A 164,459-nucleotide genomic window follows, 5' to 3' on the forward strand; every position below is an offset into this window, starting at 1 on the left:
CGTGCAGGTCGAAGTGAAACTGGTGGCCTTCGGCCGAAATGTTGGCGGCAAACAGCTCGGGGCCCTGCCCGGCGCTGAGGCCGTAGCGGATGACGCGGGTACCGGCCGGCACGGCAGCGGCCACGCTGGGGTCGGCGGTGTGGTTGATGAGCAGGGTGCCGCCGGGCTTGAGTTGGGCCACGAAGCGGCGGAACGACTCAATCAGGGCCGACTGGTCGCCGTAAATGTCAAGGTGGTCGGCGTCGGTGCTCGTGACGATGGCCACGTCCGGAAACAGGGTCAGGAAGCTGCGGTCGTACTCGTCGGCTTCTACCACAATGGGGGCAGCCGGCGTGGCGGGCAGCAGCAAATTGCTGCCCAGGTTCACGGCAATGCCGCCCAGGAAGGCGCCGGCGTCGAGGCCGGCGTGGTGCAGCAGGTGGGCCACCATGCTGCTGGTGGTGGTTTTGCCGTGCGTGCCGGCCACCGCTATGGTGTAGCGGCCTTGCGTCAGCACGCCCAGCACCTGGCTGCGCTTGCGGATGTCGTAGCCGTTTTCGCGCAGCCACGCCCATTCCTGGCTATCGGCCGGGATGGCGGGCGTGAGCACCACCAGAGTGCGGTCCCGGTTTTCGCGCACTTCCAGCGGAATGTTCTCCACCGCATCGGCGTAGTGAATGGCGATTCCCTCAGCGGCCAGCGCCTGCGTGAGCGGCGTTTCGGTTTTGTCGTAGCCGCTCACTTGGTGGCCGTTGGCCCGAAACCAGCGCGCCAGCGCCGACATCCCGATGCCGCCGATGCCGAGGAAAAAAACGTAGGGAAACTGCTCCAAGGGCCGTCGATAATGAAAGTGCAAAGGTAGAGGCCAAACGGGCAGAATGGGCTAAAACTGCGGTTTAAGCCGTAATTTTACCTATGCGGCGTTACTTCTTTACCAGGCTCAGCAGCTCATCGACGATGGTGGCGGTGGCGTGGGGCCGGGCCAGCTCGCGCACGCGGAGGCTGAGCTGCTGCTGGCGCTCGGGGTCGGCGAGCAGGCGCAGGGCTTCGTCGTAGAGGCGCTCGGCGGCGTGCTCGTCGGTGATGAGCACGGCAGCGCCTTTGCTCATCAGGGCCAGCGCGTTTTTGGTTTGGTGGTCTTCGGCCACGTTGGGCGAGGGCACCAGGATGCTGGCTTTGCCGGTGAGGCACAGCTCAGAAACCGACAAGGCTCCCGCACGGCTGATGACCACATCGGCCGCGGCGTAGGCCAAATCCATGCGCTGAATGAATTCGAGGGCGTGCAAGTTGTTGGGCTGGTCGGCTTGCTGGCGGGCTTCGGGAAAGTACAGCTTGCCGGTTTGCCACAGAAGCTGGATGCCGGCGTCGCGCAGACGCGCAATGGCGGCGGCCGTGGCCAGGTTGAGGGTGCGGGCCCCCAGGCTCCCTCCTATCACCAGCAGGGTTTTCTTATTGGGGTCGAGGTCGAAGAATTTCAGGGCTTCAGCGCGGTCGCCGCTGGCTATTTCGGTGCGGACCGGGTTGCCGGTCAGGACGAGCTTTTCCTTCGGAAAAAACTTCTCCATGCCGTCGTAGGCCACGCAAATTCTGTTCACGCGCTTGGCCAGTAGCTTATTTACTAAGCCAGCATAGGAGTTCTGCTCCTGAATGAGCGAGGGAATGGCCCGCGAGGTGGCCGCCAGCAATACCGGCGCCGAAGCATAGCCCCCCACCCCCACCACGGCATCGGGCCGAAACTGCTCAATCAATTTGCCGGCTTTGCGCACGGAGCGAAACACGCGCACCGGAAACAAGAGGTTTTGCGGGGTGAGCCGGCGCTGCAGGCCGGTGATGTCGAGGCCCACAATGTTGTAGCCGGCTTCGGGCACGCGGGTCATTTCCATGCGGCCGTTGGCGCCCACGAACAGGATTTCGGCATCGGGCAGGCGCCGGCGAATTTCATTGGCAATGGCCACCGCGGGGAAAATATGGCCGCCGGTGCCGCCGCCGGAAATGATGAAACGGAGGGGAGTATGGTTCATGTGGGGAATTGCGTCGGGACAAGAACGTCATGCTGAGCTTGCCGAAGCATCTCTACCGCGAAGAGTAATCAGTTACTGCTCCGGTAAAGATGCTTCGACAAGCTCAGCATGACGTTCTTTTTTACCTTTTACCGAAGTCGCTAGGCATACGCGGCACGCTGGCTTGGGATGCGCGCCGTGTCGTCGGGTTCGCCGGTCATGGGGCGCACTTCGCGCTCGCCGCGGCTTACGGCCAGGATGATGCCGATGCTGATGCCGGTGAAAATAAGCGAGGTGCCGCCCATGCTCAGCAAGGGCAGCGGCAGGCCGGTGATGGGGCCCAGCCCGACGGCCACGCCCATGTTCACCAGCGCCTGCATCACGAGGCTAAAACTAAGCCCCGCCGACAGCAGCCCGCCAAACGCCCCGTAACTGTTCATCACCGTTTTTAGCCCTCGATACAGGAAGGCCAGGTAGAGCAAGAGCACCGTGGCCCCGCCCACAAGGCCGTATTCTTCGATGATGATGGCGTAGATGAAGTCGGAATACGGGTGCGGCAGGATGTTGCGCTCGGTGCTCTTGCCGGGCCCTTTGCCGGCAATGCCGCCGGTGGCAATGGCGATGTAGCTGTGTTCGAGCTGGAAGGGCGTTTTCTTGGTCGGGTCGGAAAAATTTTCGAGGCGCGACTGCACTGTTTTCCAGCGTTGGCCGCTGGCCAGGGCCGTGCCGCCCACCGCCACCCCGATGACCACCATCACCAGCATCTGCTTGATGGGCACGCGCCCGATGAACATGAGCAGCAGACAGGTAGCAAACAGTAAGGAAGCCGTAGAGGCGTTGGTCAGAGCAATCAGGCCGCAGATGATGCCCACCCACAGCATTACCGGGAAAAGCGTACTCCAGAAATCCTGTAAATGCTGCTGGCGACGGCTGAGCATACTGGCTAGGTGCGAAATTAGCGCAAGCTTGGCCAAGTCGGAAGGTTGAAAGGTTTGGTTAATCACGGGGATTGTCATCCAGCGAGAAGCTCCGTTGACCGGCGCCAGAAAGTACGTTATTAGCAGCATAGGTACAGACAGTAATAACGCATACAGTGCCATTCGTGAATAGTTCCGATAATCAACGCGGTGCGCTAGCCACATCAAGGCCAGCCCCGCCACAATCAGGCTGCTGTGTTTCAGCACAATCATTTCTGCCGAACCAGGGCGTCCACGGAGTTCATTTTTATATGCCAGGGTGCCGGTGGCGGAGTATACCACAGCTATGCTAATGACGGAAAACAGTAGCACGATGGCCCACAGAATGGGGTCGCCCTTGAGGTTGCGCTGCAGCCAGCTTTTTGCGGTTTCCATCGGTAAAAAGGTAAGATGGTGATGTGGAAATTGGGGCGGAAACGGACTAGCGCGAGCCGCTAGCTTGCGCTCAGTTTTTCAACGGCGGCGGCAAACTGCCGGCCCCGGTCTTCGTAATTCTTGAACAGGTCGAAGCTGGCGCAGCAGGGCGAGAGCAGCACCACGTCGCCGGGGGCGGCCAGGGCGGCGGCGCGGGCCACGGCGTCGGTCATGCGTTGGGTTTCTTCCAGGTGCGGCACCACGTGGCCGAAGGCGGCGCGCAGCTTGCTGTTGTCGACGCCCAGGCAAATGAGGGCTTTCACGCGGCTTTCGGCCAGGCCCAGCAGGCTGCTGTAGTCATTGCCTTTGTCGGTGCCGCCCGCAATCCACACAATAGGCTGGTGAATGCCGTCGAGGGCGTACCAGGCGGCTTCCACGTTGGTGGCTTTGCTGTCGTTGATGTAGCGCGCGCCGTTAATTTCGCCCACCAGTTGCAGGCGGTGGTCGGCGTTTTGGAAGGTGGCCAGGGCGGCTTCAATCTGCTCGGGTTCGAGGCCGGCCACGCGGGCCGCCAATACGGCGGCCAAGGTATTCTGGCGGTTGTGCTGGCCGATGAGGGGAGAGTTGGCGGTGCTGACTTCCACGCCGCTGTCTTCATCGAGGCCGGGCGCGAGGTTGGTGCACAGCTTGTGCTCCTCGGTATAGTAGCCAGCCAACTGGACGTCGCGCCGATGGTGTAGGCTGAAGGGCAGCAGGCGCGTTTCCAGAAAGGCCGACTGGAAATATTTGCCGGTCACTTCGTCGTCAGCGTTGTAGATGAAGGCGCCGCTGCTGTCCAGGTTGCGCGTGATGCGCAGCTTGGCTTGGGCGTAGCTTTCGAGCGAGTAGCCGTAGCGGTCGAGGTGGTCGGGCGTGATGTTGAGCAGCACCGATACCCACGGCCGGAAATCATAGGTGTCGTCGAGCTGAAAGCTACTGAGCTCCACCACGTAGTAGTCGTGCTCGTCGGCAATCACCTGCTCGGCCAGGCTAAAGCCTACGTTGCCGGCCAAGCCCACCTTCAGGCCCGCGCTTTTCAGCAGGTGGTAGGTGAGCAGCGTGGTGGTGGTTTTGCCGTTGGTGCCCGTGATGCAGATGCACCGCGCCCGGGTGTGGCGGCCGGCGAATTCTATTTCCGAAATGATGGGAATGTTCTTCTCCCGCAACGCCTGGACAACCGGCGCCTTCTCCGGAATGCCAGGGCTCTTGATAACTTCCTCGGCCTGCAGGATGCGCTCCAGCGTGTGCTGGCTTTCTTCGAACTCGATGCCGGCTTGGGTAAGTTGCTCTTTGTAATCGGCCTGAATGGCGCCGCGGTCCGACACAAACACCGTGTGGCCCTTGGCCTGTGCCAGCAGGGCCGCGCCTACGCCGCTTTCGGCGGCTCCGAGGATGACGATGTTCATGCTTAGCGCAGTTTCAGGGTAACCAAGGTGATGACGGCCAGCAGGATGCCCACAATCCAGAAGCGCGACACGATTTTGGACTCGTGGTAGCCCAATTTCTGGTAGTGGTGGTGCAGCGGCGACATGCGCAGCAAGCGGCGGCCCTCGCCATACTTTTTGCGGGTGTATTTGAAGTATCCCACCTGCACCATCACCGACAGGTTCTCAATCAGAAACACGCCGCACAGAATTGGAATCAGCAATTCCTTGCGCACGATGAGCGCCAGCACGGCGATGATGCCGCCCAGCGCCAGCGAGCCCGTGTCGCCCATGAATACCTGCGCCGGGTAGCTGTTATACCACAAAAAGCCGATGCAGGCCCCCACGAAGGCCGTGCAGAAAATGACTAGCTCGCCCGAATCCGGAATAAACATGACGTCCAGATAATCAGCCAGCAAGGCGTTGCCACTCACGAAGGCGAAGATGGCCAGCGTGATGCCGATGATAGCCGAGGTGCCGGCCGCTAGCCCGTCGAGGCCATCGGTGATGTTGGCGCCGTTGCTCACGGCCGTTATAAGGAAGATGACGATGGGGATGTAGAGCAGGCCGTAGAGGCCGTTGAACAGCGAGCCGGCCGTGGCAAACAAGTCGCCGTAATTCAGCTCGTTGTTTTTCATAAAAGGCACCGTGGTAATCATCAGGTGCACATCTTTGAAAAACTTGGTCGCCTCAATGGCCGAGTACTGGCCGTTGGGCAGCAGGTACTCGCGCACGGTGATTTCGTTGCTGTAGAACAGCACCCAGCCCACCGTGATGCCCAGGCCCACTTGGCCCAGCACCTTGAAGCGGCCGCTCAAACCCTCCTTGTTCTTGCGGAACACCTTGATGTAGTCGTCCAGAAAGCCAATCAGCCCCAGCCACACCGTGCTCAGAATCATGAGGATGATGTAGATGTTGCGCAGCCGGGCCAGTAGAATCACCGGCACCAGAATGGCCAGGATGATGATGAGGCCGCCCATGGTGGGGGTGCCTTTTTTCTCGTTTTGGCCCTGCAGGCCCAGGTCGCGAATGCTCTCCCCTACCTGCTTTCGCTGGAGTACGCGAATCAGACGGTGCCCAAACGTTTGGGCAATGAGCAGGGAAATGACTACCGCCAGACCGGCCCGAAACGTGGTGTACTGAAACACCCCGGTGCCGGGCAAGTGGAAATGGTCGTGCAGGTAACGGAAGAGGTAATAAAGCATTCAGATTCGGTTAGCGCGGGGGCTACTTGCCCTGCGCGGCAAAAACTTCGGTTAAAATCAACTTGTCGTCGAAGGGTGCTTTGACGCCGCGAATTTCCTGATAATTCTCGTGGCCTTTGCCCGCCACCAGCACAATATCGTTGGCCCCGGCCAAGCGCACCGCGGTTTCGATGGCTTGGCGACGGTCGGCCACGGTCTGGACTTTTGCTGCATCCGAGGCCGTCACGCCGGCCTGCATCTGGGCCAGAATCTCGATGGGGTCCTCGAAGCGCGGATTATCCGAGGTGAGCACAACTTTGTTGGAGAGGCGGGCGGCCAGGTTGGCCATGATGGGGCGCTTGGCCGCGTCGCGGTTGCCGCCGCAGCCCACCACCGTAATGATTTGCTGGGTGGGCTGGCGGATTTCGTGCAGGGTCTGCAGCACGTTTTCCAGCGCGTCGGGCGTGTGGGCGTAGTCCACGATGCCCGTGACGGCCTGTGAAGGCGACACCACCGGCTCGAAACGGCCAGGGGCCGTGGTCAGGCCCGAGAGGATGGTGAGCACCTCCGTGGGGTCTTCGCCCAGCAGCACCCCGGCGCCGTACACGGCCAGCAGGTTGTAGGCGTTGAAGACGCCGATGAGGCGGAACAGGATTTCGCGGCCCTCGATTTCGAGGTGCAGGCCGTGCACTTCATTGGCCACCAGCTTGGCGCGGAAAGTAGCGGCGCCGCGCAAGGAGTAGGTTTCGCGGCGGGCAGCGGTGTTCTGCAGCATCACCGGGCCGCGCTTGTCGTCGGCGTTGGTGAGGGCGAAGGCGGTTTTGGGCAGGCCGTCGAAAAAGGCTTTTTTGGCCTTGAGGTAGTTGTCGAACGTGCCGTGGTAGTCGAGGTGGTCGTGGGTGAGGTTGGTGAAGATGCCCCCCACAAAGCGCAGGCCCGTGATGCGGTGCTGGGCCACGGCGTGGCTGCTCACTTCCATGCAGGCGTGGGTGCAGCCGGCGGCCACCATGCGCGCCAGCAGCGCGTTCAGGCGAATGGCGTCGGGAGTGGTGTGGGTGCTGGGAATGACTTCTTCGTCAATCTGATTCTGCACCGTGCTCAGCAGGCCGGCGTGGTAGCCGAGTTCCCGCAGCAGCTTGTGCAGCAGCGTGGCGCAGGTGGTTTTGCCGTTGGTGCCCGTCACGCCAATCAGCTTGAGCTGGCGCGAGGGGTGCCCGTGAAACGCGGCTGCCATGTGGCCCAGGGCTTCGGCGCTGTCCTTCACCTGCACGTAGGCCGTGGCCGGGTTCAGCGTGGCCGGCAGCTCCTCGCAAATCACCGCCGCCAACCCCTTCTCCACCGCGCCTGCTATGAAATTATGCCCATCGGTAGCGGTGCCGCGCAGGGCGCAGAACGCCACGCCCGGCCCGGCTTCGCGCGAGTCGAGGGTGAGGCCGGTGATGGGCACGTCGGTGGGGCCGTGCTGGGCGAGCACGGCAACGTCGGTGAGCAGAGAGAAGAGCGGCAGGGAAATCATTCGTTGAGTTAAGAGCTAAAAGTTAAGAGTTGATAATGAAAGCATTGCCATTTCCACTTTTGACTCTTAACCTTTACCTACGTGTCAGGTGCGGCGCACGGTGGGTTTGGGGGCAGCCGCTTTCTTCGGGGCTTTGGCGGCGGAACTGGCCGGAGCTTTGGCTTTCGCGGCAGCTTTTTTAGGTGATGTTGCGGGCTGACGGGCAGCGGTCGGGCGCGCCTGGGGCTTTGCCACGCTGGCTTTCGCCGGAGCAGGCTTGGTGGCCGGCTTAACGGCGGTTTTCGCTTTGGCCACGGCCACCGAAGGCTTGGCCGGCACTGCTTTTGCGGCCGATTCCAGCTCCACGGGCACCAGCAGCTTGTTCTCGGCCAGGTCGGTGTGCTCGGGCTCGGGCAGGGCCTGCGGGGCTGCGAGGCGCGGGCCCGATTCTTCGAGCGTGAGCGTGATGAGGTCGCCGCGCTTGATGGGCGTGCCCACCGTTAGCGACTGCTCCTTCACCCGGCCGGTACCTAGGGCGCGCACGTGCAGGCCGCGGTTTTCCAGCAAAAACAACGCGTCGCGCCGTGTGAGGCCGCGCACCAGGGGCACCCGGCCGGTTTGCACGGGGTTCACCACCAGCGCCACCGTGCGGGCGTGGAAGGCGGTATCGGAAGCCGCGCGCACCCATTCTTCGCCGCCCGTGGCCTGGGTGTTGCCGGCCAGGCCCAGCTTCTGGCACACCAGGGCCAGCTCGTCTTGCATGCCGGCGCGCACCAGCGGCACGTGGCTCTTGTTGAGGCGGGCCTTGGCCAGCAGCGGGCGCTGGCTGAGCAGGTCGCGGGCCATGCACTTGTCGGCCACTTCGCGGAACACCGGAGCCGCCACGTCGGCGCCGTAGATGCGGCCGTTGCGGGGCGAGTCGACCACCACGATGCAGCTGTACTTGGGCTTGTCGGCCGGAAAATAGCCGCAGAAGCTGGTCGAATACGTTTTGGTGTACTGGCCGTTTTTGAACTTCCAGGCCGTACCGGTTTTGCCGGCAATGCTGTAGTCCTTGGGCCGAATGCTGCGGGCCGTGCCGGCCAGCACCACGCCTTCCATCATGGCTTTCACCTTGGCCAGCGTGGCGTCGGAGCAGATTTTGGGGTTCAGCACCTTGGTTTCGTTGTGCTGAATGACCTGGTCGGCCACCTTGATTTCGCGCACTATCATGGGCTGCACTTTCACGCCGCCATTGGCCACGGCGTTGTAGAAGGCCAGGGTTTGCAGCGGGGCCAGCTTGAGCTCGTAGCCGATGCTCATGGTGGTGAGCGACGTGCGGCTCCAGCTGCGGTCGGCGGGGTCTTTCACGTAGGGCCGCGCCTCGCCGGCCATCTGGAAGCCCAGCGGCTTGTCGAGGCCGAACTTCTTGAGGTAGTCGGTGTATTCGGTGGGGTTGCCGGCGAAGTACTTGTCGACCAGCTTGGCCACGCCGATGTTGCTCGATTTCTCGAACACCTGCTGCACCGTGATGCGGCCGTAGCCGTGCGAGTCCGATTTCACGGCCCCGCCCACGTACATGCGGCCGTTGCCGGTGTCCACCATGTCTTCGAGGGTGATGGCGGGCCGCGCCTCAAACAGGGCCATCATCGAGGCCAGTTTGAACGTGGAGCCCGGCTCGGTGCGGCCCTGGTCGGCGAAAGCGTAGTTGTAGTCTTCCTTATAGGTATCGTCCGAAGCCTTGCCCAGGTTGGCCACGGCCTTGATTTCGCCGGTGGCCACTTCCATCAGAATCACGCAGCCGTACTGGGCGTTGTTATCGACCAGCGACTTGTAGAGGGCGTTTTCGGCCACGTCCTGCAGGTTGATGTCGAGCGTGGTTTGCACGTCGTAGCCGGGCTGGGGCTTGATTTCGGTGCCGTCGTACACGGGCTTCACGCCGCCGGGCACGCGCTCAAACAGCGCCTCGCCCGCCTTGCCGGCCAGGCTTTGCTCGTAGGTGTACTCCAGGCCGGCCCCGTGGCGCTCTTCGTTCACGAAGCCGATGGTGCGCTGCGCCAAGCCGCCAAACGGACGGAACCGCTTGTCGACCTTCTCGAAAATGGCGCCGCCGCGGTTGCGCTTGGCCCGGAAAATGGGCCAGTTGGCCAGCTGTTTCTTTTCCTGAAAGTTGATTTGGCGCGAGTTCAGCCGGATGTAACGGGCTTTGCCGTCGTGGGCGTTCTTCAGGCGGCGCTTGTATTCCTGCACGCTGCGGTCGCCGAAGAAATGCGACAAGTGCCAAGCCAGCGAGTCGACCTCGGCCCGAAACAGGTCGTCGTCGACCACGCCCGGGTCCCAGGCCACCCGGTAGAAAGGCAGCGAGGTGGCCATGATGCTCTTGCCGTCGCCGGCGTAGATGGTGCCGCGCGTGGCCGGCACCGGCAGGTAGCTGATGCGCCGCTCCTGCTCCAGCGCCCGCCACTTGCTGCCTTCCTGAAACTGGATTTTGGTGGCCTTCCAGAAAATGGCGCACGAAAACACGGCCACGCCCAAAAAGGCCAGCCGCACACGCGTAACAATGGATTTTTTAACGCTGCCTTTCATCGGGAGTGGCTTCTGGCGGCGGGCTTGGCCGCGCTTGACGTGGGGCGGTTGGGCTTGCGGGTGTTGGCCTTGGGCGCGGATTTGGCAGCCGACTTGGCGCGGCTGCTGTTCGGCTTCGTGGCCGGGCTTTTAGCTTTAGCGGGTGCCGAGCGGGGCGCCGGAGCGGCATCGGTCGCCACGGAGTCGCCGTTGAGCGGCTGGGGCGGGGCAATGATTTCGGGCCCGGAGTCTTCGCTGCTTACCGTGCCGCGCTTGCGGCCGGCCAGCAGGTCGGCCTGCAGCGCGGCAGCCGAGTCACGGGCGGCCCGAGCGGCCAAGGTATCGGCCGTGAGCACGGGCATCAGTTCCAACTCGGCGGCGTCGAGGTGCCCGCTGGGCACGGTGATGCGGAAGGGCGGCGAGGAGCTTTCCACCAAGCCAAAGGCGGCCACTTTGCGGGCCACCTCGCTTTGCTTGCTGGCTTCCATGTAGTCCGATTTCAGCGTGGTGTAATCGGCGCGGAGGTCTTCGGTTTCCTGTTTGAGGCGCTGAATGCTGCGGTTCATGCGGTTGCCGTAGTGCGTATTGCCGATGTAGAGCAGCGTGAGCAGCATGATAAACAGCAGGTTGGGCAGGTAGCGCACCGGCAGCCCTTCCCGGAACAACCCGTCGACGCTAGTCACCCGGTCGAGCAGCGAAAACAAGCTCCACGAGCTGCGCGGCCGCGGCTCGGGGGCCGGCTTGCGGGGGCGTTTCGCGGGTTCGGGCGCCGGCTCGGGGGCGGGCGGAAGTTCTTCCACCACGGCTTCGGGCAGCACGGCGGGCTCGGGCACGGCCATCTCGCGCGGCACGTTGGCGCGCCGGGGGCCGTCGGAAGGTCTAAGCGTGTTGGCAGCCACGGTCTGGGCGGAAAGGGTGTTTATAGTTTCACGGCAACCCGCAATTTAGCACTTCTGGCGCGGCTGTTCAGTGCCACTTCGTCCGGGTCGGCCTCTTCGGGCTTGCGGTTCAGGGCCTCAAACGGCTTGCTTTCATTGCCAAAGAAGTCTTTTTCGACCTCGCCAAAAAACTTGCCCTTGGCGATAAAATTTTTCACCAGCCGGTCTTCCAGAGAATGGTAGCTCAACACTACCAACCGGCCGCCGGGCCGCAGCACGTCGGCGGTTTGCAGCAGCATTTCCTGCAGCGCCTGCATTTCCTGGTTCACCTCAATGCGCAAGGCCTGGAAAACCTGAGCCAAATACTTGTTCTCCTTACCGCGGGGCGTGCACGGCAGAATGGCCTGCTTGAGTTCGGCAATGGTTTCGAGGCGGCGGCCGCGGCGGGCCGCGCCCACGGTCTGAGCCAGCGTGCGGGCATTGGTTACCTCCCCGTACATGCCGAAGATGCGGTGCAGGTCGGCCTCCTTGTAATCGTTCAGAATGTCGGCGGCGGTCAGGGGCCCGTCGGGGTCCATGCGCATGTCAAGCGGCCCGTCGAAGCGGGTCGAAAACCCTCGCTCCGGCGTATCGAACTGGTGCGAGCTCACGCCGAGGTCGGCGAGCAGGCCATCTACTGGCAAAGCGCCAATACCCTCAAGCTCAGCATATAAATGCCGGAAGTTTGACTTTACAAATGTAAATTGGGGCCGCGCCAGCTTCTGTGCCTCGGCTTCCGCATCGGAATCCTGGTCGAAGCTGTAGAGGTGGCCGGTGCTGAGCTTTTCGAGGATGCGGGCCGAGTGCCCTCCCCCACCAAACGTCACGTCCACGTAGCGTCCGTCGGGCCGCAGGTCGAGGCCGGCCAGGCACTGGGCCAGCATCACGGGGCGGTGGTAAGCACTGTCGTTGGCGTAGTCGCTCATGCGGTGGGGCCGCTCTGCGGCGGCGTTTCAACGGATAAAAACTTCTGCGCCAATTTGCTAAAGCTTTGCTGGTCTTTGATGAGAAACTCGTCGTAGCGGGTGGGGTCCCAAATTTCACAACGGTTTCCCAGGCCGACAACTATGGCCTCTTTCTCAATTCCGGCGTAGCGCAACATGCTGCGTGGCAACACAAACCGGCCGATAGTGTCAAGCTCTACTTCAGTCATGCCCCGGAAAAAGTTACGCTGAAACTGCCGGTACTCTTCATTGAATTCATCGAGGGCCATCACCTTGTCATGTATGACGCGCCAAGCAGCCTGCGGGTATAACACCAGGCAGGGTTCAAACCCGCGCACCAGCACCAACTGATTCCCGGATTGCTCGGGGAGGTTGCCTTTCACCTTGGCCGGCAACACAAGCCGCCCCTTTGGGTCGAGCTTGCATTCGTACTCGCCGGACAACAGGTTCATGGGCAGGGACGCCAGGGAGGAAAAAAGGCGACATGGGCAAATGTACGGGAAGCCCGGCAGAATTCAACCACCTTTTACCACTTTCTACCACAGATGCAAAACCGCCTCGAAAGGTCAAAAACCGCTCTTTTGCGCCTCCAACCAGAAAAATGTCTGTAATGGCTAACGCAATTTCCGAAGCCCTGGACAAAATGTCAGCGCTGCGTTTCTTGGTGGTAAGCCGAGCCGAGTGGTGGTATCGGTATTGCATGTAGCAAAAGTCGAGGCAGCAAAACCAGCCAGCGGCGCGGGCGCTTGCACTTCTGAAGTGAAGAGGTGGAAATCTTGAACGCACGGCGCCAAGGTTGTGTACTCCCGCCTCCAAATCCGCTATAGTACCTTTGTGGCCGTGCAACACTCCCGCATTCGTCGCTTTTTCTGCTTAGTGCTCTCGGCATTGGTGCTCGTCGCATCGGTGGGCCTCACGGTGCAGCGCCTGACGTGCCGCATGAGCGGGCAGAGCACCGTGGCCGTGTCGGTGGCCAGCCCCGCCGAGCTGCGCGGCTGCACCGGCGAAACAGCTCCCACCAAGCCCGAGGCCAAGGACAACTGCTGCGATTTCAGCAAGCAGCTGCACAAGCTCTCGTCGCCGGCCCACGAACTGGCGGCTAAAATTTTGGTGCCTGCGCCGCTGTTCATGGCAGTACTGCCGGAGCGGTTTCAGCCGTTGGCACATGCCCCCATGGGCATTACCAGCAGCGCGCCTCGGTGGTTTGCGGCTGATGCTTCGCCCCCGCCCAAGGCCGGGCGCGCGCTGCTGACTTTCGTTTGTAAGCTAGTGGTTTAGGAATTCTGAAACGACCGTGCGCGGCTGCTTCGGCGGTTGGCACGGGTGGGTTCGCGGCGTTGGCCGTGATATTTCAGAATGCCTTAACTTACAGAACTTATGAAACCCATTTGCGGGGCTTACCCGCTGCTTTTCGCATTCTTCGCGGGCATCATTGCCCTGCAACCGCAACGGGCGCGGGCCCAGTCGGCTGCCATTGCGCCGGTGCGCGGCGAAATAACCGAAGCCGGCAAAGCCACTCCCCTGCCCGGCGCCGTGCTACGCTGGCTTTTCGACGCCCCCGAGGCTTCCGACCCGGTGGTAACGGCCAGTTCCGACGGGTCCGGCCGATTCTCCATAACCCGGCCTGCCCGGGCCGCGTCGCGGCTGGTGGTGCAAGCCCTGGGCTACCGCGCCGACACCGTGGCCGTGGCCGCTACCGGCGCGCCCTACCTGCGGGTGGCCCTGCGCCCTGGCCAAGAACTGAGCGAGGTGACCGTGACCGCGCGCGGCCCCTCCTACTCGGCCCTGACGCCGGCCAACGTGCAAGTCATTTCGAGCCGCGACCTGACCAAATCGGCCTGCTGCAACCTGGCCGAAAGCTTCGAAACCAACGCCTCGGTGGAGGTCACGACGTCGGATGCCGTGTCGGGCGCCAAGCAGATTCAGCTGCTGGGCCTCGACGGCAGCTACTCGCTGCTGACCGTGGACAACCAGCCCGCGCTGCGGGGCCTGGCCGCGCCCTACCGGCTGGGCTACCTGGCCGGGCCGTGGATTGACAACATCGAAATCATCAAGGGCACGGGTTCGGTGGTGAATGGCTACGAAGCCATTTCGGGGCAGGTGAACGTGAAGCTGAAGGAGCCCGAGAAAACCGACCAACTGTTGTTCAACGCCTATGTCAACGACCTGGGCAAGTTTGACCTCAACCTGAACACCTCGGCCCGCATCAACCCCAAGTGGAGCACGGTGCTGCTGCTGCACTCCGACCATCTCAGCAACCGCGTGGACCGCAACCAAGACGGCTTTCTCGACCTGCCGCTGGCTACGCAGTTCAACGCCTTTAATAAGTGGAAATACCAGTCGGGCCACGGCGTGGTGAGCGAAGTGGGCCTGGGCGCCCTGCGCGAAACCCGGCAAGGGGGCCAAATGAGCTTCCGCGACACCGGCGAGGCGGCCTTCCTGGCCAACTACGGCACCACGCAGGCCACCACCCGCTACACGGGCTACGCCAAAACTTCCTACACCTGGCTGAGCCGTCCCTTCCAGAGCCTGGGCCTGCTGCTGAGCGGCACCAGTCACGACTTCACTTCGCGCTATTCGTATGGCTACGATACATATACTTACGAGCCCAACCTACCGCCCAAGGCCACGACCAACCGCTCCATGCGCGACTACAATGGCACGCAGCGCACGGGGCTGGGCACGCTGCTGTTTCAGAGCGTGATTGGCAACACCGCGCACGTGTACCGGGCCGGCCTTAGCTTTTTGTACGACGACTACCAGGAGCGCCTGACCTCGGGCCGCACCTATCTGTTTGAAGGCCCGCAGGAGAATTTCACCCGGCGCGAGCTGGTGCCCGGCGCCTTCGCCGAGTACACCTACCAAAACAGCCGCAACCTGACCCTGGTGGCCGGCCTGCGGGCCGACCGCCACAATCTGTACGGCTGGCAGGTGACGCCCCGCCTCAACGTGAAATACGACGTGGCCAAGAATACCGTGCTGCGCCTGGCCGCCGGCCGCGGCTTCCGCGTGGCCAACCCCATTGCCGATAATGCATCCCTGCTTGTGAGCGCCCGCGAGTTCAACATCAGCCCAAACCTGCGGCCCGAGCGCGCCTGGAACGTGGGCGGCAGCGCCACGCAGTACTTCACGGTGCTGGGCCGGCCGGCCACGTTTGTGGTTGACTACTACCACACCGAGTTCGACAACCAAGTAGTGGCCGACATGTATACGGCCGCGCGCTACGTCTTCATCGACAACCTGGGAGCCGGCGGGCGCTCCTTCGCCCGCAGCCTGCAGGGCGAGCTGCAGGTAGAGCCCGTGAAAGGCCTACAAGTGAAGGGGGCCTACAAGTACCTCGACGTGCGCACCACCTACGACGGCGTGCTGCTGCCCAAGCCCCTCACCCCCAAGCACCGCGGCTTCCTCAACCTGGGCTACGCCAGCGCTTTCGACAAGTGGCGGGGCGATTTCACGGTGCAGTGGTTCGGCCAACGGCCGCTGGCGCACATCAGCAGCACCCACGTGCACGGCACGGGCCAAGAGTATACGCCCGAAACCTCGCCGCGCTACGCCCTGCTTAACGCCCAGCTCACCCGCGGCTTCAAGCGCCTCGACGTGTACGCGGGCGTGGAGAACCTGGCCAACTACCGCCAGGCCAATCCCATTGAGAGCGCCGCCAATCCGTTCGGGCCCACCTTCGACGCGGCCATGTCGTGGGGGCCGGTGTATGGCCGCCTCACCTACCTGGGCCTGCGCTACCGCATTGAGTAGCCGCGCCGGTTTTCGCTAATTTTTCCGGCAGCAATTTTGTTATGGCTGCCTCACCCAAGCTTCTTCAATTTTCGACGTATGAAATTCTTCCTTCTGCTGCCGCTGCTTGCGCTATTGAGCTCCTCGCCCAGCGCCCACGCCCAAACCTCCCCCGCCGCCTCGGCCAAACCGGCCGGCACGGCCACCGTGCAGTTCAAAACGTCGGCCGTGTGCGACATGTGCAAAGCCCGCCTTGAAAAAAGCCTGGCTTATGAAAAAGGGGTGCAGTCGGCCACACTCGACGTGCCCACCAAGGTGCTCACCGTGACCTACAAAGCCGATAAAACCACGCCCGATGCCCTGCGCACCGCCGTGCAAAAAACCGGCTACGACGCCGACCAGCTTACCGCCGACGCCCGCGCCTACAGCCGCCTGCCCGACTGCTGCAAGAAAACCAACGCGGTGCACTAATCTGGACCACGGATTCGACGGATTTTTCGGATGAGTCGGATTTTGTGGACGCTTTTTAGTACCAGTCGATTAAGACGCGAAAGGCCGCCCTGTGGGGCGGCCTTTTCTAATTCATTCGTTTTATAAATCGACTTTATTTCGTGCCGTCCACAAAATCCGACCCATCCAAAAAATCCGTCGAATCCGTGGTCCGGACTACTTCGATTTCCACAGCCGCCACCAGGGCAGATAGGGTTGGTCGTGGTGTTCGTAGTGATACCCGAAGAAGTAGCAGCTCACAAAGGCCCACAGGTGGTGCCGAAACTGGCTGCGCGATTTGTGCAGGTTGTCGGGCGCATGCTCGCCGCGGTGCGGCAGATAGGTACCGAAGAAAAACAGCTGGAGGGTGGCCAGAATGGCCGGCACCATCCAGAACGCAATGACGTTGGCCTGCGGAAAAAATAGCTTGAGCGCGTTGTAGGTGGCGGCCATCAGCAGCACTTGCCACCAAGTCACGTAGTTCCAGGCGAAGCGCAGGAACCAGGGCAAGAAGCCGGGGTGGCGGCCGTCGTGAAAATCGGGGTCATCCTGCGTGCCCACGTGGCGGTGGTGAGCGTGGTGCTTGGGCAACTGGCCCGGAAACCAGTTATAGGCAAACAGCCCGGCCGCCAGGGTGCCAATGGCATTATTGAGCCGTTTGTTGGGGCTCACCAAGCCATGCATGGCGTCGTGCGCGGTAATGAATAGGCCGGTATAAAGGTGCGTTTGGAGCAACACCAGCAGGTACGGCGCCGGGCTATGCCAGTCGGGCTGGTACCACGCCAGCAAAAAGCTTAGCAACGCGGCCCAGCTTGCACCCACCGTCGCGGCCACCGCTACGCCTTTCAAGCCCAGCGGCTCGGGCACCACCCGGCGGGTGAGCGGCGAAGCCGACGGATAGGAAGCAGTTTGCATGGGCAACAGCGCGTAGACCGTGAGGTTGAATTACAAACTCAGCAGCTGGTCGCGCACTTGCTCCATCAGCCACATGGGCGTGCTGGTGGCGCCGCAAATGCCCACCGACTGCCCCGGCTGAAACCACTCCGGCTGAATCTCGCCCACGTTCGAGATGAAATGGGTTTGCGGGTTGGTTTCCTTGCACACCTGGTAGAGCACCTTGCCGTTGGAGCTTTTGGTGCCCGACACAAACACAATCTGGTCGAACTGCGCGGCGAAGCGCCGCAGGTCTTTGTCGCGGTTGCTCACCTGGCGGCAGATGGTGTCGTTGGCATTCACCTGGTAGCCACGGCCCTCCAGTTCGCCCTTGATGTTGTAAAAGCTGTTGGTGCTTTTGGTGGTCTGGCTGTAGAGCGTAATATTTTCGGGCAGTTCGTGGCGCAGCAGCTCGTCGAGGTTTTCAAACACCACGGCGTCGCCGCCGGTCTGGCCCAGCAGGCCCAGCACTTCGGCGTGGCCGTGCTTGCCGTAGATGAATATTTTCTCCTTGCGGTCGTAGCTCGCCTTGATGCGGTTTTGGAGCTTGAGCACCACGGGGCAGCTGGCGTCAATCAGGGTCAGGTTGTTTTCCATGGCCATCTGGTAGGTAGCCGGGGGCTCGCCGTGGGCCCGGATGAGCACGGCCTCGTTGCGCAGCTCGGCCAGCTTTTCGTGGCAAATGATGCGCAGGCCGCGCGCTTCGAGGCGCTGCACCTCCTCGTCGTTGTGCACGATGTCGCCCAGGCAATAGAGGTAGCCTTGCTCGTCGAGCAGGTCTTCGGCCATTTGAATGGCGTAAATCACGCCAAAGCAAAAGCCGGAGTTAGGGTCGATGCGGACGCTGAGGTGCAAGTGGGGCATACGTCAGGACAAACCGCGAAACCACGGTTAAGGTTGTGACCGCCGGAAACGTTTTTGGCGGGCGCCAAAAACTACGTCAGAACCGCGCAAACCGGTTTTAGGTTTACTCGGCCACGCGGCTCAGGCGCTGGGCCTGCTCGTCGCTTACGTGGCCGCGGTCTACCAGGAAGCTGCGCACCGTGCGGAAGGCCTCGGCATCGAGCCCCGATTTGGGGTGGCTCAGGGCCGCGTTGAGCAACATTTCCTTGTCTTCGTCGACGTGCTTGCTCAGGCCCAGAAAGGCCGGCAGGTTGCTTTCGACCGAAAAACGCAGAAACCGAATTTCGGGGTTGCGAGGGTCCAAGCTCACGGCCTGCTCGAAGGTGCGGGCGGCGTCCTGCACGTAGGTCAGCTTGTTGAACATCGACGCGTCGCGGGCCCGGATGGCCTCGGCGGCGCCCTTGTAGCCCAGCACCAGCGCGTCGCGGTCCTTGTAGTCGGCCAGGAGCTTGTAGAATTTTTCGCCCGCGGCTTTGTCGGCGGCGGCCTGCTCGTAGTGGCGGCGAAGAACGGAAGGGTGGTAAGGAGAAGCCACGGAAAGGGTCGGGAAAGAGGGATTGAAGAAGGAAACGCGGGCCGTAGCAGGGCCGCTCGCGGGAGCAAAGCTGCACAGCATCGGCACGAGCAGCAAGCTTAGGCCGCATCGAAATAAAGCATTCATATGGGCAAAACTAGTTCAGGCCTCAAAGAATTCAGCTTGTCGGTAAGCATGCTCAGGCGCCACCGCATGGGCGGGCTCGGCCGCCCCGCTCAGATGCGCGATAGCCGGTAGCGGAAATACGAGCCCAGCAGCAGCAGCAGCTTGGTGTTGTCGGGCACGCGCACCCGCTCGCCCAGAATGCGGGCCGCTGGCAGCTTTTTGATTTTATAGAACAGCTTCAGGTAATACACATACGCCAGGTACACGCCCAGGCGGGCCGAGCGCGGCAGCTGTTGAATGCCTACGTAGGCGGCCTCAAAATCGGCCTTGATGTCGGCCTCAATCTCGCTCTTGGTGGCGTCGTTGAAGCGCTGGTACACCACGCCGGGGAAGTACACGCGGCCCCGCTCCTCGTAGTCGGAGCGGATGTCGCGCAGGAAATTCACCTTCTGAAACGCCGCCCCCAGCCGCCGGGCCGGCTCGCGCAGGCGCTCAAACAGCGCGGCGTCGCCGTCGCAAAACACCCGCAGGCACATCAGCCCCACCACTTCGGCCGAACCGTAGATGTACTCGTTGTAGAGGTCGGGGTGGTAGTTCTGGTCTTCCAAATCCAGCGCCATGCTGTGCAGAAACGCTTCGATGAACTCGCGGTCGATGCCGTAGCGGCGCACCACGTGCTGAAACGCGTGCAGCACCGGGTTGAAGCTCAGGCCCGTGTCCAGGGCCTCGTAGGTTTGGCGGCGGAAGTCGGCCAGCAGCGCGGCCTTGTCATGGTCGTGAAACGTGTCCACGATTTCATCGGCCCAGCGCACAAACCCATACACGGCGTACACCGGCAGGTGCAGGCGCTCATCGAGCGTGCGAATGCCCAGCGTGAACGAGGTGCTGTAGCGCCCCGTGATGAGTTTGCTGCACGCCAGGCTGGTGTCGGTGAAGAGTTTAACGTGGTCCATTTTCTTTCAAAACTTCTCCCGCCACCACTTGGCCCGAAATCAACGAGGGCGGCACGCCCGGTCCGGGCACGGTAAGCTGGCCGGTGAAATACAAATTACTGACTTTTTTACTCTTCAATGTGGGCTTCAGAATAGCCGTTTGACGAAGGGTATTCGCTAAACCGTAGGCATTGCCTTTGAAGCTGTGGTAGTCGGCCATGAAGTCGCGGTGGGCGTAGCTGCGCTTGTACACCACCGCGTCGCGGATGGGGTGGCCGCAATGCTTTTCGAGCCGGTCCATCAGCAAGTCGTAGTACCGCTCGCGGGTGGCTTCGTCGTCGGGCAGGTCCGGGGCCACGGGGATGAGCAGAAACAGGTTCTCCTGGCCTTCGGGGGCCACGGTGGGGTCGGTTTTGCTGGGCACCGAGGCGTAGTACAGCGGCTTGGTGGGCCACTGCGGCTGCTCGTAAATCTCGCGGGCGTGCTGGCCCAGGTCCTCGTCGAAAAACAGGTTGTGGTGGCGCAGCTTGTCGAGCTTGCGGTTCACGCCCAGGTAAAACAGCAGGCTCGACGGGGCCATCACACGCGAATCCCAGTACTGGGCGTCGTAGTGCCGGTATTCGGGCGCCAGCACCTCCTGCTCGATGTGGTGGTAGTCGGCCCCGGCCACCACGGCATCGGCTGCCAGGAAACCGGTGGCGGTGCGCACGCCGGTGCTGCGGCCGTTCGCCACCGCTATTTCGGTCACTTCCTGATTGTAGCGGATTTCTACGCCCAGCTCTTCGGCCAGGCGCACCATGCCTTCCACAATCTTGTGCATGCCGCCCTTGGGGTACCAGGTGCCCAGCGCCAGGTCGGCGTAGTTCATCAGCGAGTAGAGGGCGGGCGTATGCTCCGAAGTGGCGCCCAGAAACAGGATGGGAAACTCCACCAGCTCCAGCAGGCGCGGGTCTTTGAAGAAGCGCCGCACGTGCTTGTGCATGCTTTGCAGCACGTCCATGCGCACCATGTCGACCAGCAGCCGGGGGTCGGCAAACTCCAACACGGAGCGGCTGGGCGCATACACCAGCCGGTTGATGCCCACTTCGTACTTATAGGCTGCTTGCTTCAGAAACTCGTCGAGGCGGGCGGCGCTGCCGGGCTCGTAGCGCTCAAACAGCGCCCGCAGCTCGCTCATCCGGGCCGGAATGTCCACCGCCTCGGGCCCCCGAAAGATTACCTGATACGACGGGTCGAGGCGCACCAGTTCGTAATAGTCGGCCACTTTTTTGCCGAAGCGGGCGAAGTACTTCTCAAACACGTCGGGCATCCAGTACCAGCTGGGGCCCATGTCGAAGGTGAAGCCCTGGGCGCGGAAAACCCGCGCCCGCCCGCCGGGGCCTTCATTTTTTTCCAGGATGGTGACGCGCCAGCCGGCCTGGGCCAGCGTGGTGGCAGCGGCCAGCCCCGCAAAGCCTGCCCCGATGACGACGGCTTGTTTCGGCGAGCCCGAGTTGGGCGTGCGGGCAGCATGAAGGGCGGCATTAACTGCCGCATTGACGGCAACGCTGGCGGCAGTGGTAGCGGCGGCTGAAGACAAAAGCAGTAAAAAATCTGGATGAATGAATAAGCGAAAGTCGGCCGGAAAAACGGACCGCCGGCCCCGCGCCGCGCGAGCAGCAACAAGGCCGGCGGCCAAAGCAAGTACAGCCGAGGGCTAGTCTTCAACTACTTCGCTGGCATCGGCGGCCGAGGCACCCACCGGCGCGTACACCTGCAGGGCCGATTTCAGCTCCTTGCGGGCAATGTGAATGCGGTTTTTGACGGTGCCAATGGGAATTTGCAGCTTCTCGGCAATCTCCATGTACTTGTAGCCAATGTAGTACATCATGAACGGCGTGCGGTAGTCGGTGCCCAGGCCGGCAATGGCCTCGTTGATGTCGCGCACCACAAAATCCGACGTCGCGCCGTTGTGGGTGATGTAGTTCTGGTCGGTGTTGAAATACTGAAAATACTCCGTCGAATCGATGTTGGAGCTGCGCTTGGTAATCTTGTTGTAGTTGTTGATGAAGGTGTTGCGCATGATGGTATACAACCACGCCTTCAGGTTGGTACCGGCTTTAAACTTGTCTTTGTTGAGCAGGGCCTTGAGGAGGGTTTCCTGCACCAAATCCTTGGCATCATCAGCGTCTCGCGTCAAGTTCATGGCGGCGGGCCGGAGGGTGAGCGAAATCTTCTGCACTTGCGAGGTGAATTCTAGCGAAGTCATGCTGTTTAGCTTTTCGTGGCCGATTGTTAAACAAATATACGAGCCCGCCGCAAAATCAGCTAGCCCCGCCGAAATAATTTCGTTCGGCACGCCTACTACTTAGCTCGTAGGCGCGGCAAGGTACGCCCGGCCAGGGCTTTGCCCCGGTGCCGAACTGACTTTTGCCATTATCCTTTTGTGAAGCCGGCGCCGCACGCCGGCGATATCACTACGTGGCAAACCGCGCCGATGGTTTGTTTTTGGGTTCGGCCGAGCTTACGCCGCTACTGGCTCGGTGGCGTGGTCGGCCACCAAGGCCATGAAATCAGTCATCAGCGCCGGCGAAATGCAGTTTTTGGGTAGCACCAGGCCCTCCTGCCGGGCCAGTTGGCCATACAGCACCACCAGCTTGCCGGGGCAGCAGGCGGCCACGGCTTCGGCAAACTCGCCCACCCGGCTACGCTCGGGCTGGGTGGTGAGCACTGTGGCCACGGCGTCGGGCTGATAGGTGTCGCACACGGCATGAAGCTCCTCCAGCGGCAGGTTCTGGCCCAGGTACAGCGTGTGCAGGCCCCGGGCCCGCAGCACGTAGTTCATGAAGAGCAGGGCCAACTCGTGCAGCTCCTCGGCCGGCAAAAACAGGACCCACCGCCGCGCCGTGGCGGGCACGGCGGGCAGGGCATCGGTAGCGGCCAGCATTTTTTGGCGCAGCAAATGGGCCAGCAGGTGCTCCTGGGCCGGGTTCACGGTGCCGGCCAGCCACATCAGGCCAATGCGCTGAAGCAGCGGGTAGGCCACGTTGAGCATCATGTTTTCGAAACCCAATTGGGCGCTGGCCTCGTTCAGCAGCAGGTTGATGCGTTGTTCATCAAAGCCCAGCATGGCGGCCAGCAGCGCGTTCACCTGCTGGTGGTAGTCGTGCACGTCGTTGCAGCAAGCCAGCACGGCGGCCTGGATTTCGTCGTCGCTGAGGCGGGCCACCTGCGAAATGCGCTGCCCCCGGCTGCACAGCGTGGTCACGTTGAGCAGGCGGCGCAGGTCGTCTTCGCAATAAGTGCGAATGTTGGTGGCCGTGCGCACAGGCCGCAACAGGCCGTAGCGCTGCTCCCACATCCGAATGGTGTGCGCCTTGATGCCCGAAAGCTGCTCTAAGTCGCTGATGGAGAAGTGGCCCATTGTGGGGGATGAAAAGGGTAAAGCAAGAAGGTAAAAAGCAGCAGGCGCGTGCTGCTAGCCCGGGCCCATTTCGGAGCCCGTTTTAATTTTCTCGCTTTTTAGTTTTTGGCGCCGTTTGCGGGCCAGTTCCAGGTACTTGGGCGACACCCACAGCAGGCCAAACTCGGCCGAGCCGTCGCGGCCCTGGGTCTTGTGGTGGGTTTTGTGGGCCATGTTGAGGGCCCGCAGGTAGGTGTTGTCGGACTTTTTCCAGAAGCGCAGGCGGCCATGAATCAGCACGTCGTGCACGAAGAAGTACACCGTGCCGTAAGCCGCAATGCCCACGCCCACCCAAAACCACCAGCGCGCGCCGTTGTCGCCAGTAATGAACAGTGCAGCCGAAATGGCGCCGTAAATCAGGAAAAACAAGTCGTTGCGCTCCACCGGGTGCGGGTGCCGCACGTGGTGCGAGCGGTGCAAAAACCACAAGGGCCCGTGCTGCACGTACTTGTGCATGAACCAAGCCCAGAATTCCATGAATCCGAAGGTGGCGAGCGTGATGCCGAGAGCGGCGAATGCAGTCATGGGCAACTAACCAGAACGGGAAACGGGATGTTTCGACGGGGAGTAATGAGTAACGGTTAGTGCGTGGCAGACGGCCGCCTGGCCTTCCATCATTCACTAACCGTTAACTGCTAGGCACTAAACCATTACCAGCCGATTTTTTCTTTGCTGAGGAAGGCCGCAATGCCACGGCGGCAGTCTTCCGAGCCGCGGGCTTCGGCGTTGCGCTGGGCGGCGTACCGAAGGCCTTCTTCGAGGTCCATCTCGGGCAGGCGGGCCAGCATTTCCTTGGTTACCTCCATGCTCTGGGCCGAGTTTTCGCGGCAGAGGCGCTGGGCGTAAATTTTCACGGTTTCGGCCAGTTCCTCTTTGGGCACCATGAAGGTGATGAGGCCCATGTCGAGGGCGGCCTGGGCCGGCAAGACATCGCCCGTGAGCAGGAGCTGTTTGGTGCGGGCCTCGCCGATTTTGCGCACCAGGAACACGCTCACGATGGCCGGCAAAAAGCCGATTTTCACTTCGGTGTAGCCAAACTTGGCTTCGGGCACGGCAAACGTGAGGTCGCAAATGGCGGCCAGCCCGCAGCCTCCGGCCAGCGCATGGCCCTGCACCTGCCCTATCACCACCTTTTTGAGGGTGTAAATCTGGTGAAATAGCTGCATGAGGTGCGTGGAGTCTTCCAGGTTGTCGGTGTAGCCAAAGCCCTGCAAGTCCTGAATGTAAGCCAAATCGGCGCCCGCGCAGAACACGTCGCCGGCCGCGCGCAGCACGATGACCTTCACGGTTTCGTCGTTTTCGGCAAACTCGAAGGCTTGCTTTAGCTCGGTCACCACGTCGGCGTTCAGGGCGTTGCGCTTATCGGGCCGGTTGAGGGTGATGTAGCCGATGCGGTCCTGGGCTTCGTAGCGGATGTAGCGAAGGGCTTCGAGTTCGGGAGTGAGCAGGTCTTCCATGAGGGCGGGGTTGGCGCGGGCGGATGGGTGTAACCATGATGCCGACCGCCGGGGAAAGGTGGCATCACCAGAGCAATTAACGGAAAAAAGACGCACTTGGTCGGCCGCGCTCGACCAAAGCCGTGCCCGGCCTTACCCAATGCCCTGGCAAACTGGACGAACGCCGAATCAGAGGCAACTCGGACGGGCCTGCTGCTTGGGTTGCCTGCGTGGGCGGCTACCGCAGCGGCGCGCACCGAAAGGCTCCCTGCGCCGTCACGTCCCAGGTGCGGAAGCCGCGGGCGCGCAGCAGCGAGTCCTGCCGGGCCACGTACCAGATTTTGCAGCTGGAATCGAACACCACGCGCGCGTTGGTGCCAAACACGGCGGCCAGGGTTTCGGGCTGCACGCGGGCATTGCGGCGCAGCACCAGCACGTCGACCGGCGCCGGTTGGGTGGCCGAAGAAATGCGGCTCGACACAAACCCGATGCGCAGGCCGCGCCACTGGGCCAGCAGCACGGGGCCGGGCTTCCAGTACAAGGCGGCTTTGGCGCTGTCGGCATCGGCCAGGCGGCGCACGGGCACGGTGGTGCCGCGCCAGCCCACGCTGTAGTGTGTGCGGCGGGCCGCTTTGCGAATGATGCCGGGCAGCAGGCGGTAAGTGCGCTCGGTTTCGTTGAGCGGCACCGAATCGGGGGTGACGAACTCGGCCGCCGCGCCCTGCCAGAAGCCCACCGCCGAGCGGCGCGGAATGCTGTACACGATGAATTCCTCGGTGGGCGCCACGGCGCGGGCTTCGGCCACGCGGCTGCCCGCGTAGCTGAGGAGCAGCAGGGCCATGCCGCGCAGCCAGCTCAGCTGGCGGGTGTTGAGCCAGGCCAGGAACGTGCCGATGAGGCCAAAGATGAGCACCGTCTGCAGGGCCGAAACGTGGATTTCGCGCACCACCCAGCCGGAAAAGTAACGGCTAATGAGGAAGATGTATTCGTTGAACGCCCACACCATCCATTCAAAAAGCCAGGCCACGGCTTTGGGGCCCCACTCCAGGTACTTGGCCGTGGATGGAAACCAGAGGCTGGGCCAGGCCACAAGCCCTTTCACGGCCAGCAACGCCAGCCCCACATACACAGCCGCGCTCGAAATGGGCACGGCCACCAAGTTGGAGAACAGAAAGCTGAACGGGAATTGGTGGAAATAATACAGCCCCAGCGCAAACGTGGCCACTTGCGCCGCTAACGACAGCGCCACGGCCTGCCACACCTTGTCCAGGCCCACTCCGGTCCATTTCCAGGCCCACTGCACGGCCCGGGGCTGCCACGGGCGCCGCCGGGCATAGAAATAGCCTTCTACGTCGAGCCAGCGGGCAATGCGCGGCTGGATGTACACAATGCTGAGCACCGCCAGAAACGACAATTGAAAGCCCACGTCGGCCACCAAAAACGGATTCCAGAGCAGCAGGAAAAACGCTGCCACGGCCAGCGTATTGAATATGGAGCTTTGCCGCCCCCAGGCCCGCCCAATGATGAGGAACGTGAACATGACCGTGGCCCGCAGCACCGACGCCGACAGCCCCGTGACAAAAGCATAACTCCAGATAACCGTGAGCCCCAGCAGTGCCGACCACAGCCGGAAGCCTGGCATCCGCCCAAAAAACAGCTTTAGCACCACGGTGAGGGCCGCAAACAGCAGCCCCACCTGCAAGCCGCTCACGGCCATGATGTGCGAGGTGCCTGTGCTGCTGTACGCCAGTTTGGTTTCTCCATCCACGTCGTCCTTGATGCCCAGCACCAGTGCCGAAGCAATGGCGTATTCGCGTTTGGCCTGGATGTACTGCCGAAAAACGCCGTCCAGCTTTTCGGCGCAAACCATGCTCCAGTATACCAGCATATTGGACGGGGACGTGCGCAGCACCCGGTACTGGTCGGGGTGAATGTATTGCTGATGGTATACCTGCCGGTAGGCCAAGTACTGGCGGTAGTCGAACTCGCCCGGGTTCAGCGGGGGCTTGCTGGGGTCGGGGTGCCCGCGAATGAGCCACACCTCGCCGTAGCGCGGCTGCGCAATGCCCGCCACCCGGGGCAGCGACACCCGCACGCCGCCCGTGGCCCGGCGCCAGCGCCCATCTACCCGCACGGCCTGCACCCGCAGCGTGGTGGCAAAGGTGGCGGCGCGCACCACGGTAGCCTCGTCTACCACGGCCTGGTAGCATTCCATGCGGTTGTCGAACCGAAAGAGGTGGTCGGCCCGGCGGCTTTCGGTGGCGCGCTGCGTGAGGGCGGCTCCAAACAGGAAAACGGCCAGCAGCGCCACCAGCCCGGCCGCATCGGTGGCGGCAGGCCGGCGCCGGCGTATGGCCCAGGCAATGAACAGCATAGTTACGCCCGCCAGCCCCGCTGCCGCGGGCCACAGCTCCGGCCAGGCGTCGCCGAGGTAGAGGTAGGCCACGATGCCGCCAATCAGCGCCGGCGTGTAGCGGACGAACGGGAACGTAGCCCAGGTAATCATTCGTGGCAGAAAAAGAGAGCGTATTGAGTTGGCAATGTAGGACTTTGCCCCGATACTGCCCAAGCCACCATTCCGTGGGGCTGGCGGCGGTCGTAATTTGGGCGGGCAATTCCCTCCTGCCATGCTTTCCTTTCTGCGCCGCCTCAAGCTCAGCTACGCCGCCTACAACATGTTTCAGCCTCGCCGGCTGCGCCACAACGTGCCGCTGTACCAAAAGCTGGGGCTCAAGAAGCAGTACTTCTCCCCCATCAGCAGCCGCGACTTCCGGCACCTGGCGCCCGACGCGGGCCTGCCGCCCGTGCCCCCGCTGCCCGAGCGACTGGCGGCCACGCCCGCCTTCCGGGGCCTGCCGGCGGCCAGCCAGGCCAGCCTGCTGGCGTTTGAGGAAAACGGCTTTGCGGTGCTGCCGGGCTTTTTCAGCGCCGAAACCGTGGACGGCATCAACGCCGACCTGGCCCGGCTCATCGAAACCAGGCAAATCAGCCAGCGCTACCGCAATAAGTTCATGTTCGCCTTTCGGCAGTCGGCCCGCATCCGGGAGGCGGGCGAAGGCGCCTTGCGCAGCCTGGTGGCCGCCCTGCTGGGCCATGAAACCAATCTGTTTCAGAGCATCAACTTCCTCACCGGCAGCGAGCAGCGCACCCACTCCGACAGCATCCACATGAGCACGTTTCCGCTGGGGGGCATGGCGGCGGCCTGGGTGGCGCTCGAAGACATCACGCCCGGCAACGGCCCGCTGCACTACTACCCCGGCAGCCATAACCTCCCCTACTACCTCAACGCCGACTACCAGAACGAAGGCACCGCTTGGCTTATCGGCGACAAGGAGTACACGCAATACGAAGCCTACATCAACCAGAAAATTGCCGAAGCCGGCCTGCCCAAGCAGGTTTTTCTGGCCCGCAAGGGCGACGTCTTTGTGTGGCACGCCAACCTGATGCACGGCGGCGAGCCCCACCTCGACAAGGCCCAGACGCGCAAAAGCATGGTGTTCCACTACTTCAGCCAGGCCCACATCTGCTACCACGAAATCACGCAGCGCCCGGCCCTGCTGTAGTGCCGGCGCCGTCGTGAGTTTGCGCTACAGCACCATTTTGTAGTGCTGGATATTGGCTTCCTCAAACATGTCGCCTTCTGTTCGGAAGCCGTGGCGCTCGTAGAATGGCACGGCCCGCAATTGGGCGTTCAAATAAACTTCGGCATCGGGCAACTCAGCCTGCACGTCGGCCAGCACGGCGTGCAGCAGCGCAGCGCCAATTTCCTGGTTGCGAAAATCAGCCAAGACGGCAAAGCGCTCCAGCTTCACGCCGTGTTCGGTTTCGCGCCAGCGGGCGGCACCGGCGGGCGTGCCATCGGCGGCCCGGGCCAGGTAGTGGCGGGCGTCGGTGCGGTCGTGCACGTCGTGTTCCTTGGCGGCCGGCACCCCCTGCTCCTGCTGAAACACTTGTTCGCGGATGGTGAAGGCGGCGTCGAGGTCGCGCAGGTCGGTGATGCGGTAGGCGGTGGCGGGCATGACGAGTTAGGCTAAAAACACGTTGTCATCCTGAGCGCCGCGAAGGACCTTACCAAGCTAAAACAAATTGTCCTGCTTGAACTTAATGAGGTCCTTCGCGGCGCGCAGGATGACAGAATGAATGGGAGGAACTACAGCGCCTGCTCGTGGTTGACGGGCAGTTCCGGCTCGGAGTCCGCAGCAGGCTGTGCGGCGTCCAGCAGGCCCTGCTCGCGGAGGCGGCGCTCGTGGCGCTCGTCCCGACGCGCGGCGCCGTTTTGCTGGGCCTGGCGGGTGGTTTCCTCGGTATCGTACCGGTCGTAGGCTTCCACAATCTCCTTCACCAGGCGGTGGCGCACCACGTCTTCCGACGTCATCTCGACGTAGCCGATGCCAGGCACGCTCTTCAGAATGTCGAGGGCCTGCAACAGGCCCGATTTCTGGCGGGTGGGCAGGTCAATCTGGCTGCGGTCGCCGTTCACCATCACCTTGGCGGTGGGGCCCATGCGCGTCAAAAACATCTTCAACTGCGAGGGCGTGGTGTTCTGGGCCTCGTCGAGTAGCACGAAGGCATTGTTCAGGGTGCGGCCGCGCATGTAGGCCAGCGGGGCGATTTCGATGATTTTATTTTCCTGGTAGAATTTCAGCTTTTCGGCCGGAATCATGTCCTCCAGGGCGTCGTAAATCGGGCGCAGGTATGGGTCCACCTTCTCCTTCATGTCGCCGGGCAGGAAACCGAGGCTTTCGCCGGCTTCCACCACGGGGCGCGAAATGATGATTTTCTTGACCTCCTTGTTTTTGAGCGCGCGCACCGCCAGCGCCACTGAAATGTAGGTTTTGCCGGTGCCGGCTGGTCCCAGCGTAAACGTCAAGTCGTGCGCCATCACGGTATCGACCAGCTTTTGCTGGTTGGGCGTTTTGGCCTTGATGACGCCGCCTTTGGCGCCGAACAGGATTACGTCGGGCGAGGCGGCCAGCACCCGGCCCTCGGCTTCTTCGGAGGTGGCGGAAAGGTACTGGTTGACGGTTTTGTCGGTGATTTGGCCGTACTGATGGTAGTGCTCGATGAGCGACGACAACAAATCGTTGATGCGGGAGATGACCGCCGGCTGGCCCTGAATCTTGATTTCGTTGCCGCGGCTGATGATTTTAGAACCCGGGAAAGCGGCGGCTAACTGGCGGATATTCTGATTGTCGGGGCCGAGGAAATCGACCAGAGACATGTTTTCGAGGGTGATGATTTTTTCGACCAAGGATGGGAAGTGGGGAAAAGAAGGCGGGGGAACAGCCAAAAAAGAAACAAGCCTTTCCGCACAAACCGGCTACTTTTGCCCCGGTTCGGGCGGACGAACAATACTACGAAAAACTACCGAACGCAGGCATGGGATTGATTACGTTGCTGACCGATTTTGGCTACCGCGACCATTACGTGGCGGCGCTGAAAGCGCGACTTCTGCAATTGGCCCCGGCGACGCCCGTGGTCGACATCAGCCACGGCGTCGAACCCTTTAACATCGCACACGCCGTTCACGTTCTCCAAGCCGTGTTTCGCGAGTTCCCGGCGGGCACGGTGCACGTCATCGGCGTCGACGACCACGGCGCGGGCCCCGAGCCGGGCTGGCAGGCCGCCCGCTTCCAGGGCCACTTTTTCGTGGCCGGCGACAACGGCATTCTGGCCCTGCTCACCAACAGCGCGCCCGAGGAGCTGGTGGCCCTGCCCGCGGCCGTCACGGCCTCGCCCACCCGCGACGTGCTGCTGCCCGCCGCCGTGGCCCTCGCCCACGGCGAAGCCCTGACCTCGCTGGGCCCCGTCGTGACGGATTTTCACCAGCTCAACAACCGCCAGCTGCGCCTGCAGGACCACCGCATCACGGGCCACGTGGCGCACGTGGACCACTACGGCAACCTGATTACCAACATTTCCCGCACCGCGGTAGAGGCCGTGGGCCACGGCCGGCCCTTTGCCGTGCACTTCGGCCGCGACGTGGTGCGCGAGGTGCACCCGCACTTCTCGGCCGCCCCTCCCGGCGAGGCCGTGGCCGTGTTCAACAGCCAGAACTGCCTGTGCCTGGGCATTTGCCAGGGCAACGCCTCCGAGCTGCTCGGCCTGCATTTCGACTCGCAGGTAGACGTGCGCTTTCCGGCGGAGTAGTGCTTTCATGGTCAGGCAAGCACAAAAAAGAATGTCCTGCTGAGCGCAGTCGAAGCAACTTTACCGCGCAAGTAAATAATTATTTTTGCGGTAGAGTTGCTACGGCTGCGCTCAGCAGGACGTTCTAATGTCAGCTAAGACTGTGGCGCCTTTACTTCAGGGCGCTTTTCAGGTCGCTCACGGCTACGCCTTGGGCGTCTTTGGCTTGGGGCACCACGGCGGCCATGCCAAAGAATTCGTGCGTGGTGCCGTCGTACTTTTTGTAGTTGGTTTTCACGCCGGCGGCCGACAGCTTATCGGACAAGGTTTTGCCCTCGCTCGTGAGCGGGTCGTAATCGGCGGCGATGATGGTGGTGGGCTCCAGGCCTTTCAGGTTGGCGGCCACCAAGTTGATGCGCGGGTCCTTCAAATCGGCCGGAGTGCGCTGGTAGTTTTTGAAAAACCACTCCATGCCGCCCTTGTTGAGCGGGGCAGTTTCGGTGTTGGCCTGGTAAGAGGGCGTGTTGGTGTCGGAACCGGCGATGGGGTACACCAGCACCTGGTACTTGGGCAGGGCCACCTTCTTGTCGCGGGCCATGATGCTCACGTTGCAGGCCAGGTTGCCGCCGGCGCTTTCGCCCACCACGGCCACTTTGTTGGGGTCGCCTTTCATGCTGGCGGCGTTTTTAAGCACGTATTGATAAGCGGCGAAGGCGTCGTCGTGGGCCGTGGGGAATTTGTGTTCCGGCGCTTTGCGGTATTCCACCGATACCACCACGGCGCCCACCTGCTCGCACAGGGCCTGGGCCGAAGCCGCATAGGTGTCGTTGGTGGCAATGACCCAGCCGCCCCCGTGGTAGTACACAATGACCGGGAACGGCGCGGCGCCGCCCTTGGGCGTGTACACCCGGGCTTTCACGCCCGGCATCAGGGTTTTGGTGGCGGTGTCGCAGTTCATGGGCGGCGCGGGAATGCCGCTCACGCGCATTTGCTTCATGGCGGCGTCGGCGGCGCTGGGCTGCTTGCGGGCCTGAGCGGCGGTGAGCTCGGGCAAGGGCTTGTTTTTGAAGCTCATAAGTTGCTCAATCACGGCCTGCATCTCGGGCTTGAGGTTGGGGCCCCAGGCGGGCTTGGCCATGGTGGGCTTCACTTCGCCGGGGGTGCCTGCCGTGGCGGCGCTATCGGGAGTGGCGGTGGCGCCGGTGCTATCGGCCGACGTGCCGGCGGCGGTTTCGGATTCGGAGGGTTTGCTGTTGCAGCTGCTCAGGAGTAAGCTGCCCGCGAGGAGGGCAGTCAGCAATTTTGACAAGGGCAGTGAGCGGTAAACAAGGTGATTCATAAAGGAGGAAAAATGATTGAGGTGTTTGATGAGGGTAAGTGACACGGCTGGCATCTGTACGAACTGTTCATGCCGGAGTTGGAATCGTGTTATTTTTTCAATCCATTACGCTATAGTTGCTCTAGATGGACTCAAAAGGACTGAAAAAACCTGAGTGTAAAAACCTAACGGCCCCGCCGCAACGCACTTGGCGAGGCAGCGGGGCCGTTGGCTTACCTAATGCAAAGGCTATTTGGCCATCGTGGAGTCAGTACCCATGGCGGAACTATCGGCCCGCACGGTAGTAGCGGCGCTATCCGAGGCGGCGTTGGTTTCGCTGTCGACCACGGTGGCAGTTTTGTCGGCGTCGGTGGCTTTGGGTTCGCTGTTGCAGCTGCTCAACGACAGGCCACCGGCCAAGGACAGCAGGCACGCCACAGCGGCGGGCCGGAAAACGGAAACTTTCATAAACAAAAGAGTTCTAAGGTGGAAGGAGGCATTTGCTTCGTTTACGGCCGGTTGGGCGCCAGAGTTGGTTAAACGAGTGAGGTGCACCAAATGGCCCGCCCGGGCATCCGCCGGTTTCGGCCTCCCGCAATCCTTTGTGATGGGGTGCCAGCGGCGTTTTTTCAGGATTTGCATCCGGGCAGGTATCTGTAAATTTGTGTTCCCACCCAACTCCCTGATTTCTATATGAGAAAACGTTACGCCTTGGTGGCGCTGTGGCTGCTGGCCCTGCTCGGCCAGTTCCCGGCCGCTGCCCAAACCACCGTGAAACGCGTGGTGCTCCAAGCTTTTTGGTGGGATTATTATAACGGCAACTACCGCTTCAAGTGGGCCGATTACCTCACCGAACTGGCCCCGCGCCTCAAAAGTCTGGGCATCGACGCAGTTTGGATTCCGCCCACGCCCAAGAACAAGAACGCCACCAACGACGTGGGCTACTCCCCTTTCGACCCCTACGACCTGGGCGACAAATACCAGAAGGGCGACGTGCGCACCCGCTTTGGCTCGAAAGACGAGTTGCTGCGCCTGGTGGCCGTGCTGCACGCCAACGGCATCGAGGTGATTCAGGACGTGGTGCTGAACCACACCGACGGCGCGGGCACCACCACCGGCGCCGCCGGCCAGGACCCCGAGCCCACCTACTCCATGGCCACCAACAGCGGCTACAAGACCTTTCGGTACAGCTCTTTCGCCACGCCCCTGCCCGAGGCCGGCGACAACGGCGCCGCCTACGCCGCCCGCCAGGGCCGCTGGCCCAAGAACTTCGCCAACTTCCACCCGCACCTGGGCCACAACGACACCGGCATGGATATGACCGCGCCCTACTTCGGCCCCGACTTTTGCTACGGAAACGACGGCGGCTCCGACGGCTACGGCCCCCTCAGCCCCGCCTATCTGGCCCTGTTCCCCGGCGCCTACAACCCCAGCCAAACCGCGGGCTACAGCCAAACCCAGGCCCGCAACTGGGTAGTGTGGATGAAAAAGCAAACCGGCGTCGACGGCTTCCGCTGGGACGCGGTGAAGCATTTCAGCTACAATGCCCAGCAGGATTTGAGCTACAACCTGAAATACAACGCCGACTGGGCCAGCGCGGGCGAAACCATGTTCAACGTGGGCGAATACGTGGGCAGCAAAACCGACCTCGACGCCTACGTGACGAGTGTGAAGGGCCAGAACGGCGGCCAGGATTTCCTGATGGGCACCTTCGATTTTAGCCTGCGCGGCGCGATTTATAACATGGTGAGTTCGGGCGGCGGCTACGACTTAGGCCAAATTCCCAACCAGCAGCAGGACCAGCGCGTGGCCTACTACGCCGGCTCGAACACCTACGTGCACCGCACGGCGCCCTTCGTGAACAACCACGACACCTTCCGGCCGCAGCTCGACGCCAACGGCAACTACACCGGCTGGAACTCGAGCGACGAGCTGGCGGCGCACATCGACCCGTTCGACCCGCGCCTGTCGGCCGCCTACGCCGTTGCCTTCGCCGTGGACGGCAACCCGCACATCTACTTCGAGGACCTGTTCAACATCGGCGGCACCGGCAAGCGCTGGACGCACCTGCCCGCTTCCACCGCCGACCTGCCCACCCGCGACGACCTCGTGAACCTGCTCTGGTGCCACCAGAACCTGCATTTCAAGGACGGCGCCTACCGCGTGCGCTACCAGTCGCCCGACCACCTCGTCATCGAGCGCGGCGCCAAAGCCATTATTGGCATCAACGACAGCTACAACGACTGGCAGGAACACTACGTCGATTCCGACTTTGCGCCCGGCACCGTGCTCAAGGACTACTCCGGCGCCAACGGTAACTACACCTACACCGTGCCGGCCGACCAGCGCGTGCGCATCAACACGCCGCCCTGCAACGGCACGGCGTTGCTGGGCCGCCGCGGCTATTCCGTGTGGGCCCCGGTGGGCCAGGACAATTCGGCCTACGCCCCCGCCCACGCGGCCCTCACGACCCAGGAATGGGAAATGGCCGACGACCTCGGCGACCTCCACTGCGGGGGCCTGGGCCAGGGCGGTGCGCTGCCCAGCAACTCCACCAACACCCGCCTGGCCGGCAAAATTTACGCCCAGGCCGGCCAGCCCGTCACGTACACCCTCTACCCCGAAAACGCCGGCACCAACACCCGGACGCTGGCCGTGGGCGTGTACGACCTGCGGGGCAACCTGCTGAGCAGCGCCACCGGCACCGCCGCGGCCACGGGCACCTACACCCCAAGCACCACCGGCTGGCTGGCCCTGAAAATCCGAAACACCAGCGCCACCGTAGCCGGCCAGCGGGCCTACGTGAAAGCGAGCTACACCGCCCCCGCGGCCGTGAACACCCTCACCGCCACGTTGCCAACCAACCAGGTGGCCATCTGGACGAGCAACGACGCCTCGGCCGACCCCACCGACTGCCGCAACTGGGAAAACGGCGTGCAGCCCACCGCCAGCACCGACGTGCTGATTCCGGCCGGCACCAGCTTCGCCCCGCAGCTTGGCGCGGGCACGCTGGCGGCTCATAACCTCACCGTGGAAAGCGGCGCCAGCCTCGCCCTGGCCGCCGGCACCACCTGGCAGGTGAGCGGCAACGTGGTGGCCGCCGGTGCCATCACGGGCCCCGGCACGCTGGAGCTGAACGGCAGCACCGAGCAGACGCTGAGCAGTGGCAGCGGCGCGGCACTGGCCCTCAATAGCCTCACCATCAGCAACCCGGCCAACGTGCGGCTGCTCAGCCCGGTGAGTTTGAGCGACGCCCTTACTTTTACGGCCGGACATGTGGTGGTGGACAATAACTCGTTGGCCCTGAGTGGCAGCGCCACCCTCAGTGGCGCCGACGCCAGCCGCTACGTGATAACGCCCGACGTGGCGGCCAGTGGCGGCTACGTGGCGCGGCCCGTGCCCACGGGCGGGGCCGCCGTGCTGTTCCCAGTGGGCACGGCGGCCTCTTATACGCCGCTCACGCTGGCCAATTCGGGCGCCGGCACCACGTTTCAGGTGCGCACCTTCAGCGGGCTGCTGGCCAATGGCCGCAGCGGGGCGCCCTATGCTCGGCAAGACGAATTCGTGAACCGTACCTGGGAGGCCACGCCGGACCTCGCGGCGGGTCCGGTGGTGAGCGTGAGCGTCCAGTTCAACGCCCCCGACCAAAACGCCGGCTTCGTGCCCGCCCAAGCCAGTTTGTACGGCAACGCCGGCACCTCCGGCAGCACCTGGGCGGAGCTGGGCCGCGCCGCGGTGAGCGGCGCGGGGCCGTTGGCGGCCACGCTCAGCGGCGTGAGTTCGTTCCCGCTGTTCGCCTTGGGCAACGGCCTCACTCCTCTGCCGGTCACGCTGACGCAATTTGCGGCGCAGCGCACCGGCCCCGGCACCGTGCGCCTGACCTGGACCACGGCGCTGGAACAGCACAATGCCGGTTTCGACGTGGAAAGGTCGGCCGATGGCCAGACCTTCCACCGGGTGGCAGCGGTGGCCGCGCAAGGCGGGAACCGCCCGGCTACCTACGGCTACAACGACCTTGACGCCGCTTCCAGCGCTTTCTACCGCCTCAAGCAGCGCGACACCGACGGCAGCCACCGCTTCAGCGCGGTGGTGTACGTGGCGGGCGCGGGCAGCCCCTACGCGGTGGTGCCCAACCCCAGCCGGGGCGAAGCCCTGCAGCTGCTCGGTGGCGCGCTAGCCCCGTCCGCCGCGCCGCTGCGCCTCTCGCTGAGCAACGTAGTGGGCCGTACCGTGTTGATTACCCCAGCTGCGCCCCGGGCGGAGTTGCAGGATTTGCTCAGCAAGGCGCTCGGCAGTGCCGCGCCGGGCGTTTACCTGCTCACCCTCACGGGCCCCGACGGCCTGCCCCAGCGCCTGCGCCTGGTGCGCGAGTAGTCGCGTCGGGCCGCTACGCGGCTGCGCCTAAAGCCCCGGCAGCCGCAGGTGTGGCGCCGGGGCTTTTATTTTCGCCGTTTCAACAATCAATCTCGCGATGCTCATCCGCGTTGTCCGCATGACGTTTGCTCCGGAGCAAGTGCCGGCTTTTTTACAGCTTTTCCACGCCACCAAGCACCGCATTCGGCAGCAGCCCGGCTGCCAGCACCTGGAACTGTGGCAGGACGCGGAAAACCCCGCCGTATACTGCACCTACAGCCACTGGGACGACGATGCAGCCCTCAACGGGTACCGCAAATCGGCATTGTTTGGCGAAGTGTGGCCGGCCACCAAAAAATTATTTGCGACCCCAGCCGTGGCGTTTTCGTCCGCACCAATTGCGGTGGTTGAAAAATAGGCTTAAGCGGGTCTTTCAGCGGATGGGGCGGCAATTCACACCAAAGCGCAGACCCATTCAGTGGCCGAAGTGCCGCCCGCTCCTAAAAGGATAATCTGGAAATTACGCCGCGGGCGCGCCCCAACCATCTCCCCTATTTGGCGGTAAAACCACCGGCGCACCCCGGCGCCGTTACTTTCGCCTCATGCCCACTGCCCCCAATTACTTCGATTTCTACGGCCTTCCGGAATCTTTCCGGCCCGATGAGGCCGCCCTCAAGCGCCTCTACTACGCCAAAAGCCGCGAAACGCACCCGGACTTTCACGCCACGTCGTCGCCCGAAAACCAGGCCGAGATGCTACGGCAAGCCACCCTCAACACCGACGCCTACCGCACCCTCTCCGACCCCGACCAGCGCATGGCCTACCTGCTGCGCCAGCACGGCCTGCTTGAGGAAGGCAAGCAGGAGCAGCTCCCGCCCGATTTCCTGATGGACATGATGGACCTGAACGAGCAGCTGATGGAGTTGGAAATGGCCCCCGACGCCGACGCCCAAGCCAACGTGGCCGCCGAAGTGCAAGCGTTGGCCGACACCCTCGACGTCGGCATCGAACCCGTTCTCGCTGGCTATGAGCAGCTCCCCGCCGACCACCGCCCGGCCGCGCTGCAACAAATCCGCACCTATTACCTAAAAAAGCGGTATCTGTTGCGCATCCAGCAACAGCTAGCTACCTTTGCAGCCCGCTCCTGATACCGGCAGAGCGGAATTGTTCTGAAGCTCATCCTGCCCGGATGGCGGAACCGGTAGACGCGTTGGTCTCAAACACCAATACCGCAAGGTGTGCCGGTTCGACTCCGGCTCCGGGTACTAGGAAGGTCTAACGACCACCCACAATTCAAGCCTCAAAAGCTGTACATCTGTTCGCAGATGCAGTTTTTGAGGCTTTTTTGCGTTGAGGCCAATTGGGACGCTACTTATTGGAATTGTCGGGAGTTTTGGACCGCGGGGTTGCTAGGCACGCCCCCACTGCTAGCGTCAGGGCCAGCGTGCTGGCCAGCGCTCGCACGTTGTGCCAGCGGTTCCAGGGCCCCGCGAAGTGCGCGCGGGCATCGTCGGCCTGGGCCGCCGTAGTGTTGGCCACCGGAAAATTTGCCAGCCGGTCATTCAACGGGATGTTGCCAACAACCGTAACGCCCAGGCTGCCTACCCAGAATACCCCCGTAGCGGCCACCAGCAGGCGAAACCGCCGGACCTGTGGCCGCCCGGCGTACAACGCAGCGGCCAGCGGCAGCAACAGCGGAGCCCCGAAGAAACTGGCCGCAAAAAAGGGGTTCACAATGACCTCGTTGATGGCTTGCATGGCCGCGATGTAAGCCGGCGCGGGCAGCCGGGCCAGGCCGGGGTTGACGGCCACTGAGAAGCCGTAGTAGACGCCCGCCACCAAGCCGGTCGATGCGGTGGCTAGGGTCAGAACGATGGGTTTTGCTTGCATCAAATTACGGATAAGCCGGGTTAGTACGAGAGGCTGGCCGCCTGTCGCAGGTAAATGGGCTCGCGAAGCTGGCGGAGCATGAAGTCGGCCACGTCGGCCCGCGAAATCTTGATTTTTAGGCCGGGCTCGGTGGCCGGGAAGCCGTGACGGTACTGGCCGGTGTGCGGGCCGTTGGTGAGGGTGGCGGGGCGGGCAATGGTCCATTCCACCCCGCTGTCACGGATATACGCTTCCTGAATTTCCGAATCGGCGAAGGCGCTCCGCAGGAACAGAGGTACTATCAGGTACTTGTAGGCGAAGGGCAGCGCCGGTCGGCTGTCGCCCATGCCCAAGGTAGTGAGGCACACGAAGCGACGCACGCCGGCTTGCGCCATGGCCTCCAGGATGTGGCGGGTGCCTGCCGAACGAACGGGTGCCTTGTGCCCGGCCGGCGCGCCGAGGGCCGACAACACAGCATCGTGCCCGGCCACGGCGGCCTGCACTGCGGCGGCGTCGAGAACGTCGCCGGGCACCACGCGCAGGCGGGGGTGCTGCACAGCCAGCTTGGCGGGGTTGCGGGCAAATGCCGTGACGGTGTGGCCCTGCGTGAGGGCTTGCTCGACGAGCTGGCGACCCGTGCCGCCGGTGGCTCCAAATACGAGTAGGTTCATGGTCTTTTGTTTTTTTTAACAAAGGACCGAGCCACCCACCCCCAGAAAATAGAATGAATCCGACAGGCTAGCGCAAGAGCTCCGGAAAATTGGGCAGACCGGGCTGTGCCTGCTGCCGAAACCGCAGCGGCGAAGCGCCCGCGAATTCCTGAAAAGCCCGGATGTGGTGCGACTGGTCGGCGTATTCCTGCTCAAAGGCCAGGTCGGACAGTTTCTCGAACCGACTGGCGCGCAACTGCGTCAGCGAAGCCTGGAAGCGGCAGATGCGCGCAAACAATTGCGGCGAAATGCCCACGTGGTGCTTGAATTTCCGTTGCAGGCTCCGTTCCGACAAGCCCACTTCGTGGAGCAGGGCGGGCAGCGAAACCCGGCCGCCGCTGGCTTGCAGCTGCGCTACCGACTGGCGCACGCGGGCATCGACCGGCGCGTGGTGCCGCGCGAAGCAGCCGCGCAGAAAGTCGGCCAACTGCGCCAGCCGTTCGGCCACGGTTGGGCGGGCGGCCAGTTCTTCGGCCAAGCCACGGGCCCGCGGCGCATCGAGAAGAGTCAGGTCGAGGCAGGTATTGGTGAGTTCCTCGGCATTGAGCCCAAAAACGGCTGCCAGCGCGCTGGGCTCAAAGCACACGCCGAGCGTTTGGAACGGGCCGTGCGCCACGATTTCGGTGGCGCTGGTGGTTTGGCCGTAGAGAAAGCTGCGCGGCCAGGGCTTGCTGGCGCCCTGCAGCGGGGCACCGGGGGTGAGTTGGGTGATGAGGCCCGGGCAGCCGTCGGCCAGCGTCGTGAAGGTTTGGGGTGCCGCAGGGGCGTCGCCCGTGGTTTCCAAGGTCCAGAAGTAGCGCACGTAGCCGCGCAGGTCGTGGGGAGGAGCTAGCTGGTGGAATTGCATTGCGCAGAAGTATGGCCGGTGCACCGCCGAACCGTTGATGCATTGGCTGTTAAATATACGCAAACCGGCCCCCTTGATGACTAGCCCCCCCTCATTTTAGCCCCTGCACTGCCTGCCGTAAACCGCGGGCGGTTCGGTTCAGGGCCATTTTGCTTCGAAGCATTGCGGGCAGAAAGCCTTTCCCCTGCAAAAGCCCATTGGTGGAATGCCGGCTGCACCAGCGTCCACGGCGCTGCGTGTGCCGACTTGGCCGGTGCGGTTGTTTACAGCGGTGTGCCGCTGGGCGCACTGGCTTCGGGCGGGTGCACGGCGTGTCGGCCGAATTGTTGCACTTTTGCAGCCACACCCCGCCACTTCTTTGCATGACGCTCTCCAACCGTTTCCGCTTCGCTCTGCCTATTGTTGGGCTTGGTTTGTTTGCTGCCGCGTTTCTGGCCGGATGTGCGCGGCCCGCGGCCAGCACAGCTTCCCGCGACTACCTCGTGTACATCGGAACCAACGTGAGCTCGGAGCAGGAAAACTCGATTTACCTCTACCGTCTCGCGCCCGCCACGGGCGTCCTGACGCCCGTTAGCGCGCACCGGGGCGGCGCCAGCCCGACCTATCTGACCATGCCCGCCGGGCGCAGGTTTATGTACGCAGTGAGCGAGACGCAGACGTTTCGGGGCGCGAAGGGCGGCGGCGTGAGCGCCTTGGCCGTCGACCCGCGCACCGGCGGGCTCACGCTGCTTAATCAGCAGCCGTCGGCTGGCGCCTCGCCCTGCTACATCAGCCTCGACCGTTCCGAAAAGGCGGCCCTGGTGGCCAACTACGTGGGCGGCAACGTGGCCCTGCTGCCCCTGAGTTCCAACGGGCAGCTGGCCGCCCCCACCGCCACCGACCAGCACCAGGGCTCCGGCCCGCATAAAAACCAGAACGGACCGCACGCGCACTGCATCCTCACTGACCCGGCCAACACCTACGCCTACGCCGTGGACCTGGGGACCGACCAGGTAGTGGGCTACCGCCTCAACGCCGCCCAGGGCCAGCTGGCCCGCCTGCCCGAGCCCGCCTTCGTGGCCAAGCCCGGCGCCGGGCCCCGCCACCTCATCTTTCATCCCAATGGCAAGCGGGCGTATTTGATTAACGAGCTGAATTCCACCGTGACGGCGCTGGCGTATGATGCCGCGGCGGGCAAGTTTCAGGAGCTGCAAACGGTGAGCACGCTGCCCAAAAGCTTCAGCGGCCAAAACTCCTGCGCCGACATTCATGTCTCGCCCGACGGGCTGTTTCTTTACGCCTCCAACCGGGGCCACAACAGCATCGCCGTGTTCGCCATCGACACTTCCAACGGTACGCTGGCGCCTATTCAGCACGTGAGCACCCAGGGCAACACCCCGCGCAACTTCAGCCTCACGCCCTCAGGGCGCCTGCTGCTGGTGGCCAACCAGAACTCCAACAACGTGGTCACGTTCCGCGTCGACCCGCAAAACGGCCTGCTGGCGCCCACCGGCCAAACCGTGGAAGTGCCTTCGCCCATGTTTGTGCAGGTGGTGGAAGATTTCACGCGCTGAGAAACGGGACGGGTCACGCCGGCAACGCGCCGTATCCTGCCTCGTAAGCGGCGCTTAGCTGACGGCCTTTTGCCGCTTGGCCACATGCCCAACTGCTATGTCCGACTTCGACGAACGTCCCCGCGAGCTGCAATTTCCGCTTTATGTGAAGCTGCCGCTCATCTTGCTGGGCCTGGCCCTGGCCGTGTTCACCATTCACACGGCCAGCGAAATCATTTTCCCGCTGTTTTTCGCGGCCATTTTTGCCATCATGCTGCACCCCGTGGAGCAGTGGCTGCTGCGGCACCGGGTGCCCAAGCTGCTGGCCATCACGCTCACGGTGGTGCTGGGCGTGAGCGCGCTGCTGGGCTTGTTCTACTTCATCTACCTCGAAGCCTCCCAGCTGTCGAGCCAGATGCCGCTGTTCAAAAAGAAATTTGCCGAAACCTCCGCCCAGGTGCACCAATGGCTGCAATCGCGCTTTGGCGTGAGCGACCAAAAGCTGCAGGGCTACCTCAGCGAAGCCGGCAACCGGGCTTCGGCGCTGCTGGGCGGCACGCTTTCGGCGGTGTCGGGGCTGGCGGTGGTGCTCACGCTCATTCCGGTTTACATCTTTTTGCTGTTTCTGTACCAGCGGCGGCTGATAGATTTTCTGACCCAGGTGTTTTCGGGCCGGCGGCAAGACCAAAACGTGGCCGATGTGCTGCACGAAAGCAAGGCCACCATCCAGAGCTACATGGTGGGCCTGCTCATCGAGGCCAGCATTGTGGCCACGCTGAACACCACGGCGCTGCTCATCATTGGGGTGCCGTACGGGCTGCTGCTGGGCGTGCTGGGCGCGCTGCTGAACTTCATTCCCTACATCGGCGGGCTCATTGCCATTGCGTTGCCGGTGCTCATGGCCTTTGTGGCCAAGCCCGGCTACGGGCACGCCGTGGCGGTGGTGGCGGCCTACATGGTCATTCAGTTCGTCGACAACCACTACCTCATCCCGCGCATCGTGGCCTCCAAAATCAAGGTCAACGCGCTGGTGGCCATCGTGGGTGTGCTGGTGGGCAACGCCATCGGCGGCGTGGCGGGCATGTTTCTGGCCCTGCCGGTCATCGCCATCCTCAAAATCGTGTTCGACCGCATTCCGTCCCTCAAGCCCTGGGGCATGCTGCTGGGCGACGAGGAAACCCCGCGCGGCCGCAAAATCAACCCGCCCAGCAAGGAAGCCGAACGCGCAGAGGAAGTGGTATCTAGCTGAAAGCACGGCCCACTCCCCACCCACTAAGGAGGAGCCGTTTCAACGTCAGCTGAAACGGGGGCGGTTGTGCGCCACGGTTATTGAAACAAGTTCCGCACCACGGCCACCGCATCGTCGGCGCTGGCGGCCCAGGCATCGGCCCCGGTACGCTCCCACAGGTCGGCGTCGTACACAAAGGGGCGGCCTCCCACCACCACGCGCACGTGGCGCGTGGCCGGGTCGCGCCGCAAGGCGGCCACCAGGTCGCCCAGCAGCGGCACGTGGTGGGGCATCGAGGCCGACGTGAGCAGCAATTGCACGCCCTGGTCGGCTATCATGCGGCGAATGCTGTCCGGCGGCGTGCTGGCGCCGAGGTAGCTCACGTCCCAGCCGTCGTGCTCCAGAAAATCGGCCACCATCTGCAGGCCAATGGTGTGCAGGTCGCCGGCCACGCAGGCGGCCAGCAAGCGCCGGCCGTTGCGCGGGGTGCGCTGAAAATAGGGCTGCAGCTGCGCCATGACGCCGGCCGTGGCGGCGGTGCAGTAGTGCTCCTCGGCCACGCTGATTTCGCCGCGGTGCCACCGGTTGCCCACCTCGCGCTGGGCCGGCTGCAGCACGTGCAGGTACAGGTCGCGCACGTCGGTGCCCGCTTCGGCTTCGGCCATCAGCAGGCGCTGAGCGGCGGTGCGGTCGGCGGCGAGCAGCAGCGCCACGTAGTTGGCGGCCAGGGCGGCAAAGCGGACTGTTTCGGGCGACTCCGTTGGCTCTTGGGCCACCGGCTCCAGGGTGGCGGCCAGCGGGGCTGCCAGGGCGATGAGGCCCGCGCTCAAGATGCCGGCCATGAGCACGTATTCGCCCACCGGAAAGCGCAGAAGCAGGGTTTGACGCAGGGCGGCCACTTGCTCGGTGGCCGCCGCGGGGCCCAACTGCTGGCTCAACTGCAGCACGTGGCCCTCAAACAAGGCCGGGCTGTTCATGAGCACGGCGTTGGCCAGGGCCACCAGGTGTTGTTCGAACGCTTCCAGGGACGGGTCGGCAGTGGTGGCCCCGGCGGGCTCGGGCAGCTGCTTGGCGGCAGCCTCGGCCAGCGCCCCCAGCTCCTGGTAGAGCCGTTGGGCAATCTGCTCGCGCAGCGCTTGGTTGGTGGGCAAAGGCGTGGTGTCGGTTTGGGTAACGGAGACTACTTCCGATTTTACTCTGGAATTAACTTCGCCCCTACGCAAGTTGCCCCCGGCGGGATGCCCTCTGGCTTCGCCCCGGCGCGCAAGGCCGTGAGAAAGAGGAAGATTTTTTTTAGGCGCTACGGCGCGTCGCCCGCATGGGAAGCGGCCTACAGGCGTCAGGCGGACACGCCAGCCAGCCACGCTTCGGCCGCCTCGACGTTGGAAAAGCGTTGAAAAACGAAACCCGACGGTGACGCCGACACCACCGACTGCGTGGAGAGGCGGTGCAGCGGGTCGGCTCCTTCCACGATGGCGCAGTGCCGGGTGCGGGCCTGCGCCATGGCCCGCGGTATCCAGTTTTCGGTGAGCCAAGCCTGCGTCGCGCCCGAGAGCGGCGCGCGCTGCCCGTGGTCGGAGAGGATTTTGCGCGCCCCCGAATTCAGCAGCAAGGCCAGCACTTGCTCATAAAAGGCCTTCACCACCTCGAAGGTGATGCGCTCGGCGCCCCAAGCCAGCCGCACGAAGCCGCTGGGATGGTGAAACACTTTGCCCGCAGCGTTTTGAAAATAGAGCGTTTCCTGGGCTCGGGGCAGCATGTTCATAGGTAGAAAGGAGAGGTGCCCGGACGATAAGGAAAATGCCAAGTTTAAGCGGCGGCAAAACTACGCCACCCAGCGCAATCGACTGGTTTTTATTTCTCAACGAAACTGATGGGCTTGCGTAAAGACGCTCGGCTGTTGGTTCCGCACCCGCACGTCAATTTCAAACATTATCCTTCTATATATCAAGCGGTTGCTTTTGACCGTTTACATTATGCGTTTATATTTTGAGAATCCCGTAGGGCGCCTGCTCGAACACCCCGACGGCTACGCCCTGGTACAATACGCGGCTGGGCCCCGGGACTTCCCCACCTTCCAAGCATTTCTCACCCACACCAGCCAGCTGCTGCGCCGCCACAGTTGGCACAAGATGCTGGCCGACCAGCGCCAGATGTCGCCGTTCACCGACGAGGAGCGCAACTGGATTCGCGAGTACTGGCTGGCCAGCAGCGCCACCGACGGCTACGAGCTCTACGGGGCCGTCATCATCCCGGCCGATGTGTTTGCCCGGCTCTCGCTTAACCTCGTGATGACCGACTCGCAGCAGTCGGCCCTGACCTACCGCCTCTTCGACGCCGAGCCCGAAGCCGTGGAATGGCTTCAGCAACTGCCCTGAGCGGAATTTTTGCGTTAATTCAGTTCGATTTCGGCCACTACGGCCGTGCTACCGCCGGCGTCGTCGTCGGTCACGAGCAGCACTTCCCAGTGCCGCGCACCCACGGCGCGGCGCACCGCCAGGCCCTCCACCTTGCCGAGGTAGGCGCGCCCGTCGTGCCAGGCCAGCCGGGCAAACGCGGCGCGCGGCGCATCCAGGTTGACCAGCCCAATGAACGAGCCCAGCACGGCGCCGTCGAGCACGGCATCGGCGGTGTTTTCTACGGAGGCGGTCACGAAAAGCAGGTCGTCGACCAAGGTGGCGCCCGAAAACCCGGCCGGGCAACCCGCAATTGCTGGCAGTTCGAATAGCAACGTGCCCACGGCCGGGGCCCCGGCCGCGCCGCTCAAAAAAGCCAGCGTGGCGGCCAACGGCAGCCGGAACAGCAGCGCCGCGTCGGCCCGCCCCACCGTGCGCTGAAACAGCAGCAGCTCGGTTTCGGAGGTGGCCGCGGCTTCGAGGTTGAGCACGGCCGCGGCGGGCAGGTGCGGGGCCAGCAGCGCGTAGAGCGGGGCCAAATCGAGCGGCTCGGGGGCGGCCTCGGGGGCGTCGGTGGGCACAAACCAGCCCCTCTGGCGGTTGGGGCGGCTGCCCGAACCCAGCAGTAGCAGGCCGGTGCGGCCGTCGGGCCAGCGCAGGGCGGCCATGCACTCCAGGTCGGGCTTGTCGGGCTTGGAGATGCGGAACGGGCCATCGGCCGGGTGGTCGAACAGCTGGCGGCGGCCGGTGGGCACCAGCGTCACCGCATCGAGGCAATGCAGGGCAGCCGAGTCGTCGCCAATGACATAGGCCGTGGGCCCGATGATTTCGACCCCGGAGGCCGAGGGCAGGCCGGGAATGGCAACTTCAGAAAGGATGGTGGCGGTCATGAGCGGGGCCGTGGCGGGGATGTGCGGGCAACTACCCCGTGTACGCACGAAGCCAAAGTTGGCTGTGCTGCGCGGGCTGCACAAGGCGCACGCGCACGCAGATACGCCAACGCAGATTTTCTGGCGCCTCATGTAAATATAATATTCAATTTATTGATTATAGTGCGTACATTTACTTCCCTCCTTTCCCTGCGCCACGCTTCTTCCTGTCACCTTTTTCCTGCTACGCATGGCTACCCCCTGCCCGGTATGGTTTCTACCGTTTACGCTCCAGAATTCCCGCCTCGCCGAAATCATCATTCAGCTGGAGAAGGCAGGACTGAACCTGCAGCCCCTGCGCGCCCACGCGCCCGCCAGCGGCGCCGGCATTCTGTTTCTCGACGTTGACTCCTCGCTGCCCGCCGTGGTAGAGGCCGTGGCCGAGCTGCGCACCGCCCCCGATGCCAACGTGCTGGCCGTGAGCGTGGGCGCCCTGCCCAGCCCCAGCACTTGGGCCCTGCTGCGCGGGGGCGTGTCCGACGTTTTTTCGTGGTTCGACGTGGACCGGCCGGTCGACATCGTGACCTCGCGCCTGCGCTACTGGCAGCACCTCAATGCGACCGTGGCCGACCTGCAGCGCCGCTTGGTGGGCCGCAGCCAGCGCTGGCGCGACGCCCTGCGCCAGGTGGTCGACATGGCCCTCTCGAACTGCCAGGTGCTGATAACCGGCGAAAGCGGCACCGGCAAGGAGCTGGTGGCCCAGGAAATCCATCGGCTGGACCCGCGGCCCGGCAAGCGCGACTGCGTGGTGGTGGACTGCACCAACCTGATTCCGGGCCTGTCGGGCAGCGAGTTGTTTGGCCACGAAAAGGGCGCCTTCACCAACGCCATCAGCGCCCGCGACGGGGCCGTGGCGCTGGCCCACGAGGGCACGCTGTTTCTGGACGAGCTGGGCGAACTGCCCTTGCCGCTGCAGGCCGAGTTTCTGCGGGCCTTGCAAGAGGGTACCTACAAGCGCGTGGGCAGCAACACCTGGCGGCAGGCCCGCTTCCGGCTGGTGAGCGCCACCAACCGCGACCTGCTGGCCGAGGTACAGAAAGGCACCTTCCGGCAGGATTTGTACTACCGCGTGTCGGGCTGGACCTGCCACCTGCCGCCCCTGCGCGAGCGCAAGGAAGACATTGTGCCGCTGGCTGAATACTTCTTTACGCAGCAGCACGGCCTGCGCCAGCCCGTCGACCGGCAGGTGTACGACTTCCTGCAGCTGCGCGACTACCCCGGCAACGTGCGCGAATTGCAGCAGCTCATCACCCGCATTGCCAGCAAGCACGTGGGCGAAGGGCCCATTACCATCGGCGACATTCCCCGCTCCGACTGGCCGGATTTTGCCCACCTCGGAGCCGCCGCGCCCACGGCCGACGAGCTCGAAGCCGGCGTGACCACCCTGCTCTACCAGGGCCTCGGGCTAAAGGAAATCAAGGACCAGGTAACGGAAATCGCCAAAAAAGTGGCCATCAACCACGAAAGCGGCAACCTGAAAATGGCCGCCCTGCGCCTGCGCTGCAGCGAGCGAATTCTGCAGATGCACCGGCGCGACGAACCGGAAACGCAGCTGCGGCTGGCATAATAGGGATAAATCATAAACGTCTGTCATCCTGAGCGCAGCGAAGGACCTGCTTACGTATGAACACTGGTTGTTCGAACGTAAGCAGGTCTTCGCTGCGCTCAGGATGACAGACGATAATAAGCTCAGCGTTTTCCCCTCACTCCTTCCCAATCAGCCAGGGGTCGCGCCAGGCGTTGCTCAGCGGCTCGGCTACTACCGCCACGCGGTGGCGCGCGCCTTCGCCCACGCCCGGCCGCACCCGGCCAATGAGGCGCAACAGGTTGCCGGCCAGCACTTGCCGGGCGTCTTCGGGCGCCAAGTGCAGGGCGGTGATTTTGCTTAATTCCACGCCGGGGTGCAGCCAGGGGCCATCGGAGCCGAAGAGGAATTTGGCGGGACCGGCCCGTTCCACGGCGCGCTGCAGGATGTCGAAGCGGCGCACGCCGGAGGTGTCGGTGTAGATATTCGGGCAGCGCACGAGGTAGTCGATGAGGGCGGTTTGGGCGCGCCAGTCGTCGGAAAACGAGCCCAGGTGCGGGATGATGAAGTTGACGTCGGGGTATTGGGTGGCCAGCAGGTCGACCACGGACGTTTCGCCCACCACGTCGTAGAGCACCGGCAGACGGAAAGCCCGGGCCACGTCGCACACCTCGCGGCTGATGCGGGCGTCGTAGCGGTGCAGCTTGATGCCCACGAACCCGTATTCCTCCACGGCGGTGCGCACCATGGCCAGCACCCGGCCACGGTCGCGCTGGGCGTGCACAAAGGCAAAGCCGTAGAACCGCTCTGGGTGCTGGTGCACCAGCCGGGCCACCTGGCGATTGGCCACGGAGTAGTCGGAATGAAACGCGGCAAAGAGCACCGTGCGCGCAATGCCAGCTTCGTCGGCCCAGGCCAGGTAGGGCCGCAGCGGCGCGTCGGTGTCCCAGGGGCCGGTGAGGCCGTCGCCGCGCCCGGCGTGGCAGTGGCAGTCGATGATGAGCATGGCAGAGGGTGAAAAAAGGCCGTGGATGTTCCGGCTTAGCTGTTGAAGGCGCTGAAAAACAGGTCGACGCCGCGCAGGGGCACGCGGCTTTTGCTGCGCACGGTGCTGGTGCCGCCCGAGTTGCCGTCGATGGTGTCCATGGTGCCGTCGGGGTACACTTCGCGCACTAAGAAGTGGTGGCGGAAGGGCTGCTTCGTGGCCGGGTCGAGGTTGTAGTAGCCGATGTCGCCCTTCTTCACCCGCGCCGCCGGAATGCTGCGGAAGGCCGGATTGGCGCTGATGCCCTTGCCGATTTTCCAGGTGCCCACATTCAGGCCGGCCGCCCGGTGGGCCCACAGCGCAAAAATGCCGCACCAGTGCGGAATGCCCGCCGTGTTGCTCACGCTGGTGCTGCGCTTGAGGTTGTTTTCTTCCCAGCCGGGTCGCACGTAGTCGGGCGCGGCGGTTTCAAACATCCCCTTCAGCTTCTGCCAGCCCTTGCGGAAGCCGTCGGCCCCGCGCAGCTTGGCCTCGATGGCGGGCTCGGCCATCATGTTCAGCGCATTGGCCACAATGGCCTCGCGCATCGCCGCTTCGGAGCCGCCCGTGGCCGGCACGGGCAGCGGCCCCAGGTTGCCGGGCCGGGTGCCGGGGCCTGGCCCCACGGGCGCCGGTGCGGTGCCCAGGGTGGCGAAAATCTGCTGCACACGCTGCACAAACAGGGTAGTGTAGCTCTTCGAGCACATTACGTCGCAGGCCACCATGCGCACACTTTCCCAGTCGCCGACGCGCACTTTGTTGATGCTGTTGGTTTTCTTGCCGAAGAAAATCTTGAGCGCGCCGAGGGCAAACTCCGGGCTTTGCATGAACAACGCCTGCCAGTCGGCGTTGCTGGAGCGGGTGGCCACGGAGTCGAGGCTCAGGCCCTGCCACTGGGCTTTTTTCTGCAGAATGACGGGGTCGGAGCCGGAGTAATTCTGCACCGACGGGACGAGCCACTGGTAGGCGTAGCGCCAGGTAATCTGGATGTAGCCGCGGCCCCGAAACTTGTAGAAATCCGCCTCCTGCACAAAGCCGGTGATGGCCGGGTCGGTGCTGGTCGAAACGGAATCGACGGGGTAGACCTCGCCGCCCCAGCGGGCATCTTTGGTGTAGGCCAATTGGGCACCCAGAGGCTTATGGCCGTGGGCCTGCACATACTCCTTGTCGTTGAAGAGGGCTAGCGCGCGCCGGTTCTGGCCGGTGTTGTAGGAGGCTTTGGTGCCGATGCGGTCGAAGGCGTAGGCCAGGCCGGGGTGGCCGGGCAGGCCCACTTTTTCGGCAATGGGCCGCATGGTGCCGCCGGTTTCGTTCACAATCACGCTTTGCAGGGCGGCAAACTGCGCAAAGTTGATGTCGATGGAGTTGAATACGCGCGGAATTCCGTCCCAAAACTGCTGGAAGCCCACTTTCACGTCGGCGGTGGCGGGCATGGTCACGGGGTAGGTTTTGCCGGCTTGAGTGCGCACCCACGCGCCGCGCCCGCCCACTTTGCTCCGGAACCAGTCCACGAAATCCTGCCCGGTGCGGGCCAGGAAGAAGTTGTTGATGTCGGCGGCGTTGCGGAAACGCACGGTGTTTACGTCGGTGCCGCCGGTGGGCGGGGCGCCGCCGGGCTGCGTTTTGGGCGGCACCGTGGGCACCACCGCGCTGCCGGCATCGAGCTGGCCCCAGGTGAGCGGACCCACCACGGCATCGACGACCAGGCCCCGCCCCTGCTGGAAAGCGCGCACGGCGGCCTGGGTTTTGGGCCCCCACACGCCATCGTTCACCAGCGGCTGGGCCAGGTTGACTTTGTGAAAGTTGAGCCGGCACTGCAGGTAGCGCACGTACTCGCCGCGCGCGCCCAGGCGCAGGGTGGGCCGGGCGCTGCCGGGGCTGGCGCAGCCGGGCGCCACGTCGGCAAACTCGTAGCCCATTTCCTGCTCGTAGCCCAGCTCCTGCTGGCCGGGCGGGCGGCGGGCCGGCAATTGGGCCGCTTCCACGGTGCGCTGCATTTTGTTGCGCTTTTCATAGGCACCGGCCACGGCTTTGGCCACGTCGTACACGGGTTTGAAGGCACCCTGCGGGCCCAGCGCCAGGGCGCCAGTCAGGGCCGCGGCCTGGCCCAATTGCTTCAGGCGGCTCCACCAGCCCTCGTCTTCCAGCTCCGAATCAGAAATAAAATCGTCCTGCAGCAGCGCGTTCAGCAAGCGCGCATGTTGACCATTATTCACTTCATCACCAGCACTTTGCCCACAATGCCCGCAACCGCAGCTGCAGGGCGCAGCAGTGGCAACGCGGGCGCCGGCTGTGCCGCCCACCAAAGGGCGCAGTTGCAGCTTATCGGCTAGGTGGAAGCGGCTCAGGAAGCGGGCCAGGCTGAGGTGGCAGGTTTTGCACAGCGGCTCGGCGGTGACCAGCAGGATGCGCCGAACCTGCAGCGGAAACCCCGGCCGGGCGCCCGCCATGCGGTTGAACCAGGTGATGAGCTGGCGCTCGGGGTGCTGCGCGTGGCCCTGGGGGCCGCCGGTGGGGGTGCGCCGCAGCGGCACGCGCAGCACGGTGCCCACTTTGGGGTAGATGATGGCCACGGCCGCCGGCGCGCTGGCGCGGCGGCTACGGGGCGAACGGGTCTGGGTCGGGTTCATGGCGAAGGACAACGGAAAGAGGTGAGGAAAACCAGTCGGTGCCGCGGGCCGCGCGGGCCAGGGCAGCGGCGGCGTGGTCGATATCGGCCGCCGAATGGTCGGCCCGCAGGCAGAAAGCCACTTCGGGCACGCCGGGCCGGGTTTCGCCGGCCAGCAGCAGGGTATTGAGGCCGGCCTGGCGCAGCTGTTGGTGCAGACCCAGGGCGGCCGTGGTGCGGGCCAGCACCAGTTTCTGAACCGGGAAGTAGCCGCCCAGCGGCCGGATGCCCAGCCCGGCCATCGCCCGCCGAAACTGCGCGATGCGCAAGCCCAACCGGCGCCGGGCCGCGTGGCCGTGGCGGGCGTCGTGGCGCAGGGCTTGCTCGGCGGCCCAGGCGTGCCAGCCCGATACCGGACTGGTGTGCACCCGCGTTTCGGCCCGGCGGCGGAACTGCGCCAGCCGGGCGGCGCGGCCCGCCAGCACGGCCACCGGCACGCCCAGGCCCTTGGCCAGCGAGGTGATGGTGAGCAGCTCGGGGCCCCGCGGCAGTGGCCCAAGGCCGGCCCAGGGCAGCAGGCCGCCCCCGCCCTGCCCCAGCGGACGGCTTTTGCCGGGCCGGGCACCCAGCACCCCAAACGCTTGGGTATCATCGATGAGCAGCGTGGCGCCGGGGTGCGGGGCCAGCAGGCGGAGGTATTTCGCCAGGGGCGCGGGGCCGTGGCCGGGGTGCCAGCCGTCGGTCACGAGCCAAGGCGTGCGGCCCTGCTGCTGGTAGGCGTGCAGCAGCCGCGCCAGCCCGGGCAGGTCATCGGCCCGAAACGTGGCCACCGGCAGGCCCCGGGCGCGGGCCCGCAGGCTGCCCCACCGCCCCACCGGGTAGAGGCTCCGCTCCAGCAGCACCACGCCGCGGGCCGGTACCAGCCCGAACACGTCCCAGAACAAGTGCAGGGAGGACGGAGCCAGCTCCCCGGCTTCCAGGCCTTGGCGCCGGGCCACGGCGTGGGCCACCCATTGGGCCCGGCTGTGGTGGTCCAGCACGGCCGGGCGCCCGGTGGTGAGGGCCAGCCCTGGAGGCGGGGGCGGCAAGGCTTGCGGGCCCAAATACAGCGCCGAGGTGAAATCGAGCATGGGCGGGTTATTCAAAAGATACGCTTGGTTGGGGCGCTAGCGGGCGCCTCACCCCCGGTTCCTCTCACCTTTGGAGAGGGGGTCAGGAGGTGAGGCGCCTTAGAGCATCCCCTACTCGCCCAGCGCCTTACGCCGGGGGACGGGCACGGCAAACGGCCGGCGTCCCTGGGCCAGCGGGCCGTTGAGCTGGCGGCTGCGGCGGAGCTGGCCCTGCTGCAGGGCGTTTTGGCGCTCAATGAGCTGGGCCGGCTGCAGGTACCGCTCTTCGTTGTCGGGCAGGTTCTGGCGGATGTCGCCAAGGTCGGTGGCCAGGTCGATGCCGGTCACGGCCTTGTAGGCGTGGATGTAGCGCTGAATTTCCTCCCGCCAGTAGTGGGCCCAGTTGGCGGCGCTGGTGGCACCCACGGTGGGGCTGTTCCAGGAGCCGTAGCGGATGCTGAGCAGCAACTGCTCGCCAAACGCGCCCAGGTCGCGGAAGTGCGTGATGTTGGTCGGGTTCCAGCCCTGCAGGCTCTTCATGTTGTCGACGCGGTCCATCCAGGGTTCGGAATACGGCACCATGACGCGGCCGCCCAGGAACTCGCGCACCTCGGGCCGGGCCAGAATCCACTGCTGGGTCATCATCTCGGCGCGGGCCGTCCAGGGCAGGTCGCCGTACTGGTTGTGGGCGCCTTCGGCCAGCGTGAGGTGAACTTCGCGCAGGTGGTTGAGGATGGGGAAGCCGTCGGGAATCACCGTGGTGAAGTTGGCCTGCTGGTAGAACTCGGTGCAGGCGCGCAGCAAGCTGTGGAAGCCCCGCAGGAAGAAGGTGCGGTGCTCGGCCACGGCAATGTTCTGCACGCCGCGTCCAATCAGCCCAAAGCCGTACTCGTACTGGTATTCCAGGTTGCGGCGGTTCATGGTCAGGCGGTTGCGCTCGTCCTCAATGTAACCCCAGATGATGTTGTTCAGGGGCCGCAGCGGGTCGATGGCCAAGTTGGCCAGCGGGTCGGGGCCGGGGCCGGGCCGGCGCACGTTCTGGAAGCGCAAACTCAGGGCGTTCATGGTTTGCACCAAGCCGCCTTCCTCGTGCCAATACGACCAAATCAGCTCCATGAGCGGCGGCGCCTCCACCCGCGACTTGAGGATGCCGTAGGTGAGCTGCCCGCTCTTGATGATGTCGTCGGGCTCTTTCAGCGGCACTTCCTTCAGCCGCTCCCGAATGATGTCGAGGTACGGCACCACCAGCGCTTTGCCCTCTTCGTCGCCGAGGTTTTTGAGGTATTCCTCGCGCATGCGGTTCAGGTCGAAGGGCTTGCCGCCGGTGCGCTGCAGCTCGCTGGCGGCCCAGTGGGGGTCGGCGTCGCCGGGGGCGGCCACGGGCGCCAGGCCCACTTCCTGCATTAGGTAATACTCGGTGGCGTACTTGAGCACCGCGTAGGACGCGGCGCGGCTAAAGGGCAGCTGCCGCGACGACACATAGGCCCGCGCCTGCGCTCCCAAGGCCGAGCTGCGGTCGGTGAGCACGTTGTCGATGAAGTTGCAGTAGCGGCTGAAGTTCAGCGTGCGGCGCCGGATGAGGCCCCACAGGTCCTGGTCGTCGCTGGCCTCGCGCTGGGCTTGAAACAACGTGACCGGCAGCGGCAAGGGCAGCGGCGTCACGGTGGGGCCGGGGTTGGGCGTGGGCGTCGCGTCAATCACCGTCACGTCGCCCACCGCCAGGCGGATGTCGTCGATTTCCAGCCCCGTCGGATGCTCCTCGCCTTTCATGGGCTTGGCGCTCAGCAGGCGCCCGCGCACCGAGTAGCGGCCCGCATCGCGCCAGTTGTTGAGCCGCCACATGGGGGCCACCACGTTGTTGGTGATGCTGAACCGGCTGCGCACCGTTTGCATGGGCGAGCAGAAGGGCAGCGGCGGGTCGTTGGGTTCGGGCGAGAGCGTCAGCTGCCGGTTGCTGACGGTGTAGTTGTAGCTCTGCTCCAGCCGTTCGCCGGGGTCGTCGTCCGACCAGAATTCCAGGGTGATGCTGCCGGCGTTGCCCAGCAGGGCGGCCAGGGTGCTCTGGCCCTCGGCCGACAAGGTCAATTCGAGCTCGGTGTCGTCGCCCACTCGGATTTTGGGCTTGGTGAACGACAGTTCGCCCCGCAGCGGAAACGCCGATTTGGAGGTTGAAGAAGTGGCTTCCATGATGAATTAAACGGTTTGAAGTGAAGTCGTTGGCACGGGCGCCGGGGCCGCCGGCGCGGTGCAGTAGTTGCGGGCCCGGTGCAGGGCCCAGCGGTTGAGCATGTGCGAAAGCACGCGGGCCTCCTCGTTGGTGCTGATGCGGCCATCGGCCTTGGCCTGGCCCACCACCGCAAACACCAAGGACGGGGCCACGTGCTCGCGCAGGTGGGGCTGCTGCTGCCAGGCCTCGAACAAGGCCCGCAGCTGGTCGGGCTGGCGCTCGGCCACCGGGAAAATGTCGGCCACCCGCTGCCCGCGCAGCGACTTGGGCCGGTGGTTGAGCACCAGCGCGGCAAACTCGGGCAGCGCGGTTTCGAGGCGGTGAATCAGGTCGCGCTTGTCGGCGCTGAGCTCGTCGGTGGGGTACAGCTCTTCCCACTGCCGGGCCAGGGCCGCCCATTGCGGGTGCGGAAACAGCACCTCCCCCAGCGCCAGGCTGATTTTCACCCGAATCCAGGGGAACGGGTGCGGGCCGTCGGTGCCGATGCGGAACACGAAATAGCTCGGCAAACTCACCACGCTCAGCAGCCCGTAGGTGGCCGTGATGCCCAAATGGCCCATGGCCCAGCAGTCCGACAAAATCTCGTTCAGCCAGCGGCTGAACAGCTGCCACGGCAGGGCGTTATCGCGGCTGCCAGCGGCCAGGTACTGGTCAATCGCCTGCTTGAGCGAGGTGGTTAAATTCAACAGCTCGGAGCCCTGGTGGCCCACTTCGTGAATGAGCGAAGAAGCAATGCCCGACCCGATGAGGCGCTCGCGCGGAATCTGAATCACGCCCACCGGGCTCAGGTCGCCGCCCGGCAGGCGGGTGCGCGCCCGCCGAATGGCCGCCCCGTGCCCGCGCTCCAGGTAGCACACCAGCGGCGGGGCCGCGTAGAAGTTGCCGGGCAGGCACAGGGCGTCCTCGGCCAGCACGTCGAGCCCGGCCACCCAGGTGCCGGTGCCGTGCTCGGAGCGCTGCCCCAGCACGTCGGCGAAAATGTCGACCTGGTCGAGCAGGTTGTTAAAGCGCAGCTTGAGCAGCACATAGCGGGCCTGGGTGTTGGCGGCGCTCAGCCGGCGGCTTTCGGGGCTGCGCAGCCAGCGCACAAACTCCAGCAGCCGGCGGCGCAGGTCGAAAGCCACGTGCGCCAGGTGCGCGTTGATGGCGGCCTGCGCTGGCGCCGACACGGCCGCCGCCAGCACCATGGGCGTGCTCAGCGAGAACGAGCGCACCGTTTGGAGGCGCCCGAACAGGGCCAGCGTTTCATTCACCAGAAACCGGGTATCGGCGGCGGTTCGCATGAGCAGTTGCGGTTAGAAAAACGGTAGAGGACAAGGGCGTTGATTCCCACTGGCTTTGTTTAGAGCTGAATGATGAGCGTACTGCCGCGGCGCGTCCACGTGCCGCGCGTGGTGCCCTGCTCGCCCATGCCGTTGGCGTCGGGCCCGTCGTAGCCCGAGGGGTCGTAGCCCGAGGGGTCGTAGCCGTTGGTGGCCGGAGCCGGGCCAAAGCCATTGCCTTGGCCATAGTCATTGGAGGCGAATCCGGGGCCCGGCACGCCGGGGCGACGGAAACCGCCGCCCCCCGGGCGCTGGAAGCCCTGGTGGGGCCGACGGCTGCCCGGGCGCTGGCCGGGCCGGCCGCCCATGGAGCGGAACGTGCCGTTGGGGTTGCGGGGCCGCAGCAGGCCGGGGGCGTGCTGGCGGGCCGCGCCCGAGAGGGCTTGCCGCACCACGGCCGCCATGGGCGCCCCGCGGCGCTGGGCGTGCAGGCTGGCCGCCCGGTTGGCCGCCGAATTGGCGAAGCGCACGTAGGCGCGGGCCACTTCAAATTCCTGGTCTTCGGGGCTCAGGCCTTCCAACTCCAGCTCGAAGAGGTTGCTGGCGGCCGAGCCCAGTTTGTTGCCAATCATGCCCCCCAGCGGCCCGCCAAAGAAGGTGCCCAGCGCGCCGCCCGCAATGGGCAGGGCCTTCTTGGCCACGGTTTTGAGCACGCCGCCGATGGCGCGGCCCACGCCCGACTTGGCAAAGTTGCCAATGGCCTTGCCCGCGCCCTTGATGAGCTTGCCGAGGAACTGGTTCAGCTCCTGCTCGTTGCTCACTTCCAGCAGCTCGTGGGCCAGCTCCATTTCCATGGTTTCGTTCAGCTCGCCGCTGTACTCGTGGCTGTATTCGTTGCTAAACTCCTGGCTATACTCGTTGGCGTATTCGCCGCTCATTTCGAACGACTCACCCTGAGTCTCACCGCTGGTTTCGCCCAGGTATTCGGGGTTGAACTCAAAGGTTTCCATGGAGTGCCCGCCGGCTTCCAGTTCCTGGCCGATGGCTTGCTCAAATTCCTGAGAAAATTCGTTGTTGTACATGACATTGGGGGTAAAGTGAAGGGTGTGAGAATTAGTTGGGGAGATACGGAGGTAAGGAGGCGGGTGAGATGGGGAGGTGGGGAGGAGAGCGGGCATTTCCGAATTCTTCACTCCCCTGCTCCCTACCTCTCCCACTTCCCTATCCCCTTGCTTACAGGCCGTAGAGGACCACCACGCCGTCGCGGCGCTCCCAGCGGCCGCAGCTGGCGCGCCGGGCAGGCCCGCTGAGCTGCAGGCCGCCGTTGAGCAGGCCGGGAGCGTAGTAAGGCGCCGTGGCCGTGAGCACCTGTCGGCCCAGGGCGCCGGGGCGCAGGCGGGGGTTGCGGCGCAGGGCGCGGCTGGCGCGCCGGGCCACGTCGGAAGCAAAGCGCACGTAGGCGCGGGCTATTTCCAGCTCCTGGCTTTCGGGGCTGAGGGCTTCGAGCTCCAGGCCGAACACCTTTTTGGCGTTGTCGGCCAGGAAATTGCCGGCCTGGGTGCCCACCCAGTTGCCGGCCGCCGAGCCCGCGTAGCCGCCGGCCTTGCTGCCGGCCCATTGCCCGGCCCGGGCGCCCACGGGCCCCAGCCGGCCCCCCAGCGCGGCCCCGGCCCGCCCGCCCAGAGCGGCGCCGGCTTGCCCGCCGTACTGGCCGGCCAGCTGCGGCAGGGTTTTCTTGCCAAAATCGACGAGGTAGCGGCCCACGCTCTGCCCGGCCGGCGACTGCGCCAGCTGCGAGGCCGCGCCCGCCACCTTGCTCACCAGGCTGCCCAGAAACTGGCTCAGCTCCTGCTCGTTGCTCACTTCCAGCAGTTCGCCCACCAGCTCTTCTTCCAGGTTTACCTCGAAGTTCTCGTTGCTGAATTCGCCGCTGAATTCGCCGCTGAACTCGTGGCCGAACTCGCCTTCAAACTCCTGGTTCGCTTCCTGTTCGTATTCGAATTCCTGGCCCAGCTCCTGGCCGTACTCGCCAGTGGTTTCGTAGTTCTCGTATTCGCTGTTGGTGGCTACCCCGGACTCAAATTCCTGCAGGGTGCGGTCGATGTTGTGCATGGTTGACAAGGGAAAGAATTGAGAGATGCCTCCCCTGTTTTCAATCCCGGTGCCAAGTGTGCCAGGGCCGTTTCCAGCCCCTGGGGCGGGGTGCGCCCGAAATAAATTTCGCCAACACGCAAAAGGCCAGGATTTCGCGAAAACGATTTCGCGAAATCCCGGCCGCTACAACCGATGCCTTTCCGGCGCGGCCTTGCCGCCCGCAAGCAGCTTGCCAGCCGCCGGCGCCTACTTCACAATCACCAGCTCCACGCGCCGATTGAGGCGGCGGGTTTCTTCGCGGTCGTTGCTGTATTTGGGGCGCGAGCCGCCGTAGCCCACCGTGCTGATGCGCTTCTCATCCACGCCCCGGCCCACGAGGTAGCGCTTCACCTCGGCCACCCGGTCTTCGGAAAGCTGCTGGTTTTTGTCGGCCGGGGGCTCATTGGAGGTGTGGCCTTCGAGGCGAATTTCGGTGGCGGGGCTGGCTTGCAGGGCAATGGCGAGGCGGTTGAGCTCGGCGTAGGCGGTGCCCAGCAGCGTGGCTTTGCCTTGGGCAAACAAGATGGTGGTTAGGTCCAGCTTCGAACCCACGGCGGCGGGCAGCAGCAGCAAGTCGCGCCGCGGCGAGCCACTGATGTCCACCGTGTCGCCCACCGTCAGGAAGCCGCCGCCCGTGGCCGTGAGGTAGTAGCGGCCCGGCAGCAACGACAGCTGGTAGCCGCCCGTGTTGTCGGATTTGCTAGTGGCGTTGTACTGCACGCCCGCCTTGTTGGCCAGCAGGTTGGCTTTCACAATGGCGCCCGGCACGGGCTGCTTGGTGCGGGCATCCAGCACGCGCCCGCTCAGATAGGCGCGCACCGAGGGGTCGGGCGCGGCGGCTACCGGCGCGGTGGGGAGGGAGTCGGGGGGCGTGGCGCGGCCCGTGCGCCAGATGTCGCTGGTGGCGTTGGGCGCGGGCGACGACGAATAGTAGGCCGTTTTGCCGTCGGGCGCGAGGCTGAAGTAGGCATTGAAGCCGGGGCCGTTCAGGGCCGGGCCCAGGTTGCGGGGCTCGCTCCACTTGGCCCAGCTTTCGTCGAGGCGCTGGCTCACAAAAATGTCGGCCGAGCCGTAGCCCATGTGGCCGTAGGAGGCGAAATACAGCGTTTTGCCATCGGGCGCCAGCCAGGGCGCAAAGTCGAAGCCCGGCGAGTTCAGCACCGGGCCCAGGCTGGTGGGCTCGGTGAAGCCGCCCTTGCCGTCGGGCCGGCTCACGTAAAGGTCATTGCCGCCCTCGGAGTCGCCGCGCTCCAGCGACAGCAGCAGGATGTTGCCGTCGCTGCTCACGAAATAACCGGCTCCCGGCACGGCGGTGTAGAAATTGGCAACGGGCGCCGGCGCGGGCCGGTTGCCTTTGCTGGCTCCGCTGGTGGCCGCGCCACGCGCAATTTGGCTCAAGCCCTCGTCCCGAAACCCGTTGGCATCGTAGGTGCCGCGCACGTAGAGCGTGCCGCCATCGGGGCCCACGGTGGCTACGATTTCGTTGTTTTGGGCCGTGTTGATGGCGTCGAGCCGAGTGGCCGCGCCCCACGTTCGGCCGTTGTCGGCGCTCTGGCTCAGCCAAGCGTCGCCCGAATCGGTGTTGCCTTCGGTGTTGCCGGCAAACTTGGTGCGGGCAAAGTACAGGGTCTTGCCGTCGGGGCTCAGCAACGGGTGCAACTCGTTGCCGGGCGTGTTCAGGCCCCCGCCCAAGGGCTTGGGCGCGCCAAACGGCGAGGGGCCCTCCAGCACGTTCAGGCGCAGCCGAAACAGGCGCCACTGCTGGCTGGCCCGGCCGTTGCCTTTCTGGGCCACCACGGGCGTGCCGTTGAACTTGTCGGAAGCCGAAAGCGCCGCCACGCGGCTTTCGCTGCGGTTTTCGAGCTGGAAGCTCCCGGCGGGGCCGGCCGGCACCAGGCGCCACTGCTGCTGCTCGCCCCCCTGAAACGGACGCTGCACCAGGGCCATGTTTTCGCCGGGCTTGTCGGCCGTCAGGCACAGGTTGCTGTGGCGCGCCTCAATGCGGTAGTATTCGCTGCCCGTGCGGATGGGCACAAAGCGCCACTGCTGGCTGCTGGCGTGGGTGAATTCCCACTGCACCGCGGCCGCGCCGCTGCTGGTGCTGGCGCTGGCAATGTCGAGGCAGCGTCCGCTACCACGGTCTATCAGGCCGTAATACGCCCGTTCATCGGGCACGAAAGAGTTTTGGGCGTGGGCAAAAACAGGCAGCAGCAATAACAACGACAGCAATCGAAACATCAGCGGGGGCGCCGAAAGGGGCGCGTGGGTGCATAACGCAAAAGAACGCCTAAATGATGGGATGGGCGGAAAATGAGCGCAGCGGAACAGCCGGCACATCGGCCGGCTGCTCGACCCACTCCCCGCATCCTCCCCTCACGCCAGCAGCTTGTGCTTAATGGCGTATTGAATTAGCCCGACCACCGATTTGCAGCTGGTTTTGGTGAGGATGTTTTTGCGGTGGGTTTCCACGGTGCGCTCCGAGATGAAGAGGGCACGGGCAATGTCCTGGTTGGTTTTTTCCTCGGCCACCAGGCGCAGGATTTCCCGCTCGCGGGCCGTGAGTTCGGCCACCGGGGAAGAATCGGGCCGCTGGGCCGGCACGTCCAAGTGCTGCAGCAGGGTCTGGCCCACCTCCTGGCTAAAATGGGTGCGCCCGGCGGCCACGTTGGCAATGGCGGCGCTGAGTTCGGCCTTGGTGGTGTTTTTCAGGAGGTAGCCCGCGCCCCCAGCTTCGAGCACTTCCATCACCGAGGCGTGGTCGTGAAACATGCTCAGGGCCAGCACCCGCACCGCCGGGAACGCCGCCCGAATATGCCGCGTGAGCTCCACGCCGCTCATCTGCGGCATGTTGAGGTCCACAAGGGCCACCTCGATGCCGGGGTGCTCGCGCAGGCGGCGCAACGCTTCCAATCCGGAGCTGGCCTGGGCCACCACGCGCACGGCGGCGTCGGTTTTGAGCAGGGTTTTGAGGCCTTCAATCACCATTTGGTGGTCGTCGACCAGCAGCACGGCGGTGCGGGACGGGGCGGCGGGGTCGTGGCTCATAGTCGGTTCCTTGCAGAGAATGGGAGAAAGTGACGATGGTTCTGCGCGACGGCGATTTCAACAGGGTCCACCTACCCTTCCCGATTCGAGTGAATACGCCTGAATATACACATTCAAACATACTCAATCATCGCCCCGGTATGCAACAAATTGGTCTAAGAATTTTACCAGACGTCAAACCGCCAGGGGCATTCCCAGGGTCACGGTGGTGCCGCGCCCGGGCGCGGCGTCGAAATCGGCCCGGCCGCCCAGGTAGGCCATGCGGCTTTCGATGTTTTTGAGCCCGATGCCGCCGGCGCCCAGCGCGGCCGGGTCGAAGCCCACGCCGTTGTCTTCCACCAGCACGGTCAGTTCGTCGGCGTGGCGTATAATCTGCAGGGTGATTTCGGTGGCCTGCGCGTGCTTGAGGATGTTCTGCACCAGTTCCTGAATCACGCGAAACAGGACGTTCTCCACCGTGGGCTCCAGCCGGCCGCCACGGTCCAGCCCTATCACTTCGAGGTTGACTTTCAGGCGGCCGGTGGGCGTGATTTTGTCCAGAAAGTCGCGCACGGCCTGGGCCAGCCCCCGCTTGATGAGGGCGTTGGGCATGAGGTTGTGCGAAATGCTGCGCACTTCGCGAAAGCTCTCCTCTACCCCGTCGAGGGCATTTTGCAACAGGGCCTGCTGGCCCATGGTTTCCACGCGCAGTTCGTCGCCTAAGGCGTGCAAATTGAGCTTGGCGGCCGTGAGCAGCTGGCCCACCCCGTCGTGCAGGTCGCTGCCAATGCGGCGGCGCTCGCCTTCCTCGGCTTCGAGCACGGCGGCGGCGCGCAGGCGCTCCAAGTGCTGGCGCTCCTGCGCAAACTCCACCTCGCGCCGCAGGCGCCGCCGCCCTACCAACAGGTAGGCCACGCCCGCCAGCAACAGCACCACCAGCGCCCCGGCCCACAGCAGTGTGGTGCGCCGCCGAATGAGCTGCTGCTGCTCGCGCAGCTGCACGGCTTGCAGGCGGTTTTGGGCGTCCTTTTTCTCGGTTTCGTACTTGGTTTGCAGTTCGGCCACCTGCTGGGTGGTCTGTTCCTGAAACAGCGAGTCGTTGAGGAACTGGAAGCGGCGCTGCCATTGCAAGGCTTTGGCGGGCTGGCCGTTGCCTTCATACAGCGAGGCAAATCCGTTGTACACCACCCGCACGATGGGCAGCGCGTGCACGCGCCGGCTCAGCTGCAGGGCGTGCTGGTAGGCGTCTTCGGCCTCCCGGGTGCGGTGCAGCAGGGCCAGGGCATCGCCCAGGTTCAGCCAGGATTCGGCCTGGCCCTGCTCGTTGCCCTCGGCTTGGTCGATGGCCAGCGTCTGGCGGTAGTAGCGGTGGGCTTCGGCCCCATTTTTCTGCTTCAGGGCCACCCCGCCCAGGTTGTAGAGGGCCAGCACGGCCACGCTGGAATCGCCGAGGGCGCGGGCTTTTTGCAGGGCGATGTTGAAGTCGGCGCTGGCGGCGGCAAACTGGTTTTGTTCCAGCAGCGCGGTGCCGCTGTTGTTGTAGGCAATGGCCAGCGGCTTGGCGGCGCGGGCATCGCCGGCCTGCACGGCCTGGGTTAGCAGGCGCTGGGCGCGGCGGGCGTAATCCAGGGCCAGGTCGAGCTTTTGTAGGTTTTTATTGGTGGAGGCCAGGTTCAGGCAGGCGGTGCCCTGGCCCAGCAGGTCGTGCCGCTGCTCGGCCAGGCGCAGGGCCTGCAGGAGGTGGCCCGCAGCCGCGGCGAAGTCGCCGGCGCCGTTGGCCAGTCGGCCGAGCAATAACAACGCGGCTTGCTGCCGAGCCTCTTGGCCTGCCACGGCTTGCGTCCGTCGCCAGGCCAGCGTGGCCAGGCGCGTGGCCTCGGCCGGCTGGCCGGCCCGCAGGGCGTTGGCATCGGCCAGCAGCAGGCGCACCTGAGCAGAATCGGGGGCCGCCGCACGGCGCTGGTTTAGGCTGTCAACCAGCCGCGAGGCCGGGGCTGTTTGGGCGGCGCCCAGCGTCGGCATGCACATAATCATGCCGCCGAGTAAAAGCCAGAATTGCAGAGAAGAATGGCGTCGGAAGTTCGAGAATCGCATGGGCCGGGCCGGTTGAAGTGCGTAACGCTCCTCTTCATTGTGGGCCGGTTCAACGGGCTTGCACCTGGTCTTTTTCTTTAAAAGACACAAGCCCATACTGCTCCGCTACCAAAACGGCCCAACATATCAGAGCCGCTAAGTAAAGCAATTATGCCATACTTAGCGGCTCCTGGTTTTCTGCTTTTCAGAAAGCCTTTCCCCTTATGCTTTAGCTAACGCTACTGCCCGTACTTGCTGCGGAACTTCTTTTCCAGATAGGTTTGCTTGCTGTCGAGCGAAATGCTGCGGCCGTCGATGAAGGCGCGCGACACGGCGTTGGTGCGCATGTCGAGCAGGTCGCCCTTGCTGAGCACCAGCGTGGCGCTCTTGCCGGTTTCCAGCGTGCCGTAGTATTTGTCGACGCCCATAATCTGGGCCGGCGTGAGGGTCACGGCCGTCAGGGCCTGCTCTTTGGTCAGGCCGAAGTTGACGGCCGTGCCGGCAATGAACGCCAGGTTGCGCGAGCCCGCGGTTTCCTGGTCGCCCTGGTAATCAAGGCAAAAGCGCACGCCGGCGGCCTGCAGCTGCGCCGGCAGCTTGTAGGGCTGGTCGTAGTCGTCGGCGTCGCGCCGGGGCAGGGCGTGGATGCGCGACACCACCACGCTCACGTCGTTTTGCTTCAGAAAATCGAGCACCATCCAAGCGTCGCGGGCCCCCACCACGGCCACCTTTTGCGCGCCCAAGCGCTTGGCAAAGCGCACGGCTTCGATGATTTCCTTGCCGTAGTCGGCGTGCAGGTACAGGGTTTTGGACCCGTCGAAAATCCCGGCCAGCGAGGCCAGGCGCAGGTTTTCCTTGCGGCCGGCGGGCAGCTGGCGGTAGGCGTTGGCTTCGCCGAAGAGCTGCTCCAGGTCGCGCAGCTGCGTTTCGCGGGCCTTTTGGCGCTTGTCCAGCGCGGCGGCGTCTTCGTTGGGATTGTTGCGAAACACCATGGCGGGCCAGGTCAGGTGCTGGCCGTCGTCGGCGCGCACCACGGCGTCCTGCCAGTTCCAGGCGTCGAGCTGCACCACGCTGCTTTGGCCGGCCAGCAGGCCGCCGCGGGGCGTGGGCTGGGCCAGCAGCACGCCGTTGATGCGCACGGTGGGCAGAATGTCGGAGTCGGTGTTGTAGGCGATGAGGGCGCGCACGTTGGGGTTCAGCGTGCCCACTTCTTCCTCGTCCACGGTGGCCCGAATGGATTCTACTTCGGTGAGGCCCAGGGTGGTATTGGGCAATATCAGCCCCGGATACAACTGTTGGCCAGTGGCGTCGATGGTTTCGTAGCCGCCTTTGTCGGCGGCAAAGCCGGCGGCAGGGCCGGCGTAGGTCAGGCGGCCTTTGTCGAAAGCCACCGCGGCGTTGGGCACCACGGTGCCGTTGCCCACGTGCAGCGTGGCCCCGGTGATGAGCACGGGCTTGCTCTGCGGCGGCGTGGGCATGGGCACCTGGGCCAGGGCGGCCCAGGCGGTGCTAGCTAAAGCAAGCGTGAGTAAAATGCGCATGGGTTCTTATTTAGCTAGTTCTTTTTCTTCGCCCATCGTGTCGCAGTGCCACAGGCCTTGGGCTTTGTCGGAGGCCGCTTGGGTGGGAGCGCCTCCTTGCTTGGCGGCCAGCATGGCTTGCACCAGCCGCTGCCGCTCTTTCTGCATGTCGGCGCGCAGGGCGGCGTCGGCCGCCAGGCTGAACATTTCGCGTCCGTCGACGAAGGTGTACTCCGGGTGGGCGTAGATGCTGAGCGGATTGTCGGACCACAGCACCACGTCGGCGTCCTTGCCTTCCTTGATGGAGCCCATCCGGGCGTCGAGGTGCAGCATTTTGGCCGGGTTGATGGTGACCAAGCGCAGGGCTTCTTCCTCGGTGAGGCCGCCGTATTTCACCGTTTTGGCGGCTTCCTGGTTGAGGCGGCGGCTCATCTCGGCGTCATCGGAGTTGATGGCCACGTTCAGACCGGCCCGCGTCATGATGGCGGCGTTGTACGGGATGGCGTCCTTCACCTCGTTCTTGTACGCCCACCAGTCCGAAAACGTGCTGGCGTTGGCGCCGTGGGCCTTCATTTTGTCGGCCACCTTGTAACCCTCCAGAATGTGCGTGAAGGTGTTCACCTTGAAGCCCAGGCGGTCGGCCACGTTCAGCAGCATGTTGATTTCGCTTTGCACGTAGCTGTGGCAGGTGATGAAGCGCTGGCGGTTCAGGATTTCGACCAGCGCCTCCAGCTCCAGGTCGCGGCGCGGCGCTTCGCCCTTCTTCTGCTTGCTCTTGCCGAGCTTGTTCCAGGCCTTCCACTCCTGCTCGTATTCCTTGGCCCGGGTGAAAGCATCCACGAACACCTGCTCGGTGCCCATGCGGGTTTGCGGGAAGCGCAGCACGTTCAGCTCGCCCCAATTGCTTTGCTTCACGTTTTCGCCCAGGGCAAACTTGATGAAGCCCGGCGCCTCCCCGATTTTCATGTCTTCGGGCGTGGCGCCCCAGCGCATTTTCACCAGCGCCGACTGCCCGCCGATGGGGTTGGCCGAGCCGTGCAGCAGCTGCGCGGCCACCACCCCGCCGGCCAGGTCGCGGTAGATGCCCACGTCCTCGTTGTCCACCACGTCGCCGATGCGCACCTCGCTGGTCACGGCTTGGGTGCCCTCGTTCACCCCGCCCGAAATGGCCAGGTGCGAGTGCTCGTCGATGATGCCCGGCGCCAAATGCTTGCCCGTGCCGTCGATGCTGCGGCCGCCTTTGGGCAGGCTCAGGTTTTTGCCAATCTTCGTGATTTTGCCGTTTTCCAGCAGTACGTCGGTGTTTTCCAGCTTGCCGGCGGCTTCGCTGGTCCACACCGTGGCGTTCTTGATGAGCGTGGGCAGTTGGCTGGGCGCGGCCGCGCGGCCGTAGGCGGCAAAGGGGAAAATGACGGTGCCGAGCACCGGCGGCGGCGTCACTTTGGCCGAGTCGCGCTTGGCGGCGCGGGTGGCTTCTTCCAGCCGGGCGGCCCGCCACTTCACCGGGGTGCCATCGGCCAGCAGGCCATCGCCCTGAAACACGCGCCCTTCTTGCGTGTAGTAGCCGCTCAGGCGCACCGAACCGGTGGCCGTTGCCGGCTGGTTGTCGGCAGCTTTTTCGGTCTTGCCCTTCTCCGCTTTCCCTTTTGCCTTGTCTTTGGGGCCGAACACCACTGTGGCCAGGTCGCTGGTTACGGTGAGGGTGCCGCGCAGGGTGTCGCCGGCCGTGGGCACGATTTTCAGCTCCGGCGCTTCGGGCTTGCCCTGAATCAGGAAGCGGCCCTCGGGCTGGCTCACGATGTTGAGGCTGTACACGCCGCGGTAGTCGGCGGGCACGGTGCTGAGTTGGTACCGCTCGCCCTGCACCCAGTTGTCGAGCAGCACGTTGTCGTCGGCCAGCAAATGTGCCGAGCACACAATGAAGTTGGCTTCCATGCCCGGCTTGAGGGCGCCGATGCGGTCCTGGGCGCGCAGCAGGCGCGCGGGGGTTTCGGTCAGGGCCTGCAGGGCGGCGGTTTCGCTCAGGCCGTACTGGGCCGCTTTGCGCAGGTTGGGCAGGAATTTCTTTTTGTCCTTGAGGTCGGCCGTGGTGAGCACGAAGGGCACGCCGGCCTGGCTGAGGCGGGCGGCGTTGGCGGGCGCCAGCTCCCAGTGCTTCAGGTCTTCGAGCGGAATGCGCAGGGCGTCGTACACGTCGGCCACGTCGTAGGCATCCGGGAAGTTGAGGGGCAGCACGAAGGCCGCGCCCGTCTTTTTCAAGTCGTCGAGGCGCTGGTATTCATCGCCCCGCCCCTTGATGATGTACTGCTGGCCGGCCTCGTCGCCCAGCTTGTCGGCCCGCAGCGCCGAAAGCTTGTCGCTCACCTGGAAAATGGCCGGCAGGGCCTTTTGCTGGCTCAGCGCCTGCAGCGACAGGTTGCGCTCGCGGCCGGGGCTGCGCTGGTTCCACTGGGCGTCGAGGTAGGTTTGGCGCAACAGCGCGATGCTGCCCATGAGCGAGCCCGGGTAGTCCTGGGTGCTGCTGCCCTTGTCGAAGGAGAGGCCCGACGCCGCCCGTTCCAACAGCATCACCTCCTGCTCGCGCCGATTGGTGTTCAAACTCACCAGCGCCGCCGTGCCGCGCATGATGCCGTCGGCCTGCTGCGTGAGCACCGCCCCGAAGCCCAGCGCCCGGTAGGCCGTGGCCTGGTCGTTGTTGATTTTGAACTGCTCGGCGGCGTTTACTTCCGGGTGAATGGCCTGGTTCCAGCTGTAGGCCCCGGTTTTCTGGCTGTCGAACTGCGGGCCAGTGCCGCGCCGCCCCTGGCGCTCGGGAGCTTTGGTTTCGGGCACGCCGTAGCTGGTAAACACGTCCACCAGGCCGGGGTAAATGAACTTGCCGCGCACGTCCTGCACCACGGCCCCGGCCGGGATTTTCACCGCGCCGGCCGGGCCGGCGGCCACCACTTTCCCGTCCCGAATCAGCAGCGTGGCGTCGCTGATTTTGGTTTTATAATCGGTAAAAAGCGTGGCGTGGGTAAAGGCGAATACTCCCGGGCGCTGGTCGTACACGCCGTTGCGCGGGAAGGTGCCGGGCTGGGCCGCGGCCGCGGTGCCCAGCATGGCCAGCACCGCCACCAGCGGCAGCGGTTGGTAAGAGTTTTTCATGCAGCTGGAAAAAGGGATTTGAGAAAATCACTGGAATTACCCGGCATCATTCCCAATATTTCATCAAATGTAGGCCTTCATTTCACGCGCTGGCAACGGTCCGGCCCAAATGAAAGTAAGAATAGTTTTAAAGGGCATCCCCAATCCTTACTTTCACACTCCCACTTTTCTATTAGGCATGCGCAAAGGCACCAAAGTCACCTGGAAATACGGCACCGGTTCGGCTACGGGCAAGATAGAATCTGTGCACAAAGAGCCCATCAGCCGCACCATCAAGGGCTCGGAAATTCACCGCAACGGCTCGGCCGACGACCCGGCCCTGGTCATCGTGCAGGAAAACGGCGACCGGGTGCTCAAGCTCAAAAGCGAGGTGAAAGCCGCTAACTGAGTAAAGCAGGCGGCGCACATTATATAATATTATAACTATATTTCAGGCGCACCACCTCCTGCGCCCATGACCTCTCCTGCCCCATTGCCGGCCGCGCCGCTGGCCGAAACCGACCGCGCCGAGCTCCTGGACGCCCTGCGCGGCTTCGCGCTCTGCGGCGTGTGCCTGGCCAATCTTTTCACGGGCTTCGCGGCCTGGAACGAGCCCGGCGGGCCGCCCGCCGCCCAGCTGCCCACCGCCGCCACCGACCCAGCCGCTGCTTTCCTCATCCGCGCACTGGTCGACGGCAAGTTCTATTCCTTGTTTTCGCTGCTGTTTGGCGTGGGCTTCGCCGTGCAGCTGCACAGCGCCACCGCCCGGGGCGACGCGCAGCTGCTGACGTACCGGCGGCGCCTGTGGGTGCTGCTGGGCATCGGGCTGGTGCACCTGCTGTTCGTCTGGCCCGGCGACATTCTGGCGTTCTACGCGCTGGTGGGGCTGCTGCTGGTGCGGCTGCGCCACCTGCCCGACCGGGCCATTGGCCGCTGGGCCGCGGGCCTGCTGCTGCTGCCGGTGCCGCTGTGGGCGGTGTTCTGGCTGGGCGGCGGCTGGCAAGCGCCGGTGCCCCTCACGCCAGCGGCGCCGTTCTACGCCGTGGCCCAGGTCCTCGACCGGCCGCTGCACATCACCTCCTTCTACCAAGTGGTGGCCAACTCCGACTGGGGCTTTTTTTGGAAGGCCATGCGGTCGGGCTTCTTCTACCGGGCCGGCGACTTGCTCTTCCAGTGGCGCATTTGCAAGGTGCTGGCCATGTTTCTGCTGGGGCTGTGGGTGGGCCGGCACCAGGTGTTCCGGCAGCTCGACGCCTACCGGCCCCTGCTGCGGCGTGTGGCCCTGGGCGGGTTGGCCCTGGGCCTGGCCGCCAGCCTGCTCAACGCCTACCTCAACCACGGCCGCGAATACAACCTGGGGCAGGCGCCCGGTCTCTGGTTTGCCGTGCTGTATGCGCTGGGCGTGGGGCCGTTGGCGCTGGGCTATGCCGCCACGTTTGCGCTGGCCTGGCGACGGCCGGGTGCCCGGCAGGTATTGCACCAGCTGGCCCCGTTGGGCCGCATGGCCCTGACCTGCTACCTCAGCCAAAGCCTTATTGGCAGCTTTCTCTTCTACGGCTTGGGCTTGGGCTGGGCCGGCAAAGTGGGCCCCACGCTGCTGTGGCTTTTGGCGGCGGGCATTGTGGGCAGCCAGCTATTGTTCTGCCGCTGGTGGCTGCAGCGCTACCAGTTTGGGCCCGCCGAGTGGCTCTGGCGCAGCCTTAGCTACCGGCAGCCACAGCCGTTGCGCCGCACGGCCACGCTGGCCGCGGCCGCCCAGATTGGTTTGTGAGTCTCAACGAGGTGGGCGCGGAAGCACCCGGGATAAGCAAGGAGATACTCGCGACCTGAGCAGTGCAGCCTTTGTCCGATTTGCTAGCGCTGCAAAATGGCCCCGCGACCATCGAATTCGTAGCCGTCGGCCACCACAGGCACGCCGTTGAGCACGAAGCGGCGCCGCGTGTTGTAGCCGCAGCTGCAGCAGCCACTTCCCGATTCGGTTTTCAACTCAATGTTGCTCAGGTCGAAGGTGCGACTGGCATTGGGCAACACAAACCGGAAATTGTAGCCTTCCGGGAAGGTGCTTTGATTGGCCGGCGATGCTATCGACCACGGCAACGTGCCCAAACTGGTAAAGCCTTGGTAGAAGTCGGCCCCGCCGCGTTTTTGGCGCACCGTATCCAGCGGCGTGGTGAAGCCGGGCGCCGCGTACAGCACCACGTACGCACCGTTGATTTCGGCCTTGCGAAAGCCACCCCGGAGGCTGTCGCGGTCAAAAACCACCACAATGTCGCTCGGCAGCGGAGTGCACGGGGCGCATACATAGTCCTCGCATTTGCTCCCGCAGCCGCTCAGGGTTGCCCAGGCGGTCAACAGTGCCATGACGCTGAAACAGCCAAGGCGGAACGGTGAATATCTCATTGGGGCAGTAGCTGGAAACAATGTGGGCTTGACCGCCGGAAGGGCCAAGCGGTTGCCCAAGGTCCATAAAAAATCCCCGCCGGTGAGCACCGGCAGGGATTTTCAGGAAGAAGTCCGACTAGCGATTTAGAGGTTGTTTGCGTCGGGCTTGATGAAAGCCTCTTCCTCCATTTCGGTGGGCACCACCACCACGCCTTTCTGCAGCATGGAGTTGCGCTTGCCGTAGAGGAAATACACGATGAAACCCAGCAGCATCCAACCCACGGCTACTTTCAGCGTGAATGAATCGAGGCCGACGATGAGCAGCGTGCACACCAGCGCGCCCATCACGGGCACCAGCGGGAAGCCGGGCGACGAGAGCGGCGCGCGGAAAGGCCGCGGCTGGTTGGGGTCGGAACGGCGCATAATCCACACGCCGATGCTCACCAGCACGAAGGCCAGCAGCGTGCCAAACGAGGTGAGGTCGCCGGCCAGCGAGCCGGGCACGAAGGCCGCAAACAAGCCCACAAACACCATCAGCATCAGGTTCGACTTGTAGGGAGTGTTGAACTTGGGGTGCAGCTCCGAAAACGCCTTGGGCATCAGGCCGTCTTTGGCCATGGAGAAGAACACGCGGCTCTGGCCCATGAGCATCACCAGGATAACCGAGGTGAAACCGAGCAGAATGCCCACCGTGACGCCCGTGGCCAGCCAGCCGTAGCCGGGCATGTGCGCCCGGATGGCGTAGGCCACCGAGGCTTCGCCGCCCAGGGCCGGATCGGCAAACTCGCGCCAGCTGGCCACGCCCGTCAGCACGTGGCCGAACAGGATGTACAGCACCGTGCAAATGGCCAACGAGCCCAGAATGCCAATGGGCATGTCGCGCTTGGGGTTGCGCGCTTCCTGCGCCGCCGTGCTCACGGCATCGAAGCCGATGAAGGCAAAGAACACAATGCCCGCGCCGCCGATGATGCCGCCCAGGCCGTGCTTAAAGAAACCTTCGTAGGTGCGCACCGTTTCGCCGGCCGCGTTTTTCACCACGGCATCGGCCGGAATGAGGTAGGGGGTGTGGTTGGCCGAGTTGATGAACTGCCAGCCCACGGCGATGAACACCACCACGATGAGCACCTTCAGCACCACGATGATGGCGTTGAACAGCGCCGACTCCTGCGTGCCTTTCACCAGCAGCAGGCTGAGCATCACGATGATGAACAGCGCCGGCAGGTTGACGATGCCGTGCTGCTCCACGTTGTTGATGACGGCGTGCTCGAAGGGCGAGTGGCTTAAACTATACGGTATACTGGTGTGGAAGACCTCCAGGAGCTTGTTGAGGTATTCGCTCCAGGCAATGCTGACGGTGGCCGCGCCCAGGGCGTATTCCATCACGAGGGCCCAGCCGATGACCCAGGCCACGAACTCGCCCATGGTGGTGTAGGCGTAGGTGTAGGCCGAGCCGGCAATCGGAATCATGGCCGCAAACTCGGCGTAGCACAGGCCTGCGAACACGCAGCCAAACGCTGCCAGAATGAAAGCCAGCGTGACGCCCGGCCCGGAAGCCTGCGCGGCAGCCGCGGCGGTGCGCACAAACAGGCCCGCCCCGATGATGGCGCCCACGCCCAGGGCCACGAGGTTGCCGGCGCCCAGCGTGCGCTGCAGGGTGCCGTGTCCGGAAGCATTGGCCTCGCCCAGAAGCACGGACAGGGGTTTTTTGGCGAAAATACTTGCCATGTGTTAGGTGTAAAGGAGGAAGAAGTGTGAAATAAAGGGTTCGGTAAGCGGGATGGTCCGACGCCATTTGCCCGGGTTTGACTCCCAAAAACAGCGGCGGGCCCGAAATATAGGCAGCAAATTGGCTCCGAATGGGAGCTGTCCGCTGGGGCCATCGACGCGGCCGGGCTTCCGCCGTTGCCCGGCCGCGCTTAAACCCACCGGGCGCCGCGGCATCCAACGCCCGTGTTTCACCCCTCATCACTCCCGTTTATGAAAAGAATCCTTGTGTTGCTCGCCCTTTCGCTCGCCGCCGCCGGCGCGGCTTCGGCCCAGGCCGGCATGGCCGCCGCGCAGGCCACGCCCGAGCAGCAGGCTCAGCGCCGCACCCAGTACCTCGCCAAAGAGCTCGGCCTCACCGCCGACCAGCAGGCCAAGCTGCAGCCCATCTTGCTGGCCCAGCGCCAGGACATGCTGGCCATGCGCGAAAAGGTGCAAACCGGCGGCCGCCAGCGCGGCATGGGCCAGGAGCTGAAAGCCGCCCAGGCCAAATACACCGAGCAGATTAAAGCCGTGCTCACGCCCGAGCAGTTTGCCAAATTCGACCAGATGAAAGACGAGGCCCGCGACAAGATGCGCGAGCGCCGGGCCAGCGGCCAGGGCCGGTAGGTAGGACGGTAAGCGCCCCGGTTTTGGTCTGGAAAAAGCGCCTGCTTATCGATACAAGCCGGCGCTATTAACCAAGGTCCGGCACTTGGCATACTGCTTGCAAATACCTTGGCAAGCAAATAAACCCCGCTTCCCCTCTCCCTTATTTCCTTCTCCCCTTCTGTTAAAAATCATGAAAAAGACCCTGATGTTGCTTGTTGCTCTGGCCTTTGCCACCGCCGGCACCAGCTTTGCCCAAACCGCTCCCGCCGCTGCCACCAAGGTGAAAATGCACCACGGCAAAGGCGGCCACCAAGACCCCGCTAAAAAAGCTGACCATAAAGCCGCCAAAATGGCCAAAGAGCTTGGCCTCAGCGCCGACCAGGAAGCCAAAGTGGAGCAGCTGATGCTGGCCCGCCAGCAGGAAACCGCAGCCCTCAAAGCCAAGTACGCCGCCGACAAAACCGCCGGCCGCGCCGAGATGAAGGCCTCGCACGAGAAATTCACCGCGCAGCTCAAAGGCATCCTCACGCCGGAGCAATACGCCAAGTTTGACAAGCTGAAGGACGAGCACCGCGGCCACGGCAAAGGCCCGGGCGGCAAAACCAAAGTAAAAGCCAAAGCCTAACCCGCTTCGCTCTCAGCCACTTCAAAAAGCCTCGGCCCCACCGGCCGGGGCTTTTTTGTGCGCAAAATTCAACCTGAACCAAACCCTGCATTCGGGCGGTTGCTTATATTTGGCCTAACCACCTGGCCCGGATAGGGCCCTATTCCTCCACCCCCATGCCTCCCCTCCCCAGTAGCACGGCCTCGGCCGTGCAAATTCAGCAGTTTTATGACAAGGGCCTGGCCCACGCCAGCTACGCCGTGCGTTGCGGCCGTCAGGTTGCCGTCATCGACCCGGGCCGCGACCCCCAGCCCTATTACGATTTTGCCGACGAGCACGAGGCCGACATCGTGGCCGTGATTGAGACGCACCCGCACGCCGATTTCGTGTCGTCGCACCTGGAAATAGCCCAGGAAACCGAGGCCACCATCTACTGCAGCAAGTTGGTGGGCGCCAAGTACCCCCACAAAGCCTTCGACGACGGCGACCGCCTCAAGCTGGGCAGCGTGGAGCTGCACGCCATCAACACCCCCGGCCACTCCCCCGACAGCATCAGCATCCTGCTCATGGACGAGCTGGCCCAGAGCCGCGCCGTGTTTACGGGCGACACCTTATTCGTGGGCGACGTGGGCCGGCCCGACCTGCGCGAGGACGAGGCCATTGGCGGCCACAAGCGCGAAGAGCTGGCCGCCGAGCTTTACCGCAGCACCCGCAACAAGCTCATGACCCTGCCCGGCAGCACCCGCGTGTACCCGGCGCACGGCCCCGGCAGCCTCTGCGGCAAAACCACCAGCCCCGACCTCGACTCCACCATTGCCAAGGAGCTGAAAACCAACTACGCCCTGCAGCCCATGTCGCAGGACGAGTTCATCAAGGTGCTGCTCGAAGACCAGCCCTTCGTGCCCAAGTACTTCGGGCACGACGTGAAGCTGAACAAAGCCGGGGCCCCCAGCTTCGAAGACAGCATCCGGGCCGTGCCGCACCCAAGCGGCAACGCCCCGCTAGAGCCCGGCGTGCTCGTCATCGACACGCGCCCGGCGGCCAAGTTCCGCGCCGGCCACTTGCCCGGCGCCATCAACCTGCAGGACGGCGGCAAGTTTGAAACCTGGCTGGGCTCGGTGGTGGGACCCGGCGAGAAGTTCTACTTGCTGGCCGACACCAAAATAGCCCTGGACACGGTGGTGCGCAAAACCGCCAAAATCGGCTACGAGGCCAACATTAAAGGCGCCTTGCTGGCCCCGCTGGCCCTGCCCGAAACCTCGCCCGCCGTGGACGTGGAAGCCGTGCGCCAACACCCCGAAGTCTTTACCATCGTCGACATTCGCAACCGCGCCGAGGCCAACGTGCCGGTGTTCGACAACGCCCTGCTCATCCCGCTGCCCGAGTTGCGCGAGCGTGCCCACGAAATTCCCACCGACAAGCCGGTGCTCATTCACTGCGCCGGCGGCTACCGCTCGGCGGCCGGGGCCAGCATCGTGCACCAAGCCCTGCCCGGCGTGGAAGTGCTGGATTTGGGCGAAGCCATTACAGAGTTTCAGAAGCAGGCCGTGCACTAAAAATTTCTGTGCGATGAATGGATTGCCGCTACTCTCATTCCCGGACAGTAGCGGCAATCTTGTTTCTATCCCGGCCGCACCGACCACTTGCCTGGCGGCATACCACGGTGCGGCGCCCAGTTCCTCCAACGCCATGCAGCATAGCCGAGTACAGCTGAGAAAAGCGCAAGTAGCCGACCTAGAGTCTTTCTTCCAATTTCAGCTCGATGAAGAAGGCCTTTATCTGGCGGCGTTTACGCCCAAGGTCCCTTCCGACCGAGCGGCTTACTTCGAGAAATACACCAGGCACCTCAACGACCCCAGCATCAACACGCAGGCCATTTTGGTTGACGGCTGCCTTGTCGGCAGCATTGCCAAATTTGAGATTGCCGGGGATGCCGAAATCACCTACTGGCTGGATAGAAGCCATTGGGGGCAAGGAGTTGCGACGGCTGCCCTCACCGCCTTTCTCGCCCTTGAAAAAGCCCGGCCTATTTTCGGACGGGTCGCTTTCGACAACGTGGGCTCGCAGAGAGTGTTGGAAAAGTGCGGCTTTGTGAAAATCGGCACCAACAAAGGCTTTGCCAATGCGCGCCAAGCGGAAATTGAAGAGTCTATTTACCAATTGAGGTAGGCATTGCGGCAGAACATCTGCCGGCGCGTTTTTCTGAAGCTCACCTGCGCCCTGCCGCGGCAAGTGCATTCCTTCGGCTTGGGTATCTTTGAGATTATCTCTACCCTATGCGCGTCCTCCACACCGCCGATTGGCATCTTGGCCAGCACTTCCTCACGGGCCAGGAACGCACCACCGAGCAGCAGGCCTTCCTCGACTGGCTCCTGCTGACCGTGCAGGAGCAGGGCATTGATACCCTGGTAATTGCCGGCGACATTTTCGACACCCAAACGCCGTCGTACACGGCGCAGGAGCTGTATTATACCTTTCTGGTGAAGATGCAGGCCACCTGCTGCCGCGACATCGTGGTGGTGGGCGGCAACCACGACTCGCCCACCATGCTCAACGCCTCGCGGCAGCTGCTGCGGCGGTTGCGCATCCACGTGGTGGGCGGCGTGCCCACCGACCCCACCGAGCAAATCCTGCACCTGAACGCGGCCGATGGCCGCCCCGGGCTGGTGGTGTGCGCGGTGCCGTTTCTGCGCGACCGCGACATTCGGCTGGCCGTGGCCGGCGAAACGCTGGACGACCGCCAAATCCGTATTCGCCAGAGCATTGCCGACCACTACGCCGCCCTGGCCACCCATGAGCTGGTGCTCCGGCTGCGGGAACAAGACGTGCCGGTGCTGGCCACCGGCCACCTCTACGCAGCCGGCGGCGAAGCCCGCGAAGGCGCTGAGCGCGACGTGCACATCGGCGGGCTGGGCCTCATTGGCGCCGAGCATTTTCCGGCCGCGTTCGACTACGTGGCCCTGGGGCACCTGCACCGCCCCCAGGTGGTGGGCGGCCGGGCGCACATTCGCTACTCGGGCTCGCCGGTGCCCCTGTCCTTCACCGAGGCCGACGACAAGCAGCAGGTGCTGCTGCTGGAATTCAGAGGCGCCGGCGCCCCGACGATTACCAGCGTCCCGGTGCCGGTGACGCGCCGTTTGCAGCGCTTCCATGGCACCCTGGAAGAAGTAGAGGCCGATATTCTGGCGTTCGACAACTCGGCCTTCCAACTGGTGGCCTGGGCCGACGTGCTAGTGCGCTCCGACGAGACGCCCGCCGAGGTGCAGCGCCGGGTGCAGGCCGTGCTGCAGCTGCAAAAGCAGCAGGTGGTGGCCCCGCGCGGCGTGCGCCACCAGCGCGCCACCGAAGCCCCCGACCTGGCCGAAACCGCCATTCCGCTGGCCCTGCTGCACGAACTGACCGTGGACGAAGTATTTGGCCGGCGCGTGGCGGGTCTGCCGCCGGAACGGGCGGCGGCCCTCACCGCCACCTTTGGTGAACTGCGCCAGCTGCTGGCCGAAGCCGACCCGCTGGCCTGGGGCGGCCAGGAGTAATTAGTTGGTAACCGCTGACCTTCTGGCCAACAGCCAGATGCCGCCCAGCACCAGCGCCGCCACGCCTGCCGCCACCGCGACTGGAGCAGCTCGCGTGGTTTCTGTCCGACGTGCCGGCTGGGCAAATTCGGCCTCCTGAAATGATTCTCCGGCGGTAGCAGCCAGAATCAGGCGAACGGTTTCGGCGGGCTGGTCCCACTGCGGAAAATGGCCGCAGCGGTCGAACCAATACAGGCGGGCATCCGGGAATTTTTCCAGGGCGCGCTTGGCCTGGCCGGGCAGGCACACCTTGTCCTGCCGGCCCCAGCCGATGACCAGCGGGCTGCTGATGGTGCCCCGCGGCGCCCCCTGCTGCACTTCGCCGTAGGCCAGGTTCGAGAGCAATTCATCGAACGACGGCGAATGCGCGAAGCTGCGCATCTCGTCGAGTGCCGCGTAGGCCGGAATGGCCCACGGCCGGGCCGAGAACTGCGCAAACAGCAGCGAGCGGGTGACGGCGTTTCCGGTCAGGAAAGGCATCGCGGGCTGCAGGGCACGCACGAGCTTAGTCGAAATCGAGACGCTGTGGTAGAAAACCGGAATTTCCCAGCCCTGCCAGAAGCCGCCGGGGTCGAGCGACACCACCGCGCCTAGCACGCCGCCCCGCCGGGCCAGCTCCAGCACCAGCCGGGCGCCCATGGAACTGCCCACGGCGTCGATGCCCAGCAGGTGTTGCTCGCGCAGGAAATCCGTCACGGCATCGGCCAGGGTGCCGATGGTGACCGGACCGGCCAGCGGCGGCGTGTTGCCAAAGCCGGGCAGGTCGACGGCAATTACCTCGCGCCGAGTGGCCAGGTCTTCCAGAATGGTTTGCCAGGAGCGCCAGCTGCCGCCAATGCCGTGTAGCAGCAGGAGCGGCTTGCCCGCCCCGCGTCGAATAAAGTTCATAGGTGCCGGCGTGTGTAGGTGAAGCGACGCTTGGCTGAACGGCGGCGTGGCCGCCAGGGTTATTGGCCAACGCGCCGCACTCCTGCGCTGGCGGGGAACCGAAACCAGCCGCAGCGCTTTTCCAGGGTGATTTCCGGCCGGGGCTGCCGTACCTTCGGGAAGTATTTTTGGGAGAAGTATCGAATGAAAATTATCAGCGTCCGTTTCGCTAACCTCAACTCGCTGCCCGGTCCGTTTCTGATTCGCTTCGACGAGACGCCCCTGGCCGATACGGGGCTGTTTGCCATCACGGGGCCCACGGGGGCCGGCAAAAGCACCCTGCTGGATGCCATTTCCGTCGGCCTCTATGGCCGGGTGCCGCGCCACGACCGGCAGGTGGGCGAAATGGTGAGCCGCCACGCCAAGGACGCTTTTTCGGAAGTGGAATTTGAAGTGCACGAAACCGACGCCGACACCGGCCAGGTGGAGCGGGTGCGGTACCGTTCGCGCTGGGAAGTGAAGCGTAAAGTGCGCGGCGAAGACAAAGGCAGCCTGAATGCCGACGCCATGACGCTGGTGCTCAGCCCCTCCAACGTGGCCGTCATCAGCGGCAAGGAGGCCGTGCCCCGGCGGGTGAGCGAGCTGTCGGGCCTCGACTTTGGGCAGTTTGAGCAGTCGGTGCTGCTGAGCCAGGGCAAGTTTGCGCGCTTTCTGCACGCCCCGGAAAAGGAGCGCAGCGCCTTGCTCGAAAAGATGACCAACGTGGGCATTTACTCGCGGCTCAGCGTGGCGGCCTTTGAGAAAGCCAAAGAAGAGGAACTGAAAACCAAGTTGCTGCGCGCCAAGCTGGACGCCACGCGCCTGCTGACCGAGGAAGAGCGCGCCGAGCTGGAGCGGCAGCTTGACGTGCTGAACGAGGAAGCCGAGCAACACCACGAGGAAGCGCAGGAACTGAACGTGTGCCTTACCTGGCGCACCATTCTGGACCAGCTCGACAAGCAGCTCGCCGAAACCGCCCGCGAGGCCGAGCGCCTGCGCCGCGACGACGACACCCTGCAGCCGGAATTTGCCCGGCTCGACGGCCACCTCCGCGCCGCCGCCGTCGACAAGCCCTTGGAGCTGGCCGAAGCAGCCGAAAAAGAGGTAGCCACCGATGAGAAGCAGCTCCGCGAGCTGGAAGAGGCCCTCCCCCGCCTGACGCAGGCTGCCGAAACGGCGGCCACCGCTTACGCCACCGCCACGGCGGCCCACGCCCAGGCGCAGGCCGAGGAAGACCGCCTGCGCCCGCTGCTCAGCCAGGCGCAGCAGCAGGACGCGGCCATTGCGGCCGCCCGGCACCAGCTGCAGCTGCAGCGCGATGCCCACGCGCAAGGCCAGCGGGAGCACCAGAAAAACGCCGAGGACCTGGACCTGGAGGCCCGGGAAATTGCCGCCCTGCAAAGCCAGAACAACACGCTGGACCGCTGGCTCATCGAACACAGCGCCGAGGTAGACCTCAAAAACCAGGTGCTGGCGCTGGACCGCGAAATCATCGACCTGCTGGGCGCGCAAAAAGAAATGGCAGCCCGCGACGCGCGCCGCGCCGAGCTGCGCAACAACCTGGAGCAAACGGCGGCCGACCTGCGCCAGCAGCAAGCCCTCGAAGCCGACGCCAAAGTCCGCAAACAAGCCATTGAGGACGAAGGCAAGCCCTGCCGAACCGAGCGCGACGCCCTGCTGCTGGGCACCACCGCCGCTGCCCTGGCCCAGCGCGCCGACGACCTGACCGCCCGCCATCAGGCGCTGCAGCAGCTGCTTCCGAAAGCCGAAGCCGCCCACGAGCACCACACCCGCGCCGAAACGCTGGCCGCGCAGATTGCACAGGAAGCGCCGGCCCTGGCCGCGGCCGAAACCACCGCGCGCCACCTCGAAACTCGCCGGGCCGACGGCCAAAACCTCCTCGAAAGCTACCGCCGCGAGCTGCGCACCCAGCAGGCCTTGGCCGACCTCAACCAGCACCGCCAGCACTTGCTGCCGGGCCAGCCCTGCCCGCTGTGCGGCGCGCTGGAACACGCTTTCACCGCCGATTTTGCCGCCGAAGCCGACGAGCAGGAGCAGCGCGTGGCGCAGCAGCAGCTGGCCCTGACCAAGCTCGATGAAGAGCTGCGCCAAGCCACCACCGCCCTCGCCCGCCGCCAAACCGAGCAGCAACAGCGCCAGCAGCGGCAAGCCGAAGCTCTGGCCGCTGCCGACCTGGCCCGCCAGCAGGCCGCCGCGCTGGCCGCCGCCCTCGCGCCCGCCCCGCCCGCGCCCACCGACCCTGCCGCCGTGCGCGCCCTGCTGGAAACCACTACCCGCGAACAAGCCGCCGCCGGGGCCGCCCGCCGCCGGGTGGCCGAGCTGGACGAGCAGTTGGCTAAGCTGCGCGAGCAGTACCTGAAAGAAGGCGAGGCCGCCTCGGCGGCCCAGCGCGAAATTCCCCGCTTGCTGGAACGGCAGCAAACCACCAAGGCGGACCTCGCCAAGTTGGCCGAGGAAATGCTGCACTGGCAGGAACAGGCCGGCATTTTTGAAAGCACCATTCGGGACTTTCTGGCGCCGCACCGGCTGGCACTGCCCGCCCGGCCGCCCTACGACGGCGTGCTGGCCACGCTCCGAGAGCGCGCCGACCACTACGAGGCCCAGGTGGCCGCGCTGAACGAACTTGGCAAAATGCTGCTGGAGAAAACCAGCCAGCACAAAGCCCGCGCCGAGGCCCTGGCCCAGCAGGCCACCCAGCTTGCCGCCGCCGGTGCCGCCCTGCAAACCGAGCAGCAGGCCATCGACCAGCAGCAAGCGGCCCGCCTGGCCCACTACGCCGGCCCCAACCCCGCGGCCGAAGCCGAACGGCTTCGCCAAGCCACCCAGCGCCTGGCCGAGGCCGCCCAGCGCGCCCAAACGCAGCTGGCCGACCAGCAGAAGACGCTGGAAATTCAGCAAAACCGGCAGGGCGACTTGCGCGCGCAGCTGGCCACGCACCGCGCCACCCACAGCCAGCGCCAAACGGAGCTGGCAGCGGCCCTCGCGGCCGCCGGCATTGCCACAGCCGCCGAGGCCCGCGCCCTGCTCCTGCCCCCGGCCGAAGCCGAACGCCTGCACCAACGCCGCCAAGACCACCTCACGGCCACGGCCGCCACGGCCCGCCGCCTCGCCGACCTCACCGCCGAGCAGCAGCGCCACGCGGAGGTGGGCCTCACGCCCCTCACCGCTGCCGAGCTCACCGCCCAGCTCAACGCCCTCTCCGCCGCCGGCGACACGCTGCAGCAAAAGCTGGGCGCCGTTGGCAACCAGCTGAAGCAGGACGACGATGCCCGCCAGCTGCAGGCCGACGGCCTGCGCGAGCTGGAGCTGCGCCAGAAGGAAGAGCAGCGCTGGCAGGACCTGAGCGAACAAATTGGCTCGGCGCGGGGCGACAAGTTCAGCCAGTTTGCGCAGGGGCTCACGCTCACGCATTTGGCCCGGCTGGCCAACCTGCGCCTGCGCCAGCTCACGGGCCGCTACACCATTTTCAAAACGCCGCACCGCAACCTGGAGCTGCAAATCATCGACCACGACCAGGCCGACACCGTGCGCCCCATGGCCTCGCTTTCGGGCGGCGAAAGCTTCCTGGTGAGCCTAGCCCTGGCGCTAGGCCTGAGCGAGCTGGCCGGCCACAAGGCCCGCATCGAGTCGCTGTTCATCGACGAAGGCTTCGGCACGCTCGACCCCGACTCCCTCAACACGGCCCTGGATGCCTTGGAGCGCCTGCAGCACTCGGGCAAGATGATTGGCATCATCTCCCACGTGTCCGACTTAAAGGACCGGATTGGCACCCAGATTCGGGTGCGGCCCGGCGCCGGCGGCAACAGCACGGTGCACCTGGTGGGCGTGATGGGCCACGAAACCAGTTGCGCCGTGCCCGCGCAGCGCCCCGAGCCCGTGGCCGGCTAGCGCCGGGCCCGCCGGTTGGTGATGCGCTCCACCCGCTGGCGCTTTATCCAGCGCAGGTAGGTTTGCAGGCCCTCGGCGGCGCGCAGGGCTTCCACCGTGGGGTACAGCCGCGCCAGCTCGCGGTTGGTGAGGAAGCGGTGCACGCTGCTGTGGCAGGGCTGGCACAGGTCGATGGTGGGGCCGTAGCGGCCGCCTTCTTCGCGCGGCACCAAATGGTGGCGCGACGTGGACTGCACCTCGCGCTCGCAAAGGCCACACCGGGTGGCCGCGTCAGCTGAATGGGGTAAGGGAGGCCCCTCACCGGGCCGCAAGCGCCGTCTCGCCATGCGTCGAAATCAGGAAATCGAAAGCCTACAATGGATTATCTATGCAACGGCCCCGGTGCGGCGCAAGTTGCTATTCTGCTGGGTACCCGCTAACTTGGCCTGCAATGAGCGTACTTGCTTCAATTAAGCAACACATACTTTTTGCCCCTCACCTCTTTTCGCTACTCCTATATGACAACATCTGTACCCGCATTATCCTCCGCCGCCCGGGCCTCGTTTGGGGGCCGGGCACTGGCCGCGCTGGTGGCCTTGCTGCTGGGCGCCGCGCCCGCGGCGCGCGCCCAAACCTGGATGGTGAGCACCACGGCCCACATCAAGCTCGGCATTCTGGACAAATACGGCCAATTGGGCCCCTACACGGCCACTTTTGTGGTGCACAGCGAAAAAACCGGCAAGGACTACTTCCTGGTGAAACAGCTGGCCAACAACCAGACCGGCGTGGATGTGCTGTTTCCGACCGACCCCTCCGACCCCGACTATTTCAAGACCGAAGGCGGCGAGGCGGCCGTGGCCGCCCCCGGCCGCTACACCTGGGAGTGCCGCGTGAAGGGCGTGAAAGCCGTGGGTGGCCGCTTCGTGTTTCCCGAAGTCGGCAACGACGTGACGGTCATCAACAAGTAGGGCGCCGCCCAGGAACCCCTCGAATTTTACCGAAAGCCTGGCCGCGTGCCAGGCTTTTTTCGTTATAACCACTTGCTCGTGCGGCGGTGGTTTCCGGGCCGCGTGGGTTTTCTGGCTGACTTCATTCCTACCCTTATGCCCCGCAAATCCTTCCCCGAACTCATCAACAGCCCTGGTATGCCGGTGCTGGTCGATTTTTACGCCACTTGGTGCGGGCCCTGCAAAACGATGGCGCCCATCCTGGAGCAAGTGGCGGCCCAGCACGGCGGCAAGCTGCGCGTCATCAAAATCGACGTGGACCGCAACCCCGCCGTGGCCCAGCAATACCGCGTGCAGAGCATTCCCACGCTAATTCTGTTCCACCAGGGGCAGCCGGTGTGGCGCCAGGCGGGCGTGGTGCCGGCCGCCCAGATTGGGCAGGCCTTGCAGCCTTTCGTGGGCAAATAGCGCCTCTTGGGCCCCCGCGGCCCTTCGGACAAACTATCTACCACCGGCTGGCGTTGGGGGGAGCGTTATCTTTGCGATTCCCTGCTGCCAACTGTATGATTTTTAGCTCTTCCGTACGTTATCTGGTTCTTGTTTTATTGTTGATTGGATGGGGAGCGCAGCGGGCCGTGGCGCAGGATGCCAGCCGCTTCACGCTGAGCGGCACCGTGCGCGGCGCCCGCGGCGAGGCCTTGCCGGGCGCCAGCGTGGCCGTGCCCCAGCTGAGCACCGGCACCGCCGCCGATTCACTGGGCCGCTTCACCCTAACGCTGCCGGGGGGCCGGCACCAGTTGGTGGTGGCTTCTATTGGCTACCAGCAAATTACCCGCGACCTGAACCTGACCCACAACCAGCGCCTCAGCTTTGTGCTGGAGGAGAGCGGCAACGAGCTGGGCGAAGTGGTGGTGCAGGGCGCCGTGACGCTGGAAGAGAAGCTCAAAACCACCCAAATGGGCGTGGAGCACCTCAGCGTGCGCGAGGCCAAGCTGCTGCCCGCGCTGTTTGGCGAGGTCGACATCCTCAAGACCCTGCAGCTCAAGCCCGGCGTGCAGAGCGGCGGCGAGGGCACCAGCGGCCTGTTTGTGCGCGGCGGCTCGGCCGACCAGAACCTGGTGCTGCTCGACAATGCGTTGGTGTACAACCCCAACCACTTGTTCGGCCTGTTTTCGGTGTTCAATTCCGACGCGGTGCAGAGCGTGGACCTGTACAAGTCGGGCTTTCCGGCGCAGTTTGGCGGGCGCCTGTCGTCGGTGGTGGATGTGAAGCTGCGCGAGGGCGACCGGCAGCACTACGTGGCCACGGGCGGCATCGGGCTGATTTCGTCGCGCCTCACCTACGAGGGGCCCATCAACAAGGGCAAGGGCTCGTTCATCGTGAGCGGCCGCCGCACCTACTTCGACATCTTCACGCGGGCCCTCAACAAGGCCAACGAGGGCAAGGAGGACTACAGCCCCATCCCCGACTACTACTTCTACGACATGAACGCCAAGGCAAACTACACACTGGGCGACAAGGACCAGGTGTTTTTCACCGGTTACCTAGGGCGCGACGTGTTCGGGTTCAGCAGCACGGGCGGCTTCAATTTCAATTTTAACTGGGGCAATACCATCGGCACGCTGCGCTGGAACCACGTGTTTTCGCCGCGGCTGTTTGTGAACACGTCGGTGGCCGTGTCGGACTACCAGTACAGCCTCACCAACCGGCTCGACCAGTTTTCCTTTGGCCTGGGCTCCAACATCCGGGACTACACGGCCCGCACCGATGTGGAGTACACGCCCACCGACAAGCACCTCTTCAAGGCCGGGGCGCTGTTCACGCAGCACCGCTTCGGCGTGGGCCGCCTCGACGCCAACTCCGGCGACGGACGCGTCAACTTCGGCTCCGACGTGAACTACTACGGCGCCGAGGGCGCCCTCTACGCCTCCGACAATTACAAAGCCAGCGACAAGCTGCAGCTCGAAGGCGGCCTGCGCCTCACCGGCTTCCGCAGCGGCTCTGACCAATACGGCGGCATCGAGCCCCGCGCCGCGGCCCGCTACGCCCTCAACGACCGCACCTCGTTCAAGGCCAACTACGCCCTGATGTACCAGTACGTGCACCTGGTCACGAACTCGGGCGCCACCCTGCCCACCGACATCTGGTACCCCTCGCGCCTGAGCGTGAAGCCGCAACGCTCGCAGCAGGTGAGCACCGGCGCCAGCTTCCTGCTGGGCGATGGCAAGTACTTGCTCACCAACGAAGTGTACTACAAGTGGGGCCAGAACCAGGTCGACTTTAAAGACGGTGCGCAGCTGTTCGTGAACCCCGAGCTGGACGCGGAATTCATTTTTGGCAAGAGTTGGGCCTACGGCAATGAGATTTACCTGGAAAAGAAAACCGGCCGCACCACCGGCTGGATAGGCTACACCCTGGCCTGGAGCTGGCGCAATTTCCAGCCCCAGCGCGGCACCACCGGCATCAACAACGGCGAGGACTTCCACCCCGGCTACGACCGCCGCCACAACCTGACGGTGGTGGTGTTGCACCAGCTCAACGCCCGCATCAACCTCACGGCCAGCTTTGTGTATACTTCCGGCAACCTGACCACGCTGCCCCTGGGCCGCTTTGGCGTGCAGGACATTCCGGGTTCCAGCGTGGGCATCGACCCGCGGCCGGTGCCCATCTACCCCAACCGCAACTCCTACCAGCTCATCCCCTACCACCGCTTGGACCTGGGGGTGGTCTACAAAATCGGCGCCCGCCTCAACCAGGACCTTACCCTGAGCATCTACAACGCCTACAATCGCCGCAATGCCTACTTCGTATTCTTCGAAACCGTGCGCGACAAGGCCAGCGGCCGCACCACGGGCTTCGCCGCCAAGCAGGTATCGTTGTTTCCCGTCATCCCGTCGCTGACGTACAATTTCCGGTTTTAGCGCATTCTGCCGTCATTTCTCGGCGGCGCTCACCTCGACGTGACGTTCTTTTTCCAGCCATGAAATTCATTTCCAACCTCACTGTTCTGGCGCTGCCCTTGCTGGCCCTGGCCGGCTGCGGCAAGCTCCAAAACGACATCGACGTGCCGCTGCCCACCTATGCCTCGGAGCTGGTGGTGGAGTGTTACCTCGAGCCCGGCAAGGTGCCCAGCCTGGCCGTCACCACGTCGGTGCCCTACCTGAGCTCGGTCATTCCGCAGGTGCCCACCGACGTGACCGTGACCCTGACCATGCCCAACGGCACGCTGGTGCCGCTGGCCTTCTCGCCCAACTACAAAGCCCTGACCGACACCACGGGCGAGAAATTTCATTCCCACATCGGGCGCGACCCACTGGTGGCCCGGCCCGGCGACGTGTTCAAGCTCGACGTGCGCGACACCAAGGGTCGCCACGCCACCAGCACCACCACCTACCTGGCCCCCGTCCCCATCGACTCGGTGGAGTACAAGTTCAACGACAAGTCGGGCTCGGAACGCAAGGCCTATTTCCTGACCAACTTCCGCGACCCGGCCGCGCCCGGCGACTACTACCGCCTGCAGCTGCACAAGGGCGACCCCATTCCCAAAAACCTCCGCAAAAGCCCGGAAACGGACATGTCGCTCGAAGACCGGCTGCTCAACGGCCAGAACTTCACGGTGGGCACCAGCTACCGCTTCAACGCCAACGACACCGTGACGGCCACGCTCTACCATACGGAGTATGCCATGTTTCGCTTCCGCCAGTCGGTGCGCGACGCCCGCAATGCCAACGGCAATCCCTTCGCCCAGCCGTCGGCCATTTATGGCAACGTGCAGGGCGGCGTGGGCATTTTTGCCGTGCTGAGCGCCACGCGTATGACCAAAGTGGTACGCTAACTTTAATTCTTTCCACGAAGTACAATTTTTTCACCAAAAACACCTAACTTTGGGCATTATTTCATCCTTACCACGCTGGTGCTGTGTTTACCCTACGTTCGGCGCTGTTTTTTCCCTTGCTTGCCTGCGGTAGCCTTCTGCTAGGCAGCTGCGGTGACAAAAAAGACAGCCTGCCCAAGCCCGAAAATCCCGCCGACCGGGTGCTTACTCCCGAGCAGATGCTCACCGGCCACACCTGGCTCCTGAGCCGGACGGTTTTTAACAACAGCCGTTCCGTTGCCAGCCCCCAGGGGCCCAATACCCAATACACGATAAAATTTGCCGCCGGGGGGACTTATACCCAGGTATGGATAGGTAACAACTCCACTACTACCGGCACCTGGACCCTGGACAGCAACAATAACCTGGACCTCTCCGAATTCAGGGGCGGCGGCTACAAAATCGATTCTCTGACCACTAATAAGCTGCGCTACAGCTTCACCAACCGGGCCAGCGTGCCCGAAGCTAGGGTGTTCTCGGCGCTACCCTAGGGTCATTGCCCTCTCAAATAAAAACGGCCTTTGCACTCATGCAAAGGCCGTTTTTGTTTGCATTTGAGCTAGTATCTTGCTCTACAGCCCCTCCACCACAGCCTTTATCAAGGCCGTGAGGCGAGGCTCGGCAGCCCCGGCGGCGGCGAAAATGTCGGCCAGAACCACGGGCTTGAGGTGGCCCGGCGCGCACAAATCGGTGATAACCGACACGGCCAGCACCGGCAAGCCCAGGTGGCGCGCGGCAATGACTTCGGGCACCGTGCTCATGCCCACGGCATCGGCCCCGATGGTGCGCAGGTAGCGGTACTCGGCGGGGGTTTCGAGCATGGGGCCGGGCACGCTGACGTACACCCCGCGGCGGGTGGTGCCGGCCTGGCCCAGCGCCTGGGCGGCGGCTTCGGCGCGGGCCAGCAGGTCGGCGTCGTAGGGCGCAAACATGTCGGGGAAGCGCGGGCCCAGTTCGTCAGGGTTGGGGCCGATGAGCGGGTTGCCGGGCTGCAGGTTGATGTGGTCGTCAATCAGCATCAGGTCGGCGATGTTAAAATCGGGGTTGAGGCCGCCGGCGGCATTGCTCACCAGCAGCTGGCCAATGCCCAGCAGCTTAAGCACCCGCACCGGCATGGCCACCTGCTGCATGCTGTAGCCCTCGTAATAGTGGAAACGGCCTTGCAGCACGGCCACCTTTTTGCCGGCCATGCGGCCCAGCAGCAGGCGCCCGGCGTGGCTTTCGACGGTGGAAAGCGGGAAGTTGGGAATGTCGGCGTAGTTGATTTCGTGCTCCACCTCCACCTCGCGGGCCAAGGCGCCCAGGCCCGTACCGAGAATGATGCCCGTTTCGGGCTGAAAGGAGTTGGAGTGCGCCTGGATGTACGCGGCGGCCGCGCGAAGTTCCTGCATCATAAAGTGGAAGAATTAACAAAAACTGCCATCCTCATCTGGCGTTTGCTAATCGGGTTACTGAATGTCGAGCGTATACGGCAGGCGGGCCTGCACGCCGCGCATCTGCATGAGTTGCTGGTATTGGGCGTAGGCCGGATAGAGCGGCCCAAGCTCGGCTTTCAGCGCTTTGGTTTTGGCCTCGTCGTTGTCGTCGCCCATCCCAAAGGTGCTGAGCAGGCTTTCAATCTCCGAACGCTGCCGCGGCAGGCGCTGCACGCGGTAGTCGTCGGCCTTGAGGTGGGCGCGGGCCGCGGCAATCTTCAACGCGTCCTGGTAGTCGCCCAGCACGTCCACGAGGCCGTTGCTCTTGGCTTCGAGGCCGCTCCAGACGCGGCCGGAGGCCAGGCGGCGCAGGCGCTCCACGGGCATGTGGCGGCCCTGCGCGGCCTTGCTGGTGAAGTCGGCGTAGATGCGGTTCACTTCTTCCTGCAGGGTGCGCTTCTCAAACTCCGAGAGCGGCCGGGTGATGGTGGGCAGGTCGGAAAACTTGCCGGTGGTCACGCGGTCAACCGTGATACCGAGCTTGTCGGCCAGCAGCGGCTGAATGTTGGGCAACACCCCAAACACGCCAATGGAGCCCGTGATGGTGTTCGGATGGGCCACAATGGTGTCGCAGGCCATGGCAATGTAGTAGCCGCCCGACGCCGCCACGTCGCTCATGCTGGCAATAATCGGCTTCACTTTCTTGGTGAGCACCACCTCGCGGTAGATGATGTCGGACGCCAGCGACGAGCCGCCGGGCGAATTGATGCGCAACACCACGGCCTTCACCTTGTCGTCGAGGCGGGCCTTGCGGATGGCCTCGGCAAACTTGGTGCTGCCGATGTTGTCGTCGGAACCCTTGCCGGTCACGATGTCGCCCTCGGCATAAATCACGGCAATGCGGTTGCCGCTGGTTTTGCCCTCGTTTTCGTCGGCTTCGTCGTTTTTGGTGTACTCGCTCAAGGTCACCAGGTTGGGTTTCTTGTCTTTGGCCAGGTCGAGCTTGCCGCGCATGTAGTCCTGCACCTCATCGAAGTAGCCGAGCTTGCTCACCAGCTTCAGGCGCAGGGCGTCGGGGGCGTTGTGCACCAGCATCGAGTCGGAGATGACTTTGAGGCGGGCGGGGTCGATGCCGCGGGCCTTGGCCACCTGGCCCACCATGTAGCCGTTGATGGAATTCAGGAACGACACGGTCTGGTAGCGGGCCGAATCGGAGAAGCTCTCGCGAAAAAAGGGCTCCACGGCGCTTTTGAACGAGCCCACCCGGAAGATGTAGGGCTGAATGCCGGCCTTGTCGAAGAGCCGCTTGTAGAACATCACCTCCGAGCTCAGGCCATTGAATTCGAGCGTGCCCTGGGGGTTGAGGTAAATTTCGTTGGCCACCGACGACAGGTAGAAGCTCTTTTCGGAGGCGATTTCGTGGTAAGCCACCACGAATTTGCCGCTCTTCTTGAAGTCAATCAAGGCGTCGCGCACTTCCTCCAACGACGCCATGCCGCCCTGCACAATGCCCAGGTTGAGCAGAATGCCCTTGATGTCGCCGTCGGTTTTGGCGCGGCGAATGGCTTCTTTCAGGTTCACGAGGCCCGTGGCCGAGTTGTTGCCGCCAAAATTGAACTTGCTGTCGCGCCCGCGTTCGGCGAGGGGCTCGTTCAACTTGAGCTCCAGCACCGAGTTGGCGGCCACCTTTTTGTGCTCGCCGGCGCTGGCCGCCGCTCCGATGATGCCCGCTAGCACCAAAAACCCAATGAAACTGAATGCGACCAGCCCGACGAGGGTGGCCAGCACGTATTTAAAAAACTGACGCATGAGACCGCAGATTTAACGGATGGTGACGGAATGAACTGAATGCCTGAGCGGCAGGCGTAAGCCGTTGGCCACTCCTGCGCTTCCCAATGAGCTGGCAAGTTACAAGCCGTTGTATCGTTTGACTTTGCCGGGCATTACAGAAAAGCTAAATCTTCGCCGAACGGCAGCGAGGCCTTCGCCACCCGTCAAAACCAGCCCATTTCGCTGCCTAATAGCCGTACTTCTCGCCCCACCAGCCGCGCAGGCGCTCCTGAATTTTCTGCTCGCTGGCGTTGTGGCCGGGCTCGTAGAACCGGGTGCCGCTGAGGGCGTCGGGCAGAAACTCCTGCTCCTCGAAATTGCCTTCGCCGTTGTGCGAGTAGGCGTACTCCTTGCCGTAGCCGAGCTGTTTCATCAGGCGCGTGGGGGCGTTGCGCAGCGGCACCGGCACGGGGTACACGCCGTGGGCCTTCACCTCGGCCTGCGCCGCCCTGATGGCCAGGTACGAGGCGTTGCTCTTGGGCGAGGTGGCCAGGTACACCACCGTTTGGGCCAGAATGAGGTCGGACTCGGGCAGGCCGATGACGGTGCAGGCCTGGAAGCAGCTCGTGGCCAGCATCAGGGCGTTGGGGTTGGCGTTGCCGATGTCCTCGGAAGCCAGAATGACCATGCGCCGGGCAATGAACTTCACGTCTTCGCCGCCTTCCAGCATCACGGCCAGGTAGTAGAGCGCGGCGTTGGGGTCGGAGCCGCGCATGCTTTTGATGAAGGCCGAAATGACGTCGTAGTGCATTTCGCCGCCCTTGTCGTAACGCGCCAGCGGGCGCTGGGCCACCTGCTGCACCACGGCATCGGTCACCTGCACGACGCCCTTTTTGTCGGGCGGCGTGCTCTGCACCACAATTTCGAGCAGGTTGAGCAGCTTGCGGGCGTCGCCGCCGCTCAGGGCCAGCAGGGCGTGGTCTTCGGCCAGCTTTACCTTTTTTTGCTGCAGGGCCGTGTCTTCGGTCAGGGCCTTCTTCACCAGGTCGCGCAGGGTTTCCGCGCTCAGCGGCTCCAGCACGTACACCTGGCAGCGCGAGAGCAAGGCCGGAATGACTTCAAACGACGGATTCTCGGTGGTGGCGCCAATGAGCGTGACCGTGCCGTGCTCCACGGCACCCAGCAAGGCATCCTGCTGGGCTTTGCTGAAGCGGTGAATTTCGTCGATAAACAACACCGTGCCCCGCTGCCGCTTGGCTTTCTCGATGACGTCGCGCACGTCTTTCACGCCCGCATTGATGGCGCTCAGGGCCGAAAAAGGTTGCTTCAGCTCGCTCGCCAGCAAGTGGGCCAGGGTGGTTTTGCCCACCCCGGGTGGTCCCCACAGGATGAGGCTGGGCAGCCGGCCGGAATTCAAATAGCGGCGCAGCACCCCGGTTTCGCCCACCAGGTGCTGCTGGCCGGCGTAGTCGGCCAGGCGGCGCGGGCGCTGGCGCTCGGCCAGGGGCGCGTCGGGCCCGGGCGCGGGCGGCGGGGTGAAGGCGGTGGGTTCGTCGTCGGGAAAGAGGGAGGCCATGGCAGGGTTTTGGGCAAAGGTCGGGCAAGGGCAGGTTTCAACGGCCAGAAAAGTGGCCGGTTGCCACTGCGGGTTCCATACGTGCCCGGGGCCTGAAACGCCTTCCTCGGGGCAGCTGCTTCGGACCTGGCCAGCGGCAGCAGCAGGCGGTTGCCTTTGGCCATGGTTTCTTTCTGGCAGCGTTTTGGGGCAGCTTCCCGCATCGACTGGCTAATACTGGCGCTGCTGGGGGCAGTGGCGGTGCTGTTTGGCTAGAAGGCGGGAACGCCGGTCCTGCACGTGTGGGACGAAGCCCGCCTGGCCGTGAACGCGACTGAAATCCTGCAGAGCGGCGATTGGCTCATCACGCGCTACGACGGGCAGCCCGACCTGTGGAACACCAAGCCGCCGCTGTTCATCTGGCTACAGGCCGGCTTCAACGGCACCCACGTGGCCCGGTTTGGCGATTATGACGCGGTGCTCACCCTGGCGCTCACGGCAACGGCCCTGCAGTGGTACCGGTACGCGCACGACCGGCAAACGAAGCAACTGTGGCGGGGCGCCGCGTGGTTGGGGCTGGCGCTGCTCACCTAGTCGGCGGCCGCGGTGCTGCTGCCCGTGGGCGGCTGGCTGGCCAGCGCAGGCGCCGCAGCGGCGCTGCCCAAGCGGCATTTTGCCCGGTTCGCCGGCTTGCCGGGGCTAACCTTTTTCTGGTCATTATTTCGGCCGCCCGCACTAGGCTAGGGTGGTACAGTGCCCCGGTCTACCCCATGGCCGCCCGGCTCTGCGCGCTGGGCCTGGAGCACCTCGGGCAGCTGGTACGGGCGCGCTGGCGCTGGCTCCGGCCGGTGGTGGCCGACATCCTCGCCGTGGCCGCGGCGGTGCCGGCGGGACTGCTGCTCTACCACGAGCATGGGCGCTGGGAAGTTGAAAAAACCGACCCCATGCTGCACTACGGCTACCTATTGCCGCCGCTATTGCACCTGCCTCTTCCGCGAGCCGTCACCCTTGTGGAAGCCGAACGCAACCAGGCAGTGCTGCTGTTTTACAAGGCCGCGCTGCGCGAAGTGGGCATGGACCTGGCGGTGGTGGGGCCTGCCCCGGCCCACTTGCAGCACCTGCGCCCGGGGCAGCGGCTGCTGGTTGGCGCCGATTCGACCCGGCGCTATGTGCTTCACCAGTACCGGGCGCAGTCCGAACCCACCGTGGCCGGGGGCACGCTGCTAAAAATTCTGGGCAGCCGAGAATAAAACGCCCCGGCCCGGCAAGGCATTCGGGCGTCGCAGCGCGACCTTTGTGGCCCGCGTCACGGCGCGCTTTGCTCTTTTCCTATGCGCAACCAACTCCGCGTGCACGCGGCCCTTCTCGTCGTCACCATCATCTACGCGGCCAATTATAGCCTGTCGAAGGACGTGATGCCGCACTACCTTCACCCGTTTGGCATTGTCACGCTGCGCATCCTGGGGGCCATCATTTTCTTCGCCGGCATCAAGTTTTTGGTGGCCCGCCACGACAAAATCATCGGCCGGGCCGACAACCTTCGCTCTCTTGCCTGCGGCGTGCTGGGCATCGGCCTCAACCAGCTCCTGTTTTTTTCGGGCCTGAACCTGACGGCCCCCATCAGCGCCTCGCTGCTGCAAACGGTGGCGCCCATTGTGGTGGTCATCGCCTCGGCCGTGCTGCTGAGCGAGCGCATCACGCTGCCCCGGGCGCTGGGCATCGGGGTGGGCGCCGTGGGCGCGGCCTCGCTCATTCTGGGCCGCAACGCCCAAACGGCGGCCGTGTACCCGCAGGGCACGTTGGGCAACATTTTCATTCTGCTCAACGCCACAGTATTTGGCATTTACCTGGTCATCGTCACGCCGCTCATGCGCAAGTACCACCCGTTCACGGTGCTGAGCCGGGTGTTTCTGGTGGGCGGCTGCATCGCCATTCCCTTCGGCTGGCGCGAGGCCGTGCACGCCGACTACGCCCGCTTCCCGCTCTACATCTGGGCCGAGGTCGGGTTCATGATTTTCTTCCTCACCATCTTCGCCTACCTGCTGAATAACTGGGCCCTGAAGTACGCCTCCCCCGCCCTGTTGGGCGTGTACATCTACCTGCAGCCGGTGCTGGCCGTGCTCATCGCCGTGAGCCTCGGCAAAGACCACCTCACCTGGGGCAAGGCCGGGCAGGCTGCGCTTATTTTCCTGGGCGTGTGGCTGGTGAGCCAGAAACCCAAGGCGGTGAAGGAGCCGGCTGCGGCGGTGGAAGCAGTGCAAGATTAGTTGTCCTGATTAATCAAATTAACTACAAGTGTCACCATCGTGGCTTTGTCTTCCGGTTTGCTTTCAGCAATCAGCAACGTGAGAGCAACCAGGGCATTATCGGCCAGCCGACGCGAGCCGTCCGGGTGGTACAGGCACTTGTTCCGGTCCAGAAACCACACGAACAAGAATGCCGCAATGCGTTTGTTGCCATCCGAGAACGAGTGGTTTTTCACCACGAAGTACAGCAGGTTGGCCGCTTTTTCTTCCACACTCGGATACAAATCCTCGCCCCCAAAACTCTGGTAGATTGACCGTACCGAGCTTTGGAACGAAGCATCTTTTTCCCTCCCAAATAAGGTACTGCCGCCAAATTGTGTGCGCAGGCTCTCCACGGCATCCAGCCCGGCCTCATACGTCAATTCAAAGGCCTCCTCCGTGGCCGTGCCGCGCACCCGCAGGCGCTGGTGGTCGTACTGGTCGAGCACGTCTAGGGCGCGGGCGTAGTCACCCAGCACCCGCAGCAGCGCATCCGATTGGTCGGAGGTCAGTTCCTGATTCGCGGCCACTTCGCCCTGCAGTTGCACCAGCCGCTTGAGGTCGGCCAATTGCCGGGTACTCTCGCGCAGGCGCTTCTCATTCAGCGCGTAGCCTTGCACGAGGTATTGACGCAGAATGTTAGTGGCCCACTGCCGGAAATGGGTGCCACGCAACGACTTCACCCGGTAACCGAGCGAGATAATGACGTCGAGATTGTAATGTTTGACGTGGTAGTTCTTCCCATCGGCGGCAGTTGTCAAGGAATCCTTGACAACTGAATCTTCGCTCAGCTCACCTTCGCGAAACAGATTCCGAACGTGCAAGCTCACGTTCTGCTTGGTGGTATTAAATAGCTCAACCATCTGCGCCTGCGTCAGCCACACAGTTTCATAGTCAAGCCGCACCTCTAGTTGCGTCTGCCCATCAGGGGCTTGATAGAACAAAATATTATCGATAGAATTCATGGCGGCAATGTAATGAAACGACTTCTGCTAAAACGAAAAAGGCCCAGCTGATTCAGCCGGGCCTTTTTACTGCTTTACAGCTAATTTCTACAGGTGAATCACCTCGCCGTACGCGGCGGCAGCCGCCTCCATGATGGCTTCCGACATGGTGGGGTGCGGGTGCACGGCCTTGATGATTTCGTGGCCGGTGGTTTCGAGCTTGCGGGCTACCACGACCTCGGCAATCATCTCGGTCACGTTCGAGCCAATCATGTGGGCGCCGAGCCACTCGCCGTACTTCTTGTCGAAGATGACTTTCACGAAGCCGTCTTTTACGCCGGCGGCGCTGGCTTTGCCCGAGGCCGAGAAGGGGAACTTGCCCACCAGCACGTCGTAGCCTTTTTCCTTGGCTTCGGCTTCGGTGTAGCCCACGCTGGCGATTTCGGGCGAGGCGTAGGTGCAGCCGGGGATGTTCTGGTAGTTGAGGGGCTCCGGGTGGTGGCCGGCGATTTTCTCCACGCAGATGATGCCTTCGGCCGAGGCCACGTGGGCCAGCGCGGGCCCGGGCACGATGTCGCCGATGGCGTAGATGCCGGGCACGTTGGTCTGGTAGTAGTCGTCCACAATCACGCGGCCGCGCTCCACCTTGATGCCCAGTTCCTCAATACCGATGTTTTCGAGGTTGGTGACCACGCCGGCGGCGCTCAGCACCACGTCGCACTCAATCACCTGCTCGCCCTTGGCGGTTTTGATGGTCACTTTGCAGCCGGCACCGGCGGTGTCCACCTTGGTCACTTCGGCGCTGGTGAGCACGTTCACGCCGATTTTGCGGAACGACTTCTCCATCTGGCGCGATACCTCTTCGTCTTCCACCGGCACGATGCGGGGCAGGTATTCCACCACCGTCACCTCCGAACCCATGGTGCGGTAGAAGTAGGCAAACTCGACGCCAATGGCGCCCGAGCCCACCACCACGAGGCGCTTGGGCAGCTGCTCCATGGCCATGGCCTTGCGGTAGCCGATGATTTTCTGGTTGTCGATGGGCAGGGCCGGCAGTTCGCGGGCGCGGGCGCCGGTGGCCAGGATGATGGATTTGGCTTCGACGGTTTCCTTGCTGCCGTCGGCCTTGGTTACTTCCACTTTGCCGGGGGCCAGCAGCTTGCCGGTGCCCATGATGGTTTCAATCTTGTTCTTCTTGAACAAGAAGTTGATGCCTTTGCTCATGCCGTCGGCCACGCCGCGGCTGCGCGCGATGACGGCCCCGAAATCGTAGCCCACGCCGTCGGCTTTGAGGCCGTAGTCGGCGGCGTGGTTGAGGTATTCAAACACCTGCGCCGACTTGAGCAGGGCTTTGGTGGGAATGCAGCCCCAGTTCAGGCAGATGCCGCCCAGCGACTCGCGCTCGATGACGCCCACTTTCAACCCCAACTGCGACGCCCGAATGGCGGCCACGTACCCACCGGGGCCGCTGCCGACCACGACCAAATCAAATTGCAATGCCATAGAATTCTGCGAAAGAAAAAAGTACATCGGGCCCGGCTGGGGGACCCACCCAATTAGGGCAGCAAAGATAGCCGCCCCTGTGCACCGCGCCGCAATTCGGCGGCTACTGCTTAGCTTGCCCATTAGCTTTTGGCTCGAAGCGTGCTAGCAGCCAATCTTGTTCCGTCTCCGTATAAGCCCCCGGCTGCGCCCGGAAAGCGCGCCTTACACGTTCCGTACTCCATGAAATCACTTCTTCGCACGCCGCTGGCAGCCTTGGGGCTGCTGGCCTTCCTCACCAACTGCGCAACCACCGTCACGGAAAAGGAAAAACCCACCGTGAACAGCCAGCCCATGGCAGCGCCCGTGGCCACGGGCGCCACCCGGCCCGATTCGACCGGGGCCGCCGCCACGGCCACCGACGCTCGCGTGGCCACGCCCGTGCCCATTGCCACGGCCGAACCCGCCGCCACTGCCAACGGCCTTCCCGCCGAAACCGTGGGCGCCCCCGAAACCGCCGCTCCCAACACGCCCAGCGCCACCGCCGCCTCGGCCGAACGGGCCAAAGAGAAAAAAATGACCGCCGCCGACTACCGCGCCATGCTGGAGTCGGCCGACTCGCGCCTCAAAACCAGCCCCAAAGACCCCGCCGCCCTGCTGCAGCGCGCCAAGGCCAAAAGCTACCTCAAGCAGTACAAGGAGGCCATTCCCGATTACACGGCGGCCATCAAGTACCAGCGCAACAACCCCGACGCCTACTACAATCGCGGCGTGAACCGCCTGATGATGAAGCAGTACAAAGCGGCCGCCACCGATTTCTCGGGGGCCCTGAAGTACCGGCCCGACGACAAGGAATCCTTCTTCGGCCGCGGCGTGGCCAAGATGCAGATGTACCAGTACAAGCCCGCCGTGGTCGACTTCACGAAGGCCATTCAACTCGATTCGGCCTACGCCGACGCGTGGGAATACCGCGGCATCAGCTACTCGTCGTTCGACAAGCTTTCCGAAGCCCGCCGCGACCTGGAGCGCGCCGCCAAGCTCAACCCCGATGCCGCCAAGAGCCTGAAGCGCTACGTGGGCAACGACGGCCACGAGCCCATCAAGCCCGCGCCGGTGGCCAAGCCGGGCACCGGCTACCACCCCCGCCCCGGGTATAAGAAGCCGGCCACCCCGCCGGCCACGTCAACGCCAGCGCAATAATTAAACAGGCGCGAAACTCCGATTTCGCGCCTGTTTTGTTTGATTCGGCTGTCAGCCTGAATGCAGCCCGGCTTGGCATTCTTTTTTGTTCGCCTCCGCCCTACTTCCCGCCGAAAAATAGCTTGAAGTAGAAGCTGGGCTTGCGCAGCTGCTCGCGCAGGTCCAGGTCCATGAACATCATGGAGAGGGTGGCGGCCAGCGTGGGGTTGCTCACGGCGCGGTTGGCCACGATGTTGAACAGGCTGGGGAAGTTGAGCAGGCGCTGCATCACGCGGCTCAGGCGCAATTCCTGGCCCAGGCGGTTGTAGACGGCTTTGTCGTAGTGTTTGCCAAACTCGGCGCTGAAATCGTCTTTTTTCACCGCCTCGGCGGCCCATGTGGCGGCGTGGCGCCCGCTCACCATGGCGTGCGAGATGCCCTCGCCCGAAAACGGGTCGATGAGGGAGCCGGCGTCGCCGAGCAGGAAGTAGCCCGGCCCCGACAGCGCCCGCCGCTTCGAGCCCAGCGGCAGGCCGAAGCCGCGCACCGGCCCCAGCCGGGTGGCCCCGGCAAAGCGCGGCGCCAGCGTGGGGTGCGTGGCCAGAATCTCGTCGAGGCGCTGGCGCAGGTTGATTTTTTTGGTGGCCACCGTTTTGGAGAGCATGCCCACGCCCACGTTGGCCTGGCCGTTGGGCAAGGGGAACACCCACAGGTAGCCGGGCAGGAAGTCTTTGATGAAGTGCAGCTCGATGAAATTATCGGGGCTAAGGCCGCTCACGCCGTCGTAGTAGGTGCGCAGGCCGGCACAGTGGTGGTCGGGCTCGAGGGCGTGGCCGGCCACTTTGCGGGCAAACTCCGACTGCGCGCCGTTGGCCACCAGCAGCAGGCGGCAGGTGGCGATTTCCTGGCCGGCTTTGTCGAAGAGCTGCCAGCCGGCGGGGGTGCGCTCGGTGCGGGCCACGTCCACGTTTTCGCGGAAGTCGATTTCGGGCCGCTGCCGCACTTCTTCCACCAGGAAATTATCGAAGTCGAGGCGCTTGGCTACGTGGCCGGCGGTGGCGTCGGCGGCCTTGTTGAAGTTCGGCTTGAAAGGAATGCTGAGCTTGCGGCCATTCGGGGCAATGAAGTCGATGCCCCAGCTGGGAATCTGCATGGGCGAGGCAGCCAGCTTGGCGTGCAGGCCGGGCTCGATGCGTTTCAACTCGTTGATGACCTTGCCGCTGAGGGCGTCGCCGCAAATTTTGTCGCGCGGGAAGGCGGCGCGGTCGAGCAGCAGGCAGGTGTGGCCGGCATTGGCGAGGTGCAGGGCGGCGGTGGCCCCGCCGGGGCCCGCGCCCAGTATGCAGATGTCGTGGTGGGGCATAATCTGCGGCGAAGTTAGCCCGCCGCGGCGCGGACTTTTAGTCCGTGCAGTGAAACCATGCCCTTGCGGGCCGAAAGTCCGCGCTACTTACCTTCGCCCCATGACCAACACACTCACCGGAAAAGTGGCCCTCATCACGGGCGCTTCCAAAGGAATTGGCCGCGCCATCGCGGCGCATTTTGCCCAGCTCGGCGCCGATGTCGCCTTCACGTATTTGTCGTCCGTCGAGAAGGGCCAGGCCCTCGAAAGCGAGCTTTCCACCGCCGGCACCAAGGTAAAAGGCTACCGCTCCGACGCCTCCGACTACGCCCAGGCCGAAAAACTGATTGAAGACGTAGTGGCCGATTTCGGCAAGCTCGACATCCTCGTCAACAACGCCGGCATCACCCAAGACGGCCTGCTCATGCGCATGAGCGAGCAGCAGTGGGACCAGGTGCTCACCGTCAACCTCAAGTCGGTGTTCAACCTCACCAAAGCCGCCACCAAGCCCATGATGCGCGCCAAGGCCGGCTCCATCATCAACATGACCAGCGTGGTGGGCATCAAGGGCAACGCCGGGCAGGCCAACTACGCCGCCAGCAAGGCCGGCATCATCGGTTTCACCAAATCGGTAGCCTTGGAACTGGGCTCGCGCAACATCCGCTGCAACGCCATCGCGCCCGGCTTCATCGAAACCGAAATGACCGACGCGCTGGACCCTAAGCAGGTGGACGAATGGCGCAAAGCCATTCCGCTTAAGCGCGGCGGCCGGCCCGAGGACGTGGCCAAGGCCACGGCGTTTCTGGCGTCGGATGACTCGGCTTATATCACCGGCCAGGTGCTGCAGGTGGATGGCGGCATGCTGACGTAGGAAGCGGATGACCACGCCGGAAGAACACGCAGAACACAATGCGGAAGCGGAGCAGCAAATTGTCAACGACGTAGCGCAGTATGGATTTCACGTAGCCATCGTTCCAGGCGATGGCTACTCTCCTACATTCGCTTACACCATTGGGCTTTTCAAGTCGTATGGCTACCCGGAGCTTATTTGCTTTGGGCTTAGCCACGATTTGATGCATTCCATGTTTTGGACGGCCAAAGAGCTATTTGACCAGCAGCCCAATCCGGACCTTTCCGTGGGTTATCCCGATTTCATCGGTGATTTCGATGTGCGGTTTCTGCAAGTGGACAAGGCACGCTACGCCGACTATCTCGGTTATGGTCATTGGTTTTACCAAAGTTGGGAATTTCCTGTTCTGCAAATTGTGTGGCCAGACAAACAGGCAAACTTCCCTTGGGACGAAGACTTCAACCCCGATTGGAAATCGGGCCAGACTTTGCTTGACCGTGACAGCGACTTTAAGTTTCGGGAGGAACGAAATGTAGCGGTATTCACCACAAAGCAAGTACTAGAAGGCATGCCCATTCTGCGCGTCATTCACGACACAGAGGGCGACTGGCAATTTCTCTGTGACACAAGCTATGAATTAGCTGACTTAAAAGTTGTTGCGCTGGAATCTATTGTCAAGCGCGACCGAACGGTTAATGAGTTGTTCCAACTGAATTGTGGCTGGCAAGCATTCAGGGATGCTGTGGGGGATAAATGGCGTAAGGAAGAGCACGAAGTAGAAGAGGACGGTACTGAAGACGCGGAAGGAACTGAATAATGAGAAACTGGTTTCTGCTCTTTGCATTACTCCTCGCTCCATTTGCCCTATCATCTTCTTGGCGTTTGTATGGCCGGTACGCAAAGCGTAAAACAATAGAGCAGCGCATTGCGCAGTTCAAACATGAAGCCGCAAAGCCAAATTCATTCGGCCATCAACTCCGCGATGGCGACCTGATTTTCCACACCTCGCTCTCGGCCCAGAGCCGGGCCATTCAACTCGCCACGCACTCGCCCTACAGCCACTGCGGCATTCTTTACCAGCAAAACGGCCAGTGGCAGGTATTTGAAGCCGTGCAGCCCGTGAAGCTGACGCCGCTGGCCGATTGGATGGCACGGGGCCAGGGCGGCCACTTCGTGACCAAGCGGCTGCGCAATGCCAAAGCCGTGCTCACACCCGCCGCGCTGGCCCGCCTGAAAGCGGCCGGCCAGCCCATGCTGGGCCATAGCTACGACCTGTATTTCGGCTGGTCTGATGACCGGATTTATTGCTCCGAACTCATCTGGAAAGTGTACGAGCGCGGGTTGGGTCGCCGGCTGGGGCAGCTGCAGCAGCTGCGGGATTTCGACCTGAGCCATCCGGCCGTGCGGGCCAAGCTGCTGGAGCGCTACGGCAAGCGGCTGCCGCTGCAGGAAACCGTAATTTCGCCGGTCAGCATCTTCCGCAGCCCCGAACTGGTTACGGTGCTCAGCCGTTGAAGCAGCGGGCGGCTGCAACCTTGCCGACTGGTGCCGACCTTTAGCGCTGATTCAATCCGACTTTCGTTTGCTGACCACTCAATATTCTGCCTGGTTTATTCCGCTGTGCCTGCTCGTGGGGGCCGGCTACGCGGGCCTTCAATACTCGGCCAAAGCGCCCTGGAGCAAGCAGCTCAACTTCGCGCTGGCCGCCCTGCGCTTCGCGGTGGTGAGCTTCTTGTGCTACCTGCTGCTGGCGCCGTTCATCAAAACCACCACCACGCGCACCGAGCAGCCCACCGTGGTGCTGGCCGTCGACAATTCGCAGTCCGTCGAGCTGTTTACGCCCAAGCCGGTGCTAAACCAGGCCACCGCTGGCCTGGCCCGGCTGGCCGAAACGTTGCGCGGCCGCGGTTTTAGCGTCGAAACCCGCTCGCTTACTTCCACGGCGGCCCGCCCGGCCCGCCTTGACTCGCTGCGCTTTTCGGCCGCCACCACCGACCTCGACCAGCTGCTGGCCGGCACCCGCGACGCCTACGACGGCCGCAACCTGGCCGGCGTGGTGCTGGTGTCCGACGGCCTGGCCAACCAGGGCCGCAGCCCGGCCTATTCGGAGTTTAGCTTCCCGATATACAGCGTGGCCCTGGGCGACACCGTGCCCAAAAAAGACCTGCTCCTCACCGGCCTCACCTACAACCGGGTGGCTTTTAGTGGCAACAAATTTCCCATCGAAGCCGAGCTGGGCTTTGAGGGCTACGCCGGCGGCACGGCCACCGTGGAGCTGCGCGAGGGCCGCCGCGTGCTGGATTCCCGCCGCGTGGCGCTGCCGGCTGGGCGGCACCGGGCCCGCGTGGCGTTCCAGCTCACGGCGCCCGCGCCGGGCAAGCGCCGCTACGAGGTGCGCGTGGTGCCCCAACCGGGCGAGTTTACGGAGCTGAACAACCAGCGCACGGCTTTCATCGAGATTGTGAAGGGCAAGCTGCGCGTGCTGCTGGCCGGCGCCGCCCCCCACCCCGACCTGAAGGCGCTGCGCGCCGCCATTCTGGCCAACGACAACTTCGACCTGACGCTGGCCCTGCCCGGCGTGGCCCCGCTCAAGGCCGATGCCGATTTCGACGTGGCCATTTTGCACCAGCTGCCGGCCCAGGGCGGGCTGGGCAACGAGATTGTGGCCCAGGTGAAGGCCCGGCGCACGCCCGCGCTCTACGTTATCGGCGCGCAGTCGGACCTGGGCAGCTACAACCAGCAGGGCGCCGGCCTCACCATTCAGGCCCGGGGGGCGCAAACGGACGAGGTGACGCCGCTGCCCAACCCCGGCTTTGCCCGCTTCGCCACCGACGAAGAATCGGCCCGACGCTTTGCGCAGTACCCGCCTGCCCCGGTACCGTTTGGCGACTACCGCCTGGGGGCCGGCGCCGAAGCAGCCCTGTGGCAGCAGGTAGGCCGCGTGGCCACCCAAAAGCCGCTGCTGGTATTTGGGGGCCCGCAGGAGCGCCGCCAGGCCACTCTGCTCACCGACGGCAGCTGGCAATGGCGCCTGAGCGAGGCCGTGGAGCACGACGACCGCCCCGAAGCTTACGACCGCCTCATCATCCGCACGCTCCAACTACTTACCCAGAACGCTAACAAGAAGCGCCTCGACGTGTACCCCACGCAGGACGCCTTCGGCACGCAAGACGACGTGACGCTGGGCGCCGAAACCTACAACGCCGTGTTTGAGCGGCTCTACAACCAGAAAGTTGACCTTGTGCTGACCGACGCCAAGCAGCAAACCCGCCGCTTCTCGTTCTCCAACGCCGAGGACGGGTCGCCCCTGCACCTGGGCCCTTTGCCCGAGGGTCTCTACCGCTACCAGGCGCGGGCCACGCTCGGCGGCCAGCTCCAGCAGGACGCCGGTGAGCTCCTGGTACAGGCCCAGCCCCTGGAAGCGCTGGAATCGAAGGCCGACCACAACCTGCTGGCGCAGCTTTCGCGCCGCAGCGGCTCGCGGCTTTATTACCCGGCGCAGCTCGACCAGCTGGCGCAGGACATCCAGAAGGCTAACTACAAGCCCGTGATTACGGCCGAGGAAGACCTCAAGGATTTGATAAATCTGAAGTGGATTTTCTTCGTGCTGCTGGCTTTTCTGACGGTGGAGTGGGCCCTGCGGAAATACTCGGGCAGCGTGTAGGCGGCGCAGCATGAAACTTTATTACTATCTCTTGTACAAGGTCTTTCGTTTTCGCATGGCCACGGAAATAAAGTCCTGGGGAGCCCAAGTAACTTATAGGGCAACTGACACGGCTGGACTGATGCTTATTCCTTATTTGGGTTGGTCAGTATTCGGGTTTGTTGCCATTGGGGCCTTGCTACCCAGAGTAGGAATGCAGACCAACGACAGCCACCACCAGCTATGGTTTTTAGGCATCATAGGCGTGGAATGGGCGTTGACTTATTGGTTTCATTATGCCCTTTTAAAATCTAGTCGCTGGCATTTGTACCGTACTGAGTTTGCCGGATACTCGCCCGGGAAACGGCTCTTGGGAAGTATTTTGGCGTTTTTACTTCTCGTTTTTTTGGCAGCAATTCCCTTCTACTTAATCCACCACCTATCGTCGTTAAATCCATCATCTATTGTTCGCGTAAAGTAGAACTGCTCCCGCTGCGTCCTCCCTTCTACTTCATCGAACCACTATGAAAATACGAGCCATCCTAACCGGCGCCACCGGCATGGTGGGCGAGGGCGTCCTCCTCGAATGCCTTTCAAACCCCACCGTGGAGCACGTGCTGGTGCTCACGCGCAAGCCCACCGGCCGCAGCCACCCCAAAATGAGCGAGCTAGTGGTGCCCGACTTGCAAAACCTGAGCGCCGTGGAAAGCCAGCTGACGGGCTACAACGCCTGTTTTTTCTGCGCGGGCATTTCCTCGGTTGGCGTTTCCAAGGAGGAATACGAGCGCATCACCCACGACCTGACACTGCGCGTGGGTGCCACCCTGGCCCGCCTCAACCCCGACCTGACGTTCATTTACGTGTCGGGGGTGGGCACCGACAGCAGCGAGCAAAGCCGCCAGCACTGGGCCCGCGTGAAGGGCCGCACCGAAAACGAGTTGCTGGCCATGCCTTTCGGCGCGGCCTACATGTTTCGGCCCGGCTTCATGAAGACCACCGAAGGCCAGCGCAACCTGCTGAAATGGTACCCCGCCATTGCCTGGCTCTACCCCGTGGCCCGGCGGCTGGCCCCCAAGTTTGTGAGCACCATGCAGGAAGTGGGCCGCGCCATGATAAACGCAGCCGACTATGGCTACACCAAACCCGTGCTCGAAGTGCGCGACATTGTGGCCCTGGCCCACGGCAAAGCCGCCCCGCGTCCCTGATAAACCCTTATGCGTGAATCTGTAAAGAAATTTCTTGTGACGACCGGCGGCATTCTCGGCACCCTGCTCATTGGCGTGGTAGCCTTCACCAACTTCAGCCCCCAGCTGGGCGGCACGCCCACGCGGCTGGAAAAGCAAGCGTTTGCGAAATCGGGCCACTACGACGAGAAGAAAGGCGAGTTTGTGAACCTGATTCCGACGCGGGAAATGACCGGCGGCAGCATGCCTTCGGTGCTGTGGAAGTTCCTGTTTCATAAGTCGCCCCAGGCCGCGCCGCCCGGCCCGCTGCCGATGCGGCCCCTCGATTCGCTGGCCATCGTGCGCAAAACGCCCGACGTGGTGCGCATCACCTGGTTTGGCCACTCGGCCAGCCTGCTCGAAATCGCGGGCCAGAACATCCTGCTCGACCCCATGCTGAGCGTGGAAATGGGCCCCGTGAGTTGGGCCACGCCCAACCGCTACAACCGCGAGCTGGTCATCACCCCCGAAAAGCTGCCCTATATCGCCGCCGTGCTCATTTCGCACGACCACTACGACCACCTCGACTTCCGGACCATCGAGAAAATCAAGGACAAGGTGGGGCAGTTTTACGTGCCGCTGGGCATTGGGGTGCACCTGCGGGCCTGGGGCGTGCCCCGCGAGCGCATCACCGAAATGAACTGGGGCGACCAGGCCACCCTGCCCGGGCTGCTGCTGCACTGCACGCCCAGCCGCCACTTTTCGGGCCGCGGCCTCACCAACCGCAACTCCACCATGTGGTGCTCCTGGGTGGTGCAGGCGCCCACCAAGCGCGTGTTTTACACCGGCGACGGGGGCTATGGGCCGCACTTTGCGGCCATCGGCCGGCAGTTCGGGCCCTTCGATTTGGCCGTGGTGGAGTGCGGGCAATACAACGAGAGCTGGGCTGAAATCCACATGAAGCCCGAGCAGAGCGTGCAGGCCGCCCGCGACGTGCGCGCCGCCGTGATGCTGCCCGTGCACTGGGGCGCTTTCACCGAGAGCCTCCACGCCTGGAACGAGCCCGTGACCCGCGCTACCGCCGAGGCCGCCCGCCTGGGCCAGGTCATCACCACGCCGCACCTGGGCGAACCCGTAACTTTGGGCGCTGCGCTGCCACAGCAGCGGTGGTGGCAATAGAATTAACGCGCGGACTCGCAGCGTCCACGCTACATCTAGCCATGCGGTATATTCTCGTCAACAAGCCTTATGAAGTCCTCACCCAGTTCACGGATGAGCACGGCCGAGCCACGCTTAAGGACATCGTGCCCGTGCCCGGCGTGTACCCCGTGGGCCGGCTCGACTTCGACAGCGAGGGCCTGCTCCTGCTCACCGACGACAAGGCCCTGCAGCACCGCTTGAGCGACCCCAAATTCAAGGTTCCGAAAACGTATTGGGCGCAGGTAGAAGGCACCGTGTCGGAAGAAGCACTGGAAAAGCTGCGCCGCGGAGTGCGAATCAAAGAAGGCCTCACTGCCCCCGCCCAGGCCCGCTCCATGCCGCAGCCAGCCGAACTTTGGGAGCGCAGCACTCCCATTCGCTTCCGGGCCAGCATCCCGACCAGTTGGCTGGCCATCACCATCTCGCAGGGCATGAACCGGCAGGTACGCAAAATGTGCGCGGCCGTGGGCCTGCCCTGCCTGCGCCTCATCCGGGCCCGCATCGACGAGCTGGAACTAGGCGAGCTGGCCCCCGGCCAATGGCGCGAACTGACGCCCGAAGAATCGCGCAAGCTGAAAGCTAAATTTTCCGCCACCAAAAACCCAGCCAACCGCAAGGTGGCGGCAAGAGGTGAGAACGCGCCCCAACCAACGCCACGCCGTCCGCTGAAATCCTAAGCCAGCGCCAGTCGACATTGAGAAAAAGTGCCCGCCTTCGCCCGCTTCTGCTGCTCTCGCTAGCAGGCTTCGCCGCGCTGAACGCCGTGGCCTTCTTCCATGCCTGGCGCTTCACGCATTTCAGCAACGAGCCCGGCGTGCACTCGCCCAACCCCGAGCAGCTCAGCCCCGGCCGGAAGCTGTGGGTGCTGCTCACCGGCATCCGCAACCCCAAGCCGCGCATCGGGGCAAAACCCGATTTCCCGGTCGAAACCGTGACCATCGCCAGTCCCAACGGCCCCCTCGAAGCCTGGTACTCTCGGCCCGATACCGGCCAGGTGCGCGGCACTGTCGCGCTGTTTCACGGCTATACCAGCAGCAAGTCGCACCTCATCCACGAGGCCGGCCACTTCCGCCGCCTGGGCTACAACGTGCTGCTGGTGGACCAAGCCGGCAACGGCAACTCGGCCGGTTTTCGCACCACCGTGGGCTACCGCGAGGCCGATGACGTGGCGGCTTCAGTGGTATGGTTGTATGACAACGATAGCGCAACAACAACTAAACACCACGCACTCATACTCTACGGCGTGAGCATGGGCGCCGTGGCTATCATGCGCGCCGAAGCCGATTTACGTGTCCGCCCCACCGCCAATATTCTGGAGTGCCCCTACGGCAACATGCGCCAAACGGCCTACAACCGCTTCGAATCCATGCACGTGCCCGGCTTCCCGATGGCCGATTTGCTGGTACTCTGGGGCGGGGTGCAGAATGGGTTCTGGGCCTATGGCCTCAACGCTGAGCACTACGCCAGCCAAATCCACACGCCCACTCTCCTGCTCTGGGGCACCGCCGACCCGCGCGTAACCCGCCCCGAAACCGATGCCATCTTCGCCCACCTGGCCGGCCCCAAAGCCCGGCATGACTTCCCCGGTGTGGGCCACGAGCCGTACTGGAAGCGCTATTCGGCGGACTGGGAACAGCTGACGCGGGCATTTCTGGCGGAACCGGGGCGCTAGCGAAGCACATCTCCCGGACCCATTCCTGTTCAGTGTCCCTTGTTCTTGCGGGCCGCTTTCAGCTGCTCGGCGGCGACGCGCTGCAGGGCCACGGCCTGCGCGGGGCTAATGCCCAAGGCGGCGGCCGCTTCTTCGGTGGAGCCGAACTGGCGCGGGTCGCGGCCCGTGATTTCGCCAAATACCACGCAGGCGCTGAGGTAGGCGCCCCAGCGGCTGGGGTGGCGGTGGTCGGCTTCCCAGAGCTCCATCTTGGCGGGGTCCGGGGTGTAGGGGTTGGGCATGGCCACGCCTTCGCGAATGGCGCGCAGCCAGGCGTCGCCGGCTGGGGCCACGCCCGCAATGCGGCCGTTGCGCCGGGCCAGGCCGTAGTAGGCGGCGTGCAGGTCGGCGGTCATCGAGTCGAGGGGCAGGCCGGCGTAGGGCGAGTTGGGCGGGTAGTTGAGGGCCGCGCCGGCCCATGTCTGGTAGAGGTAGACGCGGGCGGCGGGGTTGGCGGCGTGGATGGCCTGCTCCAGCTTGGTGGCGTATTCCCGGAACCGTTCGGGCTGGCCGCCGCGGCGCGTGGGCAGCGGCCCGGTGCTGAGGTCGTGCATGATGACACGGTCCCAGCGCGGCTGCTGAATGATGGCCAAGGCGCTGTCGTAGTGAAACTTTAGCGTTTGCCCGCTGATGGCTTCGATGTGCACTTCGTAATTGAGGCCCGCTTCGTCGGTGAGCTTTTTGAAGATGCCGGGCACCCCGCCCCAGGGGCCAGGCTCGTTCACGTACATGCGCTGGCGCTGGCCGCGGCGGTCGGGCGTGAAGTTCTCGTCGGTAATGGCCGCCGCGTTGTAGTTGAGCATGGGCGGCTTGGCGCCATGGAAGTAGCTGTTGCCGACGAACAAAATGACAACGGGCTTTCTGGGCGGCCGGGCGGCCGGGGCAATGGGCGCGGTGAAGCTCAGGAACGGAAGCAGGAAGGCGAGCAAACGCATGCGGCGGCGGCGAAATTCGGAGCAAAACCAGTTGGCGGCCCACTATCGGGCAGGCCGCCGCACCGGAGTTAGTTAAAATCTAAGTGCTTATTAAAAAACGGCAGCACGTGCTGAAACATCCGCCCATCGTGGCCCATGATGCGGCTGCCGTGGGTGCCCTCGTACTCCTCGGCTGCGTGGCGAATGCCGAAGGCGCTGAGCCACTGACTAAACGTGCGGCAGGTGGGCGGAATGTGGCGCACCTCGTCCTGCGCGCCCCAATCGAAGGCCAGGGCACGCAGCTGGCGCAGGGCTGCCGTGTGGGTGGGCAGCTGGTAGGTGGGCGTGGCCGCCACCCACTGCGCCAGCGAGGCATCGCGCCGGCGCAGGCTGTCGGCCCCCAGCGAGCCGGGCAGGTTGGCCCCAAAGGGCGCGGCTTTGGGGCTGGGCGAGAAGGCCCGCGACACGGCCACTGTCGAGAAGGCCGCGTGGTTGCCCTGCAGGCCCGCCGGGCCGGTGGCCCGCAGTGCCTGGGGCAGGCCCGGGCCGGGCAGGTAGCTGGGGTGCGGCCCCACCAGCGCGGGGCTTAGCGCGTAGGCGGCGGCCCAGGTGCCGGGGTATTGCAGGGCCAGCCGCAGGGTGCCGCCGCCGCCCATAGAGTGGCCCGCCAGGCCCCGGCTGCCGGGCCGGGCCAAGGTTCGAAACTGCCCGTCGACGAAGGCCACCAGCTCGCGGGCGGTGAAATCGGCCCAGGGGCCGTTGGTGGCCGAGTTGGCGTACCAGCTGCCGCCGAAGCGGGTTTGCTCGTTGGGCACCACCACGATGAGCGGGCGAATCTGCTTTTCGGCAATGGCCTGGTCGAGCAGGGTTTTCATGCCGTCCTTATTGAAAATCAGGCTGTCGTTCCAGGTGAAGCCGTGCAGGTAGTAGAGCACCGGGTAGCGCTGGCTAGATGCGGCGTCGTAGCCGGCGGGCAGGTACACGCTCACGCGGCGGCGCGGGTTTTCGCCGCCGGGGTTGCCGCGCAGCAGCTTCGAGTCGAGGTAGGTGACGACGACGCGGCCGACCGGCGGCGGGCTGGCCTGGGCCGCGAGGCGGGTGCTGCCGAGCAGCGTCAGCAGCAAAAAGAACAGCAGGTTTTTCATGCGCGGGTTGCGAGCACGATTAAAGAACGTCATGCTAAGTGTAGTCGGAGCATCTCTCCCGCTTCGTTGCTCGGTCCTCACCAAACCGGGCGGCGAATACTTGTGGTATCATCCGTTGCAGCAAATGAGTTACCACTGCGGTAGAGATGCTTCGGCTGCGCTCAGCATGACCGTTCCTTTTGCTCTTCTTCTAGTTCGATTTACTTTTTCAGCTCCGCCCTTAGCGCGGCGATGACGTCCGGATTCGGCAGGCAGTTTTTGAGCTTGATGTTTTCCAGAATCGGCGGCAGCTCGGCGGCGGATTTCACGTCGACGATATAGGGCGGCTTGATGCGCAGCAGGGCGGCAATGGGCTTGTCGTTGAAGCGCTTGTAGGTCCACTGGCACCAGCCGATGCCGGCGGCGTTGAGGTTGCGGGCGGCTTCGCCCATCCACGCGGGCGAGTTTTCGCCGGTTTCGCCCACCCACACGGGCACGTTCTGGGCCTGGCGGAAGGCCAGCAGGTTGCCGATGGTGCCGAGCTGGTTGGCGTCGGGGTTGGTGGCGTCGGGCGCGTTGCTGAGCGGGTATTTTTTGAGGTCGTAGCGGTGGGCGTTATACACCAGGTTTTCGGGGTGGCCGAAGGCCTTGGGCTCGATGTCGTTGTAGTTGTTGCCGAAGCCGTTGCCTTCGAGTAGCAGGAGGTGCTGGTCGCCCTCGGCGCGCACCGTGTTGATGAGCCGCTCGAACATCTTCTGAATGGCCGGGTTGCCGCCGGGCACGTGGTTGGGCTCGTTCACGAGGTCGTACATGGCAATGCGGCCGTCGTTTTTGTAGCGCCGGGCCAGGGTAGCCCACAGCCCGTTAGTGATATCCTGATACACGGGTTCCTGCCAGAAGTCGTTGGTCTGCAACGCATCCGAGATGTTGGCATCGGTGCCCTGGGCGCCGGGGGCGGCGTGCAGGTCAAGCACCACGTACAGCTTGTTGGCGGCGCACCAGGCCAGCGTCTTATCGATGATGCGGATGGCCGCCAGCTTTTGGGGCTCGCGGAACAGCTCGCCTTTTTGCTGCCATTCCTTCAGCCGGGCCACGTAGCCGGCATACGGCACCGTGCCGCGGATGACGCCGTTGCGCACCGCCCGCTGCGCCTCGGTCAGGAACAGGTCGTAGTGCAGCGGCAGGCGAATGCAGTTGAAGCCCTGCTGCGCGATGAAATCAATATCGGCTTTGGTAATGAAGTTGTCGCGGTACTGCCGGTAGAATTTCTCCACGGCCGCGTCGCTCAGGCCGGCCTGGTAGAGCACCTTTTTTACCGAGCCCTGGGTGCCGCCGTAGCCGGGCTTCATCATGTAGCCTTCCTGCAACAGCCAGCCGCCGAGGTTCATGCCGCGCAGCAGCACTTCGTGCTGCTGGGCATCCACAATTTTCGGCCCGTCGGCGCGGAGCAAGGGCGTTTGGGCCTGGCCCGCGAGGATGGTGAGAAAGAAAAGCAGAAGGGGTTTCATGCAATGAAAGAACCTAATAACCAGCACGTCATGCTCCGCGCAGCCGAAGCATGACGTGCTGGTTAGGTATACAGTGGCTTGTGTTTAGTCAATCACATACGTCGCGATGGAGTGGGCGGGGCTGGTGGTGCTGGCCCCCTGCCCTTTTATCCAGAGCTGGAATTCCTGGGGCTTGTCGCCGCTGTTCATCACCACCACGGCCACTTTGCCGTCGGGGTTGCGGAAGGCGGTGGTTTGCAGCCAGTCGCGGTTCGAGCTGCTCACAATGCGCTTGGCGCCGGGGCGGATGAACTTCGAGAAGTGGCCAATGTAGTAATAGGCGCTGGTGTAGAGCAGCTTACCGGCCTTGGTGTCGCCGATGATGGGCGCGAAGCAGAAGTTGCCCACGTGGTTGGGGCCGCCGGTTTCGTCGAGCAGCACGTTCCAATCGGTCCAGCCCACGGTGCCGGCGTTGAAGTCGTTAATCATCGAGTGGCCGTACTTCTCGCCCAAGCCCCAGTCGTCGATTTTGGCGAAGTCGAACTTCTCCTTGCAGCCCTCCGTGAAAATCAGGTTGGTGTTGGGGAAGGACTCGTGCACGCGGCGCTCGTTGTCGAAGAGCATGGCGCTGGTGGTCCAGGTTTCGTACCAGTGGTAGCCGATGCCCCACACGTACTTGGCGGCCTCGGGGTCGTCGAGAATGGTGCTGGCGCGCTGGTAAAGCTGGTCGCGGTTGTGGTCCCAGGCAATGAGCTTGCGGCCGCCCAGCCCGCCCTTGGCCAGCGTGGGCCCGAGGTAGCCTTTGATGAAGTCCCGCTCCTCCTCGGCCGTGTACAGGCACGACTCCCACTTTTGGTTGGCCATGGCTTCGTTCTGCACACTCAGGCCCCAGATGGGGATGCCCTGCTGCTCGTAGGCCTTGATGAACTTCACGTAGTAGTCGGCCCAGGCCTGGCGGTACTGGGGCAGCAGCTTGCCGCCGTGCAGCATCTCGCCGTTGGATTTCATCCAGCCGGGCGGGCTCCAGGGGCTCACAAACATGGTGAGCTTGCCGCCCGCCGCCGCCGTGGCCTGCTTGATGAACGGAATGCGGTACTGCTGGTCGTGCTGCACGCTGAAGGATTTCAGCGCCTCGTCCTTGTCGGCCACGTAGGTGTAGCTGCCGCTCGAAAAGTCGGTACTGTGAATGCTGGTGCGCCCCAGCGTGTAGCCAATGCCGGCCGTGGGGCTGTAGTAGGCCCGCATAAACTCCTGCTGCACGGCCTTGGGCAGGCGGGCGTAGGTTTCGGCCGAGGCGTCGGTCATGGCCCCGCCAATGCCAAGCATGGTCTGGAACGAGTGGCCAGGGTCGACGAACACGCAAACTTCGGTTTCGAGCGGTTGCCCGGCCGGCGCAAACGCCAGGGCCGGGCCGGCGGCCAGGCGCTGGCTGGTGCCCTGGGCGGTGGTGAACACCTGCGCCTTGCGGCCGGCGGCCGAATAAGCGGTGGGCGGCTTGGGTGGGGTTTGCGGGGCAGCGCTACCCAGCCCAAGGGCGGATAGAGCCAGCACGGGAAGGACGGTTTTTAGCATACAGATAAAGTGGGCCGCCGGCGAACTGGCTGGCCGCTAGATTACAGCCGGAAGGCCTGGTTGGGGAAAAGCTTGTCTTCGTAAGGCGGAGGGAGCGGCCGGGGCCGGCTCACCGAGTCGAACAGCATGGCTTGCGGCCGCCGGGGCGCATAGGCGGGCCAGTCCGCGCCCGGCGTGCCCGTCTTGATGAAGCTGACCCAGCGCCGGTGCATGTCGGCCGCCAGCGTCCGGCTGGAGCCGGCTTGTGCCGCCTTGGAGCCGAGTGAGTTCCAGGCGTAGGCCAGCTCCTGGGCGTGCACGGGCCCCCCGCCGCCCGGCGGGCGGTAGTCGAAGCGGTAGAGCCACACGGGCTGGCCGGCCGCGGCCAGGGTGCCGGCCAGCCGGTACGAGGCCAGGCGGTAGAGGTAGTCGGTGGTGGTTTGCAGCCAGGCCTGGTCGGTGGGCTGGCGGCGGCGGGCTTGCTCGTAGGCGCGCCACACGGCCGCGCCGTTGGTTCCGAACAGGGCCGTCAGGACTTCGGCGTTTGGCTGCTTCAGGCTGGGCCAGAGGCCGATGAACAGGCCGGCTTCGTCGCGGTTGGTGCCCACCAGCGCCCCGCGCAGGCGGGGCCGGCGGGCCAGATGCGCCAGCGGCTCGTCGGGGATGGTGCGGCCGTCGCGCACGGGGCCGAACAGCTGCAAACCGTTAGCCCCCTCGGTGAGCTGCTGCTGCGCCCTGATGATGGTGGCCGTGGGCAGCGTCAGGAGCTGGGCGGCTTGGTCGGGGCGCAGGCCCAGTGCGGCCAGCAGGCGGGTGGCCACTGCGGCGGCCGTGGCCGTGTCGCGCACCGCCTGGGTGCCGCCGCTTTCCAGAATCACCTGCTGAAAAAGGCCGTCGGCGGCGGGCGTAGCCAGCACGGCGCTCACCAGCTTGGCCCCAGCCGACTCGCCCATTACCGTCACGCGGGCGGGGTCGCCGCCGAAGGCCGCAATGTTCTCGTGCACCCAGCGCAGGGCCGCCACCACGTCGAGCACGCCCGCATTGCCGGCCGGCCGGTAGGCCGGGCCCAGCAAGCTGCCGAGCTGCAGAAAACCGAAGCTGCCCAACCGGTAGTTGATGCTCACGGCCACCAAGCTGTCTTGCCGGGCAAAATTTTGCCCCGGGAAGTCGTCGCCCGAGCCGCCGGTGAAGGCGCCGCCGTGCACCCACACCACCACAGCTTTGGGCTGGGCGGCCCGCAGCGACGGCGTCCACACGTTCAGGGTGAGGCAGTTTTCGTCGCCCTGCGGGCCGGCGCTGCCGCCCTGCGGCGCCCGGGGCCCGAAAGCCGTGGCGGGCCGCACGCCCACCCAGGGCTGCACCGGCCGGGCCGGCCGAAACCGCCCCTCGCCCACCGGCGGCGCGGCGTAGGCCACGCCCCGAAACAGCAGCAGCCCGGTGCTGTCGCGGGTGCCCTGCAGCTGGCCCGCCCGCGTCTGCACCACGGGCGCCGGGGCGGGCGCAGGCACCCGGGCTACTCCGGCGGAGGCCACACTCACCCACGCAGCGGCCAGCAGCCCCCGCAGGCAGGTCGTATTCCCCACCAAAATAGCCCGGCCTACCATACGTACGTCGCTACCGAGCCCCCGTAGAGCGAGGTGCTCACCAGCTTGCCTTTGTACTGGATATTGAAATTCTGGAGCGAGCTGCCCGAGTTCAGCACCACCAGCACGCGCTTGCCGGCGGGGGTTTTGTAGGCCACGTTGGGCAGGTTGGTGGGCACGTTGGTGGCCACGCGCACCGAGCCGGGGCGCACAAACTTGCTGCTGTGGGCCACCGTGTAGTAGGCCACGTTGCGCGTCACGCTGTTGCCGTTGATGGTGAGGGCACCCAGGCACTGGGTGCAGCCGCCGGGCGTGTGGGGGCCGTAGTTCTGGTCGCTGGCCAGGTTCCATTCCAGCACGTTGCGGCTCCAGTTGCGCGGGGCGCCGATTTCGAGGTTGGCCACGTGGTAGCTCAAGTCGCCGCCAAACGAGGCCGTGCCCGGCGCCTGCGTCCACTGCTCGGTGAAGTAGATGTTCTTGCCCGGAAACTGGTCGTGCACGCCCCCCAGCGCGCTGATGGAGCCGCCGTAGAGGTGAAACGCCGAGCCGTCGACGAAGGGACTGGCGGCGGCGTCGCTCAGCACGGTGCTCACGAAGCTGAGGCCGGCCTGGTCGGGGTTGTGGTCGTAGGCAATAATCTTGGTGCTCAGGCCCGCGGCCCGGAACGCCGGCCCCACGTTGTTCTTGATGAAGGTGGCTTGCTCGCTGCCCGTCATCAGCATGCTGGGGTTGTTGCCGCCGTACAGGGGCTCGTTTTGCAGCGTCACGGCGTCGATGGGAATGCCGGCGGCCTGCATGCCCTGCACGTATTTCACAAAGTAGCGGGCGTAGGCGTCGTAGTACTGCGGCAGCAGGCTGCCGCCGATGGGGCTGTTGTTGCTCTTCATCCAGGAGGGCGCCGTCCAGGGCGAGCCCAGGATTTTGATGCCGGGGTTCACGGCCAGAATCTCCTTCAGCACCGGGATGAAATAGGCCTGCTCAGGCGCTAAGCTAAAATTGGCCAGCGCGGGGTCGGGCGTGCCGGAGTCGTCGTAGGTGTATACGCTGCTGCTCAGGTCCGAAGCCCCGATGCTGATGCGCAGGTAGCTCACCCCAATGCTGCTGCTGTCGGTGGCAAACAACTCCCGGATGAGCGAGGCCCGGTTGCTGGCCCCCATCTGGCTCAGCACGTAGGCGCTGCCCCCGGTCAGGGTGTAGCCAAAGCCGTCCATGGTCTGGTAGGTTTGGGTGGTGTCCACCACAATGGTGGGGTCGTTGTTGGTGTTGGCCCCGAACACCAAGCTCACCTTCTGGCGGTAGAGCAGGGCGGTTTTGTCGGGCGCCGTCAGCCACACGGCCACCTGCGACGGGCCCGTGGGCGTCGCCGGGCCCGTGGGCGGCGTGGTGGGCCCGGCGGGCTCCGCCTCTTTCTTGCAGGCGCCCAGCAGCAGCGGCATTGCCACAGCAGCCAGGTAGGTGAAGCGGGAAAGGAAATTCATGGGGAAAGGCAGAATGAATGGCTTGAAACAGCGGGCGGGAAGCCTCACCACACGTAGGTGGCCACGGCGCCGGCCGGCAGCGTGGCCGGCACGGTGTGGCCCTGGTAGCGCAGGCTGAACGTTTGGGGCGTGGCCTGGTCGTTTTGCACCAGCAGCACGTGGCCGCCGGTGGGCGTGCGGTAGGCCACGTTGGGCAGCACGCCCGCGCTCGTCGAGCCCACGCGCACCGAGCCGGCCGGCACAAACTTGCTGCTGTGGGCCACCGTGTAGTAGGCTACGTTGCGCGTCACGGCATCGCCGGCCAGCGTGAGGGCGCCCAGGCACTCGGTGCAGCCGCCGGGCGTGTGGGGGTTCTGCTGCGGGTCGGCGGCCAGGTTCCACTCCAGCACGGTGCGGGCCCAGTTGCGGGGCGCGCCGATTTCGAGCTGCTTCACATGCCAGCCCAGGTTGCCGGCAAAGGCCGTTTTCGAGCCCACCCACTGCTCGGTGAAGTAGAGGTTCTTGGTCGGGTAGGCGTCGTGCACCTTGCTCAGGGCCTCAATGGGCCCGGCGTAGAGGTGGAAGGCCGAACCGTCGACGTAGGGGTTGGCGGTGGCATTGCCCAGCACCGTAAGCGGGTACTCCGGCTTGTCGGCGTTGTGGTCGTAGCAAATGATTTTGGTGTCGAGTTTGGCCGCTTTCAGGGCCGGGCCCAGGTGCTGGCCGATGAACTCGGCCTGCTGCTCGGCCAGCATCAGCAGGCTGGGGTTGTTGCCGGGGTGCAGCGGCTCGTTCTGCACCGTGATGGCGTCGAGGCGAATGCCCTGGGCCTGCATGCCCTGCAGGTATTTCACGAAATACCGCGCGTAGGCGGGATAAAACTCGGGCTTGAGGCTACCGCCTTTGCTCTCGCCGTTGGTTTTCATCCAGGTGGGCGGGCTCCAGGGCGAACCCATGAGCTTGATGCGGGGGTTAATGGCCAGAATTTCCTTTAGCACCGGAATGAGGTGCCTCTCATCGGGAGCGAGGCTGAATTTGGCCAGCGTGGGGTCGGTTTGGCCGGCGGGCAGGTCGTCGTAGCTGAAAACCTGGGCATCGAGGTCGGAAGCTCCGATGCTCAGGCGTAAGTAGCTCACGCCAATGCCGTTGTCGGCGGTGCCGAACAGCTCGCGCAGCAGCGCCGTGCGCTTGGCCGGGCTCATGGCCCGCAGCAGTTCGGCGCTGCCCCCGGTGAGGCAGTAGCCGAAGCCATCCATGGTCTGGAAGCGCTGGCGGTCGTCCACTTCAATCACCGGGCCGGCGGCGGCAGCAGTGCCAAAGGCCAACGGGCCCGGCTGGCGCTGCAGGAGCTGCTTCTGGTCGGCGGTGCTCAGCCAGCAGGCCACGCTGGTCGCGGGGCCGGGTTTCGCCGCCGCTTTGCGGGCCTGGCCGTGGCCGGGCACCAGCGCCAGCGACAGCAAGGCCGTGGCGCCCCAGCGCGATAAGTAGTGCGATGTCATGGGTTACTGGTACGATAGTCGACGGTTATGGTCTTGTTTAAGTCGTTCGTTGTCCGTTGGCGGCCCGCGCCGAAACGCGGCGCCCCCAACGGACAACCCAACAACGGATAGCATGTCGCTCCGGGGCAGGAAGCAGAAAACTGTTCCCACCATCACCCGCCCCTGCCCCGCGAGCGACAGCTATGGCTAGTACCCCGGGTTCTGCTGAATCTGGGGGTTGGTGTTGATTTCGGCCTGCGGAATGGGAAACAGCAGGAAGTTGGCGTCGCGGGCCCCGCCGGCGCGGCGGCGCGAGATGATGTCGAGGGCCGTGACGGTGTGCGAGGCCGAGCCATCGGCCAGCGTGTGGCGGGCGTAGCGCACCAAGTCCCACCACCGTTCGCCCTCAAAGGCCAACTCGAGGCGGCGCTGGCGGTCAATTTCGTTGCGCAGGGCCTGCTTGCTGGCCGCCTGGGGCGAGGCCGTGGTGAGGGCCGTGAGGCCGGCGCGGGTGCGCACGCGGTTCAGCTTGTCCAGGGCGTCCTGGGTGGGGCCGTTGAGTTCGTTCGAAGCTTCGGCGTAGGCCAGGAATACTTCGGCCATGCGCAGCACGTAGCTGTTGTCGGCCGAGTTGAAGTTGCCGCCGATGCTGGTCCACTTGAACACGAACGGACCCCGGTCGTTGGCGTTGGCGCCCGAAGCCCGGTTTTTGGTGGCGTCGAGGTAGCTCACGTGGTCGCGGCCCACGAAGGTGCCGTTGCTGTTGATGTTGCCGTTGTAGGCCCAGCGGCGGTCGTTCACGGTATCGGCAAAGGCAATCAGCTCGGCGCTGGGAATGCTGAATTTCGAGAAGGAATACGTTGCAAAAGGCAGCGGCAGCAACAGGTCGGGCAGGATGCTGCCCCCATCGGCCGTGCCGGCGTATTGAATCTCGAAGAGCGACTCGGCGCCCTTGTTCTCGGCCGGAAACAGCGACTTGAAGGTGGCGTTCAGGGGCACGTTGCGGGCAATTACCGTTTGGGCGGCGGCCTGCGCGGCGGCCCAGTTGCGGCGCGTGAGCTGCACGCGGGCCAGCAGGGCGCCGGCCGCGTTGCGGCCGGCGCGGTTGGGGTTGGCGGCGGGCATCTGAATGGCGGCGCGCTGCAAGTCGCTCACCACCGCGTTGTACACGTCATCGGCCGAGGCGCGGGGCAGGTTGGTTTCGGTGGGCTGGCTGCTCTCGGTGGGCTGCAGGCGCAACGGCACGCCGCCGTAGGCCCGCACCAGGTTGAAGTAGCACAGCGCCCGGACGAAGCGGGCTTCGCCCAGAATCTGGCTGCGCCGGGTGGTGTCCATCGGCACGTTGGGCACGTACTTGAGCACGATGTTGGCGCGGTTCACCCCGACGTACATCTGCCGGAAAATGTTGTTGACCTGGCTGGTGTTGGGCGTCCAGGCAATGTTCTGCACCGCGTTCACGTCGCCGTTGATGCTGGTCACGTTGTCGGAGGGCATCTCGCCGGCCACGTACAGGTCCTGGCCGTAGCCCCCGGTGCCCTGCAGGGCGTCGTACACGGCCGTGAGGCTCGATTCGGCGTCGTCGGCCGAAGTAAAGAAGTTGTTGGGCGTGATGCTGGTGAGCGGCTCTTTCTGGAGAAAGTCGCAGCCGGCCAGCAGCAGCAGGGCGCAAATCGGGAGGATAAAGTGCTTTTTCATGGGAATGCTAGCAGAAAGTCGACTTAGAAAGTGGCGTTCAGGCCCACCGTGTAGGTGCGCGCTTGCGGGTACACGCCAAAGTCGCGGCCGAAGCCAGTGGTGGAGAAGGGGTCGGCGCTCACCTCCGGGTCGTAGCCCGAGTATTTGGTCCAGGTCACCAGGTTTTGGGCCGTGCCGTAGATGCGCAGGTTCTTGAGGGCGGCGTATTTGGCCAGGCTGGCGGGCAGGTTGTAGGCCAGCGTCAGGTTTTTGAGGCGCACGTAGGAGCCGTCCTCAATGAAGCGGGTCGACACGCGGTTGTTGCCGGCGGGGTCGCCAAACACGGGGCGCGGAACGGTGGTGTTCGTGTTGGTGGGCGTCCAGTGGTTGAGCACGGCCGTGCTCTGGTTCAGGGCCGTGGTCTGGCCTTCCGTGATGGTGCGGTTCTGGTTGTAGATGTCGTTGCCGAAGCTGCCCTGGAAGAACACGCTCAACTCGATGCCTTTGAAGGTGAAGTTGTTGGTGACGCCCGCAAAGAATTTCGGGTTGGGGTTGCCAATGACCGTGCGGTCGGCATCGGTGATGACCTTGTCCCCGTTCACGTCCACGAAGCGGATGTCGCCGGCCTTGGGCGCCACGCTGTTTTGCTTGGGCAGCGTGGCCCCCTCGGCATCCGACTGCACAATGCCCTGCACCTGGTAGCCGTAGAACACGCCCAGCGGCTGGCCCACCTGCTGAATGCTGTAGCCTCCGATGAAGGTGCGCGGTACTTGCTCGCCCTTGTCGTTGGGCACACTGCCCAGGTCGATGACCTTGTTGCGGTTGGCCGTCACGTTGAAGTTCGTGCTCCAGCCAAACGCGCCGTTCTGGCCGTCCACGTTGTTGGTCACCAGGCCCAGCTCGATGCCGCGGTTTTGGATGGTGCCCACGTTCTGAATCACGCTCAGGTTGCCGGCCCCCGTGCTCTGGGGCAGGGTCACGCCCAGCAGCAGGTCGGTGGTGCGCTTGTTGTAGGCGTCAAACGTGAACGTGAGGCGGTTGCTGAACAGGCTCAGGTCGATGCCGGCGTTGTACTGCGCCGTGGTTTCCCAGCGCACGTCGTTGCCGATGTCGGTCTGGGTGATGCCGCCCAGAATGGACGTGCCGCTGCCCTGGTAGTTGCTGCCCACGCCGTAGCGCGAAAAGCGCTGGTAGGTGTAAATCTCCTGGTTGCCGTTGGCCCCGTAGCTGCCGCGCAGCTTCAGGTCCGACACCACGCCGCCCTGCGGGAAGAAGCTCTCGCGCGACACGCGCCAGCCCAACGACACGGCCGGGAAGTAGCCGAAGCGGTTGGCCCCGCTGAAGCGGCTGCTGGCGTCGGCCCGGAAGCTCACCGTGGCCAGGTAGCGCTCGTCGTAGTTGTAGATGGCGCGGCCGAAGAAGCTCAGCAGCGACCATTGGTCGGCGTAGCTGCCCGGGATGCCCGAGGCCGTGGAGCCGCCGTTGAGGTAGGGCACGGCGTTGGAGGAAAAGCCGCGCGTGCCGGCCCCCGACGTAAACCGGTCCGAGGCCTGCATCGACTGCCCCCCGAGCAGCGTCAGGTTGTGCTTGTCGTTGAAGGTTTTGTTGTAGGTAAGCGTGTTCTCCAGCAGCCAGATGACCTGCTGGTTGGCGGCGGTGTTGGCCGAGCCGCGCACTTCGGCCGGCGACGACGACGTGCCCGGGTAGTTGCGGCTGTAGAACGTGTTTTCCGACTGCGTGCGGAAATCCAGCCCCAACGAGGTTTTCAGCGTCAGGCTCTTGAGAATGTCGAACTCCCCGTACACGTTGCCCAGCGCTTGGTACACAATGGCCTGGTTGCTGGTTTCGAGCAGGTTGCCCACCGGGTTATCGCTCAGCGTGAAGGGGTTGGTGCCGTAGGTATTGTCGGGGTTGCGCACCGGCACCGTCGGAATTTGGGTCAGGGCGCCCAGCACCGTGCCCGAGTTGCCCAGCGCTGCCTCCGAGCGCACGGTGCCGTTGGTGTGGCTGCGGCTCAGGTTGAGCGTGGTGCCCAGCCGAAACCGGTCGGTCACGCGCTGGTCGAGGTTAATCTTGAAGTTGTAGCGGTCGAACCCGGACTGGATGTTGATGCCCGCCTGGTTGAAATAGCCCCCCGACACGTAGTAGCGGGTCTTGTCGGTGCCGCCGCTCACGCTCAGCTGGTAGTTCTGGATGTCGGCGGGCCGGAAAATGGCGTCTTGCCAGTCGGTGTCGTAGGGCGGCAGGTTATTCAGGTCGGGAAAACCGGGCGCCCGGCCCGCGTTGGCCAGCAGCTCGTTGTATTCCTGCGCAAACTGGCGGGCGTTTAGCACGTCTAGTTTCTTGCGCAGGTACTGGCGGCCGTAGTACACGTTCAGGCCCACCTGGGCCTGGCCGGCCTTGCCTTTCTTGGTGGTGATGACCACCACGCCGTTGGCCGCCCGCACCCCGTAAATGGCCGCGCCGGCCCCGTCTTTCAGCACGTCAATGCTCTCAATGTCGTTGGGGTTAATTGTGTTGAGCGGGTTCAGGCGCTGGCTGTTGTTGGTCAGCTCCTGCTGGTAGTCCGGCAGCACCGGAATGCCGTCTATCACGTACAGCGGCGAGCCGTTCAAGCTGAGCGAAGCATTGCCCCGAACCCGCACGTTGATGCCCGCGCCGGGGGCGCCCGAGGGCGCCGTTACCTGCACGCCGGGGGCCTGGCCTTGCAAAGCCTGGTCGAAGCCGGCCACGGGCTGGCGCGCAATGGCCGCCGCATTCACCGAAGTCACCGCGGTAGTGAGTTCCTGCCGGCTCTGCGTGCCGTAGCCCACCACCACCACCTCTTTCAGCGCCTGGGTGTCGTCTTTAAGCTGAACGGTGAACGTCGTGTTGCTGCCCACGGCCACTTCCTGGCGCACAAAGCCCACCGAGCTAAACACGAGGGTGCTGCCCTCGGGCACGCTCAGCGAGAAGTTGCCGCTCACGTCGGTGGCCGTGCCAATGGTGGTGCCCTTCACGAGCACCGTCACGCCGGGCAGGCCTTCGCCGGCGGCGTTGGTCACGCGGCCCGTCACGGGAATGTCGCGCAGGGCGCGGGCCTGGGGCAGCGGCCGAAAGCCGGCCGCGTGCACCGCCGGGGCCGCCCCCAGGCTGGCCAGCAGCGTGCCGCCCAGGGCCGAGGTAAGCAACGCCTTCCGAAAGGGACCAGCCCCCGCTAAGAATGGTAAGGGAGTTATCATGGTGTGGTGAGATGGGTGGGAAAAGGTGATAATCTCCGGTGCAAACGATTGGGGCGAATGCACCCGGAACAGTCTATGCTCCCGCAACCGATTGCGGAAGACTTGCACAAATTTCCCCACCTCGATTGCCCAGCGCTATCGCAATTGTATCACGCCCTGTTCAATCCGTATTTTTTTACCACAAACTATTGCAAATCAGCAGGTGGACAATAAAAAAAAGTGACACCTGCCACAGAGCAGATGTCACTTTTGCGACACGATTATCAGGATTGTTTCAGGGGGCTGTGGAGGCATGCAGCGCCCTGAACTTGGAGGGCGTGAGCTGGTAGCGGGCGCGGAAGCTGGCCGTGAAGTACGACGGCGACGAGAAGCCCAGCTCGTAGGCAATGTCGGCGATGGTGAGGGCATCGTCGAGCAGCAGCTCGCGGGCTTTGGTCAGGCGCACGCCCTGGATGAAATCGGTGACGCCCGTGTTCAGCACGGCCTTCACTTTGCGGTAGAGTTGCATGCGTGACACGCCCAGGCTGCGGGCCACGTCTTCCACGCTGAGGTTGCTTTTGGACAAGTCGGCCTCGACGACGGCCGTCAGGTCGGCCAGGAATTTCTGGTCGGCCTGGGTGGTCAGGCCCGCCGCGTCCACGCTCAGCTCGCGGCGCAGGTGCTCGCGCTGGCGGGCGCGGTTGGCCAGCAGGGTGCGCACGCTTTCCAGCAGAAAGGTGGGGTTGAATGGTTTGGTGAGGTAGAGGTCAGCCCCGGCCTGCACGCCTTCCACCTGCTGCTCGGGGGCGCCGCGCGCCGTGAGCAATATGACCGGGATGTGCGAGGTGCGCCAGTCGGCCCGCAGCCGGGCCACCACTTCCAGCCCGCCCAGGCCGGGCATCATCACGTCGCACACTATCAGGTCCGGAATCAGCTCGGTGGCCATCGCGAAGCCGGTGTAGCCGTCGGCAGCGCTTTGCACGCGGTGGCTGGCCCCCAGCTTGCGCATCAGGAAGTCGTTCACCTCGGCGTTGTCTTCAATCACCAACACCAGCGTTTCGCTCACGGCCTCGGCCGGCGCGGGCGCCAGGTCAGTCAGTTCGGCTTCGATGGGCTCCGGCTCGTCGAGCGAAAGCACCACGGGACGGGCCTGCTCCTCGGCCCGCAGGCTGGCGGGCAGCTCGCGCGGCAGCCGCACCGTGAACGTGCTGCCGCTGCCGGCCTGGCTGCTGAAGCTGAGCCGGCCCTGGTGCAGGCGCACCAGCCCCTGGGCCAGCGCCAGCCCCATGCCCGAGCCTTTGGCCACCGCGCCCTGGTCGCCCTGGTAAAACCACTCGAAAATGTGGGCCCGGTCCTGCTCGCTGATGCCGCGGCCGGTATCGGTCACGCTCACCTGCAGGGCCCGGCCCTCGTCGGCGGCCTGCAGGCTGATGGTAATCTGGCCGTGCTCGGGAGTGAATTTCAAGGCATTGGACAGCAGGTTAAAAAACACCTTGTCCAGGATGTTCCCATCGAACCAGGCCAGCAGCACCGGCTCGGCCGCCAGAAAGCGCAGGCGCACGTCGCGCAGGCGGGCGGGCTTCTCGAAGGCGTCCACAATCTCGCGCACAAAGCTCACCAGGTTGCCCTCGGTGGCGTGCACCGCCATCTTGCCCACCTCAATCTTGCGGAAGTCGAGCAGTTGGTTCACCAGCTGCAGCAGGCGCTGGGTGTTGCGGCGCACCAGCCCGAGGTCGTGCCGCTGCGTGCTGCTGAAACCGGCGCTGTTGCCCAGCAGCTCCTCCACCGGCCCCAGGATGAGGGTGAGCGGTGTGCGCAGCTCGTGCGAGAAGTTGGTGAAAAAGCGCAGCTTGGCTTCGGTATCGATGCGGGCGCGCTCGGCCATCACCTCCAGCTGGTTGCGCTGCGAGCTGATTTCCTCGTTCTGCGCGCTCAGTTGGTGGTTAATCTTGACGTTTTCGGCGTTTTGCAGGGCCAGCTGCTGGTTGATGAGGCGGTTTTTGCGGGCCGAGCGCCAGGCAAACGCGCCCAGCGCCAGCGCCCCCAGCAACGACAGCAGCGCCGCATACAGCGCGTGCTGCTGGCTGGCGTAGGTCGCTTCGAGGTGCTCCATCAGGCCTTGCTGCCGCTCAATGTCCTGCTGCTGGCTCACCATTTTGTCGGTTTGCTGGCGCATGGTCAGCACGTTGGTCGAGTCGATGACCATGGTGCCCAGAATGTTCTCGCGCTTGAAAGGCTGCTTGTGGAGGATGTTCAGGGCCGTCCGGATGGCGTCTTCGCCGCCCGGCGAATACAAGAGCGAGGCCTTCAGCATGCCGCGCTGCACCAAGTCTATCCCCTCCCCCGGGCTGGCCAGCCCATCCACGCCAATGATGCGCACCTCGTCGGCGCGCTCCAGCTCCTGGCAGATGAGGTAGGCCGCGCGGGCCATGCCGTCGTTGTGGGCGTAAATCAACGATACTTCGGGGTGGGCCTTCAGGGCATCCACCAAGCCCGGCTTCAACGAGCTTTCGGTCCAGTTGCCGGTTACCTGGCTCACAACTTCCAGCCCCGGGTAGTCGCGCAGGGCCTTGCTGAAGCCTTCGTGCCGGCCCGAGGTGGCCGACGAGCCCGGCGAGCCCAGCACTTCCAGCACCTTGCCGTGGCCGCGCAGCAGCCGGGCGGCGTAGCGGGCGGCCGTCTGGCCCACTTCCACGTTGTCGGCCCCCACGAAGGCGGTGTAGGCCTGCGAGGCCGTGCGCCGGTCCAGCAGCACCACCGGAATGCCCCGGCGGTAGGCCTCCTCCACGGCCGGCGTCACGGGGGCCGATTCGTAGGGCGACACAATCAGTAGGTCGATGCCGCTTTCGATGAGCTCATGAATTTGCTGTTTCTGCAGCGCGCTGTTGTCATGCGAGTTCAGCGTGCGCAGCTGCACGTCGGGGTGGAAGCTCAGCTCGCGCTCCATCCCCGCCTGCATGGCCTGGCGCCACGGCCCCTTCGAGCTGCACTGCGCGAACCCAATGCGGTAGTGTGGCGGCCTGGCCGGCTGCGCGCAACCACCTAGCAGCAATGCTACTACCGTTATAGCCGCCCCCCAGGCCCGTGTATTCAACAATGTTTTCAACGCGTCTTCAAGACTGGTAAACTTCTGGCAGGCATCCGCCCGGTCCCACTTTGTAAAACTAGCAAAATCCCCGGCGGCAGGCCTAACCGCAGTTGGGTAGGCATTTCGCGGCCCCAAAGCCTGCCACGGCTTCCCCACAGCGGGCCACGAGCCGTGCTGGCGGCGCTTCCCGCCGATTAGGAGCAGCAGGTACAGGGGTTTCCGAGTAGCTGACTCGCCGGATTCGCCGTTATTCGTTGCATGGACTTGTTACAACGAATTCAGCGCTGGTATACCATCAACTGCAATGGAGATTGGGAACACGAATACTTAGTTTCAATCACAACAATTGATAATCCGGGATGGGCAGTCAAAATAGACTTGCAGTATACCTGTTTGCAAAATGCAAGTTTGGATTATGTTTTAATTCAAAGAACTCCTACTGATTGGGTTGGCTACTCAGTACAAAATGGTGCATTTGAAGGAAATGGAGGAGCTGAGAACTTATCTGAAATACTTGCCTATTTCCTCGACACATTTCTACCGTCGCATTTGGATACTGAATGCACAATTGAAATCGGCCTACCAGTTATTGGTTACGAAGGCCAGCTTTGGTTAAATGCGGAAGCCAAAATGGTTTCTGAATCAACGCTGGAAATAACAGCCATTGAAGACTACGACGTAACTGGCAATTATTTGTGGAGCAACAACGAAACGTTAGAAGCCGTCAATCAACTAGGTAATATTCCAAAAAAATTGAAAGTTGATTTCGCTATCGGCGACAGAGTTGAACCTACGGTCTTCCAAGCTGGCGATAATATGCTCCGCACCTTCCTAGTTGCGCCAGCCAAGAAGTGATTCTGGGATTACTGCTAAATCTTTAGCAACCGCCGTTTCCGCCCCCTTGTCAGGAAAATTCTGGCTAGCCGAAACAAATCCCGCCACCGCGTCGGATAATCTTGCGCGCCGGGCCGAATCGGTGACAATCTGTCACCAAAACGACGCTGGTACGTTGCTTGTAATCCCCGGGTAGCAGCGGCAACGCGGCTCCAACCTGACACATTCCACTCTCCATCTTAACCAACACACCCCTCTCATGGGCAAAATAATCGGCATTGACCTCGGCACCACCAACTCGTGCGTGGCCGTAATGGAAGGCAACGAACCCGTTGTGATTCCCAACAGCGAAGGCCGCCGCACCACCCCCAGCATCGTCGCGTTTCTCGACGGGGGCAAGGGCGAGCGCAAGGTGGGCGACCCCGCCAAGCGCCAGGCCGTGACCAACCCCAAAAACACCATCGCCAGCATCAAGCGCTTCATGGGCCGCCACTTCAACGAAGTGACCGCCGAGACGAAGCACGTGGCCTACGACGTAGTGGCTGGTCCCAACAACACCGTGGCCGTGAAAATCGGTGACCGCAACTACACGCCGCAGGAAATCTCGGCCATGGTGCTCCAGAAAATGAAGCAAACCGCTGAGGACTACCTCGGCACGACCGTAACCGAAGCCGTTATCACGGTGCCGGCTTACTTCAACGACGCCCAGCGCCAGGCCACCAAAGAAGCCGGCGCCATTGCGGGCCTCGACGTGAAGCGCATCATCAACGAGCCTACGGCCGCCGCGCTGGCCTACGGCCTGGACAAGAAGCACAAAGACCAGAAAATCGCCGTGTATGACCTCGGCGGTGGTACGTTCGACATCTCCATCCTGGAGCTGGGCGACGGCGTGTTTGAAGTACTGAGCACCAACGGCGACACCCACCTTGGCGGCGACGACTTCGACCAGGTTATCATCAACTTCCTGGCCGACCAGTTCAAGTCGGACAACGAAGGCCTCGACCTGCGCAACGACCCCATGGCCCTGCAGCGACTGAAAGAAGCTGCGGAGAAAGCCAAAGTGGAGCTTTCCAGCTCGACCGAAACCGAAATCAACCTGCCCTACATCACCGCCACGGCCTCGGGCCCCAAGCACTTGGTGGTGAAGCTGAGCCGCGCCAGGTTTGAGCAGCTCGCCGACGACCTCGTGCGCCGCTCGATGGACCCGGTGAAAAAAGCCCTGCAAGACGCCGGCCTGAGCACCTCCGACATCGACGAGGTTATCCTCGTGGGTGGTTCGACCCGCATTCCCCGCATCCAGGAGGAAGTGGAGAAGTTCTTCGGCAAGAAGCCTAGCAAAGGCGTAAACCCCGATGAAGTGGTGGCCATTGGTGCTGCCATCCAGGGCGGCGTGCTCACCGGCGAAGTGAAGGACGTGCTACTGCTCGACGTGACTCCCCTGTCGCTCGGCATTGAGACGATGGGCGGCGTGATGACCAAGCTCATCGAGTCGAACACGACCATCCCGACCAAGAAATCGGAAACCTTCTCGACGGCTTCCGACAACCAGCCTTCGGTGGAAATCCACGTGCTGCAGGGCGAGCGTCCGCTGGCCAGTCAGAACCGCACCATCGGCAAGTTCCACCTCGACAGCATCCCGCCCGCACCGCGCGGCGTGCCGCAGATTGAGGTAACCTTCGACATCGACGCCAACGGCATCCTGAACGTAACCGCCAAGGACAAGGGCACCGGCAAAGAGCAGAAAATCCGCATCGAAGCCAGCTCGGGCCTGAGCGAAGCCGACATTAAGCGCATGCGCGACGAAGCCGCCGCCAACGCCGAAGCCGACAAAGCCGAAACCGAGCGCATCAGCAAGGTGAACGCCGCCGACTCGATGATTTTCCAGACCGAGAAGCAGCTGAAAGAGTACGGCGACAAACTGAGCGGCGGCAACAAAACCGCCATCGAAGGCGCGCTGGCCGACCTCAAATCGGCCCACGAAGCCAAAGACCTCGCCCGCATCGACAGCGCCATGGAAGCCATCAACGCCGCTTGGCAGGCTGCCTCGCAGGAAATGTATGCCGCCGGTGGCGCCGAAGGCGGCCAGCCCGGTGCCGGTGGCTTCCCCGGCGGCGACGGCCAGAGCCCGAACGGCACCGGCCAGGGCCAGCCCGCCGACCACGTGACCGATGTGGACTACGAAGAAGTAGACGGCAAATAAGGGCCGCAGACAGCGGGGCTTGGTGGGTTGACTAAAACTCACCGAGCCCTTGCAAAAAGGCCGGAGGCAGCAGCTTCCGGCCTTTTTCGTTCTCGGGGTTTTACCTTTAACCCTGCTTGCGCTTTCGCGTAAGCAGCGCATTGCTGCCGGCGCCGTTTGCTTCAGCGCGGCTTTCTGTATTGCATCCTATTCTTTCTTATGAAAATTTCTTCCCTCCTATTTCCTGCCCGCGCGCTGGCGTTTGGCGCCTTGTTCTTTGCCGCCGGCTCCTGTAGCGTGAGCGAGCAGGTGAAAGACAAGCCCAGCGGCAAAAACGTCTCGGCCGAAGCCCTCGAAAACGAGGCTTACACCCTGATGCAGTACCGCCTCAACTTCGTGGACGAGGCCAAGCTTGGCGGCCAGGACATCCTGTTTGTGCGCCAAGCCGCTGACATTGCCTCGCCCCAGCAACAGCAACTGCAGGCCGCCCTGAAAAAAGGCAACCTGCCGCTGCACCTCGCCATGCGCGTGTACGCCAAAAACCCCAGCCCGACCAGCGTGCAGCTCAAGCAGCTCGACTACAAGCTGCTGCTCGACGGCAAAGAGCTGACGACGGGCTCGACCGCCGCCAACACGCCGCTCGAAGCCAGCGCCATCGAAACCCTGCCCATCACCGTCGACATCAACGTGAAACCGGCCCAGCTCGCGGGCAGCACGCCCGCCGCTTTTGCCTCCGGCCTCACCGATTTCACGGCCGCCAACCGGCGCCTCATGGTGCAGATTCGCCCGCAGTACGTGGGAGCCACCGGCCGCCAGGTACCCGCGGCCGACTTCATGACCGTGGACCTGGTGACCAAGAAAAAGCCAACCGCGGCGAAATAGTCCGCCGTTCTTACGGCACAAAAAAGCCGCTCCGGTCGGGGCGGCTTTTTTGTGGCCCATGCGGCGGCCTACGAGTTGGCCGCGCTGGTTTCTACGGTTTCTTCTTCCTGCTCTTCGGCGAAGCCCTCGGCTATTTTTTCGTCGGCTTCGGCGCGGTCTTCGGCGTCGGCCTGCTCGGCGTTTTCTTCCTGCGTGGCTTTGTGCTGGGGCTCGTAGCTGAGGCGCACGAAAATGGGAAAGTGGTCGGAACCCACGTGGGGCAGGCGGCGCATGTCGACCACTTGGAAGTGCGCCGACACAAACACGTGGTCGAGCGGCCAGCGCAGCAGCCGGTAATCGGCGTGGAAGGTGGGCATCAGGCCGCGGCCCACGCGCGGGTCGAGCAGGCCCGATACGCGCCGAAACAGCTCGGAAGTGTGCGACCAGGCCACGTCGTTCATGTCGCCGAACACGATGGTGGCTTCGTCGCGGCGGTCCACCTCCTTGCCCACCAGCAGCAGCTCGGCGTCGCGCTTGGTGCTGGTTTTCGATTCCTGGGGCGCGGGCGGCTTGGGGTGCAGGCCGTAGAGGCGCACCCAGGTTTGGCTGTCGGGCAGCTGCACGTGGGTGTGCAGCGAGGGAATGTCGTCGTCGAGCAGGTACTTAATCTGACAGCCCTTCAGGGGCAGGCGCGAGAAGAACAGCAGGCCGTAGGTATTGTCGAGGGGCTCGTGGCAGGTGTAGGGGTGGGTTTCTTCGAGCGGCTGCAGCTGCTCGTGCCACCACGCATCGGTTTCGACGGCCATGATGACGTCGGGGTCGGCGGCGCGCACGGTGGCCAGGGCCAGCGCCCCCTCGCGGTTGTACTGCAGCACGTTCATCACCACAAGGCTGAGCTCGGCGCGGGGGTCGTGGGTGCGGGTGCTGTCGGCCACGTCTTTGCGCACCAGCCGCGTGTACGGAATAATGCGCAGCAACTGGTAGACCGTGGCCGCCGCCAACGCCAGCAAAAACAGCTGGTGGCCACGGCCGGCGTCGGCGTGGCCCAGGGCCAGGCTGGCCGCCGCCACCAGCACCAGGGCCAGCACAATCTGCAGGCGCGGAAAGTCGAACACCCGAATCCACCAGGCGGTGTGGCGCAGCAGGGGCATCAGCGTGGCCACCAGGGCGGCGCCCCCAATCAGCCAAACCGCCCAGTGGCTGGCAGTAAGCAATACAGAAACAAACGTGGGCATGAAGGGCAACGGGGTGGGAATACGGAAACAGGGCAGGAAAAGGGCCGCGCCCGGAGCAGGCGCCCCGTGCGGGCTGCACGGGGCGCCTGCGGCTTATAGGTCGTCCTGAAAGCCGCCCTTGCGCAGCTCTTCGATGGTGCGCATCACCCGGTCTTTGAGGGTAGTGCGGTACTTCTCCAGGGCATCGGCCAGGCGGGCGTTGTTGAGGGCCAGAATCTGGATGGCCAGCACGGCGGCGTTGGCGGCGTTGTCGAGGCCCACGGTGGCCACGGGCGTGCCGGCCGGCATCTGAATCATGCTCAGAATGGAATCGAGCCCCTGAATGGACAGCGTGCTGTTGATGGGCACCCCGATGACGGGCAGCGTGGTGAAGGCCGCCACCATGCCCGGCAGGTGGGCCGCCCCGCCCCCGCCACAAATGAGCACGCGCAGACCGCGCTTGCGGGCGCTTTCGGCGTACTCCACCATGCGGTGCGGCGTGCGGTGCGGCGACACCAGCGTGATGTCGTACGGAATGTTGAACTGGCGCAATAAATCGGCGGCGGCCGACATAATTTTCAGGTCCGACTTCGACCCCATGATGATGCCCACAATGGGGTTTTCGGTCACGGGGCGGTCGTTTTCAGTACCGGCGGAATGCTCGCCGGGGGAGGAGTCAGGAATCATGGGGTGGGAAGGCGAAAAAGCGTAAACTGGCCTACGCAAAGCGGCAGGCCGCCGTTGAGCCGGCAAAATAGTACTTTTCCGCCCGGTTCGGCCCCGCCACTACCTTTGCGCCCTATGGAAATTCTGCTCGCCACCTTCACCACCCTGTTTTCCATCGTCAATCCTTTCGGGGCCATGCCGGTGTTCCTCACCCTCACCGCCGACGACCGCGCCTCGGAGCGGGCGCGCACGGCGCTGCGGGCCTGCATCTACATGGTGATGGTGCTCACGGTGGCGTTCTTCGGCGGGCAGTACATCCTCAATTTTTTTGGCATCAACATCCAGCACCTGCGCATTGCGGGCGGCATTCTGCTCATGCGCTCGGCGTTTGAGCTGCTCACGCCCGGCGCCAACCGCGACCGGGTGGGCCCCGACGCCCTCGAAGAAAGCAAGCACAAGGACGACATCAGCTTCACGCCGCTGGCCATGCCCATGCTCTCGGGGCCGGGTTCCATGGCCATCTGCATCGGCCTCATCCGCCCCAGCTACGTCGACAAGGCCATGACCGTGCTGGGCTTCGTGCTGGTGGCCTTGGGCGCGTTCGTCATCCTGTTGTTTTCGCTGCGCCTCACGCGGGTGCTGGGCAAGCCCGGCATGGCGGCCATGTCGCGCATCATGGGCTTCATCACGCTGGCCATCGGGGTCAATTTCCTGGCCACGGCCATCTCGGCGCTGTTTCCGGGGCTCACGCGGTAGGGCTCGGACGTACGTAAAAGCACGTCCTGTTGCGCTTGTCGAACTGCTACAAAATCAGCTTGTAGCCGATGCCGCGCACGTTCACAATCTGCACCTGCGGGTCGTCTTTGAGGCAGCGGCGCAGGCGGGTGATGAACACGTCGAGGCTGCGGCCGTTGAAAAACGAGTCGTCGCCCCACAGCTCTTTGAGCACGGCGTTGCGCTCCAATACCCGGTTGCGCTGGTCATACAGCCGTTTGAGCAGCTCGGCTTCGCGGTTGGTGAGGGTTTCCTCCTGGGCGCCGAAGCGGAGCTTTTGCTTGGGATGGTCGAACTGGTAGCGGCCGATGGCAAGCGGGCCCACCGGGGCCGGAGTTGCGGCGGGCTGGCGCGACAGCTGGGCTTTGATGCGGACAATCAGCTCGTCCATGCTGAAGGGCTTTTTCAGGTAGTCGTTGCCGCCCAGCTCGAAGCCGCGCACCACGTCGGCGGGCTGCGAGCGGGCCGTGAGAAAGAGAATGGGCACCGCCGCATTCTCGCGCCGGATTTGCTCGGCCAGCGAAAACCCGTCGAGCTTGGGCATCATCACGTCGGCCACCACGATGTCGGGGCACTGCTGCCGAAACAGCTGCAGGCCGGCCTCGCCATCGGGCGCAAACTGCACCGCGAAGCCGCGGCTTTCCAGGCTGTCTTTCACGATGAGGCCGAGCGAGGGCTCGTCTTCGATGAGGAGAACGGTGGGCATGAGCTGATTTTCTAACCTTGTGGAATCCAGAGGGCAAACTCGCTGCCGCGCCCCAGCCCGCTGCGCACGCCGATGCGGCCGCCGTGGCGCTCCACCACCTGCCGCACGTAATACAAGCCCAGGCCGAACCCTTTGACGTTGTGCAGATTGCCGGTAGGCACGCGGAAGAACCGGTCGAAAATGGCTTCCTGGTAGCCGAGCTCGATGCCCGGGCCGTCGTCGGCCACGGTGAGGTGCCAGCCGCTGGGTTCCTGCCGGCCCCGGATGGTGATGGTAACGGCTTCTTTGGAGTACTTAATGGCGTTGTCGATGAGGTTGTTGATGACGTTGCCCATGTGCAGCTTGTCGAACTTGACGGCCGCGGCCGGCGCCACCTGCACGTCGAATTTCACGGGCTTGGCGGCCTGCAATTGGTGGCGGGCCACGATTTCGGCCACCAACTCGGCGGGCTGCACGGGCTCGGGGCTGAGCTCCAGCTGCTGGCGCTCGTCGATGGCAATGTTGAGCACTTTCTCCACCAAATCGGAGAGACGCTGCAGCTCTTTGCGCGAGATGCTGAGGTAGGTCTGGGTTTTGGCGGGGTCATTCAGCGCGCCGAAGTGTTGCAGCGCCTCCACGGCCGCCGAAACGGTGGCCAGCGGCGTCTTCAGTTCGTGCGTCATGTTGTTGATGAAGTCGTTTTTGACGTCCGACAGCTTTTTCTGCTTAAGAATGGTGCTCAGCATCAGCCAAAAGCAGCCCGTGGTGAGGGCCAGTAGCAGCACCGAGCCGCCCAACAGCCCCCCCATTTCCCGCAGGATGTAGGACGTAGGCGGCTGAAACGAGGCCCGGACGTACAGCTCGCGAAACGGATTGAGCGACACCGGCGGCGTTTTCACGCTGTAGCCGGCCCGCTCCGGCAGTTTGTTGAATGCTGCGGGGCGCGCGCCGGGCTGGCGCAGCGGGAGGCTCAGGGTGTCAAGCACCAGCAGCGCGTCGGCGCCGCGCAGGCGCAGCTCGCGGTGATAGTCGGCAGCCAGTTGGCGCAGGTCGGCGGGCTGGCCGCCGGCCCAGTTGTTGATGAGCAGCTTGGAAAGCTTGCGCACCATGGTATCGGCGGAGCCCGCTACCCGGCCGGGCGGCCGGTCGAGGCGATACACCCGGACTTCTTTCACCCCGTCGAGCCCGGTGCGAAGGGGAGCCGCTTTGTTTACATCACGCTGCACCAGCACATCGCGGCGCTTGCTCATGGCGGAGTCGATGCCCTTGCCCTGCAGCACCACGCGGTTGAGATGCCCGTCGTCGTCGGTGCTCTGGAACACCATGATGCGGTCTTTGGCACCCCGGCCGCGGTCGACGAACTGCCGGGCCAGGTCGAGCTGGTGGCGCTGCACCACGCTGGAAAGCGCCTCGCGCGCCGTGCGAGCAAACTGGCTTCCCGTGAGCTGGTAGGTGTTGTAGAGCCAGTAGGCCTGGAAGCCGTTGATGCCTACCATGCACGCCACCATGAGCCAGAAAATGGAGCGAATGCGGCGTTTCATGAGAAGGAGTATGAGGTGGGGTTTGGGCCAAACAAAAGTACGCAGCTGGAATGCGCATTCTGCCCCATTAACACTATTTAACACAGGATAACAGTACTTTACACAAAGATGCCGGTGCTTTGTAGCGTTCAATTCACCCCCGCTAACTCCATGAAAAACGCTGCAAAAAACCTGGTACTCACCTGCACCTTAGGCCTGCTGGCGGCTGGCGCCTCCCTGGCCCAAACCAGCGGCCGCATCAATTACGAAGCCACCCAACGCACCGACATGAGCCAGGTGCGGGTCATTATCAACGGCCAGGCCGTGAAGCCCGGTAGCCCCGATTTTCCGACCGACATTCCCGAGTCGCGCAGCTTCGGCATGACGTTGAGCTTCGCCGGCCCTTATGCCAAGGAGCAGCGCGAGGGAGGTGCCATGGTGATGCGCACCGTGGAGGACGGGCCCGGCTCGGCGCCGCAGGTGTCCCGCGTAGCCCGGCCCATCGAGGAAACAGTATACCTCGACCTGGCCAACCGCAACACCACCACGGTGCTCACGGTGAAGAAGGACGACGGCGCCACGGCCTACCGCACCGAGGCCCCTATCCCCGCACCGGCCAACTGGACGGTGACCTCGCAAACCAAGAAAATAGCCGGCTACACCTGCCGCAAGGCCACCGTGCCCTACAAAAAGGAAACCTACACCGTGTGGTTCACCACCGACTTGCCCTTCACCTACTCCCCCGTGCGCGACCTCACACCGGAAAAAGGCGTGGTGCTGGCCCTGGAGAGCGAGCAGGAGCAATTCCGAGCCGCCAAAGTGGACCTGAAGCCGGTGCCCGAAGCCGAGGTGCAGCCCAGCGCCACCGCCCAAAAAGTGACGGCCGCGGAGCTGAAAGACGCCCGCGAAAAAGCCATGGCCGACTTCCGCCAGAAAATGATGGAGGGGGGTGGCCTGCGCATCAACCGCAACTAGTACCCTCGCCCTACCCTTCTCATGCGCCTTTTTCTGCTATTCGGTTTGCTGCTCGGCCTGGCTACGGCCGGCCGGGCGCAGGCCCCTACCCGACCGGGCCCGGGCACCATCCGCGGTACCCTGGCCGATTCGACCACCGGCAAGCCCCTGCGCGAAGCCTCCGTGTCGCTGACCCTGGCCAAGGATTCGAGCTACGTCACCTTCGGCATCACGGACGGCGACGGGCGTTTTGCTCTTAAAAACGTGGCCGTGGGCAATTACAAGGTGCTGGTGTCGGCGCTGGGCTACCGCGCCCGGCTGCTGCCCGTGAGTGTGACGGCCGCCAGTTCCGCCCCCAACCTTGGCCTGCTGCGCCTGGGCCAGCTCAGCCAGAAGCTGGGCGAGGTGGTAGTAACGCAAAACGCCGCGCCCGTGACCCTGCACGGCGACACCGTGGACTTCAACGCCAAAGCCTTCAAAACCCAGCCCAACGCGGCCGTGGAATCGTTGCTAAAAAAGCTGCCAGGCGTGGAAGTAGACCGCGACGGCAGCATCCGCGCCCAGGGCCAGGCCGTGAACCGCGTGCTGGTGGATGGCAAGCCCTTCTTCGGCGACGACCCCAAAATGGCCACCCGCAACCTGCCGGCCGACATCATCGACAAGGTGCAGATGTACGACCAGCAGAGCGACCAGTCGGCCTTTTCGGGCATCGACGACGGCAACCGCCAGCGCACCCTCAACCTGGTGACCAAGCGCGACAAGCGCAAGGGCTACTTCGGCACCAACGGCGTGGGCGTGGGCACCGATGGCCGCTACCAGGCCCGCCTGGGGTTGAACCGCTTCAACAACGGCCGACAGATTTCGGCCCTGGCCCAAGCCAACAACCTCAACCAGCAAGGCTTTTCGGACAACGGCGGCCCGGCTTCGGCTAATTTCGGGCCGCCGGCCGGGGGGCCCAGCGGCGGGGCGGTGCTGCGCATGGACGGCGGAGGTGGGCGCCAGAACGCCCCCGGCGCCAACAGCCAACCCACGAACATCACCGAGTCGGGCGCCATCGGCCTGAACTATCGCGACGCCTGGGGCAAGAAGGCCGAGGTGGCCACCAGCTACCTGGCCAGCCGCGCCACCGTGACCACCGACCAGCAGCTTCGGTGCCAGAACGTGGCCGGCAACACCGGCCCCGAGGCCGGCCAGCCCATCGTGACCGACCAAAGCCTACTGAACCGCACAACCACTACCGGCCACCGCTTCAACATGCGGCTCGATTACGTGCTCGATTCCCTTACTTCGCTGCGCCTGACGCCCTACGCTTGGTGGCAAACCACCGACCTGGCCCGCCAGAATCAGCAGCAAACCAGCGTGGGCAACCGCCTGCTCAACCGGGGCTACAACAGCTACGCCGGCAACACCGACAACCCTAACGGCGGCGGCAACTTCCTGCTCATGCGGCGCTTCGCCAAACAGGGCCGCACGTTCTCGGCCAACCTCAACTCGACGCTCAGCAACCATGACGTCGCCGATTTTAACCGCAGCACCACCTCGTTTTTCGACGCCTCGGGCACGCCCCTGCCGCAGGCCACGCAGCAGCTCAACCAGCGCATTGAGCAATTCACGCCGGTGCGCAACCACGCGCTGACGCTGTCCTACGTCGAGCCGCTGTCGCTGCGCACCAAGCTCGAAACACATTACACGTTCAACGACGTGCGCAACAACGGCCGCCGTTTCACCACCGATTTCAACGAAGCCACGGGCCAATACGACCGGTTGAACCCTTTCCTGAGCAACGAGTTCACCAGCCTCTACCAGTCGAACCGGGCGGGCCTCACGCTGCAAAAGCGCCGCCTGCGCTACACCGTGGGCGTGGGCCTGGACGGCCAGCAGGCCGACCTCACGGTGCGCAACCTCTCGGCCGACACCACCGTGCAGCGCCGCTTTACCAGCCTGCTGCCCAATGCCTTGTTCAGCTACACGGGCAGCCGCAACCGCCAGCTGCGCCTCAACTACCGCACCCGCCTGAACGCGCCCAGCGCCACGCAGCTGCAGCCCGTGCGCGACAACTCCAACCCGCTCAGCATCCAAACCGGCAACCCGGCTTTGCGCCCCGAATACGTGCAGTCGCTGGTAGCCACGTTCTCGCAGTTCAACGCCACCACCAACCGCAGCGTGTTCGGCTTGCTGAACGGCAGCCGCGTGGATGACCGCATTGTGTCGGCCACCACCTTCGACGCCCGCGGCGTGCAAACCACCCGCCCCGTGAACGCCAACGGCTTTTACAGCCTGAACGGCTTCCTGTCGGTGGGCCAGCGCCTGGCCACCCACAAAATCAACCTCAACCTGACCACCAACGCCAGCTTCGTGAAGTCGCCCAGCTTCGTGAACGGCCTCGCCAACACCGGCCGCACCTGGAGCCTGGGCCAGGGCGCCAGCGCCAACTCGGCCTTCAACGAAACGCTGGAGTTCGGCATCAGTGCCAACGTAACCTACCAGAACGCCAGCTACTCGCGCCTCACCGACCAGAACACCGACTACCTCACTCAGACCCTCACGGCCGACGTGTACTACCAGTTGCCCGCCCGCTTCGTGCTCACTTCCGACCTCTGGTATAGCAACAACACCGGCCGCGCCGCCGGCTACAACCAGCGCATCGCCCTCTGGAACGTAGGCCTGGCCCGCCAGTTTTTCGCCAACAAGCAAGGCGAGCTAAAGCTGCAAGTGTACGACCTGCTGAACCAAAACCGCAGCGTGGTCCGCAACACCACCGAAACCTACGTGGAGGACGTGCGCAGCCGCATTCTACAGCAATACTTCCTGCTGAGCTTCACTTACAACCTGCGGCAGTTCGGGAAGTAAGTAGCAATCCTTCACCAAGAATAAAGAACGTCATGCCGAGCGCAGCGCAGCATCTTGCGCGCTTCGAGTAACTGCTACCACCAGCGAGATGCTGGGCTGCGCTCGGCATGACGCACTTCTTCCATCCGCCATTGCACCCCTTTTCTCCTACAAACGAGTCACCCGCGAGCGAAGGCAATTTCTATGATATATCATACATCTTACCTTATCTTTGCCTTGATGCTGAACTCCATCCTCTTTTACTCGCTCGACAAGGCCATCCGGAGCTACCGGCGGCTGGCCCAGGCTAATATTGACCGGGCCGGCCTCGACATCACCGTGGACCAGTGGCTGGTGCTGCAAGTGGTGCTGGAGCACGACGACCTCACGCAACAGGAAATTGCCGAGCGGGTGTTCAAAGACCAAGCATCGGTGGCGCGCATGCTGGCCCTGCTCGTCAAGCGCGGGCTGCTCCTCGGCATCCCCCTTCCGAACGACGGCCGCCGCACCCGGCTCCGCGTGAGCGAAGCTGGCCACCAGATGCTGGACGCCGTGCAGCCCATCATCCTCGCCAACCGGGCCATGGCTTTGGCCGGCATCGCCGAGGACGACCTCACGATGCTGCAGCAACTGCTAGAGCGCATTGCGCAGAACTGCGCCCCGGTAGCGAATTAGAATTCTTAGCTAAAACAGACATCCTCGCTGAAGAAAATTTTCTTTTCTGCGCAACCTTCATGACATATCATAATCTTTTGCTCGCATGAGCAAATCCGCATTTGGCTCTCCCACTCACCTTTTTTCTGCAAATCTTTTTCCGGCTCCTCTGTATGAAACCTTACCTGCCACTTTCCTCCCCGCTGCTACTGGCGACTGGCTTACTGCTCAGCACTTTTCAAGCCCGGGCCCAGGCCCCTGCCGATGTGCGCGGCTCCGTGCTCAGCGCCGACCGCAGTCCGGTCGAGTTTGCGACCGTCACCCTGCACCGCGCCACGGATTCCACGGTGGTAAAATCCGAATTCAGCGACGCCAAGGGCTTGTTTCAATTTGAACGGGCTCCGGCGGGGCGTTACCTCGTGTCGGCGGCGCAGGTGGGGTTTGAGCGGCGCTGGTCCCAGCCGTTTGATGCCGCCGGGCAAGCCGTGGAGCTGCCAACCCTGACACTCGCCACCAGCGCGGCCACGCAGCTGAAGGAGGTGAAAGTGGTGGGCCAAAAGCCGCTGTACGAGCGCGAGGCCGACCGCACCATCGTGAACGTGGAAGGCTCGACGCTGGCGGCCGGCAACACCTCGCTGGACGTGCTGCGCCGCTCGCCGGGCGTGACCGTGGACGGCAACGACAACCTGGCCCTGCGCGGCCGCCAGGGCGTGCTGGTCGTCATCGACGGCAAGCGCCAGCCCATGACCGGCACCGAGCTGGCCGAGTACCTGCGCGCCCTGCCCGCCGAGCAGCTCAAGAGCATCGAACTGATAACCAACCCGCCAGCTAAATACGACGCGCAAGGCGGCGCCGGCATCATTGCCATCAACCTCAAGAAAGACCAGAAGCTGGGCACCAACGGCAACGTGAACCTCACCTACGGCCGCGGCGAATACAACCGGTACACCGGCGGGCTGAGTGTGAACCACCGCCAGAAGAACCTCAATCTATTTGGGTCTTACAACTACTCCGACCGGTCGTTTTTGAACATCCTAACGCTACACCGCGATTTTTACGGCCCCACGGCTGGGGGGGGCCGCGCGCTCGTGAGCACCGCCGACCAGGACAACCGCCAACCCGTGCAGGTGTGGTCGCACAGCTGGCGCGGCGGGCTGGACTACAACCTGTCGGACAACACCACGATTGGGGCCGTGGTGAGCGGCCTCAACAACCGCAACACCCCCGCCGGCACCAACCAATCGGTGGTGTACGACCTGCTGCGCAACCAAGTGCAGCGCTACAATGCCACCAACACCGGCGAAAACCGTTTGGACAACGTTTCCGGCAACCTCAATTTCCGCCGCACGTTCGCCAACGCCTTTGGCCCGCAGGAGCTGACGGCCGATGCCGACTACGCCAGCTACCACACCCGGCGCGACCAGCTGCTGCAAACCTATTTCGAGCGCGAGCCCACCCTGGCCAACAGCCTGGACCAGGACGGCCGGCTGGCCATTCAATCGGTGAAGGCCGACTACACGCAGGCCCTCAGCAAAGCGCTACGGCTGGACCTGGGCGCCAAATCGAGCCTGGTGACGGCCGACAACGACCTCAAAAATTTTACCAACGGGCAACTGGACTTGACCCGCTCGAACCGCTTTCGCTACGACGAGAACATCAACGCCGGCTACGTGAACCTCAACTACAGCCAGCCCAAGCTCACGTTGCAGGCGGGCCTGCGCGGCGAGCAAACCAAGGCCACGGGCAAACAGGACCGCGAAGTGAAGTACAAAGATTTCAAACGCAACTACTTCCAGCTGTTTCCGAGTGCGGCCATCAAGCGCCAGTTCACGGAAAACCACGAGCTGGCCGTGTCGCTGAGCCGGCGCATCGACCGGCCGGGGTATCAGCAGCTCAACCCGTTCCGGCAGCTCATCGACCGCACCACTTCGCAGGGCGGCAACCCCAACCTGCTGCCCCAAACCAGCTACAACGTGGAGCTGACGCACACCTTCAAACAGAAATACAGCCTGGGCCTGAGCTACAGCCGCACCAGCAACCCCATTGTGGGCACGGTGGAGCCCGAATCGGAAAGCACCGTGATATCCACCTTTCGCAATCTCGACCTGCAGCACAATTACGCCCTCACGCTGACGGCCCCGGTGGACATCACGAAGTGGTGGAAGACCTACAACAACGCCGTGCTGTACTACAACCGCTTCAACGGCGCCGTGGCGGGCACCAACCTCGACCGCGGCGGCGTGAGCCTGACCCTGACCTCGAACCACACTTTCACCTTCGGCAAGGGCTGGGGCGCCGAGCTCAATGGCAGCTACCAGTCGCGGGAAGTCGATGGTTTCTTCGTGTCGCGCCCCAACGGGGAGGTCAGCGCCGGCGTGCAGAAAAGCTTGTGGGAACGCAAAGCCACCCTGAAACTGGCCGTAAACGACATGTTCTTCTCCCGCGTGGGCCGCGTCACGTCCACCTACGACAACTACGTGGAGCGTTTCGTGATGCGCCGCGACTCCCGCTTCGTCAACCTGACTTTTGGCTACCGCTTCGGCAACGACAAGGTGGCCCCCACCAAACGCCGCACCGGCGGGGCCGAGGACGAAAAGCGGCGCGCGGGCTAAGGTTGGCGGCGGGGCATTGCCCCCCTCGCTACAGAAGCAACGTCGATTTTCGCAAGGGTGCACTTTTCGGACTGGGCTGAAAGCACCGGGCCGAAGGGTGTACCTTTGCCGTTCCTTATGCTGAAAAACGACCTTTTCCTCCGCGCTGCCCGTGGCGAAGCCACCGAGCGCACCCCCGTTTGGCTGATGCGCCAGGCCGGCCGCATCCTGCCCGAATACCGCGCCCTGCGCGCCCGCCTCTCCGGCTTCAAAGAGCTGGTGGAAACCCCCGAGCTGGCCGCCGAGGTCACCATCCAGCCCATCGACGCGCTGGACGTGGACGCTGCCATCATCTTTTCCGACATTCTGGTGGTGCCCGACGCCATGGGCCTGCCCTACGAAATGGTGGAAGCCCGCGGCCCGCTGTTTCCCAGCGTCATCAAGACGGCCGCCGACGTCGACAAGCTCCGCATCCCCGACCCCGAGGAAGGCCTGGGCTACGTACTCGAAGCGCTGCGCATCACCAAAAAAGCCCTCAACGGCCGCGTGCCCCTCATCGGCTTCGCCGGCGCCCCCTGGACGCTGCTGGCCTACATGGTGGAAGGCCACGGCTCCAAAACCTTCTCGAAAGCCCGCGGCATGCTCTACCGCGAGCCCGCCCTGGCCCACCAGCTGCTGGCCAAAATAACGGCCACCACCATCGCCTACCTCAAGGCCCAGGTGGCCGCCGGCGCCCAGGTGGTGCAGGTGTTCGACTCCTGGGCCGGCACCCTGCCGCCCGCCCACTACACCGAGTTTTCGGCCCGCTACATCGCCGAAATCACCGAAGCCCTGGCCCCGCTCGTGCCCGTCACCGTGTTTGCCAAGGGCGCCTGGTGGGCCGTGCCCGAGTTTGCCGCCACCGCCTGCCGCACCATCGGGCTCGATTGGAACCAAGACCCGGCCCAGGTGCGCTCGCAGGCCGGCAACAAAACCCTGCAGGGCAACCTCGACCCCTGCGCCCTCTACGGCACCCGCGAGCAGGTGAAAGCCGCCACCGAAACCATGCTGCGCCAGTTCGCCGGCGGCCCTCACATTGCCAACCTCGGCCACGGCGTTTACCCGGACACCGACCCGGACAACGTACGCGTGTTCGTGGACACGGTGAAGGCCTGGCGGGGGTAATTATGCTTCACCCTGCCAATCGAAGCATTCATGTCTGAGGATTTAGTCCTGCTAGAATTAAATGCGCGCTGGAATTGCGACCTGCCTTTTGGTTGGGTGCCTATTACCGGGCCGGCTGATAATTCGGAAGAATTAGAAATCTATGATTTGGATGCTTTTATTGAGTGGTTTGATGACGATGCCATCATACACCTTCTTGCAGAGACATTCGGCATTTCCGCTGGCTATGAAATTGTAGAGGGAGGCGCGGTAGAATTCATTGCATTAAACAAGTGCGTGTTTGGCTACAATGGCCTCGAACATATGTACACCGACGCTGCTTTTCATTTTCTGCTTTATTTCTCGCACGAGGATTCTGTAACAGCAGGCGGCAAACGCTTAATAGAAGCAATTCATAGAGCTTGGCCAGATTATAAAAGTCACTTCTGGCCACCGGCATCCTGGCCCTCACACTAAACTGTACCATGACCACCTTCGGCACGCCCTTCTACATCACCCTGGCCCTCCTCTTGGGCTTGCTCTTCTTCATGTGGCGGTGGTACCTGCGTAAGTCCGAGCGCTCCGGCATCGAGACTTTTATGGTGGTGCTCATTTCGATTGGCAGCCTTTCGCCGGTGTTTTTTCTGGCTTACCTGCTGCTCTTCCGCCGTTAGAACGAGGTAGAAACGCACTATTTGTGTCTCGCCTTCGAACGACTGGAACCGTACCTATCGCGCAGCCGTGGCAGACCAATGCAAATGGCGCGGCCGACGAGACGCAAAACATTGCGTCTCTACCTCGTTCAAAAAACCAAAATCCCGCTAATGGACGTCAAAGACAGCAACGGTGCCCTGCTCGCCGAAGGCGACTCGGTTACCCTCATCAAAGACCTCAAGGTAAAGGGCTCCTCGCTCACTCTTAAGCGTGGCACGTTGGTCAAAAACATTCGCCTCACCAACAGCGCTGCCGAGATTGAAGGCCGCGCCGGCGGCAGCACGATGGTGCTGAAAACTGAATTTCTGAAGAAAGCCTAGTGCTGAAGCAAGCACTAGCTTTCCTACTGGGGTTGCTGGGTTTTGCCTCGGTAGCGCAGGCGCAGCCCAAAGCACGCATCCTGCTCAAAGTAGCGCCCGATACCCGGCATTTCTGGTGCCGCTACACCGTGCGGCTACCGGCCGACACGGCGCGCGGCCCCCGATTCTTCAACCTGGGCCGGAATTTCTCCGTGCTGGGCGTGCGCAGCCCACGGCTAAGCGGGCTTTCCATTCGGCCCTACCTCTACCCAGCGTTTCAAGATACCGTGCAGGGCATTGCGCTGGGCTACCGCAATGCCAGCCGGCGCCGCAAGCGCGTCACCATTATTTACGCGGGCACGCTGTCGGACCGGTTTGCTACCGCCCGGGTGCTGGAGTTCAGCCGCTCCACGCTCTGGCTCCCCTTCCATCCCTACCAGGAAGATGCCCCACTTGCCTACACCCTGGATGTGCAAGTCCCGGCCGGCTATACCGCGGTGAGCACCTGCCCGCCGGTGAGACAGCGCGCCGGACGCTTTCGCTTCCGGGGCCGCACATCGGCCATTGAACCCACGGTGCTGGTGGGCCGCCAGTTTCATCGGCTGGCGGCCGCGCCGCCCGGCCCGGCAGTGGCTGTCGTGAAGGTAGAACCTTTGTTGCCAGTCGATACCCTGCTGCTGGCCGAGGCCACGCGCATCTGCGGCTACTATAACAAAACCATTGGCCGCCGCGACACCATTCAGCGCTTCACGGTGCTGCTGCCCGGCACCAATCGCAACGCCTTTGCATTGTTAGACAACGCGGTCGACATCACCTACTCCGATTTCGATGTGCGCAAGCGGGGAGACCGGCTCATTCTGGCGCACGAAATCAGCCATAAGTGGTGGGCCTACGGCTCCATCAGCAGTTATGAGGAGTGGCTGAACGAGGCCTTCGCCACCTACTCCAGCCTGCTCTACCTGCAAGCCAGCGGCGACACCACCGCTTTCCGACAAGAGCTCAATGCCCGGCTCAAAGACGCCACCGGTGTACCCGCCATCATCGGCTTCGACCGCCGCAAATACGACTACCCCACCACCCGCCGCGTGGTGTACGCCAAAGGCACGGCCGTGCTGGCCGCCCTGCACGCCCGCGTGGGCAATGAGCTGTTTATGCGCATCTTGGCCGCCACGGCGGCGCACAAAATTGCTGCCACGAAGGCTTTTTTGGTGCTTGTCGCGCAAGAGGCTGGGATGGAAACCAGCCAGTGGCTGCGGCAGCAACTAAGCCGCTAACCAGTCAGCTCACCGTTAAGCATCTCGAGCTAGAATGAGGCTTGTTACAGCCCCGTTTCCTGGGCTTCCTCCAGCAGCCGCTGCTTCTCCACGGGCACCACGCCCACTTGCTCGCACACCAGCCCGCCGCCCAGGTTGGCCAGTGCGGCCGTGAAGGCCGCCGACCGGCCCAGCGCCACGCACAGCGCCGCGATGCTGATGACGGTATCGCCCGCGCCCGACACGTCTGAAATGGTTCGCAAGTGGGCCGGCAGATAGGTTTTTTGGTTGTGTTGCTGGGCAAATATCCCGTATTCTGACAGCGTCACCAGCACGGTTTCGGGCGTGAGCACCTCGTGTAGCCGGGCCACAGCGGCCTCGAAGCCGGCGCGGTCGGCCACGGGGTCGCCAAATTCCAGCTTCAGGCCCTCGCGCAGTTCCTTCAGGTTGGGCTTGAAGAGCGTGCAATGGCGGTAGGCCAGGAAGTTCTTTTTCTTGGGGTCGACCACCGTGGGGACGCCGCGCTGCCGGGCCCGCGCAATGCACTCCGTGATGATAGCCTCGTTGAGCACGCCCTTGTCGTAGTCCTCAAACACCACCACGTCGGCGCGGGCCAGCAGGTCGTCGTAGGCAGCCAGCAGCTGCGCGCTTTCGTCGGCGTCGATATCCGTTTCTACTTCCGAGTCGATGCGCAGCAGTTGCTGGCCGTGGGCCAGAATGCGCTGCTTTACGGTGGTGGGCCGGTTGGCGCTGCGGATGATGCCATCGGCCGGCAGGCCGCTTTCGTGCAGCAGCTGCAGCAGCTGGTCGCCGCCCGCGTCGGTGCCAATCACGGCGCACAGCAGCGGCGTGGCGCCGAGAGCTTGCACGTTCAGCGCCACGTTGGCGGCCCCGCCGAGGCGCTGCTCGGTGCGGGCCACGTGTACGATAGGCACCGGCGCTTCCGGCGACAGCCGCGTCGAGCGGCCCCACACGTAGGCGTCCACCATCACGTCGCCGATGATGAGGACGCGCAGCTTGTTGAAGTCGTTGAAAAGGTCGGTTAACGAGGTCGTAGGCAAGGTTTCGCTAGATTTATGCCGCTCCAAAAAACGTCATGCAGAGCGCAGCGAAGCATCTCGCGTGCTGAAAGAACCTCAATCGTGCAGGTGGTTTTCGAGCGAGATGCTTCGCTGCGCTCTGCATGACGTGCTTTATCGGGACAATTTAGGCCAGCTTCGCCAAGCTTGCCTTCACCCGCCGGAAGGCTTCCACCAGCTTGTCATCGGCGGCAGCGGTGCTGAAGCGCATGCATTCCGGCGCCCCAAAGGCCTCGCCCGACACCGCCGACACCAGCGCGTCGTTCAGCAGGTACAGAGCCAAGTCCATGGAGGTGTTGATGGTGCGGCCATCGGGCGTGGTGCGGCCGAAGTAGGCCGACACTTCCGGGAAGATGTAGAAGGCCCCGCTGGGCGTAGGCGTTTTGAAGCCGGGAATGTCCCTCACGATGTCCAGCACCAAATCGCGCCGCCGCCGGTAAGCGGCCACCATTTCATCGGCCGAACCGCGCCCACCGCGCAGGGCCGCCAGGCCGGCGCGCTGCGTGATGGAGCAGGTGCCGGAGGTAATCTGGCTCTGCATCTTTTCGCAGGCGTAGGCGATGTCGGGGCGGGCGGCCAGGTAGCCCAGGCGCCAGCCCGTCATGGCGTAGCCCTTCGAGAAGCCGTTGACGGTGATGACCCGGTCGTGCACTTCCGGAAACTGGGCCAGGCTCACGTGCTCGCCCACGAAGTTGATGTATTCGTAAATCTCATCGGCCAGGGCGTAGACGTGCGGGTGGCGGGCCAGCACTTCGGCAATGGCACCCAGCTCTTCGCGGCTGAACACGGCACCCGTGGGGTTGCAGGGCGACGAATACATCACCAGCTTGGTGCGGGGCGTGATGGCGGCTTCCAGTTGGGCGGCCGTCACTTTGTACTCGTTTTCGAGGGTGCCGCGCAACGGAACGGCGGTGCCGCCGGCCAGCTTCACCATCTCCTCGTAGCTAACCCAGTAGGGCGAAAACACGATGACCTCCTCGCCGGGGTTCACCAGGCTCATCACGGCGTTGGCCAGGGCCTGCTTGGCGCCGGTGCCCACCACAATCTGGTTGGGCTGAAAATCCAGGTTGTTGTCGCGCTTGAACTTGTCGCAAATGGCCTGCCGCAGGTCCGGAATGCCGGGCACCGGCGTGTAGAAGGTGTAGCCGTCGTCCAGCGCCTGCTTGGCGGCGTCCTTGATGTATTGCGGGGTTTGAAAGTCGGGCTCGCCGAAGCTGAGGTTGATGACGTCGAAGCCCTTGGCAATGAGCTCCCGGCACTTCTTGGCCATGGCAATGGTGGCCGATTCCTGCATGTCCTGCGCACGGGCAGACAGCGGCGAAACAAGGGCAAGCGTAGCGTTTTCAGACATAGGGGCAACCCATTGGCGGGCCCACAAAGCTACGGCAACCCTCGCAGAAGCAGGCCAAAACCCGGCGGCGCCTACTTCCCGCCCAGGTGGCGCCAGCAGCGCCAGAGCACCCGCAGGTCGGTGCTGGTTTCGTAGTCTTTGGCGTAGAGCAGCTCCAGGCGGCGCTTGGTGGTGTCGTTGAGCGGGGCGGCCGACACGGCCGCATCGGCCGGCGACACCACGGCGGACACCGTGCGGGCCGGGCCGGCGGTGTAGCGCAGGCCCACCCAGGTGCGACGGCCCAGCAGCACGGCCACGCAGTTGCCCAGAAACCGGGACTTGTGCGGCTGCGCCCACACGTGCAGCGGCGACGTTGCCAGCAGGCCGAGGCTCAGCAGCACGTCGAGCAGGCGCTTGGCGCGGGCCTGCCGGGGCTGGTACAGGTTGAGGGCAATGTCGAGGGCGTAGTAGTCGCCGGGCGAGTCTTTGCTGCTGCTCCCGATGATGTACTGGCTGTCTTCGGGCAGGATTTTGTAGGCCACCGGCGGGTCGGCCGGCAGGCTCAGCATGAGCGTGATGATGCGGCTGGCGGGCAGGTCCTTGCCGCAGAAAATCAATTCATTCAGCTCATACAGGCGAATGATGTCGGCCAGCTGGCGAAGCTCGCCCAAGGGCTCCTCCGGGGCTTCGGGCAGGGCGGCGTGACTGGCCGAATAGTACGCTTCGGCCCCGGCCGGCACCAGATTCTCGACCGGCGCCAGGGCCACGTAGCCAATCACGCGGGCCTGCACGCTGGCCGCTTCGAGGAGCTTGCGCACCCGCCGGCTCTCGGGGCCCGAGCCCACGATGGCGATGTTTTTCTGGCGCCGCTCGCTCATGCGCAGGTCGCGGTACTTGATGAAATGCGTCAGCAACTGCCGACCCACCAGCGCCGCCACGGCCCACACCCCGCCCAGAATAATCAGGGCTTTGGAGAAGCGCCAGGCATCGAGAAAATTCGACGCCGCCGAAATCAGCAGCGTGCCCACAAACACGCCGCGCGCCATGCGCGAAGTGCGCACCGGCGGGTCGTAGCCCCCGCTGAGGTAGGCCGACGTGAGCCACACCAGGATGTAGGCGGGCACGGCCACGGCCATGTACTGCGGCGGGTAGTCGCCGGGCACAAACTTGTGGTTGCGCTCCCAGTAGCTTTTCAGGAAGTACATGCCCACCCAAATCAGGCCCGCGTCGAGCAGCAGGGGGGCCAGGCGCACGGCCAGCCGCTCCAGCACCGCCGCGCCGGCCCGCAGCCAGATGGCGGCGTTTATCAGCAGCGAAAACAGGCCCGCCCGGCCCGGCGCGAAGTGCTTGCGGGCAAAGATGACCATGGCCCGGTAGAACACAAACACGTAGTTCACGCTGGTGCGCTTCGTGCTTTCGCCCTTGTAGTGAATGATGCGGGTGCCGGGGAAATAATAGTTCTTCCAGCCGCCCTGGGTGAGGCGGTACGAGAGGTCGATGTCCTCGCCGTACATGAAGTAGTCTTCGTCGAGCAGCCCCACCTGGTCGAGGGCTTCCTTGCGCAGCAGCATGAAGGCGCCGCTGAGCACTTCCACCTCGTGGGTTTCCTCGGGGCTGAGGAAACCCAGGTGGTAGCGGCCGAACGTGCGCGACCGGGGCATGAGCTTGGCCAGGCCAAACATTTTGTAGAACGCCACGGCCGGCGTGGGCAGCGCGCGCTTGCTTTCGGGCAGAAAGTGGCCCTGGCCGTCGAGCATTTTCACGCCCAGGCCGCCGCATTCGGGGTGCGCGTCCATGAACTCGCAGCAGGCCCGGAAGGTGTCTTCCTCCACCACGGTGTCGGGGTTCAGCAGGAGCTGGTACTGGCCGGTGGCCTGGCGCAGGGCTTGGTTGTTGCCCCTGGAAAAGCCGGGATTGTGGCGGTTGGCGATAATGTGCACTTCCGGAAACCGCTCGCGCACCATGGCCACCGAGCCATCCACCGAGTTGTTATCAACCACGAACACCTCCACGGGCTGGCCCAGCTTCTCCACGGCGCGGCGCACCGAGAGCAGGGCCTGCTCCAGGAAATAGCAGACGTTATAGTTGACAATGACGACCGAGAGTTTCACCACAAGGGACGAAATTACGCATTTCCCTTGGGCTTGAGGCTATAAAAACGCTTTTTGTCAAGTGCAGCTTCCGGCAGCAAAAAGCCCCGGTTCCGCACGGAACCGGGGCTGTAGAACTTGCAAAGCTGGCCGCTGCGAGTCGCGCCTACCGCGCCTGGCGCAGGCGCTCCACAATGCTGCGGCCGAGCGTAATTTCGTCGGCGTATTCCAGCTCGCCGCCCACCGGAATGCCGCGGGCAATGGTGCTGATGTGCACGTTGGGCAGGTCGCGCAGGCGGCGCGAGAGGTAAAAGGCGGTGGTATCGCCCTCCATGGTGGGCGAAATGGCCAGGATGACCTCCCGAATTTCGGAGTCCTCGGCGGCCGCGCGCTCCACCAGCGAATCAATGTGCAAATCGGACGGGCCAATGCCTTCGATGGGCGAAATGACGCCGCCCAGCACGTGGTACACGCCCTTGTACTGGCCGGTGTTTTCGATGGCGATGACGTCGCGCACGTCCGACACCACGCACACCAGGCTGTGGTCGCGCAGCTTGTTGGCGCAGATGCCGCACTCCTCGCTGTCGGAAATGCTATGGCAGGTCTTGCAGTAGGTGATTTCGAAGCGCATCTTGGCCAGGGCCTCGGCCAGGGTGGCGGTGGTGTCCATTTCGGCCTTCAGCAGGTGCAGCGCCAGGCGCAGGGCCGTTTTGCGACCAATACCGGGCAGGCGGGCCAGCTCCCCGACCGCGTTTTCAATCAGTTTAGAAGGAAATTCCATTCAGTTTTAGTGGTCAGTTGGTAGTTGGTAGTTGTTAGCCATGCAGCGCCAGCACTTCCTGACAACTACCAACTAACAACCAGCAACTAGATAACGTCGGCTGAGATGCCGCGGTCGTGAATGGCGGTGCACTGCGGCTCCAACTCTTCGTAGGTGCCCACCTTCACGGTGCACTGGCCTTTGTAGTGGATGAGCAAGGTGCACTGCTCGGCCTGCTCGGGCTGGTGGCCGCACACGTCCATCAGGGTTTTGATGACGTGGTCGAACGTGTTTACGTCGTCGTTGTACACAACGAGGTTGCGCAACTCAACTTCTTCTTCGAGCAGCAGGACGTCCTCATCGTGCTCAATTTGCGGGCGGGTGTTCATAAGGGCAAATTTACGCAGGAAAGCCCGCGTGGGGCAGCTGGTAATAACTGAAAACGGCGCAGATTCGTTTCGTGAGAATGGCGTGATTTGCCTGCTGCGGCCGCTATTTTGCGCCGCCCTCCCCTCCTACTTCCATGCCCGTCCCTTCCGCCGAATTCAAAAAAGCCCTCAAGCGCCTCAGCGAGGCCGAAAAAGAAGCCTTGCTGCTGCGCGCCGTGCGCCGCGACGCCGAACTCTACGAAACCTTTCGCTTCGAGCTGCTGGCCGACGTGACCCTGGCCCAGGTGCAGGAAGAAACCGCCGACCGCATCCACGAGCTGTTCAACGTGGCCGTGACCGGGCGCCTGCTCAACCGCAGCCTCGTGAAGGCCGTGCGCGCCAGCGTGCAGGAGGCCGCCCGTGCCCGCCGCATCACCAAAAACAAGCAGCTCGAAATCGACCTGCTCCTCTACATCCTGCGGCAGTGCATCGACAACTATTCCGGACAGTTCGACAGTGTGTACGACGGCTTCTACAACGCCACGGCCCGCTTGGCGGCCCGCGTACCGGCCCTGGTGCTCAAGAGCCTGCACGAGGATTTGTGGGTGGAGTACAAGTCCGACCTCGACGAGATACTGCGCGACCTCCACAGCCGCAAAAAAAGCCACCAGCTCAAGTTCGAGCTGCCCCGGACATTCGAGATTCCGGAGTAGCGCCCCACTCCCCCAGCACGCAAAAAGCCCTGCCGATTCCTCGGCAGGGCTTTTTTACTTGAATGCCCGAAAGCAATTAGGCCTTCTTGGCGATGACGTTGAAGGTCAAGTCGAAGGTGTCGTAGATGGCTTTGTCGCCGATGCTCTCGAAGAAGGACTTCGAGCCGTATTTCAGGCCGAACTTGGTGCGGTCGATGGTCACTTTGCCGGTGGCCGAGGCCAGGTCGCCTTTCACGCCGACTTTGGCGGGGAAGCTGATGCGCTGCGTCACGCCCTTGATGGTCATGTCGCCGGTGATGGTGGCGTTGTCAGCGTCTTTGGCGGCGCCTTTGATGGGGGCTACGCTCACGATTTTGAAGGTGGAAGTGGGGTACGTGGCCACGCCGAAGAAGTCGTCGCTGCTCATGTGGCCCACAAATTTGCCTTGGCTTTCGGCATCCTTGATGTCGGTGGCTTTCATGGTCTTCATGTCGACGGTCACGGTGCCGCCCACGATGGCGTTGCCTTTCACCAGCAGTTCGCCGCTGCTGAAGTTCATGGTGCCGTTGTGGCCGTGCGTCACGGCTTTGCCTTCCCAGCCCAGGGTGCTCAGTTGCGGCTGCAGGGCGTAGGCGGGGGCGTTGGTGGCCATTTTGGCGCTGTTGTTCTTTTGGGCCGAAGCGGCGGGAGCGGCGCCCAGTACGGCAACAGCAAACAGGGCGGGCAACAGGTATTTTTTCATCTTGAAGAAAAAAGTAAAAAAGGGTTGATTTCGAAATGGTGCGGCCGGTGGGCCACTAACTAAAAAATGTGCCAAAGGCTACTCGCAGGAAGGCACGGCGGGAGTTGCCCCGTCTTCGGTCCTGATTTTGTCGAGCAGCGCGTTGAGTTGGCGGGCTTCGGCTTCGCTGAAGCCCTTGGGAATGGCATTATCGAGCAGGCCGGAGTCTTCGATTTGCTGCAGCAAGTCGAGGCCGGCGGCGGTGATGCGGATGTCGACGGCGCGGCGGTTGGCCGGGCACACGGTGCGGGTCACGAGCTTTTTCTCCTCCAGCCGGTCCACGATGCGGGAAGCGTTGCTGGTCTTATCCAGCATGCGGTCGATGAGCAGCGCCACCGTGGCGGGCTGCGGGTGCTGCCCGCGCAGAATGCGCAGAATGTTGAACTGCGGCAGCGTGAGGCCAAACGACTTGAACGCCGTGGCTTGGCGCAGCTGCAGCCAGCCAGTGGTATACACCAGATTGATGATGGCCTTCTGGTACTCGTCGCGGAAAATGGGCTGCTTGATTTCGTCTTCGATGCGCATGGGAGGCAGTGGAATCGAGTGCAAATATAATGTACATACATTAAATGTCACAACATCGTTCCAAAAAATATGAGAAATAAATGTCTGCTCACGGGAGTCGTGCCACCCTTCGGGACCCGATTCCCGTATTCAGGCCCATTTACCTATTTTTCAGCGCCATGAAACGCATCCTCACGCTTTTATTAGTTGCCGGCAGCCTGGCCGCCGCGCCCCAGTTGGCCGCCGCGCAAGACGGCGGCTTCCCCGTGCAAACCACGCCGCGCACGCAATTCGTGTTCCTCAACGGCGAGGTGGTGCGGCGCGAAGGCAGCCAGACCACGCCCCTCACCCAAAACGTGAAGCTGCGCAACGGCACCAAAATCAATTACAAAAGCGGCATCGTGGAAATGCCCGCCGACAAAGTGAACCCCCAGGGCAAGAAGCTGACCCTGCACGAAGGCGACTACGTGCGCGCCGACGGCGGGCTGGTGTTTGCCACGCCCAGCAGCGCGGCGGCCGCTCGGGGCGAGGCGCCCGCCGGCGGTTCCAACAAGTTCGACACCTACACGCAGCGCGGCCCCGGCTTCTCCGACCCCGCCACGCAGGTGTCGCTGCTCAACAAAAAGGTGGAGCTGCTGAACCAAAAGGTGCAACTCCTCAGCCAGGGCCGCACCGATTTGCCCGATACCAAGGCCATCGATGACCAGCTGCTGCAGCTCAACGCTCAGCTCGGCACCCCGAAATAGCCCGGCGGCTGTCGTGGCCCGCCTAGCCGCGCAACGACAGCCGCCCGCCGCTTTCGCTCACCAGCCCGAACGGCTCATCCTTGATAATGAGGATGCCGTCGAGGTCGTGCACGTCGGCCAGGGCGCTGATTTGCAAGGCGGCGGCAATGGCCACGCTGGTTTCCACCATGCAGCCCATCATGGGCACCAGGCCGTGGGCGCGGGTGCGGCGCAGCAGTTCAATGCCCCGCCGGAAGCCGCCGGCCTTCATCAGCTTCATGTTCACGCCGTGAAACTGGCGGGCGATGTCGGCAAAGTCGGCCGTGTCGGTCACCGACTCGTCGGCTAGCAGCGGCACCACGCTGCGGGGCCGCAGGTAGCGGTAGTCATCGGCCAGGGCCGCCGGCAGCGGCTGCTCCAGGTAGCGCATGTTGAGGCCCGGCAGGGCGGCGGCCTGCTCCAGAAAGGCGAGCACGGCGTCGGCATTGGTCCAGGCCTCGTTGCCGTCCACCAGCAGCGGGTGGCCGGGCAGCACGCGGGCCACCTCACGCAGCAGCTCCAACCCGCCGTCTTGGTTTACCTTGATTTTAAGCAGCTCGAACCGGGCCGCCTGCTGCTCCTGCACAAACGCCGCCACCGCGCCGGGCTCCATGATGGGCAGCGTGAAGGCCGTGGGCACCGCGGTGGCCGGCGGCGGCACGCCCAGCCACTGCCACACGGGCTGCCCAGCTTGGGCGGCCAGCCATTGCACCAGCGCCGCCTCCAGGGCAAAGCTGAGGGCGTGGGCCACGGGCTGCGCGGCCAGCAGCGGGTCCAGCTCTTCCAGCGAGGCCACCCCATTCAGGCCGGCGGCTTGCAGGTCCTCAAACTGCCGGGCCAGCAGCTCCGGCGTTTCGCCGTAGCGCACGTTGGGCGCGGCCTCGCCCGTGCCGTGATGGCCCTGCCCGGCCATGCGCACCAGCAGGTTGGTTTTGGCAGCCGAGGCGTTGCGGGAAATTTTCCACACGAAGCGCAGGGGCAGCTCGTGGGCGGTAAGGGTCCAGGTGGGCATGGAAAAGAAAGCGGGGGCACCGAAGCAGGCCCGAAGATGCGGCGGAAACACCACAGCTACGGACGCCGGGCGAAAAAGGTCACTTTGACGAGTGTTTTAGAGGGCTGGCCTAAAACAAGCCAATAGGTATCGCGCAATGGTTCAGCTTTGCACGCTGCCAAGCTTCGGCAGCATTTCGCCATTGTTTTAACCTCTTTTCATGAAAAACACCCTACTCCAATTTCGGACCTTCCTCGTTGGCGCCCTCCTGTTGGCTAGCAGCCCTCGATGGGTGCAAGCGCAAAGCAGTTCGGAGTACTCTAATGGTCAGCTGCCGTGGTTTGCGATGCACAACAACACTTTGGTGGTGCAAACGGGCAATAAAGCCAAACCGCTGACCAAGGACGTGACCCTGCCCAACGGCACCCGTGTGGAGTACGCGACCCAATCGGTGGTGCTCACCGACGGCAAGCGCGTGCCCATGCAGGAGGGCGACATGCTGAGCCTAAATGGCGAATTCATTCGCAACCAGCCAGTGGCTCTGGCCGCCAAAGCCGTAGCCAGCGCACCCGCAGCTCTGGCCCGTGCGCCAGCCCCCGCCGAAGCCCCCCTGCCGGCTCCCGCCGCGCCGCCTACGTTCACCTACCACCCGGCGGCGCCCGTCAACGGGAAGCTGCGGGGCGTGGTGGAATTGGGCGCCAGTGGCTTCAACCTCTTCATCATCCGCATGGACGAGCAGCGCAACTGGAAGCTCGAAAAATCGGAGTTTGGCAACAGCCTAGTGCTGGAAAATATGGCCACCGAAGCCGACATCAGCAAAGGCCTTAAGTCCTACATCGGCCAGATGCTGGACTTTGGCGTGGCCGGCCGCGACATCCATTTCGTGGTAAGCTCGGGGGCGGCCATGGGCGAAGGCACCCAGAAAATCATCAGGGGCCTGCAATCCATGAAATACGTGGTAACGCCCGTGACGCCTGAGCGCGAAGGCGAGCTGGGGCTGCTGGCGGCCATGCCCGCCGGCTACGCCGACCGCGCCTTCGTGGTCGACATGGGTTCGGGCAACACCAAAATTGCCTGGCAGGACAAGGGCCAGACCCGCGTGCTCGACAGCTACGGCGCCAAATACTACGAGATGAACGTGGACGCCGCCACTGCCGCCGCCGAGGTAAAAGCCAAAGCCGGCCAGGTGCCAGCCACCCTGCGCCAAACCTGCTTCATCATCGGCGGGGTGCCCTACGAGCTGGCCAAGGCCGGACGCCAGGGCAAGGAGCCCTACACCGTGCTGCGCGCCCCCGAGGCCTACCCCGAGCCCGCGGCCGCCAAAGCCAAAGCCGGCCTGAACATCTACCAGGCCGTGGCGGCCGCCACCGGCTGCCGGGAATTTGTGTTCGGCTACGACGCCAACTTCACCATCGGCTACCTGCTGGCGCTGCCGTAACCTCGGCCATCTCACCGGCCCCAAAAGCCGCCGTGCCCGCCGAGCGCGGCGGCTTTTTTGGTCAGGGGCGGCCAGCCTTGGGCCCTGCTTCAGGCGCGCTGGCTGGATAATGCCGTTCTTTAGGGCCTCATTACCAACCCCGGCCTTTTTTTATTGCATGCCAAAATCCCGTTTACTTCCTCTTGCCATGGTCTGCCTGCTGGTGGCGGGCCTGCTTACCGCCCTCAGCGCCAACCACCTGCTGGCCCTGCCCGAAGCCGCGCTGATGGCCATCCGCTGGGTGGCGCTGCTGGTACTGGCCGTGGCCGTGGCCCCGCGCCGCTCCCTCACCCTCTGGATAGTGCTGGCCATGTTGGTGGGCGCCGAAGTTGGTGCCGATTTTCCGGAGCAGGCCCAGAATCTGAAAGTGCTTAGCGACGTCTTCCTCCGCCTGGTGAAAACCATCATCGCGCCGCTCGTTTTCGCCACGCTGGTGGTGGGCATTGCTGGGCACGCCGACCTAAAAAAGGTGGGCCGGATGGGGGTCAAGGCGCTGGTGTATTTTGAGGTAGTGACCACCTTCGCGCTGTTCATCGGTCTGGCCGCCATTAACCTCACCAAGGCCGGCCGCCTCGACCCGGCCGTGCTGGCGGCCGCCCAACGCTCCAACAACGTGAACGAAACCATTGCGGCCGCGCCCAAGCAGACGGCGGCCGACATCATCACGCACATCTTCCCCGAAAACATCGCTAAATCGATAGCCGAGGGACAAGTGCTGCAGGTAGTGGTGTTTGCCATCATCTTCGCCATCGGCCTGGCCATGGTGTCGGAAAAGCACCGTCGGTCCATGCTGGAGTGGTCGGAAAGCCTGTCGGAGGTGATGTTCAAGTTCACCAACGTGGTAATGTTCTTCGCGCCGCTGGGCGTGGGTGGCGCCATTGCCTACACGGTGGGAAAAATGGGCTTTGGTCCGCTGGTCAACGCCGTGCAGCTGCTGCTGACGCTGTATGCGGCGCTAATCGCCTTTGTGCTCCTGATTTTGCTGCCGGTGGCCCTCATCGCCCGCATTCCGCTGAAGCGCTTCATCCAGGCCGTGGCCGAGCCCGTCAGCATCGCCTTCGCCACCACTAGCTCCGAAGCAGCCCTGCCCCGCGCCATGGAAGCCATGGAAAGCATCGGGGTGCCGCGGCGCGTGGTGGCATTTGTAATGCCCACCGGCTACTCGTTCAACCTCGACGGCACCACCCTCTACCTGTCGCTGGCGTCCATCTTCGTGGCTCAGGCCGCCGGGGTCGACCTCACCCTTGGCCAGCAGCTTGTGATGGTGTTCACCCTCATGCTCACCAGCAAAGGCGTGGCCGGCGTGCCGCGCGCCTCGCTGGTTATTTTGCTGGCCACGGTGGCTTCGTTCAACCTGCCGGCCTGGCCGGTGTTCATCATTTTGGGAATTGATGCGCTGATGGACATGGCCCGCACGGCCGTGAACGTGCTCGGCAACTGTTTGGCGTCGGCGGTGGTTGCCCGTTGGGAAGGCGAATTCGTAGACGACTATCACGGCCCCGACCCGACGGCGGCCGTGGATGCTCCGCAACCCTATCCGCAACACTAAAGAAATTGAACTAAAACTGACCGGAAGCTTTTCAACCAGTCAAGGGCTTTTTTCTTTCATTCGCCGAGAAATGTCCTTTTAGCCTTCAGAATTGCCTAATTTAGCTTTTGGAACCGGCCATCGCCCTCTGCCCTGCTGCCGACCGGTACTTTAGGCTTTTTTCCTTTCCTTTTTTTGGCATTTTTCTATTTTACGTCTATGAAAGCTACTCGTCATCTCGCGCTGCTTGCCATGGTGCCGGCTATGCTGGCGGCCCCGGCCTGTGTTTCGGTCAAAAACCAAATGCGGAGCACGCCCTCGGCCGCCATCGCCAAGCGCTTGCCGGCCCTGGAAGTGCTGGCCGACCAAGGCCCGCTCGCGATGAATGACGGGGCGCTGCCCGAAGACCCCCTCAAGTTGTTTCAGCAGGAGTGCCACACCAACCTGACCGAGCCCACCGACTCGGCCACCTACGGCTACGCCAAGCTGGTGGTGAAAAAGGTGAAAACCCTGCGCACCGGCCGCGCCGTGCAGGGCCTGCAGGTGCTCACCTTCATGGTGCCCGCCGTGCTGGGCATTCCGCTGGAATGGTACAAGACCACGCTGCAGGCCGAAGTGCAGGTGAGCGACGCCGCCGGCAACCTGCTGGGTTCTTACGTGGGCACCGGCTCTTCCGAAGTGAAAGTGGCCATGTACCACGGCTATTCGCAAACCACCGCCCCGCGCCTGGCCGACATCATTGCCCTACGCGGCGCCATGGCCCAGATTCGGCCCCAGCTCGACACGGCCGTCGTGCGCCTGCGCCCCCTGCTGCTGGCCGGCGGCACCGTGGAGAACCCCACGCTGCCGTCTTCTTCGGTGGTCACGGGCAGCCGCTAGCCCCGGTTTTGGTAGCGCCCGCGGCGCTGCTGTTTGATGTATTTCTGGCCCGCAGCGCCTCGGCCCGCCCCTACGGCGAGCCGAGGCGCTGCGGGCCTTATCTTTGGGCCCGTGATGGCACTTTCGCTCCCGTTCCGATTTGCTACCCGCGGCGCGTTGGGGCTGCTGGGCGCGGCCCTGCTGGCCGGCTGCTGCGCCAACGACGTGTGCGAGGCCGACGACCCGCTGGCCGACGCCGTGCAGCTGCGCTTTGCGAAAAATTTTTCGGTCGCCGACCTCGATACGGTCATCGTGCTGCGCTACCCCAAAAAATTTACCAACACCCCCCGCCCCGAAACCGTGACACTGGTGCGTACTCCCGCTCAGGCCCGCGATTCGGTGCTGCTGCTGAACAACGACGCCCCCTTTTCGCGGGTGGGCAACACCAACCTGGGGGCTTACCGCTACGTGGTGCAGTACCTGGCCCATCCCAATGGCGTGAACAAGCCCGTGACCACCACGGCCCTGGTCATCGACAGCATTCGCGTGCAGGGCAATTATTACAAAACCAGCGGCTGCTGCACCAACTACCGCAACACCGGCAAGACGGCCTACGTGCAGGGCAGGGCCTACGACCTGACCCTGTTTCCTTATCTGGAAGTGCCGAAGTAGCCGGGCCGGTAGCAGCGCACGTATAGGGCGCGCGGGCCTGCAACGATTGCGGGGCGCGCCGTGTTTATTTTCCCATGCCTGCCGACTCCTCCCTGACCCTCGCCCTCGCCGTTCCGGACTCGCGTACCAACGCGGCGCCCACGTCCTTCCCGTTTCGGTCCACGCTCAGCCTCGAGCCGCTCATTGCCTACTGGCAGCGCCGCGAGCAGTCGACCAACGCGGGCGTGCGGCTGCTGGCCGTGGCCATTGGCCAGCAGGTGGCCGAGGCCGACTGGTGCCGCGGCCCGCTCACCGACTATTCGGTGCTGGAATGCAACTGCGACCTCATCGAGACGCTGATGCTGGCCGTGTTTCCGCCGGCTTCGTTTTCCACCGACATCAGCGGCGTAATAGGGCCGTTTCAGCGCTACTGCTTCTACTCCACCACGCATTTTGAGGAGGTGATGCTGAACAAGGACCGCACCATCAAGCAGCCCCTCAACATCGACATGCCCACGATGGAGCGGCACATGGGCCTGATGGCTTACCACCTGGTGCTCAACCGCGTGTACGGGGCCGAGATACCGCCGCTGGGCACCATTGTGTTCACCGTGCCCGATTACAAAATCGGCCTCTACCGCCATTACGGCGTCGATTTTAATTCCGATTTTGTGACCGTGAAGGTAGTGGGCGAGCCCCCACAGCTCACGCCGGAGCAGTTGGAAATGCTGATTCACAACCGCCACCGGCCCGAGCTGTGGCGTGAGCTGCTGCCGCCCGAGCATTTTGAGCTGGAAGGGTTTAACCTCATCCAGCTCCTGGACGTGACCGACCAGGAAATCCTGTCGGAACTGAAGTACGATTTGCTTGAACGCGACGTGCTGCAAACCCCGGCCCGCTTCGAGCAGATTCAGGAGAAGCTGCGGGTGCTGTTTGCGCAGCCCTCGTTGCAGCTGGGCATTGCGGCCTACGACGAGAAGAAGCGGGCCTTTGTCGATTTCGGCAAGAAAATCAACCACAGCTTCCTCACCAAGCAGGTCCAGACCAATTCGGCCGCCGACGGCAGCTTCCGGCAGATTTATGACCGGTTGCTCCGCGAACGGGAGCCCTTGGTGCTGAAGGACCTGGCCACGGCCGACATTCCGGAGGATTTGCGCGAGCAAATCACGGGGCTGGGTATCAACTCGGCCATCCTGGCGCTGCTGCCCTACGGCAACGACACGGTAGGCCTGCTGGAGCTCGGCACGCCCCAAGCGGGTGCCCTCGACGAGTTTGACATGGACAAGGTGTCGCAGTTTGTGCCGCTGTTTGCGGTGGCCGTGAAGCGCAACGCCGAAGACCTGCAATCCCGCGTGCAATCCATTATTCGTGAGAAGTTTACGGCCATTCATCCCACCATGGAATGGCGGTTTATGGACGCGGCCCGCAACCTGCTAGCCAAACTCGACGCCGGCAATCGCACGGCCGAGATGGAGCCCATTGTGTTTGAGGACGTGTACCCGCTGCACGGCTCCTGCGACATCCGGAGCAGCAGCACGGTGCGCAACGAGGCCATTCAGGGCGACCTGATTGAGCACCTTACCTTGGCCAACAAGGTGCTGAAAAAAGCCTCCGAGTGCCAGGAGCTGCCCATTCTCGACGAGCTGAAGTTCTACGTCACCAAAAACCTGAAGCGCCTGCGCGAAGGCATGCTCTCGGGCGACGAGGCCAACATTTACGACTCGCTGAAGCGCGAGGTGGAGCCGCTCTTTGAATACCTGGCCACCCACACGCCCGAGCTGCGGCCCATCATCACGAAGTACTGGAGCAACATCGACCCCAAGCTGGGCATTCTGTACAAGCGCCGCCAGGACTTTGAGACGAGCGTGACCACGCTCAATGACGCCGTGAGCGACTACCTCGACGAGGAAGAGGAAAAGGCCCAACAGATGTTCCCGCACTACTTCCAGCGCTACAAAACCGACGGCGTGGAGTTCAACATCTACGTGGGCAGCACGTTGGTCGAGAACAAGCCCTTCGACCTGGTGTTCCTGAAAAACCTGCGCCTGTGGCAGCTGCTGACCATGGTGGAAATCACGCGCCGTACCGCCGCGCTGAAGGCCACCCTGCCCGTGCCGCTCGACACGACCCAGCTCATCCTCATCCACGGGCAGCCGCTGAGCATTCGGTTCCGGCAAGACGAGCGCCAGTTCGACGTAGACGGCGCCTACAACATTCGCTACGAAATCATCAAGAAGCGCATCGACAAAGCCACCGTGCTGGGCACCGGCGAGCGCCTCACCCAGCCCGGCACCATCGCCCTCGTGTACGCCCAAAGCCGCGAGGCCGTGGAATACTACGAGTACATCGACTACCTGCAGGACCGTGGCCTGCTGGAGCCCGGCGTAGAAGAGCTGGAGCTAGAGGAGCTGCAGGGCGTGAAAGGCCTGCTGGCGTTGCGCGTGCGGGTGCAGATAGTGGGTTAGGCAATGGGTTTGGGCATCAGGCATGAACTCTCTGAATACCTGAACCCGAACACCTCCTATTTGAGCACGGCCTTTTCTTCTTTCCAGAACAGCTTGAGGGCGCCTCGGCTGGCGACCAGCCATGCCGCCCCGCCCGCAAACCCAGCCAGCACGTCGGTGGCGTAGTGGGCGTGCAGGCACACCCGCGTGAGGCCGATGAGGCCGGCCCAGAGCAGCAACGGGACCACCCAGCCGCGCTGCCCAAAGTGCCGGGCCAGCAGCCAGGCCAGGCAGCCGTAGAAGGTGAGCCCCATCATGGCGTGACCGCTGGGGAAGCTCAGGCCGTAGGTATGCAGCAGGGTATTGACGGGCCGGGGCCGGTTGAAATACAGTTTCAGTAGCTGGTTGAGCAGCACGCTGCCGGCCATGGCCAGCAGCCATTCCCAGGCTTCGCGCGGGTGCCCGGCCCGGCGCATCAGCAGCGGGCCGATGATGCTGGCGGGCAACAGGAAATAGAGCGAGGCGAAGAACGTGACGAAGTGAATGGGCCCCACCACCCAAGGGTGCGCGTGCTGCCAGGCATCGACAATGGCGAACGCCCAGGTGTCGAGGGCTTGGGAATGGTGCACAAACACGACCCGTGCCAGGTAGAAAAACCCGGCAAACGCCGCCACAAACAGCCCCAGCCCCGCGGCCACTTCGACAGTGAACAGGCCGGCCAGGGCCAGCAATCGAGAAGTGAGTCGATTCATGAACTTACGCGGCGGGATGAAGGGAAAAACCAGAGGTACGCCCCGAATAATACGCAAAACGAAAAAAGCCAGCCCCGGGGGGCTGGCTTTTTATTAACGTGCGCTCGGAGAGACTCGAACTCTCACACCTTGCGGAACTGCCGCCTGAAGACAGCGCGTCTACCAATTTCGCCACAAGCGCAGTTGGGGCTAAAAAGCCGCGCTACCATGTGGAAGTGCGGCCTTTTGATGGCACAAAGATATAGCCCCGATTTGCCCCGGCGCAACTATTGGCCCATTTTTTTCGGCATTTGCCTGCTGTGAAGCGTACCGCCGATTGTTTTTCAGTTACTTGCCGCATGATATTTTTTTCTCGGCCCCGTGCTTTCCACCATGCCTGAGCCGCCTGCGGACGCATTTTCTGCGCCCAGCCGCCCTGCGCTCCGCGGCTTCGACCGCGTGGCGTGGTGCTATGACGCGCTGGCAGGCCTCGTGTTTGGCCCTGCCCAGCGGCGCGCGCAGCGGGCAGCGCTGGGCGGCCTGCCTACTGCTGCCGCGCCGCACGTGCTCATACTGGGCGGCGGCACGGGCTGGGTGCTGACGGAAGTGCTGCGCCGCCGCCCGCGGGCCACGGTGCTCTACCTGGAAGCCTCCCCCAACATGCTGGCTCGCGCGCGCCGGCGCCTGGCCCGCGAATGCCCGGCCGCTGGGGCGCAGGTCGAGTTTCGGCACGGGACCCAGGAGGCCTTGCGGCCGGGCGAGAGCTTCGACGTTCTCATTACCTTTTTCGTGCTCGACTGCATTCCGAACTCGGAACTGCCTGGGGCGCTGGCCCAGCTGCGGCAGGCCAAGCGGCCGGACGCCCCCTGGCTGGTGGCCGATTTTCGTCCCGCCCGCCGGGGTTGGCGCCGTTGGCTGCTGGTGGCCATGTACGCTTTTTTTCGGCTCACCACGGGCCTGCGCGCCCGCCAGCTGCCCGACGTACGGGCCGAGCTCACCCGGCGGGGCCTTCGCCTAACGCAGGAGCAACGCTTTTTCGGGCAGGCCATCGAAGCCGGGGTGTACATCGGGCAAAGCGGAGCTTGACCCTTGATTTTTAATAATTGCCGCGGATATAACAAAAACATAATTTTAGCACTATTAACCGGCTTGCGCAGGGCCAAACCACTTATTCTATTGTAAATTTTCCGCAACTTTGTGGCGTGCTTCGGCACAGGCCTGCCGGCCCATACCTTGTTTACCTATTATTTCTACTATGAGAAACTTCGCCCCTATGCTATTGGCCCTGCTCGCGCTGGGCGTATCCGAAGCCACTGCCCAAACGGGTGCCGCCGGGCCGGCCGTGCGCTACACGGTGTCGTTTCCGAATGCGGTGCACCACGAGGCGAAGGTGACGGCTACGTTTGCCGGCCTGCCCGCCGGCCCCTTGCGCGTGCGGATGGCGCGCAGCTCGCCCGGGCGCTACGCCTTGCACGACTTTGCCAAGAACGTGTACTACGTGGTGGCCACCGACGGTGCCAATCACCCGCTGCCCCTTAACCGGCCCGACCCCTACAGCTGGGAGGTGACGCCGGCTGCTGACGGCAAGGTCATCTTCAGCTACACCCTCTACGGCGACCTCACGGACGGCACCTTCGCCGGCATCGACCAGCAGCACGCCCACCTCAACATGCCGGCCACGCTGTGCTACGCCGCGGGCCTGGAAGAGCGTCCGGCCGAAGTAAAGTTTGAGCTGCCGGCCAGCTGGAAAGTGGCCACCCAGCTGCGGTTGGGCGACGACAAAACCGTGTATACGGCCCCCAACTTGCAGTACCTGATGGACAGCCCCGTGTCGCTGGGTGCGCAGCAGGTGCGCAGCTGGCAGGAAGGCGACCAGACCATTGAGCTCGCGGCGCTGTACCTGGGCACCTCGGCGGAGCTGGATGCCTACGCCCGCAAGGTGCAGAAGGTGGTGAAGGAAGAAAAAGCCATTTTTGGCGAGCTGCCGAAGTTCGACTTCGGGCGCTACACCTTCATTGCCGACTACCTGAGCCAGGCCACCTCCGACGGCATGGAACACCGCAACTCGACCTCGCTCACCAGCCCGCGGCCCCTGCGCGAGGAAGACGGCACCCGCAACCTGGGCACGGTGGCCCACGAATTCTTCCACTCCTGGAACGTGGAGCGCCTGCGCCCCCGCGACCTGGAGCCCTTCGACTTCCAGCGCGTGAACATGAGCGACATGCTGTGGCTGGCCGAAGGCTTCACGCAGTACTACGGCCGCCTGGCCCTGCGCCGCGCCAAGCTCATTGAGGACGAGGAGTTTTTTGATGACATCAGCGGCTGGGTGAACCAGCGCCAGAACAGCCCCGGCGCGCGCTACGCGTCGGCCATCGACATGAGCCGGCAGGCGGCGTTCACCGACGGCTCGGGCAGCACCACGCCCATGAACACGGTGAACACCACGCTGTCGTACTACACCCAGGGCGCGGGCATTGCGCTGGTGCTCGACATGCAGCTGCGGCAGTTCCACCGCACGTCACTCGACAAAGTGATGCAGGCGCTGTGGCAGGAGTTTGGCTCGAAGCAAAGCAACTACGCCCCGGCCAAGCCCTATACCATCCGCGACGTGCAGCGCGTGGTGGGCGAGGTGAGCAAGGACACGGTGTTTGCCGGGCGCTTCTTCCGCCAGTACATCTACGGCCGCGAGATGCCCCGCTTCAGCGAAAACCTGCTGGTGGCCGGCCTGGCCGTGATTCCGACGCGGGTGCTGGGCGCGGCCCTGCCCCGGCAGGTAGACTTCGACGAAGAGGGCCGCTGCATTGTGGCCTACAACACCCAGATTGGCTCGGGCCTCTACAAGGCCGGCATCGACCGCGGTGACCAGCTGGTAGTGCTGGACGGCAAGGAGCTGAAAAGCCCCGGCGACCTCGACGGCGTGCTGCGCAAGCACTCGCCCAGCGACGTGGTGTTTGTGAAAGTGAAAACCCGCGGCGGCGTGGAGCGCACCACCCAGCTCATTCTCGGCGAAGACCCCAACGTGCAGGTAAAACCCGTGGACTCGGTGGAGAAAATGGTGTACACGCCCGCCCAGAAGGCCCTGCGCGAGGCGTGGCTGGCGAGCCAGGCTTCGAACTAACGGCGTCGTTTCAGGTTTCAGCATTTCCTTACTGAATTGCCCGATTACCGCGCGTAGTCGGGCAATTTTCGTACTTCAGCAACATGGCCAAGCGCATTTCCCACCTCCGCAACGACGCCCTGCCCACCGTGCGGCCCGGCTACCCCGGCAATAAGCTCTTCGGCAACGAATTCGCCAACGGCGAGGAGTTGTTTGAGCCCAGCTTTGCGACGGTGCTGAAATGGCAGCTGTCGACCAACCCACAGAAGGAAGAAAAGAAAGCCGACACCTGGGCGCCCGCCGTGATAGACTGCACCGCCGCGTTTTCCTCTACCGACGACATGCTGGTGTGGCTGGGGCACTCCTGTTTCCTGCTGCGCGCGGCGGGCGTCACGCTGCTCTTCGACCCCGTGCTGTTCAGCTCCCTGGGATTGCGGCACCGGCACGCCCTCCCCTGCCCGCCCGAGGCCATTCGCAGCATCGACTACCTGCTGCTCTCGCACGGCCACCGCGACCATCTGGACGAGAAATCCATTAAGCTGCTGGCGGCGCAAAACCCGCACATGCGCGTGCTGTCGTCGTTGCGCATGGGGCCGCTGCTGCGCGGCATGGCCAAGGGCCTTCCCGTGCAGGAGGCCGGCTGGTGGCAGCAGTACGACCTGGGGCCGGATTCGCCGCTCGAAATCACCTACCTGCCGGCCGCCCACTGGCACCGCCGCGGGCTGGCCGACCTGAACGAAGTGCTGTGGGGCAGCTTCCTGATTCGGGTGGCCGACAAGCTTCTCTACTTCGCCGGCGACACGGCCTACGGCGACCATTTTGAGGCCATTGAGGCGCGCTTCGGTCCCGTCGACATCGTGCTGATGCCCATCGGCGCCTACAAGCCCGCTTACATGATGGCCAAAAGCCACGTGAACCCGCACGAAGCCGCTAAGGCCGCCAACGTGCTGCGGGCCGGCCACGTGGTGCCCATGCACCACGGCACCTTCGATTTATCGGACGAGCCGGCTTCGGAGCCCCTGCGCCAGCTCACGGAAGTGGCGGCGGGCGGCATGCTGCGCGGCGAGCTGCACGCGCCCGCCGTGGGCGAGGTGCTGCGCTGGCAGTACTGGGAATAGGTTTTGAGGGCAAAACGGGCCGGCAATGAGAGGGCATGAGTTATTCTAACGACCTTTGCCCTTTCCTTCTGTTCCGAACTCCTACCCTTTTGCCCCC

General features: G+C 63.9%; 136 protein-coding genes and 2 tRNA genes (1 of these 138 only partly in view). 62 read left to right on the top strand and 76 right to left on the bottom strand.

Going from position 1 to position 164,459, the window contains the following annotated elements:
- The 10 genes from murC to mraZ form a co-directional block, all read right to left on the bottom strand.
- A protein-coding gene (gene murC, locus JAO73_RS11505) for a UDP-N-acetylmuramate--L-alanine ligase (protein ID WP_198977183.1) crosses the window boundary here: on the bottom strand, positions 1-811 show its 5' portion. 587 nt of this gene lie to the left of the window's left edge; 811 of the gene's 1,398 nt are visible here — the first part of the coding sequence; it begins with the start codon at positions 809-811; its stop codon lies off the left edge, out of view.
- 91 nt (positions 812-902) lie between these two features.
- Positions 903-2,000, bottom strand: coding sequence for an undecaprenyldiphospho-muramoylpentapeptide beta-N-acetylglucosaminyltransferase (gene murG / locus JAO73_RS11510; protein ID WP_198977184.1), 1,098 nt, complete (start codon positions 1,998-2,000; stop codon positions 903-905).
- Between the two features lie 140 nt (positions 2,001-2,140).
- Positions 2,141-3,331, bottom strand: a complete 1,191-nt coding sequence (locus JAO73_RS11515; protein WP_198977185.1) for an FtsW/RodA/SpoVE family cell cycle protein — start codon at positions 3,329-3,331, stop codon at positions 2,141-2,143.
- A 59-nt stretch (positions 3,332-3,390) separates the two neighbouring features.
- On the bottom strand, positions 3,391-4,755 hold the full coding sequence (murD, locus tag JAO73_RS11520) for a UDP-N-acetylmuramoyl-L-alanine--D-glutamate ligase (RefSeq protein ID WP_198977186.1): 1,365 nt from the start codon (positions 4,753-4,755) through the stop codon (positions 3,391-3,393).
- 2 nt (positions 4,756-4,757) lie between these two features.
- Positions 4,758-5,978 (bottom strand): phospho-N-acetylmuramoyl-pentapeptide-transferase, encoded by a 1,221-nt coding sequence (gene mraY, locus JAO73_RS11525; protein ID WP_198977187.1) that lies wholly within the window; start codon positions 5,976-5,978, stop codon positions 4,758-4,760.
- A 22-nt stretch (positions 5,979-6,000) separates the two neighbouring features.
- Positions 6,001-7,473, bottom strand: coding sequence for a UDP-N-acetylmuramoyl-L-alanyl-D-glutamate--2,6-diaminopimelate ligase (locus JAO73_RS11530; RefSeq protein ID WP_198977188.1), 1,473 nt, complete (start codon positions 7,471-7,473; stop codon positions 6,001-6,003).
- Between the two features lie 84 nt (positions 7,474-7,557).
- Positions 7,558-9,981, bottom strand: coding sequence for a PASTA domain-containing penicillin-binding protein (locus JAO73_RS11535; protein ID WP_317191223.1), 2,424 nt, complete (start codon positions 9,979-9,981; stop codon positions 7,558-7,560).
- A gap of 32 nt (positions 9,982-10,013) precedes the next feature.
- Positions 10,014-10,895, bottom strand: coding sequence for an FtsL-like putative cell division protein (locus JAO73_RS11540; RefSeq protein WP_198977190.1), 882 nt, complete (start codon positions 10,893-10,895; stop codon positions 10,014-10,016).
- Between the two features lie 20 nt (positions 10,896-10,915).
- Complete coding sequence (gene rsmH, locus JAO73_RS11545) at positions 10,916-11,839, bottom strand: 16S rRNA (cytosine(1402)-N(4))-methyltransferase RsmH (protein WP_198977191.1); 924 nt, start codon at positions 11,837-11,839, stop codon at positions 10,916-10,918.
- Entirely contained in the window at positions 11,836-12,309 is a 474-nt protein-coding gene (mraZ, locus tag JAO73_RS11550; protein ID WP_198977192.1) for a division/cell wall cluster transcriptional repressor MraZ, read from the bottom strand. The genes rsmH and mraZ overlap by 4 nt, the downstream gene beginning before the upstream one ends.
- 388 nt (positions 12,310-12,697) lie before the next feature.
- On the opposite strand from mraZ, the gene JAO73_RS11555 reads away from it, so the two are divergent.
- The 3 genes from JAO73_RS11555 (at position 12,698) to JAO73_RS11565 (ending at position 16,060) form a co-directional block, all read left to right on the top strand.
- The gene (locus JAO73_RS11555; RefSeq protein ID WP_198977193.1) at positions 12,698-13,135 is read left to right on the top strand and encodes an HYC_CC_PP family protein; all 438 of its coding nucleotides are present in this window, start codon (positions 12,698-12,700) and stop codon (positions 13,133-13,135) included.
- A gap of 99 nt (positions 13,136-13,234) precedes the next feature.
- Positions 13,235-15,610, top strand: coding sequence for a TonB-dependent receptor (locus JAO73_RS11560; protein ID WP_198977194.1), 2,376 nt, complete (start codon positions 13,235-13,237; stop codon positions 15,608-15,610).
- 78 nt (positions 15,611-15,688) lie between these two features.
- Positions 15,689-16,060, top strand: coding sequence for a heavy-metal-associated domain-containing protein (locus tag JAO73_RS11565; protein ID WP_198977195.1), 372 nt, complete (start codon positions 15,689-15,691; stop codon positions 16,058-16,060).
- Between the two features lie 195 nt (positions 16,061-16,255).
- Here the strand turns inward: JAO73_RS11565 and JAO73_RS11570 are convergent, their stop codons facing one another.
- From JAO73_RS11570 to JAO73_RS11615, 10 genes are all read right to left on the bottom strand, one after another.
- Complete coding sequence (locus JAO73_RS11570; protein WP_198977196.1) at positions 16,256-16,993, bottom strand: fatty acid desaturase; 738 nt, start codon at positions 16,991-16,993, stop codon at positions 16,256-16,258.
- A gap of 30 nt (positions 16,994-17,023) precedes the next feature.
- Complete coding sequence (locus JAO73_RS11575) at positions 17,024-17,875, bottom strand: 4-hydroxy-3-methylbut-2-enyl diphosphate reductase (RefSeq protein WP_190924392.1); 852 nt, start codon at positions 17,873-17,875, stop codon at positions 17,024-17,026.
- Between the two features lie 103 nt (positions 17,876-17,978).
- Positions 17,979-18,449 carry a hypothetical protein gene (locus JAO73_RS11580; RefSeq protein WP_198977197.1) on the bottom strand — a complete coding sequence of 157 codons (471 nt, stop codon included), beginning with the start codon at positions 18,447-18,449 and terminating at the stop codon, positions 17,979-17,981.
- Between the two features lie 215 nt (positions 18,450-18,664).
- Entirely contained in the window at positions 18,665-19,507 is an 843-nt protein-coding gene (locus JAO73_RS11585) for a phytoene/squalene synthase family protein (protein ID WP_198977198.1), read from the bottom strand.
- Positions 19,494-20,951, bottom strand: coding sequence for a bifunctional phytoene desaturase/3,4-desaturase (crtID, locus tag JAO73_RS11590; RefSeq protein ID WP_198977313.1), 1,458 nt, complete (start codon positions 20,949-20,951; stop codon positions 19,494-19,496). Before crtID ends, JAO73_RS11585 begins: the two co-directional genes overlap by 14 nt.
- Before the next feature lie 231 nt (positions 20,952-21,182).
- Positions 21,183-21,734, bottom strand: coding sequence for a sigma-70 family RNA polymerase sigma factor (locus JAO73_RS11595; protein ID WP_190924386.1), 552 nt, complete (start codon positions 21,732-21,734; stop codon positions 21,183-21,185).
- Between the two features lie 255 nt (positions 21,735-21,989).
- A complete protein-coding gene (locus JAO73_RS11600; RefSeq protein ID WP_198977199.1) occupies positions 21,990-22,889 on the bottom strand; it encodes a MerR family transcriptional regulator in 900 nt (299 codons plus the stop codon).
- Positions 22,890-22,943: 54 nt separating this feature from the next.
- Positions 22,944-23,453, bottom strand: coding sequence for a sterol desaturase family protein (locus JAO73_RS11605; protein ID WP_198977200.1), 510 nt, complete (start codon positions 23,451-23,453; stop codon positions 22,944-22,946).
- A 125-nt stretch (positions 23,454-23,578) separates the two neighbouring features.
- On the bottom strand, positions 23,579-24,385 hold the full coding sequence (locus tag JAO73_RS11610; protein WP_198977201.1) for an enoyl-CoA hydratase/isomerase family protein: 807 nt from the start codon (positions 24,383-24,385) through the stop codon (positions 23,579-23,581).
- A gap of 217 nt (positions 24,386-24,602) precedes the next feature.
- A complete protein-coding gene (locus JAO73_RS11615; RefSeq protein ID WP_198977202.1) occupies positions 24,603-26,870 on the bottom strand; it encodes a ComEC/Rec2 family competence protein in 2,268 nt (755 codons plus the stop codon).
- Between the two features lie 121 nt (positions 26,871-26,991).
- Between JAO73_RS11615 and JAO73_RS11620 the strand changes: the two genes are divergently transcribed.
- Positions 26,992-27,927 (top strand): phytanoyl-CoA dioxygenase family protein, encoded by a 936-nt coding sequence (locus JAO73_RS11620; protein ID WP_198977203.1) that lies wholly within the window; start codon positions 26,992-26,994, stop codon positions 27,925-27,927.
- A gap of 24 nt (positions 27,928-27,951) precedes the next feature.
- Here the strand turns inward: JAO73_RS11620 and JAO73_RS11625 are convergent, their stop codons facing one another.
- Together JAO73_RS11625 and JAO73_RS11630 are read right to left on the bottom strand one after the other, a co-directional pair.
- On the bottom strand, positions 27,952-28,383 hold the full coding sequence (locus tag JAO73_RS11625) for a GNAT family N-acetyltransferase (RefSeq protein WP_198977204.1): 432 nt from the start codon (positions 28,381-28,383) through the stop codon (positions 27,952-27,954).
- 131 nt (positions 28,384-28,514) lie between these two features.
- The gene (locus JAO73_RS11630; protein ID WP_198977205.1) at positions 28,515-29,615 is read right to left on the bottom strand and encodes a PhoH family protein; all 1,101 of its coding nucleotides are present in this window, start codon (positions 29,613-29,615) and stop codon (positions 28,515-28,517) included.
- Positions 29,616-29,743: 128 nt separating this feature from the next.
- Here JAO73_RS11630 and JAO73_RS11635 point away from each other — a divergent pair, with 128 nt between their 5' ends.
- Positions 29,744-30,514 carry an SAM hydrolase/SAM-dependent halogenase family protein gene (locus tag JAO73_RS11635; RefSeq protein ID WP_198977206.1) on the top strand — a complete coding sequence of 257 codons (771 nt, stop codon included), beginning with the start codon at positions 29,744-29,746 and terminating at the stop codon, positions 30,512-30,514.
- A 151-nt stretch (positions 30,515-30,665) separates the two neighbouring features.
- Here JAO73_RS11635 and JAO73_RS11640 read toward each other — a convergent pair whose 3' ends face one another.
- Complete coding sequence (locus JAO73_RS11640; protein WP_233169155.1) at positions 30,666-31,832, bottom strand: alpha/beta hydrolase; 1,167 nt, start codon at positions 31,830-31,832, stop codon at positions 30,666-30,668.
- Positions 31,833-32,060: 228 nt separating this feature from the next.
- Entirely contained in the window at positions 32,061-32,279 is a 219-nt protein-coding gene (locus tag JAO73_RS11645; RefSeq protein ID WP_190924367.1) for a hypothetical protein, read from the bottom strand.
- Positions 32,280-32,504: 225 nt separating this feature from the next.
- On the opposite strand from JAO73_RS11645, the gene JAO73_RS11650 reads away from it, so the two are divergent.
- The 4 genes from JAO73_RS11650 (at position 32,505) to JAO73_RS11665 (ending at position 37,429) form a co-directional block, all read left to right on the top strand.
- Entirely contained in the window at positions 32,505-36,185 is a 3,681-nt protein-coding gene (locus JAO73_RS11650) for an alpha-amylase family glycosyl hydrolase (protein WP_198977207.1), read from the top strand.
- A gap of 97 nt (positions 36,186-36,282) precedes the next feature.
- Complete coding sequence (locus tag JAO73_RS11655; RefSeq protein WP_198977208.1) at positions 36,283-36,582, top strand: putative quinol monooxygenase; 300 nt, start codon at positions 36,283-36,285, stop codon at positions 36,580-36,582.
- A gap of 184 nt (positions 36,583-36,766) precedes the next feature.
- Complete coding sequence (locus tag JAO73_RS11660; protein WP_198977209.1) at positions 36,767-37,312, top strand: iron-sulfur cluster co-chaperone HscB C-terminal domain-containing protein; 546 nt, start codon at positions 36,767-36,769, stop codon at positions 37,310-37,312.
- Between the two features lie 35 nt (positions 37,313-37,347).
- Positions 37,348-37,429, top strand: a tRNA-Leu gene (locus JAO73_RS11665).
- 103 nt (positions 37,430-37,532) lie between these two features.
- On the opposite strand, the gene JAO73_RS11670 is transcribed toward JAO73_RS11665, so the two are convergent.
- From JAO73_RS11670 to JAO73_RS11680, 3 genes are all read right to left on the bottom strand, one after another.
- Positions 37,533-38,054 carry an anthrone oxygenase family protein gene (locus tag JAO73_RS11670; RefSeq protein WP_198977210.1) on the bottom strand — a complete coding sequence of 174 codons (522 nt, stop codon included), beginning with the start codon at positions 38,052-38,054 and terminating at the stop codon, positions 37,533-37,535.
- Between the two features lie 20 nt (positions 38,055-38,074).
- Positions 38,075-38,704: an NAD(P)-dependent oxidoreductase gene (locus JAO73_RS11675; protein WP_198977211.1), complete on the bottom strand. Its 630-nt coding sequence runs from the start codon at positions 38,702-38,704 to the stop codon at positions 38,075-38,077.
- 67 nt (positions 38,705-38,771) lie between these two features.
- Positions 38,772-39,590, bottom strand: coding sequence for a helix-turn-helix domain-containing protein (locus JAO73_RS11680; protein WP_198977212.1), 819 nt, complete (start codon positions 39,588-39,590; stop codon positions 38,772-38,774).
- A 362-nt stretch (positions 39,591-39,952) separates the two neighbouring features.
- Here JAO73_RS11680 and JAO73_RS11685 point away from each other — a divergent pair, with 362 nt between their 5' ends.
- On the top strand, positions 39,953-41,143 hold the full coding sequence (locus JAO73_RS11685; protein WP_198977213.1) for a lactonase family protein: 1,191 nt from the start codon (positions 39,953-39,955) through the stop codon (positions 41,141-41,143).
- Positions 41,144-41,240: 97 nt separating this feature from the next.
- Positions 41,241-42,371 (top strand): AI-2E family transporter, encoded by a 1,131-nt coding sequence (locus tag JAO73_RS11690; protein WP_198977214.1) that lies wholly within the window; start codon positions 41,241-41,243, stop codon positions 42,369-42,371.
- Positions 42,372-42,448: 77 nt separating this feature from the next.
- On the opposite strand, the gene JAO73_RS11695 is transcribed toward JAO73_RS11690, so the two are convergent.
- Together JAO73_RS11695 and JAO73_RS11700 are read right to left on the bottom strand one after the other, a co-directional pair.
- Entirely contained in the window at positions 42,449-43,501 is a 1,053-nt protein-coding gene (locus tag JAO73_RS11695) for a cobalamin B12-binding domain-containing protein (protein ID WP_198977215.1), read from the bottom strand.
- Between the two features lie 188 nt (positions 43,502-43,689).
- Entirely contained in the window at positions 43,690-44,115 is a 426-nt protein-coding gene (locus tag JAO73_RS11700) for a hypothetical protein (RefSeq protein WP_198977216.1), read from the bottom strand.
- Between the two features lie 211 nt (positions 44,116-44,326).
- On the opposite strand from JAO73_RS11700, the gene JAO73_RS11705 reads away from it, so the two are divergent.
- Entirely contained in the window at positions 44,327-44,728 is a 402-nt protein-coding gene (locus JAO73_RS11705; protein WP_198977217.1) for a hypothetical protein, read from the top strand.
- A gap of 14 nt (positions 44,729-44,742) precedes the next feature.
- Here JAO73_RS11705 and JAO73_RS11710 read toward each other — a convergent pair whose 3' ends face one another.
- The gene (locus JAO73_RS11710) at positions 44,743-45,636 is read right to left on the bottom strand and encodes a DUF6929 family protein (RefSeq protein ID WP_198977218.1); all 894 of its coding nucleotides are present in this window, start codon (positions 45,634-45,636) and stop codon (positions 44,743-44,745) included.
- 229 nt (positions 45,637-45,865) lie between these two features.
- Between JAO73_RS11710 and JAO73_RS11715 the strand changes: the two genes are divergently transcribed.
- Positions 45,866-47,242, top strand: coding sequence for a sigma 54-interacting transcriptional regulator (locus tag JAO73_RS11715; RefSeq protein ID WP_198977219.1), 1,377 nt, complete (start codon positions 45,866-45,868; stop codon positions 47,240-47,242).
- A 136-nt stretch (positions 47,243-47,378) separates the two neighbouring features.
- On the opposite strand, the gene JAO73_RS11720 is transcribed toward JAO73_RS11715, so the two are convergent.
- The 12 genes from JAO73_RS11720 to JAO73_RS11775 form a co-directional block, all read right to left on the bottom strand.
- The gene (locus JAO73_RS11720; protein WP_198977220.1) at positions 47,379-48,206 is read right to left on the bottom strand and encodes an amidohydrolase family protein; all 828 of its coding nucleotides are present in this window, start codon (positions 48,204-48,206) and stop codon (positions 47,379-47,381) included.
- Positions 48,207-48,241: 35 nt separating this feature from the next.
- Positions 48,242-50,854: a peptidoglycan-binding domain-containing protein gene (locus JAO73_RS11725; protein ID WP_198977221.1), complete on the bottom strand. Its 2,613-nt coding sequence runs from the start codon at positions 50,852-50,854 to the stop codon at positions 48,242-48,244.
- Positions 50,823-51,962 (bottom strand): aminotransferase class I/II-fold pyridoxal phosphate-dependent enzyme, encoded by a 1,140-nt coding sequence (locus JAO73_RS11730; RefSeq protein ID WP_198977222.1) that lies wholly within the window; start codon positions 51,960-51,962, stop codon positions 50,823-50,825. Before JAO73_RS11730 ends, JAO73_RS11725 begins: the two co-directional genes overlap by 32 nt.
- Positions 51,963-52,073: 111 nt before the next feature.
- A complete protein-coding gene (locus tag JAO73_RS11735) occupies positions 52,074-54,128 on the bottom strand; it encodes a hypothetical protein (protein WP_198977223.1) in 2,055 nt (684 codons plus the stop codon).
- Positions 54,129-54,134: 6 nt separating this feature from the next.
- Complete coding sequence (locus JAO73_RS11740; RefSeq protein WP_198977224.1) at positions 54,135-55,451, bottom strand: hypothetical protein; 1,317 nt, start codon at positions 55,449-55,451, stop codon at positions 54,135-54,137.
- 59 nt (positions 55,452-55,510) lie between these two features.
- A complete protein-coding gene (locus JAO73_RS11745; protein WP_198977225.1) occupies positions 55,511-56,512 on the bottom strand; it encodes a hypothetical protein in 1,002 nt (333 codons plus the stop codon).
- A gap of 151 nt (positions 56,513-56,663) precedes the next feature.
- A complete protein-coding gene (locus tag JAO73_RS11750) occupies positions 56,664-57,542 on the bottom strand; it encodes a hypothetical protein (protein WP_198977226.1) in 879 nt (292 codons plus the stop codon).
- 228 nt (positions 57,543-57,770) lie between these two features.
- A complete protein-coding gene (locus tag JAO73_RS11755) occupies positions 57,771-59,801 on the bottom strand; it encodes an RICIN domain-containing protein (protein ID WP_198977227.1) in 2,031 nt (676 codons plus the stop codon).
- Positions 59,802-59,936: 135 nt separating this feature from the next.
- Positions 59,937-60,608 carry a response regulator gene (locus JAO73_RS11760; protein ID WP_198977228.1) on the bottom strand — a complete coding sequence of 224 codons (672 nt, stop codon included), beginning with the start codon at positions 60,606-60,608 and terminating at the stop codon, positions 59,937-59,939.
- Positions 60,609-60,782: 174 nt separating this feature from the next.
- A complete protein-coding gene (locus JAO73_RS11765) occupies positions 60,783-62,621 on the bottom strand; it encodes a tetratricopeptide repeat-containing sensor histidine kinase (protein WP_198977229.1) in 1,839 nt (612 codons plus the stop codon).
- A 278-nt stretch (positions 62,622-62,899) separates the two neighbouring features.
- Positions 62,900-64,201 (bottom strand): amidohydrolase family protein, encoded by a 1,302-nt coding sequence (locus JAO73_RS11770; RefSeq protein WP_198977230.1) that lies wholly within the window; start codon positions 64,199-64,201, stop codon positions 62,900-62,902.
- Positions 64,202-64,207: 6 nt separating this feature from the next.
- The gene (locus JAO73_RS11775) at positions 64,208-67,327 is read right to left on the bottom strand and encodes an amidohydrolase family protein (RefSeq protein ID WP_233169156.1); all 3,120 of its coding nucleotides are present in this window, start codon (positions 67,325-67,327) and stop codon (positions 64,208-64,210) included.
- 178 nt (positions 67,328-67,505) lie between these two features.
- Here JAO73_RS11775 and JAO73_RS11780 point away from each other — a divergent pair, with 178 nt between their 5' ends.
- A complete protein-coding gene (locus JAO73_RS11780) occupies positions 67,506-67,715 on the top strand; it encodes a hypervirulence associated TUDOR domain-containing protein (protein WP_198977231.1) in 210 nt (69 codons plus the stop codon).
- A gap of 66 nt (positions 67,716-67,781) precedes the next feature.
- Positions 67,782-69,077: a DUF418 domain-containing protein gene (locus tag JAO73_RS11785; protein WP_198977232.1), complete on the top strand. Its 1,296-nt coding sequence runs from the start codon at positions 67,782-67,784 to the stop codon at positions 69,075-69,077.
- 83 nt (positions 69,078-69,160) lie between these two features.
- Here JAO73_RS11785 and JAO73_RS11790 read toward each other — a convergent pair whose 3' ends face one another.
- A complete protein-coding gene (locus JAO73_RS11790; protein WP_198977233.1) occupies positions 69,161-69,667 on the bottom strand; it encodes a hypothetical protein in 507 nt (168 codons plus the stop codon).
- Between the two features lie 165 nt (positions 69,668-69,832).
- Positions 69,833-71,413, bottom strand: a complete 1,581-nt coding sequence (locus JAO73_RS11795) for an amino acid permease (protein ID WP_198977234.1) — start codon at positions 71,411-71,413, stop codon at positions 69,833-69,835.
- A gap of 252 nt (positions 71,414-71,665) precedes the next feature.
- On the opposite strand from JAO73_RS11795, the gene JAO73_RS11800 reads away from it, so the two are divergent.
- From JAO73_RS11800 to sbcD, 5 genes are all read left to right on the top strand, one after another.
- On the top strand, positions 71,666-72,061 hold the full coding sequence (locus JAO73_RS11800; protein WP_198977235.1) for a DUF4890 domain-containing protein: 396 nt from the start codon (positions 71,666-71,668) through the stop codon (positions 72,059-72,061).
- A gap of 172 nt (positions 72,062-72,233) precedes the next feature.
- Positions 72,234-72,668: a DUF4890 domain-containing protein gene (locus tag JAO73_RS11805; RefSeq protein ID WP_198977236.1), complete on the top strand. Its 435-nt coding sequence runs from the start codon at positions 72,234-72,236 to the stop codon at positions 72,666-72,668.
- Between the two features lie 155 nt (positions 72,669-72,823).
- On the top strand, positions 72,824-74,203 hold the full coding sequence (locus tag JAO73_RS11810) for an MBL fold metallo-hydrolase (protein ID WP_233169157.1): 1,380 nt from the start codon (positions 72,824-72,826) through the stop codon (positions 74,201-74,203).
- A 22-nt stretch (positions 74,204-74,225) separates the two neighbouring features.
- Positions 74,226-74,816 carry a GNAT family N-acetyltransferase gene (locus JAO73_RS11815; protein WP_233169158.1) on the top strand — a complete coding sequence of 197 codons (591 nt, stop codon included), beginning with the start codon at positions 74,226-74,228 and terminating at the stop codon, positions 74,814-74,816.
- Between the two features lie 107 nt (positions 74,817-74,923).
- Positions 74,924-76,180 carry an exonuclease subunit SbcD gene (gene sbcD / locus JAO73_RS11820; RefSeq protein WP_198977237.1) on the top strand — a complete coding sequence of 419 codons (1,257 nt, stop codon included), beginning with the start codon at positions 74,924-74,926 and terminating at the stop codon, positions 76,178-76,180.
- Here sbcD and JAO73_RS11825 read toward each other — a convergent pair whose 3' ends face one another.
- A complete protein-coding gene (locus tag JAO73_RS11825; RefSeq protein WP_198977238.1) occupies positions 76,181-77,107 on the bottom strand; it encodes an alpha/beta fold hydrolase in 927 nt (308 codons plus the stop codon).
- 183 nt (positions 77,108-77,290) lie between these two features.
- Here JAO73_RS11825 and JAO73_RS11830 point away from each other — a divergent pair, with 183 nt between their 5' ends.
- On the top strand, positions 77,291-81,034 hold the full coding sequence (locus JAO73_RS11830; RefSeq protein WP_198977239.1) for an AAA family ATPase: 3,744 nt from the start codon (positions 77,291-77,293) through the stop codon (positions 81,032-81,034).
- Here JAO73_RS11830 and JAO73_RS11835 read toward each other — a convergent pair.
- Complete coding sequence (locus JAO73_RS11835) at positions 81,031-81,270, bottom strand: HNH endonuclease (RefSeq protein ID WP_190924200.1); 240 nt, start codon at positions 81,268-81,270, stop codon at positions 81,031-81,033. The two genes, JAO73_RS11830 and JAO73_RS11835, sit on opposite strands and share 4 nt — an antisense overlap.
- Before the next feature lie 261 nt (positions 81,271-81,531).
- Between JAO73_RS11835 and JAO73_RS11840 the strand changes: the two genes are divergently transcribed.
- The 5 genes from JAO73_RS11840 to JAO73_RS11860 all read left to right on the top strand — a co-directional run bounded on the left by JAO73_RS11840 (position 81,532) and on the right by JAO73_RS11860 (position 86,325).
- The gene (locus tag JAO73_RS11840; RefSeq protein WP_198977240.1) at positions 81,532-81,981 is read left to right on the top strand and encodes a hypothetical protein; all 450 of its coding nucleotides are present in this window, start codon (positions 81,532-81,534) and stop codon (positions 81,979-81,981) included.
- A gap of 135 nt (positions 81,982-82,116) precedes the next feature.
- Positions 82,117-82,428, top strand: a complete 312-nt coding sequence (trxA, locus tag JAO73_RS11845) for a thioredoxin (protein ID WP_190924196.1) — start codon at positions 82,117-82,119, stop codon at positions 82,426-82,428.
- Between the two features lie 137 nt (positions 82,429-82,565).
- Entirely contained in the window at positions 82,566-84,881 is a 2,316-nt protein-coding gene (locus tag JAO73_RS11850; RefSeq protein ID WP_233169160.1) for a TonB-dependent receptor, read from the top strand.
- A 59-nt stretch (positions 84,882-84,940) separates the two neighbouring features.
- Entirely contained in the window at positions 84,941-85,795 is an 855-nt protein-coding gene (locus JAO73_RS11855) for a DUF4249 domain-containing protein (protein ID WP_198977242.1), read from the top strand.
- Positions 85,796-85,878: 83 nt separating this feature from the next.
- Positions 85,879-86,325 (top strand): hypothetical protein, encoded by a 447-nt coding sequence (locus JAO73_RS11860; RefSeq protein ID WP_198977243.1) that lies wholly within the window; start codon positions 85,879-85,881, stop codon positions 86,323-86,325.
- Positions 86,326-86,406: 81 nt separating this feature from the next.
- Here JAO73_RS11860 and JAO73_RS11865 read toward each other — a convergent pair whose 3' ends face one another.
- From JAO73_RS11865 to JAO73_RS11875, 3 genes are all read right to left on the bottom strand, one after another.
- On the bottom strand, positions 86,407-87,228 hold the full coding sequence (locus tag JAO73_RS11865) for a purine-nucleoside phosphorylase (protein WP_198977244.1): 822 nt from the start codon (positions 87,226-87,228) through the stop codon (positions 86,407-86,409).
- Between the two features lie 54 nt (positions 87,229-87,282).
- A complete protein-coding gene (sppA, locus tag JAO73_RS11870; RefSeq protein ID WP_198977245.1) occupies positions 87,283-89,058 on the bottom strand; it encodes a signal peptide peptidase SppA in 1,776 nt (591 codons plus the stop codon).
- 208 nt (positions 89,059-89,266) lie between these two features.
- A complete protein-coding gene (locus tag JAO73_RS11875; RefSeq protein ID WP_198977246.1) occupies positions 89,267-90,595 on the bottom strand; it encodes a replication-associated recombination protein A in 1,329 nt (442 codons plus the stop codon).
- A gap of 279 nt (positions 90,596-90,874) precedes the next feature.
- Between JAO73_RS11875 and JAO73_RS11880 the strand changes: the two genes are divergently transcribed.
- The 3 genes from JAO73_RS11880 (at position 90,875) to JAO73_RS11890 (ending at position 92,841) form a co-directional block, all read left to right on the top strand.
- Positions 90,875-91,168 carry a hypothetical protein gene (locus JAO73_RS11880; RefSeq protein WP_198977247.1) on the top strand — a complete coding sequence of 98 codons (294 nt, stop codon included), beginning with the start codon at positions 90,875-90,877 and terminating at the stop codon, positions 91,166-91,168.
- Between the two features lie 176 nt (positions 91,169-91,344).
- On the top strand, positions 91,345-91,824 hold the full coding sequence (locus JAO73_RS11885) for a hypothetical protein (protein WP_198977248.1): 480 nt from the start codon (positions 91,345-91,347) through the stop codon (positions 91,822-91,824).
- Positions 91,825-91,905: 81 nt separating this feature from the next.
- The gene (locus JAO73_RS11890) at positions 91,906-92,841 is read left to right on the top strand and encodes a DMT family transporter (RefSeq protein WP_198977249.1); all 936 of its coding nucleotides are present in this window, start codon (positions 91,906-91,908) and stop codon (positions 92,839-92,841) included.
- On the opposite strand, the gene JAO73_RS11895 is transcribed toward JAO73_RS11890, so the two are convergent.
- Positions 92,838-93,824 carry a virulence RhuM family protein/type II toxin-antitoxin system death-on-curing family toxin gene (locus JAO73_RS11895; protein ID WP_198977250.1) on the bottom strand — a complete coding sequence of 329 codons (987 nt, stop codon included), beginning with the start codon at positions 93,822-93,824 and terminating at the stop codon, positions 92,838-92,840. The genes JAO73_RS11890 and JAO73_RS11895 overlap by 4 nt on opposite strands.
- An 87-nt stretch (positions 93,825-93,911) precedes the next feature.
- Positions 93,912-95,306 carry a dihydrolipoyl dehydrogenase gene (lpdA, locus tag JAO73_RS11900; protein WP_198977251.1) on the bottom strand — a complete coding sequence of 465 codons (1,395 nt, stop codon included), beginning with the start codon at positions 95,304-95,306 and terminating at the stop codon, positions 93,912-93,914.
- 222 nt (positions 95,307-95,528) lie between these two features.
- Between lpdA and JAO73_RS11905 the strand changes: the two genes are divergently transcribed.
- Positions 95,529-96,485 (top strand): tetratricopeptide repeat protein, encoded by a 957-nt coding sequence (locus JAO73_RS11905; RefSeq protein WP_198977252.1) that lies wholly within the window; start codon positions 95,529-95,531, stop codon positions 96,483-96,485.
- A 100-nt stretch (positions 96,486-96,585) separates the two neighbouring features.
- On the opposite strand, the gene JAO73_RS11910 is transcribed toward JAO73_RS11905, so the two are convergent.
- A complete protein-coding gene (locus JAO73_RS11910; RefSeq protein ID WP_198977253.1) occupies positions 96,586-97,827 on the bottom strand; it encodes an NAD(P)/FAD-dependent oxidoreductase in 1,242 nt (413 codons plus the stop codon).
- A gap of 100 nt (positions 97,828-97,927) precedes the next feature.
- Between JAO73_RS11910 and fabG the strand changes: the two genes are divergently transcribed.
- The 9 genes from fabG (at position 97,928) to JAO73_RS11955 (ending at position 106,334) form a co-directional block, all read left to right on the top strand.
- Positions 97,928-98,677 carry a 3-oxoacyl-[acyl-carrier-protein] reductase gene (fabG, locus tag JAO73_RS11915; protein ID WP_190924168.1) on the top strand — a complete coding sequence of 250 codons (750 nt, stop codon included), beginning with the start codon at positions 97,928-97,930 and terminating at the stop codon, positions 98,675-98,677.
- Positions 98,678-98,684: 7 nt separating this feature from the next.
- Positions 98,685-99,473, top strand: a complete 789-nt coding sequence (locus tag JAO73_RS11920; RefSeq protein ID WP_198977254.1) for a DUF4262 domain-containing protein — start codon at positions 98,685-98,687, stop codon at positions 99,471-99,473.
- Positions 99,474-99,538: 65 nt separating this feature from the next.
- Positions 99,539-100,171 carry a YiiX family permuted papain-like enzyme gene (locus JAO73_RS11925; RefSeq protein WP_233169161.1) on the top strand — a complete coding sequence of 211 codons (633 nt, stop codon included), beginning with the start codon at positions 99,539-99,541 and terminating at the stop codon, positions 100,169-100,171.
- 67 nt (positions 100,172-100,238) lie between these two features.
- Positions 100,239-102,320: a VWA domain-containing protein gene (locus JAO73_RS11930; RefSeq protein ID WP_233169162.1), complete on the top strand. Its 2,082-nt coding sequence runs from the start codon at positions 100,239-100,241 to the stop codon at positions 102,318-102,320.
- A gap of 55 nt (positions 102,321-102,375) precedes the next feature.
- Complete coding sequence (locus tag JAO73_RS11935) at positions 102,376-102,780, top strand: hypothetical protein (protein ID WP_198977256.1); 405 nt, start codon at positions 102,376-102,378, stop codon at positions 102,778-102,780.
- A gap of 43 nt (positions 102,781-102,823) precedes the next feature.
- The gene (locus JAO73_RS11940; protein WP_198977257.1) at positions 102,824-103,504 is read left to right on the top strand and encodes an NAD-dependent epimerase/dehydratase family protein; all 681 of its coding nucleotides are present in this window, start codon (positions 102,824-102,826) and stop codon (positions 103,502-103,504) included.
- Positions 103,505-103,513: 9 nt separating this feature from the next.
- The gene (locus JAO73_RS11945) at positions 103,514-104,641 is read left to right on the top strand and encodes an MBL fold metallo-hydrolase (protein ID WP_198977258.1); all 1,128 of its coding nucleotides are present in this window, start codon (positions 103,514-103,516) and stop codon (positions 104,639-104,641) included.
- A gap of 41 nt (positions 104,642-104,682) precedes the next feature.
- On the top strand, positions 104,683-105,339 hold the full coding sequence (locus tag JAO73_RS11950) for a pseudouridine synthase (RefSeq protein ID WP_198977259.1): 657 nt from the start codon (positions 104,683-104,685) through the stop codon (positions 105,337-105,339).
- 86 nt (positions 105,340-105,425) lie between these two features.
- A complete protein-coding gene (locus JAO73_RS11955; protein ID WP_198977260.1) occupies positions 105,426-106,334 on the top strand; it encodes an alpha/beta hydrolase in 909 nt (302 codons plus the stop codon).
- A gap of 29 nt (positions 106,335-106,363) precedes the next feature.
- Here the strand turns inward: JAO73_RS11955 and JAO73_RS11960 are convergent, their stop codons facing one another.
- The 10 genes from JAO73_RS11960 to JAO73_RS12005 form a co-directional block, all read right to left on the bottom strand.
- Positions 106,364-107,308: an SGNH/GDSL hydrolase family protein gene (locus JAO73_RS11960; RefSeq protein ID WP_198977261.1), complete on the bottom strand. Its 945-nt coding sequence runs from the start codon at positions 107,306-107,308 to the stop codon at positions 106,364-106,366.
- A gap of 68 nt (positions 107,309-107,376) precedes the next feature.
- Positions 107,377-108,465: an alpha/beta hydrolase gene (locus tag JAO73_RS11965; RefSeq protein ID WP_198977262.1), complete on the bottom strand. Its 1,089-nt coding sequence runs from the start codon at positions 108,463-108,465 to the stop codon at positions 107,377-107,379.
- 167 nt (positions 108,466-108,632) lie between these two features.
- The gene (locus tag JAO73_RS11970) at positions 108,633-109,919 is read right to left on the bottom strand and encodes a glycoside hydrolase family 5 protein (RefSeq protein WP_198977263.1); all 1,287 of its coding nucleotides are present in this window, start codon (positions 109,917-109,919) and stop codon (positions 108,633-108,635) included.
- Positions 109,920-110,003: 84 nt separating this feature from the next.
- Positions 110,004-111,449 (bottom strand): glycoside hydrolase family 30 protein, encoded by a 1,446-nt coding sequence (locus JAO73_RS11975; RefSeq protein WP_198977264.1) that lies wholly within the window; start codon positions 111,447-111,449, stop codon positions 110,004-110,006.
- Positions 111,450-111,511: 62 nt separating this feature from the next.
- Entirely contained in the window at positions 111,512-113,032 is a 1,521-nt protein-coding gene (locus JAO73_RS11980) for a carboxylesterase/lipase family protein (protein ID WP_198977265.1), read from the bottom strand.
- A gap of 14 nt (positions 113,033-113,046) precedes the next feature.
- Positions 113,047-114,510, bottom strand: a complete 1,464-nt coding sequence (locus tag JAO73_RS11985) for a glycoside hydrolase family 30 protein (RefSeq protein ID WP_233169165.1) — start codon at positions 114,508-114,510, stop codon at positions 113,047-113,049.
- A 44-nt stretch (positions 114,511-114,554) separates the two neighbouring features.
- Positions 114,555-115,988 (bottom strand): glycoside hydrolase family 30 protein, encoded by a 1,434-nt coding sequence (locus JAO73_RS11990; RefSeq protein ID WP_198977266.1) that lies wholly within the window; start codon positions 115,986-115,988, stop codon positions 114,555-114,557.
- A gap of 186 nt (positions 115,989-116,174) precedes the next feature.
- The gene (locus JAO73_RS11995) at positions 116,175-117,662 is read right to left on the bottom strand and encodes a RagB/SusD family nutrient uptake outer membrane protein (protein ID WP_198977267.1); all 1,488 of its coding nucleotides are present in this window, start codon (positions 117,660-117,662) and stop codon (positions 116,175-116,177) included.
- A gap of 23 nt (positions 117,663-117,685) precedes the next feature.
- A complete protein-coding gene (locus JAO73_RS12000) occupies positions 117,686-120,862 on the bottom strand; it encodes a SusC/RagA family TonB-linked outer membrane protein (RefSeq protein WP_198977268.1) in 3,177 nt (1,058 codons plus the stop codon).
- Between the two features lie 274 nt (positions 120,863-121,136).
- Positions 121,137-124,085: a substrate-binding domain-containing protein gene (locus JAO73_RS12005; protein ID WP_317191224.1), complete on the bottom strand. Its 2,949-nt coding sequence runs from the start codon at positions 124,083-124,085 to the stop codon at positions 121,137-121,139.
- 102 nt (positions 124,086-124,187) lie between these two features.
- Here JAO73_RS12005 and JAO73_RS12010 point away from each other — a divergent pair, with 102 nt between their 5' ends.
- The 3 genes from JAO73_RS12010 (at position 124,188) to JAO73_RS12020 (ending at position 127,824) form a co-directional block, all read left to right on the top strand.
- Positions 124,188-124,784 carry an immunity 53 family protein gene (locus tag JAO73_RS12010; protein ID WP_198977270.1) on the top strand — a complete coding sequence of 199 codons (597 nt, stop codon included), beginning with the start codon at positions 124,188-124,190 and terminating at the stop codon, positions 124,782-124,784.
- Positions 124,785-125,022: 238 nt separating this feature from the next.
- Positions 125,023-126,963: a molecular chaperone DnaK gene (gene dnaK / locus JAO73_RS12015; RefSeq protein WP_198977271.1), complete on the top strand. Its 1,941-nt coding sequence runs from the start codon at positions 125,023-125,025 to the stop codon at positions 126,961-126,963.
- 198 nt (positions 126,964-127,161) lie between these two features.
- Positions 127,162-127,824 carry an LEA/WHy family protein gene (locus JAO73_RS12020; protein WP_198977272.1) on the top strand — a complete coding sequence of 221 codons (663 nt, stop codon included), beginning with the start codon at positions 127,162-127,164 and terminating at the stop codon, positions 127,822-127,824.
- A gap of 68 nt (positions 127,825-127,892) precedes the next feature.
- Here the strand turns inward: JAO73_RS12020 and JAO73_RS12025 are convergent, their stop codons facing one another.
- Together JAO73_RS12025 and purE are read right to left on the bottom strand one after the other, a co-directional pair.
- Positions 127,893-129,038: an endonuclease/exonuclease/phosphatase family protein gene (locus tag JAO73_RS12025; RefSeq protein WP_198977273.1), complete on the bottom strand. Its 1,146-nt coding sequence runs from the start codon at positions 129,036-129,038 to the stop codon at positions 127,893-127,895.
- A gap of 93 nt (positions 129,039-129,131) precedes the next feature.
- On the bottom strand, positions 129,132-129,617 hold the full coding sequence (purE, locus tag JAO73_RS12030) for a 5-(carboxyamino)imidazole ribonucleotide mutase (RefSeq protein WP_223827630.1): 486 nt from the start codon (positions 129,615-129,617) through the stop codon (positions 129,132-129,134).
- 201 nt (positions 129,618-129,818) lie between these two features.
- Here purE and JAO73_RS12035 point away from each other — a divergent pair, with 201 nt between their 5' ends.
- On the top strand, positions 129,819-130,439 hold the full coding sequence (locus tag JAO73_RS12035; protein ID WP_190924126.1) for a MarC family protein: 621 nt from the start codon (positions 129,819-129,821) through the stop codon (positions 130,437-130,439).
- A gap of 46 nt (positions 130,440-130,485) precedes the next feature.
- Here the strand turns inward: JAO73_RS12035 and JAO73_RS12040 are convergent, their stop codons facing one another.
- Both JAO73_RS12040 and JAO73_RS12045 read right to left on the bottom strand, forming a co-directional pair.
- Positions 130,486-131,163, bottom strand: coding sequence for a response regulator transcription factor (locus JAO73_RS12040; RefSeq protein ID WP_198977274.1), 678 nt, complete (start codon positions 131,161-131,163; stop codon positions 130,486-130,488).
- Positions 131,164-131,174: 11 nt separating this feature from the next.
- Complete coding sequence (locus JAO73_RS12045) at positions 131,175-132,683, bottom strand: sensor histidine kinase (protein ID WP_198977275.1); 1,509 nt, start codon at positions 132,681-132,683, stop codon at positions 131,175-131,177.
- Positions 132,684-132,833: 150 nt separating this feature from the next.
- On the opposite strand from JAO73_RS12045, the gene JAO73_RS12050 reads away from it, so the two are divergent.
- The 9 genes from JAO73_RS12050 to JAO73_RS12090 all read left to right on the top strand — a co-directional run bounded on the left by JAO73_RS12050 (position 132,834) and on the right by JAO73_RS12090 (position 143,120).
- Positions 132,834-133,637 carry a GLPGLI family protein gene (locus JAO73_RS12050; RefSeq protein ID WP_198977276.1) on the top strand — a complete coding sequence of 268 codons (804 nt, stop codon included), beginning with the start codon at positions 132,834-132,836 and terminating at the stop codon, positions 133,635-133,637.
- A gap of 21 nt (positions 133,638-133,658) precedes the next feature.
- Positions 133,659-136,466, top strand: a complete 2,808-nt coding sequence (locus tag JAO73_RS12055) for an outer membrane beta-barrel family protein (protein WP_198977277.1) — start codon at positions 133,659-133,661, stop codon at positions 136,464-136,466.
- A 219-nt stretch (positions 136,467-136,685) separates the two neighbouring features.
- On the top strand, positions 136,686-137,120 hold the full coding sequence (locus JAO73_RS12060) for a MarR family winged helix-turn-helix transcriptional regulator (protein ID WP_198977278.1): 435 nt from the start codon (positions 136,686-136,688) through the stop codon (positions 137,118-137,120).
- 152 nt (positions 137,121-137,272) lie between these two features.
- On the top strand, positions 137,273-139,711 hold the full coding sequence (locus JAO73_RS12065; RefSeq protein ID WP_198977279.1) for a TonB-dependent receptor: 2,439 nt from the start codon (positions 137,273-137,275) through the stop codon (positions 139,709-139,711).
- Between the two features lie 117 nt (positions 139,712-139,828).
- Entirely contained in the window at positions 139,829-140,854 is a 1,026-nt protein-coding gene (gene hemE, locus JAO73_RS12070) for a uroporphyrinogen decarboxylase (protein ID WP_198977280.1), read from the top strand.
- A 30-nt stretch (positions 140,855-140,884) separates the two neighbouring features.
- Positions 140,885-141,310 carry a hypothetical protein gene (locus tag JAO73_RS12075; protein WP_198977281.1) on the top strand — a complete coding sequence of 142 codons (426 nt, stop codon included), beginning with the start codon at positions 140,885-140,887 and terminating at the stop codon, positions 141,308-141,310.
- A gap of 8 nt (positions 141,311-141,318) precedes the next feature.
- Entirely contained in the window at positions 141,319-141,507 is a 189-nt protein-coding gene (locus JAO73_RS12080; RefSeq protein ID WP_198977282.1) for a hypothetical protein, read from the top strand.
- A gap of 150 nt (positions 141,508-141,657) precedes the next feature.
- Complete coding sequence (locus JAO73_RS12085) at positions 141,658-141,867, top strand: zinc ribbon domain-containing protein YjdM (RefSeq protein ID WP_198977283.1); 210 nt, start codon at positions 141,658-141,660, stop codon at positions 141,865-141,867.
- Between the two features lie 32 nt (positions 141,868-141,899).
- Positions 141,900-143,120 carry a M1 family aminopeptidase gene (locus tag JAO73_RS12090; protein WP_198977284.1) on the top strand — a complete coding sequence of 407 codons (1,221 nt, stop codon included), beginning with the start codon at positions 141,900-141,902 and terminating at the stop codon, positions 143,118-143,120.
- A gap of 44 nt (positions 143,121-143,164) precedes the next feature.
- Here JAO73_RS12090 and JAO73_RS12095 read toward each other — a convergent pair whose 3' ends face one another.
- The 5 genes from JAO73_RS12095 to JAO73_RS12115 form a co-directional block, all read right to left on the bottom strand.
- Positions 143,165-144,160 carry a bifunctional heptose 7-phosphate kinase/heptose 1-phosphate adenyltransferase gene (locus JAO73_RS12095; RefSeq protein ID WP_198977285.1) on the bottom strand — a complete coding sequence of 332 codons (996 nt, stop codon included), beginning with the start codon at positions 144,158-144,160 and terminating at the stop codon, positions 143,165-143,167.
- A gap of 145 nt (positions 144,161-144,305) precedes the next feature.
- Complete coding sequence (locus JAO73_RS12100; protein ID WP_198977286.1) at positions 144,306-145,529, bottom strand: pyridoxal phosphate-dependent aminotransferase; 1,224 nt, start codon at positions 145,527-145,529, stop codon at positions 144,306-144,308.
- A 71-nt stretch (positions 145,530-145,600) separates the two neighbouring features.
- Positions 145,601-147,622, bottom strand: coding sequence for a glycosyltransferase family 2 protein (locus JAO73_RS12105; RefSeq protein WP_198977287.1), 2,022 nt, complete (start codon positions 147,620-147,622; stop codon positions 145,601-145,603).
- A gap of 142 nt (positions 147,623-147,764) precedes the next feature.
- Complete coding sequence (gene recR / locus JAO73_RS12110; protein WP_198977288.1) at positions 147,765-148,379, bottom strand: recombination mediator RecR; 615 nt, start codon at positions 148,377-148,379, stop codon at positions 147,765-147,767.
- Between the two features lie 86 nt (positions 148,380-148,465).
- Positions 148,466-148,747, bottom strand: coding sequence for an ATP-dependent Clp protease adaptor ClpS (locus JAO73_RS12115; RefSeq protein WP_198977289.1), 282 nt, complete (start codon positions 148,745-148,747; stop codon positions 148,466-148,468).
- A gap of 134 nt (positions 148,748-148,881) precedes the next feature.
- Here JAO73_RS12115 and JAO73_RS12120 point away from each other — a divergent pair, with 134 nt between their 5' ends.
- A complete protein-coding gene (locus tag JAO73_RS12120) occupies positions 148,882-149,439 on the top strand; it encodes a hypothetical protein (protein ID WP_198977290.1) in 558 nt (185 codons plus the stop codon).
- Between the two features lie 76 nt (positions 149,440-149,515).
- Here the strand turns inward: JAO73_RS12120 and JAO73_RS12125 are convergent, their stop codons facing one another.
- The gene (locus JAO73_RS12125; protein ID WP_198977291.1) at positions 149,516-150,160 is read right to left on the bottom strand and encodes a YceI family protein; all 645 of its coding nucleotides are present in this window, start codon (positions 150,158-150,160) and stop codon (positions 149,516-149,518) included.
- Between the two features lie 78 nt (positions 150,161-150,238).
- Entirely contained in the window at positions 150,239-150,724 is a 486-nt protein-coding gene (locus JAO73_RS12130; RefSeq protein ID WP_190924092.1) for a MarR family winged helix-turn-helix transcriptional regulator, read from the bottom strand.
- 158 nt (positions 150,725-150,882) lie between these two features.
- On the opposite strand from JAO73_RS12130, the gene JAO73_RS12135 reads away from it, so the two are divergent.
- Positions 150,883-151,449 (top strand): DUF6799 domain-containing protein, encoded by a 567-nt coding sequence (locus tag JAO73_RS12135; protein WP_198977292.1) that lies wholly within the window; start codon positions 150,883-150,885, stop codon positions 151,447-151,449.
- Positions 151,450-151,471: 22 nt separating this feature from the next.
- Here the strand turns inward: JAO73_RS12135 and JAO73_RS12140 are convergent, their stop codons facing one another.
- Positions 151,472-152,479, bottom strand: coding sequence for a dipeptide epimerase (locus JAO73_RS12140; RefSeq protein ID WP_198977293.1), 1,008 nt, complete (start codon positions 152,477-152,479; stop codon positions 151,472-151,474).
- Positions 152,480-152,678: 199 nt separating this feature from the next.
- Between JAO73_RS12140 and JAO73_RS12145 the strand changes: the two genes are divergently transcribed.
- The 5 genes from JAO73_RS12145 (at position 152,679) to JAO73_RS12165 (ending at position 159,437) form a co-directional block, all read left to right on the top strand.
- On the top strand, positions 152,679-153,896 hold the full coding sequence (locus tag JAO73_RS12145; RefSeq protein ID WP_198977294.1) for a DUF6799 domain-containing protein: 1,218 nt from the start codon (positions 152,679-152,681) through the stop codon (positions 153,894-153,896).
- A 187-nt stretch (positions 153,897-154,083) separates the two neighbouring features.
- Positions 154,084-155,484, top strand: coding sequence for a dicarboxylate/amino acid:cation symporter (locus JAO73_RS12150; RefSeq protein ID WP_233169167.1), 1,401 nt, complete (start codon positions 154,084-154,086; stop codon positions 155,482-155,484).
- A gap of 198 nt (positions 155,485-155,682) precedes the next feature.
- Positions 155,683-156,342 carry a hypothetical protein gene (locus JAO73_RS12155; protein WP_190924082.1) on the top strand — a complete coding sequence of 220 codons (660 nt, stop codon included), beginning with the start codon at positions 155,683-155,685 and terminating at the stop codon, positions 156,340-156,342.
- Positions 156,343-156,456: 114 nt separating this feature from the next.
- Positions 156,457-156,993, top strand: coding sequence for a hypothetical protein (locus JAO73_RS12160; RefSeq protein ID WP_198977296.1), 537 nt, complete (start codon positions 156,457-156,459; stop codon positions 156,991-156,993).
- 74 nt (positions 156,994-157,067) lie between these two features.
- Positions 157,068-159,437 (top strand): GAF domain-containing protein, encoded by a 2,370-nt coding sequence (locus JAO73_RS12165; protein ID WP_198977297.1) that lies wholly within the window; start codon positions 157,068-157,070, stop codon positions 159,435-159,437.
- Between the two features lie 56 nt (positions 159,438-159,493).
- On the opposite strand, the gene JAO73_RS12170 is transcribed toward JAO73_RS12165, so the two are convergent.
- Together JAO73_RS12170 and JAO73_RS12175 are read right to left on the bottom strand one after the other, a co-directional pair.
- Positions 159,494-160,168: a phosphatase PAP2 family protein gene (locus JAO73_RS12170; protein WP_198977298.1), complete on the bottom strand. Its 675-nt coding sequence runs from the start codon at positions 160,166-160,168 to the stop codon at positions 159,494-159,496.
- Between the two features lie 99 nt (positions 160,169-160,267).
- A tRNA-Leu gene (locus JAO73_RS12175) sits at positions 160,268-160,349 on the bottom strand.
- 191 nt (positions 160,350-160,540) lie between these two features.
- Here JAO73_RS12175 and JAO73_RS12180 point away from each other — a divergent pair.
- The 3 genes from JAO73_RS12180 (at position 160,541) to JAO73_RS12190 (ending at position 164,362) form a co-directional block, all read left to right on the top strand.
- Complete coding sequence (locus JAO73_RS12180) at positions 160,541-161,233, top strand: class I SAM-dependent methyltransferase (RefSeq protein ID WP_198977299.1); 693 nt, start codon at positions 160,541-160,543, stop codon at positions 161,231-161,233.
- Positions 161,234-161,402: 169 nt separating this feature from the next.
- Positions 161,403-163,265 carry a M61 family metallopeptidase gene (locus JAO73_RS12185; protein ID WP_198977300.1) on the top strand — a complete coding sequence of 621 codons (1,863 nt, stop codon included), beginning with the start codon at positions 161,403-161,405 and terminating at the stop codon, positions 163,263-163,265.
- Positions 163,266-163,348: 83 nt separating this feature from the next.
- Positions 163,349-164,362, top strand: coding sequence for an MBL fold metallo-hydrolase (locus tag JAO73_RS12190; protein WP_198977301.1), 1,014 nt, complete (start codon positions 163,349-163,351; stop codon positions 164,360-164,362).
- The last annotated feature ends 97 nt before the right edge of the window (positions 164,363-164,459 follow it).

Source organism: Hymenobacter miniatus, assembly GCF_016427455.1.
Classification (GTDB): Bacteria; Bacteroidota; Bacteroidia; order Cytophagales; family Hymenobacteraceae; genus Hymenobacter; species Hymenobacter armeniacus.

Coding starts and splice junctions, on each gene's coding strand:
- murG (WP_198977184.1), bottom strand. CDS start 2,000: ATGAACCATACTCCCCTCCGTTTCATCATTTCCGGCGGCGGCACCGGC.
- JAO73_RS11515 (WP_198977185.1), bottom strand. CDS start 3,331: ATGGAAACCGCAAAAAGCTGGCTGCAGCGCAACCTCAAGGGCGACCCC.
- murD (WP_198977186.1), bottom strand. CDS start 4,755: ATGAACATCGTCATCCTCGGAGCCGCCGAAAGCGGCGTAGGCGCGGCC.
- mraY (WP_198977187.1), bottom strand. CDS start 5,978: ATGCTTTATTACCTCTTCCGTTACCTGCACGACCATTTCCACTTGCCC.
- JAO73_RS11530 (WP_198977188.1), bottom strand. CDS start 7,473: ATGATTTCCCTGCCGCTCTTCTCTCTGCTCACCGACGTTGCCGTGCTC.
- rsmH (WP_198977191.1), bottom strand. CDS start 11,839: ATGAGCGACTACGCCAACGACAGTGCTTACCACCGCCCCGTGATGCTG.
- mraZ (WP_198977192.1), bottom strand. CDS start 12,309: ATGAACCTGTTGTCCGGCGAGTACGAATGCAAGCTCGACCCAAAGGGG.
- JAO73_RS11560 (WP_198977194.1), top strand. CDS start 13,235: ATGAAACCCATTTGCGGGGCTTACCCGCTGCTTTTCGCATTCTTCGCG.
- JAO73_RS11565 (WP_198977195.1), top strand. CDS start 15,689: ATGAAATTCTTCCTTCTGCTGCCGCTGCTTGCGCTATTGAGCTCCTCG.
- JAO73_RS11570 (WP_198977196.1), bottom strand. CDS start 16,993: ATGCAAACTGCTTCCTATCCGTCGGCTTCGCCGCTCACCCGCCGGGTG.
- JAO73_RS11575 (WP_190924392.1), bottom strand. CDS start 17,875: ATGCCCCACTTGCACCTCAGCGTCCGCATCGACCCTAACTCCGGCTTT.
- JAO73_RS11585 (WP_198977198.1), bottom strand. CDS start 19,507: ATGGACCACGTTAAACTCTTCACCGACACCAGCCTGGCGTGCAGCAAA.
- JAO73_RS11595 (WP_190924386.1), bottom strand. CDS start 21,734: ATGACTTCGCTAGAATTCACCTCGCAAGTGCAGAAGATTTCGCTCACC.
- JAO73_RS11600 (WP_198977199.1), bottom strand. CDS start 22,889: ATGGGCCACTTCTCCATCAGCGACTTAGAGCAGCTTTCGGGCATCAAG.
- JAO73_RS11605 (WP_198977200.1), bottom strand. CDS start 23,453: ATGACTGCATTCGCCGCTCTCGGCATCACGCTCGCCACCTTCGGATTC.
- JAO73_RS11610 (WP_198977201.1), bottom strand. CDS start 24,385: ATGGAAGACCTGCTCACTCCCGAACTCGAAGCCCTTCGCTACATCCGC.
- JAO73_RS11615 (WP_198977202.1), bottom strand. CDS start 26,870: ATGATTACCTGGGCTACGTTCCCGTTCGTCCGCTACACGCCGGCGCTG.
- JAO73_RS11620 (WP_198977203.1), top strand. CDS start 26,992: ATGCTTTCCTTTCTGCGCCGCCTCAAGCTCAGCTACGCCGCCTACAAC.
- JAO73_RS11625 (WP_198977204.1), bottom strand. CDS start 28,383: ATGCCCGCCACCGCCTACCGCATCACCGACCTGCGCGACCTCGACGCC.
- JAO73_RS11635 (WP_198977206.1), top strand. CDS start 29,744: ATGGGATTGATTACGTTGCTGACCGATTTTGGCTACCGCGACCATTAC.
- JAO73_RS11640 (WP_233169155.1), bottom strand. CDS start 31,832: ATGAATCACCTTGTTTACCGCTCACTGCCCTTGTCAAAATTGCTGACT.
- JAO73_RS11645 (WP_190924367.1), bottom strand. CDS start 32,279: ATGAAAGTTTCCGTTTTCCGGCCCGCCGCTGTGGCGTGCCTGCTGTCC.
- JAO73_RS11650 (WP_198977207.1), top strand. CDS start 32,505: ATGAGAAAACGTTACGCCTTGGTGGCGCTGTGGCTGCTGGCCCTGCTC.
- JAO73_RS11655 (WP_198977208.1), top strand. CDS start 36,283: ATGCTCATCCGCGTTGTCCGCATGACGTTTGCTCCGGAGCAAGTGCCG.
- JAO73_RS11660 (WP_198977209.1), top strand. CDS start 36,767: ATGCCCACTGCCCCCAATTACTTCGATTTCTACGGCCTTCCGGAATCT.
- JAO73_RS11670 (WP_198977210.1), bottom strand. CDS start 38,054: ATGCAAGCAAAACCCATCGTTCTGACCCTAGCCACCGCATCGACCGGC.
- JAO73_RS11675 (WP_198977211.1), bottom strand. CDS start 38,704: ATGAACCTACTCGTATTTGGAGCCACCGGCGGCACGGGTCGCCAGCTC.
- JAO73_RS11680 (WP_198977212.1), bottom strand. CDS start 39,590: ATGCAATTCCACCAGCTAGCTCCTCCCCACGACCTGCGCGGCTACGTG.
- JAO73_RS11685 (WP_198977213.1), top strand. CDS start 39,953: ATGACGCTCTCCAACCGTTTCCGCTTCGCTCTGCCTATTGTTGGGCTT.
- JAO73_RS11690 (WP_198977214.1), top strand. CDS start 41,241: ATGTCCGACTTCGACGAACGTCCCCGCGAGCTGCAATTTCCGCTTTAT.
- JAO73_RS11700 (WP_198977216.1), bottom strand. CDS start 44,115: ATGAACATGCTGCCCCGAGCCCAGGAAACGCTCTATTTTCAAAACGCT.
- JAO73_RS11705 (WP_198977217.1), top strand. CDS start 44,327: ATGCGTTTATATTTTGAGAATCCCGTAGGGCGCCTGCTCGAACACCCC.
- JAO73_RS11710 (WP_198977218.1), bottom strand. CDS start 45,636: ATGACCGCCACCATCCTTTCTGAAGTTGCCATTCCCGGCCTGCCCTCG.
- JAO73_RS11715 (WP_198977219.1), top strand. CDS start 45,866: ATGGCTACCCCCTGCCCGGTATGGTTTCTACCGTTTACGCTCCAGAAT.
- JAO73_RS11720 (WP_198977220.1), bottom strand. CDS start 48,206: ATGCTCATCATCGACTGCCACTGCCACGCCGGGCGCGGCGACGGCCTC.
- JAO73_RS11725 (WP_198977221.1), bottom strand. CDS start 50,854: ATGAACCCGACCCAGACCCGTTCGCCCCGTAGCCGCCGCGCCAGCGCG.
- JAO73_RS11730 (WP_198977222.1), bottom strand. CDS start 51,962: ATGCTCGATTTCACCTCGGCGCTGTATTTGGGCCCGCAAGCCTTGCCG.
- JAO73_RS11735 (WP_198977223.1), bottom strand. CDS start 54,128: ATGGAAGCCACTTCTTCAACCTCCAAATCGGCGTTTCCGCTGCGGGGC.
- JAO73_RS11740 (WP_198977224.1), bottom strand. CDS start 55,451: ATGCGAACCGCCGCCGATACCCGGTTTCTGGTGAATGAAACGCTGGCC.
- JAO73_RS11745 (WP_198977225.1), bottom strand. CDS start 56,512: ATGTACAACAACGAATTTTCTCAGGAATTTGAGCAAGCCATCGGCCAG.
- JAO73_RS11750 (WP_198977226.1), bottom strand. CDS start 57,542: ATGCACAACATCGACCGCACCCTGCAGGAATTTGAGTCCGGGGTAGCC.
- JAO73_RS11755 (WP_198977227.1), bottom strand. CDS start 59,801: ATGTTTCGATTGCTGTCGTTGTTATTGCTGCTGCCTGTTTTTGCCCAC.
- JAO73_RS11760 (WP_198977228.1), bottom strand. CDS start 60,608: ATGAGCCACGACCCCGCCGCCCCGTCCCGCACCGCCGTGCTGCTGGTC.
- JAO73_RS11765 (WP_198977229.1), bottom strand. CDS start 62,621: ATGATTATGTGCATGCCGACGCTGGGCGCCGCCCAAACAGCCCCGGCC.
- JAO73_RS11770 (WP_198977230.1), bottom strand. CDS start 64,201: ATGCGCATTTTACTCACGCTTGCTTTAGCTAGCACCGCCTGGGCCGCC.
- JAO73_RS11775 (WP_233169156.1), bottom strand. CDS start 67,327: ATGAAAAACTCTTACCAACCGCTGCCGCTGGTGGCGGTGCTGGCCATG.
- JAO73_RS11780 (WP_198977231.1), top strand. CDS start 67,506: ATGCGCAAAGGCACCAAAGTCACCTGGAAATACGGCACCGGTTCGGCT.
- JAO73_RS11785 (WP_198977232.1), top strand. CDS start 67,782: ATGACCTCTCCTGCCCCATTGCCGGCCGCGCCGCTGGCCGAAACCGAC.
- JAO73_RS11790 (WP_198977233.1), bottom strand. CDS start 69,667: ATGGCACTGTTGACCGCCTGGGCAACCCTGAGCGGCTGCGGGAGCAAA.
- JAO73_RS11795 (WP_198977234.1), bottom strand. CDS start 71,413: ATGGCAAGTATTTTCGCCAAAAAACCCCTGTCCGTGCTTCTGGGCGAG.
- JAO73_RS11800 (WP_198977235.1), top strand. CDS start 71,666: ATGAAAAGAATCCTTGTGTTGCTCGCCCTTTCGCTCGCCGCCGCCGGC.
- JAO73_RS11805 (WP_198977236.1), top strand. CDS start 72,234: ATGAAAAAGACCCTGATGTTGCTTGTTGCTCTGGCCTTTGCCACCGCC.
- JAO73_RS11810 (WP_233169157.1), top strand. CDS start 72,824: ATGCCTCCCCTCCCCAGTAGCACGGCCTCGGCCGTGCAAATTCAGCAG.
- sbcD (WP_198977237.1), top strand. CDS start 74,924: ATGCGCGTCCTCCACACCGCCGATTGGCATCTTGGCCAGCACTTCCTC.
- JAO73_RS11825 (WP_198977238.1), bottom strand. CDS start 77,107: ATGAACTTTATTCGACGCGGGGCGGGCAAGCCGCTCCTGCTGCTACAC.
- JAO73_RS11830 (WP_198977239.1), top strand. CDS start 77,291: ATGAAAATTATCAGCGTCCGTTTCGCTAACCTCAACTCGCTGCCCGGT.
- JAO73_RS11840 (WP_198977240.1), top strand. CDS start 81,532: ATGACAACATCTGTACCCGCATTATCCTCCGCCGCCCGGGCCTCGTTT.
- trxA (WP_190924196.1), top strand. CDS start 82,117: ATGCCCCGCAAATCCTTCCCCGAACTCATCAACAGCCCTGGTATGCCG.
- JAO73_RS11855 (WP_198977242.1), top strand. CDS start 84,941: ATGAAATTCATTTCCAACCTCACTGTTCTGGCGCTGCCCTTGCTGGCC.
- JAO73_RS11865 (WP_198977244.1), bottom strand. CDS start 87,228: ATGATGCAGGAACTTCGCGCGGCCGCCGCGTACATCCAGGCGCACTCC.
- sppA (WP_198977245.1), bottom strand. CDS start 89,058: ATGCGTCAGTTTTTTAAATACGTGCTGGCCACCCTCGTCGGGCTGGTC.
- JAO73_RS11875 (WP_198977246.1), bottom strand. CDS start 90,595: ATGGCCTCCCTCTTTCCCGACGACGAACCCACCGCCTTCACCCCGCCG.
- JAO73_RS11885 (WP_198977248.1), top strand. CDS start 91,345: ATGGCCGCCCGGCTCTGCGCGCTGGGCCTGGAGCACCTCGGGCAGCTG.
- JAO73_RS11890 (WP_198977249.1), top strand. CDS start 91,906: ATGCGCAACCAACTCCGCGTGCACGCGGCCCTTCTCGTCGTCACCATC.
- JAO73_RS11895 (WP_198977250.1), bottom strand. CDS start 93,824: ATGAATTCTATCGATAATATTTTGTTCTATCAAGCCCCTGATGGGCAG.
- lpdA (WP_198977251.1), bottom strand. CDS start 95,306: ATGGCATTGCAATTTGATTTGGTCGTGGTCGGCAGCGGCCCCGGTGGG.
- JAO73_RS11905 (WP_198977252.1), top strand. CDS start 95,529: ATGAAATCACTTCTTCGCACGCCGCTGGCAGCCTTGGGGCTGCTGGCC.
- JAO73_RS11910 (WP_198977253.1), bottom strand. CDS start 97,827: ATGCCCCACCACGACATCTGCATACTGGGCGCGGGCCCCGGCGGGGCC.
- fabG (WP_190924168.1), top strand. CDS start 97,928: ATGACCAACACACTCACCGGAAAAGTGGCCCTCATCACGGGCGCTTCC.
- JAO73_RS11920 (WP_198977254.1), top strand. CDS start 98,685: ATGACCACGCCGGAAGAACACGCAGAACACAATGCGGAAGCGGAGCAG.
- JAO73_RS11935 (WP_198977256.1), top strand. CDS start 102,376: ATGGCCACGGAAATAAAGTCCTGGGGAGCCCAAGTAACTTATAGGGCA.
- JAO73_RS11940 (WP_198977257.1), top strand. CDS start 102,824: ATGAAAATACGAGCCATCCTAACCGGCGCCACCGGCATGGTGGGCGAG.
- JAO73_RS11945 (WP_198977258.1), top strand. CDS start 103,514: ATGCGTGAATCTGTAAAGAAATTTCTTGTGACGACCGGCGGCATTCTC.
- JAO73_RS11950 (WP_198977259.1), top strand. CDS start 104,683: ATGCGGTATATTCTCGTCAACAAGCCTTATGAAGTCCTCACCCAGTTC.
- JAO73_RS11960 (WP_198977261.1), bottom strand. CDS start 107,308: ATGCGTTTGCTCGCCTTCCTGCTTCCGTTCCTGAGCTTCACCGCGCCC.
- JAO73_RS11965 (WP_198977262.1), bottom strand. CDS start 108,465: ATGACGTTCTTTAATCGTGCTCGCAACCCGCGCATGAAAAACCTGCTG.
- JAO73_RS11970 (WP_198977263.1), bottom strand. CDS start 109,919: ATGAAACCCCTTCTGCTTTTCTTTCTCACCATCCTCGCGGGCCAGGCC.
- JAO73_RS11985 (WP_233169165.1), bottom strand. CDS start 114,510: ATGAATTTCCTTTCCCGCTTCACCTACCTGGCTGCTGTGGCAATGCCG.
- JAO73_RS11990 (WP_198977266.1), bottom strand. CDS start 115,988: ATGACATCGCACTACTTATCGCGCTGGGGCGCCACGGCCTTGCTGTCG.
- JAO73_RS11995 (WP_198977267.1), bottom strand. CDS start 117,662: ATGAAAAAGCACTTTATCCTCCCGATTTGCGCCCTGCTGCTGCTGGCC.
- JAO73_RS12000 (WP_198977268.1), bottom strand. CDS start 120,862: ATGATAACTCCCTTACCATTCTTAGCGGGGGCTGGTCCCTTTCGGAAG.
- JAO73_RS12010 (WP_198977270.1), top strand. CDS start 124,188: ATGGACTTGTTACAACGAATTCAGCGCTGGTATACCATCAACTGCAAT.
- dnaK (WP_198977271.1), top strand. CDS start 125,023: ATGGGCAAAATAATCGGCATTGACCTCGGCACCACCAACTCGTGCGTG.
- JAO73_RS12020 (WP_198977272.1), top strand. CDS start 127,162: ATGAAAATTTCTTCCCTCCTATTTCCTGCCCGCGCGCTGGCGTTTGGC.
- JAO73_RS12025 (WP_198977273.1), bottom strand. CDS start 129,038: ATGCCCACGTTTGTTTCTGTATTGCTTACTGCCAGCCACTGGGCGGTT.
- purE (WP_223827630.1), bottom strand. CDS start 129,617: ATGGGGTCGAAGTCGGACCTGAAAATTATGTCGGCCGCCGCCGATTTA.
- JAO73_RS12035 (WP_190924126.1), top strand. CDS start 129,819: ATGGAAATTCTGCTCGCCACCTTCACCACCCTGTTTTCCATCGTCAAT.
- JAO73_RS12040 (WP_198977274.1), bottom strand. CDS start 131,163: ATGCCCACCGTTCTCCTCATCGAAGACGAGCCCTCGCTCGGCCTCATC.
- JAO73_RS12045 (WP_198977275.1), bottom strand. CDS start 132,683: ATGAAACGCCGCATTCGCTCCATTTTCTGGCTCATGGTGGCGTGCATG.
- JAO73_RS12050 (WP_198977276.1), top strand. CDS start 132,834: ATGAAAAACGCTGCAAAAAACCTGGTACTCACCTGCACCTTAGGCCTG.
- JAO73_RS12055 (WP_198977277.1), top strand. CDS start 133,659: ATGCGCCTTTTTCTGCTATTCGGTTTGCTGCTCGGCCTGGCTACGGCC.
- JAO73_RS12060 (WP_198977278.1), top strand. CDS start 136,686: ATGCTGAACTCCATCCTCTTTTACTCGCTCGACAAGGCCATCCGGAGC.
- JAO73_RS12065 (WP_198977279.1), top strand. CDS start 137,273: ATGAAACCTTACCTGCCACTTTCCTCCCCGCTGCTACTGGCGACTGGC.
- hemE (WP_198977280.1), top strand. CDS start 139,829: ATGCTGAAAAACGACCTTTTCCTCCGCGCTGCCCGTGGCGAAGCCACC.
- JAO73_RS12075 (WP_198977281.1), top strand. CDS start 140,885: ATGTCTGAGGATTTAGTCCTGCTAGAATTAAATGCGCGCTGGAATTGC.
- JAO73_RS12080 (WP_198977282.1), top strand. CDS start 141,319: ATGACCACCTTCGGCACGCCCTTCTACATCACCCTGGCCCTCCTCTTG.
- JAO73_RS12085 (WP_198977283.1), top strand. CDS start 141,658: ATGGACGTCAAAGACAGCAACGGTGCCCTGCTCGCCGAAGGCGACTCG.
- JAO73_RS12100 (WP_198977286.1), bottom strand. CDS start 145,529: ATGTCTGAAAACGCTACGCTTGCCCTTGTTTCGCCGCTGTCTGCCCGT.
- recR (WP_198977288.1), bottom strand. CDS start 148,379: ATGGAATTTCCTTCTAAACTGATTGAAAACGCGGTCGGGGAGCTGGCC.
- JAO73_RS12115 (WP_198977289.1), bottom strand. CDS start 148,747: ATGAACACCCGCCCGCAAATTGAGCACGATGAGGACGTCCTGCTGCTC.
- JAO73_RS12120 (WP_198977290.1), top strand. CDS start 148,882: ATGCCCGTCCCTTCCGCCGAATTCAAAAAAGCCCTCAAGCGCCTCAGC.
- JAO73_RS12125 (WP_198977291.1), bottom strand. CDS start 150,160: ATGAAAAAATACCTGTTGCCCGCCCTGTTTGCTGTTGCCGTACTGGGC.
- JAO73_RS12130 (WP_190924092.1), bottom strand. CDS start 150,724: ATGCGCATCGAAGACGAAATCAAGCAGCCCATTTTCCGCGACGAGTAC.
- JAO73_RS12135 (WP_198977292.1), top strand. CDS start 150,883: ATGAAACGCATCCTCACGCTTTTATTAGTTGCCGGCAGCCTGGCCGCC.
- JAO73_RS12140 (WP_198977293.1), bottom strand. CDS start 152,479: ATGCCCACCTGGACCCTTACCGCCCACGAGCTGCCCCTGCGCTTCGTG.
- JAO73_RS12145 (WP_198977294.1), top strand. CDS start 152,679: ATGAAAAACACCCTACTCCAATTTCGGACCTTCCTCGTTGGCGCCCTC.
- JAO73_RS12150 (WP_233169167.1), top strand. CDS start 154,084: ATGGTCTGCCTGCTGGTGGCGGGCCTGCTTACCGCCCTCAGCGCCAAC.
- JAO73_RS12155 (WP_190924082.1), top strand. CDS start 155,683: ATGAAAGCTACTCGTCATCTCGCGCTGCTTGCCATGGTGCCGGCTATG.
- JAO73_RS12160 (WP_198977296.1), top strand. CDS start 156,457: ATGGCACTTTCGCTCCCGTTCCGATTTGCTACCCGCGGCGCGTTGGGG.
- JAO73_RS12165 (WP_198977297.1), top strand. CDS start 157,068: ATGCCTGCCGACTCCTCCCTGACCCTCGCCCTCGCCGTTCCGGACTCG.
- JAO73_RS12170 (WP_198977298.1), bottom strand. CDS start 160,168: ATGAATCGACTCACTTCTCGATTGCTGGCCCTGGCCGGCCTGTTCACT.
- JAO73_RS12180 (WP_198977299.1), top strand. CDS start 160,541: ATGCCTGAGCCGCCTGCGGACGCATTTTCTGCGCCCAGCCGCCCTGCG.
- JAO73_RS12185 (WP_198977300.1), top strand. CDS start 161,403: ATGAGAAACTTCGCCCCTATGCTATTGGCCCTGCTCGCGCTGGGCGTA.
- JAO73_RS12190 (WP_198977301.1), top strand. CDS start 163,349: ATGGCCAAGCGCATTTCCCACCTCCGCAACGACGCCCTGCCCACCGTG.